The 199,077-nt window shown below is 66.2% G+C and carries 181 protein-coding genes, 1 tRNA gene and 2 riboswitches; of the genes, 130 read left to right on the top strand and 52 right to left on the bottom strand.

What is annotated here, in order from left to right; all coding sequences use genetic code 11:
- On the bottom strand, nt 1-623 hold a 623-nt coding region (locus tag YWC_RS34265; RefSeq protein ID WP_036214063.1), incomplete at its 3' end, for an IS1/IS1595 family N-terminal zinc-binding domain-containing protein.
- Nucleotides 624-797: 174 nt separating this feature from the next.
- On the opposite strand from YWC_RS34265, the gene recC reads away from it, so the two are divergent.
- The 4 genes from recC to YWC_RS0111030 all read left to right on the top strand — a co-directional run bounded on the left by recC (nt 798) and on the right by YWC_RS0111030 (nt 11,145).
- Nucleotides 798-4,211 (top strand): exodeoxyribonuclease V subunit gamma, encoded by a 3,414-nt coding sequence (gene recC, locus YWC_RS0111050; protein WP_027865424.1) that lies wholly within the window; start codon nt 798-800, stop codon nt 4,209-4,211.
- Nucleotides 4,208-7,873: an exodeoxyribonuclease V subunit beta gene (gene recB / locus YWC_RS0111045; RefSeq protein ID WP_027865423.1), complete on the top strand. Its 3,666-nt coding sequence runs from the start codon at nt 4,208-4,210 to the stop codon at nt 7,871-7,873. The genes recC and recB overlap by 4 nt, the downstream gene beginning before the upstream one ends.
- Entirely contained in the window at nt 7,866-9,815 is a 1,950-nt protein-coding gene (gene recD / locus YWC_RS0111040; RefSeq protein ID WP_027865422.1) for an exodeoxyribonuclease V subunit alpha, read from the top strand. The genes recB and recD overlap by 8 nt, the downstream gene beginning before the upstream one ends.
- A 214-nt stretch (nt 9,816-10,029) precedes the next feature.
- Nucleotides 10,030-11,145 (top strand): RDD family protein, encoded by a 1,116-nt coding sequence (locus YWC_RS0111030; protein ID WP_027865421.1) that lies wholly within the window; start codon nt 10,030-10,032, stop codon nt 11,143-11,145.
- Nucleotides 11,146-11,212: 67 nt separating this feature from the next.
- Here the strand turns inward: YWC_RS0111030 and YWC_RS0111025 are convergent, their stop codons facing one another.
- Together YWC_RS0111025 and YWC_RS0111020 are read right to left on the bottom strand one after the other, a co-directional pair.
- Nucleotides 11,213-12,181 carry a serine hydrolase gene (locus YWC_RS0111025; protein ID WP_027865420.1) on the bottom strand — a complete coding sequence of 323 codons (969 nt, stop codon included), beginning with the start codon at nt 12,179-12,181 and terminating at the stop codon, nt 11,213-11,215.
- A 332-nt stretch (nt 12,182-12,513) separates the two neighbouring features.
- Nucleotides 12,514-13,521, bottom strand: coding sequence for a sulfate ABC transporter substrate-binding protein (locus tag YWC_RS0111020; protein ID WP_027865419.1), 1,008 nt, complete (start codon nt 13,519-13,521; stop codon nt 12,514-12,516).
- A gap of 239 nt (nt 13,522-13,760) precedes the next feature.
- Between YWC_RS0111020 and YWC_RS0111015 the strand changes: the two genes are divergently transcribed.
- From YWC_RS0111015 to YWC_RS0110980, 8 genes are all read left to right on the top strand, one after another.
- Complete coding sequence (locus YWC_RS0111015; protein WP_027865418.1) at nt 13,761-14,297, top strand: GNAT family N-acetyltransferase; 537 nt, start codon at nt 13,761-13,763, stop codon at nt 14,295-14,297.
- 88 nt (nt 14,298-14,385) lie between these two features.
- Entirely contained in the window at nt 14,386-15,021 is a 636-nt protein-coding gene (locus YWC_RS0111010; protein ID WP_027865417.1) for a YcbK family protein, read from the top strand.
- Between the two features lie 131 nt (nt 15,022-15,152).
- Entirely contained in the window at nt 15,153-15,437 is a 285-nt protein-coding gene (locus tag YWC_RS0111005; RefSeq protein WP_307175960.1) for a DUF378 domain-containing protein, read from the top strand.
- 5 nt (nt 15,438-15,442) lie between these two features.
- On the top strand, nt 15,443-15,904 hold the full coding sequence (locus YWC_RS0111000; RefSeq protein ID WP_027865415.1) for a metallophosphoesterase family protein: 462 nt from the start codon (nt 15,443-15,445) through the stop codon (nt 15,902-15,904).
- Nucleotides 15,905-15,964: 60 nt separating this feature from the next.
- Complete coding sequence (locus YWC_RS0110995) at nt 15,965-16,633, top strand: class I SAM-dependent methyltransferase (RefSeq protein ID WP_027865414.1); 669 nt, start codon at nt 15,965-15,967, stop codon at nt 16,631-16,633.
- Nucleotides 16,634-16,665: 32 nt separating this feature from the next.
- Nucleotides 16,666-17,070, top strand: coding sequence for a hypothetical protein (locus tag YWC_RS0110990; protein ID WP_036214059.1), 405 nt, complete (start codon nt 16,666-16,668; stop codon nt 17,068-17,070).
- 97 nt (nt 17,071-17,167) lie between these two features.
- On the top strand, nt 17,168-17,977 hold the full coding sequence (locus YWC_RS0110985) for a transporter substrate-binding domain-containing protein (protein ID WP_027865412.1): 810 nt from the start codon (nt 17,168-17,170) through the stop codon (nt 17,975-17,977).
- Between the two features lie 10 nt (nt 17,978-17,987).
- Nucleotides 17,988-18,650 carry an amino acid ABC transporter permease gene (locus tag YWC_RS0110980; protein WP_027865411.1) on the top strand — a complete coding sequence of 221 codons (663 nt, stop codon included), beginning with the start codon at nt 17,988-17,990 and terminating at the stop codon, nt 18,648-18,650.
- Between the two features lie 30 nt (nt 18,651-18,680).
- On the opposite strand, the gene YWC_RS33520 is transcribed toward YWC_RS0110980, so the two are convergent.
- From YWC_RS33520 to YWC_RS0110955, 5 genes are all read right to left on the bottom strand, one after another.
- Nucleotides 18,681-19,085 carry a hypothetical protein gene (locus YWC_RS33520; protein WP_051306385.1) on the bottom strand — a complete coding sequence of 135 codons (405 nt, stop codon included), beginning with the start codon at nt 19,083-19,085 and terminating at the stop codon, nt 18,681-18,683.
- A 210-nt stretch (nt 19,086-19,295) separates the two neighbouring features.
- Nucleotides 19,296-19,718, bottom strand: coding sequence for a hypothetical protein (locus YWC_RS0110970; RefSeq protein WP_027865410.1), 423 nt, complete (start codon nt 19,716-19,718; stop codon nt 19,296-19,298).
- 127 nt (nt 19,719-19,845) lie between these two features.
- On the bottom strand, nt 19,846-20,022 hold the full coding sequence (locus YWC_RS32760) for a hypothetical protein (RefSeq protein WP_156923607.1): 177 nt from the start codon (nt 20,020-20,022) through the stop codon (nt 19,846-19,848).
- 65 nt (nt 20,023-20,087) lie between these two features.
- Nucleotides 20,088-21,032 carry an alpha/beta hydrolase gene (locus YWC_RS0110960; RefSeq protein ID WP_027865409.1) on the bottom strand — a complete coding sequence of 315 codons (945 nt, stop codon included), beginning with the start codon at nt 21,030-21,032 and terminating at the stop codon, nt 20,088-20,090.
- 5 nt (nt 21,033-21,037) lie between these two features.
- Nucleotides 21,038-22,714 (bottom strand): electron transfer flavoprotein-ubiquinone oxidoreductase, encoded by a 1,677-nt coding sequence (locus YWC_RS0110955; protein ID WP_027865408.1) that lies wholly within the window; start codon nt 22,712-22,714, stop codon nt 21,038-21,040.
- Nucleotides 22,715-22,846: 132 nt separating this feature from the next.
- Between YWC_RS0110955 and YWC_RS0110950 the strand changes: the two genes are divergently transcribed.
- The 24 genes from YWC_RS0110950 to YWC_RS0110835 all read left to right on the top strand — a co-directional run bounded on the left by YWC_RS0110950 (nt 22,847) and on the right by YWC_RS0110835 (nt 42,931).
- The gene (locus tag YWC_RS0110950) at nt 22,847-23,656 is read left to right on the top strand and encodes an SDR family oxidoreductase (protein WP_307189282.1); all 810 of its coding nucleotides are present in this window, start codon (nt 22,847-22,849) and stop codon (nt 23,654-23,656) included.
- 25 nt (nt 23,657-23,681) lie between these two features.
- A complete protein-coding gene (locus YWC_RS0110945; protein WP_027865406.1) occupies nt 23,682-24,110 on the top strand; it encodes an acyl-CoA thioesterase in 429 nt (142 codons plus the stop codon).
- A gap of 363 nt (nt 24,111-24,473) precedes the next feature.
- A complete protein-coding gene (locus YWC_RS0110940) occupies nt 24,474-25,223 on the top strand; it encodes a beta-ketoacyl synthase chain length factor (RefSeq protein WP_027865405.1) in 750 nt (249 codons plus the stop codon).
- Nucleotides 25,213-25,986: a lysophospholipid acyltransferase family protein gene (locus tag YWC_RS0110935; protein ID WP_027865404.1), complete on the top strand. Its 774-nt coding sequence runs from the start codon at nt 25,213-25,215 to the stop codon at nt 25,984-25,986. Before YWC_RS0110940 ends, YWC_RS0110935 begins: the two co-directional genes overlap by 11 nt.
- A complete protein-coding gene (locus YWC_RS0110930; protein WP_027865403.1) occupies nt 25,979-26,233 on the top strand; it encodes a phosphopantetheine-binding protein in 255 nt (84 codons plus the stop codon). The genes YWC_RS0110935 and YWC_RS0110930 overlap by 8 nt, the downstream gene beginning before the upstream one ends.
- A gap of 19 nt (nt 26,234-26,252) precedes the next feature.
- Nucleotides 26,253-26,525 carry an acyl carrier protein gene (locus tag YWC_RS0110925; protein WP_229413074.1) on the top strand — a complete coding sequence of 91 codons (273 nt, stop codon included), beginning with the start codon at nt 26,253-26,255 and terminating at the stop codon, nt 26,523-26,525.
- Between the two features lie 4 nt (nt 26,526-26,529).
- The gene (locus YWC_RS0110920) at nt 26,530-27,075 is read left to right on the top strand and encodes a COG4648 family protein (RefSeq protein WP_027865401.1); all 546 of its coding nucleotides are present in this window, start codon (nt 26,530-26,532) and stop codon (nt 27,073-27,075) included.
- On the top strand, nt 27,068-28,738 hold the full coding sequence (locus tag YWC_RS0110915) for an ApeI family dehydratase (protein WP_051306384.1): 1,671 nt from the start codon (nt 27,068-27,070) through the stop codon (nt 28,736-28,738). The genes YWC_RS0110920 and YWC_RS0110915 overlap by 8 nt, the downstream gene beginning before the upstream one ends.
- Before the next feature lie 7 nt (nt 28,739-28,745).
- Nucleotides 28,746-29,822 (top strand): methyltransferase, encoded by a 1,077-nt coding sequence (locus YWC_RS0110910; RefSeq protein WP_027865399.1) that lies wholly within the window; start codon nt 28,746-28,748, stop codon nt 29,820-29,822.
- Nucleotide 29,823: 1 nt separating this feature from the next.
- Entirely contained in the window at nt 29,824-30,570 is a 747-nt protein-coding gene (locus tag YWC_RS0110905; protein ID WP_027865398.1) for a glycosyltransferase family 2 protein, read from the top strand.
- Nucleotides 30,558-31,508, top strand: coding sequence for a lysophospholipid acyltransferase family protein (locus YWC_RS0110900; RefSeq protein ID WP_027865397.1), 951 nt, complete (start codon nt 30,558-30,560; stop codon nt 31,506-31,508). The genes YWC_RS0110905 and YWC_RS0110900 overlap by 13 nt, the downstream gene beginning before the upstream one ends.
- Entirely contained in the window at nt 31,495-33,054 is a 1,560-nt protein-coding gene (locus YWC_RS0110895; protein WP_027865396.1) for an HAL/PAL/TAL family ammonia-lyase, read from the top strand. The genes YWC_RS0110900 and YWC_RS0110895 overlap by 14 nt, the downstream gene beginning before the upstream one ends.
- A complete protein-coding gene (locus YWC_RS0110890; RefSeq protein WP_027865395.1) occupies nt 33,047-33,481 on the top strand; it encodes an acyl-CoA thioesterase in 435 nt (144 codons plus the stop codon). Before YWC_RS0110895 ends, YWC_RS0110890 begins: the two co-directional genes overlap by 8 nt.
- Nucleotides 33,478-34,080 (top strand): LolA family protein, encoded by a 603-nt coding sequence (locus tag YWC_RS0110885; RefSeq protein ID WP_036214052.1) that lies wholly within the window; start codon nt 33,478-33,480, stop codon nt 34,078-34,080. The genes YWC_RS0110890 and YWC_RS0110885 overlap by 4 nt, the downstream gene beginning before the upstream one ends.
- The gene (locus tag YWC_RS0110880) at nt 34,077-36,458 is read left to right on the top strand and encodes an MMPL family transporter (protein WP_156923605.1); all 2,382 of its coding nucleotides are present in this window, start codon (nt 34,077-34,079) and stop codon (nt 36,456-36,458) included. The genes YWC_RS0110885 and YWC_RS0110880 overlap by 4 nt, the downstream gene beginning before the upstream one ends.
- Nucleotides 36,436-36,990 (top strand): DUF3261 domain-containing protein, encoded by a 555-nt coding sequence (locus YWC_RS0110875; RefSeq protein ID WP_036214049.1) that lies wholly within the window; start codon nt 36,436-36,438, stop codon nt 36,988-36,990. Before YWC_RS0110880 ends, YWC_RS0110875 begins: the two co-directional genes overlap by 23 nt.
- A 1-nt stretch (nt 36,991) precedes the next feature.
- On the top strand, nt 36,992-38,179 hold the full coding sequence (locus tag YWC_RS0110870) for a beta-ketoacyl-ACP synthase (protein WP_027865391.1): 1,188 nt from the start codon (nt 36,992-36,994) through the stop codon (nt 38,177-38,179).
- On the top strand, nt 38,176-38,658 hold the full coding sequence (locus tag YWC_RS0110865; protein ID WP_027865390.1) for a hotdog family protein: 483 nt from the start codon (nt 38,176-38,178) through the stop codon (nt 38,656-38,658). The genes YWC_RS0110870 and YWC_RS0110865 overlap by 4 nt, the downstream gene beginning before the upstream one ends.
- A complete protein-coding gene (gene fabG, locus YWC_RS0110860) occupies nt 38,655-39,389 on the top strand; it encodes a 3-oxoacyl-ACP reductase FabG (RefSeq protein ID WP_027865389.1) in 735 nt (244 codons plus the stop codon). Before YWC_RS0110865 ends, fabG begins: the two co-directional genes overlap by 4 nt.
- Entirely contained in the window at nt 39,386-40,618 is a 1,233-nt protein-coding gene (locus YWC_RS0110855) for a beta-ketoacyl-ACP synthase (RefSeq protein ID WP_027865388.1), read from the top strand. Before fabG ends, YWC_RS0110855 begins: the two co-directional genes overlap by 4 nt.
- 11 nt (nt 40,619-40,629) lie before the next feature.
- Complete coding sequence (locus YWC_RS0110850; protein WP_051306383.1) at nt 40,630-41,217, top strand: hypothetical protein; 588 nt, start codon at nt 40,630-40,632, stop codon at nt 41,215-41,217.
- A gap of 34 nt (nt 41,218-41,251) precedes the next feature.
- The gene (locus YWC_RS0110845; RefSeq protein WP_027865386.1) at nt 41,252-41,698 is read left to right on the top strand and encodes a heavy metal-binding domain-containing protein; all 447 of its coding nucleotides are present in this window, start codon (nt 41,252-41,254) and stop codon (nt 41,696-41,698) included.
- A gap of 41 nt (nt 41,699-41,739) precedes the next feature.
- Entirely contained in the window at nt 41,740-42,330 is a 591-nt protein-coding gene (locus tag YWC_RS29055) for a 4'-phosphopantetheinyl transferase family protein (RefSeq protein ID WP_169728109.1), read from the top strand.
- Nucleotides 42,331-42,391: 61 nt separating this feature from the next.
- Complete coding sequence (locus YWC_RS0110835; protein ID WP_169728108.1) at nt 42,392-42,931, top strand: DUF421 domain-containing protein; 540 nt, start codon at nt 42,392-42,394, stop codon at nt 42,929-42,931.
- Nucleotides 42,932-42,935: 4 nt separating this feature from the next.
- On the opposite strand, the gene YWC_RS0110830 is transcribed toward YWC_RS0110835, so the two are convergent.
- On the bottom strand, nt 42,936-43,520 hold the full coding sequence (locus YWC_RS0110830; protein ID WP_036214046.1) for a PAS and helix-turn-helix domain-containing protein: 585 nt from the start codon (nt 43,518-43,520) through the stop codon (nt 42,936-42,938).
- 238 nt (nt 43,521-43,758) lie between these two features.
- On the opposite strand from YWC_RS0110830, the gene YWC_RS0110825 reads away from it, so the two are divergent.
- Together YWC_RS0110825 and YWC_RS0110820 are read left to right on the top strand one after the other, a co-directional pair.
- Entirely contained in the window at nt 43,759-44,457 is a 699-nt protein-coding gene (locus tag YWC_RS0110825) for a CoA transferase subunit A (protein ID WP_027865383.1), read from the top strand.
- 27 nt (nt 44,458-44,484) lie between these two features.
- The gene (locus tag YWC_RS0110820) at nt 44,485-45,135 is read left to right on the top strand and encodes a 3-oxoacid CoA-transferase subunit B (RefSeq protein WP_084416386.1); all 651 of its coding nucleotides are present in this window, start codon (nt 44,485-44,487) and stop codon (nt 45,133-45,135) included.
- Nucleotides 45,136-45,212: 77 nt separating this feature from the next.
- Here YWC_RS0110820 and YWC_RS29050 read toward each other — a convergent pair whose 3' ends face one another.
- The 6 genes from YWC_RS29050 to YWC_RS0110790 all read right to left on the bottom strand — a co-directional run bounded on the left by YWC_RS29050 (nt 45,213) and on the right by YWC_RS0110790 (nt 50,537).
- On the bottom strand, nt 45,213-46,259 hold the full coding sequence (locus YWC_RS29050; RefSeq protein ID WP_051306381.1) for a S41 family peptidase: 1,047 nt from the start codon (nt 46,257-46,259) through the stop codon (nt 45,213-45,215).
- Between the two features lie 217 nt (nt 46,260-46,476).
- Nucleotides 46,477-46,881 carry an energy transducer TonB gene (locus YWC_RS0110810; protein ID WP_084416385.1) on the bottom strand — a complete coding sequence of 135 codons (405 nt, stop codon included), beginning with the start codon at nt 46,879-46,881 and terminating at the stop codon, nt 46,477-46,479.
- An 87-nt stretch (nt 46,882-46,968) separates the two neighbouring features.
- The gene (locus YWC_RS0110805; protein WP_027865380.1) at nt 46,969-48,225 is read right to left on the bottom strand and encodes a M56 family metallopeptidase; all 1,257 of its coding nucleotides are present in this window, start codon (nt 48,223-48,225) and stop codon (nt 46,969-46,971) included.
- A complete protein-coding gene (locus tag YWC_RS0110800; RefSeq protein WP_027865379.1) occupies nt 48,222-48,629 on the bottom strand; it encodes a BlaI/MecI/CopY family transcriptional regulator in 408 nt (135 codons plus the stop codon). The genes YWC_RS0110805 and YWC_RS0110800 overlap by 4 nt, the downstream gene beginning before the upstream one ends.
- Before the next feature lie 166 nt (nt 48,630-48,795).
- Complete coding sequence (locus tag YWC_RS0110795) at nt 48,796-50,097, bottom strand: dicarboxylate/amino acid:cation symporter (RefSeq protein ID WP_027865378.1); 1,302 nt, start codon at nt 50,095-50,097, stop codon at nt 48,796-48,798.
- Between the two features lie 191 nt (nt 50,098-50,288).
- Nucleotides 50,289-50,537 (bottom strand): hypothetical protein, encoded by a 249-nt coding sequence (locus tag YWC_RS0110790; protein ID WP_036214043.1) that lies wholly within the window; start codon nt 50,535-50,537, stop codon nt 50,289-50,291.
- A 12-nt stretch (nt 50,538-50,549) separates the two neighbouring features.
- Here YWC_RS0110790 and YWC_RS0110785 point away from each other — a divergent pair, with 12 nt between their 5' ends.
- Both YWC_RS0110785 and YWC_RS0110780 read left to right on the top strand, forming a co-directional pair.
- The gene (locus YWC_RS0110785) at nt 50,550-50,822 is read left to right on the top strand and encodes a hypothetical protein (protein ID WP_036214040.1); all 273 of its coding nucleotides are present in this window, start codon (nt 50,550-50,552) and stop codon (nt 50,820-50,822) included.
- 30 nt (nt 50,823-50,852) lie between these two features.
- On the top strand, nt 50,853-51,482 hold the full coding sequence (locus YWC_RS0110780; protein ID WP_156923603.1) for a hypothetical protein: 630 nt from the start codon (nt 50,853-50,855) through the stop codon (nt 51,480-51,482).
- A gap of 18 nt (nt 51,483-51,500) precedes the next feature.
- On the opposite strand, the gene YWC_RS0110775 is transcribed toward YWC_RS0110780, so the two are convergent.
- The 3 genes from YWC_RS0110775 to YWC_RS0110765 are packed head-to-tail and all read right to left on the bottom strand — an operon-like array spanning nt 51,501 to nt 53,604.
- Entirely contained in the window at nt 51,501-52,421 is a 921-nt protein-coding gene (locus YWC_RS0110775; RefSeq protein ID WP_027865374.1) for an SMP-30/gluconolactonase/LRE family protein, read from the bottom strand.
- A complete protein-coding gene (locus tag YWC_RS0110770) occupies nt 52,421-52,801 on the bottom strand; it encodes a hypothetical protein (RefSeq protein WP_027865373.1) in 381 nt (126 codons plus the stop codon). Before YWC_RS0110770 ends, YWC_RS0110775 begins: the two co-directional genes overlap by 1 nt.
- A gap of 8 nt (nt 52,802-52,809) precedes the next feature.
- Nucleotides 52,810-53,604 (bottom strand): 3-hydroxybutyrate dehydrogenase, encoded by a 795-nt coding sequence (locus tag YWC_RS0110765; protein ID WP_027865372.1) that lies wholly within the window; start codon nt 53,602-53,604, stop codon nt 52,810-52,812.
- Nucleotides 53,605-53,737: 133 nt separating this feature from the next.
- Here YWC_RS0110765 and YWC_RS0110760 point away from each other — a divergent pair, with 133 nt between their 5' ends.
- The 8 genes from YWC_RS0110760 (at nt 53,738) to YWC_RS0110725 (ending at nt 61,824) form a co-directional block, all read left to right on the top strand.
- Nucleotides 53,738-54,619, top strand: coding sequence for an alpha/beta fold hydrolase (locus YWC_RS0110760; protein WP_027865371.1), 882 nt, complete (start codon nt 53,738-53,740; stop codon nt 54,617-54,619).
- Nucleotides 54,620-54,650: 31 nt separating this feature from the next.
- Nucleotides 54,651-55,001 carry a RidA family protein gene (locus YWC_RS0110755; RefSeq protein ID WP_027865370.1) on the top strand — a complete coding sequence of 117 codons (351 nt, stop codon included), beginning with the start codon at nt 54,651-54,653 and terminating at the stop codon, nt 54,999-55,001.
- A 20-nt stretch (nt 55,002-55,021) separates the two neighbouring features.
- Nucleotides 55,022-57,274 (top strand): RelA/SpoT family protein, encoded by a 2,253-nt coding sequence (locus tag YWC_RS0110750; protein WP_027865369.1) that lies wholly within the window; start codon nt 55,022-55,024, stop codon nt 57,272-57,274.
- Between the two features lie 209 nt (nt 57,275-57,483).
- Nucleotides 57,484-58,290 (top strand): MlaE family ABC transporter permease, encoded by an 807-nt coding sequence (locus tag YWC_RS0110745; protein ID WP_027865368.1) that lies wholly within the window; start codon nt 57,484-57,486, stop codon nt 58,288-58,290.
- A 14-nt stretch (nt 58,291-58,304) separates the two neighbouring features.
- The gene (locus YWC_RS0110740) at nt 58,305-59,237 is read left to right on the top strand and encodes an MlaD family protein (RefSeq protein WP_027865367.1); all 933 of its coding nucleotides are present in this window, start codon (nt 58,305-58,307) and stop codon (nt 59,235-59,237) included.
- A complete protein-coding gene (locus tag YWC_RS0110735) occupies nt 59,234-59,866 on the top strand; it encodes a hypothetical protein (RefSeq protein ID WP_027865366.1) in 633 nt (210 codons plus the stop codon). Before YWC_RS0110740 ends, YWC_RS0110735 begins: the two co-directional genes overlap by 4 nt.
- 88 nt (nt 59,867-59,954) lie before the next feature.
- Nucleotides 59,955-60,782 carry an aminoglycoside 3-N-acetyltransferase gene (gene aac(3) / locus YWC_RS0110730; RefSeq protein WP_027865365.1) on the top strand — a complete coding sequence of 276 codons (828 nt, stop codon included), beginning with the start codon at nt 59,955-59,957 and terminating at the stop codon, nt 60,780-60,782.
- Nucleotides 60,783-60,873: 91 nt separating this feature from the next.
- Complete coding sequence (locus tag YWC_RS0110725; RefSeq protein WP_027865364.1) at nt 60,874-61,824, top strand: sensor domain-containing diguanylate cyclase; 951 nt, start codon at nt 60,874-60,876, stop codon at nt 61,822-61,824.
- On the opposite strand, the gene YWC_RS29045 is transcribed toward YWC_RS0110725, so the two are convergent.
- Nucleotides 61,800-62,780, bottom strand: a complete 981-nt coding sequence (locus YWC_RS29045; RefSeq protein ID WP_051306380.1) for an NAD(P)/FAD-dependent oxidoreductase — start codon at nt 62,778-62,780, stop codon at nt 61,800-61,802. The two genes, YWC_RS0110725 and YWC_RS29045, sit on opposite strands and share 25 nt — an antisense overlap.
- Before the next feature lie 103 nt (nt 62,781-62,883).
- Nucleotides 62,884-63,813: a cation diffusion facilitator family transporter gene (locus tag YWC_RS0110715; protein WP_027865363.1), complete on the bottom strand. Its 930-nt coding sequence runs from the start codon at nt 63,811-63,813 to the stop codon at nt 62,884-62,886.
- Between the two features lie 133 nt (nt 63,814-63,946).
- Between YWC_RS0110715 and YWC_RS0110710 the strand changes: the two genes are divergently transcribed.
- The 11 genes from YWC_RS0110710 (at nt 63,947) to YWC_RS29040 (ending at nt 74,995) form a co-directional block, all read left to right on the top strand.
- Nucleotides 63,947-64,023: transfer RNA gene (locus tag YWC_RS0110710), tRNA-Val, on the top strand.
- Between the two features lie 345 nt (nt 64,024-64,368).
- The gene (gene thrS / locus YWC_RS0110705; protein ID WP_027865362.1) at nt 64,369-66,279 is read left to right on the top strand and encodes a threonine--tRNA ligase; all 1,911 of its coding nucleotides are present in this window, start codon (nt 64,369-64,371) and stop codon (nt 66,277-66,279) included.
- Nucleotides 66,279-66,836, top strand: a complete 558-nt coding sequence (infC, locus tag YWC_RS0110700; protein ID WP_371846250.1) for a translation initiation factor IF-3 — start codon at nt 66,279-66,281, stop codon at nt 66,834-66,836. The genes thrS and infC overlap by 1 nt, the downstream gene beginning before the upstream one ends.
- Before the next feature lie 291 nt (nt 66,837-67,127).
- Complete coding sequence (gene rpmI / locus YWC_RS0110695; RefSeq protein WP_026354218.1) at nt 67,128-67,325, top strand: 50S ribosomal protein L35; 198 nt, start codon at nt 67,128-67,130, stop codon at nt 67,323-67,325.
- A gap of 30 nt (nt 67,326-67,355) precedes the next feature.
- Nucleotides 67,356-67,715, top strand: a complete 360-nt coding sequence (rplT, locus tag YWC_RS0110690; RefSeq protein WP_027865360.1) for a 50S ribosomal protein L20 — start codon at nt 67,356-67,358, stop codon at nt 67,713-67,715.
- Between the two features lie 138 nt (nt 67,716-67,853).
- The gene (pheS, locus tag YWC_RS0110685) at nt 67,854-68,870 is read left to right on the top strand and encodes a phenylalanine--tRNA ligase subunit alpha (protein ID WP_027865359.1); all 1,017 of its coding nucleotides are present in this window, start codon (nt 67,854-67,856) and stop codon (nt 68,868-68,870) included.
- Nucleotides 68,871-68,926: 56 nt separating this feature from the next.
- The gene (pheT, locus tag YWC_RS0110680; protein ID WP_027865358.1) at nt 68,927-71,353 is read left to right on the top strand and encodes a phenylalanine--tRNA ligase subunit beta; all 2,427 of its coding nucleotides are present in this window, start codon (nt 68,927-68,929) and stop codon (nt 71,351-71,353) included.
- Nucleotides 71,354-71,522: 169 nt separating this feature from the next.
- Nucleotides 71,523-71,867: an integration host factor subunit alpha gene (locus YWC_RS0110675; protein WP_027865357.1), complete on the top strand. Its 345-nt coding sequence runs from the start codon at nt 71,523-71,525 to the stop codon at nt 71,865-71,867.
- 13 nt (nt 71,868-71,880) lie between these two features.
- Entirely contained in the window at nt 71,881-72,291 is a 411-nt protein-coding gene (locus tag YWC_RS0110670) for a MerR family transcriptional regulator (RefSeq protein ID WP_027865356.1), read from the top strand.
- Between the two features lie 260 nt (nt 72,292-72,551).
- On the top strand, nt 72,552-73,184 hold the full coding sequence (locus YWC_RS0110665) for a response regulator (RefSeq protein ID WP_027865355.1): 633 nt from the start codon (nt 72,552-72,554) through the stop codon (nt 73,182-73,184).
- Nucleotides 73,185-73,480: 296 nt separating this feature from the next.
- Nucleotides 73,481-74,995 (top strand): CHASE3 domain-containing protein, encoded by a 1,515-nt coding sequence (locus tag YWC_RS29040; RefSeq protein WP_084416383.1) that lies wholly within the window; start codon nt 73,481-73,483, stop codon nt 74,993-74,995.
- Here the strand turns inward: YWC_RS29040 and YWC_RS0110655 are convergent.
- Nucleotides 74,992-75,792: a Crp/Fnr family transcriptional regulator gene (locus YWC_RS0110655; protein WP_027865354.1), complete on the bottom strand. Its 801-nt coding sequence runs from the start codon at nt 75,790-75,792 to the stop codon at nt 74,992-74,994. The genes YWC_RS29040 and YWC_RS0110655 overlap by 4 nt on opposite strands.
- Before the next feature lie 269 nt (nt 75,793-76,061).
- Here YWC_RS0110655 and YWC_RS0110650 point away from each other — a divergent pair, with 269 nt between their 5' ends.
- The 9 genes from YWC_RS0110650 to YWC_RS0110610 all read left to right on the top strand — a co-directional run bounded on the left by YWC_RS0110650 (nt 76,062) and on the right by YWC_RS0110610 (nt 88,028).
- Nucleotides 76,062-76,745: a response regulator transcription factor gene (locus YWC_RS0110650; protein ID WP_027865353.1), complete on the top strand. Its 684-nt coding sequence runs from the start codon at nt 76,062-76,064 to the stop codon at nt 76,743-76,745.
- Between the two features lie 18 nt (nt 76,746-76,763).
- The gene (locus YWC_RS0110645; protein WP_027865352.1) at nt 76,764-78,125 is read left to right on the top strand and encodes a sensor histidine kinase; all 1,362 of its coding nucleotides are present in this window, start codon (nt 76,764-76,766) and stop codon (nt 78,123-78,125) included.
- A gap of 156 nt (nt 78,126-78,281) precedes the next feature.
- Complete coding sequence (locus tag YWC_RS0110640; RefSeq protein ID WP_027865351.1) at nt 78,282-78,713, top strand: type IV pilin protein; 432 nt, start codon at nt 78,282-78,284, stop codon at nt 78,711-78,713.
- On the top strand, nt 78,710-79,339 hold the full coding sequence (locus YWC_RS0110635) for a pilus assembly FimT family protein (RefSeq protein ID WP_027865350.1): 630 nt from the start codon (nt 78,710-78,712) through the stop codon (nt 79,337-79,339). Before YWC_RS0110640 ends, YWC_RS0110635 begins: the two co-directional genes overlap by 4 nt.
- The gene (locus tag YWC_RS0110630; protein WP_036214034.1) at nt 79,336-79,779 is read left to right on the top strand and encodes a hypothetical protein; all 444 of its coding nucleotides are present in this window, start codon (nt 79,336-79,338) and stop codon (nt 79,777-79,779) included. Before YWC_RS0110635 ends, YWC_RS0110630 begins: the two co-directional genes overlap by 4 nt.
- Nucleotides 79,776-80,960 carry a PilW family protein gene (locus tag YWC_RS0110625; RefSeq protein WP_027865348.1) on the top strand — a complete coding sequence of 395 codons (1,185 nt, stop codon included), beginning with the start codon at nt 79,776-79,778 and terminating at the stop codon, nt 80,958-80,960. Before YWC_RS0110630 ends, YWC_RS0110625 begins: the two co-directional genes overlap by 4 nt.
- Nucleotides 80,957-81,553, top strand: coding sequence for a pilus assembly PilX family protein (locus YWC_RS0110620; RefSeq protein WP_027865347.1), 597 nt, complete (start codon nt 80,957-80,959; stop codon nt 81,551-81,553). The genes YWC_RS0110625 and YWC_RS0110620 overlap by 4 nt, the downstream gene beginning before the upstream one ends.
- 41 nt (nt 81,554-81,594) lie before the next feature.
- Nucleotides 81,595-86,268, top strand: a complete 4,674-nt coding sequence (locus tag YWC_RS0110615) for a pilus assembly protein (RefSeq protein WP_027865346.1) — start codon at nt 81,595-81,597, stop codon at nt 86,266-86,268.
- Between the two features lie 86 nt (nt 86,269-86,354).
- On the top strand, nt 86,355-88,028 hold the full coding sequence (locus YWC_RS0110610; protein ID WP_027865345.1) for a peptide chain release factor 3: 1,674 nt from the start codon (nt 86,355-86,357) through the stop codon (nt 88,026-88,028).
- Nucleotides 88,029-88,055: 27 nt separating this feature from the next.
- Here the strand turns inward: YWC_RS0110610 and YWC_RS32040 are convergent, their stop codons facing one another.
- Nucleotides 88,056-88,652, bottom strand: a complete 597-nt coding sequence (locus YWC_RS32040) for a DUF3108 domain-containing protein (protein ID WP_027865344.1) — start codon at nt 88,650-88,652, stop codon at nt 88,056-88,058.
- A 415-nt stretch (nt 88,653-89,067) separates the two neighbouring features.
- A complete protein-coding gene (locus tag YWC_RS0110600) occupies nt 89,068-89,769 on the bottom strand; it encodes an outer membrane beta-barrel protein (RefSeq protein ID WP_027865343.1) in 702 nt (233 codons plus the stop codon).
- A 295-nt stretch (nt 89,770-90,064) separates the two neighbouring features.
- Between YWC_RS0110600 and YWC_RS0110595 the strand changes: the two genes are divergently transcribed.
- Nucleotides 90,065-91,747: a methyl-accepting chemotaxis protein gene (locus YWC_RS0110595; protein WP_027865342.1), complete on the top strand. Its 1,683-nt coding sequence runs from the start codon at nt 90,065-90,067 to the stop codon at nt 91,745-91,747.
- A gap of 10 nt (nt 91,748-91,757) precedes the next feature.
- Here the strand turns inward: YWC_RS0110595 and gcvP are convergent, their stop codons facing one another.
- From gcvP to gcvT, 3 genes are all read right to left on the bottom strand, one after another.
- Nucleotides 91,758-94,637 (bottom strand): aminomethyl-transferring glycine dehydrogenase, encoded by a 2,880-nt coding sequence (gene gcvP / locus YWC_RS0110590; RefSeq protein ID WP_027865341.1) that lies wholly within the window; start codon nt 94,635-94,637, stop codon nt 91,758-91,760.
- A 117-nt stretch (nt 94,638-94,754) separates the two neighbouring features.
- Nucleotides 94,755-95,135 carry a glycine cleavage system protein GcvH gene (gene gcvH / locus YWC_RS0110585; protein WP_027865340.1) on the bottom strand — a complete coding sequence of 127 codons (381 nt, stop codon included), beginning with the start codon at nt 95,133-95,135 and terminating at the stop codon, nt 94,755-94,757.
- A 59-nt stretch (nt 95,136-95,194) separates the two neighbouring features.
- Entirely contained in the window at nt 95,195-96,325 is a 1,131-nt protein-coding gene (gene gcvT, locus YWC_RS0110580; RefSeq protein ID WP_027865339.1) for a glycine cleavage system aminomethyltransferase GcvT, read from the bottom strand.
- A gap of 46 nt (nt 96,326-96,371) precedes the next feature.
- A riboswitch (glycine riboswitch) is annotated at nt 96,372-96,471 on the bottom strand.
- Nucleotides 96,472-96,490: 19 nt separating this feature from the next.
- Nucleotides 96,491-96,576: riboswitch (glycine riboswitch) on the bottom strand.
- Between the two features lie 167 nt (nt 96,577-96,743).
- Here gcvT and YWC_RS0110575 point away from each other — a divergent pair.
- Nucleotides 96,744-97,304 carry an ATP-dependent Clp protease proteolytic subunit gene (locus tag YWC_RS0110575; protein ID WP_027865338.1) on the top strand — a complete coding sequence of 187 codons (561 nt, stop codon included), beginning with the start codon at nt 96,744-96,746 and terminating at the stop codon, nt 97,302-97,304.
- Nucleotides 97,305-97,381: 77 nt separating this feature from the next.
- Here the strand turns inward: YWC_RS0110575 and YWC_RS0110570 are convergent, their stop codons facing one another.
- Complete coding sequence (locus YWC_RS0110570) at nt 97,382-97,582, bottom strand: hypothetical protein (protein ID WP_036207070.1); 201 nt, start codon at nt 97,580-97,582, stop codon at nt 97,382-97,384.
- A 259-nt stretch (nt 97,583-97,841) separates the two neighbouring features.
- On the opposite strand from YWC_RS0110570, the gene YWC_RS0110565 reads away from it, so the two are divergent.
- The 7 genes from YWC_RS0110565 to YWC_RS0110535 all read left to right on the top strand — a co-directional run bounded on the left by YWC_RS0110565 (nt 97,842) and on the right by YWC_RS0110535 (nt 109,197).
- Nucleotides 97,842-100,088 carry a DUF1631 family protein gene (locus tag YWC_RS0110565; RefSeq protein ID WP_027865336.1) on the top strand — a complete coding sequence of 749 codons (2,247 nt, stop codon included), beginning with the start codon at nt 97,842-97,844 and terminating at the stop codon, nt 100,086-100,088.
- Nucleotides 100,089-100,205: 117 nt separating this feature from the next.
- On the top strand, nt 100,206-103,730 hold the full coding sequence (gene smc, locus YWC_RS0110560) for a chromosome segregation protein SMC (protein WP_027865335.1): 3,525 nt from the start codon (nt 100,206-100,208) through the stop codon (nt 103,728-103,730).
- Entirely contained in the window at nt 103,727-104,905 is a 1,179-nt protein-coding gene (locus tag YWC_RS0110555; protein ID WP_027865334.1) for a cell division protein ZipA C-terminal FtsZ-binding domain-containing protein, read from the top strand. The genes smc and YWC_RS0110555 overlap by 4 nt, the downstream gene beginning before the upstream one ends.
- A 7-nt stretch (nt 104,906-104,912) precedes the next feature.
- On the top strand, nt 104,913-107,261 hold the full coding sequence (ligA, locus tag YWC_RS0110550) for an NAD-dependent DNA ligase LigA (protein ID WP_027865333.1): 2,349 nt from the start codon (nt 104,913-104,915) through the stop codon (nt 107,259-107,261).
- Between the two features lie 12 nt (nt 107,262-107,273).
- Nucleotides 107,274-108,167 (top strand): UTP--glucose-1-phosphate uridylyltransferase GalU, encoded by an 894-nt coding sequence (gene galU, locus YWC_RS0110545; protein WP_027865332.1) that lies wholly within the window; start codon nt 107,274-107,276, stop codon nt 108,165-108,167.
- Nucleotides 108,164-108,706 carry a peptide deformylase gene (def, locus tag YWC_RS0110540; RefSeq protein ID WP_027865331.1) on the top strand — a complete coding sequence of 181 codons (543 nt, stop codon included), beginning with the start codon at nt 108,164-108,166 and terminating at the stop codon, nt 108,704-108,706. Before galU ends, def begins: the two co-directional genes overlap by 4 nt.
- Nucleotides 108,706-109,197 (top strand): hypothetical protein, encoded by a 492-nt coding sequence (locus YWC_RS0110535; RefSeq protein WP_036214027.1) that lies wholly within the window; start codon nt 108,706-108,708, stop codon nt 109,195-109,197. The genes def and YWC_RS0110535 overlap by 1 nt, the downstream gene beginning before the upstream one ends.
- Nucleotides 109,198-109,319: 122 nt before the next feature.
- On the opposite strand, the gene YWC_RS0110530 is transcribed toward YWC_RS0110535, so the two are convergent.
- The gene (locus YWC_RS0110530; RefSeq protein WP_027865329.1) at nt 109,320-111,077 is read right to left on the bottom strand and encodes a DUF885 domain-containing protein; all 1,758 of its coding nucleotides are present in this window, start codon (nt 111,075-111,077) and stop codon (nt 109,320-109,322) included.
- Nucleotides 111,078-111,158: 81 nt separating this feature from the next.
- On the opposite strand from YWC_RS0110530, the gene YWC_RS0110525 reads away from it, so the two are divergent.
- From YWC_RS0110525 to YWC_RS29035, 3 genes are read left to right on the top strand one after another with little or no spacing between them, the layout of a single operon-like run.
- Nucleotides 111,159-111,719 carry a hypothetical protein gene (locus YWC_RS0110525; RefSeq protein WP_229413073.1) on the top strand — a complete coding sequence of 187 codons (561 nt, stop codon included), beginning with the start codon at nt 111,159-111,161 and terminating at the stop codon, nt 111,717-111,719.
- Nucleotides 111,720-113,189 (top strand): ATPase domain-containing protein, encoded by a 1,470-nt coding sequence (locus tag YWC_RS0110520; RefSeq protein WP_027865327.1) that lies wholly within the window; start codon nt 111,720-111,722, stop codon nt 113,187-113,189.
- 58 nt (nt 113,190-113,247) lie between these two features.
- The gene (locus tag YWC_RS29035) at nt 113,248-114,576 is read left to right on the top strand and encodes a hybrid sensor histidine kinase/response regulator (protein ID WP_229413072.1); all 1,329 of its coding nucleotides are present in this window, start codon (nt 113,248-113,250) and stop codon (nt 114,574-114,576) included.
- 10 nt (nt 114,577-114,586) lie between these two features.
- Here YWC_RS29035 and YWC_RS0110510 read toward each other — a convergent pair whose 3' ends face one another.
- Nucleotides 114,587-115,798: a pyridoxal phosphate-dependent aminotransferase gene (locus YWC_RS0110510; RefSeq protein ID WP_051306377.1), complete on the bottom strand. Its 1,212-nt coding sequence runs from the start codon at nt 115,796-115,798 to the stop codon at nt 114,587-114,589.
- Between the two features lie 140 nt (nt 115,799-115,938).
- Nucleotides 115,939-117,453 (bottom strand): peptide MFS transporter, encoded by a 1,515-nt coding sequence (locus YWC_RS0110505; RefSeq protein WP_229413071.1) that lies wholly within the window; start codon nt 117,451-117,453, stop codon nt 115,939-115,941.
- A 163-nt stretch (nt 117,454-117,616) separates the two neighbouring features.
- Between YWC_RS0110505 and YWC_RS0110500 the strand changes: the two genes are divergently transcribed.
- From YWC_RS0110500 to YWC_RS0110485, 4 genes are all read left to right on the top strand, one after another.
- Nucleotides 117,617-118,594: an amidohydrolase family protein gene (locus tag YWC_RS0110500; protein ID WP_036214022.1), complete on the top strand. Its 978-nt coding sequence runs from the start codon at nt 117,617-117,619 to the stop codon at nt 118,592-118,594.
- A gap of 106 nt (nt 118,595-118,700) precedes the next feature.
- Nucleotides 118,701-119,177, top strand: coding sequence for an FAD-dependent oxidoreductase (locus YWC_RS32035; RefSeq protein WP_084416381.1), 477 nt, complete (start codon nt 118,701-118,703; stop codon nt 119,175-119,177).
- Nucleotides 119,060-120,127 (top strand): hydroxysqualene dehydroxylase, encoded by a 1,068-nt coding sequence (locus YWC_RS33700; protein ID WP_229413076.1) that lies wholly within the window; start codon nt 119,060-119,062, stop codon nt 120,125-120,127. The genes YWC_RS32035 and YWC_RS33700 overlap by 118 nt, the downstream gene beginning before the upstream one ends.
- A gap of 101 nt (nt 120,128-120,228) precedes the next feature.
- The gene (locus YWC_RS0110485) at nt 120,229-122,616 is read left to right on the top strand and encodes a glycoside hydrolase family 31 protein (protein WP_027865321.1); all 2,388 of its coding nucleotides are present in this window, start codon (nt 120,229-120,231) and stop codon (nt 122,614-122,616) included.
- Nucleotides 122,617-122,751: 135 nt separating this feature from the next.
- Here the strand turns inward: YWC_RS0110485 and YWC_RS0110480 are convergent, their stop codons facing one another.
- The gene (locus YWC_RS0110480; protein ID WP_027865320.1) at nt 122,752-123,375 is read right to left on the bottom strand and encodes a LysE family translocator; all 624 of its coding nucleotides are present in this window, start codon (nt 123,373-123,375) and stop codon (nt 122,752-122,754) included.
- Between the two features lie 62 nt (nt 123,376-123,437).
- Nucleotides 123,438-124,241 carry an exodeoxyribonuclease III gene (gene xth / locus YWC_RS0110475; RefSeq protein ID WP_027865319.1) on the bottom strand — a complete coding sequence of 268 codons (804 nt, stop codon included), beginning with the start codon at nt 124,239-124,241 and terminating at the stop codon, nt 123,438-123,440.
- 183 nt (nt 124,242-124,424) lie between these two features.
- Between xth and YWC_RS0110470 the strand changes: the two genes are divergently transcribed.
- The 4 genes from YWC_RS0110470 to YWC_RS0110455 are packed head-to-tail and all read left to right on the top strand — an operon-like array spanning nt 124,425 to nt 127,418.
- On the top strand, nt 124,425-125,255 hold the full coding sequence (locus YWC_RS0110470) for an ABC transporter substrate-binding protein (RefSeq protein WP_027865318.1): 831 nt from the start codon (nt 124,425-124,427) through the stop codon (nt 125,253-125,255).
- 9 nt (nt 125,256-125,264) lie between these two features.
- Nucleotides 125,265-125,960 carry an amino acid ABC transporter permease gene (locus tag YWC_RS0110465; RefSeq protein ID WP_027865317.1) on the top strand — a complete coding sequence of 232 codons (696 nt, stop codon included), beginning with the start codon at nt 125,265-125,267 and terminating at the stop codon, nt 125,958-125,960.
- A 19-nt stretch (nt 125,961-125,979) separates the two neighbouring features.
- Nucleotides 125,980-126,675 (top strand): amino acid ABC transporter permease, encoded by a 696-nt coding sequence (locus YWC_RS0110460; RefSeq protein WP_027865316.1) that lies wholly within the window; start codon nt 125,980-125,982, stop codon nt 126,673-126,675.
- 14 nt (nt 126,676-126,689) lie between these two features.
- Nucleotides 126,690-127,418 carry an amino acid ABC transporter ATP-binding protein gene (locus YWC_RS0110455; protein ID WP_027865315.1) on the top strand — a complete coding sequence of 243 codons (729 nt, stop codon included), beginning with the start codon at nt 126,690-126,692 and terminating at the stop codon, nt 127,416-127,418.
- A gap of 6 nt (nt 127,419-127,424) precedes the next feature.
- On the opposite strand, the gene YWC_RS0110450 is transcribed toward YWC_RS0110455, so the two are convergent.
- Nucleotides 127,425-127,955 (bottom strand): DUF488 domain-containing protein, encoded by a 531-nt coding sequence (locus tag YWC_RS0110450; protein ID WP_027865314.1) that lies wholly within the window; start codon nt 127,953-127,955, stop codon nt 127,425-127,427.
- 117 nt (nt 127,956-128,072) lie between these two features.
- Here YWC_RS0110450 and YWC_RS0110445 point away from each other — a divergent pair, with 117 nt between their 5' ends.
- Nucleotides 128,073-128,420 carry a GFA family protein gene (locus tag YWC_RS0110445; protein ID WP_027865313.1) on the top strand — a complete coding sequence of 116 codons (348 nt, stop codon included), beginning with the start codon at nt 128,073-128,075 and terminating at the stop codon, nt 128,418-128,420.
- 61 nt (nt 128,421-128,481) lie between these two features.
- On the top strand, nt 128,482-128,730 hold the full coding sequence (locus YWC_RS0110440; protein WP_027865312.1) for a hypothetical protein: 249 nt from the start codon (nt 128,482-128,484) through the stop codon (nt 128,728-128,730).
- Between the two features lie 12 nt (nt 128,731-128,742).
- Here the strand turns inward: YWC_RS0110440 and YWC_RS0110435 are convergent, their stop codons facing one another.
- The 3 genes from YWC_RS0110435 to map are packed head-to-tail and all read right to left on the bottom strand — an operon-like array spanning nt 128,743 to nt 132,956.
- The gene (locus tag YWC_RS0110435) at nt 128,743-129,489 is read right to left on the bottom strand and encodes a pseudouridine synthase (protein ID WP_027865311.1); all 747 of its coding nucleotides are present in this window, start codon (nt 129,487-129,489) and stop codon (nt 128,743-128,745) included.
- A 21-nt stretch (nt 129,490-129,510) separates the two neighbouring features.
- Entirely contained in the window at nt 129,511-132,105 is a 2,595-nt protein-coding gene (locus tag YWC_RS0110430) for a [protein-PII] uridylyltransferase (protein WP_051306376.1), read from the bottom strand.
- A gap of 14 nt (nt 132,106-132,119) precedes the next feature.
- Nucleotides 132,120-132,956 carry a type I methionyl aminopeptidase gene (gene map, locus YWC_RS0110425; protein ID WP_027865309.1) on the bottom strand — a complete coding sequence of 279 codons (837 nt, stop codon included), beginning with the start codon at nt 132,954-132,956 and terminating at the stop codon, nt 132,120-132,122.
- 317 nt (nt 132,957-133,273) lie between these two features.
- Here map and rpsB point away from each other — a divergent pair, with 317 nt between their 5' ends.
- The 19 genes from rpsB to YWC_RS29030 all read left to right on the top strand — a co-directional run bounded on the left by rpsB (nt 133,274) and on the right by YWC_RS29030 (nt 151,302).
- Nucleotides 133,274-134,023, top strand: coding sequence for a 30S ribosomal protein S2 (gene rpsB, locus YWC_RS0110420; protein ID WP_027865308.1), 750 nt, complete (start codon nt 133,274-133,276; stop codon nt 134,021-134,023).
- A gap of 153 nt (nt 134,024-134,176) precedes the next feature.
- A complete protein-coding gene (gene tsf / locus YWC_RS0110415; RefSeq protein ID WP_027865307.1) occupies nt 134,177-135,082 on the top strand; it encodes a translation elongation factor Ts in 906 nt (301 codons plus the stop codon).
- A gap of 163 nt (nt 135,083-135,245) precedes the next feature.
- On the top strand, nt 135,246-135,962 hold the full coding sequence (gene pyrH / locus YWC_RS0110410) for a UMP kinase (RefSeq protein WP_027865306.1): 717 nt from the start codon (nt 135,246-135,248) through the stop codon (nt 135,960-135,962).
- Nucleotides 135,963-135,997: 35 nt separating this feature from the next.
- Nucleotides 135,998-136,558, top strand: coding sequence for a ribosome recycling factor (gene frr / locus YWC_RS0110405; protein ID WP_027865305.1), 561 nt, complete (start codon nt 135,998-136,000; stop codon nt 136,556-136,558).
- A 105-nt stretch (nt 136,559-136,663) separates the two neighbouring features.
- Nucleotides 136,664-137,416: a polyprenyl diphosphate synthase gene (gene uppS, locus YWC_RS0110400; RefSeq protein ID WP_036214019.1), complete on the top strand. Its 753-nt coding sequence runs from the start codon at nt 136,664-136,666 to the stop codon at nt 137,414-137,416.
- Nucleotides 137,417-137,437: 21 nt separating this feature from the next.
- On the top strand, nt 137,438-138,268 hold the full coding sequence (locus YWC_RS0110395) for a phosphatidate cytidylyltransferase (RefSeq protein WP_027865303.1): 831 nt from the start codon (nt 137,438-137,440) through the stop codon (nt 138,266-138,268).
- A gap of 32 nt (nt 138,269-138,300) precedes the next feature.
- Nucleotides 138,301-139,476, top strand: coding sequence for a 1-deoxy-D-xylulose-5-phosphate reductoisomerase (gene ispC / locus YWC_RS0110390; RefSeq protein WP_027865302.1), 1,176 nt, complete (start codon nt 138,301-138,303; stop codon nt 139,474-139,476).
- Between the two features lie 4 nt (nt 139,477-139,480).
- On the top strand, nt 139,481-140,821 hold the full coding sequence (gene rseP / locus YWC_RS0110385; RefSeq protein ID WP_027865301.1) for an RIP metalloprotease RseP: 1,341 nt from the start codon (nt 139,481-139,483) through the stop codon (nt 140,819-140,821).
- Nucleotides 140,822-140,895: 74 nt separating this feature from the next.
- Entirely contained in the window at nt 140,896-143,232 is a 2,337-nt protein-coding gene (gene bamA / locus YWC_RS0110380; RefSeq protein ID WP_027865300.1) for an outer membrane protein assembly factor BamA, read from the top strand.
- A 101-nt stretch (nt 143,233-143,333) separates the two neighbouring features.
- Entirely contained in the window at nt 143,334-143,807 is a 474-nt protein-coding gene (locus YWC_RS0110375) for an OmpH/Skp family outer membrane protein (protein ID WP_229413070.1), read from the top strand.
- 63 nt (nt 143,808-143,870) lie between these two features.
- The gene (gene lpxD, locus YWC_RS0110370; protein WP_027865298.1) at nt 143,871-144,920 is read left to right on the top strand and encodes a UDP-3-O-(3-hydroxymyristoyl)glucosamine N-acyltransferase; all 1,050 of its coding nucleotides are present in this window, start codon (nt 143,871-143,873) and stop codon (nt 144,918-144,920) included.
- Complete coding sequence (gene fabZ, locus YWC_RS0110365; RefSeq protein WP_229413069.1) at nt 144,917-145,405, top strand: 3-hydroxyacyl-ACP dehydratase FabZ; 489 nt, start codon at nt 144,917-144,919, stop codon at nt 145,403-145,405. Before lpxD ends, fabZ begins: the two co-directional genes overlap by 4 nt.
- Nucleotides 145,405-146,193 (top strand): acyl-ACP--UDP-N-acetylglucosamine O-acyltransferase, encoded by a 789-nt coding sequence (gene lpxA, locus YWC_RS0110360; RefSeq protein ID WP_027865296.1) that lies wholly within the window; start codon nt 145,405-145,407, stop codon nt 146,191-146,193. The genes fabZ and lpxA overlap by 1 nt, the downstream gene beginning before the upstream one ends.
- Nucleotides 146,177-147,337, top strand: coding sequence for a lipid-A-disaccharide synthase (gene lpxB / locus YWC_RS0110355; protein ID WP_027865295.1), 1,161 nt, complete (start codon nt 146,177-146,179; stop codon nt 147,335-147,337). Before lpxA ends, lpxB begins: the two co-directional genes overlap by 17 nt.
- Nucleotides 147,338-147,344: 7 nt before the next feature.
- The gene (gene rnhB / locus YWC_RS0110350; protein ID WP_084416379.1) at nt 147,345-147,992 is read left to right on the top strand and encodes a ribonuclease HII; all 648 of its coding nucleotides are present in this window, start codon (nt 147,345-147,347) and stop codon (nt 147,990-147,992) included.
- Between the two features lie 10 nt (nt 147,993-148,002).
- Entirely contained in the window at nt 148,003-148,788 is a 786-nt protein-coding gene (locus YWC_RS0110345; protein WP_027865293.1) for a TrmH family RNA methyltransferase, read from the top strand.
- Between the two features lie 51 nt (nt 148,789-148,839).
- Nucleotides 148,840-150,045 carry an EAL domain-containing response regulator gene (locus tag YWC_RS0110340; protein WP_027865292.1) on the top strand — a complete coding sequence of 402 codons (1,206 nt, stop codon included), beginning with the start codon at nt 148,840-148,842 and terminating at the stop codon, nt 150,043-150,045.
- Nucleotides 150,046-150,185: 140 nt separating this feature from the next.
- Entirely contained in the window at nt 150,186-150,497 is a 312-nt protein-coding gene (locus tag YWC_RS0110335) for a hypothetical protein (RefSeq protein WP_027865291.1), read from the top strand.
- A gap of 292 nt (nt 150,498-150,789) precedes the next feature.
- Complete coding sequence (locus YWC_RS29030) at nt 150,790-151,302, top strand: GNAT family N-acetyltransferase (RefSeq protein ID WP_036214015.1); 513 nt, start codon at nt 150,790-150,792, stop codon at nt 151,300-151,302.
- Nucleotides 151,303-151,761: 459 nt separating this feature from the next.
- On the opposite strand, the gene ppsR is transcribed toward YWC_RS29030, so the two are convergent.
- Nucleotides 151,762-152,622, bottom strand: coding sequence for a posphoenolpyruvate synthetase regulatory kinase/phosphorylase PpsR (gene ppsR, locus YWC_RS0110325; protein WP_027865290.1), 861 nt, complete (start codon nt 152,620-152,622; stop codon nt 151,762-151,764).
- 182 nt (nt 152,623-152,804) lie between these two features.
- Here ppsR and ppsA point away from each other — a divergent pair, with 182 nt between their 5' ends.
- The 5 genes from ppsA (at nt 152,805) to YWC_RS0110300 (ending at nt 158,632) form a co-directional block, all read left to right on the top strand.
- Entirely contained in the window at nt 152,805-155,243 is a 2,439-nt protein-coding gene (gene ppsA / locus YWC_RS0110320) for a phosphoenolpyruvate synthase (protein WP_084416378.1), read from the top strand.
- 203 nt (nt 155,244-155,446) lie between these two features.
- Complete coding sequence (locus YWC_RS0110315; RefSeq protein WP_027865288.1) at nt 155,447-155,869, top strand: NfeD family protein; 423 nt, start codon at nt 155,447-155,449, stop codon at nt 155,867-155,869.
- A 39-nt stretch (nt 155,870-155,908) separates the two neighbouring features.
- On the top strand, nt 155,909-156,844 hold the full coding sequence (locus tag YWC_RS0110310) for an SPFH domain-containing protein (RefSeq protein WP_027865287.1): 936 nt from the start codon (nt 155,909-155,911) through the stop codon (nt 156,842-156,844).
- Nucleotides 156,841-157,650 (top strand): SDR family oxidoreductase, encoded by an 810-nt coding sequence (locus YWC_RS0110305; RefSeq protein WP_027865286.1) that lies wholly within the window; start codon nt 156,841-156,843, stop codon nt 157,648-157,650. The genes YWC_RS0110310 and YWC_RS0110305 overlap by 4 nt, the downstream gene beginning before the upstream one ends.
- A 139-nt stretch (nt 157,651-157,789) precedes the next feature.
- Nucleotides 157,790-158,632 (top strand): hypothetical protein, encoded by an 843-nt coding sequence (locus tag YWC_RS0110300; RefSeq protein ID WP_156923598.1) that lies wholly within the window; start codon nt 157,790-157,792, stop codon nt 158,630-158,632.
- Between the two features lie 18 nt (nt 158,633-158,650).
- On the opposite strand, the gene YWC_RS0110295 is transcribed toward YWC_RS0110300, so the two are convergent.
- Nucleotides 158,651-160,807, bottom strand: coding sequence for a TonB-dependent receptor (locus YWC_RS0110295; RefSeq protein WP_027865284.1), 2,157 nt, complete (start codon nt 160,805-160,807; stop codon nt 158,651-158,653).
- A 124-nt stretch (nt 160,808-160,931) separates the two neighbouring features.
- Between YWC_RS0110295 and YWC_RS0110290 the strand changes: the two genes are divergently transcribed.
- The 3 genes from YWC_RS0110290 (at nt 160,932) to YWC_RS0110280 (ending at nt 163,781) form a co-directional block, all read left to right on the top strand.
- Entirely contained in the window at nt 160,932-162,092 is a 1,161-nt protein-coding gene (locus YWC_RS0110290) for a PepSY-associated TM helix domain-containing protein (RefSeq protein WP_027865283.1), read from the top strand.
- Nucleotides 162,089-162,271: a hypothetical protein gene (locus YWC_RS0110285; RefSeq protein ID WP_027865282.1), complete on the top strand. Its 183-nt coding sequence runs from the start codon at nt 162,089-162,091 to the stop codon at nt 162,269-162,271. Before YWC_RS0110290 ends, YWC_RS0110285 begins: the two co-directional genes overlap by 4 nt.
- A gap of 61 nt (nt 162,272-162,332) precedes the next feature.
- The gene (locus tag YWC_RS0110280; RefSeq protein ID WP_027865281.1) at nt 162,333-163,781 is read left to right on the top strand and encodes a Ppx/GppA phosphatase family protein; all 1,449 of its coding nucleotides are present in this window, start codon (nt 162,333-162,335) and stop codon (nt 163,779-163,781) included.
- 11 nt (nt 163,782-163,792) lie between these two features.
- Here the strand turns inward: YWC_RS0110280 and YWC_RS0110275 are convergent, their stop codons facing one another.
- Both YWC_RS0110275 and ppk1 read right to left on the bottom strand, forming a co-directional pair.
- Complete coding sequence (locus YWC_RS0110275; protein ID WP_027865426.1) at nt 163,793-164,269, bottom strand: SixA phosphatase family protein; 477 nt, start codon at nt 164,267-164,269, stop codon at nt 163,793-163,795.
- Nucleotides 164,235-166,391 carry a polyphosphate kinase 1 gene (ppk1, locus tag YWC_RS29025; RefSeq protein ID WP_036214010.1) on the bottom strand — a complete coding sequence of 719 codons (2,157 nt, stop codon included), beginning with the start codon at nt 166,389-166,391 and terminating at the stop codon, nt 164,235-164,237. The genes YWC_RS0110275 and ppk1 overlap by 35 nt, the downstream gene beginning before the upstream one ends.
- Nucleotides 166,392-166,552: 161 nt before the next feature.
- On the opposite strand from ppk1, the gene lepB reads away from it, so the two are divergent.
- Together lepB and YWC_RS0110260 are read left to right on the top strand one after the other, a co-directional pair.
- A complete protein-coding gene (lepB, locus tag YWC_RS0110265; protein WP_027865280.1) occupies nt 166,553-167,221 on the top strand; it encodes a signal peptidase I in 669 nt (222 codons plus the stop codon).
- Nucleotides 167,222-167,343: 122 nt separating this feature from the next.
- On the top strand, nt 167,344-168,525 hold the full coding sequence (locus tag YWC_RS0110260; RefSeq protein WP_027865279.1) for a multidrug effflux MFS transporter: 1,182 nt from the start codon (nt 167,344-167,346) through the stop codon (nt 168,523-168,525).
- A 25-nt stretch (nt 168,526-168,550) separates the two neighbouring features.
- Here the strand turns inward: YWC_RS0110260 and smpB are convergent, their stop codons facing one another.
- Nucleotides 168,551-169,000, bottom strand: a complete 450-nt coding sequence (gene smpB, locus YWC_RS0110255) for an SsrA-binding protein SmpB (protein WP_027865278.1) — start codon at nt 168,998-169,000, stop codon at nt 168,551-168,553.
- A gap of 107 nt (nt 169,001-169,107) precedes the next feature.
- Between smpB and YWC_RS0110250 the strand changes: the two genes are divergently transcribed.
- The 3 genes from YWC_RS0110250 (at nt 169,108) to YWC_RS0110240 (ending at nt 171,179) form a co-directional block, all read left to right on the top strand.
- Nucleotides 169,108-169,539 carry a type II toxin-antitoxin system RatA family toxin gene (locus YWC_RS0110250; protein WP_027865277.1) on the top strand — a complete coding sequence of 144 codons (432 nt, stop codon included), beginning with the start codon at nt 169,108-169,110 and terminating at the stop codon, nt 169,537-169,539.
- Nucleotides 169,532-169,840, top strand: coding sequence for an RnfH family protein (locus tag YWC_RS0110245; protein WP_027865276.1), 309 nt, complete (start codon nt 169,532-169,534; stop codon nt 169,838-169,840). Before YWC_RS0110250 ends, YWC_RS0110245 begins: the two co-directional genes overlap by 8 nt.
- Before the next feature lie 130 nt (nt 169,841-169,970).
- A complete protein-coding gene (locus YWC_RS0110240; protein WP_027865275.1) occupies nt 169,971-171,179 on the top strand; it encodes a GGDEF domain-containing protein in 1,209 nt (402 codons plus the stop codon).
- Nucleotides 171,180-171,183: 4 nt separating this feature from the next.
- On the opposite strand, the gene YWC_RS0110235 is transcribed toward YWC_RS0110240, so the two are convergent.
- Nucleotides 171,184-171,696, bottom strand: a complete 513-nt coding sequence (locus YWC_RS0110235; RefSeq protein WP_027865274.1) for a DUF4124 domain-containing protein — start codon at nt 171,694-171,696, stop codon at nt 171,184-171,186.
- A 159-nt stretch (nt 171,697-171,855) separates the two neighbouring features.
- On the opposite strand from YWC_RS0110235, the gene guaB reads away from it, so the two are divergent.
- Both guaB and guaA read left to right on the top strand, forming a co-directional pair.
- Nucleotides 171,856-173,316 (top strand): IMP dehydrogenase, encoded by a 1,461-nt coding sequence (gene guaB / locus YWC_RS0110230; protein WP_027865273.1) that lies wholly within the window; start codon nt 171,856-171,858, stop codon nt 173,314-173,316.
- Between the two features lie 70 nt (nt 173,317-173,386).
- A complete protein-coding gene (gene guaA / locus YWC_RS0110225; RefSeq protein ID WP_027865272.1) occupies nt 173,387-174,997 on the top strand; it encodes a glutamine-hydrolyzing GMP synthase in 1,611 nt (536 codons plus the stop codon).
- Between the two features lie 59 nt (nt 174,998-175,056).
- Here guaA and YWC_RS0110220 read toward each other — a convergent pair whose 3' ends face one another.
- The 3 genes from YWC_RS0110220 to YWC_RS0110210 form a co-directional block, all read right to left on the bottom strand.
- Complete coding sequence (locus tag YWC_RS0110220; protein WP_036214007.1) at nt 175,057-176,079, bottom strand: glycoside hydrolase family 43 protein; 1,023 nt, start codon at nt 176,077-176,079, stop codon at nt 175,057-175,059.
- Between the two features lie 121 nt (nt 176,080-176,200).
- Entirely contained in the window at nt 176,201-177,712 is a 1,512-nt protein-coding gene (locus tag YWC_RS29020) for a sensor histidine kinase (RefSeq protein ID WP_051306374.1), read from the bottom strand.
- Complete coding sequence (locus YWC_RS0110210) at nt 177,713-178,405, bottom strand: response regulator transcription factor (protein ID WP_027865270.1); 693 nt, start codon at nt 178,403-178,405, stop codon at nt 177,713-177,715. It lies immediately after the preceding gene.
- 149 nt (nt 178,406-178,554) lie between these two features.
- Here YWC_RS0110210 and YWC_RS0110205 point away from each other — a divergent pair, with 149 nt between their 5' ends.
- Entirely contained in the window at nt 178,555-179,820 is a 1,266-nt protein-coding gene (locus YWC_RS0110205) for an ABC transporter substrate-binding protein (RefSeq protein WP_036214004.1), read from the top strand.
- Nucleotides 179,821-179,831: 11 nt separating this feature from the next.
- Here the strand turns inward: YWC_RS0110205 and YWC_RS0110200 are convergent, their stop codons facing one another.
- The 3 genes from YWC_RS0110200 to YWC_RS29015 form a co-directional block, all read right to left on the bottom strand.
- The gene (locus YWC_RS0110200) at nt 179,832-181,892 is read right to left on the bottom strand and encodes a glycoside hydrolase family 43 protein (RefSeq protein ID WP_036214002.1); all 2,061 of its coding nucleotides are present in this window, start codon (nt 181,890-181,892) and stop codon (nt 179,832-179,834) included.
- Nucleotides 181,889-183,571 (bottom strand): glycoside hydrolase family 43 protein, encoded by a 1,683-nt coding sequence (locus tag YWC_RS0110195; RefSeq protein WP_027865267.1) that lies wholly within the window; start codon nt 183,569-183,571, stop codon nt 181,889-181,891. Before YWC_RS0110195 ends, YWC_RS0110200 begins: the two co-directional genes overlap by 4 nt.
- An 84-nt stretch (nt 183,572-183,655) precedes the next feature.
- Nucleotides 183,656-186,868, bottom strand: a complete 3,213-nt coding sequence (locus tag YWC_RS29015; protein WP_051306373.1) for a TonB-dependent receptor — start codon at nt 186,866-186,868, stop codon at nt 183,656-183,658.
- 558 nt (nt 186,869-187,426) lie between these two features.
- Here YWC_RS29015 and YWC_RS0110185 point away from each other — a divergent pair.
- From YWC_RS0110185 to YWC_RS0110175, 3 genes are all read left to right on the top strand, one after another.
- Nucleotides 187,427-190,297: a glycosyl hydrolase 115 family protein gene (locus tag YWC_RS0110185; RefSeq protein ID WP_027865266.1), complete on the top strand. Its 2,871-nt coding sequence runs from the start codon at nt 187,427-187,429 to the stop codon at nt 190,295-190,297.
- Between the two features lie 39 nt (nt 190,298-190,336).
- Complete coding sequence (gudD, locus tag YWC_RS0110180) at nt 190,337-191,677, top strand: glucarate dehydratase (protein ID WP_027865265.1); 1,341 nt, start codon at nt 190,337-190,339, stop codon at nt 191,675-191,677.
- A gap of 313 nt (nt 191,678-191,990) precedes the next feature.
- Entirely contained in the window at nt 191,991-192,578 is a 588-nt protein-coding gene (locus YWC_RS0110175; RefSeq protein WP_036213999.1) for a hypothetical protein, read from the top strand.
- Nucleotides 192,579-192,600: 22 nt separating this feature from the next.
- Here the strand turns inward: YWC_RS0110175 and ftsZ are convergent, their stop codons facing one another.
- From ftsZ to YWC_RS0110160, 3 genes are all read right to left on the bottom strand, one after another.
- Nucleotides 192,601-193,704 (bottom strand): cell division protein FtsZ, encoded by a 1,104-nt coding sequence (gene ftsZ, locus YWC_RS29010; protein WP_371846220.1) that lies wholly within the window; start codon nt 193,702-193,704, stop codon nt 192,601-192,603.
- Between the two features lie 259 nt (nt 193,705-193,963).
- On the bottom strand, nt 193,964-195,646 hold the full coding sequence (locus YWC_RS0110165; RefSeq protein ID WP_027865263.1) for an AMP-binding protein: 1,683 nt from the start codon (nt 195,644-195,646) through the stop codon (nt 193,964-193,966).
- Between the two features lie 116 nt (nt 195,647-195,762).
- Nucleotides 195,763-196,446, bottom strand: coding sequence for a Crp/Fnr family transcriptional regulator (locus YWC_RS0110160; protein ID WP_027865262.1), 684 nt, complete (start codon nt 196,444-196,446; stop codon nt 195,763-195,765).
- Nucleotides 196,447-196,609: 163 nt separating this feature from the next.
- Between YWC_RS0110160 and YWC_RS0110155 the strand changes: the two genes are divergently transcribed.
- Together YWC_RS0110155 and paeA are read left to right on the top strand one after the other, a co-directional pair.
- Nucleotides 196,610-197,482 carry an ADP-polyphosphate phosphotransferase gene (locus YWC_RS0110155; RefSeq protein ID WP_027865261.1) on the top strand — a complete coding sequence of 291 codons (873 nt, stop codon included), beginning with the start codon at nt 196,610-196,612 and terminating at the stop codon, nt 197,480-197,482.
- A 102-nt stretch (nt 197,483-197,584) separates the two neighbouring features.
- On the top strand, nt 197,585-198,898 hold the full coding sequence (gene paeA, locus YWC_RS0110150) for a polyamine export protein PaeA (protein WP_027865260.1): 1,314 nt from the start codon (nt 197,585-197,587) through the stop codon (nt 198,896-198,898).
- Here the strand turns inward: paeA and YWC_RS29005 are convergent.
- Nucleotides 198,895-199,077: electron transfer flavoprotein subunit alpha/FixB family protein (locus tag YWC_RS29005; RefSeq protein ID WP_036213996.1), on the bottom strand; the 183-nt coding region annotated here is incomplete at its 5' end. The genes paeA and YWC_RS29005 overlap by 4 nt on opposite strands.

The following is a 199,077-nucleotide window of genomic DNA, read 5'->3' as shown; positions in this document are numbered from 1 at the left end:
GTCAAGGCGCCTCGGCCGACCACGGCATCGACGGTCTGGCCACTGCGGTCGCGCGCTACCAGAATGCAGTCGAGCTCGCGTGAGATGCCGCGCTTGCCNGCNCGGCCGCCNCGCCGGCGTGCCGGTCGATCCAGCTTGCGCGCGCCTTTNTGCGATTCCAATATNAACATTTCGTCNGCCTCGGCNATGCCGCCCAGGCNCGNCGGCTGGNCATGCCTGGGTCGCTCCAGNAAGCGGTGGCGCCAGCGAAAGGCGGTGTTGCGGTGNANGCCNACNTCNCNGGCGGCNGCGCGCACCGATTTCGAGTCGAGCACGGNGCCNANGTANTCNAGCCATTTTTCACGNAGNCGCAGCCGCGCCAGCGGCGTGCCGCTCAGGTCGTTATAGGTGCGACCGCAGGCGCGGCAGCGGTAGCGCTGCAGGCCATTGGCTTGCCCATGCCGGTGGTAACGTTCGCAGGCGCAGCTGGGGCAGCGACGCATCGCCCCGCCGATCTGGCCGATGAGTGCGATTACCTGGTCCAGCCCGGCAGCGGGATGCAGGGCGGCCAGCGTTTGCAGGCGCTGGGGCAGGTTCAGTGCGGGGAGTCTGGCAAACCATTTCTTGAAATGCGGTGCGCGCATAGTCGTTCCCGTCTGTGGTGGCAGGCGTTCGACCGTCAAGCAGCTCAGCAGTTCCGCGCTCATCCATAGTTAAGGAGGACAGCGCCTTGTTAGAAGGCTACTGGCCCTCGCCAAGCCTTCCGTGAAACGGTCAAACCGGGTAGACTTTGCCCCTTGAGTAACCCAACCATTCCGATGTCCTCCCCGATCACCCCCGGCTTGTTGATTTTGCACGGCAACCAGATGGAATTGCTGCGCAGCGCCATGTTCGACTGGCTGCGCGCGCATCCGCTGGGACCGCTCGAGCAGGAGACCATCCTGGTGCAGTCGAACGGGGTGGCCGAGTGGCTCAAGATCGCGCTGGCCGAGGAAATGGGCGTGTGCGCCGCCACCCGCGTGGCGCTGCCGGCGCGCTTCCTGTGGGAAGCCTACCGCGGCATGCTGGGGCGCGAACGCGTGCCCACCCGCGCGCCCTTCGACAAGGACCCGCTCACCTGGCGCCTGATGCGCCTGCTGCCCGCGCTGGTGGAAGACGCCAGCTATGCGCCGCTGAAACAATTCCTGGGCGACGGCTGCCCCGAGCGCCGCCTGCAGCTGGCCGAGCGCCTGGCCGACCTGTACGACCAGTACCAGGTTTACCGCGCCGACTGGCTGGCCGACTGGGAAGCCGGGCGCGACCAGCTGCGCCGCGCCGTCGGCGACCCGGTGCCGCTCGGTCCCGACCTGAAGTGGCAGGCTTGCCTGTGGCGCGAAATCCACGCCAGCCTGCCCTTGGCCCAGCGCGTCACGGGTCGCGCCAGCATCCACCAGCAATTCGTGTCCGCCATCGAATCCGGGCGCGAGCCGGTGTCGCGCCTGCCGCGCCGCGTGATCCTGTTCGGCATGTCGACCCTGCCTTACCAGACACTGCAGGCGATCGCCGCGCTGTCGCGCCACACCCAGGTGCTGTTCGCGGTGCCCAATCCCTGCCGCTTCTACTGGGGCGACATCATCGAGGGGCGCGAGCTGCTCAAGGCGGCGCGCCGGCGCCAGCAGCCGCGCGGCGGCATCGAGCTCGCCAGCGTGCCGGTCGAGGAACTGCACATGCACAGCCACCCGCTGCTGGCGAGCTGGGGTCGCCAGGGGCGCGATTTCGTGCGCATGCTCGACGAGTTCGACCAGGGCGAAGGCAGCCGCTACGAGAACCTGCGGGTCGACCTGTTCGACGAATCCGCAGGCGAGACCCTGCTGCAGCAGGCGCAGGCCGCGGTGCGCGACCTGCTGCCGCCCGACGAGCACCCGCAGACCGCCCCACCGCGCGAAGACCGCTCGATCGAATTCCACATCACCCACAGCGTCCAGCGCGAAGTCGAGGTGCTGCACGACCAGCTGCTGTCCTGGTTCGCCCAGGACCCCAGCCTGCGTCCGCGCGACGTGGTGGTGATGGTGCCCGATATCGACGTGTTCTCGGCCGCGATCCACGCCGTGTTCGAGCAGCATCGCCGCAGCGATCCGCGCCACATTCCTTTTGAAATCGGCGACGTGCGCGACCGCAGCGTGAATCCGCTGCTGGTAGCCCTCGAATGGCTGCTGCGCCTGCCGCAGCAGCGCTGCCGCCAGAGCGAGGTGCGCGACCTGCTCGACGTCCCGTCGGTGGCCGGGCGCTTCGGCCTGGATGCCGACGACCTGCCGATCCTGGGCCGCTGGATCGAGGGCTCGGGCGTGCGCTGGGGCCTCGACCGCGAGCACCGCGCCGGCTTGGGACTGGCATCCGTGGGCGAGCAGAACGCCTGGATCTTCGGCGTGCGCCGCATGCTGCTCGGTTACGCGAGCGGCGCCGGCGCCAGCTTCGGCGACATCGAACCCTATGCCGAAGTGGGCGGCCTGGATGCCGCGCTGGCCGGCTCGCTGGCCCAGTTCATCGAGAACCTCCTGCATTGGCGCGCCGAGCTGGTGCAGTCGCGCACGCCGGCCGAGTGGGGCGAGGCGGCGCGCGCACTCCTGGCTGCCTTCTTCCATGCCGGCGACGAGAAAGACCGCCTGACCCTGGCGCAGCTGAGCGAAGCGCTGCAGTGCTGGCTCGAGACTTGCGATAGTGCCGAGTTCAGCGAGCCGGTGCCGCTGGCGGTGATGCGCGAATCCTGGCTCGGCCAGCTCGACCAGCCGACCCTGAACCACCAGTTCGTCTCGGGCGGCGTGACCTTCTGCACGCTGATGCCGATGCGCGCCGTGCCATTTCGCGTGGTGTGCCTGCTCGGCATGAACGACGGCGACTTTCCGCGACGGACCAGCCAGGCCGATTTCGATTTGCTGGCGCTGCCCGGCATGGCGCGCCCGGGCGACCGCTCGCGCCGCGACGACGACCGCTACCTGATGCTGGAAGCGCTGCTGTCGGCGCGCGACAAGCTGTACCTGAGCTGGGTCGGCCGCAACGTGCGCGACAACAGCGAGCAGCCGGCCTCGGTGCTGGTGGCCCAGCTGCGCGACTACCTGAAGAACGGCTGGAACCTCGACCTGTCCGAGCGCACCACGGAGCATGCGCTGCAGCCCTTCAGCCGCCGCTATTTCGAACGCGGCGGCCTGCTGACCTATGCCGGCGAGTGGCGCACCGCCCATGGACAAGACGAGGAGGCCGGCGGCGTGGACGCCTTGCCGCCCTACGAGATCGAGCCCGGCCTGGTGCTCAAGCTGGGCGAGCTGGCGGCTTTCCTGCGCCAGCCGGCGCGCTACTTCTTCCGGCGCCGCCTGGGCGTGGTGTTTGCCGACGCCGCCGTGGTGGGCGAGGACGAGGAACCGTTCTCGCTCGACGCGCTCGAGCGTTATTTCATCGAAGACCACCTGCTCGACGACAGCGGCCCGGTGGAAGCGCACAATGGGACGAGTACTGCGGAGGTGCGCACGGCCCTGAACAGCCGCGCCGAACGGCTGGCGCGCGAAGGCGTGCTGCCGATCGGCCTGATGGGACGCCAGTGGCAGCAGGAACTGGTCGACGGCCTGGTGCCGGTGCGCACGGCCTGGCTGCAACTGGGCGAGCGCTTTCCGCACAATGCACCGAAGCGCGCAGTGAGCCTGGGCCTGGAGGATGGCCTGGTGCTGGACGACTGGATCGACCGCCTGCGCTCCGATGGCAGCGACACCGCCTGGCTGATGCAGGTGTCCTCGAAGGTGCTGGACCGGGAAGGCCGTCCGCGCGGCGACAAGCTGATCGGCGCCTGGCTGCGCCAGCTGGCGGCAAGCGCGGCCGGCGCACCGGTGGCCGGCCACCTGGTGGCGCGTGATGCGATCCTCACCATGCCGGCCCTGAATCCGACTGAAGCCGCGGCCACGCTGCACGACCTGGTCAGCTTGTGGCGCACCAACCTCGACCGGCCGCTGGGCGTGGCCTGCAAGACCGCGCTGGCCCTGCTGCAGGAAGGCGACCCAAGGCTGGTCTATGACGGCAGCTACGAACTCTCCGGCGAAGTCGAGGAGCTGTGCCTGGCGCGCCTGTGGCCGGACTTCGCTTCGCTGGTGGCGGCCGGCGACTGGCCGCACGTGGCGCGCGACCTGTACGGGCCGCTGGCCGACTGGTTGGAAACCGGCGTGCAGGTCGCTCCGCTGGGCGGCGATGCGAGCGGGGAGGCGGCATGAGCCAGCATCTCGAACCGCTGGTATTCCCGCTGCACGGCTCGCGCCTGATCGAGGCCTCGGCCGGCACCGGCAAGACCTGGACCATCGCCGCGCTCTACCTGCGCCTGATGCTCGGCCATGGCGGCGAGGCGGCTTTCCCCCGCCCGCTGCTGCCGAGCGAGATCCTGGTGATGACCTTCACCCGCGCCGCCACGCGCGAGCTGGCCAACCGGGTGCGCGAGCGCCTGGTCGAGGCGGCCGCCTTTTTCCGCGGACAGCTCGACATCGATGACCCCTACCTGGCCGAGCTGGCGGATGCCTATCCCCTTGAGGCGGAGCGCAGCGTCGCCGCCCACCGCCTGGTGCTGGCTGCCGAGACGATGGACGAGGCGGCGATCTTCACCATCGACGCCTGGTGCCAGCGCATGCTGCGCGAGCACGCTTTCGACTCCGGCAGCCTGTTCGACGAAGAGCTGGTCAGCGACGAGCGCGCCCTGTTCGAGGACGCCGCCCACGACTACTGGCGCCAGCACATCTACCCGCTGGGCGCGAACGCGCTGGCGTCGGTGCGCGAGTGCTGGAAGGATGTCGAGGCCCTGAAGGGCGGCGTGCGCGAGCTGGTCACGCGCACCCACCTGCTGGGAGAGTGTGCTCCCGAGCCGCTCGGCACCCTGGTGGCGCGCGTGCAGGCGGCCCTGCGCGCCGAGCTGGCCGGCCTCAAGGAAGGCTGGGCCGCGCGCGCCGACGAGATGGAACGCTGGATCGCCGGCCACCGCGAACGCCAGCCAAAGTGCTTCAATGGGACCAAGATGCGTCCCGACTCGCTGGTGAAATGGTTCGAGGCACTGCGTGCCTGGGCCAATGATCCGGCGCTGGTGATGCCGAACTTGAACAAGACCGCGTGGGACCGCCTGTGCCCGGACGGTATTATCGGAGCCTTCGCCAAGGACTTCACAGCCGAGGTGCCGGCCTGCTTCAGTTTTACCGCGCCACTGCGCGAGGCGCTGGAACGCCTGCAGCCGCTTTCGCACGCGCTGCTGCGCCACGCCGCCAGCCACATCGCCGCCCGCATGCGCGAGCTGAAGGCGCGCAACCGCCAGTTCGGCTTCGCCGACATGCTCGAGCGCCTCAAGGATGCGCTCGAGGGGCCGAACGGCCAGGCCTTGCGCCAGCGCATCGTGCTGCAGTTCCCGGTGGCGATGGTCGACGAGTTCCAGGACACCTCGCCCGACCAGTACCGCATCTTCGACCTGCTGTACCGGGTGGCGGACAACGAACCGGAACGGGGCCTGTTCCTGATCGGCGACCCGAAGCAGTCGATCTACGGCTTCCGCGGCGCCGACATCCACAGCTACCTGGCGGCGCGCCGCGCCACTACCGGGCGCCACTACCAGCTGGGCGTCAACTACCGCTCCACCAGTGAGCTGGTGGAAGCGGTGAACCAGCTGTTCCGCCATGCCGAAGGCGTCGGCGGGCAGGGCGGCTACCCGGCAGGCGCCTTCCGTTTCCGCCGCGGCGAGGACAATCCGCTGCCTTTCGACGCCGTGCAGGCCAAGGGCCACCGCGAACGCCTGGTAGGGGCCGACGGCGCGCAGCATGCGATGTCGGTGTGCTGCGCCGGCCCGATGAACCAGGAAGAGTACCGCGAGTATTTTGCCCACCACTGCGCCGAGCACATCGTCGGCCTGTTGGGCGACGAGCGCGTCGGCTTCTCGGACGGCGAGCGTTTCCGCCGCCTGATGCCGGCCGATATCGCGATCCTGGTGCGCGACCGACGCGAAGCCGCCGCGGTGCGCCGCGCGCTGGTGGAACGCAAGGTGGCCAGCGTCTACCTGTCGGACAAGGATTCGGTGGTCGAAAGCGAGGAAGCGGCCGACGTGCTGCGCTGGCTGTATGCGGTGGCCAATCCGCTCGACGGCATCCTGGCGCGCGCCGCCTTCGCCACCCGCACCGCCGGCCTGCCGCTGGGCGAACTGGCCCGGCTGTCGAGCGACGAGGTGGCCTGGGAAGCGCGCGTCGAGCAGCTCAAGAACCTGCATGGCGCCTGGCAGCGCCAGGGCGTGCTGGCCATGCTGCGCCGCTTCGTGCACGAACTGGGCCTGCCGGCGCGCCTGCTGCGCCAGCCGGGCGGCGAGCGGCGCCTGACCAACCTGCTGCACCTGGCCGAGCTGCTGCAGGAAGCGAGCGGCCAGCTGGAAGGCGAGCAGGCCCTGATCCGCTGGCTGGCCGAGCAGGTCGAGGGCCTGGGCGAGGGTGGGGACGAACGCGTGCTGCGCCTGGAAAGCGATGCCGAGCTGGTGAAGGTGGTCACGGTCCACAAATCGAAGGGTCTGGAATACCCGCTGGTCTACCTGCCGTTCGCGGTGACGGCGCGCCGTACCGACCGGCGCAACCGCGCCTTCTTCGAGTTCGTCGGCATCGACGGCACCCGCCGGCTCGACCTGGCGATGGGCGACGAGTCCCTGGAAGCGGTGGACCGCGCCCGCCTCGAGGAAGACCTGCGCCTGCTGTACGTGGCGCTGACCCGCGCGCGCCACTACCTGTGGCTGGGCGCGGCGCCGATCAGCGGCCGCAGCAAGAACGAGAATCGCCTGCACGAATCCGCGCTGGGCTACCTGCTGGGCGGCGGCGAGAAGATCGACGCGGAACTGCTGCGCGAGCGCCTGGAGCGCCTGCGCGGCGGCGTCGAGGGCATCGTGCTGCACGACCTGACCGAGGCGCAAGGCCGCACCCTGCTGGCGCGCGAGGACGTGCGCCCGGAGCTGTTGGGGGCGCCACGCTACGAAGCCAGTTTCGAGCGCGACTGGTCGATCGGCTCCTTCACCTCGCTGGTACGCCATGCCATGAGCGCTCAGCTTTCAGCTTCGCCCACCCCGCCGCCGGCGCCGATGCGCGCCCAGGAGGAAACCCTGCTGGAAGAGGCGCCGCAGGTGGTGACGCCGCCGCGCATCGAAGACGCGCCCTGGCACCGCTTCCCGCGCGGCTCGGTGCCGGGCAACTTCATGCACGAGCAGCTCGAGTGGATGGCGGCGGAAGGTTTTCATCGCGCCGACGAGCCGGAATTCATGCTGAGGCTTGGCCAGCGCATCGAGCGCGCCGGCTGGGGCAACCGTTTGGACGACGCCCTGGCCTGGCTGCACGCGGTGGTCACGACGCCGCTGCCGCCGCTGGGCGCGGCATTGAGTGCCTTGCGTGATCCGGTGCCCGAACTGGAGTTTTGGTTCCCCAGCGAACGCCTGGACGTGGTGCAACTGGACCGCCTGTGCCGTGCGCGCATCATGAAGGGCCTGGACCGTCCGGTCTTGCCGGAGCGCGTGCTGCACGGCATGCTCAAGGGCTTCGCCGACCTGGTGTTCGAGCACGACGGCCGCTATTGGGTGCTCGACTACAAGACCAATGCGCTGGGGCCGGGCGACGCCGCGTATACCCAGGCCGCGATGGAGCTGGGCATGACGGAGCACCGCTACGACATCCAGGCCACCATCTACATGCTGGCGCTGCACCGCCTCCTGAAGAGCCGGCTGGGGGATGCCTACGAGCCGCGCCGCCAGCTGGGAGGGGCCGTGTTCCTGTTCCTGCGCGGGATCGCGAACGCCGACACGCGCGGCTGCTGCGTGCTGGGCCCGGATATGGAACTCCTGGCAGGACTGGAAGCATTGCTGGACAAGGACCATCATGGTTAAGCATGAAGCCAACATCACGCTGCTGTGGAGCGAGCTGGCGCGCCTGAGCGAAACCGGCGAGCTGCGCCGCCTGTCCTATGCCTTCGCCCGCTTCGTGGCCTCGCTGGCGGCTGCGCCGCCTGCGCTGGTGCTGGCCACGAGCGTGCTGTCCGAGCTGGAAGGGCAGGGCCACAGCTGCCTGCTCCTGTCCGACCTGGCCGCGGGTCCCGCAGGGCTGCTCGGCTGGGAAGACGAGCAGTGGAAGCACCTTGCGCGCGCCGCCGGCCCCTTGCCGAAAAACGCGCAGGGCTGGGCCCAGAGTCTCTCCGGCTGCCAGCAGGTCTGGGACGTCAGCGCCTTCGACTACGACCAGCCGCTGGTGCTGGACGGCGACCGCCTCTACCTGCGCCGCTACTGGCGCGACGAGATGCTGGTGGCCCAGGCCGTGCGCGAGCGCGCGACGCGCAAGCGCGAGGTGGACCAGGAAGCGGTACGCGGCTGGCTCGACATGCTGTTCGCCTCGCAGCACAACGTGCAGGGACCGGACTGGCAGAAGCTGGCCTGCGCCATCGCCCTGCGCGGCTCGGTGGCCATCATCACCGGTGGTCCCGGCACCGGCAAGACCTATACCGTGGCGCGCCTGCTGGCGCTGCTGTTCGCCACCGCGCCCGAAGCCGGCAGCCAGCGCATCGCCCTGGCCGCGCCGACCGGCAAGGCGGCGGCGCGCCTGAAGCAGTCGATCGACAAGGCCCTGAACGAGCTGGCCGACAAGGTCGGATCGACGCTGCCGCTGCGCGAACTGACGCTGCGCATGGGCGCCGCCCGCACCCTGCACAGCCTGCTGGGGGCGCGCCCCGACACCCGGGCCTTTGCCCACCACCGCGGCAACCCGCTCGACGTCGACGTCCTGATCGTCGACGAAGCCTCGATGGTGCACCTGGAGATGATGGCCTCGCTGCTCGACGCGCTGCCACCTTCCGCCACCCTGATCCTGCTGGGCGACAAGGACCAGTTGGCCTCGGTGGAGGCGGGCGCCGTGCTCGGCGACCTGTGCCACAACGCCGGAGCCGGCGGCTACACCGACGCCACCTGCGACTACGTTCTCGCGGCCAGCGGCGAGGAGTTGCCGGATGAATTCCTGGGCGACGCCGGCGCGCTGGCCCAGCAGACCGTGATGCTGCGCCACAGCCGCCGCTTCGGCGGCCCGATCGGCCAGCTGGCCCTGGCGGTGAATGCCGGCGACGCGGTGCGCGCCGAAGCCGTGCTGCGCGCAGGCGAGCCGGGCGTGCGCTGGATCGAGAACGCCCAGCAGCAGCACGTGCTGCAACTGGCGCAATCCGGCTACGGTTCTTACCTGGACGTGTTGAATACCGGCCATAAGGCCGGATTGAACACGAATCATGAAGAATGGGTGCGCCAGGTCCTGCAGCGCTTCGAGTCCTTCCGCATCCTGTGCGCCGTGCGCGACGGCGAGTGGGGCGTCGCCGGCCTGAACGACGCGGTGGCCAGGCGCCTGGCCCAGGCCGGGCTGCTGCGCCCGAACGGCGAATGGTATGTCGGCCGCCCGGTGATGGTGACCCGCAACGACTACGCCACCAACGTCTACAACGGCGACATCGGCCTCACGCTGCCCGACCCCGCGCGCCCGGGCGCCCTGCGCGTGTACTTCCTCGAAGGCGATACGGTGCGCAGCGTGCTGGCGACCCGCCTGCGCAATGTCGAGACAGCCTTTGCCATGACGGTCCACAAATCGCAGGGCTCGGAATTTCGCCATACCGTGCTGGCGCTGCCGCGCGAACGCGGCGCCGTTCTCACCCGCGAGCTGGTCTACACCGGCATTACCCGCGCCAGCGAGATGTTCACCCTGGTCTCGCCCCCCGGCGCCGTGCTGCTCGAGGCCATCGCCCAGCGCACCCACCGCACCAGCGGCTTGCGTGGCATGATCGCGCCGACTTTGCGCTGAGCCGGAACGCAAGGTCCCGGTGTCGCGACGGCGCGACTACGGCTTTGACGAAGGCCAAGCATGGTGCGCGACCCGGTCCATTTCGTCGAACTCGACCGTGGCTGCGTGGTCTTACTCACGTACAAGAACAAGGACCAGGCAGCATTTTTCGTGTAATTTTTCCTCTAACTAAGGTTTTATTCAACGGAAGGCGTCTAACACGCCTGGCGCCAGCATGCAGCCACTCGACCAGCAGACGGTATTGTTCTGTTCCGCACCCGGCACGGTGGCGCGCCAGCCTGTCGCCTGCGACGACCTGCCGGCCTTCCCGCTGGCCGGGCCCTGGCCGCGCTGGTTTGCCCGCAGCTTCGACGTCTGGTGGGAAACCGCATTGGTCGCCCTGGTGCTGGGCTACGCCCTGGGCCAGGTATTCCCGGCTTTCCTGCGCTGGCTGGAAACCCCCTTCGGCTGGAAATTATTCGGCCTGGCCTGCATCCCCGGCGGCCTGCTGCTCGACGCCGCCCTGCAGGCGCTGCTCGGAAATACGCCGGGTAAGGCGCTGCTGGGCCTGCGCCTCATCACGACCGATGGGCACGCGCCGGCTTTCCGCGAGCTGGTGCGGCGTAACCTGAAGATCTGGCGCGACGGCCTCGCGCTCGGCCTGCCGCTCATCAGCCTGGTGACCATGGCGCGCCAGGGCATGCGCCTGCGCAAGGGCGTGCAGGCCAGCTACGACAAGGACGATTTCCTGGTGAGCGCCAGCAGCACCGGCTGGCTGGCGAAAAGCGTGTTCGGCACCGCCTTCGTCAGCTTGTTCAGCGCCATCCTGATCCTCGACGGGGTCGACCGCCAGGACAGCCGCGAGACCAGCGCCATGGTGGAGGCGCCACCGGTCGCCTGGACCAACCCGGTCACCGGACGCATGGCGCGCATCGGGCCGCAATGGAAACTCGAGGTGCGCCCGGGGCCGGACGGCAGCGTGCAGCACCTGTTCACCCAGCAAAGCGGGCACGCCGCCGTCCTGTTCGCGCACGAGAATAGCGGCGGCAGGGCCCTGCGCCAGGACGCCCAGGCGCTGGCCGGACGGCTGGCCGACCGCTTCGAACTGGCAGACAGCTACTTCGCCGAATTCCGCGGCCGCCATTCCTGGGTCGGCAGGGGGCTGCACAAGAAGGGGCCGGAGCGGGTGCAGCTGCGCATCGTCGAAGTCGACGGCAAGGCCTGGCGCGTGGTGGCGATGCAGTCGCCGCCGGCCGCCTATACGGACGACCTGGTGCAGGAGCTGAGCGGCGCCTTGTGGGACACGGTCACGCCGCCACCCCGCCCGGAGCTGGCCCAGCGCGGCCACTGACATCCTCGCCGCAACAAAAAAAGGGGCCTCGTAGGCCCCTTCGCGTCCGCATGGTGCGGCGATGCGCTTATTTCTTGCGGCGCTTCGGCTCCACCTTCACCTTGCTGCGCTTCTTGACCGCCTTGACCTTGGCCTTGCCGGCCGTCGCCTTGACGCGCGGGCCGCCGGCACTGGCCTTGATGCGGGCGCGGCTGGACGAGGCCTTGTAGCGCGGCGCGCGGTTCGAGGCCTTGGCCATGCTCACCGGCTCGTCGCCGGTAATGAAACGGCGGATGTTCAACGCGTCCAGGATGCGCGCCGACGAGGCGCCGGCATTGAGCAGCACCAGGGTGGCGTTCTTGCCGCCCGCCTTGATGTTCATGATCAGGCAGCGGCCGGCTTCCTGGATGTAGCCGGTCTTCGACAGGCCGATGTCCCAGCCTTTGGCGCCGACCAGGCGGTTGGTGTTGCGGTATTCGACCTCGCGCCCGTTGATGTTGATCAGGTCCTTCGACTCGGTCGACATGCGGGTGATCTCTGGATACCTGGCCGACGCCGTCGCCATCTTGACCAGGTCGCCCGCGGTCGAACGGTTGTGCGGCGACAGGCCGGTCGGCTCCTCGATCACGGTCTGGGTCATGCCCAGCGCGGCGATCTTCTGGCGTACCGCGACCTTGAATCCGGCCAGACCGCCCGGATAAGTCCGCGCCAGCGCATGGGCCGCGCGGTTGTCCGAGGACATCAGGGCCAGCTGCAGCACGTCACGGCGCGAGATCAGGGCGCCGACCGGCACGCGCGAGCTGCTGTGCTTGAAGGTGTCGACGTCGCTGCGGTCGATCTCGATCAGCTCGTCCAGGTCTTGCCTGGCGTCGAGCACGACCATGGCGGTCATCAGCTTGGTGAGCGACGCGATCGGCGCGACGCGGTCCGCATTCTTTTCCAGCAAAATCTTGCCGGTGTCATCTTCTACCACGAGCACCGATTGCGAGCCGAAGGGCACGGCGAAAGCCGCAGCCGAAAACGACAACAATGCGGTGGCAAACAATTTTTTGAACATTGTCGGGTGCAGGAATAGGTTGTGTTGAGCGGGAAAACGCGGCAGTGGGTGAGCGAGTACTCAACAATCTAGCTGTAGGGCAACTACAGGAGTTGGAAGATAGCATCAAGCATGATGCATGTCTATGGCACACAAGCAAAAACGGCCTTGTGAACCGGAATTTAGTTGCAGTTTAACCCTTCACTTAACACAGCGTCCATGACACACACCAGATCAGGTAGAAATTCCGAGTGGGTAGAACGCCAGGACGATGCGTCCGTAACGACGAAGCCCTGCACAGGGCAGGGCTTCGGCACGGTACGGCCCATGAAGCGGGCCGGGTCACGGATGGCTTACTTCGACTGGTAGATCTTGTCGAACTCGCCGCCATCGTTGAAGTGGACTTCCTGGGCCTTGCGCCAGCCGCCGAACAGCTCATCCACCGTGAACAACTGGATCGGCTTGTAGTTGGCGGCATATTTCTTCATCACTGCATCGGAACGCACGCGCAGGAAGTGCTTGGCGCCGATTTCCTGGCCGGCCGGCGAGTACAGGAAGTTCAGGTAGGCCGTCGCTTCCTTGCGCTGCTTGCGGCGGTCGACCACCTTGTCGACCACGGCCACCGGCGATTCTGCCAGGATCGAGCTGCTCGGGTAGACCACTTCGAAGTTGTCGCCAAATTCCTTGCGCACCATGCTCACTTCATTCTCGAAGGTCACCAGCACGTCGCCGATCTGGCGCTGGGTGAAGGTGGTGGTCGCGGCGCGCCCGCCCGCATCGAGGATCGGCACGTTCTTGAAGATGCGGCTCACCAGGTCGCGCGCCTGCGCTTCGTTGCCGCCCTTTTTCAGCACCGAACCCCAGGCCGCCAGGTAGGTATAACGGCCGTTGCCGGCGGTCTTCGGGTTCGGGATGATCACCTGCACGCCCGGGCGCGCCAGGTCGTCCCAGTTGCGGATCTTTTTCGGATTGCCCTTGCGGACCAGGTACACCATGGTCGAGTAGTAGGGCGCCGCATTGTGCGGGAATTTCTTGGCCCAGTCCTTGGCCACGAGGCCGCGGTCGGCCAGCATGTCGATGTCGTTGGCCTGGTTCATGGTGACGACCGAGGCTTCCAGGCCGTCGGCGACGGCGCGCGCCTGCTTGCTCGAGCCGCCGTGCGACTGCTTGATGCTGACGGTCTGGCCGGTCTGTTGCTTGTAGGCCGCGATGAAGGCCGGGTTGATGTCCTTGTACAGCTCGCGTGCTACGTCGTAGGAAACGTTCAGCAGCTCGGTCGTGGCGGCGCTGGCCGACAGCGGCAGCGCGGCGCCCAGCGACAGGGCCAGGAGGAAACGGCGGAGCGGGGAGGTCAGGGTCATATGTTCTCGCTTCTCAGAATCTTGTGGTGACAGTGTGCATCATCCGCACATTGCTCAAAATACGGAACAATAGTTTTGTCATATGCTTAGTACTGCAGAGCAGGGCAGCGTCCGGGCTTGCGCGGCATCGCTGCGGATATGGGTGACCACAGCAAGGTCGGGGGCTTTCGGTGTATAGTCGTGCCCAGCCATTGCGCCACAAGCGCGGTCTGATCGTTTTTTATGCATAGTGATGTTTGATGTCCACGCGTTTTGACATTCGCAAGGCGGTACCCGGTGATGCTGCCCCCGCCTGCGCCCTGCTGCGCCGCTCGATCGAAGTCGGGTGCAAGGCCGACCACCAGGACCGGCCGGCCGTGCTGGAAGCCTGGCTCGGCAACAAGACTGCAGCCAACGTCGCCGCCTGGTTTGCCAACCCCAGCAACCATGCCCTGGTCGCCGAGCGCGACGGGGAGCTGCTGGGCCTGTGCCTGCTGACCCAGGCCGGCAAGCTGGCGCTGTGCTATGTGTCGCCGCAGGCGCTGCGCAGCGGCATCGGCCGCGCACTCATCGCCGCCGCCGAGGAGCAGGCGCGCGCCTGGAGCATCAAGAAACTGCACCTGCACAGCCCGGCGAGCGCGAGCGCCTTCTTCGAGCGCCAGGGGTATGTCAACGCCGGCAAGGACAAGTCCTGCTGGGGGCTCGAATGCGACCTGCTGTGGAAACCGCTCGACGCCGTATGCGAGACAGGGCCGGCGGCTGCCGCCAGCAAGCGTTTTTGCAACTGCGCCGGCTAGGCCCCCGCAACAATCTTGACAAACTCTTCTTTTGTGCAGGAGAAGCTTGCGATATAGTAAGCGCCTCATTTGGCTGAGTTCGCTTGTTATGGCTTCACGTAGAGATTTCCTGCAACAAAGTGCCCGGCTCTGTGCGTTGGGCACCCTGGGTTCCCCACTGCTGGTCCCGGCCATGGCCGCGGCCCAGACGACCGACCTGGAACCCCCGCCCGACCTGTTCGATGCCCAGCTGCTGGACATCGATTTCTGGATCAAACCGCGTACCCTGTCGCTGGTGCGCCCGCAAAGCGGCGAGCGCGCCAAGGTGCTGTACTGGAAGGACGGTGAGATCATCGATTCCGCCTACCAGGAGCTGTGCCATATCCTGCGCGACGTAAACGGCCGCGCGTCGGCGCCGATCGATCCCAAGCTGTTCGAGATCCTGTGGGGCACCCAGGCCTTCATCGCGCGCTACGGCATGACCCAGCCGCTCGAGATCCTGTCCGGCTACCGCACCGAAGCCTCGAACCGGCGCCTGGTCGAGGAGGGCGTCCCGGCGGCGCGCAAGTCCCTGCACATGGTGGGCAAGGCGGCGGACATCCGCATCGCCAGCCTGAGCGAGGAAGTGCTCGGCGGCCTGATCCGCAGCTTCCGCCAGGGCGGTGTCGGCTATTACTACCGTGCCGGCCCGAAAGGCGGCTGGATCCACGCCGATACCGGACTGAATCGCACCTGGAAGGGCTGACCCGGCCGCGCTTGACGCGCGCCGATCGGTGCGTCCTCGGCATCGAACTTCGGCTAGTATGAGTTGTCACAGCCAGGGCGGCCGCCCTGGTTTATCGGTATTGCTTTTCCAAGGAGGCAATGATGGCAACGATGAATACTCCCACCATGGACCGCAGGACGATGGGCGAACGGCGCACTTCCATGCATGCGCATGGGCGTTCCGCCATGTCGGCACTCGACTACCTGGCAATGGCGCTCCTGATCGTCGGTGGCCTGAATTGGGCGATGGTCGGCCTGTTCGATGTCGACATGGTCGCCACCATCTTCGGCCCGGGCAGCCCGGCAACGCGTATCGTCTACGTGGTGGTGGGCCTGGCGGCGCTGTACTCGATCTACACCACTGCCAAGATGGCCGGCAGCAAGCGCTCGAGCTGAGCGACATGCGCGTCGGGCTGATTTCCGACACGCACGGGTTGCTGCGCCCGGAGGCGCTCGACTTCCTCCGGGGCAGCGACCATATCATCCACGCCGGCGACATCACCGGCCCCGAGATCCTTCCGCCATTGGCGGCGATCGCGCCGCTGACTATCGTGCGCGGCAATAACGACCGCGGCGCCTGGGCGCGCGAGATTCCCGAGACCGCCATCCTGCGGCTGGGGCAGGTCGCCATCTACGTGATCCACGACTTCAAGGAATTGCCGCTCGATCCGGCCGGCGAGGGCATGCGCGTGGTGGTGTCGGGCCATTCGCACAAGCCGCTGTGCAGCGAACAGGGCGGCGTGCTGTACGTGAACCCGGGTAGCGCGGGACGGCGGCGCTTCACGCTGCCGATCTCGGTCGGTGAGTTGCTGGTCGATGGCGAGGATGTCAAGGTGCGCCTAGTGACCCTCGACGTCAAGTGAACATCGTTGCGTGCCGTATTTTCTGCGGTAGGCGATAATGCGGCCAACCGAGGAGACCGCATGACTGCCCATACCGACGCATCCATCATCGATTCATGGTCGCGCAACACCGATCCCTGGACCGCCGCCGTGCGGGGAGGCGAGATCGCGTCGCGCGTGCTGGTCACCAACGCTGCGATCGTCGACACCGTGCGCGCGTATGCGCCGGCGACCGGCGTCGATCTCGGCTGCGGCGAAGGCTGGCTGGTGCGGGCACTGCCCGAAGTGGCGATGCTGGGTGTCGATGCGAGCGCCGGCCTGGTCGAGCAGGCGAGGAAGGCAGGCGGCGGCGAGTTCCGCCAGCTGAGCTACGAAGAGATCGCCGCCGGCCAGCTGGCGCTGGCCGGCGACGTGGCGGTCTGTAACTTTTCGCTGATCGGCGACGAGGCCGTGCGCGGGCTGCTGCGTGCCGCGCCGACCTACCTGCGGCCCGGCGGGCTGCTGATCGTGCAGACCGTGCACCCGCTCATGGCCTGCGGCGACGCCCCCTATGCCGACGGCTGGCGCGATGGCAGCTGGGCCGGTTTCAGCAGCGACTTCACCGATCCGGCGCCCTGGTACTTCCGTACGGTCTCGAGCTGGCTCGCGCTGTTCGAGGAACACGGCCTGCGCGTGGTCGAGATGCGCGAACCGCTCCATCCGGACAGCGGCAAGCCGGTGTCGCTGATCCTCGTCGGCCGGCTGGCGTAAAATACGGCTCGTTCCGCTTTTGCCCGCATCACATGAACCTGCCACCCGATACCCCGCAGCCGCGCTTCCGCCCCCGTCCCTGGACCGCATTGGAGACCCCGCAGGACGTCGAACTCTGGATCGACGAGCACAACCGCGCCCTGCAGGAGCTGGTCAAGCCGACCGAGACCGGCGTCGGCATCTGCTTCACCTTGGCCGAGGGCGGCAACGTGACCATGCAGACGACCGGCGATGCGGTGATCCTCGACGTCGAACCCGAGGCCGACTGGATCGCACCCCTGATCATCGCGGCCACCGGCGCCGAGCCGCCGCGCGGGCAGCTCTGGGTGCTCCCGGACGACAAGCTGGTGCAGCTGATCCTCGGCCTGTCCACGCTGGTCCTGAGCACCACGCTGGTGGTCGGCCACCCCTTCGGAGCGCGCGGCCGCAGGTACTAAGAACCTATTCCGGTCAGGTTCCAAGCAACCCGCGGCGCTTCCCGCCGGCACGGCTTTCGGTTATAAAGTCAGCTCGACTAGGGATGGAGACGATTTGATGGGCAAGCATTCGACCACCGTGGCACGCCGTGCCCTACTTGGCCTGGCGCTGGTCGCCTCGCTGTCGGCACTGGCGCCGGCAGGGGCGGCCGACCTGCTGACGGACGCGAAGGCGCGCGGCACCCTGCTCATCGCGATGGAAGGCACCTACCCTCCCTTCAACTTCAAGGACCCGAAGACCGGCAAGCTGGCCGGCTACGACGTCGACGTCGCGCGCCTGGTCGCGAGCAAGCTGGGCGTCAAACCGGAATTCGTCACCACCGAGTGGGCCGCGATCCTCGCCGGCCTGGCCGCCGGCAAGTACGACGTGATCGTCAGCCAGGTCGGCATCACGCCCAGGCGCGAGCAGGCCTTCGATTTCTCGCGCCCCTATACCTATTCCTTCCCGCAGCTCATCGTGCGCAAGAACGACCGCGCCAGCTACGCCAGCCTGAACGACCTGAAAGGCAAGAAGGTCGGCGTGGGGCAGGGCAGCGTGTTCGAGCAGCAGGCCAAGGCGGTGCCGGGCATCGAGGTCAAGAGCTATCCGGCCGCGCCCGAGAACCTGCAGGACCTGGCCTTCGGGCGCATCGATGCGGCGCTCAACGACAGCCTGATGGTGGCTTACCTGCTGCAGCATTCGCAGCTGCCGATCAAGGCCGGCGCACTGGTCGGTGCGCCCGAGCGCATGGGCATCCCCTTCCGCAAGGGCAATCCGCAGTTCAAGGCGGCGGTCGACAAGATCCTCGCGGACGCGGCCGCCGACGGCACCCTGAAGGCGATGTCGCTCAAGTGGTTCGGCACCGACGCCAGCCGCCCGGCCCAATAATGGCGGTCGCGTGGAGTTGATCGCGCTGCTGCGCGAAGCGGCGCCGACCCTGTTGACGGGCGCCGGCTACACCCTGCTGTTCGCGGTGGCCTCGATGATCGGCGGGCTGGCGATCGGCCTGCCGGTGGCGCTGATGCGCATCGCTCCCTGGGCCGCCGTGCGCCTGCCGGCGAGCCTGTACGTGAGCCTCATGCGCGGCACGCCGCTGCTGGTGCAGATCTTCGTCATCTACTATGGCTTGCCGAGCGTCGGCATCGAATTCACGCCGGTGACGGCGGGGGTGCTGGCGCTGTCGCTGAACGCGGGCGCCTACCTGTCGGAAAGCCTGCGCGGTGCGATCCGCGCCGTCAGCGAAGGGCAGTGGCGCGCGAGCTTCAGCCTGGGACTGGGCTACTGGCAGACCCTGCAGCACATCGTCATGCCGCAGGCGCTGCGCATCGCGGTGCCCTCGATGAGCAACACGCTCATCAGCCTGATCAAGGACACCTCGCTGGTGTCGGTGATCACCATGACCGAACTGATGCTCGCGACCAAGGAAGTCATTGCGGTGAGCTTCCAGCCACTGCCGCTGTATCTTGCGGCGGCCTGCATCTACTGGGCCTTGAGCCTGTTCTTCGAAGCGATCCAGCGCCGCGCGGAGCGGCGCCTGAACCGCGCGCACGCCGCGCGCTGACCAGGGGCCGGCACGCGGGCGCGGGGGCACTCAGCGCTTGCCGCGCTGCTGGTCCTGCTGCTGGAAGGCGTCGGCGGCTTGCTGGGCGCTTTCGCCCTGACGTTGGCCGCCCAGGTCATCCAGAGCCGGGGTCCCGCCGGAAGCGTGCTGGCCACCGCCTTGCTGCTGGTTGCCCTGTTGCTGGCCTTGCTGCTGGCTACCCGATTGCTGGCCTTGCTGCTGGCTACCCGATTGCTGGCCTTGCTGCTGGCTACCCGATTGCTGGCCTTGCTGCTGGCCGCCCTGTTGGCCCATCTGCTGCTGGCCGGACTGCTGGCCGCCTGACTGCTGGTTGCCCTCGCGCTGGCCCTGGCCGGCCGCGGAAACCAGGTCCTTGCTCGGGTCCGCTTGCGAATTATCCGGTTGCGACTGCTTCTGGTTTTGCTGCTCCTTCATGATGGTCTCCTCATCGAAGATTGTCGAGACACCATCTTAGTCCTCCTGCTGACATCGGCAATCGGAGCAAGGGAGGAGGGGACGTAGGACCGTTCGGACGCTCTCGCCGACAGGAAAGAAAGGACGGCCCAATGCGAACGCGCACCGGCAAGCCTGGCTTGCCGGTGCGCGTCGTACTGCGAGGTAAAGAGCGCTCAGCGGCGCCCGGGGTTAACGATTGCCGCGTTGCTTGTCGATGCTGTTGTCCTGGCTCCAGGCCTGCGATGCATCCTTGGCGGATTCACCCTGGCGCGAACCCAGGTCATCGAGTGCCGGCGTGCCGCCGGAGGCGTGTTGCCCTCCGCTTTGCTGGCTCCCACCCTGGCCCGACTGGCGGCTCCCTTGTTGCTGCCCCGATTGCTGACTACCTTGTTGCTGCTGTCCCGATTGCTGGCTGCCACCCTGCTGGCCAGACTGCCGACTGCCCTGCTGCTGCCCGGATTGCATACTGCCTTGCTGCTGTCCCGATTGCATGTTGCCGGACTGTTGCTGGCCGCCCTGGGCGGGTTTGCCGCTCGCGGTATTCATGCTCAGGTCGTCCACGTCATCGTCGTGGCGCGGCCCTTTGACGCCATGTCCTTTGTTTTCACCCATACCAGTCTCCTTGTTTGAGTGTCGATGGGGCCATGATAACCCCTCGGCGGAAGCAGACAATCGGAATGGGGCATGAGCCGTCGTAGGACGGCCCGTACAAAGTCATCAGTAAATGGAGGGGGCTTGGCTAGCGTTTTTCCTGCTGCTGCGTTCCCTCGCCGGACTGTTGCGAACCCTTATGCTGGTCCGATTGCAGATTGCCCGGGCGGCTGCGTTCCAGCCGTTCGCGCTGGCGGTTCACGTCGAAGTCGTCGAGCTGGACGTCGCTCAGGCTCCTGTCCCCGGTATCCTTGTTTTCAGGCATGGTGGCCTCCTTGCTTCAGATGTGGTGGAAGCCACATCTTAGGCCGATTGCCAGGGAAAGGGCGCTCAGGGTGCGATGCCGAGCCCGTGCAGGAACCCATGCGCCGCGCTGTAGGCGCCGACGTGCTGCTCGGCCGTGAAACCGCCGTGGCCGCCGCCCTTGATGGTGTGCAGGACGTTACGCACGCCCGCCTTGTCGAGCGCCTCCTTCAGCCGCACGCCATGCGCATACGGCACCAGCGGATCGGCATCGCCATGGATGGTGAGCACGGCCGGCCCGCCCGCGCGCACATGGCTCAGCGGCGACACCGCGCGCGCCAGCGCCTGGCGCTCGGACTCCGGCATCCTGCCGAACCAGGCCACCGCATATGAGCGCACGTTCGGGCCTTGCAGCATGTCGGCGACGTCGGTGATGCCATACCAGTTGATTACCGCCGCCACCTTCGGCGCCACGTTCTGGTACGGTCCGCTCCAGCTCGGCTCGTTGGCCGCGCACTGGCGGGTGAGCGGCGAATCGGCCGGGATCATGGCCGTGGCAAGGGCCAGGTGGCCGCCCGCCGAGTCGCCCGTGGTGACCACCCTGGACAGGTCGAAGTTGTACTTCTTCGCATTGCGCCCGAGCCACTGCAGCGCGCACAGCGTGTCTTCGACCGCGGCCGGGGCGGGCGCCACCTTCGCCAGCCGGTAGCTGACGTTCACGAAGGCGAAACCCATCTCCATGTAGGGCATGGCGGACAGCGCCGCGCCTTCGCGCCGGCCGGCTACCCAGCCGCCGCCGTGGAAGTACATCACCACGGGCAGCGGCTTGTCGCTCTTCTTCGCCGGAAGGTAGACGTCGAGCTTGAGGTCCTGTCCGCTGGCCGTCAGGTATGTCAGGTCCGCATCGATCCACCAGCCATGGTCGAGCAGGGCGGCACTCTTCACGCCTTCGTCGGCCGCTTGCGCGGCCAAGGGCAGGGCGAGCGCGCAGGCCAGGGCAGCGGCGCGCAGCCGCGATGTCGTGGTCCGCATCCCGATCACATGTTCGGGTAGTTCGGGCCGCCGCCGCCTTCCGGCGTCACCCAGACGATGTTCTGGGTCGGGTCCTTGATGTCGCAGGTCTTGCAGTGCACGCAGTTCTGAGCGTTGATCTGCAGGCGGTCCTGGCCAGCGTCGGTCTTGACGAACTCGTACACGCCGGCCGGGCAGTAGCGCTGTTCCGGGCCCGCGTACTTGGCCAGGTTGACGTCCACCGGGATGGCCGCGTTCTTCAGCGTCAGGTGGATCGGCTGGTCTTCGGCGTGGTTGGTGTTCGAGATGAACACCGAGGACAGGCGATCGAAGGTCAGCTTGCCGTCCGGTTTCGGATACGCGATCGGCTTGAATTGCGATGCAGGCTTCAGGCATTCATGGTCGGCGTGCTGATGGTGCAGCGTCCACGGCGCCTTGCCGCGGAAGACCATCTGGTCGATGCCGGTCATGATGGTGCCGATGTACAGGCCCTTGCTCATCCACGGCTTGAAGTTGCGCGCGACGTGCAGTTCCTCGTGCAGCCAGCTCTTCTCGAACGCTGCCGGGTAGGAGGCCAGCTCGTCGTGCTGGCGGCCTTCGCCCAGCGCGGCAAAGGCGCTTTCCGCGGCCAGCATGCCGGTCTTGATCGCGGCGTGGCTGCCCTTGATGCGGCTGGTGTTCAGGAAGCCGGCGTCGCAGCCGATCAGCGCGCCGCCCGGGAACACGGTCTTCGGCAGGGATTGCAGGCCGCCCGCGGTGATGGCGCGCGCGCCGTACGAGATGCGCTTGCCGCCTTCGAAGTAGTGGCGGATCGCCGGGTGCGTCTTGTAACGCTGGAACTCCTCGTAGGGCGACAGGTAGGGGTTCTGGTAGGCCAGGCCCACCACGAAGCCGACCGCCACCTGGTTGTTCTCCAGGTGGTACAGGAAGGAGCCGCCGTAGGTGTCGTTGTCGAGCGGCCAGCCGGCGGTGTGGATCACCAGGCCCGGCTTGTGCTTGCTCGGATCGATCTCCCACAGTTCCTTGATGCCGATGCCGTAGGTCTGCGGGTCCTTGCCCTTGTTGAGGTCATACTTGGCCATCAGCGCCTTGCCGAGGTGGCCGCGCGAGCCTTCCGCGAACAGGGTGTACTTGGCGTGCAGCTCCATGCCGAGCTGGAAGTCCGGGCCGGGCTCGCCGTCGCGCTTGACGCCCATGTTGCCGGTGGCGACACCCTTGACCGAGCCGTCCTCGTTGTACAGCACTTCGGCGGCCGGGAAGCCGGGGAAGATCTCGACGCCCAGCGCTTCCGCCTGTTGTCCAAGCCAGCGCGTCACGTTGGCCAGCGAGATCACGTAGTTGCCGTGGTTGGTCAGCATCTTCGGGACCATGAAGTTCGGCGTCTTGATCGCTTTGGTCTCGGTGAGGAACAGCACCTGATCCTCGGTCACCGCGGTGTTCAGCGGCGCGCCTTTTTCCTTCCAGTCCGGGATCAGCTCGTTCAGGGCGATCGGGTCCATGACCGCGCCGGACAGGATGTGCGCACCCAGCTCGCCGCCTTTCTCGAGCACGCAGACCGAGACCTCTTGTCCCTTCTCTGCCGCCAGCTGCTTGAGGCGGATCGCCGCCGACAGGCCCGCGGGACCGCCGCCGACGATGACCACGTCGTACTCCATGGCTTCGCGCGGTCCGTATTGTTCGAGGATGTTGGTTGGCTCAGTCATATGATTATTCTAATAAGAGTGAAAAATTTAAGCACGAGTGTGCACTTTTTTACTGTCGATTGCAACGTTGGGCGCCATTTTACGGACATTATTAGATGCGGCAATCTAATACTGATGATTTGTGTAATCATGATGGCTTCGCAATGGACAAAGAAGGGGAGCCGCGTGGGCATCGAAGTCAATTACGAAGGAAAAATCGCCATGGTCACCGGCGCCTCGAGCGGCCTGGGCGCGCGTTTCGCCAAGGCGCTGGCCGGAGCCGGCGCGCAGGTGGTGCTGGCCTCGCGCCGGGTCGAGCGGCTCAAGGAGCTGCGCGCGGAGATCGAGGCCGACGGCGGCGCCGCCCACGTGGTGCGCCTGGACGTGACCGACCTGGCCAGCATCAAGTCGGCCATCGCGCACGCCGAGACCGAGGCCGGCCCGATCGACATCCTGGTCAACAATTCGGGCGTGTCGAGCACCCAGCGCCTGCTGGACGTCACCGAAGAAGACTACAACTACATCATGGACACCAACCTGCGCGGCGCCTTTTTTGTCGCGCAGCAGACCGCCAAGCGCATGATCCAGCGCGCCAAGGGCGACCCGCGCAAGCAGCACCGCATCGTCAACATCGCCTCGGTGGCGGGCCTGCGCGTGCTGCCGCAGATCGGCGTGTACTGCATGAGCAAGGCCGGCGTGGTGCAGATGACCAAGGCGATGGCGGTGGAGTGGGGCCGCTACGGCATCAATGTCAATGCCATCTGCCCCGGTTACATCTCGACCGAAATGAACGAGGATTACTTCGACACCGAACAGGGCCGCAAGCTGATCGACATGCTGCCCCGCAAGCGCACCGGCCGGCCGGAAGACCTCGACGGGCTCCTGCTGCTGCTGGCGGCGGACGAGGCCCACTTCATCAATGGCGCCGTCATCACGGCCGACGACGGCATGACGGCGCAGTAATCAAGAACGAGCAACAAAGGAAGCAATGAGCAACAAGCAGTTCGTGCATACCATGAGGATCCCCATCCGTTGGGGCGACATGGATGCGATGGGTCACGTCAACAACACCGTTTATTTCCGCTACATCGAATCGGCGCGCATCGCGTGGCTGGAGCAGGCCGGCGCGCTGGCCGACCCGGCCGCCTCGACCGAAGGCCCGGTCATCGTCAACGCCTACTGCAGTTTCCTCAAGCAGCTGACCTATCCGGGTGAGATCGAGGTCAGCACCTATGTCGGTCCACCGGGCCGCTCGAGCATCGAAGTGACGCACGAGATCCGCCTGGTCGGTTCGGATGGACAGGCCGGCGCGCTGCACGCCGAAGGCGGTGCCAAGCTCGTATGGATCGACTTCAAGGCCGAGAAGTCCCGGCCGCTGCCGGAACGCCTGCGGGCGCTGCTGCCTACGGCGGACTGAGCCACCTCCGCAATGAAGCACAGGTCCCGGTGCAAGGCCGGGACCCGCGGCGTTTCAATCGGCGCATGGATGCGCCCTCGCCAGGACAGGCTGAGTAGTCCTGCGCCTACATACTCTTTACGGTTGAGCCTGCTCAGGGACTTGGCGATTTTCCGTGCTGTGGTGACAATTCGTGAGAATGTCGCCCATCTCTCTGTGGCATCATCCCGCCTCTTCGATTTTCGGCGTCATGCCCGTATCGTGACTGTTGCAAATCGGTCGAGATTTGTAAGACAGGTCCTACGAAAACAAATCGACCGATTATAATTTCGTTCAATTTCTCAGAGCGCAAGATAGTGCGCTTCACTTCCACAACAGCGAGTCATGTTCGAGTCAGAGGTCGTATTTTCCATTGCCCGACATGCCGCTTGGGCGCCCGGCCTGACAAGCCCGCAGCGCTGGATGGAGTGGGCGCGCGACCCCTGGACCCTGGCGCCTGGCGAAGAACCGAAAGTGAGCGCGATGCCGGCCATGCTGCGCCGCCGCGCCGGCTTCCTCGGCCGCATGGCGCTCGAAGTCGCCTACGAATGCCTGGGCGAGCAGCGTGAAGTGGCGACCGTATTCTGCTCGCGCCATGGCGAAGTGGCGCGTGCAGTGGAACTGCTCGGCGACCTCGCCCGCGGCGAACCGCTGTCCCCGACTGCTTTTGGCCTGGCCGTGCATAACGCCAGCGCCGGCCTGTTCTCGATCGCGCGCAGCGACCGCGCCAACCACGTGGCCCTGGCCGCCGGCAGCTCCACCATCGAACACGCGGTCATCGAGGCCTGCGGCCAGCTTGCCGACGGCGCCCCGATGGTGCTGCTCGTTGCCTGCGATACGGCGCTCCCCGAGACCCTGCGCCAGTTCGAGGATTGCGACGAGCAGCCTTTCGCCTTTGCCTGGGCCATGGTGCCGGCCAGCGCCGGCCCGGAGACGGTGCGCCTGTGCTGGCGTCCCCAGGGCATTGAACCCGGCGCTGCGCCGGCGCGCATGCCTGGCGGGCTCGAACTGCTGCGTTTCCAGCACGGCGGCCACGCCCGCCTGGAGCGCGCAGCCGGCGGCAAGCGCTGGACCTGGAGCCGCCATGACGGCTAGGCTGGATCACGCCTGGCGAGTGCTCGCCACGGGCCTCAGTTTCGCGCTGTTCGGTATCGGCGGCCTGTTCCTGCGCGTGATCGTGTTCCCGCTGCTGGCCCTGTGCGTGCGTGCTCCCGAGGCGCGCAAGCGTGCGGCGCGCGCCACGATCCGCGCCAGCTTCCGGGCGTTTGTGGGCATCATGCGCGGACTCGGCGTGCTGCGCTACGAGGTGCGCGGGCTGGACAAGCTCGAACGTCGGGGTCAGCTGATCCTGGCCAATCACCCGACCCTGATCGATACCGTATTCCTGATCGCCTTCGTGCCGAATGCCGACTGCATCGTCAAGGGCGCGCTGTGGAACAACCCATTTACGCGCGGGCCGGTACGCGCGGCAGGATACATCTGTAACGACCGCGGCCCCGAACTGATCGACGACTGCATCGCCTCGCTGCGGGCCGGCGGCAACCTGATCATCTTCCCTGAAGGCACGCGCACCCCTCGCAGCGGTACGCCCGAACTCAAGCGCGGCGCCGCGAATGTCGCGGTGCGCGGCGCCCGTCCGATCACGCCGGTCCTGATCCGCTGCGAGCCGCCGACCCTGGGCAAGGGCGACAAGTGGTGGCACGTCCCGCCGCGCCAGGCGCATTTCCGGATCGAGGTCCGGGACGACATCGGCGTGGACAGCTACCGCAGCGACGCCATGAGCGAGGTCGTGGCGGCGCGCCGCCTCACCGAATACCTGCAACAGTTCTTTATGAAAGAAGGCCAGCACCATGCTTGAACAAGAAGTGAAAGCACTGATCATCGACGTCCTGCAGCTCGAGGACCTTACCCCCGACGATATCGACAGCGAAGCGCCGCTCTTCGTGGAGGGCCTGGGGCTCGACTCGATCGACGCCCTCGAGATCGGCGTGGCGCTGCAGAAGCGCTACGGCATCACCCTGGCGGCCGAATCCCAGGAAACCCGCCGCCATTTCGCCTCGGTGCGCGCACTGGCCGCGATGATTGAAACGAACCGAAAAAAGTAAGCGTAAGGAGGCTATGGCCATGGTAAGCATCAACGACATGAACCGCGACGAACTGTTCACCTGGGTCGCCGACCTGCTGGCGGACATGTTCGAGCTCGACCGCGCCTCCCTGAGCCCGGCGTCCAACCTGTACGCCGACCTCGACATCGACAGCATCGACGCCGTCGACCTGGCAGTGAAGCTCAAGCAGATGACCGGCAAGCGCCTGCAGCCGGAGGTGTTCAAGACCATCCGCACCATCGGGGACGTGGTGGACGCGCTCGCCGGCCTGGCCGAAGAGCAGGCGGCCTGAGCCGGTGTTCTGGAACGTCCTGGCGGCCGCGCTGACGCTGGCCTATCCGCTGGCGATCTGGTTCGGCCAAGATAGCGTCGAACCGCGCTGGCTGGCAGGACTGCTGCTCCTGGCGGCGGCCACGCGTCTGCCGATGCTGCGCTTGAGCAGCACGGCGCGCTGGACCGCGGGCGGGGCCCTGGTGCTGGTGGCGGTGGCCGTCGCATCGAACGCCGTGCTGCCGCTCAAGCTCTATCCGGTGCTGGTCAATGGGGCCTTGCTGGCCGCCTTCGGCGCCAGCCTGGTGTCGGGCATGCCGCTCGCCGAGCGCCTGGCGCGCCTGCGCGAGCCCGCTCTGCCGCCGGCCGGCGTCGCCTACACGCGGCGCGTGACCCAGGCCTGGTGCGTGTTCTTCGTCCTGAACGGTACGGCCGCGCTAGGCACTGCGCTGTTCGCCACAAGCGCGGTCTGGTCGTTGTACAACGGCGTGATCGCGTACATCCTGATGGGCCTGATGTTCGGTGGGGAATACCTGCTGCGCATGCGTTTCAAGCGATTGCACCATGTCTGAGCTGTTCTACCGAATCGCCACCCGTTCGCCCGAGGCCCTGGCAGGCTGGCGCGACGGCAGCCCCGTGAAGCACGGCGCCTTGCTCGCGCGCGTGCGCGCCTGGACCGCGCTCGGCCGCCGCACGCCTGCCAGCCAAGTGGCGCTGTACCACGAGGACAGCCTCGAATTCGCGGCCAGCCTGCTGGGTGCCTGGCTGTCGGGCAAGACCGTCTGGCTCGGCGCCGATGTGCTGCCGGCGACCTGCGCGGCCCTGGGGGAGCGGGTCGGTGCCTTCTGGGGCGCTTTCCCCGGCGCGCAGGCCCCGCTTGCCGGCGACGACTGGCAGGGCGAGTGGACGCCCCCGGCGCCCGCATTTCCGGCACTGGTCGTGTTCACCTCGGGCAGCACCGGCGCGCCGCTGCCGATCCCGAAGCAGCTGTCGCAGCTGACCGGCGAGATCGCCGCGCTGGAAGCCCAGTTCGGGCGCAGCCTGGGCGCTGCCGCCATCGTCTCGACCGTCTCGCACCAGCACATCTACGGCCTGCTGTTCCGCGTCCTGTGGCCGCTGGCCCAGGGCCGCCCGGTGCATGCCGCGCGCCACGAATTCCCCGAATCCCTGGCCCTGGCGCTGGTCGAGCGCCCCTGCGTGCTGCTGGCCAGCCCGGCGCACCTGAAGCGCCTGCCGGAGCACCTCGACTGGAACGGCGCCGCGCGCCAGCTGCGCGCGGTGTTCTCGTCCGGCGGCATGCTGGAACAGGAAGCATCGACACATGCCGGTGCACTGCTGGGGCAGGCCCCGATCGAAGTCTACGGCAGCTCGGAGACCGGCGGCGTGGCCTGGCGCCGGCGTCCGGCAGGGGAAGCCTGGCAGCCGCTGCCCGGGGTGCAGTGGCGCCTCGCTGCCGACGGCCTGCTCGAAGTGCAGTCGGACTATGCCGGCCCGGACGGCTGGCAGCGCCTGGCCGACCGCGCCGAAGCCGGCAGCGGCGGCTTCCTGCTGCGCGGCCGCGCCGACCGCATCGTCAAGATCGAGGAAAAGCGCATCTCGCTCGACGCCATCGAAGCCGCGCTGCTTGCCGGCGGCCTGGCGATCGAGGCGAAAGTGGTGCCGGTGCCGGCCCCTGGCCGCCAGGTGCTGGCCGCCTTCGTGGTGCCGAACGAAGCAGGGCAGGCGATACTTGGCGGGGAGGGCCGCGCTGCGCTCAGCGCTCGCCTGCGCAGGCAGCTCTGCGCCGGCATCGAGGCCGTCGCGCTGCCGCGCCGCTGGCGCTTCCTCGCTCGCATGCCGGTGAACGCACAGGGCAAGACCACCCAGGCGGCCCTGCTGGCCCTGCTGGACGAGCGTCCGCGCTATCCACGCATGCGCCTGCTGGAGCAGGCACCCGCGCGCGTGCTGCTGGAGCTGAGCGTCCCCGCGAACCTGCTGTACTTCGATGGCCACTTCAGCGTCGCCCCGGTGCTGCCCGGCGTGGTGCAGGTCGACTGGGCGATCCATTACGGCCGCGAGCATTTCGGCCTCGGGCTGGCGTTCGGCGGCATCAATGCGCTCAAGTTCCAGCAGATGATCCGCCCGGAGTGCCCGGTGCAGCTGGAGCTGGCGCACGACGCGGAGAAGGGCCAGCTCCATTTCCGCTATTTCTCGGACGCCGGCGCCCATGCCAGCGGCCGCATCCTCCTGACCTAGACCGAGCATGCAAAACAAAAAATTCTCGCCGACGCGCCAAAGCGCTTTCGAGGCCCGCTTCGAAGCCCAGAAGATCGCTTTTGCCCCGGTCGTGTTCCAGTGCGTGCGCTTCGCCTGGAAGCGCGGCATGCTGCAGGCGATCGCGGACGCCGGCGACACCGGCCTGTCGGTGGACCAGCTCGCGGCCACCGGCCGCTGGACGCCCTATGTGTTGAGGGTGGTGCTCGAGACCTGTCTGTCCGCCGGCGTCGTGTACCTGGAGGAGGGCCGCTACGTGCTGGACAAGACCGGCTTTGTGATCCTGACCGACCCGATCACCCAGGTGAACATCGATTTCAACCACGACGTCTGCTACCAGGCGCTGTTCGAGCTGGAACACACGCTGGACGCCGAAAAGCCGCTCGGCCTGAAGGTGTTCGGCGACTGGCCGACCCTGTACCAGGGCCTGTCCCAGTTGCCGGAGCCGGCGCGCACCAGCTGGCTCGCCTTCGACCACTATTATTCCGACACCTCGTTCCCGGAGATCATGCCGGACGTGTTCGCCACTAGCCCGCGCCGCCTGATGGACATCGGCGCCAACACCGGCAAGTTCAGTCTGGCCGCGCTGGCCGCCAACGAGCGCGTCGTCCTGCACCTGGTCGACCTGCCGGGCCAACTGGCCGTGGCCGAGGAGAACCTGCGTGCGGCCGGCCTGCGCGAGCGCGCCAGCCTGCACCCGACCGACCTGCTCGAGCCTGGCGCGACACTGCCGGGCGACATGGACCTGGTCTGGATGAGCCAGTTCCTGAGCTGCTTCTCGGAAGCCGCTATCGCCAGCATCTTCGAGCGCGTGGCAGGAGCCCTGGGCCCGCGCGGCCAGGTGCTGGTGCTCGACACCTTCTGGGACCGCCAGCGCTACGACATCGCCGCCTACTGCCTGATCAATACCTCGCCCTACTTCAACGTCATGGCGAGTGGTAACAGCAAGGTGTACGAAAGCGCCGACTACATCCGCCTGGCGGAGATGGCCGGCCTGAAGCTGGTGACCGCGCGCGACGGCATCGGCTACTGCCATTCGCTGCTGCGTTTCGAGAAGGCGCAATAAGGTGAAGCCCTTCCATCCCTGCGTGGTCATCCCGGTTTACAACCACGAGCACGCGATTGCCAAGGTGCTGGACGGGGTGCTGACCCACGGGCTGCCCTGCATCCTGGTGGACGACGGCTGTTCGCCGGCCTGCGCAGCCGTGCTCGAGGCCCTGGCCGCGGCGCACCGCGGCCGGGTGGTGCTGGAGCGGCATGCCGTCAACCAGGGCAAGGGCGGCGCGGTCCTCACCGGCTTCAGGCGCGCGGCGCGCGACGGCTACAGCCACGTGCTGCAGGTCGACGCCGACGGCCAGCACAGCGTCGCCGATATCCCGCGCTTCCTCGAGGCCGCGCGCGCCGGGCCGCAGGCGGTGGTTGCCGGCTGCCCGGTGTACGATGAATCGGTGCCGGCTGTGCGCCTGTACGCCCGCTACCTGACCCACGTCTGGGTCTGGATCAACACCCTGTCGCTGGCGATCCGCGACTCGATGTGCGGCTTCCGCGTCTACCCGGTGGCGCCGGTTCTGGCGTTGGCCGCACGGCGCCGCCTCGGCCTGCGCATGAATTTCGACATCGAGATCCTGGTGCGCCTGTACTGGGACGGCGTGACGGTGGTCAACCTGCCGACGAAAGTCGGCTATCCGGAAGACGGGGTCTCGCACTTCAAGGCCTGGACCGACAACGTCCTGATCACGCGCCTGCACGTGGCCCTGTTCTTCGGCATGCTGCCGCGTATTCCTTCGCTGCTGGTTCGCACATGGCGCACGTGACTCCTTCCGCCGACACGCGCCATTGGGCGGCCATCAACGAGGCGAGCTTCGTGGCCGGCATGCGCCTGTTGTTCTGGGTCTGCCGGGTGTTCGGGCGCTGGCCGTTCCGCATGCTGCTGACGCCGGTGCTGTTCTGGTACGTGGCCACGCAGGGCCGCGCGCGCCGCGTCTCCAGCGACTACCTGCGCCGCATCGGCCGGCCTGCCGGACTGTTCGGCGTGCTGCGCCACTTCCAGGCCTTTGCCGAATCCATCCTCGACAAGATGCTGCTGTGGGGCGGCCTGTTCGATTTCTCGCGCGTGCGGGTAGAGGGGGCCGAGCCGCTCTGGCAGCGCATCCGCGAAGGCAAGGGTGCGCTGCTGGTGTGTTCGCACCTGGGCAATCTCGACCTGTGCCGCGCGCTCTCGCTGCGCACCCCTGGCTTGAGGATCACGGTGCTGGTGCACACGCGCCATGCCCAGTCCTTCAACGACATGCTGGGCAAACTCGATCCGCGCAGCCAGCTCAACCTCATGCAGGTGACCGAGATGACGCCGGCCATGGCGATGCAGCTGTCCGAGCGCATTGGGGAGGGCGAGTTCGTCGTCATCGCGGGCGATCGCGTCCCGGTATCAAGCGCAGGACGCGTCGCGCTCGCCCCCTTCCTGGGCCAGCCGGCCGCCTTCCCGGTCGGGCCCTATGTGATGGCCTCGGTGCTCGGCTGCCCGCTGTACACCATGTTCGCCACCCGCGTGGAAGACGGCTACGCGCTCCACTTCGAGCGCCTGCGCGAGGAGGTTCGCCTGCCGCGCCGCGGGCGCGACGCAGCGCTGGCCGAACTCGCTGGCGAGTACGCCGCGCGCCTCGAACACCATGCCCGCCGCTCGCCGCTGGAGTGGTTCAACTTCTACGATTTTTGGCATCTACCCGATTCGGAACGTCCCCATGCAGCTCACTGACCTCAAGACTCCCCAGCGCACCGTGCGCTTCGACCGCGAGCGCCTGGCGCTGGAAGACATCGTCGCCATCGCGCGCGGCAGCGCGCGTCCCGCCTTGTCGAGCGATCCGGCCTTCCGCGCCGCGATCGCGAAAGGGGCCGACTTCCTCGACCGCCTGCTGCGCGAGGACGGCACCATCTATGGCGTCACCACCGGCTACGGCGATTCGTGCACGGTGGCGGTGCCGCTCGATCTGGTGGCCGAGCTGCCGCACCGCCTCTACACCTACCACGGCTGCGGCCTGGGCGCCTGCCTCGACCCGGCGCAGACCCGCGCCGTGATGGCGGCGCGCCTGGCCTCGCTGTCCAAGGGCTTTTCCGGCGTGAGCGTGGGGCTGCTGGAACAGATCGTGCGCCTGTTCGACGCCGGCCTGCTGCCGCTGATCCCGAGCGAAGGCTCGGTCGGCGCCAGCGGCGACCTGACCCCGTTGTCCTACCTGGCGGCGGTGCTGTGCGGCGAGCGCGAAGTGCTGCGCGACGGCGTGCCGGTTGCGGCGGCGCAGGCGCTGTTAGAGGCCGGCATCACGCCGCTGCGCTTGCGCCCGAAGGAGGGGCTGGCGATCATGAACGGCACCGCCGTCATGACCGGCCTGGCCTGCCTGGCCTGGGACCGCGCCGACTACCTGGCGCGCCTGGTGACCCGCATCACCGCGCTGGCTTCGTTCGCCCTGGACGGCAACGACCACCACTTCGACGAGACCCTGTTCTCGGTCAAGCCGCATGCTGGCATGCAGGGCGTGGCAGCCTGGCTGCGCCAGGACCTGGAATACGCCGGCCAGCTCGAGCGCAACGGCAAGCGCCTGCAGGATCGCTACTCGATCCGCTGCGCCCCGCACGTGATTGGCGTGCTGGCCGATGCCTTGCCGTTCTTCCGCGCGTCGATCGAGAATGAGCTCAACAGCGCCAACGACAACCCGATCATCGACGCCGAAGGCGAGCGCGTGCTGCACGGCGGCCACTTCTACGGCGGCCACATCGCTTTCGCGATGGACGGCATGAAGAATGCCGTGGCCAACCTGGCCGACCTGCTTGACCGCCAGATGGCGCTGCTGGTGGACGCCCGCTACAATGCCGGCCTGCCGGCCAACCTGTCCGGCATGCAGGGCCCACGAGCGCCGATCAGCCATGGCCTGAAAGCGCTGCAGATCAGCGCCTCGGCCTGGACCGCTGAAGCCCTGAAGCTGACCATGCCGGCCTCGGTGTTCTCGCGTTCGACCGAATGCCACAACCAGGACAAGGTCAGCATGGGCACGATCGCCGCGCGGGACTGCCTGCGCGTGCTGGAACTCACCGAGCAGGTGGCAGCAAGCCTGCTGATCACGGTGCGCCAGGGCGTGTGGCTGCGCCAGCGCGTCGATGCCGGGAAGGCGCTGCCGGCGCCGCTGGCGCGCATGCTCGAACTGCTGGGCCAGGACGTGGCGCCGGTGATCGAGGACCGCCGCCTCGACCCTGACCTCAAGCTGCTGCTGGGCCGCATCCGCGATCAGGCCTGGAGCCTGTATGCGTAAGGCAAGGGCGCCCAGCCGCTGGTGGGCCGAGGTCGAACTGCAGGTGCAGTTCTTCGACCTCGACCCGATGCAGATCGTCTGGCACGGCAACTACGTCAAGTACCTCGAGGTGGCGCGCTGCGCGCTGCTCGACAAGATCGGCTACAACTACGAAGAGATGCGCGACTCGGGCTATATGTGGCCGATCATCGAGATGAACCTGCGCTACGCCGGGCCGGCCGCCTTCGGCCAGCGCCTGCTGCTGCGCGCCGAGATCGTCGAGTGGGAAAACCGGCTGCGGATCGATTACCTCATCAGCGACGCCGCGAGCGGCAAACGCCTCAACAAAGCCACCACCACCCAGGTCGCGGTCGACCTCAAGACCGGCGAGATGTGCTTCGCCTCGCCGGCCATCCTGTTCGAGAAGCTCGCAGTAGAGGCCCCATGAAACGCATCCTCGTCACCCTCATCCTTGGCGCCCTGGGCGCCACGGTGCAAGCGGCCGCCCCGGTCGCCCAGATCCAGTCCATGCTGGCCAAGCCGGAGCAGCTGTGCGGCCGCTTCGAGCAGACCAAGCAACTGGCCGGCATGAAGAAGCCATTGCTTTCCAGCGGACGCTTCTGCGTCGTCGCCGGCAAGGGCGTGCTGTGGCGCACTCTGAAACCCTTCCCGAACACGCTGCGCCTGAAGCGCGACGAGATCGTCCACATGCAGGGTTCGCGGGTGTCGATGCGCCTCGAGGCCAGCCAGGAACCGACCGTGCGCATGATCAACGGCGTGTTGTTCTCGCTGCTGGGCGGCGACCTGGGCCAGCTGGAGAACCTGTTCGAGGTGGACGGCAGCGTGGCCGGCGACTCGTGGCGTGTGGCGCTAAAGGCGCGCAACGCCGCCGTGGCGCGTGCCGTGGGAACGATCTCGCTCGAAGGCGGGGCCTACGTGCGCAGCATCCGCATGGAGGACGCCGGCGGCGACCGTACCGAGATCGTCTTTAGCGAACTGAAGACCGGCGCGCAAGCCATCCTGCCTGAAGAATCGGTCCTGATGTGAACGCGCAGCGCCGCCTCGCCCTGGTCTGGGCGCTGATCGTCTGCCTGCTGGTCGGGCACAATGCCTGGCTGTGGCTGGGCAAGCGCATCGCGCCCGATACCGACATCCTGGCCCTGCTGCCGGCGGACGAGCGCGACCCGGTGCTGCAGCAATCCTTCAGCCACATGGTCGACAGCGCCCAGCAACGCGTGGTCGTGCTGGTCGGTGCGGCGAAATGGGAGGAGGCGGTGCGCGCTGCCGAGGCCTGGCGCGCCGCGCTGGCGCCGCATGCCGGCGTCCTGGCGCCCGATGCCCCGGGTGAGGAGGCGCAGGCCGGCTGGCTGGCCAGCCTCCAGCCGCATGCGGCCCTGCTGGTCGGCGTGCCCGATGAGCGCCGGCTGCGCGAAGAGCCGCCCCGATTTTGGGTCGACAAGGCCCTGGCGAGCCTGTACAGCGCCTTCTCAGGTCCCAGGCTGGGCGCCTTCCGCGACGACCCCTTCGGCCTGTTCGCCGGCTGGGCGCAGGAGCGCGCCGGCGAAACCCCGGTGCGGCCGCGCGACGGCCAGCTGTTCGTGGCGGGCGAGGGGCGCGAATACGTGCTGCTGACCTACACCCTGCGGCAGCCCGCGTTCTCGCTGGCGGCGCAGGAAGCCGTGGTGCCGCTGCTCGACCGGGCCACGTTGGCGGCGCGCAGCGCCGTGCCCTCGGCGGAAGTGATCAAGGCGGGCGTGGTGCTGCATGCGGCGGCGGCCGGCCGCCAGGCCAGCAGGGAAATCCACACCATCGGGGTCGGATCGATGATCGGCATCGTCCTGCTCACCTGGCTGAGCTTCCGCTCGGTCAAGCCGATCGCGCTCACCCTGCTGGCGATCGGGATCGGCTTCCTGGGCGCGCTGTCGGTGTGCTGGCTGCTGTTCGGCCGCATCCACCTCTTGACGCTCGTGTTCGGCGCCAGCCTGATCGGCGTGGCCCAGGATTACGGCATCTATTTCCTGTGCCACCGACTCCGGGCCGATCCGGCGCTCGATTCGCCGCGCCTGATGCGGCGCCTGCTACCCGGCCTCGGCCTGACCCTGCTGGCGGCCGTGATCGGCTACATGGGCCTGGCGCTGACGCCATTCCCGGGCTTGCGCCACATGGCGGTGTTTTCCAGCCTGGGCCTGGTATTCGCCTGGCTCACGGTGGTGTGCTGGTTCCCGGCGCTGATCAACGGGCGCAGCCTGCGCGCCGGCTGGCTCGCGCGCCGCTACCGCGGCATGGTGGCGCGCTGGCCGCGCATCTCGGGCGGCGCGGCGCCGCTGCTGGTGGTGGCCGTGCTGGCGGCGTTCGCGGTGTTGGGCTGTACGCGCCTGGAGGTGAACGATGACATCCGCTCGCTGCAGTCTTCGCCCTTGACGCTGGTGCGCGACCAGGTCAAGCTGGGCAAGCTGCTCGACGCGCCCAGTCCGGTGCAGTACTACCTGGTGCGCGGCGCCACGGCGGAGGACGTCTTGCTGCGCGAGGAAGCGCTCAAGCGCCGCCTCGACGCCCTGGTGTCGCAGGGTGACATCGCCGGCTACCAGGCCCTGTCGAACTGGGTGCCGTCCGGCCAGGCCCAGGCCGCTCGGCTGCGACTGGTCGAGGACAAGCTCCTGACCGCGGACGGCCCGCTGGCGCAACTGGCCCGGGAAATCGGCGAAGACGCCGGCTGGCATGCCGCAACCGCCGCGCACCTGCGCGCCCTTGCTGCGCCCTTGACGCTCGACGCCTTCCTGAAGACGCCGGCCAGCGAACCCTGGCGCCACCTGTGGCTGGGCGAGATCGAGGGCGTGCACGCCAGCATCGTCGGCCTGCGCGGGATGCGCTACGCGTCGATTCCGGCGCTGGCCCGCGCGGCCGAGGGCTTGGAAGGTGTGCAGTGGGTCGACAAGGTCGGTGGAATTTCCTCGGTGCTGGGCCGCTACCGCGCCTACATGGGCTGGGTCGTGCTGGGCGCCTACGCGGTGGTGTTCGCGGTGCTGCTGCCGCGTTACCGCGGCCGCACCTGGCGCGTGCTGGCCCCGACCGCGGCGGCCAGCGTGCTGACCCTGGCGCTGCTGGGCTTTGCCGGCCAGAGCCTGCAGTTGTTCCACGTGCTGGCAATGATGCTGCTGCTGGGCGTGGGCGTCGACTACGGCATCTTCCTGCAGGAGGAGGCGACGCACAAGCAGCCGAGTAAAAGCAGCGACGCCCCGTGGCTGGCCGTGGGCCTGTCGGCCGCCAGCACCATCCTGTCCTTCGGCCTGCTGGGCCTGAGCGGTACGCCGGCGCTGCAGGCATTCGGCCTGACCATGCTGGCCGGAACCGCGCTGGTCTGGCTGGTCGCTCCATGCTTCGTCGTTACAAAGGAAGAAATCGATGCTTCGCCCGTCCTGGCTTGAACGCGGCGCTGCGCTGTGCGCCGCCCTGATGCTGGCCGCCTGCGCCGCCACACCGCCGGCTCCCGCGCGCCTCGGCCTGCGCCTGGCTCCGTCCACGCTGGGCGAGGCCATCAGCGTCCAGCAGCACCTGACCGTCGAGCGCGACGGCAAGACCAACGACCTCGACGTCGCCCTCGAGGTGGACGCCAACCGGCTCAGCCTGGTCGGCCTGGCGCTCGGCATGCGCGTGCTGAGCCTGGACTTCGACGGCCGCGAGCTCACCGAATGGCGCCACCCGATGCTCCCCAGCCAGGTGCGCGCGGCGGACGTGCTGGAAGACCTGCAGCTGACCCTGTGGCCGGTGGAACGGATCGCCCAGACCTTGCCGCCCGGCTGGCAAGTCGAGGAGCGGGGGCTGCGCCGCACCCTGCGCCGCGAGGGCGAGGTGGTGGCGACCATCGATTACAGCGGCATGCCGCGCTGGCAGGGCACCGCCGTGCTGGACAACCTGCGCTACCAATACCGGCTGACCGTGGTGTCGGCCAGCGAATGAGATGACTACCCTGTACCTGAACGAATGCGCGCTGGTCTGCGCACTGGGCGACGACTTGGCAAGCATCCGGCGCCGGCTGCTGCTCGATGCCGAAAGCGGCCTCGCGCGGCTTGATACCTGCTCGCCGGGCCGGATGCTGCCGCTCGGCCGCGTCAAGACTGCCTTGCCGAGCGTAGAACACCTGCCGCTGCCCCTGCGCAGCCGTAACAACGCGCTGGCGCTCGCCGCCCTGGCGCAAATCCGCCCGGCGCTGGATGGCGCCATCGCGCGCTACGGCGCGCACCGGGTCGGGGTCATCATTGGCACCAGCACCTCGGGCGTGGGCGAGACCGAGGCGGCATTGGCGGCGAAACACGCGACCGACGCGCTGCCGGCCGGTTTCCACTACGGCCAGCAGGAAATGGGTTCGCCAGCCGAGCTGCTGGCGCGCGAACTGGGCGCCCTCGGGCCGGCCTACGTGCATTCGAGCGCCTGCTCGTCGAGCGCCAAGGCCCTGGGCAGCGCCGCACGCCTGATCCGCATGGGCCTGTGCGACGCCGTCCTGACCGGTGGCGTCGATACCTTGTGCGGCTTTACCGTGGCCGGCTTCAGTGCACTGGAATCGGTCAGCAGCGCGCCCTGCAACCCGCTCGGCGCAGGCCGCAACGGCATCAACATCGGCGAGGGCGCGGCGCTGTTCCTGATGAGCCGCGAGCCGGCGGCCGTGGCCCTGTGCGGCTGGGGCGAGTCTTCCGACGGGCACCACATGTCGGCGCCGGACCCGGAAGGCGGCGGCGCCCGCATCGCCATGCGCGAAGCCCTGACGCGCGCCGGCATCGATGCCGGCGAAGTCGACTACATCAACCTGCACGGCACCGCTACCCAACAGAACGATGCGATGGAGTCGCGTGCGGTGGAGGCCTTGTTCGGCGCCAGGGTGGCGGTCAGCTCGACCAAGCCGTTTACCGGCCACACGCTGGGCGCGGCCGGCGCCGTGGAGGCGGCCATCTGCTGGCTGGCGATGCAGGACGATAACCCGGAAGGCCTGCTGCCGCCGCACTTGTGGAACGGTGCGCCGGATCCGGCGCTCCCGTCCTTGAACGTGGCGGAGAAGGGCGCGCGCCTGGGCCGCCCGATCCGCTATGCGCTCAGCAATTCCTTTGCTTTCGGCGGTTCCAACGCCAGCCTGGTGTTCGGGAGGACGCGATGAACCAGATGGTTCAACCGGAGCAGTTGGTCCGGCCCGACATCCACAGCCTGGTGCCCCACAGCGGCCCGATGTCGCTGCTCGGCCGCTTCCTGGAAGCCGACGACGAGACCTTGAGCGCCGAAGTCGACATCACCCCGGAGAGCATGTTCTGCACCGACGGGCAGGTAGGCGCCTGGGTCGGCGTCGAGTACATGGCGCAGGCGGTGGCCGCGCATGCCGGCTGGTGCGCGCGCCGGCGTGGCGAACCGGTGCGGGTCGGCTTCCTGCTGGGCGCGCGCAAGTATGCCTGCGCGGTGTCCGCTTTCCCGGTCGGCAGCGTCCTGCGCGTCCACGTGCGGCGCGCCCTGCAGGGCGAAAACGGCCTGGGCGCGTTCGACTGCCGCATCGAAGACGCCGCCGGCCAGGAGCTGGCCACGGCCACCATCACCGTCTTCCAGCCCGATCATGTTGAAGAGTTCTTGCAACGGAGTTCCGTATGAGTAGTATCCAGAAAAGTGTGCTGGTGACGGGTTCGTCGCGCGGCATCGGCAAGGCCATCGCGCTGCGTCTCGCGCGCGACGGCTACCAGGTGGTGGTGCACTGCCGCAGCCGGCGCGAGGAGGCCGACGCGGTCGCCGCGCAGATCATTAAAACAGGCGGCACGGCGCGCGTGCTGCAGTTCGACATCGGCGAGCGCGAGGCCACCGCGGCCGCGCTGGCCGCCGACATCGAGCAGCATGGCTGCTACTACGGCGTGGTCTGCAACGCCGGCGTGGCGCGCGACACCGCCTTCCCGGCGATGAGCGGCGAAGAATGGGACCAGGTGCTGGGCACCAACCTGGACGGCTTCTTCAACGTCCTCAACCCGCTGGTCATGCCGATGGTCCAGCGCAGGAGGCCGGGCCGCATCGTCACCATGGCCTCGGTGTCGGGCCTGATCGGCAACCGCGGCCAGGTCAACTACAGCGCGGCCAAGGCCGGCATCATCGGCGCCACCAAGGCGCTGGCGCTGGAACTGGCCAAGCGCGACATCACTGTCAACTGCGTGGCGCCCGGCCTGATCGAGACCGACATGATCGCCGAGGTGCCGATGGACGAGGCGTTGAAACTGGTCCCGGCACGCCGCGTCGGCCGTCCGGAAGAGGTGGCGGCCGCGGTCAGCTACCTGATGTCCGAGGACGCCGGCTATGTCACGCGCCAAGTCTTGTCGGTGAACGGAGGCCTGGCATGAAGCGCCGCGTCGTCGTCACCGGCATGGCCGGCATCAGCCCGCTCGGCAACGACTGGGCCAGCATCCGCACCCGCCTGGGCGAGTACCGCAACGCCGTGGTGCGCATGGAGGACTGGGCCACGTATGAGGGCCTGAACACCCAGCTCGGCGCACCGGCGGCCCCCTTCGAGCTGTCGAGCCGCTACGACCGCAAGTCCACCCGCAGCATGGGCCGCGTGGCGCTGCTGGCGACCCGCGCCACCGAACTGGCCCTGCAGGACGCCGGCCTGCTGGACCACCCACTCCTCAAGAGCGGGCAAATGGGCGTGTCCTTCGGCTCATCGGCCGGCACCACCAGCGCGATCGGCGACTTCGGCCGCATGATCGAGGAGCGCACCACGCGCGGCATCAATGCCACTACCTACATCAAGATGATGGCCCATACCGCGCCGGTCAACATCGGGGTGTTCTTCGGCCTGACCGGGCGGGTGGTCACCACCTCGTCGGCCTGCACCTCGGGCAGCCAGGGCATCGGTTACGCTTTCGAAGCGATCCAGAGCGGCAAGCAGCTGGCCATGATCGCGGGCGGCGCCGAGGAGCTGTGCGCCACCGAGGCGGCGGTGTTCGACACCCTGTTCGCCACCAGCGTGCGCAACGACAGTCCGCAGGGCACCCCATCGCCGTTTGATCGCAAGCGCGACGGCCTGGTGATCGGGGAGGGCGCCGGTTGCCTGATCCTGGAAGAGCGCGAGCATGCGCTGGCGCGCGGCGCGACCATCCATGCCGAGCTGGTCGGCTTCGGCACCAACAGCGACGGCACTCACGTGACCCAGCCGAATGCGGCCACGATGCGGCAGGCGATGGCGCTGGCCCTGGAAGACGCAGGCCTGGCGCCGGAAGCGATCGGCTACGTCAACGCCCACGGCACCGCGACCCAGCAGGGCGACGTGGCCGAGACCCAGGCCACTGCCGGCCTGTTCGGCAGCCGCATGCCGATCAGCTCCCTCAAGAGCTACATGGGCCACACCCTCGGCGCCTGCGGCGCGCTGGAAGCCTGGATCAGCATCGAGATGATGCGCGAAGGCTGGTTCGCGCCCACGCTCAACCTGAACGAAATCGACCCGGAATGCGCAGCGCTGGACTACATCCGCGGCGAAGGGCGCAGGCTCGATTGCGAGTACGTCATGTCGAACAATTTCGCGTTCGGCGGCATTAACACGTCGCTGATTTTTAAACGGCAGGTTCCATAACAGGAGATAACATGAACAAGCAACGCCGTGTACTGCTGGCCACCTCGGTCGCGGTCGCCCTTCCCTTGATGAGCGGGTGCGCAACCAAGATCAAGGCCTCGACTTCCCACAACCCGGCGCCGAGCGAGGCCTTCTCGTCCTACGGCCGGATCGTCGTCAAGCCGGTGGCCTTCGCGCCGGGCTACAGGGGCGACCCGGGCGCACTCGCGAAGATCGCCGGCAACCTCGACAAGAACCTGGGCGAATCGGTGCAGCAGTGGAACCGCGCGCGCGACAACGGCCGCACGCTGACGATCGAGCCGATCGTCGAGGAGATGTCGTTCAAGAGCAGCACCAAGCGCGTGTTCCTCGGGCCGCTGGCAGGCAGCTCCGGCGTGCTGATGCGTGTGACCTTCCGCGACCAGGCCGGCAAGGTCATCGCCACGCCCGAGTTCTTCCAGCGCGCCAGCGCCATGAGCGGCGGCTTCACCCTGGGCGTGCAGGACAACCTGATGCTGACCCGCGTCTCGAAGCTGGCCAGCGACTACATCATCGCGAACTACAGCAAGGCCGTCGGCGGACCGACCGGCGCCGACGACGCTGCCATCGCCGCGAACTGAAGGCTTTCCACCACCACGACAAAGGGATAAGAAAATGAAGAAACTGCTCCTCACGCTAGCCGTGAGCGCGGCCGCGATCTCCGCCATCGGACCGGCGCAGGCGCGCGACACCAAGCACATGCTGCCGATCGCCAATGCCATGGCCGCTAACGATGCAAAGAACCGCCTGGGCGACACCGTGCAGTTCTATTTCGGCGACGAGAAGACCCCGGCGATCCTCCAGCGCCTCGGCACCGACAAAACCAGCCAGAAGACCAACTCCTTCGGCAAGTCGGCCGAAACCGCCTGCAACTGGGCCTTCCTGTCGGCCATGCTGCGCCTGCAGGAGCGGGCGCGCGAGCTGGGGGCGAACGCCGTGGTCAACATCGTCAGCAACTACAAGAACGTGGAACATTCGAGCGCGACCGAGTTCGAGTGCCACGACGGGGCGATGATGACCGGCGTCGCGCTCAAGGGCGACTTCGTCAAGCTCAAGCCGTAAGTATGAGGGAGGCGGCGGTGGCGGCGGGGGGCAACACACTCGTGTGGCTTGCCGATATCGCCGGCCTGTCGGAATCCCGGCTGGCGCACTACGCCGGCTGGCTGGGCGAAACGGAGCGGCAGCGTTACGCGCGATTCGCCAGGCCCGAGCGGCGGCGCCAGTTCGTCGCCGGCCGGGCCTTGCTGCGCCTTGCGCTCGGCCGCCTGCTCGCTGCGGATCCGGCCGGCATCCTGCTGCAGGAGCGTCCCGGACAGGCGCCCGCGCTCGTCCATCCCGCCTGTGATGGCCTGGGCTTCAGCATCTCGCACAGCGGCGCGCTGGTCGCCTGCGCCGCCAGCACTGCCACACCTGTCGGACTGGATATCGAACGCATCGATCCGGCCCGCGACGTGCTAGCGCTCGCCGCGCAGGTGTTCACTCCGGAGGCGGTCGCGCGGCTCCAGGCCTGCGGAACGCAGGAGCGCACCGCAATGTTCTACCGAATGTGGTGCGCGCATGAGGCGGGCATCAAGCTCGGCACCGCGAGCGCCGCCACGCACGTATTTACGCATGCGGGCTTCGCCGGCGCCCTTTGCTGTGAGCGTGCGCTCGCGGCCATGCCGGTTCCGGTGCTGGTCCACCTGGATTGCTAGCGACGCCGGCGTGAGCGCTGCGCCCCCTTCTGCGCGCTGCTGCTTAAATAGGGCCGTGAGCATGCCCCTTCCATGGCATGCCGACCTGCAGGAGGAAGCGATGTTCGAAAAGCTTGGCCAGCCCAACTGGGACGCCATGTTCGCAGTCAATACGCCACTCGTCGAACTGGCCGTACGCGCCACGGTGCTGTACGCGGTCATCCTGGTCCTGATGCGCCTGATGCCGCGTCGTACCGGGGGCGAGCTGGCGGCCATCGACCTGATTTTCCTGCTCCTGATTGCGGGAGCCGCGTCGAACGCATTCGGCGCCTACGAATCGGTGACGGAAGGGCTGATCCTGATCGCCGTGCTGGTGCTGTGGGATTACGCCCTGAACGCGGCGAGCTACCGCTTCCGTTTCATCGAACGGCTGGTGTCGGCGCCGCCGATTCCGGTGGTCCGCGATGGAAAACTCTTGAGGCGCAACATGCGGCGCGAATTCCTGACCGAGGACGAACTGATGAGTTCCCTGCGGCAGCAGGAAATCACTAGCCTGGACGAGGTCAAGCTGGCCTATATCGAAGGCGATGGCGCCATCACGGTGCGGCGTTCGCGGAAGTAGCGGCTCAGCGCGCCCCGACCAGCTTGTGCACCAGCTCCGACGAGGTCGAGGCGGCGAATTTGCGCATCAGGCTGGCGCGGTGCATCTCCACCGTGCGCGGACTCAGGTCGGTATCGCGCGCGATCATCTTGCTGGTTTTTCCTTCCACCAGCAGCGCCGCGATCTCCCGTTCACGCGGGGTCAGCTCGGCCGATACCGGCCGTTTTTCGCTCACATCCTCGAAAGTCCAGACGCCGGCGCCGAGCGGCTGGCCAGGGTCGAGCGCGCTCCCGGTGACGTGGCACCAGAACAGGTCGCCGCTGGCGCGGCGCATGATGCGCTCGTCGGAATAGCGCCCCCTGGCGTTCATGATCGGCACGATGCGGTCGCCCGTGCGCAGGAATTCGTCCATCGTGGGGTAGAGCACGCTGAAGGACTTGCCGTTCAGGTCTCCCTCGGCGTAGCCGAACATGCTTGCCAGCGCCCGGTTGCAGGACTGGATCACGCGATCGGCCGAGACGCACATGCCCACCGGCGCGTGCTGGAAGATCATCTCGTAATCGATGGCGCTGGATGGGGTTACTTGAGGTGGATCGACTGCTCGGTTCATGGACGGGGCCGCCCGTATTTCTACGGTATTGTTATTCAGTACAGCGTATTTTATGCTGAGACTCAAGGGCACCCCGAAAAACCTGCTGCGCGTTGCATTTGCGATCTGCGATGTTCGTCGTACCGCCGTACGACTGCGCTTCTCGATCGCAACTGCTGCCGCTCGCGACGGTTTTTCGAGGTGCCCTCTACTCTGTAGTACAGAAGAGCTTTTCGCTTAACCTATAAAAGGGACGGGTATGAACAAAGTGTATCCTGATGCGAAGTCGGCGCTTGCCGGCATCGTTGCAGACGGCCAGACCATCGCGGTGGGGGGCTTCGGCCTGTGCGGCATTCCGGAAGCGCTGATCGCGGCGCTGCGCGATTCCGGCGTCAAGAACCTGACGGCCATTTCGAACAATGCGGGGGTGGACGGCTTTGGCCTGGGCCAACTGCTGGAAACCCGCCAGATCAAGAAGATGATTTCGTCCTACGTCGGCGAAAACAAGGAATTCGCACGCCAGTTCCTGGCCGGCGAACTCGAGCTCGAATTCACCCCGCAGGGCACGCTGGCCGAGAAGCTGCGCGCCGGCGGCGCCGGCATCCCGGCCTTCTACACCAAGACCGGCTACGGCACCATCGTCGCCGAAGGCAAGGAAACCCGCGAATTCGACGGCGAGCACTACGTGATGGAGCGTGCGCTGCTGCCGGACGTCTCGCTGGTGAAAGCATGGAAGGCCGACAAGGCCGGCAATCTCCTGTACCGCAAGACCGCGCGCAACTTCAACCCGAACGTGGCCACCGCGGGCAAGATCTGCATCGTGGAAGTCGAAGAGCTGGTCGAGATCGGCGAGATCGATCCGGACCAGGTGCACACCCCGAGCATCTTCGTGCACCGCATCGTCCACAACCCGACGCCGGAAAAGCGCATCGAACAGCGCACCGTGCGCGCGAACTAACGTATTAAGCAGACTCGGAGACAGAACATGGCTTGGACTCGTGATGAAATGGCCGCGCGCGCGGCGAAGGAACTGCAGGACGGTTTCTATGTGAACCTGGGCATCGGCCTGCCGACCCTGGTAGCGAACTACGTACCCAACGATATCGAAGTTTTCCTGCAGTCGGAAAACGGCCTGCTGGGCATCGGCCCCTTCCCGACGGAAGAAGAAGTGGACGCCGACCTGATCAACGCCGGCAAGCAGACCGTCACGGCGCTGCCGGGCTCCGCTTATTTCAGCTCGGCCGACTCCTTCGGCATGATCCGCGGCGGCAAGATCAACCTGGCGATCCTGGGTGCGATGCAGGTGTCCGAGCGCGGTGACCTCGCCAACTGGATGATCCCGGGCAAAATGGTGAAGGGCATGGGCGGCGCGATGGACCTGGTGGCCGGCGTCAAGCGCGTGGTCGTGGTGATGGAACACCTCGCCACCGCCAAGGACGGCTCGACCAGCCACAAGATCCTGCCGAAGTGCGACCTGCCGCTGACCGGCGTCGGCGTGGTGGACCGCATCATCACCGACCTGGGCGTGATGGACGTGACCGATACCGGCCTCAAGCTGGTGGAACTGGCGCCGGGCGTCACCAAGGAGCAGGTGCTGTCGGCAACCGGCTGCGAGCTGGACGTCTCGGCGGTCTGACAGAACAAGCGCGGGGGCGGCATTGTCGGCCCCGCGCTCGTGCAAGCAGGCAGGCCCGCAGTCGACTGCGGGCCTTTTTATTTCAGCTCGTCCAGGCGCTTGCGCAGCCGCTGCGCATGCCCTTCGTTTGCGGGTGACTTCAACAGTTCGGTCAGCGCCAGGCGCTCGGCCGTGCGCAGCGCGTCCTCCGCAGCGACCTTCACGTCCGGCACCACGCCGCTGCCTTCCCAGTTGGTCTTGCTGATCGGGTTGATCGCCCGGCCGGCGGGGATGAAGGCCGCCATGTGCTGGTGGACGCGGTGCACGGCGCCCGGATGCGCGCCGCCGCTGGTGGTTTCGCCGACGATCACGCCGCGGCGTAACTGCTGCAGGTTGTAGCTGAATTCCTCGGCGCCCGAGAAAGTGTTCTTGCTGGTCAGGACGTAGATCTTCTTGGTGCCGCCGAACTTCCTCCCGGGTGCATCCTCCTCGGTCCAGAACGCCTCCGTACGGTCGCCCTCACGCCAGTACATGTTATTCAGGTGGGTACGCTTGTCGAACAGGTAGCTGGACATGAAGGCGACCGCGTGGGGATCGCCACCGCCGTTGTGTCGCAGGTCGACGATGAGCGCGTCGGTGTCCGCCACCAGGTTCATCATTGCGCTCAGCGCGGGTTTGGAGGCCGAGGCCTGCGGGAAGCTGCGCAGGTCGATATAACCGATGTTGCCGGGCAGTGTCTCCACCTTGCGGATGTCGTAATTGCGCGACTTCAGGAACTCACCGAACTGGCGCTCCTGCTCGGGCGTCGGTCCCCGCGCGTTGTCACCGGTGTCGGAAGGAATGGGCGTCGCCCGGTAGCGCACGCCAAGGTGCTTGTCCCCGGTCGGCTGGCGCAGGTCCTCGGTGAGCATCTCCGCGAAGCCAGTCAGATCCTTGGCAGTGCGGTAGGCGCCGCTTTGCTCGCGCGCGTTCAGGCGTTCGACGATCTTCCTGGCCTTGTCCGAGAAGACGTAGATGTCGCTGACCTTGGCGCCGAGTTCGGCGATCACGGCCTTGCGGGTGGCGTCGTCGACCTCGGCCCTGGCATCGCAGGCGAGGGAAGCGAGTATGAAGGGTACGAGCAGCACGGTACGAATCGGGTACATGTGGATCTATGGGTAAAGGAAACGTCGGGAAGCGTGAACTTAGGTCTGCTAGCTTCAAGTATTATTTTTACCTCATAGTAGTAATGGCACTTCGTCTCGGCAATTCGATGCGCATAAACTGGCAAGCTGAGCGGCGTGCACCTGGTATACGAAAAACGGGCGGCTTGCGCCGCCCGCCACCATGCAAGCCCCGCTGCGCATGCGCCGGGACTGCTTTCTATTCCGGCGTCCAGACGTACTGGACGCCCACCCATGCGCGCACCGGCTTGCCCTCAAGCGTCGCCGGCTTGAACCTGCATTTGGCCAGTCCCGCACGCGCCGCCTCGTCGAGGCTGGCATAGCCGCTCGATTTCTGGACTTTCGACTCCACGACCCACCCGTCGGCGCCGATGAGGAATTGCATCGTGACCGTGCCGGCGTTCTTCAGTCGCGCATCTTCCTCGGGATAGACCGGCCTGCTGCAGGTGCTGGTGTCCACAAGGGGGCGCGGAGCCGGCGTCGCGCCGTCCGGGGCGGCGTGCGCCAGGCCGATCGATGCGGCCGCTGCCACAAGCAAGACGGACGAAAAGCTGCGACGCTGCGTGTGCCGAACCAGGCTGACAAAACGGTTGATGCCGGTCATGCGTTCTCCTCTATCGGTCGGCGTGTCACGCCGGGGATGGGCGGGCGTCCCCGCGAGTCCTCCAAGCGTAACACGCGCATTACCGGTTTACTCCAGCGTCCAGACGTACTGCACCGCGGTCCAGGCCTCGACCGGTTTGCCCTTGGCAGTGGCCGGCTTGAACGTGCACTTGGTCAGTGCGGTATGCGCGGCCTCGTCGAGCGCTACATGGCCGGACGATTTGGCGACCTTCGATTCCTTTACCTTGCCGTTCTTGCCGATCAGGAAGCCGAGGGTGACGGTGCCGGTATGCTGCAGCTTGATCGATTCGGCCGGGTAGTGTGGCCTCTTGCAGGTGTCGAAGTTGGCTACGGCCTCGCTATCCTTCTTGACCGGCGTCGTGGGCGCCGCATGGGCAAAGCTTGCGGCGCCGATGACCAGTCCCAGTACGGGAATGGCCGCCTTCCAGTTCAAGGCCTGCGTGTCGGGACGAACCAATCGTTTGATGCGTGACATAAGATCTCCTCCGTTGGCCGCCTGGGCCAGGTGGTGGGTTGAGAACTGGAGTTTTTCCAGTTCGGATAGGGCCAGGGCCAGGCGCCGCGGTTCGCCCAGTATCCTTGCCGCGTGATCGTCGGCGATCTGTTCCCGCTCCACTCGGATGCGGCTTGAAATCCACCAGACCGCCGGGTGGTAGAAGAGCAGGGTCTCGACCAGGTTCTGGCCGAGGTTGACGAGATAGTCGTGGCGCTTGATGTGGGCCAGTTCATGGGCCAGCAGCGCTTCCAGCAGGTGGGCCGGCATGCCGGACACCAGCGAGGCGGGCACCAGCACGACCGGGCGCCACCAGCCGGCGGTAATCGGGCTGCCGAGGCGTTCGACCACGCGCAGGCGCACGGCCCGGTCGATGCCGAATCCTGTCGCCATGCGTTCGATGCGCACCTGCCACGCCGGGTCGGCGCGCTCGTGCGTGGCGGCGCGCTCGATCCACAGCAGTCCGGCCACCATGCGCAGGGCCATCGCCAGGGCGCACACGGCCCAGGTGCCCACGATCCAGGTCAGCTGGTCGGCCAGCAGGGCGCCCCAGCCCTCGTCGACGGGCGAGCCGGCGATCAAGCCTGCGGCAAACAGCACCATTGCATCGCCGCCACCGCCGCCGCCGCCCTGCAGGCGCAGCGCCAGCTCAAGAGCGGGCCAGGCCAGGCACAGGAACAGGCCGGTGCAGGCAACCAGGTAGCGCGATTCGGGGCGCCTGTTGCGCAGCAGGGTCAGCAGGGTGGCGGTGGCGCAGCCGATCAGCGCGCCCTGCCACAGGAAGTGGACCAGGGTCCAGCCGACGCTGGCGACGAGGTCGGCGGCGTTCATTTCTTCACCCCGGCCTTGTCCTCCGGCTTGTCTTCACGCAGCAGTTCCTCGATCTCTTCCCGTTCCTTCTTCGAGATGCCGGTCTTCAGCGCGGCCAGCACCAGGGCCTTGGCCGAGCCGGCAAAGGCGCGCTGCATCAGGTCCTTCAGCAGGTTGCTCTCGACCGAGTCCTGGGCGTGGGCCGGGGCGTAGACGTGCGAGCGTTCGCTCTCGTCGCGCACCAGCAGGCCCTTGCCGTGCATGATTTGCATCAGGCGCAGCACGGTTGCGTAGGTGACATCGGGCTTGGTCTTCTGCATTTCCTGGTGCACCTGCTTGGCAGTGCCCGAAGCCATCGGCCACAGGACTTGCAGAAGTTCGAGTTCGGCCGGGGTCGGCTTGGGGGTATCGGGCTTGCGTGGCATGAGCGTCCTCATTGGTTTGGTCGAATCTAGAATAGTGTGTCTAGACACCGGTGTCTACTGTTTTCGGGCGCCGTGCGTGCTTTATGCGCAGAGCATAAGAGCCCCGAGCGAAGACGAAAAAAAACCGCATCCGGAGATGCGGTTCTTTGGGACGAGCCGGGCGGAATCAGGCGGCGGCGCGCACCGGTTCCAGGTCCTTGTCGCCTTCGACCGGCACGCGGCCGTGCAGGACGTCGTCCATGCGCTGGACGTCGAGTTCCTTTTCCCACTTCGATACCACCACCGTGGCCACGCCGTTGCCGACGAAGTTGGTCAGGGCTCGGGCTTCGCTCATGAAGCGGTCGATGCCGAGGATCAGTGCCATGCCGGCCACCGGGATGGTCGGGACCACAGCCAGCGTCGCCGCCAGGGTGATGAAGCCGGCGCCGGTGATGCCCGATGCGCCCTTCGAGGTCAGCATCGCCACCGCCAGGATGGTCAATTCCTGCATCAGGGTCAGGTCGGTGTTGGTTGCCTGGGCAACGAACAGGGCCGCCATCGTCATGTAGATGTTGGTGCCGTCCAGGTTGAACGAGTATCCGGTCGGGACCACCAGGCCGACCACCGGCTTGGAGCAGCCGAGGCGTTCGAGTTTACGCATCAGGGCCGGCAGGGCGCTTTCCGACGAGCTGGTGCCGAGCACGATCAGCAGTTCTTCCTTGATGTACTTGATGAAGCGGATGATCGAGAAGCCGGTGAACTTGGCGATAAGGCCCAGCACGCCGATCACGAACACGAAGCAGGTCAGGTAGAAGGAGCCCATCAGCTTGGCCAGCGGCAGCAGCGAATCGAGGCCGTACTTGCCGATGGTGAAGGCCATCGCGCCGAAGGCGCCGATCGGGGCGGCCTTCATGACGATGTTCACGACGCCGAAGATGGCGTGCGAGAAGTCGTCGATCATCTTGGCCACCGGACGGCCACGCTCGCCCAGCATCGACAGCGAGAAGCCGAACAGCAGCGCGATCAGCAGGACCTGCAGGATGTCGCCCTTGGCGAAGGCATCGACGAAGGTGGTCGGGATGATGTTCATCACGAAGTCGATGGTGCTCTGGTCCTTGGCCTTCGCGGTGTACTGGGCGATGGACGAAGCGTCGAGGTGGGCGGCGTCGACATTGAAGCCGGCGCCCGGCTTGACCCAGTTGGCGACCACCAGGCCGATGGCCAGCGCGAAGGTCGAGACGACCTCGAAGTACAACAGGGCCTTGCCGCCGACGCGGCCGATTTTTTTCATGTCCTGCATGCCGGCGATGCCGGCGACGACGGTACAGAAGATCACCGGGGCGATGATCATCTTGATGAGCTTGATGAAGCCGTCTCCCAAGGGCTTCATCTTCGCGCCCAGTTCAGGGTAGAACACCCCCAGCAGCACGCCAAGCACGATGGCGAACAGCACCTGGACATACAGGACTTTATAGAATGGCTTTTTCATGGCAACGCTTCGTAGTGAAGTTTGTGGTGTTGCCATCATCGTGGAAGTGTCACACCCAATCTATTGTGGATATCCGCAGGCCTTATATCTTGTTGCGGATATGCTGATTGTGTATCGCGTGATATTTCCGGAGCGTGTGCTGTTGCCTCTGGCCTCAAGTTCGTCGCACCGGCGAAGGCCGGTGCCCAAGTTCACGGCCGCCTGAACACCTCCCCACCCTTCATCACAAACCCCACCTCCGCTGCTGCCGCGATGTCCCTGGTTGGATCGCCATCCGCGGCCACCACGTCCGCCAGCTTCCCCGCCTTCAGCCGTCCGAGGTCCTTCGACTTACCCAGGATCTCCGCCATCACCACTGGCGCCTGCGCGACCGATGGCGGCTGTGACAATTCGCGGATTATGCGGGCCGCCTCGATCGCTATGATGTCGGGAATACACAAGCATCGATCCCGATGCTTCAGCACCTGACTGGAATGCGCATGCACTGGAACGACTGGCCGATCGTCTGCTGGACCCTCTCCACGCTCCTGTGCCTTGCGGGCCGACGCTGGACCGACGCCTTTTGTTCCGCATGCTTCGCGGTCTACACGAGTCTTGACAGGATGCCGCCGGCTGCAGCTCCGGCGCAACTGAAGTGGGCCTTCGCCCTGGCCGGCGCGGCCGTCGTGGTGGTCCAGGTCATGAAAGAGTACAGGCGATACAGGAACAGCCTGGCCGTGCGCTGAAACCGGCGTGTCATCCAACAGGGGGGGCGCATGCGAATGAAGTTCGACCGGACGATTGCCCTGAACATCATCTGGCTTGCCGGCCTGTTCGTCGCCTGGGGTTTCGTGGCGGGACAAGCGGGCAGCCCGGTGCCCTACAACTGGACGCGGCTGGCGCGCATCGCCCATGCGCTCGAGCTGTCTTTCCTGATGTCGCTCGTCCTGCTGATGCTGGCGCCGGCGGCCAGCATTGCGGCGAGAAGGGGCAAGCCCTGGGCAGTGGCGTATCCGGCCGTGCTGCTCCTGGGCTGCGTCGCCACCCTTGGCTTCTCCCTGTACCAGCTGGCGCACATGCCGCCCAAGCCGGTCCTCGCCAGGTCCGACCCTCCCCATCGCTGCTCCCGCTGGGGCGAGCCTGTTCCGGCGCGGGACGCGGTGGGCAGCCCGGTCCGGCGCGGCGACCTGGTGATCCTCTGGTCTTCACCGGGCGCGGATGGCCCGGAGCCGGATACGGACAAGCAGGCGTTTCAACGCGGGGTGTGGAACGGCCGGATCGTCATGGTCACCGGCTTCGTGCGCGGAGGTGCGCTGCGGGTGCTGCCAACCGACACGGACATGGGAAGCGCCGAGCCGCATTTCTGCGTCTGGCCCGACAAGGTGGCGCGCATGCCCATGCCTTGAGGGCCTTGGGAAGACGGCTCAGTACGGCATGCCGCTCACGGCCAGCGGCAGCCGCCACAGCGCGCCTGCGCCGGTGATGTACAGGGTCTTGCCGTCCTTGCCGCCGAAGGCCGCGTTGGTGACGTTGGCGTCCACCCGGATCGTCGCCAGCTGCTTGCCTTGCGGCGAAAACACGCGCACCCGTTGCGCCGCATGCTCGGTCACGTACAGGTTGCCGTGGCAATCGAGCGTCATGCCGTCGGCGCCGTCCAGCCCCTTCACCAGCGTGCGTCCGGCCTGCGGCACGCCCTCGACGATGGGATAGGCCACCAGCAGGCCGTCGCTGGCGTTCACGTACAGGACGTCCGCCGCGGGCGACAGCGCGATCCCGTTGGGATTGGGGCGCGTGCCGTCCACCAGCGTGACGGCGCCGTTTGGCCCGACGCGGTAGATGCCCGTCACCGGCTGCCCGCCGGGTGCGGCCGCTTTCTGCCAGTCGGGATCGGTGAAGTAGACCGACCCGTCAGGCGCGGCGGCGATGTCGTTGGGCGAGTTGAAAACCTGGCCCCCGAACTTTCCCGCCAGCGGCGCGAGCTTGCCGTCGCGCCCGCGGCGCAGCAGCGCCTTGTCCTTGTGGCTTGCGAGGAGCAGGGCGCCGCCCGCGTCCACGGCCAGGCCGTTGCTGCCGCTGTCCTCGATCGCGGTGCTTACGGTGCCGTCCTGGGCCAGCTTGCGTACGCGCGAGGGAAAGCCCTTGGCGAAACTGAAGTCGGAGAAGTAGAGCGCATCCTTGATCCACACCGGTCCCTCGAACAGGCCGGGTTCGGCGCGCGAGGCGGTGACGGCGGCAACGCGTTCGGCCTTCAACTCGCCGGAAGGCGGTGTGCCGCAGGATGCGGCGAGGGCGTTCGTCGCCGCGAGGGCGAGCGAAAAGAATAAGAGGTTTTTGGAAGCAGGCATCAACCCTCCAGGTCTCCGAGCGACTGCTCGATCCCGAGCTGCACGTCGCGCAGGAAAGCGCCACCTTGCTCGGACAGCGCAATGCCCGGCACGGCCAGCTCCACCAGGCATACCAGCGCCTGGCGGAACCACTCCATGTCCGTGCCCATCAGGGGCAGGGCATGGGCGTCGTTCAGGTAGTGGACCGCGCGCGTGAGCAGGTTCGGATCGCGTCCGGCGCGGGCGACACCGGGCGCGAAATCGACGACTTCGCGGAAGAACCGGTCTGCCAGGGTCTCGAGGATGTCGTTCGAGACCTGGGGCTGGCCGGCGGCCAGCACCACCCGGGCCAGTTCCTGGCAGGCGTCCTGCAAGCCCTGTTCGTCGAGGCGCTCGGTCATGGTGGCCTTTACTGTGCGGCCCAGCCGCCGTCCATGTTCCAGGCCACGCCGCGCACCTGGTCGCCGGCCGGGCTGCAGAAGAACACGGCCAGCGCGCCCAGTTCCGCCGGGGTGACGAATTCGCCGGAAGGCTGCTTTTCGCTCAGCAGGGCCTTCTTGGCCGCCTCGTTCGAGAGGCCGTCGCGGGCGGCGCGGTCGTCCACCTGTTTCTGCACCAGCGGGGTCAGGACCCAGCCCGGGCAGATCGCGTTGCAGGTCACGCCGGTCGCGGCGAGTTCGAGCGCGGTCACCTTGGTGAAGCCCACCAGGCCATGCTTGGCCGCGACATAGGCCGACTTCCCGGCCGAGCCTACCAGGCCGTGCACCGAAGCCAGGTTGATGATGCGGCCCCAACCCTTCTGCTTCATGCCGGGGATGGCCAGGCGGCTGGTATGGAAGGCCGAGGTCAGGTTGATGGCGATGATCGCGTCCCACTTCTCGGCCGGGAACTCGTCCACGGTGGCCACGTGCTGGATGCCGGCATTGTTGACCAGGATGTCGATTGCGCCGAACTTGTCGGCGGCAAAACGCATCATCGCCTCGATTTCAAGCGGCTTGCTCATGTCGGCATTGTGGTAGGCGGTCTGCACGCCGAATTCGGTGCCCACGTCCGTGTAGAGCTTCTCGATCTGCTGGGCGTCGCCGAAGCCGTTGAACACGATGTTGGCGCCCTGTTCCGCCAGCGAACGGGCGATGCCCAGGCCGATGCCCGAGGTGGAACCGGTGACGAGTGCTGTTTTACCGCTGAGCATATTGGATTTCATTGCGTCCTCTTTCGTGGGTGAACGGGTTGCTTCCTCAGAATTGGTAGAATTCTAATGGCAATGCCAAGTAAAATGGCGTGTTGCGATGCAAAGTAACCAATATTGTCATGACTGAGCGGGGGCGAAGGTGCAAATCGGCGAAGCCACATTGAAAAGCGTGCAGTGCAGTTCACCCGCCGGCCTGCACCGCATGGCCTACAAGGAGTGGGGCGATCCCGCGAATCCGAAGGTGCTGGTCTGCGTGCACGGCGTGACCCGCGTGGCCGACGACTTCGACGGCCTGGCGCGGGCGCTGAGCGACGAATACCGCGTGGTCTGCCCGGACGTGGTCGGCCGCGGCCGCTCGGGCCGCCTGCGCGATCCAGCGTACTACACGGTGCCGCAGTATGTCGCCGACATGGTCACGCTGATCGCGCGCGCCACTAGCGACGACACGCTCGGGGTGCACTGGTTCGGCACCTCGATGGGCGGCCTGATCGGCATGATCCTGGCCTCGCTCGAAGACAGCCCGATCCGCAAGCTGGTCCTCAACGACATCGGTCCGGTGCTGGACCAGGGTGCGCTGGCCCGCATCGGCGAGTACATCGGCCAGGACATCCGCTTCCCCGACTTCGACACCGGCGCGGCCTACGTGAAAGCCGTGTCGATGTCCTTCGGCCCGCACACCGAGGAAGAATGGTTCAAGCTGGCGAGTGACGTGCTGCGCCAGGACGAAGGCGGCCAGTGGGTGCGCCATTACGACCTCGGCCTGGCCCAGCCTTTCCGCGCCATCACGCCGGAACGCGCGGCCGGCGACGAGGCCCAGCTGTGGGCGGCCTGGGATGCGATCCGCTGCCCGACCTTGCTCGTGCGCGGCGAACAGTCCGACCTGCTGTCGCGCGAGACGGCCCTGGAGATGTGCACGCGCGGACCGAAGCCGCGCCTGGTCGAGATCCCGGGCGTGGGCCATGCGCCCACCTTCGTACGTGCGGACCAGATCGCGATCGCACGCGAATTTTTAGTCGGCGGAGCATGAGGCTTCCGCCACGTTTTATAAGAAAGCAGCTATGGAAATCAAACGACTCCACGTAGGCAAGCGCCTGTCCGAAATCGCCATCCACAACGGCACCATCTACCTGGCCGGCCAGATCGCCGAAGACACCACGCAAGGCATCGAAGGCCAGATGCGCGAGGTGCTGGGCCACGTCGACCGCCTGCTGAACGAAGCCGGCAGCGACAAGTCCTGCGTGCTGATGTGCCAGATCTTCATCTCGAGCATGGAGCACTTCGCCGGCATGAACAGCGTCTGGGACGAGTGGGTGCCGCAGGGCCACACCCCGCCGCGCGCCACCGTCGAGGCCAAGCTGGCCAATCCCGCATGCCTGGTCGAGGTCTGCATCACTGCCGCACTGCGCTGAGTCGGGGGCATACAAGCTAGATGGTATCAAGCGTTCTACTCGGTGACGCCAGCACCCAGCTGGTCCAGGGACTCAGCGTGGAAGACTGCGCGCGGGTCCAGACGGCGCTCGACTACGCCAGCGGCATGTACGGCGAGCGCATGGCCGCCACGGGCCAGGATGCGTTCGAGTTCTCGCTCGGCGTGGCCGGCACGCTGGCGGTGCTGCGCACCGACGCCGAAACCCGCATCGCCGGCCTGCTGTTCGAGCTGGCGATGATGGATCCGGCGGTGGCGGGCTCGCTCGAGGAGCGCTTCGGCAAGGAAGTGTCCGACCTGGTGCAGGGCGTGTACCAGCTGGTCAAGCTGCGCGACCTCACCGCCGGCAAGGACCAGGTGGCGGAAGCGAAAAATGCGGGCAAGAACGCTGCCCAGCAGGCCGCCGCCCAGGTCGAGACCCTGCGCAAGATGCTGCTGGCGATGGCCTCGGACATGCGCGTGGTGCTGATGCGCCTGGCCGCCTGCGCCGCCAGCCTGCGCTATTTCTCGGAGCAGAAGCGCTTCGACGAGGTCACCCGCGCCTATGGCCGCGAGGTGCTCGAATTCTATGCGCCGCTGGCCAACCGGCTCGGCATCTGGCAGCTCAAGTGGGAGCTCGAGGACCTGTCCTTCCGCTTCATCGAGCCGGACGCCTACAAGCAGATCGCCAGGATGCTCGAAGAGAAGCGCATGCAGCGCGAAGGCTTCGTGCAGTCCTCGATCGACCGGCTGGAAAAGGAACTGCGCGACGCCGGCATCAAGGCCGAGGTCTCGGGCCGGCCGAAGCACATCTACAGCATCTGGAAGAAGATGCGCGGCAAGGAGCTCGATTTCTCCTCGCTGTACGACGTGCGCGCCTTCCGCGTGATCGTCGAGGACGTCAAGGCCTGCTATACGGTGCTCGGCATCGTCCACAACATCTGGACCCCGATCCCTAAGGAATTCGACGACTACATCTCGCGCCCGAAGCCGAACGGCTACCAGTCGCTGCACACGGTCGTCACCGCCGAGGACGGGCGGCCGCTGGAAGTGCAGATCCGCACCCAGGAGATGCACAACTTCGCCGAGTACGGCGTGGCCGCGCACTGGCGCTACAAGGAAGAGGGCGGCTCCAACTTCAAGAGCCAGAAGTACGACGAGAAGATCGCCTGGCTGCGCCAGCTGCTGGCCTGGAAGAGCGACGTGGCCGACGTGGTCGCGGGCCAGGAAGACCTGCAGAAGGAATGGGTCGAAAAGCTCAAGGCCGCCACCCTGGACGACCGCATCTTCGTGCTGACTCCGCAGGCGCGGGTGCTGGAGCTGCCGCAGGGCGCGACCCCGATCGACTTCGCCTACCACCTGCACAGCGAGGTGGGCCACCGCTGCCGCGGCGCCAGGATCGACGGCGCGATGGTGCCGCTGAACACGCCTTTGCGCAACGGCCAGACCTGCGAGATCATCACCGCCAAGGGGCCGACCGGCACCCAGGGACCCTCGCGCGACTGGCTCAGCCCGGGCTATACGGTCAGCAGCCGGACCCGCTCGAAGATCCGGGCCTGGTTCCACGCGCAGGAACAGGCCGAGACCCTGGCCCAGGGGCGCGCGCTGGTCGAGAAATCGCTCCAGCGCGAGGGCAAGACCGCCGTCAACCTGGAAGCGCTGGCGCAAAAGCTCGGCTTTGCCAAGGTCGACGAGCTGTTCATCCAGGTCGGCAAGGAGAAGTTCAGCCTGCGCCACGTGGAAGCGGCCCTGCACGACACGGTGGAAGCGCCGCCGCCGGTCGACGAGGCGGTGGTCTACAAGAGCCGCGCCTCGAGCGTGGAGCAGGGCGCCAAGTCGGGCGTGCTGGTGGTGGGCACCGAGGGCCTGATGACGATGCTGGCCAAGTGCTGCAAGCCGGCGCCGCCGGACCCGATCTGCGGCTTCGTCACGCGCGGCAAGGGCGTCTCGATCCACCGCCTGAGCTGCAAGAACTTCGCCGAGATGCGCGCCAAGGCGCCCGAGCGGGTGATCCAGACCGAATGGGGTTCGGCCGGGCTGGAGACCGTGTATCCGGTCGACCTGTTCATCCTGGCGATGGACCGGCAGGGGCTGCTGCGCGATATCTCGGACGTGTTCATGCGCGAGAAGATCAACGTGATCGGCGTGAACACGCAAAGCAGCAAGGGGCAGGCGCGCATGGTGTTCACGGCGGAGATCGGATCGACCGGGCAGCTGAACAAGGCGCTGGCGGCGATCGCGGAGGTAAAGGGAGTGATGGAGGCGCGGCGACAATAATGGCGTCCGTGGCTTGCATGCACAATTGGATCCCGGCCTGCGCCGGGATGACGGTCTTGAGGCTTGCAGTCCAAACGGCGATTGCCGCCCCCTCCTCATGCACGTCGTCCCGGCGCAGGCCGGGACCCAAGTTCGCAGAGCAGCCGTCTTGGTATCAATTTGATACATAAACCGAGCACATCCATTCAATTTTGTATCATATTGACACCATGCGCCGAACCCTCAACCTCTACGCCAAGCCAAGCCTGTGGGGCCTCGCGTTCCTGCGCTACCTGCGCAGCTGGTGGTACATGGTGCACCTGGGCGCGGTCGCGCTGGTGATGGCGCTGTCGCCCTCGACCTACAACCGCGCCAACCGGCTGGCGGCCGCGCGCCACATCTACGCCAGCACCTGGCAGGTGCTGCCGGGGTTCTCGCTGGCCTCGGCCCTGATCAGCCTGGTCATCATCCGCATCGTGCTGGTCACGGCCAAGAGCTACGGGCTGTCGCATTTCGCGCTCGAGATGGTGGTGCGGGTGCTGGTGCTCGAACTGATTCCCCTCTCCGCCGCGATGTTCGTGGCCCTGCGCGCCAGCATGGCCTTCGACGCCTCGGCGCTCGGGCTGGCGCGCGCCGGCCTGTCGCCGCAGGCCGCCAACGACGAAGCCCTGCGCCGCCTGCGGCGCGACATGGTGCCGCAACTGCTGGCGAACTCGGTCGCGGTGACCAGCCTGGCCATGGTCACCAGCACCATCGTGCTGGTGCTGGCCTACCTGAACGTGTACGGCCTGCTGCCCTGGGGAATCGCGGACTACACCCGCACCGTCGGCCGCGTCTTTTCGCCCACGGTGACGATCGGCTTCGTGCTCAAGACCGTGTTCTTCGGCCTGGCCGTGGCCCTGATCCCGACCGCCGCCATCCTCGAGCTGCAGCGCTATCCGCGCCGCGTGCATTCCAGCGTGCAGCCGGGCGCGCTGCGCCTGCTGTTCGTGCTCCTGGTGATCGAAGCCGCCTCGCTGGCGCTGAAATATATTTAGAAGAATAGGAAGCCATGACCGAACCTTTGCCGGACGAACCGAAACATGTCGAACTCAAGGCGATGATCCTGCTTGCGGCGATCGGCATCCTGGTCGTCGCCTTCTTCGGCTACGTGATGCACGCGCGCGGCGTGTTCGAGCCGACCCAGCGCCTGGTCCTGGAAACCGACGATTCGTCCGGCGTCATCCCCGGCATGGACATGACTTTCGCCGGCTTTCCGATCGGGCGCGTCAGCCAGGTCGAGCTCTCGCCCGAGGGCAAGGTGCGCATCCTGGTCGACGTGCAGAGCAAGGACGCCAAGTGGCTGCGCACCTCGAGCGTGTTCACGCTGGAGTCGAGCATCGTCGGCGAAACCCGCCTGCGCGCCTTCACCGGCCTGCTGAACGATCCGCCGCTGCCCGCCGGCGCCACCCGCCAGGTGCTGCGCGGCGACGCCACCGCCGAGATCCCGCGCATCGTCGCCACCGCCAGGGCGCTGCTGGAAAACCTGGAGACGATGACGGCGAACGATTCGGACATCAATGCCAGCCTGGCCAACATCAATGCCGTCACCGGCCGCCTGAATGGCCCCGGCGGAGTGCTGGGCGGCGTGATGGGTGGCGACGCCGAGGCGCGCAAGCTGCGCGAAGCGCTCGATCGCATCAACTCCCTGCTGGGCAAGACCGAGCAGCGCGTCTACGGCAAGGACGGCGTGATGGACGACGCCCAGTTGGCGATCCGCCAGCTGCACGTGGTGCTGCAGGATGCGAGCACCACGCTCAAGAAGGTGGATGCGGTGCTGGTCGAGGCCCAGGCCGTCGGCGCCAACGCGCGCGTGGCCACCCAGGACCTGGGCGCGCTGCGCGGCGAGGTCGACGCCAGCCTGCGCAAGGTGAACCGCCTGGTGGACGAGATCAACCGCAAGTGGCCCTTCGCCCGCAGCAACCAGGAGATCAAGCTGCCATGAGAATGTTCGCTTACCTCGCCGTGGCCATGCTGGCGGCCTGCGCCAGCAAACCGCTGCCGCCCGACTGGCAGCTTGATGCCAAGGGCGCCCTCGACGGCTCGGTCGAGAATTACCTGAAAGGGCATACCGCTGCCGCGGCCGCGGAATTCCGCACTGCGCGTACGGCCACCACCAGCACCGGCCGCGCCGATTATGTGGCCCAGGTCGAACTGGTGCGCTGCGCCGCGCAGGTAGCCAGCCTGGATTTCGACGACTGCCCGGGCTATGCGGCACTGGCCGCGGAGGCGACGCCGGAGCAGCGCGCCTACGCCGACTATCTCTACGGCCGCTGGCAGGGCCTGAACGCGGCGCTGCTGCCCGGGCAGCACCAGTCCGTCGTCGCCACCGGCCAGGTCGCCGCCGTGGCCGATCCGCTGGCGCGCCTGGTCGCCGCCGGTGCCGCCTTCAAGGCCGGGCGCATCGCACCGGAAGGTATTCTTCAAGCCATCGACACGGCTTCGAACCAGGGCTGGCGCCGGCCGCTGCTGGCCTGGCTCGGGGTGCAGGCGCAGCGCGCCGAGGCGGCCGGGGATGCGCAGGAAGTGCAGCGCGTCCGGCGCCGGATCGCGCTGGCCTCGGGGCAAGGCTGAGGCGGGGCCGGCCGGTCAAGCGCATGGTCGAGGAACCGGGAGGCACGAGCCTGCACCCCGAGCCCTGAGCTCTTGCCGAGGAGTGCACATGCGGTGTCTCGACTTGCTACGCAAGGACATCTTGATCCGCCAGCTGAGGGCGCTCGGCGTCGGCCGTGGCGATTCGCTCATGACGCACGTCTCGCTGCGCGCCGTCGGGCCTCTGGCTGGCGGCCCGGCGGCCCTGCTCGAAGCGATCCTGGCCTGCGTCGGCACGGCGGGCAACCTGATGGCCTATGTCTCCTGGAGCGACTCGCCGTACGAGGAGACACTCGGACAGGCTGCCATTCCGGACGCCGTGCGCGACAGCTGGCCGGCTTTCGATCCCGTCCACGCGCCAAGCTACCCCGCGTTCGGCGCCTTCAACGAGTTCATCCGGATGCACCCGGGATGCCGGCGCAGTGCGCATCCGGATGCCTCGATGGCCGCGATCGGCGCCGATGCGCTCTGGCTGGTCGCTCCCCATCCCATGGACAGCGCCTACGGTCCGGGTTCGCCGATCGAGCGTCTGCTGCACAAGCGCGGCAATATCCTGTCGATCGGCGCCGGTCCGGACGCCATCACCGCCTTGCACTATGCCGAAGCGGTGGCGCGGATTCCCGGCAAGCGCCGCGTCAGTTATTCGATGCCCCTGCTCGATGAGGAAGGCAAGCGCGTCTGGGTGACGGCCTCGGACTGGGACTCGAACGGCATTCTGGACGAGTACGCGCAACCCGGCCAGGCCGATGCGGTCGAGCGGATCGCGCGCGACTATCTTGCGCTCGGTCGGCATCGGGAAGGGCAGGTGGGCCGCGCAGTAGCCCGGCTGATCGACGCGAACGACATTGTCCGCTTCGGCCAGGCCTGGCTCGAGCGGCGCCATGTGAACCGGAAGTGAGCCGCGGCCGGCCCCAATAAACTTTGCCCTGCTCGGCCTAAACGATGATTTCCGGTGCACAATTGAAGCGTATCCACTCAGCATACGCGCCATGACCGATCCTGCACCCCAAGCCTTCGCCTGCGACGACGCCGGCGTCTACCGCACCCTGCTCGAATCGACCAAGGCCATCCCCTGGCGCATCGACTGGGCCACCATGCGCTTCACCTATATCGGTCCGCAGATCGAGGCGCTGCTCGGCTGGAGTCCGTCCAGCTGGCAGTCGGTCGACGACTGGGCTGCGCGCATGCACGAGGACGACCGTCAGAAAACCGTCGACTTCTGCGTGTCCCAGTCGAAGCAGGGCGTGGACCACGAGGCCGATTACCGCGCGCTGACCCGCGACGGCGACTACGTCTGGATCCGCGACGTGGTGCACGTGTTGCGCCGCCCCGACGGCAGTGTCGAGGCGCTGGTCGGGTTCATGTTCGACATCACGGCGCGCAAGCAGGCGGAAGACAAGATCCTGCAGCTGCAGCGCGAACTCGAAGTGCTGTCCTACCGCGACAGCCTGACGGGCGTCGCCAATCGCCGCATGTTCGACACCCTGTATCCGGTCGAGTGGGCCAAGGCGCAGGCGACCGGCGAGCCCTTGTCGCTGCTGGTGGTCGACGTCGACTACTTCAAGCAGTACAACGATTACTACGGCCACATGCAGGGCGACGAATGTCTGCGCCAGGTCGCCGCGGCGCTCGACGCCGGAGCATCGCGCTCGCGCGACCTGTGCGCGCGCCTGGGCGGCGAGGAATTCGTGCTGTTGCTGCCGGCGACCGATCCGGAGGCGGCCCGCAACGTGGCGGAGCGCTGCCGCCGGCTGCTGGCGCAGAAGGAGCTGCCGCACGCGCGTTCCGGCGTGGGCCGCCTGGTCACGGTCAGTATCGGTGTCGGCACCATCGTGCCAGGCAAGCAGGACCGGGCCGAGGTGTTTCTGGACCGCATCGACCGCCGCCTGTATCAGGCAAAGTCGGCCGGGCGCGATCAGGTCTGCGACAGCGAGGCTTGATCCGGCGAGGCCTGAGCCAGCGCGGGCCGCAGCGCCCACGGCAGCATATTGTGGATGGTGGTCGCCGCCAGCGCCGCCTGTCCGGTCGCCACCGCGATCTGGTTCAGTCCGCGCGTGACGTCGCCCACGGCGAACAGCCCCGGCACCGAGGTGCGGCAATGGTCGTCCACCAGCAGCTTGCGGCACTCCACGGTTTCCGCCCCGAGCGAGCTGGCCAGGTCGGAGCGCGCATTCTCGCCCAGCATCGGGTAGAACACATCGCAGTGGTAGTCTTCGCCGTCCTTGGTGTGCAGGATCGGCTTCATGTCTTCGCTCATGCTCACGCCGGCCAGCGGCGAATCGACGTAGCGCACGTTGGCGGCCGCCAGGCGTTGGCGGTCCTCGTCGTTGATGGTCGATACCGGGCCGCGCTCGAACAGCAGCACGTCGGCGCTGAAGGTGCGCATGAACAGGGCGTGGCCGACCGGGTTGACCTCGGAGGTGACCACGCCGATGCGCTTGTCGATCACGTCCCAGCCGTCGCACACCGGGCACAGGCGCACCGCGCCGCAGCGCACCGCCTCGTCCCAGCGCTCGACCGGCATGCCGGCGTCGGCCACGCCGGTGGCCAGCAGCACGGTCAGCGCCCGGATCTGGCAGGGCTCGCCGCCGTCCTGCGGCACATAGTCGCCGACGAACACGCCGTCTTCCAGGCGCAGGTCGAGGATCTCGCCGGGCATCACGCTGCCGCCGTAGTTGGCGAGCTGGGCGCGCAGGTTCTCGAGCAGCGCCACGCCGTTGATACCTTCCGGAAATCCGGGGTAGTTGTGCGAGACCGGAATCCAGGACAGCCGGCTGTTGCCCTTGTCGACCAGGGCGATGTGGCGGGTGAAGCGGCGCAGGTAGACGCCGGCGGTCAGGCCGGCCGGGCCGCCGCCGATGATGAGGGTGTCGAATACGGTGCGTGAACAGTCCATGCACCGATTATGCTCACCCGGCACCCTGCCGGATATCGGCGCGCGGGCAGGGCGCGGGTAAGAGCGGGCTTACAAGCGGCATTACAAGCAGGCGCCGGCGGGTTCAGAGCGACTTGCCGCCGGCCGCCTCCGGCTGCAAGGTCACGTGGTCGATGCCGTGTTTTTCGCGCAGCATCGCGCGTACTGCGGCCAGCACGGTGGGCCACTGATCGAGGCTGGCGATCTCCAGGTGGCCGATCAGGGCAGGGTGGCCGGGCGACATGTCCCACACGTGCAGGTCGTGCACGTCGAGCACGCCGTCGATGGCCTTCAGGCTGGCGCCGACTTCGAGATAATCGATGTCAATCGGGACGCCCTCCATCAGGAAGTGGTAGGACTCGCGCAGGATGCCGCTGGTGGAACGCAGGATCAGCATGGCCACGAAGATCGACAGGATCGGGTCGACCCGCAGCCAGCCGGTGAAGTAGATGATGGCGCCAGAGGCGATCGCGGCGATCGAGCCGAGCAGGTCGCCCATCACGTTCACCAGCGCGGCGCGGGTGTTGATGCTCTGGTTGTCGCGCGACAGGATCCAGGCGACCAGCAGGTTGATGGCGGCGCCGATCGCGGCCACCACCAGCACCACGCCGCCCTGCACCGGTTCCGGGTGCAGAAGGCGCTGCACGGCTTCCCACGCGATCCAGGCCACCAGCGCCAGCATGGCGAGGCTGTTCACGAAGGCTGCCAGCGCTTCGGCGCGGACGAAGCCGAAGGAGTGGCGCGAAGAGGGCGGGCGCTTGGCGATGGCCTGGGCCAGCAGCGCCAGGCCGAGGGCGGCGGCGTCGGTCACCATGTGGCCGGCGTCGGAAATCAGGGCCAGCGAGTTCGAGATGAAGCCCGTAATGACCTCGATGACGGCGAACAGCAGGGTCAGGCCGAGCGCGACCCCAAGGGCCAGCTGGCTGCGACCCTCGATGACGTGGGTATGGCTGGCATCGCCGTCGAGGTGGGCGTGCAGGTGGTCGGAAGAGGGCTCGGCGTGATCGGCAGGCATCGTCGGCGTGGTGATTTGAACAAGCTTCTAGTGTAAAGCAATGGCCGACCGGGGGCGCAGGCAGGCTCGCCAGGAAACTTTAATTCGGACAAGGCTTGCTTAACGCGTGTGCGCTCCCTATAATGGCGGCATCGGGCGGTTAGTTCAGCTGGTTAGAATACTTGGTCGACATCCAAGGGGTCGCAGATTCGAATTCTGCACCGCCCACCAGAATACCTAGCGAGGCTCAAAGAAGCGTAGCGAGCGGCAGCAGTTCCGGTTGAGAAGCGCAGCTGTACTTGAGTACAGCGAGCATCGCAAACCGGAAATGCAACGCGCAGTAGCTTGTTTGAGGCGCGCACTTTGTAAGAGCGAGAAAGGCACCGACGGTTATGACACCGCGAACTACGACTATGTTGTGGGGGAATCGCTAGACGCGGTACGGTGGTCTTTTGTCCAAAGAAGCTCGACAACACTGAAGAAAACGCGCCTGGTGCGCGTTTTTTTTCGTCCGAACTTTTTAGCTTTCAAAATTTTCAACATTTAATGGCGCGCTGCGCCACATGGAGAACAGCAATGCTCAACGTTCGACTTCCGGATGGTTCCAGTCGTCAGTTTGACGGCCCGGTCACCGTTGCCCAGGTGGCCCAGAATATCGCCCCGAGCCTGGCCAAGGCCGCGCTCGCCGGCAAGGTCAACGGCAAGGTGGTCGACACCTCGTTCCTGATCGAAGACGACGCCGACCTGGCGATCGTCACCGACCGCGATCCGGACGGCCTGGAGGTCATCCGCCACTCGACCGCCCACCTGCTGGCGCACGCCGTCAAGGAACTGTTCCCGGAAGCGCAAGTCACCATTGGCCCGGTCATCGAGAACGGCTTCTACTATGACTTCTCGTACAAGCGTCCGTTCACCCCGGACGACCTGGCGGCGATCGAGAAGAAGATGGCGGAACTGGCCAAGAAGGACCAGCCGGTCACCCGCAAGGTGTTGCCGCGCGACGAGGCGGTCAGCTACTTCAAGTCGATCGGCGAAGACTACAAGGCCGAGATCATCGCCTCGATCCCGGCGGGCGAGGACGTGTCGCTCTACGAGCAGGGCGGTTTCACCGACCTGTGCCGCGGCCCGCACGTGCCCTCGACCGGCAAGCTGAAGGTCTTCAAGCTGATGAAGCTGGCCGGCGCCTACTGGCGCGGCGACTCCAAGAACGAGATGCTGCAGCGCGTGTACGGCACCGCCTGGACCAAGAAGGAAGACCAGGAACAGTACCTGCACATGCTGGAAGAGGCCGAGAAGCGCGACCACCGCAAGCTGGGCAAGCAATTGGACTTCTTCCACTTCCAGGACGAAGCCCCGGGCCTGATCTTCTGGCACCCGAAGGGCTGGACCATCTGGCAGCAGGTCGAGCAGTACATGCGCAAAACGTATCAAAACACCGGCTACAGCGAAGTCAAGGCGCCGCAGATCATCGACGTCACCCTGTGGCAGAAGACCGGCCACTGGGACAACTATCGTGAAAACATGTTCACGACCGAGTCGGAAAACCGCACCTACGCCCTGAAGCCGATGAACTGCCCGGGCCACGTGCAGATCTATAACGCCGGCCTGCGTTCCTACCGCGACCTGCCGCTGCGCTACGGCGAGTTCGGCCAGTGCCACCGCAACGAGTCCTCGGGCGCGCTGCACGGCCTGATGCGCGTGCGCGGCTTCACCCAGGACGACGGCCACGTGTTCTGTACCGAAGAGCAGATCGCTCCCGAGGTCGTGGCCTTCCACGCCCAGGCGATGAAGGTGTACGAGGACTTCGGCTTCGAGAACATCGACGTCAAGATCGCCCTGCGCCCGGAAAACCGCATCGGTTCCGACGAGGTGTGGGACCAGGCCGAAGAGGCCCTGCGTTCGGCGCTGCGCGGCTGCGGCGTGGAATGGACCGAGCTGCCGGGCGAGGGCGCCTTCTATGGCCCGAAGATCGAGTACCACCTGAAGGACAGCCTGGGCCGTCCATGGCAGGTCGGCACCATGCAGGTCGACTTCTCGATGCCGGGCCGCCTCGGCGCCGAATATGTTGCGGAAGACAACACCCGCAAGGTGCCGGTCATGCTGCACCGTGCGATCGTCGGCTCGATGGAGCGCTTCATCGGCATCCTGATCGAGAACTACGCCGGCGCGCTGCCGCTGTGGCTGGCCCCGGTCCAGGTCGCGGTCTTGAATATCTCGGATGCGCAAGCAGATTATGTGAAGCAGGTCGAAGCCAAGCTGCGCGCGGCGGGCATCCGCGTTCACGCTGATTTGCGGAACGAGAAGATTACTTATAAAATTCGCGAGCATTCTGTCCAAAAACTGCCGTACATTCTGGTTGTTGGCGATAAAGAACGTGAAGCAAATACGGTGGCCGTGCGTGCCCGCGGCAATGTCGATCTCGGCGTGATGCCGGTCGACGCGCTCGTGGAGCGCCTGGTTGGCGAAGTTGCCGCCAAGGCGAAATAATCCCGGCCTCAATCAATACTTTCAAAGGAAACGACATAGCTACTGACAAACAGCATCGCATCAACGGCGAGATCACCCATCCCGAAATGCGCCTGAACGGTGTGGACAACGAACCGCTGGGCATCGTGAGCCTGGCGGAAGCGTTCCGCATGGCCGAGGAAAAGAACGTCGACCTGGTCGAGATCGCGCCGAACGCGGTCCCGCCGGTCTGCCGCCTGATGGACTACGGTAAGTTCAAGTACTCCGAACAGAAGAAGGCGCACGAAGCCAAGCTGAAGCAGAAGATCATCCAGGTCAAGGAAGTCAAGTTCCGCCCGGGCACCGATGAAGGCGACTACAGCATCAAGCTGCGCAACCTCATCAAGTTCCTGGAAGAAGGCGACAAGACCAAGATCACGTTGCGCTTCCGCGGCCGTGAAATGGCGCACCAGGACATCGGCATGCGCATGCTCGAGCGCCTGCGCGGCGACCTGGAAGAAGTCGGCCAGGTCGAGCAGTTCCCGAAGCTCGAGGGTCGCCAGATGATCATGATCGTTGCGCCGAAGAAGAAGAAGTAATTCTTCGCGCCGTCAGATGATGGGCCGGGCCGGGCGCCAGCGTGAGCTGCGCCAGGCCCGGCCCACGTTCGTTTGTGCGTTTGTTCCGTCGGTGGCGACAAAGCCTGGCGCTGCCCCAACAATTCCCCGCAAACCTGTGCTATCATCTGCGGTTCCTGTTTTAACGAACAGGTTGTAGTCGACAGGAAGTGGCGTCGGCTGCAAGACAAGTGAAAGCAGGCATCCAAGAGCGGCGTTGCCGCCACCTGCAATCCTGTCGTATAGAGGCTGCCTGTAAAAGGGCAGAATACTATGCCAAAAATGAAAACCAAAAGCTCCGCGAAGAAGCGTTTTCGCGTGCGTCCGGGTGGTACCGTCAAGTCGGGTATGGCGTTCAAGCGTCACATCCTGACCAAGAAGACCACCAAAAACAAGCGTCAACTGCGCGGCACCCGTAACATCAATGCATCGGACGTGACGAGCGTCTACCGCATGATGCCTTCCGCTTAATCTCACTAATCATATACAAAGGGAGCTACCATGCCTCGAGTAAAACGTGGGGTTACTGCACGTGCCCGTCACAAGAAAGTCCTTGAACTTGCCAAAGGCTACCGCGGCCGTCGCAGCAAGGTGTTCCGTATTGCCAAGCAAGCAGTCATGCGCGCTGGCCAGTACGCCTACCGCGACCGTCGTAACAAGAAGCGCGTCTTCCGCGCCCTGTGGATCACCCGTATCAACGCGGCATCGCGTTCGCACGGCATGACCTACAGCGCCTTCATGAACGGCCTGAAGAAGTCCGGGATTGAACTGGACCGTAAAGTCCTGGCCGACATGGCAGTGCACGACAAGCCGGCGTTCGCCGCGATTGTCACCGCCGCCAAGGCCAAGCTGGCTGCCTAATCAGTCAGTTAGCTAGCAAGATCAGCGCAGGGCTCTTTACTGAGCCTTGCGCGAAAAGAGCGGGGCACACGGTAAATCACCTTGTGCCCCGTTTTTGATTGTGGCTCCTGCCGCCACCTAAACAGGAAAAGAACACGCATGCAATCGCTGGAAGATCTCGTCTCCTCGGCCCAGGCTGATTTCACCGCCGCCGCGGACGCCGCCGCGCTCGAAAATGCAAAAGCCAAGTACCTGGGCAAGACCGGCCAGGTCACCGACCTGATGAAGGGCCTGGGCAAGCTCGACCCTGAACAGCGCAAGGCGCAGGGCGCCTTGATCAATGCCGCCAAAGAAAAAATCGAAGGGGCACTGACCGCCCGCCGCGACGCGCTGGCCAACGCCCAGCTGGAAGCGCGCCTGAATCTCGAGGCCATCGACGTCACCCTGCCGGGCCGCGGCCGCGCCAAGGGCGGCATCCATCCGGTGATGCGCACCTGGGAACGTGTCGAGCAAATCTTCCGCTCGATCGGCTTCGACGTGGCCGACGGCCCCGAGATCGAAACCGACTGGACCAACTTCACCGCACTGAACAGCCCGGAAAACCATCCGGCCCGTTCGATGCAGGACACCTTCTACATCGAAGGCAATGACAGCACCGGCAAACCGCTGCTGCTGCGCACCCACACCAGCCCGATGCAGGTGCGCTACGCGCGCACCCACACCCCGCCGATCAAGGTGATCGCACCGGGCCGCACCTACCGCGTCGACAGCGACGCCACCCACTCGCCGATGTTCCACCAGGTCGAAGGCCTGTGGATCGGCGAGGACATCAGCTTCGCCGACCTCAAGGGCGTGTACCTGAACTTCGTCAAGGCCTTCTTCGAGACCGAGGACCTGGAGGTGCGTTTCCGTCCGTCCTACTTCCCGTTCACCGAGCCGTCGGCCGAGATCGACATCGCTTTCGGCTCCGGTCCGCTCAAGGGCCGCTGGCTGGAAGTGTCGGGCGCAGGGCAGGTCCACCCGACTGTCGTACGTAATTTCGGCCTCGATCCGGAACGGTTCATCGGTTTCGCCTTCGGTTCCGGCCTCGAGCGCCTGACCATGCTGCGTTACGGGATCAACGACCTGCGCCTGTTCTACGAAGGCGACCTGCGATTCTTGAAGCAGTTTAATTAATACGGTCGCTAATTCAGTACGCCCAGTCATAAACGCGGTTACAAGGTAAAAAGAACATGCAATTCTCCGAAAACTGGCTCCGTTCCATGGTCGATCCGAAGATGACTTCGGATGAACTGTCCCACCTCCTGACCATGTCCGGCCTCGAAGTCGAGGACGTCGAAGCGGTCGCGCCGCCGTTCACCAACGTGGTGGTGGCCGAGGTGAAGGAAGTCGCCAAGCACCCGGACGCCGACCGCCTGAACGTCTGCCAGGTGGACGTCGGCAGCGGCACCCTGCTCAACATCGTATGCGGCGCCCCGAACGTGCGCGCCGGCATGAAGGCGATCTGTGCCAAGGCCGGCGCCGTGCTGCCGCCGGGCGCCGACGGCAAGCCCTTCGCGATCAAGGTCGGCAAGCTGCGCGGCGTCGAGTCGCAGGGCATGATGTGCTCGGCCAAGGAACTGAAAATCTCGGAAGAGAGCAGCGGCCTGATGGAACTACCGCCGGACGCGCCGGTGGGCGCCGACATCCGCGACTACCTCGGCCTGGACGACCTGAAGTTCACCATCAAGCTGACCCCGAACAAGGCGGACTGCCTGTCGGTGCTGGGCGTGGCGCGCGAAGTGGCGGCCCTGACCGGCACCCCGCTGCACGTGCCAACCACCAAACAGGTTGCCGTCAGCCTCGACGAAACCCTGCCGGTGAAGATCTCGGCGCCGGACCTGTGCGGCCGTTTCTCGGGCCGCGTCATCCGCGGCCTGAATGCGCGCGCCGCGACCCCGGACTGGATGAAGCAGCGCCTCGAGCGCAGCGGCCAGCGTTCGGTGTCGGCCCTGGTCGACATCTCGAACTACGTGATGCTGGAAGTCGGCCGTCCTTCGCACGTGTTCGACCTGTCCAAGATCCATGGCGGCCTCGAAATCCGCTGGGGCAAGAAGGGCGAGCAGTTGAAGCTCCTGAACGGCAATACCGTCGAGGTCGACGAGTGGGTCGGCGTGATCGCCGACGAATCGGCGATCGAATCGCTGGCCGGCATCATGGGCGGCGACTTCACCGCCGTGACGCTGGATACCACCGACATCTACCTGGAAGCCGCATTCTGGTGGCCGAACGCCATCCAGGGCCGCGCCCGCAAGTACAACTTCTCGACCGATGCGGCGCACCGCTTCGAGCGCGGCGTTGACTACGCGACCACGGTCGAGCACATCGAACGCATTACCGCACTGATCGTCGAGATCTGCGGCACCGCGGATACGAGAGTAGGTCCGGTCGATGATCAGTCGGTCAAGCTGCCGCAGCCAAAGCCGGTCGCGATGCGTACCGCCCGCGCCGCCAAGGTGATCGGCGTGCCGCTGACCGATGAGGTCGTGGCCGACATCTTCACCCGCCTGCAACTGCCGTTCACGTTCGAAGCCGGTGTGTTCCAGGTGACCTCGCCGTCCTACCGTTTCGACATCGAGATCGAGGAAGACCTGATCGAGGAAGTCGCGCGCGTGTACGGTTTCGAGAACATCCCGACCCGTCCGCCGGTTGCGCCGACCGCGATGCTGATCGAGCCGGAAAACACCCGCTCGCTGTTCGCGATCCGCCACCAGCTGGCCGACCTGGGCTACCAGGAAACCGTGAACATGAGCTTCGTGGAAGCCCAGTGGGAGCAGGACTTCGCCGCCAACGCGGACCCGATCCGCCTGCAGAACCCGATCGCCAGCCAGATGAGCGTGATGCGCTCGAACCTGGTGGGCAGCCTGCTGGCCAACGTGCGCTACAACGTCAACCGCAAGGCCGGGCGGGTGCGCGTGTTCGAAGTCGGCGCCGTGTTCAAGCGTAACGCGGCGGTAGCGGACGGTCCGCTGTCGGTGGCCGGTTTCGAGCAGCCCAAGCGTGTCGCCGCCATGGCCTACGGCCCGGTCAATGACGAGCAGTGGGGCGAAAAGACCCGCCAGGTCGACTTCTTCGACGTCAAGGCCGACCTCGAGGCCCTGTTCGCACCCAGCGTGCTGCGCTTCGTGAAGGGCGAGCATCCGGCCCTGCACCCGGGCCGCAGCGCCTTCGTCGAACTGGATGGCAAGCAAATCGGCTTCATCGGCGAGCTGCACCCGCGCTGGCTGCAGAAGTACGACCTGCCGCAGGCACCGGTCGTGTTCGAAGTCGATGCCGAGGCGCTGCGCCAGCGCAGCGTGCCGGCCTACGCCGAGATTTCGAAGTTCCCGGGCGCCACGCGCGACCTGGCGCTGGTGGTGAAGCAGGGCGTCGCGGCCCAGGAAGTGCTCGATTGCTTCCATGCCGAGATCGCTGCGAATCCTGGCGGAAAGATCGTGCAAGCCGTTGTTTTGTTTGATGAATACCGCGGCAAGGGCCTGGAGACGGATGAAAAAAGCCTTGCTTTCCGCTTTGGCTTGCAAGATACTCAATCGACGCTGCAGGACGACGCGGTGGACGCCATCATGGCGGCCGTGGCCCGTGCGGCACAAGAAAAAGTCGGCGCAAAGCTGCGTGCATGATGTGTTTAACCGGGCGCTCCAGCGGAGCGCCCAGGTAAAGCATGTCATATCGTTCCAAAACATCGTTTCTTGAAGGTAGGGCTTCAAAATTAATAACAACGACGTTGATTCGGCCGTGTTCCAGGAAGCGCTGGCGGCCGATCTGCATCGCGCGACACAAGTGGCGCGAATGCGGAAGGAAGCAGAGAAGGACCTGCCGACCTTGACCAAGGCCGAGCTGGCCGAGCTGCTGTTCGAGCAGGTCGGCCTGAACAAGCGTGAAGCCAAGGACATGGTCGAGACCTTCTTCGACGAAATCCGTAACGCGCTCGAGCGCGGCGAGGCCGTCAAGCTGTCGGGCTTTGGCAACTTCCAGTTGCGTGACAAGCCGCAGCGGCCGGGCCGCAACCCGAAAACCGGGGAAGAGATCCCCATCACGGCGCGCCGCGTCGTGACTTTCCACGCGAGCCAGAAGCTCAAGGGAATGGTCGAGGAGACTAGTCCGCCGAGTAACTCTCTGGCCCGCGCTGCCTGAGTACAATACGTAGATGAGCGAACGACCGAACAAGCCTGAGCCCGTGGTGCTGCCGCCGATCCCGGCGAAGCGCTATTTCACGATTGGTGAAGTGAGTGATTTGTGCGGCGTCAAACCGCATGTGCTGCGCTACTGGGAGCAGGAATTTACCCAGCTAAAGCCGGTCAAACGCCGAGGTAACCGTCGTTATTACCAGCACCACGAAGTGCTGCTGATCCGCCGCATCCGCGAACTGCTCTACGAACAGGGCTTCACGATCAGCGGTGCGCGCAATCGCCTCGACGGCCGCGGCCATGTGGTGGACGCTGCCGACGAAGTCGAGTTGCCGCCGGCAGCACCGGGCGTCGATATCGAGATGGTCAGGGCCGAGCTGCTGGACATTCTCGCGCTCCTGAAGCACGGCAGTCGCGCCGGCATCGCCTGAGCGAATTCGGGCGCACTGCATCGACGCCGCGCTGTCTCCCTGACGGAGGCTTCCGATGCGCTGTGCTCATCAAATCTGTCAATTAACCCCTTGCGCGGACCTGTTGATGCGTGCCGCGCATAACTCAGCAAGTGTGTGCCTTGATGCCATGCGCCGTAGTGATAGAATGTCACGTGCGGTCATGCTTATATACGCATGCAAGCCGGGGCGTATGCACGGACCTGGCACTTTCCTGAAAAGGGAAAATTTAAGGGAAGACAATGATACGCGTTGCCATTTGTGACGATCACCAAATAGTTCGAGCAGGATTCAAGCAGATTTTCTCGTCGTCGGGCGAGTTCGAAGTCGTCGCCGAAGGCGCCACCGGCCGCGAGGCCCTCGATATCGCACGCCGCGAAATTTGCGACGTCCTGTTGCTCGACATCGCCATGCCGGACCAGAGCGGCATCGATATCCTGCGCACCATCCGCCAGGGCCAGCCCAACCTGCCGGTGCTGATTCTGTCCGGTTATCCGGCGCAGCAATACGCGCTCAATCTGTTCAAGATGGGCGCCAACGGCTACCTGAACAAGGAATGCGAAGCCGACGAGCTCAAGACAGCGGTGCGCACCGTATATCAGGGCCGCCGTTACGTGAGCTCGACCGTGGGCGAGCTGCTGGCCCAGAGTTTCGACCGTGACCCGAACACGGCGCTCCACACCGAGCTGTCGGACCGCGAGTTCCAGGTCTTCCTGCGCCTGGCCAAGGGGGCCACCGTGTCGGACATCGGCAATGCCCTGTCGCTGTCGATCAAGACCGTCTCCACTTACCGTACCCGCATCATGGAAAAGATGGGTCTGCAGTCGAACAGCGACCTGACCTATTACGCCATGAAGAACAACCTGCTCGACTAAGCTGTTCCCGACGCGCCGGCCCCGCCGGTGCGTTGCCCGCCGTCTCCCTCCGATGTGGTCTTTCCGGCCAACAACTGTTTCCAAACGTTACAAAAATTTCGCCGGTGTGCAACATTTGTATTGCATACCGCCGCGTCCTCGCGCACACTGCCAAGTGCGGCCACCCAGCATTTCTGTCTCCGTTAACAATGGCTGGCGCCCGCGTAACGGCTGGTTACCCCAAGGGCCTCACTGCACTGTTGAGCTAACGCGACTATAATCGGCCCGGACGGCATCAGTTGCGCGAAAGGAAGCCCATGTACTTTTCCACTGCCTTCGATGGCAAGCGGCTGCGTGGTCTGCCGCTCTCCAAGACCCTGCTGTGCGTGGCCTGTGTCGTCATCCTGGTCATCAACGCGGTCTTCCTGATCCGCAACCTGGATGATTTGCGCTCCGCGAACGCCCTGCAGGCCCAGACCGCGCGCGTCTCCGACGAACTCCAGTACCTGAACCTTCTCGTCACCGACGCCGAGAGCGGCTTGCGCGGCTATTTCCTGTCCGGCTCGGAAGTCAACCTCGGGCCGCTGCACGCGGCGCCCCAGCAGATCGACAGCCAGTTGCGCGCCCTGGGCGTGCTGCTGGCCGACAATCCCTCGCAAACCAAGAACCTGGCCCAGCTGCGCAGCCTGGTGCAGCGCAAGCTCGGCCTGATGCACGAGTCGCTCGAGGTCTACCGCCGGGGCGGGCTGGTCGACATCGTCGCGATCTCGGCGGCCGCCGACGAGCGCGGCCAGATGGACGAGATCCGCCTGCAGGTCGTGATCATGACGCGCGAGCAGAACGAACTGCTGGCCAGCCGCACCGCCGCATTCTACGAGCAGTCGCGCCGCACGGTGCTGCTCGGGGTCGGCATCAATGCCGCCGCCATCCTCGTAATCCTGTTGTTCCACAGCCTGGTGCAGCGCAGCTTCGGCTTGCGCCTGGAAGCCGAGCGCGCGCTGCAGCTGACCAACGACAGCCTGGAGGCGGTGGTTGCCGAGCGCACCGAGCAGTTGTCGGTGCTGTCGCGCCACCTGATCCGGGTGCAGGAAGAAGAAAAGTCGCGCCTGGCGCGCGAGCTGCACGACGAGATGGGCGCCAACCTGACCGCGATCGGGATGGACATGACCTCGGTCAGCGAACAGCTCAAGGGCACGCACCCGGAACTGGTGTCGATGCTGGGCCGGGCCCGCAAGACCCTGATCGACACCGTGCAGCTCAAGCGCCGCATCATCGAGAACCTGCGTCCCAGCCTGCTCGACAACATGGGCCTGTCGGCCGCGCTGCAGAGTTATTGCGCCGATTATGCGCGGGTGACCGCGCTCGACTGCGACGCCCTGATCGATGCCGAGGCGGACCGTGCCGGTCCGATGCAGGCGATCGCGCTGTTCCGCATCACCCAGGAAGCCCTGAACAACATCGCCAAGTACGCCAAGGCGCGCACCGTGATCGTCAACCTGACGCGCGAGCCGAGCGGCTGGGAGCTGGAGATCACGGACGACGGCATCGGCATCCCGGCGGACGCGATGGCCAAGTCCAAGTCGCACGGCCTGCTGGGCATGCGCGAGCGTGCGCTGCTGCTGGGCGGCAGCCTGCAGGTGGCGCGCGGCGTAAATAATATCGGTACCTGCGTGCGCGCCTGGATTCCGGCGGCGGCGCCGGGCGGGGACGGCAGCGCCAATGCCGCTCCGGTGTTCGCCAGCGCGGAAACGAGAACGCCGTCCCTGTCGATCGGGACGGCGCTCGAAGCCGAAAGCGGCAAGGCGCCCGATGGGGCGCCGGTCAATTCTTAACGGGCCACGTCGCTCAGCAGGCGGTCGTACTCCGACTTGGCGACCTTGTAGCATTCGCCTGCATACTCTTCCAGGCCGGCGCGGTCGAGGACGGTAATGTTGCCGCGGCGGTACTGGATCAGGCCTTCGTCCTGCAGCTTGCCGGCGGCGGCGGTGATGCTTTCGCGGCGCACGCCCAGCATGATCGAGATCAGTTCCTGGGTCACTTTCAGCTCGTTGCTGGCCGAACGGTCCAGGCGGTCGAGCAGCCAGCGGCACAGTTTCTGTTCGATCGAGCTGTGGCGGCCGCCGACGGCGTTCTGGGCCATCTGGGCGAACAGCGCGTTGGTGTAGCGCATCAGGAGCTGGGGCAGGGCGCCGCCTTTGGCGAAGGCGTCACGCAGGAACTGGGTCTTGAGGCGGTAGCCGTAGCCGGCGCTCTGGACCACGGCGCTGCAGGTGGCGCGTTCGCCCATGAACAGCGACACGCCGACCGCGCCTTCGTGACCGACCACCGCGATCTCGGTGGTGGCGCCGTCTTCCATCACGTACAGCAGCGACACGATTGCGGTCGTCGGAAAATACACGTATTCCAATTTGCTGCCATACTCGAACAACTCCTTGCCGAATGGCAGAGGAACGAGTTCCAGGTGCTCGAACAGGGTTTCCAGGTCTTGGCGGGGCAAGGCGCCGAGCAGTTCGTTCTGCTGGGTGCCACTGTAGCTGACAACGGGGCGGGACGCGGCTTTCACAGTCTCACTCGTGGCTGGGATCTTGTGTTGCGCTTTTTGCGTACCACCAAGCTGAGCGTTGTTCATTTTCTGTCCTCTTATCTCTAACGTGTGTCGGTTTGCGATTGCTTGAGGTCTTGTTTTCGTTTCCTCATCGCGATGTGTGAACAATAAAGCTATAGTCTGTTGGCGAACATAAGACTGGCAGTCGCACCTGTGTAGGCTTGCCGCATCCGGTTCTGTAAGTCCAGTCCTACTGGAGAGATGTCGCTCTGTCATCTCTTTTTCTTTTGCTGAGGAAACGCTTTTGCGCCCGTTTCGCGCATAATGTGGCTTTCCTTTTGCCCCACCCGACAATGCCCTTGCCACTGCTGCTGGTCGAAGACGATGCCGTGCTGGCTGACGGGCTGCTGCGTGCCCTGCAGGCCCAGGACATGCAGGTCGAATTGCTGCATGACGGGCTGGCTGCCGATGCCCGGCTGCAGAGCCCGCAGTCGGCGGCGCAGTTGGCCGTCGTCGTGCTGGACATTGGCCTGCCGGGGATCGACGGCTTCGAGGTGCTGCGCCGCCTGCGCGCGCGCGGCGCTGGCACCCCGGTGCTGCTCCTGACCGCCCGCGACGCCGTCGAAGACCGGGTGCGCGGGCTGGAGGCGGGCGCCGACGACTACCTGGTCAAGCCTTTCGCCACTCCCGAACTGGTGGCGCGCATCCGCGCGCTGGCGCGGCGCTTCGCCCCACCCCCGAGCCAGCTCGGGCTCGCGCGGCTCAGCCTCGACGGCGGCACCCGCCGCGCGCGCGTCGGCGAACGCCCCCTCGAGCTGTCGGTGCGCGAATGGGGCGTGCTCGAATATCTCCTGCAGAACGCCGGCCGGGTGGTGTCGAAGCAGCAGATCATCGATGCCATCGCGCCCTGGGGCGAGGACCTGACCCTGAACGCGGTCGAGGTCTACGTCTCGCGCCTGCGCCTGAAACTCGACGGCGCCGGCGTGGCCATCCGCACCATCCGCGGCTTCGGCTACCTGCTCGAAGCCGGGAACTAGCGCCTTCGCGAGCGGCCCATGAGCAGCATCCGCCTGCGCCTGCTGAAGTGGCTGGTCGCGCCGATTCTCGTGTTCAACCTGCTGGCCGCGAGCCTGACTTACCTGCTGGCCTGGACCCCGGCCCAGCGCGCCTTCGACCAGGGCCTGCTGGACGCCGCCACCGGACTGGCCACGCGCCTGCGTCCCGGCGGCGCGTCGGTCGACCTGCCTGCGAACCTGCCTGACGCGGCGCGCGTGCTGGGCGCCGGCTCGCCCGACGCCAGCTGGTTCGTGGTGCGCGATGCGTCAGGCCGGGTACTGGCCGGCGACCCCGCTTTTCCGCGCCGCACCGGCAGCGCGCCGGTGCGCGACGACCGCATGCATGGGCAGCCGGTGCGGGTGGCCAGCCTTCTGGTGCCAGCAAGCGCTGGCCCGGTCGAGGTGGGGGTGGCGCGCACGCTGAGCCAGCGCCAGCAGGTCCGTTCGGCCATCGTGCGCGCGCTGGTGCTGCTCGAAGTCGTGTTCAGCCTGGCCCTGGTCGGCCTGGTGTGGTTCTCGGTCGGTAACGGCCTGGCGCCGCTGGCGCGCCTGCGCGCCCGCCTCGATGCGCGCGGCAGCCACGACCTGGCGCCGCTCGAGGACGGCGGCATGCCGCGCGAACTGCTGCCGGTGGTGAACGCCTTCAACGCGCTGCTGGAACGCATCGCCGCCGGCGCCAGGGCCCAGGACGACTTCCGCGCGAACGTCGCGCACCAGCTGCGCACCCCGCTGGCCGGGCTGCGCCTGCAGCTGGAGTGGCTGGCCGGCCGCCATCGCGACGATCCCGAGACCGTGCGCACGGTCGAACTGCTGTTGCAGGCCAACGAACGCATGATCCGCCAGGCCAACCAGCTGCTCTCGCTCGAACGCGCCGGGCCGGAGCGCTTCGCGCAGGCGCGCTTCGCCCCGCTCGACCTCTCGGGCATCGTCGGGGAGTCGGTCCAGTCGTTTGTCGAGCGCGCGCTGCGCAAGGACATCGACCTGGGCTTCGAGCTGGAGCCGGCGTGGCTGGAAGGGGAGCGCCACATGCTGCGCGACCTGGTCGACAACCTGGTCGACAATGCGCTGCGCTACACGCCTGCGCAGGGCAGGGTCACGGTGTACTGCCGCCCGACGCCGGATGGGGTCCTGTTCGCGGTCGAGGATTCCGGCCCGGGGATCGCGCCGGAGAAACGGGCCCAGGTATTCCAGCGCTTCGTGCGTCTGGACCAGCACAGCCAGGGCTCGGGCCTGGGCCTGGCGATCGTGCGCGAGATCGCCGCCGCGCACGGCGCCCAGGTGACGCTCGGCGACGGCCCGGATAATGGCGCGGGCGGACGCGGTCTGCTGGTGGCGCTACGGTTTCCTCCTTCCAGGCCTTGAGGCCGCGTCCGGCCGGCCACCGGACTGAAAGACTGCCGATCCTCCGTGCGTTTGTCAGGGTTTTGTCAGGTTTTCCTCAGGGAAATGCAAGCTTTCCGGGTTATGATTCCACATGGAAACATTCCGGCTGCCGCCGGAGCCATCGGAGACCACCCCATGAACACGCGCCAGGCCGGATTCACCCTCATCGAAATCATGATTGCGATCGTCATCATCGGCATCCTGACGGCGGTGGCCCTGCCGTCCTATAACGGCTATCTGATGCGGGCACGCCTGACCGAAGCCTACACCGGACTCGCCGGGGCACAGCCGGCACTGGAACAGCATTGGGCGAACACGCGCAGCTACGCGGATTTCGATGATGCCGCGCTCAAGCTGATGCCGAAGAACTCCGAGCATTTCACCTTCACCCTCAGCGGCGCCACCCCGAGCGCCTACCTCTTGAGCGCCACCGGCAAGGGAGGCGCCAGCGGCTTCGTCTTCACGATCGACCAGAACGGCAACCGCGCCACGACCGCGGTGCCGGCCGGCTGGAGCACCAGCACGGTCTGCTGGGTCGATCGCAAGGAGGGCAAGTGCGCACAATGAGCACCGCCGGCGCAGCCCGCCGCGCCGGCTTCACGCTGGTGGAAACGCTGATCGCGCTCGCCGTGTTCACGGTGCTGCTGGCGATCGGCGTGCCGCGCATGAGCGACTGGGCCGCCGCCAGCAAGGCCGCCGCCGCCGCCCAGTTCTACGCCGAGGGGCTGGGCCTGGCGCGCGCCAAGGCGCTGGCGCACAACAGCGCCAGCAGGCTGGTCCTGAGCCCGAATGCCGACAGCGGCCAGTACGACTGGCGCGTCGACCTGTGCTTCCCGACACCGGAGGCGCCTTGCAACGAGGCGGCAGGCGCCTGGTCGACCGTGGCCGATCCGGTCAAGCCCGACGGCGCAGCCGGCGCCGGCTTCAATTCGGTGCAGCGCAGCGCGGACGCGCTTCCGGCGGCCGAGCGCCTGAGCGTCACCCCCGGCCCGGACGGGGCCACCGCCGTGTACTTCACCCCGCTGGGCTGGATCGACACCCGGATCGAGCCGCGCATGATGCGCATCGACCTCGCTCCGGCCGCCTCCGCGCCACCCTTTCCCGCCGCCAGCCTGGTCATGACGCTGGGCGGCATCGCCATCCGATGCGCCCCGGACGCGGCCGCCAACGATTCGCGCAGGTGTCCCGAATGAGCGGCCCTTCCCGGAAACCGGCGCGGCCCGGGTCCCAGCGCGGTGTCGCGCTGCTCGAGGCCCTGCTGGCCGCGGTGCTGCTGGCGATCGGCCTGCTCGGCACGATCGGCCTGCAGGCGCGCTCCTATGCCGCCCTCTCCGACGCCGGCATGCGCGCCGAGGCAACCATCGCCGCCGACAAGCTGATCGGCATCATGAATACCGACCTCGACCACCTGGCGGAATACGGGATCGCCGCGGGCGCGCAGCCGTCCGCGCGCCTGGCGCAATGGCATGCGGAGACGGTGCGCCTGATCCCGGGGGCGAGCGTGGTCATCGCGGTCACGCCGCGCGCCGGCGGCGCGCCGGCCTCGGTCGACATCACGATCAATTGGCGCCGCAAGACCGGCACGCCGCTCAACGCCCACCGTATCACCTCGTATTTCGCGGGGGCGACATGAGACAGGCACGCATTGTGCGCGCGGCCGGCTTTTCTCTGGTCGAGTTGATGGTCAGCGTCGTCATCGGCCTGTTGGCGGTATTGTTCGCGACCCGCCTGATGACCGATGCGGAACGCAACAAGGCCGCTGCGCTGGGCGGCTCCGACTCGATGCAGAACGGGATGCTGGCCATGTTCTCGATCAGCGGAGACGCCGAGCAGGCCGGCTTCGGCCTGAACGACCCGCTGATCGTCGGCTGCGATACCGCGCTGGTGGACAGCGAAGGCTACCAGATGGCGCCCGCCGCGCGCGCCGGCGCCGTCGTGCGCCCGCTCGCGGCCGCGGTCATCGAGCCGGGCGGGGCAGGGCCAGACCGAGTGAGCCTGTACTCGGGGAGTTCCTTCAGCGGGACCGGCACCCTGCGCCTGCAGAATGACTACATCGGCGGCAACCGCCTCGACGTCGACCGCAAGCCCTACGGCTTTGCGCGCGGCGACGCGATCCTGGTCGCGCCCGAGCAGTTGGGCGGACAATGTTCGCTGGCCCAGGTGGCATCCGACCCCGCCACGCTGGCGCCGCCACCGGCCCAGCAGTTCGTGCTGGTCGGCGGCGCCGGTTTCCGCTTCAATAGCGGCGCGCTGGGCGCCCAGTATACGGGCGGCGCCGCGCGCGTGTTCAACCTCGGACCGGCCGCCAGCCTGGCGTTTCGCACCTGGTCGGTCGAGGGCGGCTTCCTGCGCCTTCGCGCCACCGACCTGGCCGGCGCCGGCGCCGCCTCGCAAGCGGTCGCGGACAACATCGTCTCGCTCAAGGCGCAATACGGTTTCGACACGCGCGCCGGCGGCCTGTTCGCGCCGGAAGACGGGCTGCGCCTGGGAGCCTGGTCGAGCGCGATGATCGACGCCGACGGCGACGGCGTGGTGGGCGGCGCTGGCGACTACCAGCGCATCGCGGCGCTGCGCATCGCCGTGGTGGCGCGCGCCAGGAACCCGGAGCGCCCCGATGCCGCCACCGGACAGTGCGTCGCCACCACCGTGCTTCCTACCGTGTTCGCGACGCAGGGCGCCGAGAACGGCGCTGCGGTGCCGGTCCAGGTCGACGTCGGCGTGGCCGGCGACCCAGTCGACTGGCGCTGCTACCGCTACCGCGTTTTCGAGACCATCGTCCCGTTGCGCAATGCGGGCTGGAGGCCGACCGCATGAGTCCCCGGTTTACATCCCCGCACCCGCAGCAGGGCATCGCGCTGCCGGTCATGCTGATCATGCTGCTGGTGATGCTGGTCTCGAGCATCTACCTGCTCCGTTCCAGCAATTCGACCACGCTGACCGCCACCAACCTGGCGCAAGATTCGGCGCTGGCGCGCGCCGCCGACCTGGGCCTGCACACGGGCTTTCGCTGGCTGAGCGAGACCGCCCAGACGGGCAAGGCCCAGCTGAACCGGCACGTGCCCGAGCAGGGTTACCGCGCCAACCTCGACACCACCCTGACGGTGCGCTCGAGCGAGTTCTGGGACGGCTCGCGCGAGTTGGTCGACGCCGCCGGCAACCGGATCCGCTACGTGATCCACCGCATGTGCAGCTTTGATGGCGCGTACAGCGAGGGGAACAATGCCTGCATGCAGACCGCCGCCAACACCTCCCAGCTGGGCAATACGGTGCGCCTCGGCGACAGCCTGGCCTCGGATTCTCCCGTGTATGCGGGCGTGCCGCAGCTGCATTACGTCATCACCGCGCGCATCGACGGCCCGCGCGGCGGCAACGTGGTCACCCAGATGGTGGTCCTGATCGGCGCCTGAGCCATGAGGCCGGGCCCCGCACACTGAACAAGGCAATGCGTATGAACCTCCCGACTTTCCGTCCTGTCCTCGGCGTCCTTGCGCTGTTTGCCATGGCGCTGCAGCTAGCGCCGGCCCGCGCCGAGCCGACCGCCATCGCCCAGCTGCCCTTGCTGAACATCACCGGCAGCGGCACGGTCAAGCCGAACCTGATGCTGCTGTACGATAACTCGGGTTCGATGAGCAGCAATTTCACGCCCGATTATGTCGACGACAGCAGCACCTGCCGCTCGCGTGCGACGCTGTCCGGCGGCACGCGCGGCTGCCGCATCGGCGATCCGCCGTTTGCCAGCCCGGACTTCAACCGCCAGTACTACGACCCGCGGGTGAGCTACAGCCCGCCGGTCAAGGCCGACGGCAGCAGCTATGCCAGCATGACGGCCGCGGCCACCAGCAACTGGACCCGGGTCACGACCGACGGCTTCAACGTCAATAACGTCGACATGTCGGGCAACGGCGTCGACAATACCAACCTGGTGACGGGCTTCCCCGACCTGCGCTGGTGCGACGGCAGCGGCAACTGCAGCTATAACCGCAACGGCTACAGCTTCCCGAGCGACGAGCGCTACAGCGCGCAGGGCTTCACGGCCAATCCCTACTACTACCTGATCAACGTCGCCGAGTACTGCACCGACGCCAGCCTGACCAACTGCCGCAGCACGGCGGTGAACGCGGCCGCCCCCGTCGGTTATCCGGCGCCGGCCCGGGTGCGCTGGTGCGACACGCGCGCGCTGACCAACTGCCAGGCCAAATACGTCGGCAATTTCAAGTATCCGCGTTTTTCCGACCCGGGCCGGCCCGCGGAGTGGTACGGCACCATCACCATCGGCGCTTCGAGCAGCAGCAATGCGATGACGCTCAACAGCGTCACGGCGACCAGCAGTGCCGGCAGCTTCGTGATCACGAACACGGCGGTCACCGCCAGCAGCGGCACCAATACCGCAGCCAGGCAGCAGGCTGCCGCGAACGCGCTGGCCGCGTCGATCATCGCCAAGACCGGCCTGGCCCAGCCGTTCACCGCCTGCGTCAGGACCCCGACCGGCGGCGGCGTGCCGGCCTGCTCGACCTTCGGCATCAATCTCGACACCACCAATGTGGTGGCGGTGGTGCCGATCACCTGTCCGGTGGGTTCCACCAGCAAGTCGGTCGGGCCGTGCACGCTGGCCTCGGACGGGAGCCGCGGCGGCACCGAGCTGTCGATCTCGACCGGCAGCTCGACGACCGCGCTGCTGTATGTCTCGGGCAGCACCAACTCCAGCAAGAACCAGGTGCTGTCCCAGGTCAGCCTTGGCGGCGTCGGCCTGTTCAGCAGCAACCTGAGTTTCAACAGGAACATCGGCGCCGCCGCAGTGGCGGCCGCGATTCGCGACAAGATCGGCACCAGGGGCACGGTGCGCGCCTATGTGGGTGGGGCCAGCGGCAGCGGAGCGATCTGCGCGGCCGCGCCGAATACCGCGGTCTGCCTGGTCAACACGGCGCCCGACTCCGAGGGACGCAACATCACGCTCGGCTCGCTCAGCAACAACGGCACCACCCGCGATCCCTACCTGCGGTTCTCCACCACCGCCTCCGTCAGCGACGGCATCCCGGCCAGCGCGACCGAGCTGGGCGCGTCGGTGTTCGTGCGTACCGATATCGTGTCGACCCGCGACAGCTATCCGAAAGCCCCGGGACGCAGCGATTGCGCCGGCGCGGCCTGCACCTACGCGGAGGAGATGACCAACTTCGCCAACTGGTACGCCTACTACAAGACCCGTAACCAGATGATGAAGACCGCGGTGGGCCAGGCGTTCCAGCCGATCACCGACAACTACAACGTCGGCCTGGTGTCGCTGTCCACCGCGGCTGCCGAAGGCGGCATGACCCGCCCCCGGCCGTTCTCGGGGAGCAACCGCAGCGCCTGGTATACCTCGCTGTACGGGATGACGCCGAGCGGCTCCACCCCGGTGCGCCAGGCCTTGCATGCGATCGGCAAGATGTATGCGAACCAGTCGCCCTACAACTACGCGCGGGGATCGGAAGTGGTGCAGTTTCCCTGCCAGCAGAACTTCACGTTCGTGACGACCGACGGTTACTGGAACGGCAACCCCGCCGCCGACGTGGTGAACAACGACAACCGCGAGAGCGCTGCGCGTTTCTGCCTGCGCTCGAAAGGCTGCGTCGACCCGAGCGCGCAGAGCGCGAACTCGCTCGCCGACATCGCGCTGTACTGGTACAACGGCGGTTCGAACACCGCGGTGAGCTCGCTGCGTTCGACCCTCGAAGACTGGAGCAAGCCGGGCCTGGTGCCGGCCGCGCCGGGCGAGAACACCCGCCTGCACATGAAGACCTATACGCTCGGCCTGGGCGTGGACGGCATCATGACCTACGAGCCGAACTACGACACGGCGGCCGCGGTAGGCGGCGACTTCTACAAGCTGATCACCGGCGTGACCAGCGGCTGCCCCTGGAACGGCGGCGGCGCCTATGTCTGGCCGGACCCGAAGACCTCGGACAACAGCGGCTCGGCGGCTTACCAGTCGCGCGTCGACGACCTGTGGCACGCGGCCATCAATGGCCATGGCAAGTACTTCTCGGCGTCAGACCCGCGCCAGGTGGTCGACGGCCTGCGCGAGGCGCTTGCCAACATCGAGGTCAAGGTCGGCGCGGCCGCAGCGTCGGCGACTTCGACGCCGAACATCTCGCAGTTCGACAACGACATCTTCTCGGCCACCTTCACCACGGTGAAATGGTATGGCCAGCTCACCAAGCGCAAGATCGACACGGTCACCGGCGTGGTCGGCAACAGCGACGTGTGGAATTCGTCCATGCTCCTGGGGCGCAAGGTGTCCGCGTCCAGCGACACCCGGCGCATCCTGATGCTCGACACCGAGGGCGGCGGCCTCAAGAACTTCGAGTATGCCGAGATGAATGACCTGGAACGCGGCTGGTTCGATAATAAGTGCGGCGCGCTGGCGCAGTGCGCCAACCTGTCGAGCGACAACCGCGCCATCGTCAACGGCGGCGCCAACATCGTGAACTGGCTGCGCGGCCAGCAGCGCCATGCGGACGACACCGTGCTGCGCGCCTATTCGCATACCGAGGCCGCGGCCGACGGCGCCACCATCGTGCCGATCGTGCTGGGCGATATCGCCTCGGCCAAGCCGGCCTTCAGCCGCGACCCGCGCAAGAGCTACCAGCGAGCCGGCTACAACGACTTCAAGGTCGAGCATTCCACGCGCCCCGGCACCGTGTTCGCCGCCGCCAACGACGGCATGCTGCACGCTTTCGACGCCGCCAGCGGCGAAGAACTGTGGGCCTACGTGCCGCGCATCACGATGAAGAAGCTGCACGTACAAGCCAGCATCAATTACGGCACCAACCACCAGTACACCGTGGACGGCTCGCCGGAAGTGGGCGACGTGCAGATCGGCGGCGAATGGCGCACGGTGCTGGTCGCCGGCCTGAACGCGGGCGGGCGCGGCTACTATGCCCTCGACGTGACCGATCCCGCGGAGCCGCGCGCGCTGTGGGAACTGTGCGCCGACGCCAGCATCTGCAGCGGCATCAACCACGACGCGGAAATCGGCCTGTCCTTCGGCAATCCGCAATTCGGCACTTGGAAGAACGCCAGCGGCGCCGAACGCTGGGTGGTATTCCTGACCTCGGGCTACAACAATATCCCGGGCGTGGACGGCGTCGCCGGCGGCAGCGGAAAGGGTTTCCTGTTCGTGGTCGATGTCGCCACCGGCCAGGTACTGGACCGGATCTCGACCGGTTCCGGCAGCACCGCCACGCCGTCCGGCCTGGCCAAGATCACCGCGATCACGGCCAATCCGAGCACCGACCCCCTGGTGACCTACGTGTACGGCGGCGACAACCTTGGCCAGATGTGGCGCTTCGACTTCACCAGCCCCGGCACCGTGCGCACGCTGAAGATGGGCGACGCCGGCCCCGGCCAGCCAATCACGACCCGCCCGGACGTGGCGCTGTGCCGGGTCGACGTGGCGAACGACAGCGGGGCCGTGGTGCCGCAGTCCCAGCGCATGGTGGCGTTCGGCACCGGCCGCCTGCTCGACATCACCGACGTGGCCAGCACCACTGTGCAGTCGGCCTACGTGCTGAAGGACAGCGGCGCGCCGATCGAGGCCGCGCAGTGGCGCAGCGACCTGATGGCGAAGCAGTCGCTGACCAAGATCGCGGGCGCAGGCGGCGACGCCTATACGATCGCAGGCCCGGAGGTGAACTTGAATACGCAGGCTGGCTGGTATGTGGACTTCGACCGCAATACCGGCGAGCGTGTCAACCTCGACCCGAAGATCGTGCTGGGCACCCTGACCGCCGTGACCAACCTGCCGAGTTCCTCGTCGGCCTGTTCGGTGGGCGGCACCAGCAATATCTATGAGCTCGACCTGTGCACCGGCAAGCCGGTACGCAGCATCGACGACCCCAACGGGGAGGACCCGAACGGGGAAGACACGTCCGACCCGTCCAATCCGAACCGCCAGGGAATCGCGATCGCCGGCTCGACGCTGTCGAACAACTCGGCGGTGGTGGGCTTCATCAACATCGGCCTGCCGAACGGCGAGACCAAGACCATCGCGACCACTGCCGACGGCAAGACCGTCACCAAGGACCACAATCCGGCCGTGACCATGCCGACCCGGCGTACGGGCTGGCGCCGGGTGCGGGAGTAGGAAGCCGAGGAATCTTCACACGGAGGCGGCGAGAATCGGTAAAATCGAGGGTTTTCTTACCAAGGGCCACTTTGCAGGGCTCGACTATGGCCAACGATACCGAATTCACCGCCGACGACAGCGCCGCCGGCGCCGACGACAGCAGCAGTACCTCCAGCCGCCAGTCCGGCCTGATCGCGCGCGAAGTCGCGCGCCGCCGTACCTTCGGCATCATTTCCCACCCCGACGCGGGTAAAACCACGCTGACCGAGAAGCTGCTGCTGTTCTCGGGCGCGATCCAGATGGCCGGCACCGTCAAGGGCCGCAAGAGCGGCCGCCATGCGACCTCGGACTGGATGGACATCGAGAAGCAGCGCGGCATCTCGGTCGCGTCCTCGGTGATGCAGTTCGAATTCCGCGAGCACGTCATCAACCTGCTCGACACCCCGGGCCACCAGGACTTCTCGGAAGACACCTACCGCGTGCTGACCGCGGTCGACTCGGCCCTGATGGTGATCGACGCGGCCAAGGGCGTGGAAGAGCAGACCATCAAGCTGCTCGACGTCTGCCGCATGCGCGCCACCCCGATCGTCACCTTCATGAACAAGCTCGACCGCGAAACCCGCGACCCGCTCGAGCTGCTCGATGAAGTGGAATCGGTGCTGAAGATCGAGTGCGCGCCGGTGACCTGGCCGATCGGCATGGGCAAGAATTTCCGCGGCGTGTACCACCTGCTGCGCGACGAGATCATGCTGTTCAAGGCCGGCGAGGAAAAGGCCGACGGCGCCTTCGAGATCGTCAAGGGCATCGACAACCCGAAGCTGGCCGAGATGTTCCCGCTCGAGATCGAACAGCTCAAGATGGAAGTGGAGCTGGTGCACGGCGCCTCGCACGTGTTCGATATCGAGCGTTTCCTGTCGGGCGTGCAGACACCGGTGTTCTTCGGTTCCGCGATCAACAACTTCGGCGTGCGCGAGATCCTGTCGGCGCTGGTCGACTGGGCCCCGGCGCCGCGCGAACGCGACGCCACCGTGCGCGCGGTCGAGCCGACCGAGCCGAAGTTCTCGGGCTTCGTCTTCAAGATCCAGGCCAACATGGACCCGGCCCACCGCGACCGCATTGCGTTCCTGCGCGTGTGCTCGGGCCGTTTCGAGAAGGGCATGAAGGTCAAGCACCTGCGCCTGGGACGCGAAGTCAAGCTGTCGTCGGTGGTAACCTTCATGGCCTCCAGCCGCGAGCAGGTCGAAGAAGCCTATGCCGGCGACATCATCGGCCTGCCGAACCACGGCAACATGCAGATCGGCGACAGCTTCTCGGAAGGCGAGCTGCTGACCTTCACCGGCATCCCGTATTTCGCCCCGGATCTGTTCCGCACGGTGCGCATCCGCAATCCGCTCAAGGTGAAGCAGCTCCACAAGGGCCTGCAGCAGCTGGGCGAAGAGGGCGCGGTGCAGGTGTTCAAGCCGCTGCTCGGTTCGGACCTGATCCTGGGCGCGGTCGGCGTGCTGCAGTTCGAGGTCGTGGCGAGCCGCCTGCTGAACGAATACGGCGTGGATGCGGTGTTCGAGAGCAGCAGCATCTCGAGCGCGCGCTGGGTGTCGAGCGAGGACAAGAAGGCCTTGTCCGACTTCGAGAACCAGCTCGGCCACCAGGTCGCGGTCGACGCGGCCGGCAACCTGGCCTTCCTCGCCACCTCGGGCGTCAACCTGCGCCTGACCCAGGAACGCTGGCCGAAGCTGACCTTCCACGCCACCCGCGAGCACGCGGCCAAGCTGGCGTAAAGCCCGGCCATCACGGCCGGCCAGGACTCAGGGTCCCGCCGTGATGGCCTGCACCACCTGCGTACGCGTGCTGCCGTCCGGCGCGTTCGTACGCAGCTGCACCGGCAGCCAGCCACGTTCCGGGGCCAGCCAGATTTCAAGGCGCGGCCCGGCGGCCCGCGCCAGCCGGATGGTTTCCAGGCTGCCCAAGGGTGTCGCCAGGCGCTCCCGGCCCAGTACTTCGAAGCGCTCGACCGCGGCGCCTTCCGCACGCCCGACATAGATGTCCACCGCCTCCTGCAGCTGGTCCGGATCGGCCAGCCCGATGCCCGCCAGCTGCATCAGCAGCGTCGCGCCGTCCTGGCTGCCCGGCATGTCCTGGTCGCTGCGCATCACGCTCTCGAACACGATGGCGCGCCGCTCGCGTTCGAATCCCACGGACGCGCTTCCGGCGCCGAGGCGATAGCTGGCGCGCCGGGGGGCAATACCGGCATCGTCGGTGCCGCCTTCGCTCTCGATTTCCCCCAGGATGCCGTCCAGCGCCATGCGATACTCCACGCCGTCGGTTTCCCAGCGCAGCAGCGCTTCCCTTGCCGGTCCGGACGAGCCGCGCACTTCGTAGCGGAGGGTAACGCTGGGCGGCATGGCGACCCGGTAGCGGCTGGGCGTTTGGCGTAGCTCGCCTCCCTGTGGCGTGGCGGCGGGCGAGCCTTGCGCGGACGGCGTGGGCGGCGCTACATGCTCGACGGGAGCGGGCGGCGCAGTCTCCTCGGGAAGAACGGGCGCGGCGGCGGGCGCTGGAATCGGCGCCGCGGGGGCAGGCGGCGCGGGCAGTGCCCGTGCAAGCCTGATCGCCAGGCCGGGCGGGTCGTCTGTCGGGGGCGGTGCAATGCGGACATCGAGCCAGGCGATGAGCATGGCGTGCAATAACAGGGACAGACTGCACAGGGCCAGCAGACGCCCATGCCTGTCCAGGAAAAGGACCAGTCGCGTCCTGTTGTTCGTCCCGCTGTTCATCCCGCTAGTGTAACCGCGCGGGGTGCTTGCCGGTATCCGCGAATCAGAACCCGAACCCGACGCTGCCGCGCAAGCCGGTGGCGTTCGAATTGCTGCGGAACTTGTCGGCGCTGCCATTCATGATCACCTCGCCCTTGAGCGTGGCCTTGTCGTTCAGCTTGTACTTCGCGCCCAGCGCGCCGTAGGCGCCAGTGCCGGTCTCGCTTCCGAAGGCCGTGGTGGATTTTCCGCCGGCATGGGCTTCGGCCATCTGCGGCGTCACGAAACCGTCGTTCTTCACCACGCTCTGGGCGACGCCCAGCTTGCCGTAAGCGGTCAAGCGCTCATTGACCGGCACCGTGATCTTCGCAGCCAGGTACGTGGTGTAGCTCCTGGCGCCGAGCACGCCCGCACCGAGCGCTTCATCGATCGCCATCTCCCTGGCATTGAAGGGGTTCGGCTTGTGGAAACCGCGGTCGTCCAGGTGGGAATAGCCGGCCTCCAGCGCGAGGTACTGGTTGAACGCATAGCCGAGCACCAGCCTGGGATCGGTACGGAATCCCTGGGCCTTGAACAGGCGGTCATTGGGGTTGGCGGCCTCGTTGCCGCCGTAGAGGGGCTGGTAGCGTTTGAAACCCTCGGCCAGCGGGCCGAAGCGTCCGCCCGTCTCGGCCGACAGGGATGAGGACGGTGCATCGACCAGCTGCGCCTGCGCGCTGCCGATGGCGAGGAGTGCCGCTGCAAAAACGATGCGCTTGGCGTTCATGCGTGTTCCTTTTCGTGACGTGCTTGTTCAGGTCGAGCGGAAGGATACAACGTGCAGCAGGAGCAACTATATCAAATTAGTAAGTGATTGTTTCACAATACATATGCCTGTTGGTTCGGCGGCGAAGATGGCGGACGATCTGAGCGACCGCAAACCGGCACCAGATTGAAGCGCGTAGATTCGTTGAATGCGTTCAGGAAATTAAACAAAAGATCCGCGCCATTCTCAGGGAGGCATCATGCAGCCACACTCGACTCCTTCCCGTGCCGGGCTTTCTTCGCGCCGCGGCTGAGCCATGCTGTCGCGACTGAAAATCGGCCCCAAGCTGCTGCTCGCACCCGGCGTCGTCCTGATGCTGCTGGTCCTGCTCTCGAGCGCCGCCTACTATGCGATGGTGAAGCAGCACCAGTCGCTGCAGTCCATCGTCGGTCCGCGCGCGGTGCAGATGCGCAGCGCCACCGAGCTGGTGGCCCAGGCCCAGCGCGTCCATGCCGACACCTACAAGCTGCTCACCTGGCTCGGCAGCAGCTTCTCGCGCGCCCGCATCGACGTCTTGATCGCCGACATCCACCGCCAGCACGGCGCGATCGAGCGCGCTTTCGGCGAGCTGATGCAGCGCACCGGCGACAGCGCCGAGCGGCGCCACGTCGAGCAGGCAGCCCAGGCGCACCGCTTGTACGTGCGGGCGGCGCGCGAGGTGGTCGAGCTGGCGCACGCCGACCAGACCATCGGCGCGAATGCCATGATCAAGCCCGAGGCTGCGTTCTCGAAGCTGGTGGAGCGCATGGGCATGCTGGCCACGCTCGAACGCGAGCTGTCCGAACAGGCGTCCGTTGCCGCCGCCGCCGACTTCCGGCTCACGGCCGCCCTGATGCCCTTCGTGGTCCTGCTGGCGGTCGGGGTGTCGCTCGCCATCACGGTGGCGGTGCGGCGCGCGCTGCTGCAGCAAATCCGCGGCATCGGCGCGGCGGCGCTGGGCCTGGCGAGCGGCGACCTGACGATCGGCGAACGGGTCTATGGCGAGGACGAGATCGGCGAAACCTCGCGCGCGCTCGACGCCGGTATCCGCAACCTGAACGGCACCCTGCGCACCGTGCTGGAGTCGGCGCGCACGATCGGCAGCGCCTCGCGCGACCTCAGCCTTGGCAACCTGAGCCTGCACAGCCGCGCCGTATTTCGCAGCCGCTCGCTGGAAGACACGGCCGCCAGCATGCAGCAGCTGGCCGAAACCGTGACCGTCACCGCCACCAATGCGCTGGCGGCCAACCGGCTGGCGCAGTCGGCATCGTCCGGTGCGCGCGAAGGCGGGCAGGGCGTCGAGCGCATGGCGGCCACCCTGGCGCGGGTGAAGGACGGCGCCGCCCGGGCGGCCGAGGTGGCGGCGGCGATCGATGCGTTTGCCAGCGAAGCCGGGACGCTGGCGTTGAACGCGGCCCTCAGCGCGGCCCGCAACGGGACCCAGGACCACGAGTTTGCCGACGCGGCCAACGAGGTGCGGGCGCTGGCCCAGCGTGCGGCCGGCGCCGCCCGCGAAGTGCGCGAACTGGCGGCGCGCTCGGTGGCCGAGATCGAAGGCTGCGCGGCCTGGGCCGCCCAGGCCGGCGCCGGCGTCGAGGACGCGCTCGGTGCGGCGCGCGAGATGGAAGACGTGCTGGGGCGGATCGGCAGCGCCAGCGCCGGCCAGGCCGGCAGCCTGGCCGAGGTCAACCAGGCGATCGTGCGGATGGACGAGGTGACCCAGCAGAACTGCGCGCTGGTCGAGGAAGCGGCGGCAGCCGCGCGCACCCTGCAGATGCAGGCGCTGGCGCTGTCGCGCAGCGTGGCGGCCTTCCGCCTCGACGAGCCGGAACAGGCGCCGGCGCCACAGCCGGAGAGCATGGCGCCGCCACCAATGGAAAACGGCGCCCCCCGGGATCTTCCCAGGGAGCGCCGTCGTCACGAGCGTTCGCACTTGCGGCTCGCGTCGAGCCGCAAGTGAAGCTCAGCGTTTATTCATAATCGCTGATCGGCGCGCAACCGCAGAACAGGTTACGGTCGCCGTAGACGTTGTCCGCGCGGCCGACCGGCGGCCAGTACTTCTTCTTGCGCAGCGAGGCCACCGGGAAGGCCGCCACTTCGCGCGAGTAGGTGTGGGCCCATTCGTCGGCCGTCACCACCTCGGCGGTGTGCGGGGCGCCCTTGAGCGGGTTGTCCATCTTGTCGTACTCGCCGCGCTCGACCTTCACGATCTCGGCGTGGATGGTGATCATCGCCTCGATGAAGCCATCCAGCTCGGCCTTCGACTCCGACTCGGTCGGCTCGATCATGAGGGTGCCCGGCACCGGGAAGCTCATGGTCGGGGCGTGGAAGCCGAAGTCCATCAGGCGCTTGGCCACGTCTTCGTTCGAGATGCCGGTCTTGTCCTGCAGCGGACGCAGGTCGATGATGCACTCGTGCGCGACCAGGCCGTCGTGGCCGGTGTACAGCACCGGGTAGTGCGGCGCCAGGCGGCGCGCGATGTAGTTGGCGTTCAGGATCGCCACTTCGGTCGCGGCGGTCAGGCCCGACGCGCCCATCATCGCGATGTACATCCACGAGATCGGCAGGATCGACGCCGAGCCGTAGGCGGCTGCGCTCACCGCGCCGATGCCGGCTTCGTTGCGCACGTAGCCGGTCGACAACTGGTTCGGCAGGAACGGTGCCAGGTGGGCGCCGACGCCGATCGGGCCGACGCCTGGGCCGCCGCCGCCGTGCGGGATGCAGAAGGTCTTGTGCAGGTTCAGGTGGCTGACGTCGCCCCCGAAGGCGCCCGGCGCGGCCACGCCGACCATCGCGTTCATGTTGGCGCCGTCCACGTAGACCTGGCCGCCGTGCTGGTGCACGATCTCGCACAGTTCGCGGATGCCTTCCTCGAACACGCCGTGGGTCGACGGGTAGGTGACCATGACGCAGGCCAGGTCCTTGCTGTACTGCTCGGCCTTGGCCTTCAGGTCGGCCAGGTCGACGTTGCCGTTCTCGTCGCAGGCGGTGACCACGACCTTCATGCCGACCATGCTGGCCGATGCCGGGTTGGTGCCGTGCGCCGAGGACGGGATCAGGCAGATGTTGCGGTGGCCTTCGCCGCGCGACTGGTGGTACTTCTGGATGACGAGCAGGCCCGCGTACTCGCCCTGCGAGCCGGCGTTCGGCTGCAGCGAGATCGCGGCGTAGCCGGTGGCGGCGCACAGCATCGCTTCCAGCTGGGCGATCATCTCGCGGTAGCCGACGGTCTGGTCATCAGGTGCGAACGGGTGGATGTTCGAGAATTCCGGCCAGGTGACCGGGATCATCTCCGAGGTCGCGTTCAGCTTCATGGTGCAGGAACCCAGCGGGATCATGGTGCGGTCCAGCGCCAGGTCCTTGTCCGCCAGCGAGCGCAGGTAGCGCAGCATCTCGTGCTCGGCGTGGTAGCGGTGGAAGGTCGGGTGGGTCAGGTATTCGGTGGTACGGGCCAGTTCGGCCGGGTAGGCGTCCTGGACGTCCGCATCCAGCGCGTCGATGTCCACGGTCTTGCCGTTGCCGAAGATGGCGAACAGGGCGGACAGGTCCTCGCGCGTGGTGGTTTCGTCCAGCGAGATGCCGACGTGGCCGTCGTCGATGCGGCGCAGGTTGATGCCGGCCGCTTCGGCGGCGGCGTGCAGTGCTTGCGCGTCGCCCTTGACGGTCAGGGTGTCGAACCAGGTCGTGTTGAGCACTTCGGCGCCGACTTGCTTCAGGCCGGCGGCCAGGATCGCGGTCTGGCGATGCACGCGGGTGGCGATCTGCTTCAAGCCCTGCGGGCCGTGGTAGACCGCGTACATGCCGGCCATCACGGCCAGCAGCACCTGGGCGGTACAGATGTTCGAGGTCGCCTTCTCGCGGCGGATGTGCTGTTCGCGGGTCTGCAGCGCCAGGCGGTAGGCCTGGTTGCCCTGGGCGTCGACCGTCACGCCGACCAGGCGGCCGGCCATGGAGCGCTTGTATTCGTCGCGGGTGGCCAGGTAGCCGGCGTGCGGGCCGCCGAAACCGAGCGGCACGCCGAAGCGCTGGCTGTTGCCGACGACTACGTCGGCACCCCAGGCGCCCGGTGCTTCCAGCATCGTCAGGGCCAGCAGGTCGGCGGCCACGACGACCATCGCGCCGGCGGCATGCAGGTGTTCCACGGCGGCGCGGTAGTCGCGCACTTCGCCGTTCACGCCCGGGTACTGCAGCAGCACGCCGAAGCAGGTCTCTTCGAGCTTCTCGATCTCGCCGGCGGCGATCACGCGTACTTCGACGCCGATCGGCTCGGCGCGGGTGCGCACCACTTCCAGGGTCTGCGGCAGCACGTCGTCGGCCACGTAGAACACCTTGGAGGCCGACTTGCCGACGCGCTGCAGCAGGGTCATGGCTTCGGCGGCGGCGGTGCCTTCGTCCAGCATCGACGAGTTGGCGATGCCCATGCCGGTCAGGTCCGTGATCATCTGCTGGAAGTTCAGGATCGCTTCCAGGCGGCCTTGCGAGATCTCAGGCTGGTATGGGGTGTAGGCGGTGTACCAGGCCGGGTTCTCGAAGATGTTGCGCAGGATGACCTTCGGGGTGTGGGTGCCGTAGTAGCCCTGGCCGATCATCGACTTCATGACCTTGTTCTTGCTTGCCAGCGCCTTCAGGGTCGCCAGCGCTTCTTCTTCGCTGCGCGGTTCGACGAACTGGCCCAGGTCCATCGTGTCCTGGCGGCGGATGTTCGCGGGCACGACGGCGTCGATCAGGGCGGCGCGCGAGGCGTAGCCCAGGGTCGACAGCATGGCTGCCTGTTCGGAGTCGGACGGGCCGATGTGGCGCGGGATGAAGGAATCGCGCGCTTCGAGTTGAGTGAGGCTGGTGCGGGTCATGGTCAGAGTCTGGAGAGATCGGGCGCGGGGATCGGGCGCCGCTGTGAAGGAGATCGGGTAGATCGGGACGGATCCGTGAAACAAAAGGTGCGCCCGAAGGCGCACCCGTACATCATATTAGTTGCCGGTGGTCTTGCCGTAGGCGTCGGCATCCAGCAGCTTGTCGACCGCGCCGGCGTCGCTCGGGGCCAGCTTGAACAGCCAGGCGCCGTAGGCATCCTGGTTGATCGAGTCCGGCGCGTCGGCGACCGACTGGTTCACGGCGGTGACGGTGCCCGAGACCGGGGCGTAGATGTCGCTGGCGGCCTTGACCGACTCGACCACCGCGGCGTCGTCGCCGGCGGTGAATGCCTTGCCGACCTGCGGCAGTTCGACGAACACGATGTCGCCCAGTGCGTCCTGCGCGTATTCAGTGATGCCGACGGTCAGGCTGCCGTCGGCCTCGCGGCGCACCCACTCGTGGGACTCGGTGTATTTCAGGTCGGTTGGGATGTTCATGTAAGGCTCCAGTAGAGGGTGAGGCGGTAGTATAAAGTTGTTCTGGTTATTCTTGTTGCTCAGACTGCGAGGACCTTGCCGTTGCGAACGAACGGCAGTTTCACCACACTGGCAGCCAGTTTCTTGTCGCGGATTTCCACGTGCACGGTGTCGCCCACGGCCACGTCCAGCGGCACGCGCGCCAGGGCGATCGCCTGCTGCATGCTCGGGCTGAAGGTGCCGCTGGTGATTTCGCCGGCATTGCCGGAAGCGGCGACGACCTTCTGGTGGGCGCGCAGGATGCCGCCTTTCTCGCGCAGGATCAGGCCGACGAAGTTGGCCTGCTGGCCCTTGGCCTGCAGGGCGGCCTTGCCGATGAAGTCGCGTTCCGAGACCAGGTCGATGGTCCAGCCAAGGCCGGCGTCGAGCGGATTGATATTGTCGTCCATGTCCTGGCCGTACAGGTTCATGCCCGCTTCCAGGCGCAGGGTGTCGCGCGCGCCCAGGCCGGCCGGCTTGACGCCGGCGTCCTTCAGGGCATTCCACAGCGCTTCGACCTGCGAGGCCGGCACGCCGATCTCGAAGCCGTCTTCGCCGGTGTAGCCGGTGCGCGCCACCATCGCTTCGCCGAACGCAGTGCCGGGGACGATCACGACGTTGAATGGCTTCAGGGCTTCGGACGCGGCCTGGGTCTCGGGCAGCACCTGCCAGACCTTGACACGGGCATTCGGGCCCTGCACGGCGACCAGGGCGATCGGATCACGATTTTCTTCACTGGGGTCGCGGCGCTGGGTGACGGTCACGCCGGAGCCGGTGGCCTCGTTCTGTTGCGAGATCCAGGCCACGTCCTTCTCGGCGGTGCCGGCGTTGACGACCAGGCGGAACCAGTCTTCGCTGAAGTAATAGACGATCAGGTCGTCGATCACGCCGCCTTCGGGATTGAGCATGCAGGAGTAGAGCGCCTTGCCGGGAACCTGGAGCTTGTCGACGTTGTTGGCCAGCAGGCCGCGCAGGAAGGCGCGCACATTGGCGCCTTTCAGGTCCACGACGCACATGTGCGAGACGTCGAACATGCCGGCGTCGGTGCGGACGGCGTTGTGCTCTTCGATCTGGGAGCCGTAGTTGACCGGCATGTCCCAGCCGCCGAAGTCGACCATCTTGGCTCCGAGGGAGCGGTGTGCGGAATTGAGCGGGGTCGCTTTGAGCGTCATGGAATCCTCGGGCAGTGAATAGGGGGCGCGCACCCACGCGGGTGCCTGTATCCCCTCTGTCCTTGGTACCTGAGAGATAGCGGCATGCGCCGCCTGCCCCTTCGGTGGGCCCCGTGTTGGCGGGGCCGCTCTCCAGAGTGTGAGCCGGCCGCGCCTCGCGCTGCCGTTCCCTGACCAGTCCTTTTGCCTGAGAGTTTGTGGGTAGTGCCCCTTCGGCGGCAGCTGATTCTGCGCTCTCCCGGTCAAGACTGTGGAGGATATGCCAGCATTGATGCGGTGTCAACCGAGGAGGGCCCTTTCATAGGGGGAATTGGCGCTTGCCAAAAAGAATTGCTGCGCACTATTGGTGCACCCGATGGCCGGACCTGCGGGCGTGTTTTGCTACACTTATCCCACACACTTTGCAGTGGGAAAAACTATGAGCGAAGACAAAGCACAAAAGGTCAAGGAAGCCTGGTTCACGCTGTCGGGCGACGTCAACAGCGACATGGTGCACCGTGTGTTCGAAGCGGTGTCGATGATGACCGAGGACGGCATCGAGACGGCCCATGTCCTGGTGCAGTCGAACGGCGGCTATGTCAGCGATGGCCTGTGCCTGTACAACTTCCTGGCGAATTCGCCCATCAAGTTCGTCATGTACAACGGCGGGGCGGTGGCCTCGATCGCGGTGATCCTCTACTTGTCCGGCGACGAGCGCTATTGCAGCGAGACGGCGCGCTTCATGGTGCACAAGTCGCATGCGACCGCCTCGCCCGGTTCGCGGCCGGATGCGCTGAACATCATCGTCGAAGGCCTGCGCGCCGACGACGCGCGTACCGAGTCGATCCTGCGCAAATGCATCGAGCTGACGCCGGAGCAGTGGGCCATCCACCAGTACTCCGACCTGCACCTGAACTCGCGCGATGCCAAGACCGCGGGGCTGGTCAACGACATCCGGGACTTCCGTCCGCCCAAGGGGGGCATGCTGCGCAATATCTGATGCCGTAAAAAAGCCCATCGCGGCTGCGACGGGCTGGCGACAATCCTGGTCGTGGGCAGGCCGGGCCTGCCGCGCGATCAGCGCTTCTTGTCGTTCTTGTGGCTTTGACGGCCGGCTTCGGCGTGCTGCTCCGGGGTGCCGCCGCGGGTGCCGCCGCTGCCGGCGCTGCCGCCCGAGCGCGAGCCCGAGCCGGAACCCGATTGCTTGCTGCCGCCCTGGCGGCCTGCTTCGGCGTGCTGCTGCGAGCTGCCGCCTTGCTTCGACTTACCTTGAGCCATGATCATTTCCTTTCAATGTGGGGAAAGTGTCTTGCATGCCGAGCTGTGGAACCTTACCGCAGCATTTCCGGTCGAGCCATCATGCGTTTCGTATTGATGAACCGGTATCAGACCGCGGCGTGATCCAGTGTAGGACAGGCGCCGACGTTCTCAAGGCATTATTTTCTAGCGTGTGGTGCTGAAACACGGGCGTTTGCCTGCATCAAGCTAGAAGCCACTCTTTTCCTATTGCTATGCGGAAATATTGTGGCACAATGGAATGATCGTGAATACCTCCCAGACACCCGCCCTCCGCAAGGCCGCCAGCGCGCAGCAGGCGACGCTGGACGAGCTCGTCGCCATCGCGGCCGGCCGCGCTGCCGACGGGCTTGCCGACATGGTGAAGCGCATGACGGCCGTGTTGCTGGACATAACCAGCGCCGGCAACGACCCGCAGGCCGTGGGGCGGCGCATCCGATCCGGCAATCTGCTGCAGGACAATGCCTACGCCTTCGTGCACCTGGCGTCGACCGCTATCGAGCTGGCCCTGCGCAAGGAGGTGGCGCTGCTGGCGCCCGCGAGCAGGGCGGCCGCGCCTGGGCCCCTGACGCTGAGCCTGGTGCCGATGGAGGAAATGGACAGCCAGCTGGCCTTCGCCGCCATCAGCCGGCCTTTCGACATCCAGCACTCGGAACGGCTCGCCACCCTCGGCGTGCGCCTGGGCCTGCTGCTGGGGCGCGAGCTGGTGCGCGCCGGCCACAATCCCTTTCGCCCCGAAGTCTTCCTGCGCGCGCTGCAGGAGGCCTGGTGCGAATTCGAGCCCGACGAGGCAGCGCACGCGCTGATCGTGCCGCTGCTGCGTACCGGGGTCGTGTTCGATTTCACGCCCATCCTCGACGCCCTGGGCGACAGGCTCAAGCCGGCGCGTGTCCGTGAAGCGCGTTTCGCCAAGACCGACGACAGTGCCGCCGCCAGGGCCGCGCGGGCGCGCCGCGACGCGGCCGTGTCGCAGCAGTTGCGCCAGCTGTTCGGTGCGGCCGAGGCGGCTGCCAGCGCCGAGCTCGATATCCCCCTGATCCCCAATTTGCCGCAGGGCGGCGGCTGGCGCCCGAGCGCGGCGGCCGGCTTCGCCGGCGCCGTGCCGTCCGGCAGTGGCCAGCCTGTGCCGGCGCATGCCGGCGCTCCCGTAACCGCGCCGAGCGGAGCGGCGGCGCCGCTGATCGAGGTGCTGGAACAGCTGGCCGGCGCCATGCCCGCAGCAAGCTCCCAGCCGGGGCCGGCTGCCGGCCCGCACGAGGTGTTCTACCTGCCACGCCTGAAACAGAGCCTGCCCCGCGGCAGCCTGTCGCGCGGCGACGAAACCACGCTCGACCTGCTGTCGCGCATCTTCGAGACCGTCCTGCTCGACGAGTCGATTCCGCAGGAGACGCGCGAGCTGATCGCCTTCCTCCAGGTGCCGGTGCTGAAGGCGGCGCTGAAGGACCGCAGCTTCTTCTTCGAAGACGCGCACCCGGCGCGGCGCATGCTCGACCTGCTGTCGAACGCCGGCTGGGAACGGCCCGCCAGCGCCGACGACCCGGTCTACCGGGCGATGCAGCGCGGCGTCGACAAGGTGCGCCGGGAGGCGCAGCCCGACGTTTTCGTCGCCGCCGTGGCCGACCTGGAGGCCAGCCTCGCCGAGCGCGAACAGCTGGAAGCGGCCGCGATCGCCGGCCCGATCGCCCAGGCGACCCGCCAGGAAAAACAGGCCGCCGCCGCCCGTTCGGCAAACAAGGCGGTGTCGCTGCGCCTGGCCGGCGAACAGGTGGTGGCGCTGGTCGGCACTTTCCTGGAGCAGCGCTGGACCCCGGTCCTGACGCTTGCCTACACCATCGAGGACAGCAAGCCGGGCGCGGTGGACAATGCCACCCGCGCCATGGACGACCTGATCTGGAGCGTCAAGCCCAAGGCGACCCAGGAACAGCGCAAGGCGCTCATCAAGCGCCTGCCGGCCCTGCTCGCCACCCTCAACAAGTGGCTCGATGCCACTGGCTGGCAGGATGCCGAGCGCCTGCAGTTCTTCGCCGCCCTGGCCGACTGCCACGCCACCATCGTGCGCGCCCCGATCGAGCTGTCGCCCGAGCGCCAGCTGGAGCTGGCTGTGGAAGCAGCCCAGCAGGACGCGCTGCGCCGCGTCGCCCAGGAACAGGCCGAGGCCGCCGAGCAGGAAAGCGCCCCGGATCCCGCCGGCGCACTGCTCGCCAGCCTGGAGCGCGGCATGCGGGTCGAGTTCAAGGGCGCGCTGGGCGTGCGCAAGGTCCGCCTGGCCTGGGTCAGTCCGCTGCGCACGCTCTTCATCTTCTCCGGCGCCAACCGCCAGGAGGCTTTCTCGCTGCCGGCCGAGCGCCTGGCCGAGGCTTTCCGCACCGGCAGCATCCGCGTGCTGGCCGCCGAGGGCGTGGTCGGACGCGTGCTGGGCGAGGCGGTCGGGCAGGGCGCCATGAACGATCCGGGGCGCGAACCCGTCCCCGCGGCCCGGGCCGGCTGAATTCCTCGGCATCCGGCAAGAAATTGCTCGGTTCGCAAGACTTCTTCTTGGCCGAAAAGCAATCAACAAATGGTATGATTGGATCTTTGACGACTCTCCAACCCTAGCCGAAGCAACGTGCGCCTTTCATCCATCAAATTGTCGGGATTTAAGTCTTTCGTCGATCCCACCAATTTCCAGGTGCCCGGCCAGCTCGTCGGCGTGGTCGGCCCGAACGGCTGCGGCAAGTCGAACATCATCGACGCCGTGCGCTGGGTGCTGGGCGAATCCAAGGCGTCCGAGCTGCGTGGCGAGTCGATGCAGGACGTGATCTTCAACGGCTCCACCTACCGTAAACCTGCCGGGCGCGCCTCGGTCGAACTGGTGTTCGACAACAGCGCGGGCAAGGCGGCGGGGCAGTGGGGCCAGTATGCCGAGATCGCGGTCAAGCGTACGCTCACGCGCGACGGCACTTCCACCTACTACATCAACGGCCAGCCGGTACGGCGGCGCGACATCCAGGACATCTTCCTCGGCACCGGCCTGGGGCCGCGCGCCTACGCCATCATCGGCCAGGGCATGATCGCCCGCATCATCGAGTCGCGCCCGGAAGAGCTGCGCGTCTTCCTCGAAGAGGCCGCCGGCGTCTCCAAGTACAAGGAGCGCCGCCGCGAGACCGAGAACCGGCTGTCGGACACGCGCGAGAACCTGCTGCGGGTCGAGGACATCCTGCGCGAGCTGAATGCCAACCTGGAGAAGCTGGAAGCCCAGGCGGCGGTCGCCAGGCGCTTCCACCAGCTGCAGCTTGAGCAGGAAGAAAAGCAGAAGTTGCTCTGGCTGCTGCGCAAGAACGAAGCCAAGGCCGAGCAGGTCCGTTATTTCCGCGAGGTGGAAGAGGCGCAAACCGCGCTGGAAGCCCAGACCGCCAAGCTGCGCAACGTCGAGCTCGAGCTGGAGAACATGCGCCAGGCGCACTTCAGTATCGGCGACCGCCTGCATACGGCACAGGGCGCCCTGTACCAGACCAATTCCGAGATCGGCAGCCTGGAAGCGCAGATCAAGTTCGTGGTCGAGTCACGCACCCGCCTGCAGAACCAGCTCGGCACCCTGGGCGGGCAGCGCGATCAGTGGCTGGCGCAGCGCCAGGAATACGAAGAGCAGTTGGCGGACGCCGAGATCACGCTGGAAGAACTCGGCGCGCGCGCCGAAGGCGCCCAGATCGCGGTGGAAAGCCACGGCGAGCGGGTGCCGGAACTGGAAGCCGCCTGGCGCCAGGCCCAGGACCGTTCGAACGAATCGCGCGCCCGCATCATGCAGGTCCAGCAGCGCATCGAACTGGCCAGCGCCCACCAGCGCAATGCCGCCAACATCCTCACCAGCCTGGCCGCACGGCGCGAACGCCTGCAGCAGGAACGCAACGGCCTGAACCTGCCGGACAGCGCCACCCTCGACAACCTGCGCCTGCAACTGGAAGAAAAGCAGCTGGCGCTGGAAGAGCAGACCATGCTGCTCGAGGAGGCCTCGGCGCGCCAGGATGCAGTCGAGCAGGAGCGCAAGGACGCCCACGCGCAGGTCCAGCAGGAGTCCAGCGCAACGGCCCAGCTGGAAGCGCGCCTGGCCGCGCTGCGCCAGGTGCAGGATCGCGTGCAAACCCAGGGCAAGGTCCAGCCCTGGCTGGAGAAGCATGAACTCTCGGGCCTGCCGCGCCTGTGGCAGAAGCTCGACATCGAGGAAGGCTGGGAAACCGCGCTGGAAGCCGTGCTGCGCGAGCGTTCCGGCGCGCTGGAAGTGTCGAACCTGGACTGGGCCAAGGCCTTCTTCGGCGACGCGCCGCCGGCGCGCCTGGCCCTGTATTCGCCGGCGCCTGCCGCAGCGCTGCCCGCCGATACACCGGGCCTGAAACCCTTCGCCAGCCTGCTGCGCCTGAACGACCCGGGCCTGCGCGGGGTGCTGAACGACTGGCTGCATCACGTCTACGTGGCCCAGGACGCCGCCGAGGCCTTTGCCGGGCGTGGCCGCCTGCCGCAGGGCGGCGCTTTCGTGACGCGCCAGGGCCACCTGGTCACGGCCTCCTCGGTGCGTTTCCACGCGCCGGATGCGGAGCAGGACGGCATGCTGGCGCGCCAGCACGAGATCGAGAACATCGGCAAACAGCTGCGTGCCCAGGCCCTGCTGCTGGACGAAGCGAAGAGCCGCGCCACCCGCGCCGACGCGGCGGTCAGCGAGCTGACGCGCCGGCTGGGGGATGCGCGCCAGCGTTCCGGCACGCTGCAGCGCGAAGTGCATGCGCTGCAGATCGAGGTGCTCAAGCAAAGCGAGATCGAGGCGCGCTTCAACCAGCGCAGCGGCCAGATCGCCGCCGACCTGTCGGAGATCGCCGCCCAGGAGGCCGAGCAGCGGCAAGCGGCTGCGGAAGCCGAGCAGGAATTCGAGCAGCTCGACATGGAACTGGCCGAGCTGCAGGGCAGCCACGAGGACGGCCAGACCGCCTTCATGGAAAAGGAGCAGCTGCTCGCGGACGCGCGCCAGAAACTGCGCGACCTCGAACGCGGCGCCCAGGAAGCCCAGTTCGCCGAGCGCTCCCAGCGCAGCAAGATCGAGGAGCTGCGCCGCAATATCGCCACCGCCTCCAGCCAGGCCGAGCAGGTCAGCGCCAGCCTGGGCGCCGGCCGGCTGGAACTGGAAGCGCTGGAGTCCGGCACCGCCCACGAGGGCTTGCAGGAGCTCCTGGAGCGCCGCAGCACGCAGGAGCGCGCGCTGGCCGACGCGCGCCACGAGCTCGACCAGATCACCCAGCAGCTGCGCCAGTTGGAAGAAATGCGCATGGGGAACGAGCGCAGCCTGCAGCCGCAGCGCGACCGCATCACCGAGATGCAGCTGAAGGAGCAGGCCGCGCGCCTGAACCAGGAGCAGTTCGCCGAAGCGCTGGCCACCACCGGCGCGGTCGAGTCCGAATTGGCGGACAAGCTCACGCCGGACATGAAGCCGCAGTACCTGCAGGGCGAGGTCACGCGCCTGACCAATGCCATCAGCGCCCTCGGGGCGGTGAACCTGGCGGCGGTGGACGAGCTGGCCCAGGCGACCGAGCGCAAGCGCTACCTCGACTCGCAGAACAACGACCTCTTGGCCGCCATCAATACGCTGGAAGACGCGATCCACCGCATTGACCGCGAGACCCGCGAGCTGCTGCAGGACACCTTCGACCGCGTCAACACCCACTTCTCTGAACTGTTCCCGATCCTGTTCGGCGGCGGCCAGGCGAAACTGGTGATGACCGGCGACGAAATCCTGGATTCCGGCGTGCAGGTGATGGCCCAGCCGCCGGGCAAGAAGAACGCCACCATCCACCTGCTGTCGGGCGGGGAGAAGGCGCTCACCGCCACCGCGCTGGTGTTCTCGATGTTCCGCCTGAACCCGGCGCCGTTCTGCCTGCTCGACGAGGTCGACGCGCCGCTGGACGATGCCAATACCGAGCGCTTCTGCCGCATGGTGAAGCGCATGTCGGACCATACCCAATTCCTCTTCATCTCGCACAACAAGATCGCGATGGAGATGGCCAACCAACTGATCGGTGTGACGATGCAGGAGCAGGGCGTATCGCGCATCGTGGCGGTGGACATGGAGTCCGCCGCACATTTCGCAACTGAGGCACAAGCAGCATGACTGATTTCCAAATGAGCCTGATCGCGGCGGCCGGCGTGTTCGTCGGCGGCGTCGTCGTCTACAACAAGTGGCAGGAATACCGTGCCCGCAAAAGCGTCGAACGCGCGTTCACATCGGAACATGACGATGTCCTGATGCGCAGCGGCGAAAGCCCGCTCGAGGGCGCTGCCGTGGAGCGCCAGGAACCGGTGCTCGACCTTGGCGCCGAAACGCCGCTGGCGCCGCTGGACCTCGAGCCGGGCGTGCCGCAGGACAGCATCGCCCCGGTTGCTGCGGCTTCAGTCGAGCCCGCGCCGGCAAGCGGCCCGCGCACCCCGACCACGATCGCTTCACTGACCCCGGCCACGCCGCTGCCGGAAGGCACGCCGCCCGCGGAACTGGCCGAAAGCCTGGTCGACCCGCTGATCGACTGCATCATCCCGCTGAACTTCGAAGGCGCCCTGCGCGGCGACAAGATCCTGCCGGCGCTCTCGAAGCTGCGCCGCGTCGGCAACAAGCCGATCCACTACGTCGGCTTCGCCGTCAGCGGCGACTGGGAGCCGATCGTGCACGGCGGCGTGTACACCAAGCTGCAGGCCGGCGTGCAGATGGCTACCCGCACCACCGCCCTGAACGAAATCGAATACTCGGAACTCGTCACCCGCCTGCGCGCCGTGGCTGATGAAATCGGCGCCGAGCCGGAAGTGCCGGACATGATCGAGGTGATGAGCGAAGCGCGCACGCTGCACCGCTTCGTCGCCGGCCACGACGCCCAGCTGGGCGTGAACCTGGCCGCCAACGGCGCTCCGTGGGCGATCTCGACCCTCATCCAGGCGCTGGAAAAGCAGGGCTTCGACGTGCGCCCGGACGGCAAGTTCTCGATGCCCGACGGCCAGGGCGGCGTGCTGTTCACGCTGTCGACCAACGTCACCCTGGGCGCCGACACCACCAACCGCCTGACCCTGCTGCTGGACGTGCCCTGCGTCGCCCCGAGCCGCGACGGCTTCGGCGCCATGGTCAAGTGTGCCAAGGAGCTGACCCAGCGCCTGGACGCCACCATCGTCGACGACTTCGAGCAGCCGCTGCTCGATCCGGCACTGGAAGAGATCAAGGGGCAGGTCGCCGAGTTCTACGAAGAGATGGAGGCCTCCGACATCCCGGCCGGCTCCACCCGCGCGCTGCGCCTGTTCGTCTGAGGCGAGCATGACGGTGCCACAGGAAGTCCTCGACCGGATGGCTTGGCTGGTCAAGGAGCTGAACCGCCACATCTACAATTACCACGTGCTCGATGCGCCGACCATCCCGGACGCCGAGTACGACCGCCTGTTCAAGGAACTGCAAGACCTGGAAAGCGCGCATCCCCAGGCGGTGAGCAACGACTCGCCGACCTCGCGCGTGGGCGCCGCGCCGATCCCCGAGTTCAAGCAGGTGACGCACTCGGTGCCGATGCTGTCGCTGAACAACGGCTTCATGGACGAAGACGTCGAGAACTTCGACCGCCGCGTCCGCGAAGGACTGGAAGCGAAGCAGGTGGCCTATTCGGCCGAACTGAAGTTCGACGGCCTGGCGATCAGCCTGCGCTACGAGAACGGCGTGTTCGTGCAGGCCGCCACCCGCGGCGACGGCTACACCGGCGAGGACGTGACGGCCAACATCCGCACCGTCAGGGTCATCCCGCTGCGCCTGCACGGCGACGATGTCCCTGCCGTGCTGGAAGTGCGCGGCGAAGTGCTGATGTTCAAGGACGATTTCAATCGCCTGAACGCACGCCAGCGCGACGCCGGGCACAAGGAATTCGCCAACCCGCGCAACGCGGCCGCGGGCAGCCTGCGCCAGCTGGATGCGCGCATCACCGCCCAGAGGAAGCTGCGCTTCTTCGCCTACGGCATCGGCCGCATGGAAGGCGCCGAGCTGCCGGAATCGCATTCGGCGGTGCTCGACTGGTTCGACCGCCTCGGCCTGCCGGTCTCGAAGGAGCGCGCGGTGGTCACCGGCTGCGACGGTCTGCTCGGCTATTACCGCAGCATCGGCGAACGCCGCGCCAGCCTGCCATATGAAATCGACGGCGTGGTGTACAAGGTCGACCGCGTGGCCGACCAGGCCCAGCTCGGCTTCGTGTCGCGCGCGCCGCGCTTCGCGCTGGCCCACAAGTTCCCGGCCGAGGAAGCCCTCACGCAGGTAGCAGCGATCGACGTGCAGGTCGGCCGTACCGGCGCCATCACGCCGGTGGCGCGCCTGGTTCCCGTCTCGGTGGGCGGGGTGACCGTTACCAACGCCACCCTACACAACGAGGACGAGGTGCTGCGCAAGGACGTGCGCGTGGGCGACACCGTGATCGTGCGCCGCGCCGGCGACGTCATTCCCGAAGTGCTGTCCGTGGTGCTGGAGCGCCGCCCAAGCCCGGAGCCGCTGCGCTATAAATTGCCGGACACCTGCCCGGTGTGCGGCTCGCACGTGGTGCGCGAAGAAGGCGAGGCCGTGGCGCGCTGCTCGGGCGGGCTGACCTGCGCCGCCCAGCGCAAGGAAGCCATCCGCCATTTTGCGGGCCGGCGCATGATGGACATCGAAGGCCTTGGCGACCGCTACATCGACAGCCTGGTCGAGTGCAGCCTGATCCACGGCGTGGCGGACCTGTACAAGCTCACGCTGGACGACCTGCTCAAGATGAAACGCCTGGCCGACGAGCGCGACGGCACGACACCCGAATTGGCCAAACCTGCCGTCAAACAGGGCAAGGTCGCTACCAAGTGGGCCGACAACCTGCTCGCTGCCATCGCGGCCAGCAAGAACCCGCCCTTGGAACGCCTGCTGTTCGCGCTCGGCATCCGCCACGTGGGCGAGTCGACCGCCAAGACCCTGGCCGACTGGCTGGGACGCTTCGAGCTGGTGCGCCAGGCCCCGGCGGCGCTGCTGCGCGTGTTGCCCGACATCGGCGGCACCGTGGCCGAAGCCATTGCCGAATTCTTCGCGGAAGAAAAGAACCAGCGCGAGATCGACGCGCTCCTGGCAGCCGGCGTGGCGCCGCGGGGCGAGCATCCGCCGCGCGCGCAGCTGCGCGAGAAGCTGGAAGAGGTCAACCTGCTGGCGGCGCTCGGCATCCCGAAGCTGACCGAGCCGCGTGCGCGCCAGTTGCTCGCTGCCGGCCAGACCCTGGAATCGCTGGCGCACCTGAACGTGTTCGGCGTGTTCGGCCTGCCGGCAACGGTCGCCACCGCGCTCGAGGAATGGATGGCGCAGTCCGGCCATCGCGAGCAGCTCGCCGCGCTGGCCCGGCTGCGCGCCGAGCTGCTGGCCCAGCTGCCGGAAGCAGCCGCGGCCGAGGGCATCCTCGCCGGCAAGACCTTCGTGCTGACCGGGACCTTGCCGACCATGAGCCGCGAGGCTGCGGGCGCCCTGATCGAGGCGGCCGGCGGCAAGGTGTCGGGCTCGGTATCGAAGAAGACTTCCTACGTCGTGGCCGGCGCCGAGGCGGGCAGCAAGCTCGCCAAGGCGGAAGAACTCGGCGTTTCCATCCTTGACGAAGCAGGCCTGCTGGCGCTGCTCAACTCCTGAAAGAAGAATAATATGACCCTGATTCGCAAAGCCGTTTTCCCCGTTGCCGGCCTCGGCAGCCGCTTCCTCCCCGCCACCAAGGCGCAGCCGAAGGAGATGCTGCCGATCGTGGACAAACCGCTGATCCAGTACGCCGTGGAAGAAGCCGTGGCGGCGGGCATCACCGAACTGGTCTTCATCACCGGCCGCAACAAGCGCGCGATCGAGGACCATTTCGACAAGGCCTACGAGCTCGAGTCGGTGCTGGAAGCGGCCGGCAAGGAAGCCCTGCTCGAGACGGTGCGCGGGGTCATCCCGAAAAACGTCAACTGCATCTACATCCGCCAGTCGGCGCCGCTGGGCCTGGGCCATGCGGTCCTGTGCGCCCGCCCGGTGGTGGGCAACGAGCCCTTCGCCGTGCTGCTGGCGGACGACTTCATGGATACCGACCCGGGGAAGAAGCCGGTGCTGGCCCAGATGACCGACCTGTATGCCTACGAGCGCTCCAGCATCCTGGCGGTGCAGGACGTCCCGCGCGAGAACACGCGCCAGTACGGCATCGTCAGCGCATCGAGCTACCGTCCGAACCTGGAGCTGGTGTCGGACATCGTCGAAAAGCCGGCCCCGGAACTGGCGCCGTCGACGCTGGCGGTGGTCGGCCGCTACGTGCTGTCGGGCTCGATCTTCGACCACCTCGAGACCCTCGGCACTGGCGCCGGCGGCGAGATCCAGCTGACCGACGGCATCGCCGCGCTGATGCAGGCCGAGCGCGTGCTGGCCTACCGCTACGACGGCCAACGCTACGACTGCGGCTCCAAGCTGGGCTACCTGGAAGCGACCGCCGCGATCGGCCTGAAGCATCCGGAAACCGCTGCCGGTTTCCGCGCCCACCTTGCGGCGCTGTGCGAGCAGGACAAGCTGCGGTGAGCGTGCGCCCGATCCTGCGCATGGGCGACCCGCGCCTGTTGCGGGTGGCCCAACCCCTGGGTGAGCGCGACTTCGACACCCCCGAACTGCACGCCCTGATCGCGGACATGTTCGAGACCATGCACGCCGCCAATGGCGCAGGCCTGGCGGCGCCGCAGATCGGCGTCGACCTGCAGCTGGTGATCTATGGTTTCGCAAAGAACGGGCGCTATCCGGATGCCCCGCCGGTGCCGGAGACGGTGCTGATCAATCCCATCCTCACGCCCTTGTCCGAAGAGATGGAAGAGGGCTTCGAGGGTTGCCTGTCGGTCCCCGGCCTGCGCGGCAGCGTGCCACGCTATACCAAGCTGCACTACGAAGGCTTCGACCAGTACGGCAAGCGGACTCGCCGCGACGCCGAAGGCTTCCATGCGCGCGTGGTGCAGCACGAGGTGGACCACCTGCACGGCATCCTGTACCCGACGCGCATCCGCGACTTTTCCCGCTTCGGCTTCACCGAAGTGATGTTCCCCGACCTCGATCCGAAGGCGGACGACTGATGCGCGTTCTTCTTTCCTCGCTGCTGGCGCTGGCCGCTCCGCTGGCCCAGGCCGACGATCTGTTCACCAGGATCGACACGGCGCCCAGGAGTGAATTCTGGCTCGACACCGGCTTCGCCACCGCCCACTTCGACAGCGACAAGGACCTGAACGGCGCCAACAAGGGCCTCGGCGCCGAGTACCGCTTCAACGGCGCCACCGCCGCCACGCTCGGGCGCTTCTACAACAGCGACCGCCGATGGTCGAACTACGCGGGGGTGATCTGGCAGCCGTATGCGCTGGGGCCGGTGCGCCTCGGGCTGGCGATCGCGGCCTTCGACGGCTATCCGAACATGCGCGACGGCGGCTGGTTTCCGGCGGCGATTCCGACGCTGACCTACGAGTACCAGCGGGTGGGGCTCAACGTCGGCATTATCCCGTCGTACAAGGATCGGCTGTATGGCGGGGTGTCGTTCCAGCTCAAGTTCAAGCTGTTCGATTCGGGTAAGTGAACTTGGATCCCGGCCTGCGCCGGGAGTCGTGGCCGCCAGTGGCGGGCATGACGGTCTTTAGGCCTGTGGCCCTGGCACGTCGTTCCGGCGAAGGCCGGAACCCAAGTTTGTCCAAAGCAGCGTTAGCTCTCTTTCGGATACGGACTCTTGCCCCCATCCGCAATGAACGCATCGATCCGCTGCTGCAGCACCGGCAGCGGCACCGACCCCAGCTGCAGCACCGTGTCGTGGAAGTTGCGGATGTCGAACTTCGGCCCCAGCGCCTTCTCCGCCCGGGCCCGCGCTTCCTGGATCGCCATCTGCCCCAGGTAATAGGACAGCGCCTGGCCCGGCCAGGAGATGTAGCGGTCCACTTCGGTCTCGACCTCGTGCTTGGCCAGCGCCGTGTTCTCCATCAGGTAGGCCTGGGCCTGCTCGCGGGTCCAGCCTTTGGCGTGGATGCCGGTGTCGACCACCAGGCGCGAGGCGCGCCAGGCCTGGTAGCTCAGCATGCCGAAATGCTCGTAGGGCGTCTCATAGATGCCCATCTCCACGCCCAGGCGTTCCGAATACAGGGCCCAGCCTTCGCCGAAGGCCGAGATGTAGGCGCGGCGGAAGTTCGGCACGCCCTTCTGCTCCAGCGCCACCGGCATCTGGAAGGCATGGCCGGGCGCCGATTCATGCAGGGTCAGCGCGGGCAGGCTGTAGAGCGCGCGCGCCGGCAGGTTGTAGGTATTCACCCAGTAGGAACCGGCGCCGCCGCGGCCGGCCGTGTAGAACGGGGCCTGGTCGTCGGGCACCGGCAGGATCGCGAAGCGGCGGCGCGGCAGGTAGCCGAAATACTGGTCGGCCTTGGCGTCGAACTTCTTGGCGGTCCAGGCCGCGTGCATCAGGAGTTCCTTGGGCGTCTTGGCGTAGAACTGCGGGTCGGTGCGCAGAAATGCCAGGAAGGCCGGCAAGTCGCCCTTGAAGTCCACCTTTTTCATGGTCTCGTGCATTTCGGCGCGGATCTTCGCCATCTCGGCCAGGCCGATGGCGTGGATCTGGTCCGCCGTCATGTTCGTGGTGGTGAATTCGACGATTTTCGACTGGTAGTAGGCTTTCCCGCCGGGCATGCTCTCGGCGGCCAGCGTGGTCCGGGCCTTCGGCAGGTATTCGGTGCGGAAGAAGGCCAGCACTTTCGCATACGCCGGCTGGACCTGCTCGCGGATCACGCTTGCTGCCTGGGCGCGCAGCGCCTCCTGCTCGGCTGCCGGCACGGCGGCAGGGAAGTTCTTGAACGGGGTGAAGAAGACCGTCTCTTCCGGGGTCCTGGCCTCGGCGATCGGCACCAGCGCCACGTCGCGGCCCTTGAGCGTGACCTGCGGCGGCGTGAAGCCGCGCGCCAGGCCGGCGCGCATGTTGGCGGTCTCCTGGTCGAAGTAGTCGGGCAGGGCGGCCAGTTGCTTCAGGTAGTTGCGGTAGTCCTCGAGCGTCTTGAAGGGGCGGCGCGCGCCGAAGGTGACGTTGGTCCAGAACGCGCTGTCGGCATTCACCGGCTGTTCGTACTCGCGGAAGCGCAGGGCGTCGGCCAGCGCCGCGATCTGGGCCCGGTAGACGGCGAAGTTGATGCGCTCGTCCGGCGACAGGGCCGTGGGCTGGATCGTGTCGAGCTCCTTCAGGATGCCTTCCCAGTAGCGGCGGCGCGCCTCTTGCGCAGCAGCATCGACGCGCGCGATGCTCGCGCTGACGCCGCGTTCATCCTCGGCACGGGCGAGCCGTTCCGTGACGCGCCATTTCCACTCTTTCGTGTAGATTGTCTTGAAGCGCGCGTCGGCGCTCGTTGCGGCCTGCGCCGGCGACATCGCCACGGCCAGTACGATACAGGCCGTCGACAGGACAGCACCCAATTTTTTTTCCATGGTTAACCCGCTAATGAAGAGCAGCACTGCTCGGCGAGGGCTATTCTATAGCGGGCTCGGCGCAAATTGACACTATTGAACATGTTTCTGGACGACCCTAGGCGATTTTTCCAGTTTGCCGAAACGACACGCTATAATGCCCAATGCACCGGGGGAGCAGTTCGCCCATCCCCGCTGTCGACCAGCGCCAAGCTTCAAGACCATCACAATCATCAGCGGCATTCATTGTTCAACGACGAAGACATGACGAATAGTACGGGAGCGCCGGAACCATCCGCCGGGAGCCGGGAGCTGTTGCTGCCCTGGCGGCGGATCGCCCGGCATCTCTGCCCGCTGATCGGCGAAAGTGGTTTTTGTGCCCTGTTCGGCCGCGCCGTCCACGTGATCGGCCCCGACCATGCCTGGCTTGCGCCCCAGCAGCCCTGCCGGGCTCCGGAACAGCTCTTCACCTCGCTGGAGGAACGCATGGCCCTCGTCGACGCGGAGCGGGCCGCCGCAGCCAACGAGGCTTTGCTCCAGACCTTTACCCAATTACTTGCCGCACTTATCGGAGAAAGGTTGACCCAGCGCTTGCTGGAATCGGCCTCGGCCACGACGGACACGGCGCCAGGCCAGCAGAAGAATGCACAGGAGCAGAAATAAATGAGCGACAAAGTAAGCTTGGGTAAATTGGCTACCGGCGTGCCGGGCCTCGATGTGCTCCTGGGCGGCGGGCTGAACGAGTTTTCATTCAACCTGATCACCGGCGCGCCCGGCTGCGGCAAGACCACGCTGGCACACCAGATCATGTTCGCCCTCGCGCATCCCGAGCGGCGCGCCCTGTTCTTCACCGTGCTGGGCGAGCCGCCGCTGAAGATGCTGCGCTACCAGCAGCAATACTCCTTCTTCGATACCGACAAGATCAATACCTCGATCCGCTACGTCAACCTGGCCAACGACCTGCGCGCCGGCGACTTCAGCGGCGTCCTCGAGCGCATCACCAGGGAGGTCGAGGACTTCGCGCCCAGTCTGGTGTTCGTCGACTCCTTCCGCTCCGTGATCCAGACCGGCAAGGGCGGCATCGAGGGCATGAGCGACCTGCAGTTCTTCGTCCAGGAACTCGGCACCCGCATGACCAGCTGGATGGCGACCACCTTCCTGATCGGCGAGTACCAGCACCAGGAAGCCGAGGCCAATCCGATCACCACCGTGGCCGACGGCATGATCGCGATGAGCCAGCTGCATGACCGCAATGCGGTGGTGCGCAAGATCCGCATCGTCAAGATGCGCGGCCAGGCCCACATGTCGGGTTCGCACACCTTCCGTATTACCGATGACGGCGTGCGCATCTACCCGCGCCTGCTGCCGCCGCTGGCCGACGACCGCGAACCGGGCGTGGCGGTGGACCGCGAGCCGCGCCGCATTGCGACCGGCACCCCGGGACTGGACGAGATGCTGCACGGCGGCCTGCCCCAGGGTCACTCGCTGCTGGCGATCGGCCCGACCGGCTGCGGCAAGACCATCATGGGATCGAAGTTCCTGCGCGCCGGCGTCGACATCGGCGAAAAAGGCGTGATCATGTGCTTCGAGAAGGGCACGGCGCGCCTGCGCAATGCCGAGCTTGCCGGCATGATCCAGTCGGGCCAGGTCACCGTGGTGGAAAGCCGCAATATCGACATGACGGCCGAGGAATTCGAGGATGACCTGCTGGTCGCCATCGGGCGCACCGGGGCGCGCCGGGTCGTGATCGATTCGCTGTCGGAGTTCAGCCTCTACCTGGCGCCCGAGTGCCGGCGCGACCTGCGCGAGGGCGTGTTCCGCATCCTGAGCAGCCTGGCCAAGCGTGGCGTGTCCTCGCTGGTGACGGTGGGCCTGGACGACCGCTCGGTCGACATGAATTTCGCGCGCGCCGACATGGCCTACCTGACCGACGCGGTCGTCGCCATGCGCTACGCCGAAGACGACGGGCACGTGAAGCGCTTCATCTCCGTCGTCAAGGTGCGGGGTTCCAGCCACAGCCATGATGTGCGCGAGTACCGGATCACGGACGACGGCTTCGAGATCGACCCGATCCCCGCCCAGGTCAACGGTGTCCTGTACGGGCGCATCGGTGGTTTGAGTTCCGACGAATGAAACATCCATCATGGGGACGTTCAATGAATCAAATGCTGGCTCGGTACAACGTTCCCTGATGGGCGAAGACAACCCTTCCCTTGGCGGTCTGCTGCGCGAGCAGGAACTGCAGCAACGCATCGCCGTCCTCGAAGCCGAGCTCTCGCACGCCCGCGTGCTGGCGCGCGAGCACACCCTGCTCGAAGCCCAGGTCGAACAGCTGCGCGAAGCCAACGAACACCTGGTCATGGCCACCGTCAGCGCCCAGTCGCTGCGCGACCTGGCCGAAGCCACCAACCGCCGCCAGACCGAATTCCTCGCCATGCTGGCGCACGAGCTGCGCAATCCGCTGGCGCCGCTGAGCATGGCGGCCAGCCTGATGGGAAGCGTCGGTGGATCCTCGCCGCAGCTGGCCCACGTCGCCGGCGTGGTCAGGCGCCAGGTCGACCACATGGCGCGCCTGCTCGACGACCTGCTCGACGCCGCGCGCATCAGCAGCGGCAAGATCACCCTGTCGGTGCGCCCCATGGCGTTGACCGCCGCCCTCGACCAGGCGGTCGAAACGGTGGCGCCGCGCGTCCGCGAACGCGGCCAGCGCCTCGATGTCGAGCTGCCCGACGACGTACTCACCATCGACGGCGACCCGGTGCGCCTGACCCAGGTGTTCGCCAACCTGCTCGGCAATGCGTCGAAGTACACCGCCGACGGCGGCCAGATCGCGCTGCGCGCCTGGCGCGCGGGCCAGGAAGTGGTGGTCGCGGTGAGCGACAACGGTTCCGGGATCGCCCCCGAGATGCTGCCCCAGGTCTTCAACCTGTTCATCCAGGGGCCGCGTTCGCTGGCCCGCTCGGAGGGCGGCCTCGGTATCGGCCTGAACGTGGTGCGCAACCTGGTCGGCATGCACGGCGGAAGCGTCACGGCCGACAGCGCCGGCGAAGGGAAGGGCAGCAGCTTCACGGTCCGACTGCCGCTGTCCAGCGCGGCTGCGCCGGTGGTGGATATGCCGGCCGGGCCGAGCGCCGCGGACGGCGCCTGCCGCATCCTGCTCATCGAAGACAACGTGGATGCTTGCGATACCCTGCGCATGCTGCTCGAACTGGCCGGCCATGAAGTCGCCGTCGCCTATGACGGGCGCGCCGGCCTGGAGGCGGCGCAGGCACGCCGCTACGACATTCTGATCTGCGACATCGGCCTGCCGGTCATGGATGGCCTGGAAATCATGGCGCAGCTGCGCCGTGAGCAGCCGCATGGGCGGGCCCCGTTTGCGATCGCCCTGTCCGGCTACGGCCAGGGTGAAGACCGCGAGCGCGCATTCGGCGCCGGTTTCGACCGCTACCTGGTCAAGCCGGCCGCGCCCGACATCCTGCTCGAGCTGGTCGGCGAGGCGCGCGAGATTCACCAGGCCTGAGCCGTCCCACTCAACGGCCGAGCACGCGCGCCAGGCGCTCCACCGCTTCCTCGATGCGCTCCAGGCGCGTCGCGTACGAGAAGCGCACGTGCCTTGCCGGCGCGGCAAAACCGAAATCGTCCCCCGGCACGATCGCCACATGCGCGTCGCGCAGCACCGACCAGGCAAAGGCGGTGCTGTCCCCGGCATGCGCATGCGGCAGGGCCGCGATGTCGGCATACACGTAGAAGGCGCCGTCCGGCATCACCGGCACCCCGAATCCGAGCTCGCGCAGGGCCGGCACCAGGAAATCGCGGCGGCGCTGGAATTCGCGCCGGCGCTCCTCGTAGATGGCGAGCGCTTCCTGGGTGAAGCAGGCCAGGGCGGCCTGCTGGGCCACGGTCGGTGCGCAGATGAACAGGTTCTGCGCCAGCTTCTCGAAGGTCGGCACCAGGGCGTCGGGCACCACCAGCCACCCGAGGCGCCAGCCGGTCATGCTGAAGTATTTCGAGAAGCTGTTGACGGTGATGACGTCCGGCTCAAACGCGAGGGCGCTGACCGGCTTGTGGTCGTAGGACAGGCCCTGGTAGATCTCGTCGATGATGGCGAAGCCGCCGCGTGCACGGACGGCGGCCAGCATGCCGCGCAGCTGTTCCGGCGTCATCGAGGTGCCGGTCGGGTTCGAGGGCGAGGCGACCAGCACGCCGCGCGTGCGCTCGTTCCAGTGTCCTTCGACGTGGGCGGCGTTCAGCTGGTAGCGCTCCGCGCTGCCCGACGGCACCAGCACCGGCTTGCCGCCGAAGGCGGAGACGAAATGGCGGTTGCAGGGATAGCAGGGATCCGGCATCAGGACCTCGTCGCCATCGGCCACCAGGGCGGCGCAGGCCAGCAGCAGGCCGGCGGAGGCCCCGGCGGTGACGACGATGCGGCGCGGGTCGATGTCGAGCCCGTGGGTGGCGGCATAGTGGCCGGAGATCGCTTCGCGCAGCTCGCGCAGGCCGAGCGAATCGGTGTACTGGGTCACGCCGCCCTTGATGGCTACCATCGCCGCATGGGCGACGATGTCCGGGGCGGTGAAATCGGGTTCGCCGACGCTCATGCTGATGACGTCGATGCCGCTGCGCTTCATTTCGCCGGCGGCTTTTACCATCTCCATGACGCGGAAGGGTTCGATGGCGTGGACGCGCTGGGCGACCTGGAGGGCGCGCAGGGCCTGGGTTTCGGTGGGGGAAGTGGTAGACATGCCGGAATCCGTAAAATCTGATCCGCCATCTTACCGTAGGGTGGGCGGCTTCGCCGCCCACGCGTTCAAGCAGTTCGTGAACAGTCGCGCCGCATCAATTCCCGGGGGAGTTGAACGCGCGGTCGGCAGAGCCGACCACCCTACTGGTGCGCGTGATGTGTCGCCGTCAACCTGCGCATCAGCGGCAGTGCCGCCAGCGCAATCAGCGTGCAGCCGATCGCCGCGATGCCCAGCTTGTTGAACAGCCCAGTATAGACCGGCAAGGTCTGCAGCGGGTCCGTCATGCCCTGCGGCACCGCGGCCAGGTTCGCCACCACACCGCCCAGGTACTGCGAAATGCCGACGGCGACGAAGTACGCGCCCATCATGAAGCCGCCCATGCGCGCCGGCACGTAGCGGGCGATCATGGCCAGGCCCAGGCCGCTCACCAGGAGCTCGCCCAGCGAGTACAGGCCATAGCCGGCGATCATGATCCACGACGAGGTCAGGCCGTTCACGGCGAACGCGCCGGCGACCCCGTAGGTGAAGAAGCCGGCTGCCACCACGGCGAAGCCGAGCGCGAACTTGGCGGCGATCGACAGGTCCTTGCCGCTGTTGCCGGCGCGGGTGTAGAGCAGGGCCAGCACCGGGCTCAAGACCATGATCCAGATCGCGTTGAGCGCCTGGAACTGGGCCGGCGACCAGGTCCAGAAGTGGGCGCCGAGCACGGTGAACTCCAGGTCGACGTTACGCAGGGCGAACAGCGACAGCGAGGTCGACATCTGCTGGTAGAAGATGAAGAAGAACACGGTCTGCAGGGTCAATACCAGGGCCGCGATCAGGCCGGCGCGCTCGTTCGGCTGGCTGCTGCGGATCAGGTGGACGAAAATGCCGAGCACGACGAAGCCGGCCACGTACACGAAGGCGCGCGCCAGGTCGCGGTACTCGAGGATGACGGCCGAGGCGGCGACGGCCACCACGCCGCCCGCCAGTACCGCCAGCAGGCGGTTCACGCGCAGCGGCTCCGCGTCCGGCGGCGAGCCGATGTGGCCGATGGTCTTGCGCAGCAGGCCGACCGTCAGCAGGCCGACCGTCAGGCCGACACTGCACACCGCGAAGGCCACGTGCCAGCCGAGGTTGCCGCCATAGGCCGCGTTGACGTAGTCCTTGATCCAGGGCGTGGCCAGCATCGAGAAGGTCGAGCCGACGTTCACCGCCATGTAATAGATGGTGAAGGCGCTGTCGATCTTGGAATCGTCGCCTTCGTAGATCTTGCGCACCAGGTTGGCGGTGTTGGGCTTGAACAGGCCGTTGCCGACCACGATCACGCCCAGCGCGGAGAAGGTCATCCAGGTGTTGGTGGTCGGCACCGCCATCAGGGCGTAGCCGAGGGTGAGGATGAGCGCGCCCAGGATCATGCAGCGCCGCGTGCCCAGCACCTTGTCGCCGACCCAGCCGCCGATGGCCGGGGCCACGTAGATCAGCGCGGCCGCCGCGCCCCAGACCAGGTTGGCGCGGCTGTCTTCGAAGCCGAGGCGCTGGACCATGAAATACACGATCAGCGCCTGCATGCCGTAGTAGCCGAAGCGCTCCCACAGTTCGATCAGGGCAATCGTGAGGAAGGCGCGGGTCTGGCTCACGGGGTGGGCCGCTTGTGGCGGCATGTCGTTCTTCATGTCTCTCCCTTGTAAGGACGGGCGGCGGGAATACCGGCACGGATCGGGCGATCCTACGCCAGGCACATGGAAGATGCAATCTTGACAGGCGTTGCTGCCAATGCGATAACATGGCGTTTTGCCTGGCTCAAACGGGCCGGCATTTTTCGCGCGAGGTATATGTATGAAGCGTCTTCCCGTCCTGTGGTGCGCCGCCGCGTGGCTGGCATGGAGCGGCGTAGCGAGCGCCGCTCCCGCGGCGCCGGCGCGCCCGGTTCCGGCTGCGATGCCGGTGGCCGACCACCACCAGTATGTCTACAGCCCGGCGGCGGCGGCCTTCATGTCGGCCACCAGCGCCATGCATCCGGTGTCGGCGCAGGACCTGATCCCGCAGCTGGATGCGGCCGGCATCGAACGCGCCGCCGTGCTGTCGGTCGCCTATGTCTACGGACAGCCGGCGCGCTCGCTCGCGGAAGAGTATGCGCGGGTGCGTGCCGAGAACGACTGGGCCGCGCGCCAGGCTGCCGAATATCCCGAACGGCTGGTGGCGCTGTGCAGCGTCGACCCGCTCAGGGACTATGCACTGGCCGAACTGGCGCGCTGCGCCGCGAGCCCGGAGTTCGGGCGCGGCATCAAGCTGCAGCCGGCTTCGGGCGGCGCCCTGCTGGACGACCCGCAGCAGGTCGAGCGCCTGCGCCGCGTATTCCGCTCGGCCAATGCGCGCGGCATGGCGATCGTCCTGCAGCTGCAGGAGACCGGCGTAGGCGAGGCGCGCCTGCTGCTTGAGCAACTGTTGCCGCATGCGCCCGACGTTCCGGTCCAGGTCGCGTATACGGGCGACAAAGCCGGCGCGCGCGACGCCTCGCCGCAGCTGGCCGCGCTGGCGGTGCTGGCCGATGCCGCCGCGCGCCAGGATCCGCGCATGCGCCACGTCTGGGTCGACGTCACGGCCTTTGCCCGCCCCGGCCTGTCGGCCGCCGACGCGCGCCGCCTGGTGCGGCGCCTGCGCCAGGTCGGCATGGGGCGGGTGCTGTACGGCTCGGACGCCGAGATCGGCATGGACGTGCGCCCGCGCGAGGCCTGGGCGGCCTTCCGCAGCCTGCCGCTCACCGATGCCGAAGCGGCGCGGGTGGCGAACAACGTGATGTCCTACCTGCGCTAGGGTTTTCGCCGTCTTGTGTGCGCGCCCTAACCGAAGGACGGGCCTGCTTCCCCAACACTGGCCGCTCACGCAAAGGCGGCATGTGCGGCCACGGGGAAGGAAACGGATGACTCAGGTAGCGGTGATCGGGGGAGGGCTGGCGGGCCTGGCTTGCGCGGTGGCGCTGGCGGACCACGGGATCGCGGTGACGGTGGTCGAGCGCTCGAACAGGCTGGGCGGGCGCGCCAGCTGCTGGCGCGAGCCGGTGACGGGCGACGTGGTCGACATCGGGCCGCACATCTTCCACTCCGAATACCACAACATGCTGGCGCTGCTCGAGCGCCTCGGCACCCGCGACCTGATTTGCTGGCAGCCCGGCAAGGTCCTGAGCGTGGCCAGCAAGCCCAAGCCCACCGTCCTGCGCCACTATCCCTTGCCGGCGCCGCTCAGCCTCGGCCCCAGCATCCTCGGGGCGCCGGCTTGGGTCTGCGCGACTACCTGTCGATGGCGCCGACCGGCTGGCGCGGCATGCGCTTCGGCGAGGAGCAGGTCCCCGGGCGCGACCGCATCTCCGGCCTCGACTACTTCCGTTCGCTGGGCGTGACCGAAGACCTGATCGACTGGTGGTGGCGCTTCGCCTCCATGGTGGTCACCAACGTCCCGCTCGAACGCGTGTCGGCGGCTTCCCTGATGCGCATCCATGCCCAGCTGAGCGGTTACCGCGGCCAGCATTTCGGCTTCGCCAAGCTTGGCCTGGGCGAGCTGTACACGCAGCAGGCAACGCGCGTCATCGAGCGCGCCGGCGGACGGGTGATCAAGGGCCGCGGCGTGGCTTACCTGGCGGGCCGCGAGCGCGTGGACGGCGTGGTGCTGGCCGACGGCACCCACATCCCGGCGCAGCAGGTGGTCAGCGCGCTGCCGCCGCAGGACCTGGAGGCGGTGCTGCCCACCGACTGGCGCGGGCGCGCGCCTTTCCACGTGCTGCCGCGCTTCGAGCCGAGCCCCTATGTCTGTGTCTACCTCTGGTTCGACCGCGACATCGGGGCGGAGCGCTTCGCCACGCACCTGTGGTCCCCGGGACGCCTGAACTACGATTTCTACGACCTGACCCAGATCCGCCAGGGCTGGCGCGGCCGCCCGACTGTCATCGCCAGCAACATCATCTACAGCCACCGCGCCCACCACCTGGGCGACGCCGAGATCGTGCGCCGCACGGTGGAGGAGCTGGCCGAGATCGCGCCGCGCGCCGCCCATTCCCGCCTGCTGCACGCCGACGTGCACCGGGTGCCGATGGCGATCCCGTGCCCGACGGTGGGTTTCGAAGGCATGCGCCTGCCGGCGCGATCCCCCATCCCCGGCCTGACCCTGGCCGGCGACTGGACCCGTACCGTGATGCCGTGCACGATGGAGGGGGCGACGAAGTCCGGCTACATCGCGGCCGAGCAGGTGCTCGAGGAACGCGGTATTCGCGCCCGTCTCGCGATCGAAGCACGCATGTACGACGACCTCGCCGGGCTGGTGCGAACCATGGTGCCGGGGCGCACCATCCCCTGATCTTGGTCGGCGCGGCTGTAATTTAATTACATTGCCACTTTTTCAGCTGGCGAATTTCTGTCATGCTCTCGGTTGCGACCAACGACAACAACCGAGACCCCATGACGAAAACCACGATCGCCCGGCTTCTCCTGTGCCTGATGGCCAGTCCCATCGCCTACGCTCAGAATGCCGAGCGCCAGCTGCAAGGCCATACCCTCAACCGGAACACGCTGGAGCTGGCCACCAGTGACGGCCGCTACCTGATCAAGCCGTATTCGGCCCATGTAGTCGAGACTACATTTATCCCGAATGGCCAGCAGCACGACCCGGCCTCGCACGCGGTGGTGCTGCCGCCCGCCGGCATCCAGGCCAGCCTCAAGGCCGAAGGGAACCGGATCGAATTCGCCACCCCGGGCATCACGGTCGTGGTCGACCGCAAGCCTTTCCGCATCAGCTACCTGTACAAAGGCAAGCCGCTGGTGGCGGAGAAGGGCGGTTACGCCAAGGCTGACAAGTTCGAGACCATCGAGTTCGCGCTGGACGACGGCGAGGCCCTGTACGGCGCCGGTGCGCGCGCGGTCGGCATGAACCGCCGCGGCAACCGCTTCCAGCTCTACAACAAGGCCGACTACGGCTACGGCAAGACCTCGACGCTGCTCAACTACACGATCCCGGTCGCGCTGTCCTCGAAAAAGTATGCGATCCACTTCGACAACCCGCAGGTAGGCTTCCTCGACTTCGACAGCCGCAAGGACGGCACGCTGCGCTACGAAGTGATCGGCGGGCGCAAGACCTACCAGGTGGTAGCCGGCGACAGCTGGCCTGAGGTCATGGCCAACTATACGAGCCTGACCGGACGCCAGCCGTTGCCGCCGCGCTGGGCCTTCGGCAATTTCGCGAGCCGCTTCGGCTACAAGAGCGAGGCTGAAACCCGCGCCGTGGTCGACCGTTTCGCCGCCGAGAAGATCCCGCTCGACGCCGTGGTACTCGACCTGTACTGGTTCGGCAAGGAGGTCAAGGGCACGATGGGCAACCTGGCCTGGGACCGCGACACCTTCCCGACCGCCGAGAAAATGATGGCCGATTTCGACAAGAAGGGCGTGAAGACCATCGTCATCACCGAGCCTTTCGTCCTGACGACCTCGTCGCGCTGGCAGGAAGCGGTGCAGCAGAAGGTGCTGGCGCTTGATTCCGCCGGCAAGCCGGCCACCTACGACTTCTACTTCGGGAACACCGGCCTGGTCGACCTGTACACCCAGCAGGGCCGCGACTGGTTCTGGAACATCTACAAGGAGCTCAAGATCGGCGGCGTAGGCGGCTGGTGGGGCGACCTGGGCGAGCCGGAAGTGCATCCGTCCTGGGTGCGGCACGGTGGAGGAAAGACTGCCGACCAGGTCCACAACGTCTACGGCCACGACTGGGCGCGCCTGATCGCGGAGGGCTACCGGAAGGACTTCCCGAACGAGCGCCCCTTCATCCTGATGCGCGCCGGCTATTCGGGCTCGCAGCGCTTCGGCATGATCCCGTGGTCGGGCGACGTCAGCCGCGGCTGGGGGGGGCTGCAATCGCAGATGGAGATCTCGCTCCAGATGGGCATGCAGGGCCTGGGCTACATGCACTCGGACCTGGGCGGTTTTGCGGGTCCCGTGCTGGACGACGAGCTGTACGTGCGCTGGCTGCAGTACGGCGTGTTCCAGCCGATCTTCCGCCCCCACGCGCAGGCCGAAGTGGCGCCGGAGCCGGTGTTCCGCTCCGAGCGCACCAAGGTGCTGGCGCGCGAAGCTGTCTGGCTGCGCTATGCGATGCTGCCGTATAACTACACGCTCGGTTTCGAGAACAGCCAGACCGGCATGCCCTTGATGCGTCCGGTGCTGTTCGAGGAAGACGAGGCGACCACGATGTCCTCGACCTACCTGTGGGGCCGGGACTTCCTGGTGGCGCCGATCGTGGAACCGGGCGCGACCCGCAAGGAAGTGCACTTCCCGGTCAAGGACAGTGTCTGGTTCGATTTCCACACCGGCGAGAAGCACCGGGGCGGCATCACCGAGGTGGTCAAGCCCGAAGAGGCGCACATCCCGGTGTACGTCCGCGCCGGCGCTTTCATCCCGATGGCGAAGGTGGTGCAGACCACGCGCGACTACTCGACGCGCCACATCGACCTGCACTACTACCATGACGCCAGCGTCGCCAGCGCCGAGGGCAGAATGTACGACGACGACGGCGAAACAGCCGACGCCTACGCCAAGGGCAAGTACGAGATCGTGCGCTTCGCCAGCAGCTATGCGAACGGCAAGCTCGAGGTCGGCCTGCAGACCGAAACCGGCAAGGCGCTGCTGCCTGCCGAGCGCGGTTTCGCGCTCAAGGTGCACAACGTGGAGAAGAAGCCGCGCGCCGTGACGGTGGACGGTCGTACCGTGGCCTTCAGCTGGAACAGCCGCCACAAGCTGCTGGAAGTGCCGCTGGCGGCGCGCAAGCAGCCAGCAAGCAAGGTGGCGATTACGCTCTGAGCTCGTAGTTGCTACACTGTAGACTGTCGTCCCGGCGCAGGCCGGGACCCAAGTTATGCCAGCGAATCGCGAACAAACTTGGGCTCCGGCCTTCGCCGGAGCGACGGGCTAACGGTGCGGGCAGAGATTGAGGTATCAACGCGCCACGATCAGGCGCAGGCCCAGGCCGACGAAAATGGCGCCGGCGATCCGATCCAGCCACATCCCGGCGCGCGGCGTGCGGTTCAGCCACTGCCCGATCGCGCCGGAAAAGTAGCCCAGCAGCCCGAACAGCACGGCCGCCTGTGCGGTGAAGATCAGTCCCAGCGACGCGATCTGCCAGTTCGCATCCCCGCGCGAAGCCACCACGAACTGCGGCAAAAAGGAGAGGAAGAACAGCACCACCTTCGGGTTGATGGCATTGGCGATCAAACCCTTGAAGAACAGCTGGCGCGCGGATTCGTCCGGCACGCCGCCCGCCACTTGTGCGCCGCCGCGGCTGCGCAGCGCCTGAACACCCATCCAGATCAGATAGAGCCCGCCGGCGACTTTGAGCGCGGTGAAGGCCGTGGGCGAGGCCGCGATCAAGGCGCTCACACCGACGACGGCCAGCAGGGTATGAAACAGGCAACCCAGTGCACACCCGATGCCGAAGGCGATGCCGCGCGCACGGCCTTTCGCGATGCCGACGCTCAGCACCATCATGTTGTCGGGACCAGGTGAGAGCGTGATGATGAGAGCGGCTGCAAGGAAGCCGAGGAATTGTTCAGGGCTGAGCATGGGAAAATAGTCTAAGTGCAAACTATTATCTTAACGCAAATCCCTTACATGGTCGCCGCTGCTCAGCGTTTCCCTTTCGGCTGCACGACCGCATCCATGTCCAGTTCGACCCAGGTCGGCGCGTGGTCGCTCGGCTTTTCTTTCGCACGCTGGAACTTGTCGACGCCCGCGGCGCGCAGCGCCGGCGCCAGGGCAGGGCTGAGCAGCAGGTGGTCGATGCGGATGCCGGCATCGCGCCCGAAGGCGTTGCGGAAGTAATCCCAGAAGGTGTAGATCACCTGGTCCGGGTACAGCGTGCGCAGCGAGTCGGTCCAGCCCTGCGACATCAGGCGTTCGAAGGCGGCGCGCGATTCGGGGCGGAACAGGGCGTCGTCCACCCAGCGCTCCGGCTTGTAGACGTCGAGCTCGGTCGGGATCACGTTGAAGTCGCCGCACATCACGACCGGCACCCTGGCTTCGAGCAGTTCGGCGCCGCGCGCGATCAGCCGCTCGAACCAGGCCAGCTTGTAGTCGAACTTCGGGCCGGGCGCCGGATTCCCGTTCGGCAGGTACAGGCCGCAGACGACCAGGCCCTGGTAGACCGCCTCGATGTAGCGGCTCTGCTCGTCCGTCGGGTCGCCCGGCAGGCCGCGCTGCAGCTCCTGGGCGGGGCCGTCGCGGGTCAGGATGGCGACGCCGTTCCAGCTCTTCTGGCCGTGCCAGATCGCGTGGTAGCCGGCGTCGCGGATCGCCGCCTCCGGGAATTTCTCCTGCGGCGCCTTCAGCTCCTGCAGGCAGACCACGTCCGGGCGGCGTTCTTCGAGGTAGTCAATCAGGGCGCTGATGCGCGCACCGATTCCGTTGACGTTATAGGTAACAACCAGCATCTTGATTCCCCACACATCCTTTGATGCTTGCCACTCTAGCATGCCGAAGCGTCAACATGGGTGACTGAAGATTTCTCGGTGCTTATAGTCGAGAGCGCATTTTCTTATGGCTAATTGATCGTTCGGCCATGCAAGATCATGCCGTATACTCTACCGATTGAATTTTGTAGTCTGGAGAAGAACATGTTCACCCGCCGTCACATCCTCATTGGCGCAGTCGCCCTGTCCGCCACCATGTTTGCGTCCGCTGCACAGGCCGACCAGCTCGCGGACATCAAGAAGAAAGGCGAGATCGTGTTCGGCGTGCTGGGCACCGACGAGCCGAACAGCTTCATTGACCCGAAGACCCGCCAGCTGGTGGGTTACGAGATCGACATCGCCACCGCGGTCGCGAAGAAGATCGGCGTCACGCCCAGGTTCAAGCAGATGTCGGTGTCGGCCCGCATCCCGGAGCTGCAGCAGGGCCATGTCGACGTGCTGGCCGCCACGCTCACCCACAACAAGGAACGCGAATCGCAGGTGGACTTCGCGCTGACCCACTTCGTGACCGGCTCGAAGGTCATGGTGCGCGCCGGTAGCGGCATCACCGCGCTGCCCCAGCTGGCCGGCAAGAAGGTCGTCACGGTCCGCGGCGGCACCCAGGAAACCAACATCCGCAAGGCCGTGCCGAACGTGGAAGTGGTCACCTTCGAGAACACCCAGCAGGCCTTCCAGGCCCTGCGCCAGGGCAAGGGCGTTGCCTACGTCAACGACGAATCCTCGCTGCTGGCCGACTACGGCAAGCTGGGCGCGGCCGCCAAGGGCTTCACCATCCTGCCGACCAGCATCGGCGTCGAATCGATCGCGCTCGGCCTGCGCAAGGGCGAGAAGAACCTGAAGGCGGTGGTCGACGAGACCCTGCGCGGCCTGGAAGCGAGCGGCGAAGCCGAGAAGCTGTTCAACAAGTGGTATGGCCCGGGCACCCGCCCCAACATCGCCAAGCGCAGCTTCAAGATCAGCACCGACAAGATCTAAGTCCGAACCTTGCAGTTTTTCGACCCCAGCATCCTGCAATCCGGCCAGTACCATGACTGGCTGGTGCAGGGTCTCATCCTGTCGCTCCAGCTGACGGCGGCCAGTTTCGTGATTGCCCTGCCGTTCGGCGCACTGCTCGCCGTGATGCGCACATCCGGCTTCGCGCTGGCGCGCGCAATCGCTTCGACAATTATCGAAGCGATTCGCAACGTGCCGCTGCTGGCGCACCTGCTGTTCTGGTATTTCGCCTTCCCCGAGCTGCTGCCCGAGGGGGCGCGCGAATTCCTGTACGCGCACAACCCGGAAGCCGTGTGCGCCGTGATCGCGCTGTCGCTGTACAGCGGCGTGCACATGGCCGAAGACATCCGCAGCAGCATCCGCGCCGTGCCGACCAGCCAGCTGGAGGCCGCCCGTTCGCTGGGCCTGGGCCGCTTCGCCAGCGTGCGCCTGGTGATGCTGCCGCAGGCCTTCCGCGCGGCGACCCCGCCGCTGCTGTCGCAGACCGTCAACCTGTGGAAGGACACCAGCGTGGCCACCGTCATCGGCGCCGCCGAACTGATGTACCAGGCCGCGCGCGTGGAAACCAGCAGCTTCCGCAGCCTGGAAGCCTTCAGCTTCGCAACCCTGGCCTACCTGAGCGTGTCGCTCCTGATTTCCTTCGCCGCCTGGCTGTTCCAGCGGCGCTATCCGGTCCGTCCGGCATGAGGCTCCCGTGCTGAACGCAATGATTGAACTCATCGACACCTACTGGCTGTATTTCCTGGTCGGCCAGTATCCGGAAGGCCCGCTGGGCGGCCTGGCGCTGACCGTGCTGCTGTCGCTTGGCGCGCTGCTGCTGGCGATGCCGCTCGGCCTGCTGCTGGGCGTGGCGCGCGTGAGCAGCCGCCGCGCGATCCGCTGGCCGACGGCCGCGCTCGTGCAGCTGGTGCGCGCCGTGCCGCTGCTGCTGGTGGTGTTCTGGGTCTACTTCTTCCTCCCGGCCGTCACCGGCGTCAAGACCGGGCAGGCGACTACCATGCTGATGGTGCTGGTGCTGTTCGACGGCATCTACCTGGCCGAGATCGTCGCAAGCGGCATCCGCGCGCTTCCAAAAGGGCAGCTGGAAAGCGCCCGCTCGCTGGGCCTGTCCTACCCGCAGGCGCTGCGCCTGGTGGTGCTGCCGCAGACCTTGCGCAACGGCCTGCCCTCGATCGTCAGCCAGCTGGTCTCGACCATCAAGGCGACCTCGCTCGGCTACATCATCGGCCTGTCGGAAGTGTCCTTCATCGCCACCCAAGTGAATACCCTGGTGTTCACGCAGGCGGTCGAGGTGTACCTGATCCTGGCGCTGACCTATTTCATCCTCTGTTTCGGCCTGTCCCGCCTGGCCTTCCTGCTCGAGCGCCGCTTGTCAAGCAAGCGCGCCGTGCAGCTTCAATAAAAAGGGTGTGAACGATGATCGTTCTCGATAAAGTCAACAAGTGGTACGGCGATTACCATGCGCTTCGCGATGTCAGCGAACGCGTGGAGAAGAACGAAGTCGTGGTCGTGTGCGGCCCCTCCGGCTCCGGCAAGTCGACCCTGATCCGCACTCTCAACCGGCTGGAAGAAATCGATGGCGGCAGCATCGCCATCGACGGCCGCGACATCCATGCCAAGGGGCTCGACGTCAATCTGCTCCGCGCCGGCATCGGCTTCGTATTCCAGCACTTCAATTTGTTCCCGCACCTGACGGTGCTGGAGAACTGCACGCTGGCGCCGGTCAACCTCAAACGATCCACGCCGAAGGAAGCGCGCGAATACGCCATGCAACTGCTGGAACAGGTCGGCCTGGCGCACAAGCGTGACGCCTACCCGAATGCGCTCTCGGGCGGCCAGCAGCAGCGCGTGGCGATCGCCCGCGCGCTCGCGATGCGCCCGCCGATCATGCTGTTCGACGAGCCGACCAGCGCACTCGACCCGGAGATGGTGGGGGAGGTGCTGGGAGTGATGCGTTCGCTGGCGGGGCAGGGCATGACCATGGTGTGCGTGACCCACGAGATGGGTTTCGCACGCGAGGTCGCGGACCGGGTCATCTTCATGAGCGAAGGGCAGGTCCTCGAGCGCGCCAAGCCGGAAGACTTCTTCACCCATCCGCAGCACCCGCGCGCCCGGCAGTTCCTGGCCGATCGCCGGCGCGTCTGAGCGGCCTTATTCCGTTGGCGCTTCGGGCGGATACAGGATCTGTGTTCCGCTGACCCGGGCGAAAGGCGTGAGCGTATGCGGCTTGGTCTTGCCCTTGTTGATGATGTGCTCGGCCGGCACGCCGCGCGCCGCCAGCGCGTCCGCCACCATCGAGCGGTGGCAGCGCCAGGGCACGGCCTCGGCGCACATCAGCGCGCAGCGAGTCGACTGCGCCATGCGCGCCACGATGTCGACGTGCTCGTTGAATTCCGGCGACTGCATGTGGTCCGCATAGCCGCGAAACGATGCATTGCGCCAGGCGCCGTTCGGCGTATCCTTGCGCGCCTTGCGCAGGCCGCCCAGTTCGCGGATGTACTCGTAGCCGATGCCTGCCTGGGCCAGCGACTCCGGCAGCTGGTCCTGCCCGAACTGCGGGTTGTGGCGCGACTTGGGGACGGTCCTGATGTCGAGCACGCGTTCGATGCCGTGCTCGCGCAGCAGGCCGATGAATTCCTCGATCGGGCGGTTCGAGTGGCCGATCGTGTAGACCGCTTCCATGCTTCACTCCTCCTCGATTGGGTCGCGGCCATTGTCGCCCGCTGGCCCGTTTTGCGGCGCGCAACTGCGGATGTGATAGCGTTATGCCGGTTCGACAACGGCAACGAGGAGATGACGATGATCTACGAAGGAAGCTGCCACTGCGGGCAGGTGGCGTTCGAGGCGGAAGGGGAAATCGACGGCGCGCTGGCCTGCAACTGCTCGATCTGCAGGCGCAAGGGTTCGCTGCTATGGTTTGTCGCGCGCGACAAGCTGCGTCTCAAGACACCGGAAGAGGCGGCCAGCACCTACACCTTCAACCAGCACGTGATCAAGCACCGCTTCTGCCCGAACTGCGGTATCCATCCTTATGGCGAGGGAGTCGATCCGAAGGGAAATGCGATGGCGGCGGTGAACCTGCGCTGTGTCGAGAACCTCGACCTGGACAGCGTCCCGGTGCACCATTACGACGGGCGCTCGCACTGAATTTCGCGCCAAACGTCCTTACCCCGTACAATGCGCCCCCGATTCCCACACGTACACCAGCATGGAAAACATCGACCAGCGTTACCTCGTCCAGCAAAACAAGCGCACCGACGAAGGCAATAAACCCCCCGTATTTGCCAAGGTCATGCGCAGCAAGGAGGGCAAGTTCGAAGGCGTGTCCTTTATCCGGAACAAGGAAAAAGCGACCGTGATGACGGTCGCCGAAGCCGAAGAGGTGATCCTGTGGGCGAAGCAAAAGAAGGGCAATGCCCAGGAGTACGACACCAGGATCATCTGCGTCGGCCAATAAGGCCGGCAGCCCTCAGAACTGCTCGTCGGGGCGCAGGTAGCGCCACTGCCCCGGCGGCAGATCGCCCAGTTTCACCTTGCCGATGCGCACCCGCTTCAGGCCGAGCACCTTCAGCCCGACCATGTCGCACATGCGGCGGATCTGGCGCTTGCGGCCTTCCCTCAGCGTAAAGCTGAGCTGATCCTCGTTCTGCCAGCGCACCTTGGCCGGCAGCAGCGGCTTGCCATCCATCCACAGGCCGTGGTTGAGCTTTTTCAGGTCCGCGTCCGGCAGCGTGCCCGGTTTGGTGTACTGCACCCGCACCAGGTATTCCTTGTCGACCGCGCTGTTTTCGCCAATGAGCTGCTTGGCGATGCGGCCGTCCTGGGTCAGTACCAGCAGACCGACCGAGTCGATGTCCAGGCGCCCGGCCGGGACCAGGCTGCGCAACTGGGTCGGGTGGAACTGCTCGGGCGAAGGGTCGTCCGGCCAGCGGTTCTCCGGCTTGATCAGGGTGACGGCCGGCTTGTAGCCGTCCTCGGCCTGGCCGCTGACGTAACCGACCGGCTTGTTGATCAGGACCGTGACGCGCTTGGACTGCTCGGCCGCGGCCTGGCGCTCGACAGTGATCTTCTGGTGCGGCAGCACCTTGCTGCCCAGCTCGGAGACGACCTTGCCGTCCACGCGCACCCAGCCTTTGGCGATCCAGTCATCGGCTTCGCGGCGCGAGGACAGGCCGAGTTCGGACATACGTTTGGAAAGGCGGACAGGTTCGGTCATCGGGAAAACAAAAAAAGAAGGTTAAATCTTGAGGGCGTCGAGCAGGTCGGTCTCGAGCTGCACCTGGCTGCGTGGGTTGTTGAGCGCGGCGCCGTCGATCAGGAACACGTCCTCGACACGCTCGCCTAACGTCATGATTTTGGCGGTATGCAGGTTGATGCGGTAGCGCGTCAGCACGCTGGCGATCGCATACAGCAGGCCCGGGCGGTCGTTGGCGGCCACCGACAGCACATGGAACTGGCCGCGCTCGTCGGGTCGAAGGTCGACCGTCGGCGTGACCGGGAAGGTTCGCGACAGGCGCGACAGGCGCCCGCGCGTCGGCGGCGGCAGGGCTTCCTGGGCCAGCAGCTGCGCGCACAGCTCGTGCTCGATCAGGCTGATGATGTCGCGGTAGCTGCCGGCGAAGTTGTCCTCGGTGACGAGGAAGGAGTCGAGCGCGTAGCCGTGGCGCGTGGTGTGGATCTTGGCGTCGAGGATGCTGAAGTTCTTGCGGTCGAAGTAGCTGCAGATGCGCGCGAACAGGTCCGGCTGGTCTTTCACGTACACCGCCACCTGCAGGCCTTCGCCGATCGGCGCCAGGCGCGCCTTCACCACCGGTTTAATGCTGTCGACCTTGTCGTGCAGGGCGCGCGTCTGCCAGGCGATGTCGGAGGCGTCGTGGCGCAGGAAATAGACCACGTCGAGCTGCTTCCACAAGGCCTCGTGGGCGGTGGCGGACAGGCCGAACAGGCGCAGCGTGGCCAGCGCTTCCTTCTGGCGCGCGCGCAGTTCGCGGTCGGCGCTGTGCGGCTCGCCGCCCAGCACGCGCAGGGTCACCTTGTACAGGTCCTCGAGCAGCTTGGCCTTCCAGGCGTTCCACACTTTGGGGCTGGTGCCGCGGATGTCGGCCACCGTGAGCAGGTAGAGCGCGGTCAGGTGGCGTTCGTCCTTCACCAGGTTGGCGAAGGCCTGGATCACGTCCGGGTCCGACAGGTCCTGCTTCTGGGCCACCGTCGACATGGTCAGGTGCTGCTGCACCAGGAACACCACCAGCTCGGTATCTTCTTCGCCGATGCCGTGGCCGCGGCAGAAGTCGGCCGCGTCCTGCATGCCCAGTTCCGAATGGTCGCCGCCGCGCCCCTTGGCGATGTCGTGGAACAGGGCGGCCACGTAGAGCAGCCAGCGGTCGCGGAAATTGGCGATCAGCCCGCTGCAGAACGGGTATTCGTGGGCGTGCTCGGGCATCGTGAAGCGGCGCAGGTTGCGCACCACCATCATGATGTGCTGGTCCACCGTGTAGACATGGAACAGGTCGTGCTGCATCTGGCCGATGATGCTGCGGAAGGCCGGCAGGTAGCGTCCCAGCACGCCCATGTCGTTCATGCGCCGCAGCGCGTGCAGCAGGCCCACCGGCGCCTTCAGGATGCGCAGGAACAGGGCCTTGTTGGCTGGATCGGCGCGGAAGGCGTCGTCGATCACGTTCCGCGCATGCCACAGGGCGCGGATGGTGCGCGCCGTCATGCCCTTGATGTCGGGGCGCTCGGTCATGGCCACGAACACGCCCAGCACGGTCGAGGGGTGGCGCTCGAAGCTGTCGTCGTGGGCGATGTCGATGAAGCCGTTGACCTCGTCGAAATGCTCCTTGAAGTCGCCGCCGAGGGGAATGCGCGCCGCCGGGCGCGGGAACAGCTGCGCCTCGATGTTCTGCAGCATGATGGTGTTCATCTGGGTGACCACCTTGGCCGCCCAGTAGTAGCGCTGCATCAGGAATTCGCTGGCGCGGCGTCCTTCGGCGTTCTCCAGCCCGAAGGTCCTGGCGATCGCGGTCTGGACGTCGAACACCAGGCGGTCCTCGCGCCGTTTGGTCTGCAGGTGCAGGCGCACCCGGATGTCCTTGAAGGCGTACTCTTTTTCCATCAGCTGGCGCGCCTCGGCGCGGGTGATCAGCTTGGCGCGCGCCATCTGGCTCCAGGATTCGGCCAGGCCGGCGGCCTTGGCCACCCACATGATCACCTGCAGGTCGCGCAGCGCGCCCGGGCTTTCCTTGACGTTGGGCTCGAGGGCGAAGGCGGTGTATTCGTACTTGGCGTGGCGCAGCCGCATCTCGGCGGTCTTGGCCTGGAAGAAGGCTTGCGGGTCGAGGGCCTCGCGGTAGCGCCGGCGCAGCTCGTCGAACAGGAGTTCGTCGCCGGCCACCAGGCGCGCTTCCAGCAGGCTGGTCTGCACGGTGATGTCGGCGCGCGACTCGACCAGGCACTCGTCCACGGTGCGGATGCTGTGGCCGATTTCCAGGCCCAGGTCCCAGAACAGCTGTACCAGGCTTTCCAGCTTGGCCTGGGTGAGGGCGTCGGCCGGCTGCCCCAGCAGGACCAGCAGGTCGACGTCGGAATAGGGGAAGAGTTCGCCGCGGCCGTAGCCGCCTACGCCGACCAGCGCCGTATTGGCGGGCAGGCCGGCCGCGTGCCAGGCCTCGAGCAGGATGCCGTCGACGCAGTTGCGCAGGCCGCGCAGCAGCTTTTCCGGCTTGCCGTCCTGGTGGAAGGCGTCGATCAGGGCCTGGCGCTCGGTCCTCAGTTGGTTTTTCAACCGCTGGCGCAGCTCGCCAAGCGAGCTGTCGAGGAGCGCGGACTGGCCCATGACGCTTCCTTCGCTCAGGCCGGAACCGCGGCGCCCTGGTCCAGCAGCGGCAGCACGATGGCGGGCGGCGGCGGGCTGCCGGCCGACATGGTCAGCACCTCGACGCCGGTCTCGGTGACCAGCACGGTGTGCTCCCACTGGGCCGACAGGCTGCGGTCCTTGGTCTTGATGGTCCAGCCGTCCGGCATCTCGCGGATCTCGCGGCGGCCGGCATTGATCATCGGCTCGATGGTGAAGATCATGCCGGGAACCAGCTCTTCGCCGGTGCCGGGACGGCCGTAGTGCAGCACCTGCGGCTCTTCGTGGAACACGCGGCCCACGCCATGGCCGCAGAACTCGCGCACCACGCTGTAGCCGTGCTTCTCGGCGTGCTGCTGGATTGCAAAGCCGATGTCGCCCAGGCGGTTGCCCGGCTTGACCTTGGCGATGCCCAGCCACATGCATTCGAAGGTGACTTCGGACAGGCGCTTGGCCAGGATCGAGGGCTCGCCGACCAGGAACATGCGGCTGTTGTCGCCGTGGAAACCTTCCTTGGTGATCGGGGTGATGTCGATGTTCAGCGCGTCGCCGCTCTTGAGCACGCGCTCGCCCGGGATGCCGTGGCAGATGACGTCGTTGACCGAGGCGCAGATCGAGCCGGGGAAGGGCGGGTAGCCCGGCGGCGCGTAGTTCAGGGTGGCCGGGACGGTGCCCTGCACGTTGATCATGTAGTCCTTGGCCAGGCGGTCCAGTTCGCCGGTAGTGACGCCGGGCTTGACGAAGGGCGTGATGTAGTCGAGCACTTCCGAGCCGAGCCGGCAGGCGACGCGCATGCCTTCGATTTCTTCCGGGGTCTTGGGGATGGAGGCCATATTCTTATCCTGCAAATGTGTGATATTGCGCCATTATAAGGGTTTCGTAGGGTGGGCGGCTATGCCGCCCACGCGGTTAACTACCGCCGGCACCGCCGCGACGGTTTAACTTGCAGCTATCGCCGCGTGGGCGGGAGACCCGCCCACGCTACAGAACCCTTGAAACATGGACCAAATCCCGCTAGAATCTCGGGTTGCTCGTATTCGCATCGAGCAATGTTGTAAAAATCATCTTTTAAATGAAATCGCGAACGTGGCCGCCAAAGGGTGCCTGCTAGGTGACTGGCTACGTTCAAGACCCAACCCTGGAGAATTACATGTCCGTTACTATGCGTGAAATGCTGGAAGCCGGTATCCACTTCGGCCACCAGACCCGTTTCTGGAACCCGAAAATGGCACCGTTCATCTTCGGTCATCGCAACAAGATCCACATCATCAACCTGGAAAAGACCATGGCGATGTACCAGGATGCGATGAAGACCATCAAGCAGATCTCGGCCAACCGCGGCACCATCCTGATGGTCGGCACCAAGCGCCAGGCCCGCGACATCATCGCCGCTGAAGCACAGCGCGCAGGCGTGCCTTACGTCGACCAGCGCTGGCTGGGCGGCATGCTGACCAACTTCAAGACCATCAAGACCTCGATCAAGCGCCTGAAGGACATGGAAGCCCAGATCGAATCGGGTGAAGTCGAGAAGCTGTCGAAGAAAGAAGCGCTGATGTTCTCGCGCGAACTGGTCAAGCTGCAGAAGTCGATCGGCGGCATCAAGGACCTGGGCGGCGTGCCGGACGCGATCTTCGTCGTCGACGTCGGCTACCACAAGGGCGCCATCACCGAAGCCGGCAAGCTGGGCATCCCGGTCATCGGCGTGGTCGATACCAACCACTCGCCGGAAGGCGTCACCCACGTGATCCCGGGTAACGACGACTCGTCGAAGGCGATCACCCTGTACGCACGCGGCGTCGCCGATGCGATCCTGGAAGGCCGCGCCAACGCCACCAACGAAGTCGTTGAGATGGTCAAGGCCGCTGGCGACGACTTCGTCGAAGTTTCCGAGCAGGCGTAATGCAGGGCAGGTGAGACCTGCCTGAGTATCGAAGGGGCGCCGAGCCATAGCACGAGCGCCCCTTTTTTCAAGCACGACGCTTAGCAATAAATTATCGTCCGGATGTCCGTGGGACATGTGGGCCTCTACATCAAATATTTGGGAGAATTCAACATGGCAGCTATTACCGCAGCGATGGTTGGTGAACTGCGCGCGAAGACCGACGCGCCGATGATGGAATGCAAGAAAGCACTGACCGAAGCCGAAGGCGACATGGGCCGTGCCGAAGAGATCCTGCGCGTCAAGCTGGGCGGCAAGGCATCGAAGGCAGCATCGCGTATCACCGCCGAAGGCGTGGTCGCCGCTTACATCTCGGGCAACATCGGCGCGCTGGTTGAAATCAACAGCGAAACCGACTTCGTCGCCAAGAACGACGACTTCCTGGCCATGGCCAACCTGGCAGCCCGCCTGGTCGCCGAGCAGAACCCGTCCGACGTCGCCGCCCTGGCAGCCCTGTCGCACGAAGGCAAGACCTTCGATGACGTGCGTACGGCACTGATCGGTAAAATCGGCGAGAATATGACCGTTCGCCGCTTCCAGCGCTTCGAAACCACCGCCAAGCTGGCTTCGTACCTGCACGGCGCCCGTATCGGCGTCATGGTCGAGTTCGAAGGCGACGACCAGGTCGGCAAGGACGTGGCGATGCACATCGCTGCAATGAAGCCGGTTTCCCTGTCGGCAGAGCAAGTGCCTGCTGAACTGATCGAGAAAGAGCGTTCGGTTGCCCAGCTGAAAGCCCAGGAAGACGCCGACAAGGCCGTCGCCGAAGGCAAGCAGCCGCAGTCGGCCGAGATCGTCGCCAAGCGTATCGACGGTTCGGTGCAGAAGTACCTGAAGGAAGTCTCGCTGCTGAACCAGGCATTCGTGAAGAACGACAAGCAGTCGATCGAGCAGTACCTGAAGGCCTCGAACGCCAGCGTGAAGGCATTCACGATGTACGTCGTCGGCGAAGGCATCGAGAAGAAGGTGGACGACTTCGCAGCAGAAGTCGCAGCCCAGATGGCTGCCAACAAGCAGTAATCAACAAAGCGGGCCGAAAGGCCCGTTTTTGTAGGGTGCTGCCGCGTGCGTCGGTAGGCGCGGAGCGGCAGCCCGAACAGCCATCTGTTTTGCAGATGAGATCGTCGGCCACGAGCCGGCGGTCGGACCCGAATTCGAAACACAACATAGGAGCCGCTTCATCATGACAAAACCAGCCTACCAACGAGTCCTCCTCAAACTGTCTGGCGAAGCGCTGATGGGTGACGACCAGTTCGGCATCAACCGCGCCACCATCGACCGCATGGTCGCCGACGTGGCGGAAGTGGCGAAGCTGGGCGTGCAGGTGGCGGTCGTGATCGGCGGCGGCAACATCTTCCGCGGCGTGGCCCCGGGCGCCCAGGGCATGGACCGCGCCACCGCGGACTACATGGGCATGCTCGCCACCGTCATGAACGCCCTGGCCCTGGCCGATTCGATGCGCCACGTGGGCATCACCGCGCGCGTGATGTCGGCGATCAGCATCGAGCAGGTGGTCGAGCCCTACGTGCGCCCGAAGGCCCTGCAGTACCTGGAAGAGGGCAAGGTCGTGGTGTTCGCCGCCGGCACCGGCAACCCCTTCTTCACCACCGACACCGCCGCCGCCCTGCGCGGCGCCGAGATCTCGGCCGAGATCGTCCTGAAGGCAACCAAGGTCGACGGCGTCTACACCGCCGACCCGAAGAAGGACCCGAGCGCCACCCGCTACAATTCGATCTCCTTCGACGAGGCGATCGCCAAGAACCTGCAGGTGATGGACGCTACCGCGTTCGCCCTGTGCCGTGACCAGAAGCTGCCGATCAAGGTCTTCTCCATCGTTAAGCCCGGCGCAATGAAAGCCGTGATCATGGGTGAAGACGAGGGTACACTGGTACACGTTTGAGTTTTGTTTCAAAAATTAAAATATAGGAGTGCAGCATGTCCTTAGCTGACGTCAAGAAGAACGCGCAGGAGCGCATGACCAAGTCCATCGAGACCCTGCGGGCCAACCTGGCCAAGGTCCGTACCGGCCGCGCCCACGCCGGCATCCTCGATTCCGTGATGGTCGAATACTACGGTTCGCCGGTCCCGCTGTCGCAGGTCGCCAACCTGACCCTGATCGACGCCCGCACCATCGGCGTGGCCCCGTTCGAAAAGAAGATGGGGAGCACCATCGAAAAGGCGATCCGCGACTCCGACCTGGGCCTGAACCCGTCGTCGCAGGGCGACATGATCCGCGTGCCGACCCCGCCGCTGACCGAAGAGCGCCGCAAGGAAATGGTCAAGCTGACCAAGTCGGAAGGCGAGGACGCTAAGATTGCCGTGCGCAATATCCGTCGCGACGCCAACGAAGCCGTCAAGAAAATGGTCAAGGACAAGACCGCGTCTGAAGACGACGAGCGCCGCTCGAGCGACGAGATCCAGAAGCTGACCGACAAGTTCGTTGCCGAGATCGACAAGTTGCTGGCCGATAAAGAAAAAGACATCATGACGGTGTAATACTGGGCCTTGCGGAGCGCTTCGCGCTCCGCACCCAGGCGGACCGGCCCCGGTTTTGTTGCCGCGGCCGGTCCGACTCCCTTTAAGACCCAGCTGGAAGCAAAGATGTTCAAAAGTTCGACCACTGTCATTCCCGAAGCGCCGAAGGTGCCGCGCCACATCGCCATCATCATGGATGGCAATGGACGCTGGGCGACCAAGCGCCTGCTGCCGCGTGTGGCCGGCCACGTCAAGGGCGTGGAGGCGGTGCGCGGTGTCGTCGAGCACTGCGTCGAACGCGGCGTGGAATACCTGACGCTGTTCGCCTTTTCGTCCGAAAACTGGCGCCGTCCGGCCGAGGAAGTCTCGCTCCTGATGCGCCTGTTCGTCACCGCGCTCGAGCGCGAAGTGGCGAAGATGCATGCCAATAACATCCGCCTGAAGGTGGTTGGCGACCTGAGCCGTTTCGACGCCAAGCTGCAGGACATGATCAACGCGGCCGAGCGCCGCACCGCCAACAACACCCGCCTCACGGTCAGCGTATGCGCCAACTACGGCGGCCGCTGGGATATCATGCAGGCAACGGGCAAGATGGTGGCGGCCAATCCTGGCGTGACCGATTTCACCGAAGAGATGCTGGCCCCGCACCTGGCCATGGCCTACGCGCCCGAGCCCGACCTGTTCATCCGTACCGGCGGCGAGGAGCGCATCTCGAACTTCCTGTTGTGGCAGCTCGCTTATTCGGAGCTGTATTTCACCAAGACCTTCTGGCCCGACTTTTCCAAAGCCTCGCTGGACGAAGCGATCGACTCCTTCCAGCAGCGCGAGCGCCGCTTCGGCCAGACCGGCGACCAGGTCGCGAAGAAGTCCAAGGTTTAAGACCCGAAGCCCATATCGACAATGCTGAAAACCCGGATCATCACCGCGCTCGCACTGCTGGCAGTCCTGCTGCCGGTCCTGTACTTCAATAACTACACGGCGTTCGCGGTGGTCGCATCCTGCTTCTTCGGGGCGGCGATCTGGGAGTGCTTCCGCCTGTTCAATCCCGAGACCGCCAAGGCGCCGCTGATCGCCGCCTTCTGGACCGCGGCCTTCGTGTACGCCTTCTTCATTGCGCCGAGCCCGAACCCGACCTTCTGGTTCGCGATCAGCGTGCTGGTGTGGGCGCTGCGTTTCGCGCCTTCCTTGAAGGTCGGCCTGCCGCCGCTGAACAGCAGCGCCAACACCTTTCTCAGCCTGGTCTACGCCGTCGCCGTGGTCGGCTGCTTCGCGGCCATCGTCGAGATGTACCGCCTGTCGCCGCTCTACCTGCTGTCGGTGATGGCGATCGTGTGGGCCGCCGACATCTTCGCCTATTTCTCGGGCAAGGCCTTCGGCAAGCGCAAGCTGGCGCCCTCGATCTCGCCGGGCAAGTCCTGGGAAGGCGCGATCGGCGGCTGCATTGCGGTGCTGGTCCTGGCCACCCTCAGCATCGCGCTGGGTGGTGACGCGATGGCCGGCACCTTCGCCGCGCAGGTGCAGGCCAGCCTCGGCTGGGCCGCGCTGTACGTGGTGCTCATCCTCATCGTCGCGGCCAGCGTGGTCGGCGACCTGTTCGAATCCCAGCTCAAGCGCCGCGCCGGCATGAAGGACAGCAGCAACCTGCTGCCTGGCCATGGCGGAGTGCTGGACCGCGTGGACGCGCTCGTCCCGGTCCTGCCCCTGGCAGCCCTGATCGGCTCCCGGCTCTAGCAGCAAGCTGCCAGCAATAAAGGAATCCCGCAATGCAGCGCATTACCATCCTGGGCGCCACCGGCTCGATCGGCGCCTCGACCCTCGACGTTCTCGCCCGCCACCCCGACCGCTACCGTGTGTACGCGCTGAGCGCGCACGGGCGCGTGGAAGAACTGGCCGACGCCTGCCGCCGCGTCAAGCCGGCGCGCGCCGTGGTCGGCACGGCCGAAGCGGCAGGGCGCCTGTCGCAGCTCCTGGCGGGCCTGGACATCCATGTCGACCATGGCGAGCAGGCCTTGTGCGAGATCGCCTCCAGCCCGGACACCGACACCGTGATGGCCGCCATCGTCGGCGCCGCCGGCCTGGCGCCGACCCTGGCGGCCGCGCGCGCCGGCAAGAAGGTCCTGCTGGCCAACAAGGAAGCCCTGGTCATGTCCGGCCAGCTGTTCATGGACGCGGTGCGCGAGCACCGTGCGACCCTGCTGCCGATCGACAGCGAGCACAATGCGATCTTCCAGTCGCTGCCCGCCACTTACGCGCGCGACCCGCAGGCGGCCGGCGTGGCCAAGATCCTGCTCACCGCCTCCGGCGGCCCCTTCCTGCAGCGCGCCGTCGAGACCCTGGAGGCGGTGACGCCCGACGAAGCCTGCAAGCACCCGAACTGGGTCATGGGCCGCAAGATCTCGGTCGATTCGGCCACCATGATGAACAAGGGCCTGGAAGTGATCGAGGCCCACTGGCTGTTCGGCGCGCCGGCCGACCTGATCGAGGTCGTGATCCACCCGCAAAGCGTGATCCACTCGATGGTCTCCTACACCGACGGCTCGGTGCTGGCCCAGCTGGGCAATCCCGATATGCGCACCCCGATCGCCCACGCGCTGGCCTTCCCGGAGCGGATCGCTTCCGGCGTGCCCCAGCTCGACCTGACCGCGATGGCCGCGCTGCAGTTCCACCAGCCCGACTTCGAGCGCTTCCCCTGCCTGGCGCTGGCGTTCGACGCGCTGCGCGCGGGCGGCACTGCGCCGGCCCTGCTCAATGCCGCCAACGAAGTGGCGGTGCAGGCCTTCCTCGAGCGCGAGATCGGTTTCCGCGACATCGACCGCGTGATCGCCGAGGTGATGGACGCCGTGCCGCATGGTCCGGCGCCATCGATCGAGGCGGTGCTGGCCCAGGATGCGCGCGCCCGCGCCGCGGCTAAGTCCGTGATCGCTCGCCTGCGGGCTTGAAGCCATGAGCCTGCTCTATACCATCCTGGCCTTCGCACTGGCCCTCGGACCGCTGATCGTCCTGCACGAACTCGGGCACTACCTGGTGGCCCGCGCCTGCGGCGTGAAGGTGCTGCGCTTCTCGATCGGCATGGGCCGCGTGGTGTGGTCGCGCCGCTTCGGGCCGGACCAGACCGAGTGGGCGATCTCGGCCCTGCCGCTGGGCGGCTACGTCAAGATGCTCGACTCGCGCGATCCGGAGACGGCGCCGAAGGACGAATCCGAACTGCACCGCGAGTTCACCCGCCAGAGCGTATGGCGCCGCATCGCCATCGTGGCGGCCGGCCCGCTGGCCAACTTCCTGGTGGCCATCGGCCTGATGGCGGTGCTCTTCATGCACGGCGTCGAGGAACCCTCGGCGCGCCTGCGCGCTGCGCCCCAGGGCACGGCGGCGCAGCTGGCCGGCGTGCGCGGCGGCGACACCGTGGTGGCGGTGAACGGCAACCCGGTCCAGTCCTGGGCCGAGCTGCGCTGGCAGATCATCCACGCCACCGTGGACAAGACGGATGCGCGCCTCGAGCTGCGCGCCCAGGGCGGCGGCGGCTACAGCGCCACCATCCCCGCGGAACGTATCGCGAAGCTGGATGTCGAAGGCGACGTGACCCAAGCGCTGGGCCTGGACCTGTGGCGCGCGCGCCCCCGCATCGAAAAGGTGCTGCCGGGTGGGGCAGGAGAGCGCGCCGGCCTGCAGGCCGGCGACCTGGTGCTGCGCGCCGACGGCAAGGCGGTCGAGGACGGCCTGGCCTTCACCGAGACCATGCGCGCAGCGGCCGGACGCACCGTGCAGCTGGAAGTCGAGCGGGCAGGGCGCGTGGTGGCGCTGGCCGTCACGCCGGAAAAGGACGCGGCCAGCGGGCGCGGTGTCGCCAAGGTGATGCTGTCGCAGCCGGTCGAGATGGTGACCGTGAGCTCGGGCCCCTTCGAGGCAATTGCCAAGGGCGCGGAGCGGACCTGGGAGACCAGCGTCATGACGATCAAGATGATCGGCCGTATGATCACCGGCGAAGCCTCGTGGAAGAACGTCACCGGCCCGATCACCATCGCCGATTATGCAGGGCAGACCGCACGCATTGGCCTGGCCACCTATTTGCAGTTCATCGCATTTATTAGTATTAGCTTAGGCGTAATGAATTTGTTACCAATTCCGGTTCTGGATGGTGGCCATTTACTGTATTATTCGCTGGAAGTTTTGACCGGGCGTCCCCTCCCTGCGCGCGTTGGAGAATATGCGCAGCGCTTCGGGGTCGGCCTGCTGTTCATGCTGATGGCGCTCGCCGTCTTCAATGACCTGGTGCGGTTGCTCTAGCGGTGCCCAAGCAGGGACCGCGCACCGGCAAAAGAATATGTATGTTGTCCAATGACTGACCAGAAATCCAGCCAATGAATTCACAACCTGATCGTTTCGCCCTGCCGTTCATCCGTCGCAGCATGATTGGCGCAGCCGTGCTGGCGCTTTGCGCCGGCAATGCCCTTGCCGCCAACCCGTTCGTGGTCAAGGACATCCGGGTCGAAGGCATCCAGCGTACGGAAGCAGGCACCGTGTTCAGCTACCTGCCGGTGCGCGTGGGTGAAACCATGGACGATGCCCGTGCGACCACCGCCATCAAGGCGCTGTTCGCGACCGGCTTCTTCAAGGACGTCCGCCTGGAAGAGGAGAACGGCGTGCTGGTGGTGCTGGTCGAGGAACGACCCGCCATTTCTTCGGTGGACTTCACCGGCACCAAGGAATTCGAGAAGGACATGCTGGTCAAGGCGCTGGGCGAGATCGGCGTCGGCGAGACCAAGATCTTCGACAAGGCGGCCGTGGACCGCGCCGAGCAGGAGCTCAAGCGCCAGTACCTGTCGCACGGCCTGTACGGCGTGAAGATCACCACCACCGTTACGCCGATCGAGCGCAACCGCGTGACGATCATGTTCAACGTCGACGAAGGCGACGTGGCGAAGATCCGCCAGATCAACTTTGTCGGCAACAAGGCCTTCAGCGACAAGCAGCTGCGCGAAGTGCTGCAGCTGTCCAAGTCGGGCTGGTTCACCTGGTACTCGAAGGCCGACCAGTATTCCAAGCAGAAGCTGACCGGCGACCTCGAGGCGATCAAGTCCCTGTACCTGAACAATGGCTACCTGGAAGCGAACGTCGAATCGACCCAGGTCTCGATCACCCCGGACAAGCGCGACATCTACCTGACCATCAATGTCACCGAAGGCGAGAAGTACACCGTCTCCGGCGTGAAGCTGGAAGGCGAGATGTTCGGCCGCGAAGAAGAACTGAGCAAGCTGATCCTGCTCCAGCCGGGCAAGACCTATTCGGGCGACCTGATGGAAGCGACCAACAAGCTGATCTCGGACCGCCTCGGTTCCTTCGGCTACGCCTTCGCCAACGTCACCGCCAACCCGGAGATCGACCGCGAGAAGCGCGAAGCCAAGTTCACCTTCTTCATCGATCCGGGCAAGCGCGCCTACGTGCGCCACATGAACATCTCGGGCAATACCGTGACCCGCGACGAAGTCATCCGCCGCGAGTTCCGCCAGTTCGAAAGCTCCTGGTACGACGCCAACCGCGTCAAGCTCTCGCGCGACCGTGTCGACCGTCTCGGCTACTTCAAGGACGTGAAGGTCGAGACCCCGGAGTCGCCGGGCACCACCGACCAGGTGGACGTGAACCTGGTGGTCGAAGAGAAGCCGACCGGTAACTTCATGATCGGCGGCGCGTTCTCGCAGTCGGAGAAGTTCACCTTCACCGCCTCGATCTCGCAGGCCAACTTCGCCGGCAGCGGCAACACCATCGGCCTGGAACTGAATACCAGCAAGTACAACCGGACGATCGCGTTCTCGCAGACCAATCCGTACTTCACCGACGACGGCATCTCGCGCTCGTTCCAGCTCTACCTGCGCACGATGCGCCCGCCGGCGCTCAACCTCGGCCTGTACACGGTGCGCCAGACCGGCGGCACCATGACCTTCGGCGTGCCGTTCTCGGAAAACGACACCGTGTTCTTCGGCGCCGGCCTGGAACGCACCCAGATCGAAACCGACTTCACCTCGCCGACCCTGTACAAGACCTTCGTCTCGGACAACGGCGGCCCGGCCGACGGCGTCGGCAAGGCTTCGACCTTCGCCATCCCGCTGACCGCCGCATGGGGCCGCGATACCCGCGACAGCGCGGTGACGCCGACCCGCGGCCGCTACCAGCGCGCCAACCTCGAAATCGACGCACTGGGCGACGCCAAGTACTACCGCCTGGTGTACGAACACCAGTGGTGGCGCCCGCTGACGCGCTGGATGACCCTGGCGCTGCGCGGCGAATTCGACTACGGCAAGGGCATCGGCGGCAGCAACTATCCGGTGTTCAAGAACTTCTACGCCGGCGGCATCGGCTCGGTGCGCGGCTACGAAAGCTCCTCGCTGGGCGTGGTCGACCCCAACTACTACGACGCGGTGGGCGGCTCCAAGCGCCTGATCGCGAACGCGGAACTGCAGTTCCCGTTCCCGGGCGGCGGCACCGACCGCAGCCTGCGCTGGTTCACCTTCGTGGACGGCGGCCAGGTCTACCAGGAGGAAGAGAAGATCCGCCTGAACCGGATGCGCTTCTCGGCAGGTATCGGCCTGTCGTGGATTTCCCCGGTCGGTCCGCTGAAGTTGAGTTATGCTAAGCCTTTGAACGCCTTGCCGGGCGACCGACTGGAACGCTTCCAGTTCCAGATGGGTACCGGCTTCTGACCGGCCGGAATGGGGCCGTTCAGTCAGGCTCCACCGATATACGGAGAAAGATGTTGAAAATGCTGAAAGCCACGTTGCCCCGGCCTTTGCTCCGGACACTGATGCTGGCCGCGCTGTGCGCAGCGCCGCTGGCCCAGGCCCAGAGCACCGGCCGGATCGGATTCGTCGCCACCGAGCGCCTGATGAGCGAATCGAAGATGGCGAAGACGGCCGACGCCCGCATCCAGGCCGAATTTTCGAAACGCCAGAAGGTGGTCGAGGAAACGGTCACCAAGCTCAAGCAGATGTCGGAGAAGTTCGACGGCGAAGCGGCCGGCCTGAACGACGTGGAACGCACCCGCCGCGCGCGCGAACTGCTGAACATGGAAAAGGACGTGCAGCGCATGCAGCGCGAGTTCCAGGAAGACCTCATGCAGCGCAAGAACGAAGAGCGCGCCGCCATCGCGACGCGTGCCTACAAGATCATCGAGCAGGTCGCCGAGCAGGAGCGCCTGGACGCCGTGCTGGCCGAAGCCGCCTGGTCGAGCCCGCGCATCGATATCACCGACAAGATCCTGAAGCTGCTGGACAAGTAATCCGCTCCGGCGGCAGCACAAGTAAAGACGCAGCACATTTTGACTGACACCCGACACTCCAACATGGGCATTCGACTCCAAGACCTGGTCGAGCGCTTCGGCGGACAGCTGGTGGGCGACCCGGACCTGATCGTCTCGGCCATCGCGCCGCTCGACAGCGCGGGCGCCTCCCACATCAGCTTCCTCAGCAACAGCAAGCTGCGTGCCCTGGCGGCGCAAAGCCAGGCCGCCGCACTGATCCTGTCGCCGCTGGACGACCCGAGCGTTGCCGCGACCTACGAGGGCGCGCGCATCGTCACTACCAACCCCTACGCCTATTTCGCCCGCGCCGCGCAGTATTTCGTGTCGCTCTCCGAGACGCCGAAAGCGCCCGGCATCGACCCGAGCGCCGTGGTCGCGCCCGATGCGACGGTCGACCCGACCGCCCACGTCGGCCCGCACGTGACCATCGAAGCCGGCGCCGTGATCGGCGCCCACGTCGTCATCGACGCCGGCTGCTTCGTCGGCAGCGATGCGCGCATCGGCGAAGGCACCCACCTGTTCGCGAACGCCACCTTCCACGCGCGCTGCTCGATCGGCGCGCGCGGCGTGATCCATTCCGGCGCCGTGATCGGCGGCGACGGCTTCGGCTTCGCGGTCGAGGGCGGCAAGTACATCAAGATCCCGCAGACCGGGCGCGTAGTGATCGGCGACGACGTCGACATCGGCGCCAATACCTGCATCGACCGCGGCGCGCTGGCCGACACCATCATCGAAGATGGCGTCAAGCTCGATAACCAGATCCAGATCGGCCACAACTGCCACATCGGCGCGAATACCGCCATGGCCGGCTGCGTCGGCGTGGCCGGCAGCGCGAAGATCGGCAAGGGCTGCACCTTCGGCGGCGCGGCCATGGTGCTGGGCCACCTCGAGATCGCCGACAACGTCCATATTTCCTCGGGCAGCATGGTGTCGCGCTCGGTGCTCGAGCCGGGGCAGTACACCGGCTTCTACCCGCTGGCCAAGAACGCCGAATGGGAGCGCAGCGCCGCCATCGTGCGCAACCTGGCCTCGATGCGCGAGAAGATCCGCACGCTTGAAAAAACCATCAAAACACTGACAGAACAAAAATGACCACCGAAGTCCAGACCACCGCCGACATCAAGACCCTCGACATCAACGCGATCAAGGAATACCTGCCGCACCGCTATCCGCTGCTGCTGGTCGACCGCGTGCTCGACGTCGAGCTGGGCAAGCGCATCACCGCCATCAAGAACGTCACCGTCAACGAGGAATTCTTCAACGGCCACTTCCCGCACAAGCCGGTGATGCCGGGCGTCCTGATGATCGAAGCGATGGCGCAGACCGCCGCGATCCTGTCCTTCATGACCATGAACGTCAAGCCGGACGAGAATTCGGTGGTGTATTTCGTCGGCATCGACAACGCGCGCTTCAAGCGTCCGGTCGAGCCGGGCGACCAGCTCAAGATGGAAGTCGAGATCCTGCGCGTGTCGCGCGGCATCTGGAAGTACAAGGCTGTCGCCAGCGTCGACGGCAAGGTCGCGGTCGAGGGTGAACTGATGTGCACCATCCGCGCCAACGAAGCAGCGGGGCAGTAATGAGCAAGATTCATCCTGGCGCGATCGTCGATCCGAAGGCCGAGCTGGACAGCTCGGTCGAGGTCGGCCCGTATTCGATCATCGGCCCCGACGTGCGCATCGGCGCCGGGACCGTGGTGGGCCCGCACGTGGTCATCGAAGGCAACACGACGATCGGCAAGGACAACAAATTCTTCCAGTTCTGTTCGATCGGCGCCGCGCCGCAGGACAAGAAGTGGAAGGGCGAGCCGACCCGCCTGGAAATCGGCGACGGCAACACCATCCGCGAATTCGTCACCATGAACCTGGGCACCGCCCAGGACGTCGGCGTCACCCGCCTGGGCGACGACAACTGGATCTCGGCCTACGTGCACCTGGCGCACGACTGCCAGGTTGGCAGCCACACGATCTTCTCGAACAATGCCCAGCTGGCCGGCCACGTGCACGTGGGCGACCACGCCATCCTGTCCGGCTACGCCGGCGTGCACCAGTTCTGCAAGATCGGCGCCCACGCTTTTGTTGGCATGTACACCAGCCTGACCCAGGACGTGCCGCCCTTCGTGCTGGTGTCGGGCAATCCGGCCGGCCAGCGCGGCGTCAACATCGAAGGCCTGAAGCGCCGCGGCTTCACCCGCGAGCAGATCGACGGCATCCGCAGCGCCCACAAGCTGGTGTACCGCTCGAACCTGACCCTCGAGGAAGCCAAGGCTGCACTGCTGGCGCTCGAGTCCGAACAGGCCGCCGCAGCGGCCGATATCCGCGCCATGCGCGAATTCCTCGACAGCGCCACCCGTGGCATCGTCCGCTGAGGTCTCGCTAGCGATGGTCGCCGGCGAGGTGTCCGGCGACATGCTCGCCGCGCGCCTCATGGCGGGCTTGCGTCCGCAGCTGCCGAACGTGCGCTTCCACGGCATCGGCGGGCCGCGCATGATCGAGCAGGGCATGCACAGCGACGTGCCGATCGAGACGCTCACCGTGCGCGGCCTGTTCGAGATCATCCCACGCTACCGCGAGATCAAGGGCATCCAGAACACGCTGCGCGACCGCCTGCTGCGCGAGCGCCCGGCCGCTTTCATCGGCGCCGACTACCCGGGCTTCAACCTGGGCCTGGAGGAGCAGCTGCGCGCCGAGGGCATCCCGACCGTCCACTTCGTCAGCCCCCAGATCTGGGCCTGGCGCGGCGGACGCATCAAGAAGATCAAGCGCGCCGTCTCGCACATGCTGGTGATCTTCCCGTTCGAGGAAGCGATCTACCGCGCCGCCGGCGTGCCGGTGACCTATATCGGGCATCCGCTGGCCGAGATGATTCCGCTCAAGCCCGACGTGGCGGCCGCACGCGCGCAGCTGGGCATCGCCAACGATGCGCGGGTGGTGACGATCATGCCGGGCAGCCGCATGGGCGAGTTGAAGTACCTGGCCGAGCCCTTCGTGGCGGCGGCGAAGCTGCTGGCCCAGCGCGACCCGGGCCTGGTATTCATCGCGCCGATGGCGGGCGAGCGCCAGCGCGCCTATTACGCCGACATCCTGGACAAGGCCGGCCTGAGCGACGTGCCGGTACGCCTGGTCGACGGGCAGTCGCATGCCGCCATCGCAGCGGCCGACGCGGTGCTGGTCGCTTCGGGAACGGCGACGCTGGAAGTGGCGCTGTTCAAGAAGCCGATGGTGATCGCCTACAAGGTGATGGGCGCCTCTTGGCAGATCATGCGCCACATGGGCTACCAGCCCTGGATCGGCCTGCCGAACATCCTGGCGCGCGAATTCGTCGTTCCGGAGTATCTTCAGCATGCGGCCACGCCGCAGGCACTGGCCGATGCGGTCTGGCGCCAGCTGGACGATCCGGCCGGGAGCGAGGCCCTGGCGCGCCGTTTCCTTGAGATGCACCACAGCCTGCTGCGCAACAGCGCCGAGGCGAGCGCGGACGCAGTGCTCCGCGTGATTGGACGTAAGAAGTGAGCACACAGTGAGTAAGAAGCGAATCAACCTCTATCCCGGCCTGCCGCCACGGCTGCGGCCGTTCACTGACGCCGACATCGTGTGCGGCGTGGACGAAGCCGGGCGCGGTCCGCTGGCCGGCCCCGTGTTCGCCGCCGCCGTGATCCTCGACCCGAAGCGGCCGATCGAGGGCCTGCGCGACTCCAAGAAACTGACGGAAGCGCGGCGCGACGAACTGGCCCCGCTGATCAAGGAGCATGCCCTGGCCTGGGCCATCGCCGAGTGTTCCTGCGAAGAGATCGACACCCTGAACATCCTGCACGCCACCATGCTGGCGATGCGGCGCGCCGTGGAAGCCTTGTCCACGCTCCCGACCATCGCCCTGATCGACGGCAATCGCTGCCCGCCGATGGAGATCCGCGCCCATGCGGTGGTGGAAGGCGACGACAAGGTAAATGCGATCTCGGCCGCCTCGATCCTGGCCAAGACCGCGCGCGACGCCGCGCTGGTGCAGCTGCATGCACAGTACCCGCAATACTGCTTCGACCAGCACAAGGGCTATTCGACGCCGCTGCACCTGGAACGCCTGCGCCTGCACGGCCCGTCGCCGGTGCACCGCCGCTCGTTCGCGCCGGTGCGCGGGCTGCTGCAGCCGGACCTGTTTGCCGCCGCATGAGGTTCGGCTCATGAAGCACGTCAGCTCGCGCGACAACGCGTTTTATAAAGAACTGAAGGGGCTCGCCACCAGCTCGCAGGCGCGCCGCAAGGCCGGGCGCAGCCTGCTTGACGGCGTTCACCTGTGCCAGAGCTGGCTCGAGCTGCGCGGCGCGCCCGAGCATTGCGTGGTGTCGGAGGGCGCGCTCGGCAATCCCGAAGTCGCCGCCATCGTCGCCCGCGTCGAGGCCTTGCACGCGCACGTGACGGCGCTGCCGGATGCGCTGTTCGGCGCCATCAGCCAGGTCGAGCACGGCGTGCACATCGTGTTCGTGATCGCCTCGCCCGTGCCCTCCAGGGCGCCCGGCCTGGTGGAATCGAGCGTGCTGCTCGATGGCGTGCAGGATCCGGGCAACGTCGGCTCGATCCTGCGCAGCGCCGCAGCGAGCGGCATCAAGCAAGTCTACTGCAGCCCGGGCACCGCCTTCTGCTGGTCGCCCAAGGTGTTGCGCGCCGCGATGGGCGCCCACTTCGTGCTCGACATCTTCGAGAGCATCGAGCTCGCGCCGCTGGTGCGGGCGGCCAGCGTTCCGGTGCTGGCCACCAGCGGCTACGCCGCCGAGCGCCTGTATGCGCTCGACCTGCGCCGCCCGGTCGCCTGGATCCTGGGCCACGAAGGGCAGGGCGTCTCGCAGGAACTGCTCGAACTGGCGACCCACCGCGTCGCCGTTCCCCATGCCGGCAAGGTGGAGTCGCTGAACGTGGCCGCCTGCGCCGCGGTGTGCTTTTTCGAGCAGCTGCGGCAAACGCAGGCGTAGACGGCGGCTCGGCCTTCAGGGTAATCTGGCGGCTGATTAACTGGAGTAAAGATGGACATCGCGCATTTGCACTTCCTGGTGGCGGAAGCCGACGCTGCCCAGCGCAGGTCGCTGGTCGAGCTGCTCGGCCAGCTCGGCGCGCGCCGCGTGACCGACGTGCCGGATGGGCACCTGGCGCTGCAGCGGCTGGAAGCCGGCTTCTCGCCGAAAGTGGACGTCGCGATCGTCGACCTGGCCCTGCCCGGCATGGACGGCCTGGAACTGATCCGCAATCTTGGTGCGCTGGGCGCTGCCGCAGAGGGCCTGCGCCTGATCGTCACCGGCGCCCAGCCGGCCGGGCTGCTGTTCTCGGTCGAGACCCTGGCCCAGGCCTATGGTGTCGACCTGCTGGGCACGACGGCCAAGCCGATCACCTCCGCGAAACTCAAGCCCCTGCTCGACAACTACACCCCGCTCGCGCGCAGCAACGGCGTGCCGAAGGGCCCGAGCTTCTCCTTCCAGGAGATCGGTATCGGCCTGCAGAAGCGCCAGTTCGAACCATTCTTCCAGCCCAAGATCGAGCTCGCCACCGGGCAGGTGAAGGGCCTGGAAGCCTTCGCCCGCTGGCGCCATCCCGAGCACGGCGTGCTGGGGCCGGGATCCTTCATCGATGCGCTGGAGCAGAACAACCGCGTCGATTTCCTTGACTGGAGCATGATCGAGCTCTCCAGCGAGCGCTGCCGCTGGTTCCAGGACCAGGGCATTCCGGTGCCAATCTCGATCAACCTCGCACCCGAGACGCTGGCGCACCCGGCTTTCGTGCGCCAGATCACCGCCTGTATCGGGCGCCACCGCATCCTGCCGGAATACCTGACTTTCGAGATGCCCGAATCCTCGGTCTTGAACACCGACCCGGAATTCATCGAGCGGCTGGTGCGTCTGCGCATGGTGGGCTTCGGCCTGGCGATCGACGACTACGGCACCGGCCGCTCGAACCTGCAGCTGCTGGCGCGCATCCCGTTCACCGAACTGAAGATCGACCGCAGCTTCGTCGACGGCGCCTCCAAGCGCCGCCCGCTGGGCACGGTGCTGCGTTCCTGCCTGGGCCTGGCGCACAGCCTGGACCGCATGTCGGTCGCGGTCGGCGTGGAAACGCGCCAGGACTGGGATTTCCTGCAGAACCTCGGTTGCACCTACGCCCAGGGTTACCACATTGCCAATCCGATGGAAGCGGGGGCCTTCCCCGGCTGGCTTGAGGATTGGCGGCACTTTTTCTGATTCGACATTTAGGACGCCTGCACAAACGCTGTTGCGGGCTCTAGCGGCGATATGCTCGTGCACGGAGGCGTATGGCCGTCTGCCGTCGGCGCGGGAGCGGATATTCAACACCCATACCCACCAGCCGGTTATCCACTTGCATGAAACCAAACTTCCACGAAGTAGCCGGACTGTGGGAACGCGATGGGTCGCTCCGGGACATCTACGTGCAGGATACGGAAGCTGTGCACTGGGATCGCTTCGACCAACTGCTCAGCCAATACGAATGCTCGTACACCTTTGACGGAATGGCGACCCCATTCCCGGGATTGCACAACGTTCTGAAAAATCGTGAAGGATCGCATCTGTTGTCGATTTCGTTGGACGGCCCGATTGAAATTTTCTGCCATTTCTTCCTCGCGGAGCAGTTAGAACTCGACATCTCGACATTGACGGCGCGCACATCTCGATAATTTTGTTTGGAGACCAAAACAGCCGAGTGTTGGAGCTTGAGTATTTAAGATGGGATTTTGAGGAAATTCGTGCCCCACGTTGGGAAACGTTGAGGGTTGGTGAGACGATCCAATTTATAAGCCAACCTAAGGATGAAAATGCCGGCACTAGTTGAGATTTACACAGCAATGTAAAAAGGTATGGGACGCTGAACGGAAGCAAACGGCCTTAAGCAGTCGTTCATCAGGTCAGCGAAATTGGCTTGATGCCTAAATACTTCGCGCTGAAGCATCAATTTTTTATGGTTTCCTTATGCTAACTCTGGAGTTCCCGAACGAACGACATCGCGCTGCTTACGAAGACATGATTCGACGGTGGCGTAATGCTGAGACGCCCACGTCGCCGGGCAAGCTTTTCGCGGGAAGGAATTTCGATGAATTCCTTTCGATTGTCCAGGGCGAACCAACCGAACCGGATCCAGGAAAAGTGCCGGCGCACTTGTTCTTTCTCGCCGATACCGAGAGTTCGAAACTTCTTGGCGCGATACAGATTCGCCACCACATCAATCATCCGAACCTTATAGAGACTGGTGGCCACATTGGCTACGGCATCTGCCCGGGCGAACGGGGTAAGGGGTACGCGACAAAAATGCTGGCCCTTGCTATTCCTGAAGCGAAAAAAATCGGTCTTTGCCGCATCCTTGTCACGTGTAAGGACGAAAATGTGGGATCTTGGAAAGTCATCGAATCGAATGGGGGCGTATTTGAGCGCACTACCTTCGATGAAGGGCACTTGGCGCGGCGCTATTGGATCGAGGTCGTTTAGTCGGTTGCCGCCTGATTTCGACGACCGAAGCGCGGTCAAACGAAGGTCTGCTTCGGGTCGAACGCGCACGTACGCGGGCTCAGTGAAGGCACTGACATTACGTCGTCGTAGACGGACTGATGCCATGGTCCAAGCAGTCCTTCCCCAAGGACCTGTGGTCGCGTATAGCCGCTCGTCTTCCGGTCGATCGCAAAAGGCGGCCGTCCACATAGCGATGACCGCGCGACCCTGACTGGAATACATGGGAATACCTGCCGCGCGAGCTGGGCAGCGGCAGCGGCATGGCGTGCCGGCGTCGCCTTCTCGAATGGATGCCACCCGGTGTCTGGTAGCGTATCCACGAGACGCTTCTGCGACGACCCCGATCGAACGTATGCTGTGAGAGCCCGTCGGGCTTGGCTGCGCTGTCGGGGCAGTGCAGTGCGCACCTTCGCTTGGCTACACCGCTCTCGCAGACCTTTAGTATTCCCGGCGGTCCGGCTTGATCTCTTGCAGGATCGTCGTGGCGATTTCCTCGATCGACTTGGTGGTCGAGGACAGCCAGCGGATGCCCTCGCGGCGCATCATCGCTTCCGCCTCGTTCACTTCGTAGCGGCAATTCTCGATCGACGCATACTTGCTGCCGGCGCGGCGCTCGTTGCGGATCTGCGAGAGGCGCTCCGGGGTAATGGTCAGCCCGAACAGCTTGGCCTTGAACGGCGGCAGCGAAGAGGGCAGCTTGCCGCGCTCGAAGTCGTCGGGGATCAAGGGATAGTTCGCTGCCTTCAGGCCATATTGCATCGCCAGGTAGAGGCTGGTCGGCGTCTTGCCCGAGCGCGACACCCCGACCAGGATCACATCCGCCTCGGCCAGGTTCTTGTGCGACTGACCATCGTCATGGGCCAGCGAAAAGTTGATCGCTTCGATCCTGTTCTTGTACTCCTCGGTGTCCACTGCATTGTGGATGCGCCCGATCGTGTGCGTCGACTTGACGCCCAGTTCCTGCTCGAGCGGCGACACGAAGGTCTGGAACAGGTCCATGTGCATGCCGCGCGCAGCCCGGATGATGCTCGACAGGTCATGCTTCACCAGCGTCGAGAACACGATCGGCCGTTGGCCGTCGCGCGCGAAGCTGTCGTTGATCCGGCGCGCGGCCTCGTGCGCCTTGTCGACCGAGTCGATGAAGGGCAGGCGGATCTGGCGGAAACGCATCTCGAACTGGCTCAGCACTGCGTGGCCGAAGGTCTCCGCCGTGATGCCGGTCCCGTCCGAGACGAAGAAGACGGTGCGCGAGGAGGGGGCGGAACCCGGGGCGGGCGAAGCGGTGGTTTCTACGATCATGGTGTCGAAATACTAAGTCGTCCTGACAAAGTTGCAGCGTGGTTTGCCGCTCACGCGGTAAAATGCTCGGCAACGGTTCTGCATTGTGCTGCACGACGGCCAGAATAACAAGAACACCCCGTCGTCCCGCACGATGCATTTAGCAGCCAAAAGGTTTCTATCTCAAGTAAGGGTGTATCACCATGACTAACCTGTCTGTAGCAGCATTGAAGGAGCCTGAGCAAGCATCACGGGTCTACGTAGCATCGTTCGAAAACCTGCGCATGACCGACGTCGAGTCGGTCGGCGGCAAGAACGCCTCGCTGGGAGAGATGATCTCGCAGCTGGCCAGCGCCGGCGTGCGCGTGCCGGGCGGCTTCGCCACCACGGCCGACGCCTTCCGCGACTTCCTGGAGCACAGCATTGGCGGGCCTTCGCTGGCCCAGCGCATCGCCACGCGCCTGGAAGGCCTGGACATCGACGACGTGCGCGCGCTGGCCAGCGCCGGCGCCGAGATCCGCCAGTGGATCGTCGACACCCCGTTCCAGCCGCGCCTGGAACAGGAAATCCGCGCCTTCTACGAGCGCCTGGTCGCCGATTCCGATACCGAAGTCTCCTTCGCCGTGCGCTCCTCGGCCACCGCCGAAGACTTGCCGGACGCGTCCTTCGCGGGCCAGCAGGAGACCTTCCTGAACGTGGTCGGCATCGACAACGTGCTCGAAGCCATGAAGCACGTCTTCGCCTCCCTCTACAACGACCGCGCAATCTCCTACCGCGTCCATAAGGGCTTCACCCACGCCGAAGTGGCGCTGTCGGCCGGCGTGCAGCGCATGGTGCGTTCGGACACGGGCGCCGCGGGCGTGATGTTCACCATCGATACCGAATCGGGCTTCAAGGATGTAGTCTTCGTCACCTCGAGCTACGGCCTGGGCGAGACGGTGGTGCAGGGCGCGGTGAACCCGGACGAATTCTACGTCCACAAGCCGATGCTGGCCCAGGGCAAGCTGCCTGTCATCCGCCGCAACATCGGTTCGAAACTGATCAAGATGGAGTTCACCAGCGAAGCCAAGGCTGGCCGCTCGGTGCGCACCGTCGACGTGCCGATCGAGATGCGCAACCGCTATTCGCTGAGCGACGCCGAAGTGGTCGAGCTGGCCAAGTACGCCGTCATCATCGAGAACCACTACGGCCGTCCGATGGACATCGAGTGGGGCAAGGATGGCCGCGACGGCAAGCTGTACATCCTGCAGGCGCGTCCGGAAACCGTGAAGTCGCAGCAGAAGGCCACCGACGCCCAGCAGCGCTTCAGCCTGAAGGGCACCGGCACCGTCTTGACGAGCGGCCGCGCGATCGGCCAGAAGATCGGCGCCGGTCCGGTGCGCGTGATCCACGACCCGAGCGAGATGGAACGCGTGCAGCCGGGCGACGTCCTGGTGGCCGACATGACCGACCCGAACTGGGAACCGGTCATGAAGCGCGCCTCGGCCATCGTCACCAACCGGGGCGGCCGTACCTGCCACGCGGCGATCATCGCGCGTGAACTTGGCGTGCCGGCCGTGGTCGGCTGCGGCGATGCTACCGAGTCCCTGAAGGACGGCACGTTTGTTACCGTGTCGTGCGCCGAAGGCGACGAGGGCAAGATCTACGACGGCCTGCTGGAAACCGAGATCACCGAAGTCTCGCGCGGCGAACTGCCGCCGATCCCGACCAAGATCATGCTCAACGTCGGCAATCCGCAGCTGGCCTTCGACTTCCAGTCGGTGCCGAACGGCGGCGTCGGCCTGGCGCGTCTCGAGTTCATCATCAACAACAACATCGGCGTGCACCCGAAGGCCATCCTCGAGTACCCGAACATCGACGTCGACCTGAAAAAGGCGGTCGAATCGGTGGCACGCGGCCACGCCTCGCCGCGCGCCTTCTATGTCGACAAGCTGGCGGAGGGTGTCGCGACCATCGCCGCGGCCTTCTGGCCCAAGCCGGTGATCGTGCGCCTGTCCGACTTCAAGTCGAACGAGTACAAGAAGCTGATCGGCGGTTCGCGCTACGAGCCGGACGAAGAAAACCCGATGCTGGGCTTCCGCGGCGCCGCCCGCTACCTGGCCGAGGACTTCGCCGAGTCCTTCGAGATGGAATGCCTGGCCATGAAGCGCGTGCGCGAAGACATGGGCCTGACCAACGTCGAGATCATGATCCCGTTCGTGCGCACCCTGGGCCAGGCCGAGAAGGTCATCGAGCTGCTGGCGAAGTACGGCCTGAAGCGCGGCGAGAACGGCCTGCGCGTCATCATGATGTGCGAAGTGCCTTCCAACGCCATCCTGGCCGAACAGTTCCTGCAGTATTTCGACGGCTTCTCGATCGGCTCGAACGACCTGACCCAGCTCACCCTGGGCCTGGACCGCGACTCCGGCATGGAGCTGCTGGCCAAGGACTTCGACGAGCGCGACCCGGCCGTGAAAGCCATGCTGAGCCTGGCCATCAAGGCCTGCCGCGCCCAGGGCAAGTACATCGGCATCTGCGGCCAGGGGCCGTCGGACCATCCGGACTTCGCCGAGTGGCTGGTGGAGCAAGGCATCGAGTCGATGTCGCTCAATCCGGACTCGGTGATCGAGACCTGGCAGAAGCTGGCTGCCGGCCGGGCTTGATCAGCCTCAACCGTATGTCTATGCGCCTGCGATAAACGTCAACGGAGGATCTTTTATTCCTGTCTGGACCTGCTACACTGGCATCGATAACTCTTTGCCAGAAAGCACACAATAAGCAAGCGCATCGACATTCTGAAACCCTCGCCGCCTGTTGCAGGTTGCGGGGGTTTTTTACTTTTTCTAACCCCCTGAAGGAGACGCCCATGTCCGACTGGATGAGCTGGCTGGTGGTCGCCGGCATCCTCGTGATCGCCGAACTGTTCACCGGCACCTTTTATCTCTTGATGATCGCGATCGGCCTGAGCGCCGGCGCGCTGGCCGCCGTGGCGGGCGCCAGCGGCCCGATGCAGACCCTGGTGGCCGCAGTGGTCGGCCTGGCCGCAACCGCGCTCCTGCACCGCAGCCGCTTCGGCAAGCCGGCCAAGTCCGAGGCGACACGCGACCGCAACGTCAACCTCGACATCGGGCAGCGCGTCGCCGTAGCGCATTGGGTGGATGGCCGCGCCCGCGTGATGTACCGCGGCGCGCTGTGGGACGTCGAACTCGGTCCCGATGCGCAGCCCGAAGCAGGGGACTACCGGATCGTCGAGGTGCGCGGTAGCCGCCTGATCCTCGCTAATTCATAAGACTAACTAATAATTAATACTCATTTATAAGGGATGCTCATGGAATTCACGTTCGGCACTGTGGCGCTGGTGTTCTTCATCATTGCGCTGGTATTCATCTTCAAGACCATCAACGTGGTGCCGCAGCAGCACGCGGTGGTGGTCGAACGCCTCGGCAAGTTCCACGCCGTGCTGGCGCCCGGCCTGAACATCGTGGTGCCCTTCATCGACCGCATCGCCTACAAGCACAGCCTGAAGGAAATCCCGCTCGACGTGCCGCCGCAGGTCTGCATCACCAAGGACAACACCCAGCTGCAGGTCGACGGCATCCTGTACTTCCAGGTGACCGACGCCATGCGCGCCTCGTACGGCTCCTCGAACTACATCCAGGCCATCACCCAGCTGGCCCAGACCACGCTGCGTTCGGTGATCGGCAAGATGGAGCTGGATAAAACCTTCGAGGAGCGCGACCACATCAACACCACCATCGTCAACGCGATCGACGAGTCGGCCGCCAACTGGGGCGTCAAGGTGCTGCGCTACGAGATCAAGGACCTGACCCCGCCGGCCGAGATCCTGCACGCGATGCAGCGCCAGATCACCGCCGAGCGCGAGAAGCGCGCCCTGATCGCGGCCTCCGAAGGCCGGCGCCAGGAACAGATCAACATTGCGTCAGGCGAGCGCGAAGCGGCGATTGCCCGCTCCGAAGGCGAACGCCAGGCCGCGATCAACCGCGCCCAGGGCGAAGCCAGCGCCATCGTCGCGCTGGCCGATGCGAGCGCCGCGGCGCTGCGCCAGGTGGGCGCCGCGATCCGCGAACCGGGCGGCATGGACGCGGTCAACCTGCGCGTGGCCGAGCACTACGTCGACGCTTTCGGCAAGCTGGCCAAGACCAACAATTCGCTGATCGTGCCGGCCAACATGGGCGACATGAGCAGCGTGATCGCCAGCGCGCTGCAGATCGTGAAGTCGCAGCAGCCGGACATCCTCCGATGAAGCGAGTGGTGGTGATCACCGGCGCCTCGGATGGCATCGGCGCCGAGATCGCGCGCCAGCTGGCGGCAAAGGAGGGCGCCGGCGTGGCGCTGGTGCTGGCGGCGCGTAACGCGGCCCAACTCGACACGGTGGCGGGCGAATGCGCCGCGCTGGGCGCGCAGACCCTGGTGGTGCCGACCGACGTCGGCGTGCAGATCCAGTGCCGGCGCCTGGTGGTCAGCGCCATCGAGCATTTCGGGCGCATCGACGTCCTGGTCAACAACGCCGGCCGCTCGGCGCATGCGCTGTTCGAGGAAGTCGAGGACCTGTCCTGGTACGAGGAGCTGATGCGCGTGAACCTGTGGGGCGCGGTCTGGTGCACCCAGGCCGCGCTGCCGGCACTGAAGGCCTCGCAAGGCCGCATCGTCGCGGTGTCCTCGCTGGCCGGCCTGGTCGGGGTGCCGGGGCGCACCGCCTACAGCGCCACCAAGTTCGCCATGACCGGCTTTTTTGAAGCGCTGCGCGCCGAAATGAAGGGCCATGGCGTGTCCGTGACCACCGCCTATCCAGGCGTGGTGGCGACCAGGATCCGCTACCGCGGCTTCAATGCGCAGGGCGAAGCGATGGGTTCCAGCGCCTTGAAGGAAGAGCGGGCCATGAGCGTGGAGGAGTGTGCGCGCCTGATCATCGCGGGGATGGAAGCGCGCCGGCGCGAGGTCGTGATGACGGCCAAGGGGAAGATCGGGCGCTTCCTCAAGCTGCTGGCGCCGGGACTGGTGGAGAAGATGGCGCTGGCGGCCTTGAAGCAGGACGTGCGGCCGCACTAAAGGCGTCGCGTATTTATAGAATCAAGATTCGCCAATCGTGCGGGATAATATTTTGATAACTGCGATAATCAGGGTGTTGTCGCGCTAGACATAGTCTGGCGGACATTTCTGAACAACACACTTGATGATCGGAGTATTCATGTCCCGCCCTGCATCACGCACGTCCGTCGTATCCGTAAAATTCTTAAAAGGCGCCATCCTGCTCGGCGCGGCCGCCGCCGGCATGGCCCAGGCGCAGCAGTCGCCGGCGCTCGACCGCATGAGCCTGTCGGTCGGCGCCTTCCATGCCGAACCGAAGATCCACCTGGGCGGCGACACCCGCTACGGCCGCGTCGACACGCCCGACGAGAAGCTCGGCGACGGCACCCTGCCGCGCGTGAAAGCCGAACTGCTGTTCGGCGAGCGCCATGGCGCGTCCTTCGATTACTGGCGCTTCGACGAGGACTACGCCGCCGCGCCGAGCGGCGCCACGGTCTACGAAGGCCGCCCGGTCAGCGGCAGCATCCGCGCGGATGCCAATCTGCGCATCGAGATGGCGCGCCTGGCCTACAAATACTGGTTCGGTTCGGGCAAGAACGCCTTCGGGGTCGGCCTGGGCGCGGCCCACCTGCGCGCCAGGATCTCGGCCACGGCCGAGGCCGACCTGCGCGCCGAAGCGCCTGTCGAGACCTACAGCTGGAGCGGGTCCGGTTCCGCCAGCGACAGCGTATGGGCGCCGACCATCGAGCTGGCATGGCGCCACGCGCTGAACGACAGGGTGCGCCTGTATGCCGAGGCGGGCGGGGTCAAGCGCAACGGCGGCAGCGTCGAGGGTCATGTGGTCAACGCCGCCGCGGGCATCGAATGGATGGCGGCGAAGAACGTCGGCCTGGTGCTCGACTACGGCATCCAGAAGATCGACCTGCACCGCAACGGCGAACGCAGCGCCGACCTCGACCTGAAGCTGACCGGACCTTCCGCCTACCTCAAGGTCCGCTTCTGACGGGCCGTTCGGCGGCGTTCAGAAATCGACCGTCGCCGACACCACCACGCTGCGCGGCGCGCCCTGCACCAGGTAGCCGAAGCCCGGATAGCCGCCCGCCGACGCCCAGTAGTTCTTGTCCGTGACGTTGTCGATGCGCGCACGCAGGGTCACGTCGCGGTCCATGAAGCGCACCAGATAGTTCGCCCCGATGTCCAGGCGCGACCACGATGGCAGCTTCTGGGTGTTGGCCGCATCCGCGTACTGGGTCGCGGTATACAGGGCGCGCGCATTGAGCGACAGGCCCTGCACGCCCGGCACTTCCCATTCGGCGCCGAGGTTCAGCTGGGTGTCCGGCACGCCGATCGCATCCTTGCCCTCGTTGACGCCGCCGGCGGTCTGGCGCTGCTCGGCTTCCAGCAGGGTCAGGCCGCCCAGCAGGCGCAGGCCGCGTGCCGGGGTGCCGAATACGCTCAGCTCCAGGCCGCGGTTGCGCTGCTCGCCGAACACGCCGAAGCGGCGGTCCTGGACGTAGGCGCTCGGCTGCGCAGTGCTGAACACGGCTGCGGTCATTCCGAATTTGCCGCTGTCATACTTCACGCCGATTTCCTTCTGGCGCGAAACGAAGGGCGCGAACACCTCGCCCTGGTTGACGATGTCGGTGCCCGCCGCCACCGGGCCCTGCTGCAGCGCCTCGCTGTAGTTGGCGTAGACCGACACACCTTTCATGGGCTTGTAGACGATGCCCGCCACCGGCGTCACTTCGCTTTCGTCGTAGCGCGCGTTCGGTGCGCCGGTGTTGTAGTCGTAGCCGAAGGACTTGATGGTCTGGTGGCGCGCGCCCACGGTCACGAGCAGGCGCTCGTCCATGAAGCCAAGGGTATCGGCCACGGCAAAGCTCGACAGGATCGCCTTGCTGGTCAGGAGCGGGTTGTTCATGTTCCCGCCGGTGAAGAAACCGCTCGACGGCGCTTGCGCGTCGATCGGACGATAGATGTTCGAGGCGAAGCCCGCGAAGTCGCTCATCCCGTAGGCGTTCTTCGACTCCGAATGGAAGCCCGACAGCGAGGCGCTCAGCTTGTGCGAGACCGCACCGGTCTTGAGCTCGGTGCGCACGCCGACTTCGCCGGTACGCACCTTGTCTTCGCGGGTGTTGTCGAAGCGGGTCATGGTGGCATTGCCGTTGACGTTGGTGACCGTCGGCGAGGAGATGATGTTGGACTCAATGCCGCTGCGCATGCCGAGCGCCGCCCAGGCCACCGCGCCGCCCGGCAGATCCACTTCACCGCGCAGGGTGCCGAAGGTGTCGCGCTCGCCGGAGTAGGTCCAGGGCTGGGCGTAGTTGCTGTCGCTGCTTGGTGCCGCGATGATCGGCACGCCGGCGGCCATCGTCACGCTCGGGCGTGCGCCGCGCAGCTGGTGGTCCTGGTGGCCGACGTCGGCCGACAGGCGGTAGCCGCGTCCGCGGTAGTCCACGCCGACCGAATACAGGCTCAGTTCGCGGTTCTCGCGGTCGACCGCGGTGTCGCCCTCGCGGCGCACCGCGTTGACCCGCACGCCCAGGCGGCCGTCTTGGCCGAAGCGGTTGGCGAAGTCGGTCGCCACATAGGCCTGGCCGCCGGTCTCGACGCCCACGGTCACCTGGTTCAGGGGCGCGTTCGGCGCGCGCTTGGGCAGCAGGTTGATGGCGCCGCCGATGCCGCCGCCGCCCGGCGCCGCGCCGTTCACGAAGCTGTTCGCGCCGCGCAGCACTTCGACGCGCTCGAGCAGCTCCGAGGCCACGAACTGGCGCGGCAGCAGGCCGTACAGGCCGTTGTAGGCCAGGTCGTCCGAGTTGACGGCGAAGCCGCGGATCACGTACAGCTCCTGGTAGTTGCCGAAGCCGCGCGCCACCCGCACCGAGGGATCGTTCTGCACCACGTCGGCCACGCTGCGGGCCTGCTGGTCCTGGATCAGCGCCTGGGTGTAGTTCATGGAATTGAAGGGCGTGTCCATGATGTCGACGTTGCCCAGCAGGCCGAGGCGGCCCCCGCGCGCAACCTGGCCACCGGCGTAGGCGGAGGGCAAGCCCTGGCTGGATGCGTCGGCCGAGGCGGTGACGACGACGGTGGCGACAGGTTCGGACGTGGTGTCTTGGGCGTGTGCGGCAAAGGCCGCGGCGGCGAGGGCGATCGGAGTGAGGCGGAACAGTTTCATCGGTGGGGCTCGGTTTTTCTTAATGAGAATGATTGTCATTCTATCCGTTTTGGCTTGCGCGTGTAAATGAGAACGATTATTATTTGCCGAACTTGTCGATTCCGACGTCCGATGTCACCCACCTATGTCGCCAAATAAGCTGCGCCTCTGGAGCTGGATCCATAAATGGAGCAGCCTGGTTTGTACCGTCTTCATGCTGCTGCTCTGCCTGACGGGCCTGCCGCTGATCTACCACCACGAGATCGGCCACCTGCTCGGCACCGACGTCGAAGCGCCGGCCATGCCCGCCGACACTCCGCGCGGCAACATTGACGCCGTGCTGGCCTCGGCCAAGGAGCTCTACCCCAACAAGATTGCGATGTACATGTCGCAGGAAATCGATGAACCGGCGATCTGGAACGTCACCCTGGGCGACCATCCGAACGACGAGCACTACAAGCCGATCGCGGTTGACGCCCGCACCACCAAGGTCATCACCGAACCGGCGTTCGAAGGCGGCGCCTTCATGTCGACCATGCTGCGCCTGCACGTCGACCTGTTTGCCGGCCTGTACGGCCAGCTGTTCCTGGGTTTCATGGGCTTTTTGCTGATCGTCGCCGTCGTCAGCGGCGTGGTGCTGTACGCGCCCTTCATGCGCAAGCTCGATTTCGGCGAGGTGCGCCGCGAGCGCAGCCGCGTGATCCGCTGGCTCGACCTGCACAACCTGCTCGGGATCGTCACCATGGTCTGGGTCTTCGTGGTGGGCGCCACCGGCATGGTCAACACCTGGGCCGACCTGCTGCTCAAGTACTGGCAGAACAACGAACTGGCCGTGATGCTCAAGCCCTACGAGGGCCAGCCGCAGGTCACCAACATGTCCTCGATCCACGAGGCCATCGTGCGCGCGGAAACCGCCGAGCCGGGCATGAAGGTCGCGTTCGTGGCCTTCCCGGGCACGCCCTTCAGCAGCCCGCACCACTACGGCATCTTCATGCGTGGCGAAGAGGCCTTCAGCTCGCGCCTGTACAAGCCGGTGCTGATCGACGCCGCCACCGGCGAGATCACCGACCGCCGCGAGCTGCCCTGGTACCTGACGGCGCTGCTGCTGTCGCAGCCGCTGCATTTCGGCGACTACGGCGGCCAGGCCATGAAGCTGCTGTGGGCCTTGCTCGACATCGCGACCATCATCATCCTGGGCAGTGGGCTCTACCTGTGGCTCAAGCGCAGCCGCAAGAGCAAGACCGCGAAGCAGGGCAGGGCAGCCCTCGCCGAGCCGGCCCTGGCCCGTTCCACGGAGGCGCCATGATCCGCAGCCGCAGCCAGATCTGGGCCATGCCGCTGTTGCTGGCCGTTCTCACCATCATCGGGCTGGTCGCGGCCCTGCTGGGCGACGGCGTCTGGGACCTGGTCTCCGCCGTCACGCTGGGCGCGCCGGTCGCGGCGGCGCTGTGGTACGGCCTGCGCCGCACGCCTGCGCGACGCTAGGGCTGCCACACGCGCTCCCGACGCTGTATACTTCGGCAACACCTACAGCGAGAGAGCGCCTATGTTTGCAGCAGTGGACCTGGGGTCCAACAGCTTCCGGCTCCACATCGGCGAGCCCGCGGGCGGGCGCATGCACATCGTGCGCACCGCGCGCGACCCGATCCGCCTGGCCGCGGGCCTGGACCGCGACAACATGCTCCTTGAACCCGCCATGCGCAGCGCGGTAAAGACCCTGCAGGACTTCCGCGCCATCCTGGACGAATACACCCTGGACGCGGTGCGCGTGGTCGCCACCAACACCCTGCGCGTGGCGCGCAACGCCGAGCAACTGCTGCCCCAGCTGGAAGCGGCCATCGGCTATCCGATCGAAGTGATTTCGGGCGAGGAAGAAGGGCGCCTGATCTACATGGGCGTGGCGCGCGCCATCGACAAGCCAGATGAGCGCCGGCTGGTGATCGACATCGGCGGCGGCTCGACCGAAGTCATCGCCGCCATCGGCCCCGAGATCAACCTGGTGGAATCCTTCGGCATCGGCACCCACCCGCAGACCGCCGCCTTCTTCGCGGACGGCCGCATCACGCCGCAGGCTTTCGATGCCGCCGTCACCGAGGCGCGCGCCCGCTTCGAGGATGCCGCCGACCTGTACAAGGCGCAGGGCTGGGACGCGGCCTATGGCTCGTCCGGCACCATGCGCGCCATCAACGAGGTCATCAGCAGGAACGGCATCGGCGACGGCCGCATGTCGCAGGCCAGCCTGCACGCGCTGCGCGACATCCTGCTGGGGCTGGGCCACGTCGACGCCTTCGCTATGCCAGGCGTCAAGAAGGAGAGGGTGCCCGTGATGGTGGGCGGCCTCACGGTCCTGATCGGGGTGATGCAGGAACTCGGCGTGCAGCAGCTTACTGCGATCAACGCCGGCCTGCGCCTGGGCGTGCTGTCCGACCTGGAGCTGCGCGCCAACCGGCGCGACCGCCGCGACGCCGCCATCCGCGCCTGCATGCGCCGCTTCGGCGTGGACAGCCAGCGCGCGCTGCGCACGGCGAAGATCGCTTCGCACCTGTACGAAAAGCTGAACCCCGCGGACGCGCAGCACTACCTGTGCTGGAGCGCCATGCTGCACGAAGTTGGCCTGCAGATCTCGATGACGGGGGCGCACAAGCATGGCGCCTACATCGTCGAGCACGCCGACCTGCCGGGCTTCACCACGCGCGAGCAGCGCCTGATGGCCAGTCTGATCCTGGGGCAGAAGGGCAACCTGCGCAAGATCCGCGAGGCCCTGGGCGAGGCCGACGTGGCCAAGGCGGTGCTGGCGCTGCGTATGGCGGTGGTGTTCATGCATGCGCGCGCGGACGAGGACCTGGCCGGACTGACCATGCGCATGCGGCAGCGCATCGAGCTGGAACTGCCGGCCGGGCTGCTGGAGAAGCATCCGACGCTGGGGCCGTGGCTGCAGAAGGAAGAGGGAGCGTGGAACGAGGTCGGGATGCCGTTCAGCCTCAAGGTAATTTGATCGTAACCGTGCTAGCGTAGTTGGCCAATGAAATCCGGCCCCACCACCAGCTTCACATAAGGCACGCCCTCGCTGTTCTTGTGGGTGATCCAGAACACGCCCGCCTTGCGGATGCGCCAGTCCTGCTTCCCGCCGCACAGCACCATGGATGCCACCTGTCCCAGCAGCGGCTGGTGGCCGACGATCAGCACCGGCTGGCGGTGCTCCGGCCAGCCGGCCGCCTCGATGATCGCTTCCGCGCCCGAATCCGGCGCGAGGGCATCCACCAGCTTGTAGTTGCGTCCCAGCGCTTCCACCGTCTGCACGCAGCGCCTGGCCGGGCTGCTCAGCACCCGCACGTCCTCCGGCAGCTGGCGGTGCAGCCAGGCGCCGACGCGTGCGGCGTGGCGCTTGCCCTTCGGCGTCAGCGCGCGCCGCAAGTCGCCCTCGACATCGCCCTCGGCGACGTGCGCTTCAGCCTCGGCGTGGCGCCACAGGATCAGGTCCATGCTCGTTCTCCTTGTTGGAATGAAGGCCCGCACCGAGCGTCTCCATCAGGTCTTGCTGTGCGCTGAGCGCCTTCTGGCCGCCACGTGCCTTCTTGCGTCGGTAACGCCCGTCGCTGCCCAGCTCCCAGGCGTTGACGTTGTCCTTCAGGTAGGGATGCAGGCCTTCGCGCAGCACGCGGCGCTTGAGCGCGGGCGAACGGATCGGGAAGGCCACTTCCACGCGCCGGAACAGGTTGCGGTTCATCCAGTCCGCGCTCGACAGGTAGATGTCGTGCTTGAGGTTGTTGCGGAAGTAGAAAATGCGCGTGTGTTCCAGGAAGCGGCCGACGATCGAGCGCACCCGGATGCTCTCGCTCAGGCCCTTCACGCCCGGCCGCAGCGAGCAGGCGCCGCGCACGATCAGGTCGATGCGCACGCCGGCCTGCGATGCCTCGTACAAGGCCCGGATGACCGATTCGTCGGTGAGGGAATTCATCTTGGCGATGATGCGTGCCGGCTTGCCGGCGCGTGCGATCGCGGCCTCGTCGCGGATGGCGCGCACGATTTCCTTCTGCAGCGAGAAGGGCGCCAGCCACAGGCTGGTGAGCTGCTTCGGGCGCGTCAGGCTGGTGAGGTGGATGAAGACCTCGTTGACGTCGGCGGTGATCTCGTCATCGCAGGTGAGCAGGCCGAAGTCGGTGTAGAACTTGGCGGTGGTCGAGTTGTAGTTGCCGGTGCCCAGGTGGGCGTAGCGGCGCAGGCCATTGTCTTCGCGGCGCAGCACCAGCGCCAGTTTCGCGTGGGTTTTCAGTCCGACCACGCCGTAGACCACCTGGGCGCCGGCCTGCTCCAGGCGCTCGGCCCAGTTGATGTTGGCTTCCTCGTCGAAGCGCGCCATCAGTTCGACGATGACGGTGACTTCCTTGCCGCGCCGGGCGGCGGCGATGAGGGCTTCCATCAGGTCGGAGTTCATGCCGGCGCGGTAGATGGTCTGCTTGATCGCGGCCACGCAGGGGTCGTTCGCGGCCGACTGGATGAAGTCGATCACCGGCTGGAAGGATTCGAAAGGATGGTGCAGCAGCACGTCGCCCTTGCGCAGCACGGCGAAGATATCGGGCTCCACCAGCTTGGCCGGGAAGCCCGGCGTGAAGGGGGGGAACTTCAGCTCCGACTTGTCGTGGGTGTTGGCGATCTCCAGCATGCGCCCGAGGTTCACCGGGCCGTCCACCGCGAACAGGCGCGACGGGTCGATCCCGAACTGGTCCAGCAGGAAGTTCGACAGGTGCGGCGGGCAGGCGCGGCCCACTTCCAGGCGCACCGCGAAGCCGTAGTTGCGGCTGTGCAGTTCGCTCTGCAGGGCCTGGCGCAGGTTCTTGACCTCGTCCTCGTCGACCCACAGGTCGCTGTTGCGGGTCACGCGGAACTGCGAATACGAGAGCACCTCGCGGCCGGTGAACAGGTCGGCCAGGTGGGCTTGGATCACCGAGGACAGCAGGCAGTAGGACTCGCCCTTCTTGTCGGACAGTTCGGCGGGCAGGCGGATCACCCGCGGCAGCACGCGCGGCGCCTTCATGATGGCGATGCCGGTGCCGCGTCCGAACGCGTCCTTGCCCGCCAGTTCGACGATGAAGTTCAGGCTTTTATTGACGACGCGCGGAAAGGGGTGGGCCGGATCCAGCCCGATCGGGGTCAGCAGCGGGCGCACCTCGCGGTCGAAGAATTGCTTGACCCAGGCGCGCTGGGCGGCGTTGCGCTCGCCCCGCCGCAGCATGTGGATGCCGTTCTCGGACAAAAGCGGCAGGATCTCGTTGTTGAACAGCTTGTACTGGCGCTCGATGAGCGTACGGCATTCGAGGCTGGCGCGCTCCAGGCTGCTGGCCAGCGCGTGCGGGATGCCGTTGTGGCCGGCCTCCATCTGGTGCTGGGCCAGCAGGCTGGCCACGCGCACCTCGAAGAATTCGTCGAGGTTGCCCGACACGATGGTCAGGAAGCGCAGCCGCTCGAGCAGCGGAATGGTGGGATCCTCGGCCTGGGCCAATACCCGACGGTTGAACTCGAGCAGCGACAGCTCGCGGTTCAGGAAGGCGCCGCCTTCGGGAATGCTCCTGGCCTCGGCTTCCTGGGCCTTGTGTTTCATATCCATGGGTCTGCGTCGTAGTCTCGGCGCAGGCAGTGTAGTTGGCGAATATGACAATGTTGTTACATGTGGAACTCGGCGGGCCGCACTTGACGTTTAAGCATGCTTAAAGCCTGGCCGCGTATAAAGCTTCTCATCGTTAATCATAACAAGAGGAGCATTGCGAGATGAAAGCGTTCGTGCGCGCCAACAAGGGTTTCCTGTTGTTCATGCTTTTGTTCGGCGTGTTCCGCACGGCGGTGGCCGACTGGAACCCGATCCCTTCCGGTTCGATGCGGCCCAACCTGCTGGAGGGGGACGTGGTGTTCGTGAACCGGCTGGCCTATAACGTCAAGCTGCCGCTGACCGACGTCGTGATCGCGCGCACCGGCGAGCCGCAACGCGGCGACGTCGTCACCTTCTCCTCGCCGATGGACGGCACCCGCTTGATCAAGCGCGTCCTGGCGCTGCCGGGCGACCGCGTCGAGATGCGCAACGAGCGCCTGGTCATCAACGGCGTCCAGTCGCAGTACGCGCTCGAGGAAGTGGTGCAGGAAACGACCGACGAGGGCCGCGTCATGGATGCGCTGCGCATGGAGGAAGTGGTGGACGGCCGCCGCCACCGCATCCAGGTGCTGCCGCAGCGCATGGTGATGCGCGATTTCGGGCCGGTCACCGTGCCGCAGGACGCCTACCTGATGCTGGGCGATAACCGCGACAACAGCGCCGACTCGCGCTACATCGGCTTCGTGCCGCGCCACCTGCTGATCGGGCGCGCCGAGCGCATCCTGGTCTCGGCCGACTACCAGGGCAACTGGATGCCGCGCACCGAGCGCTTCGGCCAGTCGCTGCGCTGATTCAGCCTGGCATGGACCCTCAGCTTTTCGAGGGGCGCCAAATTGTTTTATTGAAACCCAGTACAATTGCGTCCCCTCCGGACGCTCGCCCTCGCAGTGCCGGTTATTCACAAGGCACTCCCATGCAACGACTCCTCACCACCATCCTCGCCTGCCTCGGCATGACGGGGGCCCTCGCGATCGACACCTATCTGCCTTCGATGCCGGCCATCGGGGTCGATTTCGGCGTCGGGCCGGTGGCGGTGCAGCAGACCCTGAGCGTGTTCCTGTTCACCTTCGCACTGATGATGCTGTTCTACGGGACGCTGTCGGATTCCTTCGGACGCCGTCCGGTGATCCTGGGTGCGCTGGCGGTGTACACGCTGGCCTCGGTCGGCGCGGCCTTTGCCCCGACCTTCGGCTGGCTGCTGGCCTTCCGGGCGCTGCAGGGCCTGTCGGCCGGCGCCGGCTCGGTGATCGGCCAGGCCATCGTGCAGGACCGTTTCGAAGGCGCGCAGGCGCAGAAGATGATGTCGCACATCATGATGGTGTTCGGCCTGGCGCCGGCCATCGCCCCGGTGCTGGGCGGCTGGCTGCACGTCAGCTTCGGCTGGCGCTCGAGCTTCATCTTCCTGGCGCTGTTCGGCGCCGCGATGATCCTGCTGGTGCTGCGCATGCTCCCGGAAAGCCTGCCGCGGGAGAAGCGCCAGGCCTTCCATCCGGCGACGATCTCGCGCAACTATTTGATGGTGCTGCGCAACCCGCAGTTCGTGATGCTGTCGCTGGCGCTCGGCCTGGTGTTCGGCGGCCTGTCACTGTACATCGGTTCGGCCGCCAACTTCGTGATGGAGATCCTGGGCCTGCCGGAGACGGCCTTCGGCTGGATGTTCATTCCGCTGATCGGCGGCATGGTGCTGGGCTCGGCCTGGGGCGGCAAGCGCGCCCACAAGGCGCCGCCCGGACGCCTGCTGTGGACCGGCTATGCGGTGATGGCGGTGGCATCAAGCCTGAACGTCGGCTACAACGCGCTGTTCCCGGCCAGCGTGCCCTGGGCGGTGCTGCCGCTGGCCGTGTTCACCTTCGGCCTGGCCGTGGCCATGCCCGGCATCCAGCTGACCGCCATGGGACTGTTCCCGCACAACCGCGGCCTGGCGGCCTCGATGGTCGGCTTCATCCAGATGATGTCCTTCGCGCTGGTGTCCGGGCTGGTGGCGCCGCTGCTGTTCGGCAGCGCGTTCAAGCTGGCCTGCGGCGCGGCCGTGGGCGTGCTGCTGAGCTTCCTGATGTGGCGCCTGAGCCGGCGCTTCGCGGCGCCGGCCGCGTAAGAAGCGGGCGCCGCAGCGCCCGCGATCAGCGTTTGTGCGTCTTCATCGCCGCGGCGACTTCGCGCTTGGCGTCGCGGTCCTTCTCGGTGGCGCGCTTGTCGTGCTGTTTCTTGCCCTTGGCCAGGCCGATCTCGCACTTCACGCGTCCGCCCTTGAAGTGCAGGTTCAGCGGCACCAGGGTATAGCCGGCACGCTCGACCTTGCCGACCAGCTTGTCCAGCTCGGCGCGGTGCAGCAGCAGCTTGCGGGTGCGCAGCGCCTCGGGATGGCTGAAGGCGGAGGCGGAAGTCAGCGCGCTGATATGGGCGCCGAACAGGAACAATTCGTCGCCCCGCACGACGACATAGGCCTCCTTGATCTGGACCTTGCCCTCGCGGATGGCCTTGATTTCCCACCCCTCCAGCACGATGCCGGCTTCGTACCGGTCCTCGATGAAGTAGTCGAAAAAAGCTTTTTTATTGTCAACAATACTCATGAAATAGCGAAAATCCGCGTCTCGGTTAAACTACTGCTGTGGCGCCAATGCAAAGATTGCATGGCGCAAAATGCAACTCGTCCAACATCATAACAAACGGTTGACCAATGGCAGTAGTGCACAAATCAGTTTTTCTCGGCTACAGCACCGAGCAAATGTTCGACCTGGTGGCCAAGGTCGAAGACTATCCGAAATTCCTCCCCTGGTGCGGGGGCGTGAAGATCATCGAGCAGACCGAGGACAAGCTGGTGGCCAGCCTCCAAATCAATTTCCACGGCGTCAAGCAAAGCTTTACCACCTCGAACCACAACAGCCGGCCGACCCAGATCAAGATGCACCTGGTCGACGGCCCGTTCAAGGTGCTGGAAGGCACGTGGACCTTCAAGCCGCTGCGCGCCGATGCCTGCAAGGTCGAGCTCGACATGCATTACGAGTTCTCGAGCATCATCCTGGAACAGATCATCGGCCCGGTGTTCGGCATGATCGCCAATACCATGGTCGATTCCTTCAGCAAGCGCGCCGAGGCCGTCTATGGATGAGGGTGTACAGGTTGTCGTCTGCTACGCAAGCGCGCGCGAGGAGTTCCTGCGCCCCTTGAAGGTCGCGCCCGGCACCACGATCGGCCAGGCCATCGAGATGAGCGGTGTGCTGGAAGCGTATCCGGAGATTAACCTGACGACTCAGCCGGTGGGCATCTACGCCAAGAAGAAGACGCTCGACACCGTGCTGCGCGAGCGCGACCGTATCGAGATCTACCGGCCGCTGGTGGCCGATCCCAAGGATTCGCGGCGCAAGCGCGCGGCCAAAAAACTGGGGGACGCCGCACCGCCGGCCGCCTGAGGCAGGGAGCTGCAGGGCCCGCCTTGGCGTTTTGCTCAGTTGTAAAATTCCGACCGGGCAAATTCTTGGGCATTCTTCAGGGTATGATAGAGCCCGCTTCAAAAGCTCCCCTCCGCTGCCCGTCCCGTCCATGCTGATTACCGTAAGCCTGTTGTTGGTCACCACCGCGATGTCCGCCGTGATGTTGCTCGTCCTGACTTCGCTTGCCGACAGCAGGGTGGCAGGCATTCGCGAATGGGCGCAGGCCAATGGCGTGGCGGTGATCGCGCTGCTGCTGTTAGCGGCGCGCGACGTGATCCCCGACGTCCTCAGCATCGAAGTCGCCAACGCACTGCTCCTGCTGACCGCCAGCCTGATGCTGGCCGGCTACCGGCGCTACCTCGGCCTGCCGGTGCTCTGGCGCCTGCTGGCGGGCGGCGGCATCGTCGCCTTCGCCGGCGTGGTGGTGTTCCACTACGTCCACAATTCGCTGCCGCTGCGCGTGGTGGCGATGTCGGCCTTTCACGTGGCCATCTGTTTCGGTATCTACGCCAGCCTGCCCAGGGTCGCGGATGGCCGCCTGCGCTATCCGAATGCCTTCAGCCGGATCTCGGCCTTGCTGCTGGGGCTGGGGCATTTCTGCCGCGGCGCCTTCTATGCCTTCGATACCTATGCACAGCCGACGCTGCTCGACCCGGCCATCGCCAACCTGGTGTTCTTTGCGATCGGTACGCTGGCCCTGCCGGCCCTGAGCCTGGGCGCGGTCATGCTGGCCAATGCGCGCGTGCTGACCGACACCGCCTATGCGGCCGAGCATGACCACCTGACCGGCGCACCCTCGCGCCGCGCCTTCTTCGACATGGCCGAACGCGAGCTGGCGCGGGCGCGGCGGCATGGCAGCGGTCTGGGCCTGCTGCTGCTGGATGCCGACCATTTCAAGCGCATCAACGATACCTATGGACACGGCGTCGGCGACGAGGTCCTGCGCGACCTGGTGGCGCGCACCCGCGAGGAAATTCGCAAGATCGACTATTTTGCCCGCCTTGGCGGCGAGGAGTTCGGGGTGCTGCTGCCGGACGCGTCCTTCGACACCACCCGGGCCGTCGCCGAGCGCCTGCGCGCCGCCCTCGACCGTCCCGCGACCGGCGTGCCGGCGGCGCCCGGGCCTGCCTATACGGTCAGTATCGGCCTGGCGATGCTGGAGCAGGGGGAGGATTTCGCCGGCCTGATGCGCCGTGCGGATGCGGCCCTGTATGCGGCCAAGGCCGGCGGACGCAACCGGGTCGAGGTAGCGCCCCGCATCCATCCCGAACCGGCGCGCCAGTCGGGCAGCGCCAAGGTCATTCGCCTGCGGCCTTGAGCGCCTACTGACGGCACTGCGCCAGTGCCTTGTTGACCCGGGCCAGCTGGGCGGCCCGTTCCTCGTCCGTCATGAAGCTGCGCTCGCCTGTCGCATCGAACTTCGCGATGCGCACACCCGATTCCACCTGCGCGCGCATCTGGCGCGCATCCTGGCAATGCTCGGCCAGGTCGCGGCGGCGCTGCTCTGCGGCGGCATCCTTCTTTTCCTGTTCTTCGCGCAACTTGCTGCGTGCAAGGAATTCCTCCTCGCGCTGAGCCAGCGTCCTCGGACCCTTGGCAGGGGCGGGCGCCTCCGCAACCGGTGCAGGCTCGGCAGGCGCTGGCTGCAAGGCCGCTGCCGCACGGCCTGGCGCCTTGAGGATCTTGTGCGGCGGCGTCGATGGCGGGGGAGGGCGGTCGGAGAAATAGCGTACGCCGTTCGCGTCGATCCAGGAATACTGGGCGTGTGCCAGGCTACTGCCCAGCAGCAAGGCGCAGGCGACAAGCAGGCGGAGGGGGGAGGACGGAGACGGCATAAAAGTTTTCCTTGGGTAACAAAGCGATTTCGCCATGCTTCCCTGGCGCTGTCAATCGCGGGTGCGCGATACCGCGATTTCCCCGGCAAATTTAGGCATGGCTGCGACAGTTTTTCGCCGTTTCTGTATAATTCACTTTTGCGCCTATAGGAAAATACTATGCGTCTCCTCCAAAAAGCACTCACCTTCGATGACGTGCTGCTCGTCCCGGCCTATTCCAACGTTCTTCCGGCCAACACTTCCCTTCGCACCAAACTGACCAGGAATATCACGCTGAATATCCCGCTGCTGTCGGCTGCGATGGACACCGTGACCGAAGCGCGCCTGGCGATTGCGATGGCACAGGAGGGGGGCATCGGTATCATTCACAAGAACCTGCGCCCGGCCGACCAGGCCCGCGAAGTGGCGCGCGTCAAGCGCTACGAATCCGGCGTGCTGCGCGACCCGATCACCATTCCTCCCACCATGAAGATCCGCGAAGTGCTGGCGCTGTCGCAACAGCACGGCATCAGCGGCTTCCCGGTGGTCGAGGGCAAGCAGGTGGTTGGCATCATCACCAACCGCGACCTGCGTTTCGAGGAAGACCTGGACGCGGAAGCGCGCGCCAAGATGACCCCGCGCGAAAAACTCGTCTACGTCAACGAAGACGCCGACACCGAGGAAGCCAAGCGCCTGATGAACAAGCACCGCCTCGAGCGCGTGCTGGTCGTCAACAAGGAATTCGAACTGCTCGGCCTGATCACCGTCAAGGACATCCAGAAGTCGCACGAGCACCCGCTGGCATCGAAAGACTCGCAGGGTAAACTGCTGGTCGGCGCGGCCGTTGGCGTGGGCGCACGCGACGAAGAGCGCATCGAACTGCTGGTTGCCGCCGGCGTGGACGTGCTGGTGGTCGACACCGCGCACGGCCACTCGCAGGGCATCCTCGACCGGGTCAAGTGGATCAAGGACCGCTTCCCGCACGTGGACGTCATCGGCGGCAACATCGCCACCGCGGCCGCGGCGAAAGCGCTGGTCGAGTATGGCGCGGATGCGGTCAAGGTCGGCATCGGCCCGGGCTCGATCTGCACCACCCGCATCGTGGCCGGCGTGGGCGTGCCGCAGATCACCGCGATCTCGAACGTGGCCAAGGCGCTGGAAGGCACCGGCGTGCCCTGCATCGCCGACGGCGGCATCCGCTTCTCGGGCGACATCTCCAAGGCACTGGCGGCAGGCGCGCACACCGTCATGATGGGCAGCATGTTCGCCGGCACCGACGAAGCGCCGGGCGAGACCATCCTGTACCAGGGCCGCAGCTACAAGTCCTACCGCGGCATGGGCAGCCTGGGCGCGATGGCCGAAGGTTCGGCCGACCGCTACTTCCAGGAAGCCTCGAGCAAGGCCGACAAGTTCGTCCCGGAAGGCATCGAGGGCCGCGTCGCCTACAAGGGCAGCGTGCTGGCGATCATCTTCCAGCTGGTCGGCGGCATTCGCCAGTCGATGGGCTACTGCGGCTGCGCCACCATCGACGAACTGCGCGAGAAAGCGGAGTTTGTCGAGATCACCTCGGCCGGCATGCGCGAATCGCACGTGCACGACGTGCAGATCACCAAGGAAGCGCCGAACTACCGTTCGGAATGAACATCCATGAGACGCGGCCCGAGGGCCGCGTTTTTGCATTACCCATTCATCTTCTATCGTTGCCCTCTACATGCATTCGAAAATCCTCATCCTCGATTTCGGTTCCCAGGTTACCCAGCTGATCGCGCGCCGCGTGCGCGATGCCGGCGTGTTCTCCGAAGTCTTCCCTTATGACGTCAGCGACGAGTTCGTGCGCAACTACGGCGCCAGCGGCATCATCCTCTCGGGCAGCCACAACTCGACGCTCGAAGGCGATTCGCCGCGCGCCCCGCAGGCCGTGTTCAAAGCCGGCGTGCCGGTGCTGGGCATCTGCTACGGCATGCAGACCATGGCCGCCCAGCTCGGCGGCAAGGTCGAGAACGGCAAGCTGCGCGAATTCGGCTACGCCGAAGTGCGCGCCCGCGGCCATACGGCCCTCCTGAACGGCATCAACGATTTCGTCACCGACGAAGGCCACGGCATGCTGCGCGTCTGGATGAGCCACGGCGACAAGGTGCTGGACATGCCGCCGGGCTTCAAGCTGATGGGCTCCACCGACAGCTGCCCGATCGCCGCGATGGCCGACGAAGACCGCCGCTTCTACGCGCTGCAGTTCCACCCGGAAGTCACCCACACCACGCAAGGCGAAGCCATCATCGGCCGCTTCGTGCACGAGATCTGCGGCTGCAAGTCGGACTGGAACATGCCGGACTACATCGGCGAAGCGGTCCAGAAGATCCGCGAGCAGGTCGGCACGGACGAGGTGATCCTCGGCCTGTCCGGCGGCGTCGACTCGAGCGTGGCCGCGGCCCTGATCCACCGCGCCATCGGCGACCAGCTGACCTGCGTGTTCGTCGACCACGGCCTGCTGCGCAAGGACGAGGGCAAGATGGTCATGGACATGTTCTCGAAAAACCTCGGCGTGAAGGTGCTGCGCATCGATGCCGAAGACCAGTTCATGGGCCACCTGGCCGGCGTCACGGACCCCGAACAGAAACGCAAAATCATTGGACGCGAGTTCGTCGAGGTGTTCCAGGTCGAGGCGGGCAAGCTGACCAACGCGAAGTGGCTGGCGCAGGGCACCATCTACCCGGACGTGATCGAATCGGCCGGCAAGGGCAAGAAGGGCCAGACCATCAAGAGCCACCACAACGTGGGCGGCCTGCCGGAAACCCTGAACCTGAAACTGCTCGAGCCGCTGCGCGAGCTGTTCAAGGACGAAGTGCGCAAGCTCGGCGTCGCGCTCGGCCTGCCGCACGACATGGTCTATCGTCACCCGTTCCCGGGTCCGGGCCTGGGCGTGCGCATCCTGGGCGAAGTGAAGAAGGAATACGCCGACCTGCTGCGCGAGGCGGATGCGATCTTCATCGAAGAGCTGCGCAATACGCCGTTCGAGCTGCCGGCTGTGGCGGGGATCGATCCGGGCAAGGCGCCGGTCAACTGGTACGAGGCGACTAGCCAGGCGTTTGCCGTGTTCCTGCCGGTGAAGTCGGTGGGGGTGATGGGCGACGGGCGCACCTACGAGTACGTGGTGGCGCTGCGTGCGGTGCAGACGCTGGACTTCATGACGGCGCAGTGGGCGCATTTGCCGCATGCGTTGCTGGGGAAGGTGTCGAATCGGATCATCAACGAAGTGCGCGGCCTCAATCGCGTTGTGTATGACATTTCTGGGAAGCCGCCGGCGACGATTGAGTGGGAATGATTTATAGCCCAGCTATAAATTGCGTGAAGTAAATCAAAGCCCCTGACTTCAGGGGCTTTTTATTGGGTGGGTTCCATTCCACGCGATGCTTTGGCACACCCCAGTCCCGGGTTGGCTTTTGGCCCGCTCTTGGTCTGCGCAATCAACGGAATCTCCCCATCCTTCCCATAACTGAACTCCTCGACCGCAGCCGAGCGCCGGAAATCCGCGTTAGACAGTGCGTCATTGTGATAGAAGAAGTACGACTTGCCGTTGAATTCAGCAAACGACTGGTGGATCGTGTGCGTGAACTTGTTCTTTTCCATGATCACGCCGCGATAGGTCCACGGCCCGGTCGGGCTGGGAGCGGTCGCGTAGGCGATCACTTCCGGCAAGCGGCTCGCGTAGCTGAGGTAATACACGCCATTGCGCTTGTGAAGATAAGGCGCTTCCTCGAATTCGAACAGGCCTACGGTGTGGATCGGCCCATCCAGTTCGATCATATTGGGCTTGAGCTTGACGTACTTGAGCACCTTGTTACCGAAGTACATATACGCCTGCCCATCGTCGTCGACGAACACGCCCGGGTCGATATCGTCCCAGCCGTTGGGCGTCTCGCGTGTCATGTCATCGGTGATGAGCGCGGAGCCGCGGGCATCCTTGAACGGGCCCAGCGGGGAATCGGCAACCGCCACGCCGATGGCGAACCCGGGCTTGGTCGCATCATGCTGGACCGGCCCGTACAAATAATACTTTCCGTTGCGTTTGACGATGTCCGGGGCGTAGGCGTCGCTCTTGGCCCAGGCGAAAGTGCGCCAGCCACCCACCACGCCGTGATCGACCCAGGATTGCATGTCGCAGGTCGAGTACAGGCGCCACTCGTTCATCGCGTAGCCCTTGCCACCCTTTTTCGTCTCGTCGCGGCCGGTGTACATGTACAGGCGTCCTCCGTCGACCAGGACGGTCGGGTCGGTGGTGAAGATGTCGGTCACGATCGGATTGGCGGCGTGGGCGCCGGGCACAGCAAGCAATAAGGCGAGCAGAAGAGGGGCGATTTTCAAGTCTTGAAGGGTGAGCGTGAGCGCGTGGCGTCGTGATGTCATTCGTGTCTCCTCAGCAGTTCTATTGTCTTGTTGCTCCAATCCTAACAGTAAAATGAATCGATCTAACATTCTGGCTGAAAAAATGTTTGCGCAATCACTCCCGGCTTTCGTTAACGCAGCTTCAAGCCGATGGGGTCGGAGTCACACGTTCACCCGCGCCGACACCAGGTGCTGGCCGCACGGGCAGCTGCATGATCACCTTCAAGCCATGCGGCTCGGCGTCTTCCAGAGCGACGCTGCCGCCGTGGCGGGTCATGATTTCCTTGACGATGGCCAGGCCCAGGCCGCAGCCGAGCCCCCGGTCGGTGGCGCGGACGAAGCGGTCGAACACGCGGGCGCGGTCGGCCGGGGCGATGCCCAGGCCATTGTCGCTGACGATGATCTGGGCATGCTCGGCGTCGCCGGTGACGCCGACGGTGATGTCGCTGCCGCTTCCCGCGTACTCGATCGCGTTCTCCAGCACATTGGCCAGGGCTTCGCCCAGCAGCATCTCGTTGGCGTCGACCCACAAGGGCGGCACGCCGGGTGCGCCGTCGGATTCCGCCATGCCGAGGTCGACGCCAGCGCGCAGTGCGCGCGGCACCGTGCCCGCCACCAGCTGCTGCACGAAGGGCGCCAGCTCCAGCGGGGATTTTTCCTGCGCCATCGCGGCCTCGGGTTCCGCCCGTGCCAGCATCAGGAGCCGGTTGATCAGGTGGGCGCTCCGGGTGGCGCTCTGGTGCACCAGGCGCAGGCGCGCGGCCAGCGCCGGATCGGCGGTCGTGTCCAGGGCAAGCTCGGTCTGGCTTTTCAGGCCGGCCAGGGGCGTACGCAGTTGATGCGCGGCGTCCGCGATAAAGCGCTTCTGCGCCTCGACGCTCTGGCGCACCGAGGCCAGCAGCTCGTTCAGGGCCCGTACCAGTGAACGCAATTCCTGCGGCGCGGCTTCGACCCGCAACGGGGTCAGGTCGGCGGGAGAGCGCCCCTCGACTTCGCGCCGCAGGCGCAGCAGCGGCGCCAGGCCGGCGCCGGTGCCGAGCCAGACGATGATCGTCATCAGGAGGATCAGGACGGACAGGGGGAGCAGCGTGTCGACCAGGATCATCTTCCAGATGTTTTCGCGATTGGCCATGCTGCGCGCGACCTGCACCAGCATCCACTGCGGCTTGCCGGCCGACTCGCCCGAGTGCAGGTACAGGGCGGCAATGCGCACCTTGGTCGGCCTGCCGGTCCCGGTGCCCTCGCCGCCGTCTTGCGCGATCTCGCCGTCGTAGAAGTAGGGATGTCCCAGGCGCGGCGTCATGTGCGCAGGGGGCGCCGGAATGCTGTAGTTCCCCAGGATGAGCTTACCCGGCGGCATGCTGACGGTGTAGAAGAAGCGATCGGTGGGGTCGGCTTCGAGCACCTTCTGCGCCGCGTAGGGAAAATCGATGATCAGCCGGTCGCCTACCGGCCTGACCTGGCCGGCGACGGTCCGCGCCACTTGCGACAGCGTGGCATCGGCGGCCTGGTTCACGTAGTGGACCGCCAGCCGGTAGGTGGCCAGTCCGCCGGCCAGCCACAGGACCAGCTGCGGCAGCAGGACCCACACCACCAGCTGGCGGTGCAGCGACAGGCCGCCGGCGCGCGACGCGAAGCGGCTCAGCCAGCGCATCTACGCGCGCTGGGCGCCGGACGGCTCGGCTTCCAGCAGATAGCCGAGGCCGCGCACGGTACGGATCACCAGGCCCGAATGTTCGAGCTTGCGGCGCAGCCGGTGGATGTGGACTTCCGCCGTGTTGCCGATGCCGACCTCGTTGCCCGAGCTGGCCCAGGCGGCCGCAATCTGGTCCTTGGTCACGACCTTGTCGCTATGGGTCAGCAGGACGTCCAGCAGGATGGTTTCGCGCGGGCTGAGCTCGACCGGTTCGCCCTTGACGAAAGCGCGGCGCGTCTCGCGGTCGAAGATCAGGCTGCCGGCCGACAGCTCGCTCATCGCGCCGGCCTGCTTCGAGCGCCGCAGTACCGCATGCAGGCGGGCTTCCAGCTCGGGAAAGTCGAAGGGCTTGGTCACATAGTCATCCGCGCCGGCGTTCAGTCCGGCCACCCGGCTGTCGAGCTTGTCCAGCGCGGTCAGGATCACGACCGGCAGGGTAGGGCGCGAGGAGCGCACCTGCTTCAACACCGTCAAGCCATCCACCATCGGTAGGCCGAGATCGAGGATCGCGATATCGAACTCCTGCCTGGTCAGCAGATACTCCGCCACCGGACCGTTCGGCGCATGCGCGACCGTGAACCCGGCCCTGGTGAGCTGGGCGGAAAGGCCATCCGCGAGTATCGTGTCGTCTTCGGCGAGTAGGAGTTGCATGAAAGGATATTAACGGGTTATGAAGGATACTTCAACGCTACCCGAGTATCGACGGCCGGGGGACGGTATGGCCCTGTGAACAGTGGCCCATTTGTCATGCCCCGTGCCATAATGTGTTCATAAATGTTGGTTTCGTCGTGAGGGAAGTAATGCTTGGCTTTTGCCGCAGCGTCGCAAAGGGCGCCGCATCCTTGGCCGTGCTGGCCACGATCTCGCTGCCCGCCAGCGGCGCCGGCAACGACATCGAGGTGTTCCACTACCTGGACAGGCCCGCCGACGAGCAAAGGGTCGCCGTCCTGCGCGAGGCCCTGGCGTCCACCGGCCACGCCTGGCGCGATTTCACCGTGGCCGGAGGATGGACCAGCCGGGCCGAATCGATCCTGCGCTTCCGCGTGCAGTCGCGCAATCCGCCCGCGGTCGCCATGATCAAGAGCCCGTTCATGCAGTACTGGGCCCGAAACGGCGCCTTGCTTCCCCTCGACCAGGTGGCGGCGGCGCAGCGCTGGGACGAACTGCTGCCCAAGGCGATCGCGGACACGGTGAAGTACCAGGGGCGCTATTACGCCGTCCCGCTCAACATCCACCGGGTCAACTGGCTGTGGATCAACGAGCGCATTCTCAAGGAGTCCGGCGCCGCGGTGCCGACCAACTGGGATGAGTTTTTCGTCACCGCCGAGGCGATGCGGCGCGCCGGCTATGCCGCCGTCGCCTACTATGGCCGCCCGACCCAGAACCTGCTGCTGTTCGAGATGATCGCCCTCGGCGTCGGTGGGCCGACCTTTCATCGCAAGGCCCTGGTCGAGTACGATGCGCAGGCGCTGGGCGGGCCGCTCATGGACGAGGTTTTTCGCATCTACCGGCGGATCAAGCCCTATACCGAGCAGTCGCCGAATGCACGGGTCAGCATCGAGCTTGGCAACAGCAAGTTCCAGACTGGCATGGTCGGCATGCACCTGATGGGAGACTGGGCCAATCCCGCCTTCTATCCCCGCGACAAGGCGGCGCCGTTCAAGGCCTTGTGCGTGCCGGCGCCCGGTTCGAGCGGCAGTTTCCTGTTCGCCTCGGACGCCGTGGCCATGTTCCGCAGCGCCGATGCCGCCGCGTCCCGGGGACAGCTCGCCTTCGCCGGCGCCATCATGTCGGCAAAGGCGCAGCACGGCTACAGCCTGCAGAAAGGCTCGATTCCCGCCCGCCAGGGAGGCAAACTCGACGGGTACAACGCCTGCTCCCTGAAGACAGCCGAGGCGTTTCGTGCCGCAACGCTCGCCAATGCCCTGTTGCCGGCGATCTCGATGACGGCTTCGCGCGAGGTTGAAGACGCCATCCAGGCCGTCGTCACCGAGTTCTGGAACGACGATCGCATGTCGCCGCAGGCGGCGATGCGCCGGCTGGTCGAGGCCACCCGGCGCCGCTGAGCTTCCTGGTATTAACGACCTCCATGATCTGCCAAAGTCCACGTGAATGACGCGCCGTCCCTGCCATCCGGCACAGGTCCCGGACTGTCGGCGCGGACCGCCTGCGTGCGCGGATCGATGCGCAGGAAGCGATGGGTGGCGAGCGACATCAAGGCCAGTTTGCCGGCCGGCGTCTCCATCCACTGGAAGCTCTGCGCCATGCCTGGCCGGCCCTGCCGGTAGGCGGTGGCCCCGTCCTGTCCCACGCTGAGGTAGCCACGACCTGTGTGCAAGGCAACGCGGCCCAGGCCCATGTCCTTCACGGTCCAGGTGGCCGCGCCGTTCCCTGCCGAGCTCAGCCTGAGCGTTTTCCCGAATGGGATTGCACGCATGAGGCCGCGGGGGTAGGGCTGGTAGATCTCGACGCTGTCGAAGTCGGCGTGGCCGCCCGTGACGCCCGAGCCGTTGTAGCTGAACAGCGCGTAGCGCACACCCTGGAAGGTGGTGAGCTGGAACACCATGGTGAATTCGGCGCCGACCGGCACGAAGTCACGCCCGTCGAGCGAGTAGCTGAAGCGCGCCTTCTCGGTCAGAAAGTCGCAATCGGCCCGCAGCCAGATGCGCCGCCCTGAGAACGGCAGGCGCGTCGTCGTGTCCCGGCGCTGGTCGTGGACCACGATCGCCAGGCCGGCATCGCTCCTTTCCACGCCCAGCGTCGCGTAGGGCAGATTCAACAGGCCGAGGCCCGCATGGTCGCCGTTCTGCAGGCCCGCGGTATCCAGCAGCACCGTGGGGCTGGAGCGTGGCCCGATGGCGCGTTGTGTCAGGGTGTTGCGGGCTTCCCAGAACGAGGCCGCCGGCAGCGCATGCAGGCGCAGGAAGCCGGGCCGCTCGCGCAGCGACCATTTGCCCTCGACCGGCACGTGGTTCCACTGCCAGACCGGTTGCAGCGCCGCCGCGGAAAAATCGTCGCTGCGCTGGAACGGCACGGCCACCGGCTGCGGCGACGCGGTCTTCGGCTTGACCCAGGTGCGCGGGCTGCGCGTCAGGTTTCCGGGCAGGCCGAACCAGGGCCAGCCATTCTTCCAGGTCACCGGGGACAGGCCAAGCAGGCGGCCCACCGAATTGAAGTCCATCATCGAGAAACCCCACCATTCGCCGGCCTCGGTCCGTACGATGCCGCCCTGGTGCAAGGGGGGCGGCGGCTGCGAATGGTCGGGTGGATGGATCACGAAGGGCGCCGAAGGCTTGTCCAGGCTGTGGCCCTTGTACATGCCGAAGGCTTCGCCGGAACTGATCGACTGGTTGACCTCGTAGGGGCCGTACACGTGCTCGGCACGCGCCGCCGGCGTGCGCCAGCCTCCCGCATAGTTGGCGCTGATGATGTAATACTTCCCGTCGATCTTGTAGAAGTGGGCGCCTTCGCCCATGCCGTCGGTCTTCGTGAAGAGCGCTTTTTCCGTGCCTGGAACGATATCCGTCAGGTCTTCCGTGAGTTGCGCAATGTGCAGGTCCTGGTGGCCCCAGACGACGTAGACCTTGCCGTCGTCGTCGAACAGCACCGACAGGTCATGCAGGCCGCGCTTCATCTCGCGGTGCGTCCACGGCCCGCGCGGGTCGCGCGCCGTGAAGATCTGCGTGCCCCGATTGTTCACGTTGCTGAAGATGTAGAACGCCCCCTTGTGATAGCGCAGCGACGGCGCCCAGATCCCGCGCCCGTAGATGTTCTTCCCTTCCTCGAGCCGGTACTGCGGGCCGTAGTCGAGCTTTTCCATCGCATAGCCCAGGAATTCCCAATTGACCAGGTCGCGCGAGCGCAGCATGGGCAGCCCGGGCATCGCATGCATGGTAGTGCCGGTCATGTAGAACCAGTCGCCGACCCGGATCAGGTCCGGGTCGGAAAACTCGTCGTAGAAGATCGGATTGGTGAATGTGCCGTTGCCGTTGTCGGCGGTCCAGGTCTTGTTGAAGATGCCCGTGGCCGGGCGCGCTTCGGGCTGCGCCTGCGCCGGCAGCCCGAGCAGCGCCCCTGCGAGCAGTGCCAATGCGCCGGCAGGACGGCAGGACAGGGACGCAATGCGGGTCGTGATCATCGTGTTCCCTCGCGCCACACATAGGGACCGATGATCGTGCCCGTGAAGCCCCCGGCCTTGCCGGTCGACAGGAAGCGTGCGTCGACGTCGGACCGCAGCACGTGGTTCGTGCCGCCGGACGTGTAGCTGAAGCGCATGCGTCCGCCGTCCGCTTCGATCTGGAGCTCGGCCGCATCGCCGTCGACCGGGACACTGGCCAGCAGGCGGTCGGCCGCCGCCTTTTCCCGCACGTACAGCGCGATCACGGTGCGTCCGCCAAGCCTGGTCAGCCCATAGAACAGGTGCGAGGCGTCGCTCTGGTAGGCTACCAGGCCGGCGCGGTCTCCTTCCGCGGCGGGCCGGAAGCGCAGCCTGGTCGACACCTTGGCCACATGATGCTGCTGGCGGCGCGCGATGAAGGCCGGCGTGCTGTCCAGGTCGCCGAGCTGTCCGGCCGGCTCCAGCACCAGCCGGCCGCCTTCGACGCGGTGGAAGGGCCGCAGCGGCGTCCGGATGCCGACCCACTGGTCGGACAGGCGCGCGCCGGTGAACTCGTCGGTGTAGGCAAAGTCGCCCGACGCGGGCAGGGCCGGACGCGGCTGGGCCGGCAGATTGGGCCTGAGGGCGACGAAGGGAATCGGCTTGCCGTCCTCGAGCACCACCGGCCAGTCGTCCCTCCACGTGACCGGTAGCAGGAAGGTCTCGCGGCCGATGTTGTACAGGCCGTCGCCGTAAGGGCGGGTGGCCAGGAACGTTGCCCACCAGCTGCCGTCCCGGATCTGGACGAACTTGGCATGACCGGCCGAGGTCACCGGATTCGATCGTGCCGGGTCGAGCTTGCGCTGGCTGAGGATGGGATTGCGCTCGTGGGGCAGGAAGGGGCCGCGCACGCTGGTGGCGCGAAACACCACCTGGGAGTGATTGTCGCCGGTGCCGCCTTCGGCCGCGATCAGGTAGTAGTACTGCCCGCGGCGGAAGATGTGCGGGCCTTCGATCCAGCTCGGTTTGGCCGCGATGTCCACGCCGCCGTTGACGAGCAGCGTGCGCTCGCCCTTGACGGCGAGCGTCGCCGGGTCGAACTCCTGCACCCAGATGGCCCGGTGGCCGTCGTAGCGCGGCTTCTCCGCGGGTGCGTCGTTGCCGACCAGGTAGACCCGGCCGTCGCTGTCCCAGAACAGCGACGGATCGATGCCGCCGAATGCCAGCTTGCGCGGGTCCGACCACGGGCCGGCGGGATTGGTGGCGGTCAGCACCACGTTGCCGCCGCAGTCGACGCAGGTGGTCACCACGTAGAAGATCCCCTTGTGGTGCGAGATATCCGGCGCGTAGATGCCGCGCGACGAGCGCAGGCCCTTGAAGCTGAACTGGGAGGGGCGGTCGATGACGTTGGCGACCTGGGTCCAGTTGACCAGGTCGCGCGAATGAAACAGCGGCAGCCCGGGGAAGTTGGTGAACGAGGAGTTAATCAGGTAGTAGTCGTCGCCCACGCGCAGCACGGAAGGGTCGGGATAGTAGCCGGACAGGATCGGATTTCGGTACTGCGTCGCGTCAGGCTTCGCCTTTTCCTGCGACCGGCCCTCGTAGGAGAAGCGTTCGAAATGGGCGGCGGTACCGGGCGCGCCGTCCATGCTCGCCGGTCCCGCGCAGGCGGCGAGGCCGAGCGCGATGCCGATGGTGGCGATATATCGTTGAAAAACCATGCAGGCCTCAGCAAAAAAACCCGCGAGCAGCGGGGCTCGCGGGGGAAACGGCGGTCCAGTACGGCCCGCCCAGGAGGGGTTGGATCAGAACGCCGTGCGCAGCGACAAGGTGTAACTGCGGCCGGTCTCGTTGTTGTCCGAGATCGCGTTGCTGAACTGCGTGTAGCTCTGGCCGATCGCATTGTTGGCATTCACCACGCTCAGCGTCAGGTCGGTGTTGTAGCGGAACCCGAACATCCGTTTCAGGTTCGCGCCGACCGTGGCATCGATCTGGGTGCGTGCCACGGCGTAGCCGTAGGCGCCGCCCGGGATGTTGATCAGGCCGGTGTTGTTGTTGCTGACGTGTTCCGCCGTGTAGTTGCGCGAGACCCGGGCCGACAGGCCGTTACGCTCGTAATACAGGGTCAGGTTGCTGGTACGGGGCGGCACGCCGGCGATCGGCGGCGCATTCAGGGCGTCGTCCGTCTGCTTGGCGTAGGTGAAGTTGGCGGTGAAGCCGAAGCCCTTCACCGGCAGCATGTCGAGCGGCTGCTGCCAGGTCAGCTCGACGCCGCGCACCTTCAGCTTGGTATCGATATTGACTGGCGAAGAGAGTTCGACCAGGTGCTTGTCGCGCCCACCGCTGGCGAGCACGGCCGCTTCCTGAGCGGCGGTCAGGCCGATCGTCGTGCCCTCGCCGTACAGGGCGTCGAGCTGCGCCAGGGTATACATGACGCGGTCCGTGCCGGGACGGTTGGTGATGTCCTTGGCGAACAGTCCCACGGCCACATACGCTTCGCGGCTCATGTAGTACTCCAGGCCGATGTCGAGGTTCATGGCCTCGAAGGGCTGGAGCTTGGGATTGGTCAGGTTGCCCTGGCGTACGCTCTGGTCCAGCGTCAAGCGGGTTTGCCGCAGTTCGGTCGGGTTGGCGCGCGTCATGGACTTCGAGGTCGACAGGCGGGCGATCAGGTCCGGCTGGATGTTGTAGGCGGCAGTCAGCGAGGGCAGATAGTTGCGGTAGCTGGTGGATTCATATTGCCAGGCCAGGATGTCCTCGTAGCGGCCGCCATTGTCGTTGGCGCCGTTGGTCGGATTATTGCGCGAATCGGCCACGCGGTTGGTGGTGCCGATGGTCTGGTCCGTTTCGGCCACGCGCACGCCGAGGTTGTAGCGCAGGGTGCGGCCAAGCACCTTGGTACGGCCGTTGGTCTCCACGTAGCCGGCCTTGACCTTTTCGCGGATATAGCCGCCGCTGGTGCCGGCACCGTAGCCACGGTAGATGTTGTCGCGGAAGTACTGGTAATCCGTATCTTGCGCAAACTTGTTCCAGTCCAGGGTGACGAAACCATGGTCCGAGGGGCGCAGGTACTCGGGCACCTTGGCGTTCGGCACGGCCGAGCCCAGGTAGGCCAGCGGCGTGTTCTGGCCGGCCGTGGCCTTGGTCCCGTAGCCCGGGTAGGCGGTAGCGGCATCGAGCATCGGACCGGACGCATTGCGGCCATCGCAGCCTGGATTGCGCAGCTGGGTGTTGGGCGACCAGAAACGCACGTTGACGTTGTTGCCGCAAGCGACGTTCATCCATGCGTCGGCCAGCGAGAAGTCCTGGTAGCGGCGCTCGATGTCGTCCATCGTCGCACCGACCTTGATGTTGAAGTCGCTATCGCCCCAGGTCAGGTTCAGGCGCCCGCCCTGCGTGTTGTTGGTGCGTTCGAACAGACTCATGCGCAGGCCGGACAGGCCCGGACCGGCCTGGTACCAGCCGAAGTTGGCCGGATCGTTGACGTCCACATTGCCGGTGTAGGTCGGCGGCTGGCCCGGCACGGTGTTGTCGTACTCGATCACCGAGTTGGGCGAACGCGTCGCCAGCAACACGGACGGCATGTCGCGATAGAAGGTGCTGCGGGTCTTGTTCAGGTGGCCGTCGATGGTCCATTTTTCGGCCAGGCGGAACTCGAAGCCCGGGTTGATGCTGTAGAACTTCGTATTCTCCTTCATCGGGCGGTACTCCAGCCCCCAGAAGGTGTTGGCGAGGGTTGCCTTGGTGACGGTGCAGCCGTAGGTGCAATCGCTGCGGTCGAATTCCATGCCGATCGGGATCGGGACATTGGCGCGGGTGCCGACGTTCATGGCCTCTTGCACCATCTCGTTGCCTTTGCGGGCCACGATGGTGTCCATATAGAAGTCCAGGCGCTCGTTCGGCTGCCATTGCAGGCTGACCGTGCCGCCGACGCGGTTGCGCGAGCCTTCGTACAGCATGTGGCGCCCGAGACGGCCCATCAAGCCATTGTCGATCTGCTTGATCGAGGCGCCCGGATTCAGGGCCAGCAGCATCGCGCGGTCGATCGGACGGCCGGCGACCAGCACCGAGCGGGCGTACTCGGGCAAGGCGTCCAGGGCCAGGCCCGCCGGCACCGTGTCCGGGGTGGCCTGGTGGCCGCCACCGGTATTGTTGGGATTGTCCGCCGCCGTGGCCTGGTTGGCCTTGAGCTGGAAGTTGCGCATCTCGACCACCTGGAAGGCGTCGGTCTTGTAATCGGTCTTGCCCCAGGCGACGCCGGCCAGCGCGCCGACGCGGCCCCAATTGCGGGTGTCCCAGGTGTTGCTGATCAGGCCGGAGCCGGTATGGCCTTTCTTGCCGTGCAGGTCGCGGTAATTGCCGGACACGGTGAAGGCCGAGCGCAGCCCGGACTTGTCGAACGGGCGCACGCTGCGCATGTCGACGGTGCCGGCGATGCCGCCTTCGATCACGCTGGCCTGCTGGCTCTTGTAGACGGTGGCGCGGCGGAACAGTTCGGACGGCAGGAAGTCCATGTCCACTTCGCGGTTGGCGCTGATGTTGCCGCCCCAGCTGCCGGCCGAGGCCGACGCCATCGGCGCGCCATTGAGCAGGACCCGCGTGAAGGCGGGGCCCATCCCGCGGATCGAGATGTTCAGGCCTTCGCCGTCGATGCTGGCGCGGGTCACCTGCACGCCGGGTACGCGCGCCAGCGCGTCGGCGATGTTCGGATCCGGGAACTTGCCCATGTCTTCCGAAGACACGGTGTCGGTCAGGCCGATGTTTTCCCGTTTTTCGGCGGCCGATTCGGCCAGGGAACTGCGAAAGCCGCTCACGACGACGACCGGAACGACAGGTTTGGCATCCTTGGCGGCGGTCGCGGCTGCCTCGGCCGGCCGGGCGCTCGGCGCGCCCGCTTCGCTGGACGTGGTTTGAGCGAAAGCGCTCGAGATCATTCCCGCCAGGACGGTGGTAATGAAGATCTTGCCGTTCACTCCCTGCAGGCGGTGCAGGGCAGCGCCTCGTTGGTATTTCTCCATGCTTTAGTCTCCAATATCAGGCGGATCGTGCCGCTGTGCGCTCGACTGGCGGCGCAAGGTTTTTATAGTGAATCGGATAGGCCGACCGTTTCGCGCACCGTGTCCTGGTATTGCCTCCGTCACCGGAGTCCGCACAGCCCGTCGAGTTCTGTTGTTAGCGCTATCATTTGCAATGTTGGACCGTTTACATTAACGAGTCAACAGGTTTTGTACATAAAAAGTTGGAATCTCGCGGCCGAATACTGCGGAGCTGGAGCCGGAAATAGGGTCAAGCGCTTGATTTTGTAGGAAAAACTTAGGATGTACGCGGCGTATTGACGCGTCTTCTCCGACGTAGAAGGATATGGCAGCGGAAAAATATTTCGTAAATCTGTTGTTAATTTAGCTGTGCAATGTGTATCTTATGCCCATGTGGCAGCGTCAAAACATGGTTTTGCAGGAAGTGGCAGGGGTAGCGGCTTCCCTCCTGGGGCACTCGCTCCAGCAGCGCCGTCCGACAAAAAAGTTAGCGCTACCACCAAGGCGCAACATTGAGACAACTACTTTACCAAAAGCAAAATGAACAAAAAGCTCTACGGCGCCTGCGCCGCCCTGGTGGCCTCGTTCGCGTTGAACCAGCCGGCCCATGCCATCGGCAAGCCAAGCATCGTCAACTTCGAGTCTGCCCAGGCAGGCAGCGTTGCACTCGTCAAGGCAGGCGGTGCCGCGCCGATCTATGTCGACCCGGCGGATCATGCCGGCGTCCTTCGTGCAGCGGCCGACCTGCAAGCCGATATCGAGAAGGTCGGCAGCGTACGGCCGGTCCTGCACCGGTCCACGCTGCCGAGCGGCGCGGACGTGGTCATTCTCGGCACGCTGGGCAACAGCGCGCTGATCGACGGCCTGGTTGCCAGCGGCAAGCTGGACGTCTCGGGCATCAAGGGGAAGTGGGAGGGCTACCTGGTGCAGACCGTGCACCGTCCCATGCCCGGCGTCGAGCGCGCGCTGGTCGTGGCCGGGAGCGACAAGCGCGGCTCCATCTACGGTATCTATGAGATCTCCGAGCAGATCGGCGTCTCGCCCTGGCACTTCTGGGCGGACGTGCCCGTGACCAGGCGCGCGCAGGTGAACATCGCAGCGCCGCAGCGCATCGACGACGCACCCGTGGTCAAGTACCGCGGGATCTTCCTCAACGACGAGGCGCCGGCATTGACCGGTTGGGTCAAGGCGACCTACGGCGACTACAACAGCAAGTTCTACGCGAAGGTGTTCGAACTGATCCTGCGCTTGCGCGGCAACTACCTGTGGCCCGCCATGTGGAACAACGCCTTCTATGACGACGACAAGGCCAACGGCAAACTGGCCGACGACTATGGCATCGTGATGGGCACCTCGCACCACGAGCCGATGATGCGTGCGCACCAGGAGTGGGGCCGCTACGGCAAGGGGCCGTGGGACTACAGCCGCAATGCCGACACGCTGGCCAGGTTCTGGACCGAGGGCGTACGTCATACCAAAGGCTTCGAGAAGGTCGTCACGCTCGGCATGCGCGGCGATGGCGACGAACCGATGTCGGAAGAATCGAACGTCTCGCTGCTGGAAAAGATCGTCCGCGACCAGCGCGACATCATCGCCCGCGAGCTCGATCGCGACGTGACCAGGGTGCCGCAGTTGTGGGCGCTGTACAAGGAAGTGCAGGATTACTACGAGAAGGGCATGCGCGTGCCGGACGACGTGACCCTGCTGTGGTGCGACGACAACTGGGGCAATATCCGCCGCCTGCCGACCGCGGCCGAGCGCAAGCGTCCGGGTGGCGCCGGCGTGTACTACCACTTCGATTACGTGGGCGGGCCGCGCTCGTACAAGTGGCTGAACGTGACGCCGATCCCCAAGATCTGGGAGCAGATGCACCTGGCCTGGAAGTACCAGGCGGACCGCCTGTGGATCGTCAACGTCGGCGACCTGAAACCGATGGAAGTGCCGATCGAATTCTTCCTGACCTACGCCTGGAACCCGGCCAGGTGGCCGGCCGAGCGCCTGCCCGAGTACCTGACACTCTGGGCCGAGCGCGAGTTCGGCACGGAACACGCGACCGATATCGCCGACATCGTCGCCAAGTACACCAAGTACAACGGCCGCAGGAAGCCCGAACAGCTCGAGCCGAACACGTACAGCCTGCTGAACTACAACGAAGCCGAACGCGTGGTCGCCGAGTACCAGGCCATCGCCGCGCGTGCCGAGCAGATTTACGCCCAGCTCCCCGAGGCCAAGCGCGACGCCTTCTTCCAGCTGGTGCTGCACCCGGCCAGGGCAGGGGCCATCGTCAACGAGCTGTATGCCGCCTCCGCACGCAACCGCCTGTACGCGGCGCAGGGAAGGGCTTCCGCCAACGACCTGGCCGCGCGGGTGCGGGAGCTGTTCCGTGCCGATGCAGAGCTGACTCGCCAGTATCACGAGGACCTGGCGGGCGGAAAGTGGAAGCACATGATGTCGCAGGTACACCTCGGCTACACCTTCTGGAACCAGCCGCCACGTAACGTGATGCCGCCGGTGAGCGAGATCCAGACCACGAAAGAAGCCGAGATGGGCGTGGCTGCCGAAGGCGCCGAGCATGCCTGGCCGCGCTGGGGCCAGCCGGTGCTGACGCTGCCCGCGGTGAACCCGTTCGACCGGCAGCCGCGCTTCATCGAGGTGTTCAATCGCGGCGAGACACCGTTCTCTTACCAGGTCAGCGCCGACCAGCCATGGGTGACGATCAGCCACCCGAGCGGCACGGTGACGCGCGACCAGCGGGTCCTGATCGGCGTGCGCTGGGACGAGGTTCCGCTTGGCGTCGACGCGGCGACGCTCACGGTTCACGGTCCGCAAGGCGCGAAGGCGCGGGTCAAGCTGCCGCTGTCGACACTGCGTTCGGCAGAGAAGGGCGCGTTCGTGGAGACCGGTGGGGTGGTATCGATCGAAGCGGCCAGGCACGCACGTGCGGTGGCGCCGAAAGGCCGCCAGTGGCTGCTGGTGCCGGATCACGGCCGCACCGGCTCGGGGATGACGACCTTGCCTGTGGATGCGCCCGCCGTCTTGACAGGGAGGGACGGCATGCGCCTCGAGTACCGCATGCAGGTCGTCACCACCGGCAAGGTGACAGTGCAGACGATCCTGGCGCCGACGCTCAAGTTCCAGCCGGGGCAGGGCTTCCGCTTCGCCGTATCGATCGACGATGAGAAGCCGCAGATCGTCAACGTGCATGCCGACGGCTCCGAGCGGCATTGGTCGAAAATCGTCAGCGACGGCGCGGCAAGCTTCACCACGACGCACACGATCGACAAGCCGGGCGTCAGGACGCTCAAGGTATGGGCCATCGATCCGGGCCTGGTCGTGCAGAAGATGGTGGTCGACCTGGGCGGGCTGAAGCCGAGCTATCTGGGGCCGCCGGAGAGTCCACGCCTGCCCTGAGCCTGAAAATCGAACCAAGCTATTTACACTGGAGCTGACATGACCGTTTCCGCATCAAGCGCCCCTGTCGTGACCGACATGCGCGTCGTCCCCGTCGCCGGCCAGGACAGCATGCTGCTGAACCTGAGCGGCGCGCACGGGCCCTGGTTCACCCGCAACATCGTCATCCTGACCGACAGTGCCGGCAATACCGGCCTGGGCGAAGTGCCCGGCGGCGAGCGCATCCGCCAGACCATCGACGACGCGCGCAGCCTGGTCATCGGCAAGACGCTGGGCGACTACAACGCGGTGCTCAACAGCATGCGGACTGCGTTCGCCGACCGCGACGCGGGCGGGCGCGGCCTGCAGACCTTCGACCTGCGCACCACCATCCATGCCGTCACCGCCGTGGAGTCGGCCTTGCTCGATTTGCTGGGCCAATTCATGAATTTACCGGTCGCCGCGTTGCTCGGCGACGGCCAGCAGCGCGACGCGGTGGAGATGCTGGGCTACCTGTTCTTCATCGGCGACCGCAAGAAGACGGACCTGGGCTATCGCAGCGAACCGGGCGAAAGCGATGCCTGGCTGCGCCTGCGCAACGAAGCGGCCTTGAGCCCGGAGGGGATCGTACGCCTGGCCGAAGCGGCGCGCGAGCGCTATGGCTTCAACGACTTCAAGCTGAAGGGCGGGGTACTGCGCGGCGACGAGGAGATGGAAGCGGTGATTGCCTTGCACGAGCGCTTTCCCGAGGCCCGCGTGACGCTGGATCCGAACGGCGGCTGGCTGCTCGACGACGCCATTCGCCTGTGCCGCGACAAGCAGGGCATCCTGGCCTATGCCGAGGACCCTTGCGGCGCCGAGAACGGTTTCTCCGGCCGCGAGGTGATGGCCGAGTTCCGCCGCGCCACCGGATTGCCGACCGCCACCAATATGGTCGCCACCGACTGGCGCCAGATGGCGCACGCGATCCAGCTGCAGTCGGTCGACATTCCGCTGGCCGACCCGCATTTCTGGACCATGCAGGGCTCGGTGCGGGTGGCCCAGCTGTGCGAGATGTTCGGGCTGGCCTGGGGCTCGCATTCGAACAACCACTTCGACATCTCGCTGGCGATGTTCACCCACGTCGGCGCGGCGGCGCCGGGCAGGGTGACCGCGATCGACACCCACTGGATCTGGCAGGACGGGCAGCGCCTGACCAGGGAGCCCTTGAAGATCGAAGGCGGGAAGGTGGCAGTGCCTGCGAAGCCCGGACTGGGCATCGAGCTCGACCCGGCCGAGCTGGAGAAGGCGCACCAGGCCTACCAGAACCTGGGACTGGGAGCACGCGACGATGCGGTGGCGATGCAGTTCCTCATATCGGGCTGGAAGTTCGACAACAAGCGGCCTTGCCTGGTTCGCTGAACGGGGCAGCGCCGGATCTGGCGATTGCCGCCGGCAGAACAGGGATCGGATGAGCGTCGTCCATTCGAACTGAATGGACGACGGCTTTCATCGAAAAATGTAACTAACCCACGAGTGCGCTCGGCGCGCAACGATAGCTCGACGTTAACAACTCCGGCCAAACCAACACTGCAGCACCAAGGCATCCAGGAAGGGCGGAGGCACAAGCGCTTACGATCTGGAAGAAGGGCGCCTCATGGCTGACATCGTGCCGAGTTCGGAGATTTGCTAACATGCAGGATTAACACATCGGAAAGCATCCCGCCGCATCAGCATGATTCCATTGACTTTCAACGACATCGACGTAGGCGCGCGCCTGGCCGAAGCCCTGGCGCGCCAGGCAAGCTCCCTGCGCGGCATGCCGATCACCTATGGCGACCTGCTCACGCTGGCGCGTTCCCTGCATCCGAAGGACGAGGTGCTCGGCCGCGCGGTCGTGGTGGGCATCGGCCCCAAGCTGCTGTTCGTGGAAGGCTTCTGCGCTGCGCATGGCTACCCGAACCTGGCCTGCCTCGCGGTAAACCGGGAGAGCTTGCGGCCGGCGGCCAACTACAAGGGCGACTGGGAAGCCGACAAGCGCGCTGTCGCGGGCTTCGACTGGCGTGAAGCCGAGGCGAAGCTGGCCGCCTACGTCGAGGCGATGCGCGCCCAGGTGCCGCCACGCTTCAAGCCGCGCAAGGAACGGCCGGCCGACGTGGCCTGGTACGCCTATTTCTGTTCGCACCGTGAAGCCTGCGAAAAGCTCACGTCGGACGACAAACAGGAGATCATCAACCAGATGATGGCGGGGCTGGATCCGGAGACCGCGCTGGGGCGTGTGCTCGCTGCGAAGCAGGAGTTTGGCAGCGCGCCGCCGCCCTGATTCATTGAGCGGCAGCGAGCCGCTACGAGGCTGACTGCCGCGGCGCCGAACCGGTGCGCGGTTCCTGCTGGGCCGGCGCGGGGCGCACCGCTGTCGGCAGCCCGCCCTGGCGCAGGATCGGCTGCACCTGCGCCGCCGCGCGCGTACCGGGCGTGCGCCGTCCAACCGCGAAGTCGCTGGGACGGTTCAGGCCCGTGGCCACCACCGTGACCCGCATGGCGTCGCCCAGGCTGTCGTCGAATACCGCGCCGAATTTGATGATGGCCTCGTCGCTGGTCTGCGCGCAGATCGTGTTCATCACCAGCTTGGTTTCGCGCAGTCGCAGGGTTTCCTCGGAGGCGGCGATGTTGACCAGGACCCCGCGCGCGGCGCGCAGGTTGGAGCCGTCGAGCAGCGGGCAGGCGATCGCTTCTTCGGCCGCCTTGACGGCGCGGTCCTCGCCGCTATGCTGGGCCGAGCCCATCATCGCCATGCCGGTCTGGCGCATCACCGTGCGCACGTCCTCGAAATCGACATTGACCATGCCGGGCACGGTGATGATTTCGGCGATCCCGGTGACTGCCTTGCTCAATACCTCGTCGGCGGCGGCGAATGCGCTTTTCTGGGTGATGTCGTCGCCCAGGACTTCTTCGAGACGGCTGTTGAGGACGATGACCAGCGAGTCCACGCAGCGCGCCAGGGTGGCGATGCCTTCTTCGGCCACGCGCATGCGCCGCGGTCCTTCGAAGTCGAAGGGTTTGGACACCACGCCGACCGTGAGGATGCCGAGTTCGCGCGCCACTTCGGCGACCACCGGCGCGGCGCCGGTGCCGGTGCCCCCGCCCATGCCGGCAGTGAGGAAGACCATGTCGGCGCCCTTGAGGGCCTCGGCGATGACGGCGCGCTCGCGCACCGCGCTTTCGCGTCCGACGATCGGGTCGCTGCCGGCGCCGAGGCCACCCTCGCCGAGCTGGATCCGTTTTTCGACCCTGGTGTTGGACAGCGCCTGCGCGTCGGTGTTGGCGCAGATGAATTCGAAAGAGGCCAGGCCGGACGAGGCCATGTGGCTGACGGCGTTGCCGCCGGCGCCGCCCACGCCGATCACCTTGATGACCGTGTCAGGTTGGGGAAAATTTGATTCGGACAAGAAACACTCCGTATGAAAAGATAAAGCCGGCATGCCGCGCCATGCGCCGCGGCCCGTGCCGTCGACTGCAGAGCCCATAAGACTACTGGCAAAGGGCGCGCACGCGAAAGTTCGAAAACGTTTCAAACGCAAGCATTTGTAATAACACGTGCAAGCCGAAAGGAAGCATGGCTGACGTATGCACGTCAGCCCTGTATCCAGGAGAAAGAGTCAGTTCCTGGTAGAAATCAAATTATCCCGGGCGAAGCGGTTTGCGGCCTCAGGCGTCCCGCCCCAGTCCCAGGTCGGTACTGATCTGTTCGCGCAGCACGAACTTCTGGATCTTGCCGGTGACTGTCATCGGGAAGGCCTCCATGAAGCGCACGTAGCGGGGAATCTTGTAGTGGGCGATCTGGCCGCGGCAGAAGGCCTGGATGTCCTCGGCGCTGGCCTCCATGCCGGGGCGCACGATGATGCAGGCGCACAGTTCCTCGCCGTACTTCGCGTCGGGCACGCCGATGCACTGGACGTCCTGGACTTTCGGATGGCGGTACAGGAACTCCTCGATCTCGCGCGGGTAGATGTTCTCGCCGCCGCGGATCACCATGTCCTTGCAGCGCCCGACGATCGAGGCGAAGCCGTGCTCGTCGATCACCGCCAGGTCGCCGGTATGCAGCCAGCGCGCGCTATCGATGGTAGCCCGGGTCTTCTCTTCGTCGTCCCAGTAGCCGAGCATGACGGAATAGCCGCGCGTCAGCAGCTCACCCTTTACGCCGCGCGGGACGATCGCGCCGTTCGCGTCCACCACCTTGCACTCGATGTGCGGATGGACGCGGCCGATGGTGGTCATGCGCAGCGTCACCGGGTCGTCCACCGAACTCTGGAACGAGACCGGCGAGGTCTCGGTCATGCCGTAGGCGATCGTGATCTCCGCCATGTGCATGGTCTGCATGACCCGGTTCATCACCTCGGCCGGGCAGGGCGAGCCGGCCATGATCCCGGTGCGCAGCGTCGACAGGTCGTAGCGCGCGAAGCCGGGGTGTTCGAGCAGGGCGATGAACATGGTGGGCACGCCGTGCAGGCCGGTGCAGCGCTCGGCCTGCACGGTCTCCAGCACGGCTTCCGGCTCGAAGCCGGCGCTCGGGAAGACCATGGTGGCGCCGTGCGTCACGCAGGCCATGTTCCCGAGCACCATGCCGAAGCAGTGGTACAGCGGCACCGGGATGCACAGGCGGTCCGCGCACGTCAGACGCATCGCCTCGCCGACGAAGAAACCGTTGTTCAGGATGTTGTGGTGGCTCAGCGTCGCACCTTTGGGTGCGCCGGTGGTGCCCGAGGTGAACTGGATGTTCACCGGATCGTCGAACTGCACCGCGTCCGCCACCTGGCGCAGGCGCGCCAGCGCCGCGGCGCCGGGCGGGGCCAGCAGCATGTCGAAGTTCAGCATCCCGGCGCTGGGCTCGGGGCCGAGGCGGATCACGTGGCGCAGGTGGGGCAGGCCCTCATCGCGCAGCGTCGTGACGCCGTGGGCCAGCGCGGGCACGACCTCGCGCACCATCGCGAGGTAGTCGCTGGTCTTGAAGCCGGGGGCCAGGATCAGGGCGCTGCACTGGACCTTGTCCAGCGCGTAGGCAAGTTCGGCGCGGCGGTAGGCCGGGTTGATGTTGACCATGACCAGCCCGGCGCGCGCGGTAGCGAACTGTACCAGCACCCATTCCGCGCAATTCGGCGCCCAGATGCCGACCCGCTGGCCCGGCGCCAGCCCCAGCGCCAGCAGGTTGGCGGCCACGCGCGAGACGCGCTCGTCGAATTCGGCGTAGGTCCAGCGGATGTCCTGGAAGGGCACGATCAGCGCCTCGCGCTCGCCATGGCGGGCTGCGATGTCCGCCAGGTGGGCGCCGATCGATGCGCCGATCAAGGGAGTATTGCTGGGCCCATGAACATAGCTCCATTGCTGCTGCATAGTTGTCTCCTGATTGTAGGTGCTTGTTCGCGCTAGGGTAGCCGCCATTGCGCGCGCTGACTGTTCACGCAACAACAATTGCCATAAAGATCGCCATTTCAGATAGACGGCCGGTCTCAGCGGAAGGCGGAGGCACGCACGGCAGCCAGGTCGCGGATCTCGATGCTGCCATAGCGCGCCTCGACGATGCCGTCCTGTTCGAGGTGGCGCAGGGCGCGGTTGACGATCCCGCGCGAGACCCCGGCCAGGAAGGAAAGCTCTTCCTGCGAGAGCTGGAGCGTCATGGTGGTGCCGGGATACAGCACCGGATTGAACAGTTCGGCCAGGCACAGGGCCACGTGGCGCTCCGGCGCATACGAGCGCAGGTGCTCGCAGCGGATCACGAACTGCGCCAGGCGGGTATTCAGCTGGCCGATCAGGTAGTGGTTGAACGCGATGCTGTCGGCCAGCAGCCAGTGGAAGGTAGCGGCGGGCACCTGGGCCACCCGGGATTCGCGCAGCGCCACCACGTCGTAGGGGCGGCGTTCGTGCTTGAACACCGAGCCCTCGCCGAACCAGCCGCCGCGCGGGATGCCGATCAGGGTGGTCGGCTTGCCGTCGGGGCCCACGTTGGACACCTTGACCAGGCCTTCGACCACGCCATACCAGTAGTCGGAGCGCTGGCCGTTCCTGCAGATGGCTTCGCCGGGGCCGGCGCCCGTCTCGGACGCGTCCCGGAGCACCCGGTCCAGTTGTTCCGGGGTCAGCAGCTGCCCCCAGGCGGACGATGCGATGAAATTCCTGACTGCTTCAGTTGCCATGGCGATTGCCAGCCTTGCTACGCAAACAAAGCAATATTTTATCGTCCTTGTCCGTCCGTCGGCGTCGCGCGCGGACGCGCCGCGCGTGGCAGCGTCGCCGGGCGGCTGGCCGGGTTATCATCGGTCGACAGCGCGCGGTCCGGCACGTTCAGGGGAGGATGCGATGAACATCGATGCACAGCGTTTTTGCGTCAGCGGCGCGCACAAGCTGCGCCTGGACGCCGTGCCCACCGAGGTGGACCCGGTGTACCGGTCGAAGCAGCACTACCGCGAGATGCTCGCCAGGCATGTTGCCAGGCTAAGCGCCCGGCAGCAGGTCTTGTTCGCGTCGAACAGCCACGCGATCCTGCTGATTTTCCAGGCCATGGATGCGGCGGGAAAGGACGGCGCCATCAGGCACGTGATGTCGGGCGTGAACCCCCAGGGCTGCCAGGTGCACAGCTACCAGCATCCGGCCCCACGGGAACTGCAGCACGATTTCCTCTGGCGTACCACCGTCGACCTGCCGGAGCGCGGGCACATCGGCATCTTCAACCGCTCCTATTACGAGGAGGTGCTGATCGCCCGCGTGCATCCGGAGATCCTGCGCAGCGAAGGCGTGCCGGCGGCGACCGGCGAGGAGACCATCTGGCGCGAGCGCTACCGCTCGATCCGCAACCTGGAGCGGCACCTGGGTGCCAACGGCACGCGGATCATCAAGGTCTTCCTGCACATCTCGCAGGAAGAACAGCGCAGGCGCCTGCTCAAGCGGATCGACGATCCGAGAAAGAACTGGAAATTCAGCCTGGCGGACGTCCAGGAGCGCGCATTCTGGCCGGCCTACATGGCGGCCTATGAGGAATGCATCAACCGGACCAGCACCGCTGCCGCGCCCTGGTACGTGGTGCCCGCCGACGACAAGAAGAACGCCAGGCTGATCGTGTCCAGGATCGTCCTCGATGCGCTGCGTGAACTCAAGCTGCGCTATCCGAGGGCGGACGCCCACCAGCGCGAGGCATTGCAGGCGATCCGCCGGCGCCTGCGCCTGCGCGCCTGAGGGCACGCCAGGCGCGTGTCCTGGTCGCATTGCCACAAGTAATTGTCAAACGTATACTGGACACCGTAGCGGCGTTTCGCTCGTCTTTCAATCAGGTGTCCCGTGAGCTTGTTTCAGCATATTGTCTTGATGATCCTCCTGGTGCTGGCCGCCGGCTTCCTTTCGCTGACGGAGATCGCCTTTGCCGGCGCGCGCAAGATCAAGCTCAAGCTGCTGGCCGAGGCCGGGGACGAGCGCGCCCTGCAGGTGATGGCGCTGCAGATGCACTCGGCGGAGTTCTTCGCCGCTTCCCAGATCGGCCTGAACGCGATCGCGATCCTGGGCGGCATCCTGGGCGAGGGCGCACTGCGGCCCTTCTTCATCGACTGGGTCTCGACCGTCTACGTCGGTCCGGCCCTCGACAACATCGGCTTCGCCTTGTCCTTCCTGTTCGTCACCTGCCTGTTCATCCTGTTCGCGGACCTGATGCCCAAGCGCCTGGCGATGATCGCGCCCGAGCGCATCGCGATCGCCGTGATCAAGCCGGTCCAGTGGTACATCCGGATCTGCAAACCCTTTGCGTGGGCGCTCAACCTGGTCGCCAACCTGATCTTCCGGATCTTCAAGATCGATACCGCGCGTGAAGACAGCATCACCTTCGACGAGATCTCCGCCGCGGTGGAAGCGGGCGCCCAGGCCGGCGTGCTGCAGAAGCAGGAGCAGCATTTCATCGAGAACGTGTTCGAGCTGGAGTCGCGCTCGGTGGCCTCGGCCATGACGAACCGCGACAGCGTGGTGTATTTCACCCTGACCGAGAACGAAACGAGCATCCGCCAGAAGGTCGCCGGGCATTCGAAATTCCCGGTCTGCGACGGCACCATCGACCGGGTGATCGGCTACGTGGATACGCGCGACATCCTGGTGCGGCTGCTGAACAAGCAGTCGGTGTTCCAGCTGAACGAGTCGAGCGTGCGCACCGTCCTGATCATTCCGGACACGCTGACCCTGTCCGAGCTGCTCGACAAGTTCCGCGCCACGAAGGAAACCTTCGCCGTGGTGATCAACGAATACGCCCTGGTCATGGGCGTGATCACGCTGAGCGACATCATGCTGACCGTGATGGGAAGCTGGGGCAGTCCGCTGGACCAGGACGACCAGATCATGCAGCGCGAGGACGGCTCATGGCTGATCGACGGCAGCACCCCGGTCGGCGACGTCAAGCGCACCGTCGGTCTGGAAAGCCTGCCGGACGAGGAAGCCTACGAGACCGCGGCCGGCTTCATGATGTACATGCTGCGCAAGGTCCCCAAGCGGACCGACAGCGTCGAGTACATGGGGGTCAAGTTCGAGGTGCTGGACGTGGACCACTACCGGATCGACCAGCTCCTGGTGAGGATCCTGCCGCCGCCGCACGGCGAGCCGGGGTCGGGCAACTAGCCCAGTTCCTCCACCAGCTGCGGCACGACCTCGAACAGGTCGCCCACCAGGCCGTAGTCGGCCACCGAGAAGATCGGCGCTTCCGGATCCTTGTTGATGGCGACGATGGTCTTCGAGTCCTTCATGCCGGCCAGGTGCTGGATCGCGCCCGAGATGCCGACCGCGATGTACAGGGTCGG

The organism is Massilia alkalitolerans DSM 17462 (assembly GCF_000427785.1).
Lineage (GTDB): Bacteria > Pseudomonadota > Gammaproteobacteria > Burkholderiales > Burkholderiaceae_D > Telluria > Telluria alkalitolerans.
This window is presented reverse-complemented; position numbering and strand designations above follow the sequence as displayed.

What these genes read in the sequence shown, in the direction of transcription:
- recC (WP_027865424.1), top strand. Translation starts at nt 798, where the DNA reads ATGTCCTCCCCGATCACCCCCGGCTTGTTGATTTTGCACGGCAACCAG.
- recB (WP_027865423.1), top strand. Translation starts at nt 4,208, where the DNA reads ATGAGCCAGCATCTCGAACCGCTGGTATTCCCGCTGCACGGCTCGCGC.
- recD (WP_027865422.1), top strand. Translation starts at nt 7,866, where the DNA reads ATGGTTAAGCATGAAGCCAACATCACGCTGCTGTGGAGCGAGCTGGCG.
- YWC_RS0111030 (WP_027865421.1), top strand. Translation starts at nt 10,030, where the DNA reads ATGCAGCCACTCGACCAGCAGACGGTATTGTTCTGTTCCGCACCCGGC.
- YWC_RS0111025 (WP_027865420.1), bottom strand. Translation starts at nt 12,181, where the DNA reads ATGTTCAAAAAATTGTTTGCCACCGCATTGTTGTCGTTTTCGGCTGCG.
- YWC_RS0111020 (WP_027865419.1), bottom strand. Translation starts at nt 13,521, where the DNA reads ATGACCCTGACCTCCCCGCTCCGCCGTTTCCTCCTGGCCCTGTCGCTG.
- YWC_RS0111015 (WP_027865418.1), top strand. Translation starts at nt 13,761, where the DNA reads ATGTCCACGCGTTTTGACATTCGCAAGGCGGTACCCGGTGATGCTGCC.
- YWC_RS0111010 (WP_027865417.1), top strand. Translation starts at nt 14,386, where the DNA reads ATGGCTTCACGTAGAGATTTCCTGCAACAAAGTGCCCGGCTCTGTGCG.
- YWC_RS0111005 (WP_307175960.1), top strand. Translation starts at nt 15,153, where the DNA reads ATGAATACTCCCACCATGGACCGCAGGACGATGGGCGAACGGCGCACT.
- YWC_RS0111000 (WP_027865415.1), top strand. Translation starts at nt 15,443, where the DNA reads ATGCGCGTCGGGCTGATTTCCGACACGCACGGGTTGCTGCGCCCGGAG.
- YWC_RS0110995 (WP_027865414.1), top strand. Translation starts at nt 15,965, where the DNA reads ATGACTGCCCATACCGACGCATCCATCATCGATTCATGGTCGCGCAAC.
- YWC_RS0110990 (WP_036214059.1), top strand. Translation starts at nt 16,666, where the DNA reads ATGAACCTGCCACCCGATACCCCGCAGCCGCGCTTCCGCCCCCGTCCC.
- YWC_RS0110985 (WP_027865412.1), top strand. Translation starts at nt 17,168, where the DNA reads ATGGGCAAGCATTCGACCACCGTGGCACGCCGTGCCCTACTTGGCCTG.
- YWC_RS33520 (WP_051306385.1), bottom strand. Translation starts at nt 19,085, where the DNA reads ATGAAGGAGCAGCAAAACCAGAAGCAGTCGCAACCGGATAATTCGCAA.
- YWC_RS0110970 (WP_027865410.1), bottom strand. Translation starts at nt 19,718, where the DNA reads ATGGGTGAAAACAAAGGACATGGCGTCAAAGGGCCGCGCCACGACGAT.
- YWC_RS32760 (WP_156923607.1), bottom strand. Translation starts at nt 20,022, where the DNA reads ATGCCTGAAAACAAGGATACCGGGGACAGGAGCCTGAGCGACGTCCAG.
- YWC_RS0110960 (WP_027865409.1), bottom strand. Translation starts at nt 21,032, where the DNA reads ATGCGGACCACGACATCGCGGCTGCGCGCCGCTGCCCTGGCCTGCGCG.
- YWC_RS0110955 (WP_027865408.1), bottom strand. Translation starts at nt 22,714, where the DNA reads ATGACTGAGCCAACCAACATCCTCGAACAATACGGACCGCGCGAAGCC.
- YWC_RS0110950 (WP_307189282.1), top strand. Translation starts at nt 22,847, where the DNA reads ATGGCTTCGCAATGGACAAAGAAGGGGAGCCGCGTGGGCATCGAAGTC.
- YWC_RS0110945 (WP_027865406.1), top strand. Translation starts at nt 23,682, where the DNA reads ATGAGCAACAAGCAGTTCGTGCATACCATGAGGATCCCCATCCGTTGG.
- YWC_RS0110940 (WP_027865405.1), top strand. Translation starts at nt 24,474, where the DNA reads ATGTTCGAGTCAGAGGTCGTATTTTCCATTGCCCGACATGCCGCTTGG.
- YWC_RS0110935 (WP_027865404.1), top strand. Translation starts at nt 25,213, where the DNA reads ATGACGGCTAGGCTGGATCACGCCTGGCGAGTGCTCGCCACGGGCCTC.
- YWC_RS0110930 (WP_027865403.1), top strand. Translation starts at nt 25,979, where the DNA reads ATGCTTGAACAAGAAGTGAAAGCACTGATCATCGACGTCCTGCAGCTC.
- YWC_RS0110925 (WP_229413074.1), top strand. Translation starts at nt 26,253, where the DNA reads ATGGTAAGCATCAACGACATGAACCGCGACGAACTGTTCACCTGGGTC.
- YWC_RS0110915 (WP_051306384.1), top strand. Translation starts at nt 27,068, where the DNA reads ATGTCTGAGCTGTTCTACCGAATCGCCACCCGTTCGCCCGAGGCCCTG.
- YWC_RS0110910 (WP_027865399.1), top strand. Translation starts at nt 28,746, where the DNA reads ATGCAAAACAAAAAATTCTCGCCGACGCGCCAAAGCGCTTTCGAGGCC.
- YWC_RS0110900 (WP_027865397.1), top strand. Translation starts at nt 30,558, where the DNA reads ATGGCGCACGTGACTCCTTCCGCCGACACGCGCCATTGGGCGGCCATC.
- YWC_RS0110895 (WP_027865396.1), top strand. Translation starts at nt 31,495, where the DNA reads ATGCAGCTCACTGACCTCAAGACTCCCCAGCGCACCGTGCGCTTCGAC.
- YWC_RS0110890 (WP_027865395.1), top strand. Translation starts at nt 33,047, where the DNA reads ATGCGTAAGGCAAGGGCGCCCAGCCGCTGGTGGGCCGAGGTCGAACTG.
- YWC_RS0110885 (WP_036214052.1), top strand. Translation starts at nt 33,478, where the DNA reads ATGAAACGCATCCTCGTCACCCTCATCCTTGGCGCCCTGGGCGCCACG.
- YWC_RS0110875 (WP_036214049.1), top strand. Translation starts at nt 36,436, where the DNA reads ATGCTTCGCCCGTCCTGGCTTGAACGCGGCGCTGCGCTGTGCGCCGCC.
- YWC_RS0110870 (WP_027865391.1), top strand. Translation starts at nt 36,992, where the DNA reads ATGACTACCCTGTACCTGAACGAATGCGCGCTGGTCTGCGCACTGGGC.
- YWC_RS0110865 (WP_027865390.1), top strand. Translation starts at nt 38,176, where the DNA reads ATGAACCAGATGGTTCAACCGGAGCAGTTGGTCCGGCCCGACATCCAC.
- fabG (WP_027865389.1), top strand. Translation starts at nt 38,655, where the DNA reads ATGAGTAGTATCCAGAAAAGTGTGCTGGTGACGGGTTCGTCGCGCGGC.
- YWC_RS0110855 (WP_027865388.1), top strand. Translation starts at nt 39,386, where the DNA reads ATGAAGCGCCGCGTCGTCGTCACCGGCATGGCCGGCATCAGCCCGCTC.
- YWC_RS0110850 (WP_051306383.1), top strand. Translation starts at nt 40,630, where the DNA reads ATGAACAAGCAACGCCGTGTACTGCTGGCCACCTCGGTCGCGGTCGCC.
- YWC_RS0110845 (WP_027865386.1), top strand. Translation starts at nt 41,252, where the DNA reads ATGAAGAAACTGCTCCTCACGCTAGCCGTGAGCGCGGCCGCGATCTCC.
- YWC_RS0110835 (WP_169728108.1), top strand. Translation starts at nt 42,392, where the DNA reads ATGCCCCTTCCATGGCATGCCGACCTGCAGGAGGAAGCGATGTTCGAA.
- YWC_RS0110830 (WP_036214046.1), bottom strand. Translation starts at nt 43,520, where the DNA reads ATGAACCGAGCAGTCGATCCACCTCAAGTAACCCCATCCAGCGCCATC.
- YWC_RS0110825 (WP_027865383.1), top strand. Translation starts at nt 43,759, where the DNA reads ATGAACAAAGTGTATCCTGATGCGAAGTCGGCGCTTGCCGGCATCGTT.
- YWC_RS0110820 (WP_084416386.1), top strand. Translation starts at nt 44,485, where the DNA reads ATGGCTTGGACTCGTGATGAAATGGCCGCGCGCGCGGCGAAGGAACTG.
- YWC_RS29050 (WP_051306381.1), bottom strand. Translation starts at nt 46,259, where the DNA reads ATGTACCCGATTCGTACCGTGCTGCTCGTACCCTTCATACTCGCTTCC.
- YWC_RS0110810 (WP_084416385.1), bottom strand. Translation starts at nt 46,881, where the DNA reads ATGACCGGCATCAACCGTTTTGTCAGCCTGGTTCGGCACACGCAGCGT.
- YWC_RS0110805 (WP_027865380.1), bottom strand. Translation starts at nt 48,225, where the DNA reads ATGAACGCCGCCGACCTCGTCGCCAGCGTCGGCTGGACCCTGGTCCAC.
- YWC_RS0110800 (WP_027865379.1), bottom strand. Translation starts at nt 48,629, where the DNA reads ATGCCACGCAAGCCCGATACCCCCAAGCCGACCCCGGCCGAACTCGAA.
- YWC_RS0110795 (WP_027865378.1), bottom strand. Translation starts at nt 50,097, where the DNA reads ATGAAAAAGCCATTCTATAAAGTCCTGTATGTCCAGGTGCTGTTCGCC.
- YWC_RS0110785 (WP_036214040.1), top strand. Translation starts at nt 50,550, where the DNA reads ATGCTTCAGCACCTGACTGGAATGCGCATGCACTGGAACGACTGGCCG.
- YWC_RS0110780 (WP_156923603.1), top strand. Translation starts at nt 50,853, where the DNA reads ATGCGAATGAAGTTCGACCGGACGATTGCCCTGAACATCATCTGGCTT.
- YWC_RS0110775 (WP_027865374.1), bottom strand. Translation starts at nt 52,421, where the DNA reads ATGCCTGCTTCCAAAAACCTCTTATTCTTTTCGCTCGCCCTCGCGGCG.
- YWC_RS0110770 (WP_027865373.1), bottom strand. Translation starts at nt 52,801, where the DNA reads ATGACCGAGCGCCTCGACGAACAGGGCTTGCAGGACGCCTGCCAGGAA.
- YWC_RS0110765 (WP_027865372.1), bottom strand. Translation starts at nt 53,604, where the DNA reads ATGAAATCCAATATGCTCAGCGGTAAAACAGCACTCGTCACCGGTTCC.
- YWC_RS0110755 (WP_027865370.1), top strand. Translation starts at nt 54,651, where the DNA reads ATGGAAATCAAACGACTCCACGTAGGCAAGCGCCTGTCCGAAATCGCC.
- YWC_RS0110750 (WP_027865369.1), top strand. Translation starts at nt 55,022, where the DNA reads ATGGTATCAAGCGTTCTACTCGGTGACGCCAGCACCCAGCTGGTCCAG.
- YWC_RS0110745 (WP_027865368.1), top strand. Translation starts at nt 57,484, where the DNA reads ATGCGCCGAACCCTCAACCTCTACGCCAAGCCAAGCCTGTGGGGCCTC.
- YWC_RS0110740 (WP_027865367.1), top strand. Translation starts at nt 58,305, where the DNA reads ATGACCGAACCTTTGCCGGACGAACCGAAACATGTCGAACTCAAGGCG.
- YWC_RS0110735 (WP_027865366.1), top strand. Translation starts at nt 59,234, where the DNA reads ATGAGAATGTTCGCTTACCTCGCCGTGGCCATGCTGGCGGCCTGCGCC.
- YWC_RS0110725 (WP_027865364.1), top strand. Translation starts at nt 60,874, where the DNA reads ATGACCGATCCTGCACCCCAAGCCTTCGCCTGCGACGACGCCGGCGTC.
- YWC_RS29045 (WP_051306380.1), bottom strand. Translation starts at nt 62,780, where the DNA reads ATGGACTGTTCACGCACCGTATTCGACACCCTCATCATCGGCGGCGGC.
- YWC_RS0110715 (WP_027865363.1), bottom strand. Translation starts at nt 63,813, where the DNA reads ATGCCTGCCGATCACGCCGAGCCCTCTTCCGACCACCTGCACGCCCAC.
- thrS (WP_027865362.1), top strand. Translation starts at nt 64,369, where the DNA reads ATGCTCAACGTTCGACTTCCGGATGGTTCCAGTCGTCAGTTTGACGGC.
- rpmI (WP_026354218.1), top strand. Translation starts at nt 67,128, where the DNA reads ATGCCAAAAATGAAAACCAAAAGCTCCGCGAAGAAGCGTTTTCGCGTG.
- rplT (WP_027865360.1), top strand. Translation starts at nt 67,356, where the DNA reads ATGCCTCGAGTAAAACGTGGGGTTACTGCACGTGCCCGTCACAAGAAA.
- pheS (WP_027865359.1), top strand. Translation starts at nt 67,854, where the DNA reads ATGCAATCGCTGGAAGATCTCGTCTCCTCGGCCCAGGCTGATTTCACC.
- pheT (WP_027865358.1), top strand. Translation starts at nt 68,927, where the DNA reads ATGCAATTCTCCGAAAACTGGCTCCGTTCCATGGTCGATCCGAAGATG.
- YWC_RS0110675 (WP_027865357.1), top strand. Translation starts at nt 71,523, where the DNA reads ATGCGGAAGGAAGCAGAGAAGGACCTGCCGACCTTGACCAAGGCCGAG.
- YWC_RS0110670 (WP_027865356.1), top strand. Translation starts at nt 71,881, where the DNA reads ATGAGCGAACGACCGAACAAGCCTGAGCCCGTGGTGCTGCCGCCGATC.
- YWC_RS0110665 (WP_027865355.1), top strand. Translation starts at nt 72,552, where the DNA reads ATGATACGCGTTGCCATTTGTGACGATCACCAAATAGTTCGAGCAGGA.
- YWC_RS29040 (WP_084416383.1), top strand. Translation starts at nt 73,481, where the DNA reads ATGTACTTTTCCACTGCCTTCGATGGCAAGCGGCTGCGTGGTCTGCCG.
- YWC_RS0110655 (WP_027865354.1), bottom strand. Translation starts at nt 75,792, where the DNA reads ATGAACAACGCTCAGCTTGGTGGTACGCAAAAAGCGCAACACAAGATC.
- YWC_RS0110650 (WP_027865353.1), top strand. Translation starts at nt 76,062, where the DNA reads ATGCCCTTGCCACTGCTGCTGGTCGAAGACGATGCCGTGCTGGCTGAC.
- YWC_RS0110645 (WP_027865352.1), top strand. Translation starts at nt 76,764, where the DNA reads ATGAGCAGCATCCGCCTGCGCCTGCTGAAGTGGCTGGTCGCGCCGATT.
- YWC_RS0110640 (WP_027865351.1), top strand. Translation starts at nt 78,282, where the DNA reads ATGAACACGCGCCAGGCCGGATTCACCCTCATCGAAATCATGATTGCG.
- YWC_RS0110635 (WP_027865350.1), top strand. Translation starts at nt 78,710, where the DNA reads ATGAGCACCGCCGGCGCAGCCCGCCGCGCCGGCTTCACGCTGGTGGAA.
- YWC_RS0110630 (WP_036214034.1), top strand. Translation starts at nt 79,336, where the DNA reads ATGAGCGGCCCTTCCCGGAAACCGGCGCGGCCCGGGTCCCAGCGCGGT.
- YWC_RS0110625 (WP_027865348.1), top strand. Translation starts at nt 79,776, where the DNA reads ATGAGACAGGCACGCATTGTGCGCGCGGCCGGCTTTTCTCTGGTCGAG.
- YWC_RS0110620 (WP_027865347.1), top strand. Translation starts at nt 80,957, where the DNA reads ATGAGTCCCCGGTTTACATCCCCGCACCCGCAGCAGGGCATCGCGCTG.
- YWC_RS0110615 (WP_027865346.1), top strand. Translation starts at nt 81,595, where the DNA reads ATGAACCTCCCGACTTTCCGTCCTGTCCTCGGCGTCCTTGCGCTGTTT.
- YWC_RS0110610 (WP_027865345.1), top strand. Translation starts at nt 86,355, where the DNA reads ATGGCCAACGATACCGAATTCACCGCCGACGACAGCGCCGCCGGCGCC.
- YWC_RS32040 (WP_027865344.1), bottom strand. Translation starts at nt 88,652, where the DNA reads ATGCCGCCCAGCGTTACCCTCCGCTACGAAGTGCGCGGCTCGTCCGGA.
- YWC_RS0110600 (WP_027865343.1), bottom strand. Translation starts at nt 89,769, where the DNA reads ATGAACGCCAAGCGCATCGTTTTTGCAGCGGCACTCCTCGCCATCGGC.
- YWC_RS0110595 (WP_027865342.1), top strand. Translation starts at nt 90,065, where the DNA reads ATGCTGTCGCGACTGAAAATCGGCCCCAAGCTGCTGCTCGCACCCGGC.
- gcvP (WP_027865341.1), bottom strand. Translation starts at nt 94,637, where the DNA reads ATGACCCGCACCAGCCTCACTCAACTCGAAGCGCGCGATTCCTTCATC.
- gcvH (WP_027865340.1), bottom strand. Translation starts at nt 95,135, where the DNA reads ATGAACATCCCAACCGACCTGAAATACACCGAGTCCCACGAGTGGGTG.
- gcvT (WP_027865339.1), bottom strand. Translation starts at nt 96,325, where the DNA reads ATGACGCTCAAAGCGACCCCGCTCAATTCCGCACACCGCTCCCTCGGA.
- YWC_RS0110575 (WP_027865338.1), top strand. Translation starts at nt 96,744, where the DNA reads ATGAGCGAAGACAAAGCACAAAAGGTCAAGGAAGCCTGGTTCACGCTG.
- YWC_RS0110570 (WP_036207070.1), bottom strand. Translation starts at nt 97,582, where the DNA reads ATGGCTCAAGGTAAGTCGAAGCAAGGCGGCAGCTCGCAGCAGCACGCC.
- YWC_RS0110565 (WP_027865336.1), top strand. Translation starts at nt 97,842, where the DNA reads ATGATCGTGAATACCTCCCAGACACCCGCCCTCCGCAAGGCCGCCAGC.
- YWC_RS0110555 (WP_027865334.1), top strand. Translation starts at nt 103,727, where the DNA reads ATGACTGATTTCCAAATGAGCCTGATCGCGGCGGCCGGCGTGTTCGTC.
- ligA (WP_027865333.1), top strand. Translation starts at nt 104,913, where the DNA reads ATGACGGTGCCACAGGAAGTCCTCGACCGGATGGCTTGGCTGGTCAAG.
- galU (WP_027865332.1), top strand. Translation starts at nt 107,274, where the DNA reads ATGACCCTGATTCGCAAAGCCGTTTTCCCCGTTGCCGGCCTCGGCAGC.
- YWC_RS0110535 (WP_036214027.1), top strand. Translation starts at nt 108,706, where the DNA reads ATGCGCGTTCTTCTTTCCTCGCTGCTGGCGCTGGCCGCTCCGCTGGCC.
- YWC_RS0110530 (WP_027865329.1), bottom strand. Translation starts at nt 111,077, where the DNA reads ATGGAAAAAAAATTGGGTGCTGTCCTGTCGACGGCCTGTATCGTACTG.
- YWC_RS0110525 (WP_229413073.1), top strand. Translation starts at nt 111,159, where the DNA reads ATGTTTCTGGACGACCCTAGGCGATTTTTCCAGTTTGCCGAAACGACA.
- YWC_RS0110520 (WP_027865327.1), top strand. Translation starts at nt 111,720, where the DNA reads ATGAGCGACAAAGTAAGCTTGGGTAAATTGGCTACCGGCGTGCCGGGC.
- YWC_RS29035 (WP_229413072.1), top strand. Translation starts at nt 113,248, where the DNA reads ATGGGCGAAGACAACCCTTCCCTTGGCGGTCTGCTGCGCGAGCAGGAA.
- YWC_RS0110510 (WP_051306377.1), bottom strand. Translation starts at nt 115,798, where the DNA reads ATGTCTACCACTTCCCCCACCGAAACCCAGGCCCTGCGCGCCCTCCAG.
- YWC_RS0110505 (WP_229413071.1), bottom strand. Translation starts at nt 117,453, where the DNA reads ATGAAGAACGACATGCCGCCACAAGCGGCCCACCCCGTGAGCCAGACC.
- YWC_RS0110500 (WP_036214022.1), top strand. Translation starts at nt 117,617, where the DNA reads ATGAAGCGTCTTCCCGTCCTGTGGTGCGCCGCCGCGTGGCTGGCATGG.
- YWC_RS32035 (WP_084416381.1), top strand. Translation starts at nt 118,701, where the DNA reads ATGACTCAGGTAGCGGTGATCGGGGGAGGGCTGGCGGGCCTGGCTTGC.
- YWC_RS0110485 (WP_027865321.1), top strand. Translation starts at nt 120,229, where the DNA reads ATGACGAAAACCACGATCGCCCGGCTTCTCCTGTGCCTGATGGCCAGT.
- YWC_RS0110480 (WP_027865320.1), bottom strand. Translation starts at nt 123,375, where the DNA reads ATGCTCAGCCCTGAACAATTCCTCGGCTTCCTTGCAGCCGCTCTCATC.
- xth (WP_027865319.1), bottom strand. Translation starts at nt 124,241, where the DNA reads ATGCTGGTTGTTACCTATAACGTCAACGGAATCGGTGCGCGCATCAGC.
- YWC_RS0110470 (WP_027865318.1), top strand. Translation starts at nt 124,425, where the DNA reads ATGTTCACCCGCCGTCACATCCTCATTGGCGCAGTCGCCCTGTCCGCC.
- YWC_RS0110460 (WP_027865316.1), top strand. Translation starts at nt 125,980, where the DNA reads ATGATTGAACTCATCGACACCTACTGGCTGTATTTCCTGGTCGGCCAG.
- YWC_RS0110455 (WP_027865315.1), top strand. Translation starts at nt 126,690, where the DNA reads ATGATCGTTCTCGATAAAGTCAACAAGTGGTACGGCGATTACCATGCG.
- YWC_RS0110450 (WP_027865314.1), bottom strand. Translation starts at nt 127,955, where the DNA reads ATGGAAGCGGTCTACACGATCGGCCACTCGAACCGCCCGATCGAGGAA.
- YWC_RS0110445 (WP_027865313.1), top strand. Translation starts at nt 128,073, where the DNA reads ATGATCTACGAAGGAAGCTGCCACTGCGGGCAGGTGGCGTTCGAGGCG.
- YWC_RS0110440 (WP_027865312.1), top strand. Translation starts at nt 128,482, where the DNA reads ATGGAAAACATCGACCAGCGTTACCTCGTCCAGCAAAACAAGCGCACC.
- YWC_RS0110435 (WP_027865311.1), bottom strand. Translation starts at nt 129,489, where the DNA reads ATGACCGAACCTGTCCGCCTTTCCAAACGTATGTCCGAACTCGGCCTG.
- YWC_RS0110430 (WP_051306376.1), bottom strand. Translation starts at nt 132,105, where the DNA reads ATGGGCCAGTCCGCGCTCCTCGACAGCTCGCTTGGCGAGCTGCGCCAG.
- map (WP_027865309.1), bottom strand. Translation starts at nt 132,956, where the DNA reads ATGGCCTCCATCCCCAAGACCCCGGAAGAAATCGAAGGCATGCGCGTC.
- rpsB (WP_027865308.1), top strand. Translation starts at nt 133,274, where the DNA reads ATGTCCGTTACTATGCGTGAAATGCTGGAAGCCGGTATCCACTTCGGC.
- tsf (WP_027865307.1), top strand. Translation starts at nt 134,177, where the DNA reads ATGGCAGCTATTACCGCAGCGATGGTTGGTGAACTGCGCGCGAAGACC.
- pyrH (WP_027865306.1), top strand. Translation starts at nt 135,246, where the DNA reads ATGACAAAACCAGCCTACCAACGAGTCCTCCTCAAACTGTCTGGCGAA.
- frr (WP_027865305.1), top strand. Translation starts at nt 135,998, where the DNA reads ATGTCCTTAGCTGACGTCAAGAAGAACGCGCAGGAGCGCATGACCAAG.
- uppS (WP_036214019.1), top strand. Translation starts at nt 136,664, where the DNA reads ATGTTCAAAAGTTCGACCACTGTCATTCCCGAAGCGCCGAAGGTGCCG.
- YWC_RS0110395 (WP_027865303.1), top strand. Translation starts at nt 137,438, where the DNA reads ATGCTGAAAACCCGGATCATCACCGCGCTCGCACTGCTGGCAGTCCTG.
- ispC (WP_027865302.1), top strand. Translation starts at nt 138,301, where the DNA reads ATGCAGCGCATTACCATCCTGGGCGCCACCGGCTCGATCGGCGCCTCG.
- rseP (WP_027865301.1), top strand. Translation starts at nt 139,481, where the DNA reads ATGAGCCTGCTCTATACCATCCTGGCCTTCGCACTGGCCCTCGGACCG.
- bamA (WP_027865300.1), top strand. Translation starts at nt 140,896, where the DNA reads ATGAATTCACAACCTGATCGTTTCGCCCTGCCGTTCATCCGTCGCAGC.
- YWC_RS0110375 (WP_229413070.1), top strand. Translation starts at nt 143,334, where the DNA reads ATGCTGGCCGCGCTGTGCGCAGCGCCGCTGGCCCAGGCCCAGAGCACC.
- lpxD (WP_027865298.1), top strand. Translation starts at nt 143,871, where the DNA reads ATGGGCATTCGACTCCAAGACCTGGTCGAGCGCTTCGGCGGACAGCTG.
- fabZ (WP_229413069.1), top strand. Translation starts at nt 144,917, where the DNA reads ATGACCACCGAAGTCCAGACCACCGCCGACATCAAGACCCTCGACATC.
- lpxA (WP_027865296.1), top strand. Translation starts at nt 145,405, where the DNA reads ATGAGCAAGATTCATCCTGGCGCGATCGTCGATCCGAAGGCCGAGCTG.
- YWC_RS0110345 (WP_027865293.1), top strand. Translation starts at nt 148,003, where the DNA reads ATGAAGCACGTCAGCTCGCGCGACAACGCGTTTTATAAAGAACTGAAG.
- YWC_RS0110340 (WP_027865292.1), top strand. Translation starts at nt 148,840, where the DNA reads ATGGACATCGCGCATTTGCACTTCCTGGTGGCGGAAGCCGACGCTGCC.
- YWC_RS0110335 (WP_027865291.1), top strand. Translation starts at nt 150,186, where the DNA reads ATGAAACCAAACTTCCACGAAGTAGCCGGACTGTGGGAACGCGATGGG.
- YWC_RS29030 (WP_036214015.1), top strand. Translation starts at nt 150,790, where the DNA reads ATGCTAACTCTGGAGTTCCCGAACGAACGACATCGCGCTGCTTACGAA.
- ppsR (WP_027865290.1), bottom strand. Translation starts at nt 152,622, where the DNA reads ATGATCGTAGAAACCACCGCTTCGCCCGCCCCGGGTTCCGCCCCCTCC.
- ppsA (WP_084416378.1), top strand. Translation starts at nt 152,805, where the DNA reads ATGACTAACCTGTCTGTAGCAGCATTGAAGGAGCCTGAGCAAGCATCA.
- YWC_RS0110315 (WP_027865288.1), top strand. Translation starts at nt 155,447, where the DNA reads ATGTCCGACTGGATGAGCTGGCTGGTGGTCGCCGGCATCCTCGTGATC.
- YWC_RS0110310 (WP_027865287.1), top strand. Translation starts at nt 155,909, where the DNA reads ATGGAATTCACGTTCGGCACTGTGGCGCTGGTGTTCTTCATCATTGCG.
- YWC_RS0110305 (WP_027865286.1), top strand. Translation starts at nt 156,841, where the DNA reads ATGAAGCGAGTGGTGGTGATCACCGGCGCCTCGGATGGCATCGGCGCC.
- YWC_RS0110300 (WP_156923598.1), top strand. Translation starts at nt 157,790, where the DNA reads ATGTCCCGCCCTGCATCACGCACGTCCGTCGTATCCGTAAAATTCTTA.
- YWC_RS0110295 (WP_027865284.1), bottom strand. Translation starts at nt 160,807, where the DNA reads ATGAAACTGTTCCGCCTCACTCCGATCGCCCTCGCCGCCGCGGCCTTT.
- YWC_RS0110290 (WP_027865283.1), top strand. Translation starts at nt 160,932, where the DNA reads ATGTCGCCAAATAAGCTGCGCCTCTGGAGCTGGATCCATAAATGGAGC.
- YWC_RS0110285 (WP_027865282.1), top strand. Translation starts at nt 162,089, where the DNA reads ATGATCCGCAGCCGCAGCCAGATCTGGGCCATGCCGCTGTTGCTGGCC.
- YWC_RS0110280 (WP_027865281.1), top strand. Translation starts at nt 162,333, where the DNA reads ATGTTTGCAGCAGTGGACCTGGGGTCCAACAGCTTCCGGCTCCACATC.
- YWC_RS0110275 (WP_027865426.1), bottom strand. Translation starts at nt 164,269, where the DNA reads ATGGACCTGATCCTGTGGCGCCACGCCGAGGCTGAAGCGCACGTCGCC.
- ppk1 (WP_036214010.1), bottom strand. Translation starts at nt 166,391, where the DNA reads ATGGATATGAAACACAAGGCCCAGGAAGCCGAGGCCAGGAGCATTCCC.
- lepB (WP_027865280.1), top strand. Translation starts at nt 166,553, where the DNA reads ATGAAAGCGTTCGTGCGCGCCAACAAGGGTTTCCTGTTGTTCATGCTT.
- YWC_RS0110260 (WP_027865279.1), top strand. Translation starts at nt 167,344, where the DNA reads ATGCAACGACTCCTCACCACCATCCTCGCCTGCCTCGGCATGACGGGG.
- smpB (WP_027865278.1), bottom strand. Translation starts at nt 169,000, where the DNA reads ATGAGTATTGTTGACAATAAAAAAGCTTTTTTCGACTACTTCATCGAG.
- YWC_RS0110250 (WP_027865277.1), top strand. Translation starts at nt 169,108, where the DNA reads ATGGCAGTAGTGCACAAATCAGTTTTTCTCGGCTACAGCACCGAGCAA.
- YWC_RS0110245 (WP_027865276.1), top strand. Translation starts at nt 169,532, where the DNA reads ATGGATGAGGGTGTACAGGTTGTCGTCTGCTACGCAAGCGCGCGCGAG.
- YWC_RS0110240 (WP_027865275.1), top strand. Translation starts at nt 169,971, where the DNA reads ATGCTGATTACCGTAAGCCTGTTGTTGGTCACCACCGCGATGTCCGCC.
- YWC_RS0110235 (WP_027865274.1), bottom strand. Translation starts at nt 171,696, where the DNA reads ATGCCGTCTCCGTCCTCCCCCCTCCGCCTGCTTGTCGCCTGCGCCTTG.
- guaB (WP_027865273.1), top strand. Translation starts at nt 171,856, where the DNA reads ATGCGTCTCCTCCAAAAAGCACTCACCTTCGATGACGTGCTGCTCGTC.
- guaA (WP_027865272.1), top strand. Translation starts at nt 173,387, where the DNA reads ATGCATTCGAAAATCCTCATCCTCGATTTCGGTTCCCAGGTTACCCAG.
- YWC_RS0110220 (WP_036214007.1), bottom strand. Translation starts at nt 176,079, where the DNA reads ATGACATCACGACGCCACGCGCTCACGCTCACCCTTCAAGACTTGAAA.
- YWC_RS29020 (WP_051306374.1), bottom strand. Translation starts at nt 177,712, where the DNA reads ATGCGCTGGCTGAGCCGCTTCGCGTCGCGCGCCGGCGGCCTGTCGCTG.
- YWC_RS0110210 (WP_027865270.1), bottom strand. Translation starts at nt 178,405, where the DNA reads ATGCAACTCCTACTCGCCGAAGACGACACGATACTCGCGGATGGCCTT.
- YWC_RS0110205 (WP_036214004.1), top strand. Translation starts at nt 178,555, where the DNA reads ATGCTTGGCTTTTGCCGCAGCGTCGCAAAGGGCGCCGCATCCTTGGCC.
- YWC_RS0110200 (WP_036214002.1), bottom strand. Translation starts at nt 181,892, where the DNA reads ATGATCACGACCCGCATTGCGTCCCTGTCCTGCCGTCCTGCCGGCGCA.
- YWC_RS0110195 (WP_027865267.1), bottom strand. Translation starts at nt 183,571, where the DNA reads ATGGTTTTTCAACGATATATCGCCACCATCGGCATCGCGCTCGGCCTC.
- YWC_RS29015 (WP_051306373.1), bottom strand. Translation starts at nt 186,868, where the DNA reads ATGGAGAAATACCAACGAGGCGCTGCCCTGCACCGCCTGCAGGGAGTG.
- YWC_RS0110185 (WP_027865266.1), top strand. Translation starts at nt 187,427, where the DNA reads ATGAACAAAAAGCTCTACGGCGCCTGCGCCGCCCTGGTGGCCTCGTTC.
- gudD (WP_027865265.1), top strand. Translation starts at nt 190,337, where the DNA reads ATGACCGTTTCCGCATCAAGCGCCCCTGTCGTGACCGACATGCGCGTC.
- YWC_RS0110175 (WP_036213999.1), top strand. Translation starts at nt 191,991, where the DNA reads ATGATTCCATTGACTTTCAACGACATCGACGTAGGCGCGCGCCTGGCC.
- YWC_RS0110165 (WP_027865263.1), bottom strand. Translation starts at nt 195,646, where the DNA reads ATGCAGCAGCAATGGAGCTATGTTCATGGGCCCAGCAATACTCCCTTG.
- YWC_RS0110160 (WP_027865262.1), bottom strand. Translation starts at nt 196,446, where the DNA reads ATGGCAACTGAAGCAGTCAGGAATTTCATCGCATCGTCCGCCTGGGGG.
- YWC_RS0110155 (WP_027865261.1), top strand. Translation starts at nt 196,610, where the DNA reads ATGAACATCGATGCACAGCGTTTTTGCGTCAGCGGCGCGCACAAGCTG.